This window comes from Paramesorhizobium salinisoli (assembly GCF_003335045.1).
Classification (GTDB): domain Bacteria; phylum Pseudomonadota; class Alphaproteobacteria; order Rhizobiales; family Rhizobiaceae; genus Paramesorhizobium; species Paramesorhizobium salinisoli.
Genome location: NZ_QOZG01000007.1, coordinates 1 through 227,970 on the forward strand (window position 1 = coordinate 1; position 227,970 = coordinate 227,970).

A 227,970-nucleotide genomic window follows, 5' to 3' on the forward strand; every position below is an offset into this window, starting at 1 on the left:
GAACCCGCCTTGTCACTGACAGTGGTGCGGACCGGCTTGCCACGAATGATGCCCTGAAGGCCCATTATACTCATGAGCCGGGCGACGGTGCATCGGGCGACATCGAAGCCCTCGCGCTTCAATTGCCGCCAGATTTTCCGCACGCCATAGACCCGGAAGTTCTCGTCAAACACGCGGCGTATCTCGATCTTCAATGCGATATCACTGCGGGCGCGGACCGACAGGCGATCCACATCCAGCCGTTTGGCGGCATTCTCGTAGTAGGTGGACGGGGCAATCGGCAACAGCTTGCAGATCGGCTCGACCCCGAACACCGAACGGTGTTCATCGATGAAGGAAATCATCGCTTCAGTGGGCGGTCGAGCTCCGCCTGGGCGAAATAAGCAGATGCCTTGCGCAAGATCTCGTTGGCTTGACGAAGCTCGCGGTTCTCCCGCTCCAGAGCTTTCATCTTCTCTGCAACATCGCTGGGGAGACCGGCGCGCTTGCCAATGTCCACTTCGGCCTTCTTCACCCACTCATGCAACGTGTGCGCCGAGCAGCCGATCTTGGTCGCTATCGAGGATACCGCCGCCCATCGGGATGCATGTTCGGATTCATGGGCCAGAACCATACGCACAGCGCGGCCGCGGACTTCCGGTGAAAACTTGTTTGTCGTCTTGCTCATATCGGCTCCACTGTCTCACGAGTTGGAGCCTCCGGCAAATCCGGGGCGGTTCAAACTTCTACCAAATGTTTCGCAAAATCACCGTTCCATTTCCAGCAGCTCATTAGCCGAAGGGTTCACTCTAATCAAAGATCAATGGCGATCGACTTAGCATCTACCGCGTGGGAGCGGAGATAGCCGTCTAACTCATCGTAACGATATAGCCGCCTCGATTCTCTTGATGGCATTCACGAAGCTCTGAATGAGTTGCCGCCCTTGCATCGGGAGTGGCAAGCGGTCGTCGACCTCCGCACGTTCCATGCCGCTCCCGATCAAAGATGTGCCAAGGTGGGCACATGCTCCTCTTAGATCGTTGATACCGAACAGAGGGGACATCATCGCCTTCGCATCGTCGATCGAGATAAGCCCGGCCAGCAATTTCTCCATTGCCTTCAGCGAGCCCGTTTCTTTTCACCGTTGGCAAGCGTGAAGTGCGGGGTCAGCGCGTCGACGTCGACACGTTCCGAGAACAGTCTCATCAGATCCTTCGAAAGGTCCAAAAGCCCGCCTTCTTCGACCGCTCGAAAGCGGTGGACGGCACGCAACAACTGGGTCACCGATGAATGCTCTCGAAGCAAGCTCGTTCCGTAACGCTTTTTGAAAGAGGCATCGAGAGTGTTCAAGGCATCCTGGACTTCGCCCTCGGGCGCTTTGGTCGATGCGGGTATCAGCATCATCTGCGCCTCGAACAATTCGCTCGAGACCTCGCCTTCTGGTGTAACGTTATGGGCGCTCCAAAGGCGCTGCTGCCATTGTGGCAACTGGCCGATGTCCTTCGCCAACACGGTGATGAGGCCAAGGTCGTTGACGCCAAAGTGGACAGTCGACCCGGCGGTAGCACCGAGCGCACCCGTTTCCCCGCTATACCAGTGGAGATGGCTGCCGCGATATCGCATCACCATGCTTGCTATCGTCGGTTGGAAGTAGAGCCAGGAGATGTCTCGGGTCAATTGCCCGGCGTTGGCCCGGGTGCCGTCGTTATCGACGGCGAATGCAATCTCCTGTGGGTCCTTATCGCCGCGGATGCGCGTGCTGAGCTTGCCAGCGTCCACCCATTCCGTCCGCCAGATGGCGCCCTTGGTCCAGAATGTTCCGCTTTTGTGAGGAAAGCCTCCAACCCGCGTGGTCGCCTCAAGCGTATCGCGTCCTGTCTTTTCGTGAAGGCCGCCTTTGACCACGAGAAAGCGGGGCGCTTCTCAGACACGGCAATGCGCTCGCTATAAGTCGAGCAGAAAAGCCGGAACCCGCGAGCGCAAAGGTAATCCTTCAAAAACTCGGAGCGTATCTCGATGCGGGAGGGGCCGCCTTCGGCATTTCGGGCCAGACGGCCCCCTCGATCCACCCCTCCTGCGGCCTGAACCAACTATCGCCTTCCTGCACAAGGCCAAGACCGACAACGAGGTCTGGGTGGAGATGCCAGATTTCGAGGCGGACCTCGTCTATGTACTGAGCGATAACGAGATTGATGCCGAGCGGCTTTTCTTTCCACGTTCGGAATACATCGGCTTCGTGGTAGCCCCAGTTTTCCGGGCCCGACCTGTGCGGCTGGATGCCAAGCTCTTCCCAGCCCATCTTGTCCACGTCCGGCTCTTCGGACAAGAAGACCGCAGCGGTGCCGGTGCCAACGAATATCTCGGCCTCAATGACGTCTGAAGACACGCGAAATCAAAAGCCTCATTCCCACGCGGACGGCAATCAGGATGACGCAGCGTGCCGACGAGTTAACGCGCCCGGCTCAAACGCCACTCCGCAAATACTGGTCAGGGCAGCCGTGGAGAGGACGGGCATCGCCCAATTGTTGCACGATATGGTCGCGCCTGAACTGGCGGCAGGACGACTTGTAACCATTCTCGACGATTGGCGCCGCCGCCGTTCGAAGGGTGGTTCCTCTATTATCCCAATCGCCGTCAGGTGCGGCCTGCCCTGAAGGCGCTCATCGATTTTTTTCGCGAGCACCGCGGCGGGCTATGACAGATTCCATCCTGGCCAGGGCGCGGTGTTTGGGTGCGAGATGATGCGCTGCATGCCGCAGAAAAACAAAGATAGCCCTCACAGCGCGAATATTGCATTGGTACGGCAATTGCGGACCTTATCAACCTGTTTTCCGTCCCAGTGGAAATCGAAATGATCCGCTTGTATGGGAATATTGATGAGATCCGGCCAGAAGATGGCCGCACATTCCCCACCCGGACAGCGCACACTGCAATAGACAATGCCATTGGCGCCGGCGGCCCGGAGGCTCTGGCCCAGGGCTTGTGAAACCGTGTAATCATCCGGATCATGGTAACAGCCATGTGGCCTTGCATCATGCAGATCAAGATTGAGGCGGTTGACCAGCATACGGAACTGCGAAGTCCATCCCGGCTCCTCACGGCTGTTCGCCATTGCCGTTCCATGGTGATGCGCCACTTCTCGAATGGCTATCTCTTGCCCGTCGCCAGCACTGTAGACCCCGTAGGTACCATCGGTGAAACGTCCTGGCCGATCCGTGCTGATATGGACAAAAGGAGCCATAAGATAACTGGCGCCCGGCCCGCTTACGCGTCGCTCGGGCGGCACGAGATCGAGCCTGCCGATATGATCCCAGATGCGCGGATTGGTCTTCGATTCCGCTGAGGTCAGCGCCTCCCAGTCCTGGGGCTCAGCGATGTCTTCGAAAAGGTCAATGGGTGGATAGATGGAGCGGATGATCCGGTATGCCCTGGGCCAATGCACCCGGATTATCGAAAGGCTATCCGTCACCAGCCACCGCGCTCCGCATCGAGATAGGATCGCACGCGCGCCAAAGAGAAAATATCCCCTTGCGTCATAATCTCGACCGGAGGGCGCCCGCCAAAGGCCCGGTTCGGCTTCTTCACCCAGGCATACCCTCGCTCCGGATCAGAAAATAAATAGCGCAGCCCTTTATGGATCCCCATGAGCAGCGAAAGACGTGTAGCGAGATCACGATCGATACGCCCGGGTTCGCCAGCTTTCCATCGTGCATAGGTGCGGGCCGCAAGCCCTCCAAGAATTTCGCGGGCGTCTGCGTCGGACAACTGCCATTTTTCAAACAGCTTGATTACTGCCCTCACCATAGCTTCCGCCTCGGCGGGAGTGATCTGCGGGATATCTGGAAAAGCTCGTGTACGCGGAATTTCCTGCAACATGAAAATTCTCCTTTCGGCATAAAATATGCTATTATCTGCCACTTGGCAAATTCGATATCGCTTGTCTTACCTCGCACCTTTGTCAGCAGGGTATTTCAGCAATCCTCTTCCTTGTGGAACACTGTCGATTCGCGCCAAGAGTATGCCCGCTACGTCATCGCACCGGGATACGACAGCGATTTGGCCGCGTTCCATGGCCCCAGACGGCGTACGTATGATGTCGCCCTTGGGGTGTTACTGAGGAATAGGGCTTGCTGCTTTATCCAGTCATATGTGTCCGGTCCCGGAGCATTCAACATGAGTGCCAAAGGCGCAATCGAGTGGCGGGGGCTGCAATATCGTGAGCAATCCCCCGACCTCTCAAGCGCTGCGCGAGCGGAACAGCCTGGAATAGGCCCAGTCAAGAAATAGCATAATCGCGAGTGAAACACCCACAAGCGGGAATATCGTTCCGCCAACCACGAGAATAGCGATTATTCCGCGGAACACGCGTTTGTCCGCCGGCATGGGCGGTACGCCGAGCGATCCTGCAGGACGTCTTTTCCACCACATGATGCCCGCGGAAACGGCGAGTGCGACGATCCCGATACAGGCGGCAAGCAGCACAAGCTGATTCAAAAGTCCAAACTCCTGACCCAAATGGACGTTGATCCCCCACTCCAGCCCTTTGGCGAGTGGCCCGTAATCGGCAAAGCTCATGTCGATCAACGGCTGACCGGAATATTGATCGAGATGCACCACTCTTTGCCGGGAGAGATCGTCCGGATAGACCGACCCGGTGTAGACGCCATTCGGTGCGATCGGAATGTTGACCGCATAACCGGAATGCAGCCCTAACCTGTTGAAAATTGCAACTGCCGCATCCAGCCCGATTGGCGTGGCACCATGATCATGTCCGGATGCTTGCGGAATCTGGGCCTGTTGGAGTGACCACGTCGTCTGCGCGGCATGACCGAGATGCTCGTCCGACATGGGCACCGCGACGCGAACACCCGCTGGGTAGCCGAAATTGCTGCCGTTTGCCCATTCATTGACCTTTGCGCCCCAAACCCCCGACCAGGGCATGCCGGTGATGGCCAGAAAGACAATGAAGAAGCCGACGAACACGCCCGTCACGGCATGCGTATCGCGCCAGAAGACCCGGCGCTTCGGAGTTCCGCGGATACTCAGGATTCCGGCTGTCTGACTGCGCGGCCACCAGAGATACACGCCTGTGCCCACGAGCAGGACGGACCAGCCGCCTGCAATCTCGATGAGCGCCCGGGCGAATGATCCGAAATACTTCAGGCTGTGGAGGTACCGGATTGTCCACATGATGGTCCCGCGATCGGGGAGAGAGCCCAGAACCTTTCCGGTATAGGGATCGACGTAGACGGCAAGCTTTCCCTGATTCTGCGTATTGACGGTGATCTCCGCCGATGAAGCAGGTGTTGCGGGATCGGTGAATTTGATCGCCATGCCGGGATGGGCGGCAACAGCGGCGGCGACCATTGCCGAGGGAGCGGCCCGGGCGACATTCTCCTGAACCGCAACCTGCTTGAGGTCGGAATAAACGATGGCATCGATCTCGTCGTGAAAAAGATACAGTGCTCCCGTGATTGCGAGCGTGATCATGAAAGGCAGGACCAGCAGGCCTGCGTAGAAGTGCCAGCGCCAGACGGCGCGATAAAGGTCGGATGCGGATCGCACGGCTGCACCGGTGCTCTCCCGCCCGATGGTGGAAGCGGACATGAGTTTTTCTCCTGACTTGAACCAAATCCGATGCACGATGTGCACATCGGTATTGAGCGATAGCGTCAGGAGAAGATTGGAGGTGCTCTGGGCTCCGCGATGAGCCGCCGCGGGAAGAATGAGAACATCACCTCGGACCGCGACGAAGGAACAAGCACGGTCTTGGCAGGGGCGGGGATGCACGCTTCCACGCCGTCCAATATGACGGGCACAGACGTTGAAGCGAGCCGGCAGAGCGCGCAGCAGGGACAGTCGACCGCCATCTTGGCGGGGCCGTGCTGATCGGCCGGAAGATCGATCGTTGCATCCCCCGAGGCGGAGCAGATGACATGGAGAGGATCAATGGCAGACGCTGCCATTGATCCCTGGGCCATCGCACCGACGAGGCCTTGCAGTATTAAAAGATAGGCGACCAGCACCGCTGTCGCGGTAGCCGTCATCCTGTCTTTCAGTACGAGCCGTATCGTCTTCATGAGCATCGAATGACACAATCGCGGCACGAAGTCACTGCGGCGGATCATGCCGGCATGTCCGATAAAGAGCCATCAGTCACTACCGCGGGTCGTGCGACGCGTCGCTTAAACGATCGGACTCGGCGCGAACGGCTGAGTTTCGTCGTGGACACGAGGACCATCGCTACATCACGGGGTTGGGGCGTTGCGCCGCTCCGGCTCCGTAAGCCCAACACAATGACATGTGTTCAAGGCTCTCTCCGCACATTTATCTACAAAGCACTTGCAGTTCCACCACTAATATGGATTCATTGTAGATAGTTGCATGTATTATCTATAATTATGGAGTTCTCGTGTACCAGACCCTCGCCTTCTCAAGCCAGAATCTCCGATCCCTGGGAAAGACCGCAAGTGCCGTCGTGCTCGGCATCACTCTCATCACAATTTGCGCAAAGCTCCGCGTCCCGACATGGCCGGTACCGATGACCCTGCATACGCTAGGCGTCATGGCACTTGCCCTCGCCATGGGCCCGCGCCTCGCTACCGTTACGTTTTTTGCCTATCTCGCCACCGGGGCGGCCGGATTGCCCGTCTTTTCCGGGTCGCCGGAACGTGGAACGGGACTTTTGTACATGGCTGGCCCCACGGGCGGATATTTACTTGGGTATCTTGCCGCGAGTTGGATCACAGGATGGATGGCATTGGGACGCCGCACCGCTGGCCGAATTCTCGCCATGCTTGCTGGCCTTTCCGTGACCTATGCCGTCGGCCTCCCATGGCTCTTGATGTATTTGCCCGTCGATCAGGTCATTCCCCTCGGCTTTACGCCGTTTTTCCTCGGCGACCTGATAAATATTGCCATTGTCGCTCTTGGCGCTCATTTCGTGCCGGCCCGCATGCGGAACATCGTGTCATGACTTGCGATACCAAAGCCTGTGACGATCCGAAATGTCGTGAACACCTCCCGCGTACGAACTGGAGCGAAATCGAAGCGCGGAGCATTTACGAACTCCCTTTTCCGGAACTGATCTTTCGGGCGCAGGGAGTGCACCGGCAATATTTCGATCCCGCTGTGGTGGAGACTGCAACGCTCTTGTCTATCAAGACAGGCGGGTGCCCCGAAGATTGCGGCTATTGTTCTCAGAGCGCCAAATGGAACACTGGGATCAAGGCCACCAAGCTGATGGAGGTTGAGCACGTCCTGACCGAGGCGCGTCGCGCCAAGGCGAGCGGTGCGACGCGCTTCTGCATGGGTGCGGCATGGCGAAGCCCGAAAGATCGCGACATGGACTCTATCTGCGCTATGATCGCGGGCGTGAAGGCACTTGGAATGGAAACCTGTGTCACATTGGGCATGTTGAACCCGTCCCACGTCAAGCGGCTTTGCAGCGCCGGCCTCGACTACTATAATCACAATATTGACACCTCCCGCCGATTCTATCGGGAGATCATTACCACCCGGACAATGGATGACCGCTTGAACACGCTCGCGTATCTTCGCGAGGGAGGAATCAAGGTGTGCTGTGGCGGTATCGTCGGCATGGGCGAGACGATCGACGATCGCATTGCGATGCTGGTGACGCTTGCCACGCTGGACTGCCATCCCGAAAGCGTTCCTTTGAACATGTGGAGCGAGATCAAGGGGACACCGGTGGTCGACAAAGCAAAGCCTGCGGACGTGTTAGACTTTGTACGGCTCGTCGCGCTCGCGCGCATTCTTATGCCGCGTAGTGTGGTGCGCCTCTCGGCCGGTCGCCTGGCAATGAGCGACGAAGTGCAAGCACTCTGTTTCCTGGCTGGAGCGAATTCGATCTTCACTGGCGATCTGCTGCTAACGACGAATAATCCGGGCAGCGATAAGGACGCGAAACTTTTTCGCAGACTGGGCCTGCAATCCGGCAGCCATTCAACGGTCGCAAGCCGAAGAGCGAGCAATGCTCCTGCCGTTCCCAAGGCCAGCGCACAAGGGAGGACCTCGTCGCAGCATGAATAATGCCATTGTCGTAACCGGCACCGACACCGGGATTGGGAAATCGGTTTTTGCCGCCGGTTTAGCCACTTGCAGCGATGCCGCCTACTGGAAACCTATCCAGTCGGGATTAGAGGGCGAAACCGACAAGGAAATGGTAGCGCGCCTCGGTGGGCTGCCGGCCGGCCGGATATATGACGAAGCCTATCGCCTATGCACGCCAGCTTCGCCCCACCGCGCAGCAGAGCTTGACGGCGTCGAGATCGATCCTGAACAGTTGGCCGTGCCTCCGGTGGCCGGCCGCCTTATCATCGAAGGGGCTGGCGGCCTCCTGGTACCGCTCACGCGCCGCCAGGCCTTTTTGGATGTTTTCGTCCGCTGGAATCTTCCGGTAGTGCTTTGCGCACGGACAACACTCGGCACCATCAATCACACGCTTTTGTCTCTCCGAGTGCTACGGTTGCGCGCTGTTCGGGTTATTGGCGTCGCATTTATTGGCGATGCCCAGCCCGACACGGAAAGTATAATCGGCGAAATGGGAAAGGTCCGCATACTCGGTCGACTGCCCTGGCTTCAAACCCTGAACCGGGAGACACTTCGGCGGGCTTTTGAGGCGAACTTCAACTGCACGACTTTGTTCGATGGATTCACCTCTCCCGACAGCGCATCGTCCTATGCATAGGTTCGTCTTCGGGCGTTGGCTTGATTCTATGGCCCTCCTCCCGACGGCCAGAAACCGTAAATGTGGCGAAGGCCTTGATTATAGCCCCTACCGGGAAGCTTTGTAGAGCTTGGCGGCAATTTCAAACATTTCCTCCGGGGCGTAATCCGGTGTGAAAGCAGAGGGCTCACCAACGAGTTCCTGGATTTTGCCACCATCTGGCATCCCCTCGACTACCTCCAACTCACCTGGGGGGTCGTCCGGGAGCGCCATTTCTCCGTTACCCCAGATCCCGGATATCTCTCGATAATCATCAGGGCTGAACGTGTAGAGTCGACGGTGCGAACCTTCTTCAAGATATTTCTGGCACTCAGGAATGTTTGCCAGGGGAATATTGGGCGTCGGGAGCATCTTCTCGATCTCGACACCAGTAATCTGCTTGAGCGCGAGGGCATATGCGTGGGCATGCACCGATCCCCGCACCAGCAGATATCCACAAACCTCCCTCCCTGTCGGGTCGGAAAGCGTCTCATAGACTCGCAGCTTGTGCAGCCGAGCTCCGCATTCGAGATGGAAATTGTGCAGGAGGTCAAAGATGACATTCCCCGTCGTTGTGACGAAATCTTTATTCCAACTCAGCCCGTTCGAATCGATCGGCACCGCACCACCACCATGTGACAGAAATCCGGCAGCCAGCCTTGCGTCCTTCATCGCATCGAACGGAGCGTCCGTGATATCGGTCGGGCCAACCATGTCACCGTCCGGCTTATCCGGACCGTTCGCAAGCATAGCGACGCCATTGCTGACCAATTCGACATGGCCAAGTTCTTCAGCCGTGATCGCGGCCACCAGGCTGTAAAACGGCCTGAGCTTACTCTTCGAGCGAAAATTGAAGCTCTGGAAGAGATAGTTGCCCAGCGTAGACATCTCTCCGTATTTTCCGCCCAGCAACTCCTGGAGTGCCGCAGCCGCGTTGACATCTTGCCTGGCGGGGGCAGGTAGCTCGATCTGAAGCTTATCGACGCGTAAAAACATGGCCAGTCTCCCTTTGAGAAACTGACCAAACATCCCGCTCGGTTCGATTGTTCCGGCCTATCGGTCAAAAATTTTATCTAAGCAACTCCGCAGCTGGATTCTAACAAACTCAACTATCATCCAGTAACGGATGATTGGGTCTCCCGCGTGCCTTCGCCGAGATCCAACAGCCCGAGACTATCAATGTCAAAGCTGCGCCTTCCAACGAATTTCGGGATCATGGCGGCTGTTGCAGCCTCCATGCGACGTCAACGATGGCCCAGAATCCGAATACCGCGAACTCGCACAGCAAATCGTCGGCAAGATGGACCTGAACAATATCCCGACTACGGGATGATCGAGCACCTCAGAGTCAATTATCTCGTCTTTTCTTCTTAGCGATTAACCTAGGAGACCTGCGCGCGTGTGCCTAGACTGGCGTGTTGATCTGTGATTCTCTCAATCTGAACAATGGAATGAGGGATGCGATGTCACATCGGCGCATTGGTCAGGAAAAGTTCGGTTTTGCCGTTGATCGCGGCCAGCATTCGTCTTGGATGCGCTTGCCAAGCTGATTGATTGGTACGATCGATCAGGCCCTTGGTGTGGTTTCCTGCTCTGCGGAGGGCGAGCCTGCTTGGCTGCCAATGGCCTTGTTCAAGGCGATGCTGCTGTCGATCTGGTATGACTTGTCCGACATCAAGCTTGCCGAGGCGCTGGATAACAGAGGACCGTTCCGAGGGTTCTGCGGGTTCTCCGCTTCAGAGCCGACACCTGTGCGAACGGCTTTCGGGCGAGATCGAGCCGGTCTCCCGATACCGCTGCGACCACTTCACCACAGACGAAACGGCAACCCCAAAGCGGGGCCGCAACCGACCGGCAGCTCTCTCCGACCAGAACCGCATGTACAACGCGCTACGAAGATCATTGGAAAGAGGTGCTGTCATCTGATGCTGGCCTCCTCTCCAGCCAGCATCTTGAATCACAAAATCCAATGAATGGGAATCCCCATTGTTTCAGATCCGGGTCGGGTTCGCGCTCAAAGGTCGAAAGCCCGGATGCCAGCTCAACCCTATGGCCGCAACGTTCGAGCGCCCTGATCAGCAATTGCGCCATCTGACGGTCACCCGAGGGGACCGGATGGCTTGGCGATTTCATGGGCGCGTAGAAGGCAATTCGCATCGATCGAGTCTATCGACAGGAAATCGATGCAAGTCAACGTCAAGCGGCATTCTGCTGATCCCGGATCGAATGAGATGTGCTAGTTATAGAGCATGGAAAAGCCAGTTTCGCCCGATTCATTCCTGGATACATTGCCGGTCTTCCCGGAATTCGAACGCGTAGCCGATATAGACAATTACCGGCCTCTGCCAGCCGGCTGGGCGCTCGCGGTGGCCGATATCGTCAATTCAACCGGATCTGTCGAAGCCGGCCGCTATAAATCCGTCAACATGGCGGGCGCCAGCGTGATCTCCGCATTGCTCAATGCGCTCGCAAGGCGCGATCTTCCTTTCGTGTTCGGCGGCGACGGCGCGCTGGTGACTGTTCCGCCCTCCGCCATGCAGGCCGCCCGTGAGGCCCTCGCCGCCGTCCAGGCCTGGGTGGCGGAAGAACTTGGGATGACCCTGCGCGCCGCCATCGTGCCGATTGAAGATATCCGCGCGGAAGGCCGCGATGTGCGGGTCGCACGGTTTCAGGCTTCCGATGACGTATTCTACGCCATGTTTGCCGGCGGTGGCAGCAGTTGGGCGGAAACCCAGATGAAGGCAGGCCAATATCGAATCGAACCGGCTCCGAAAGGAACCAGGCCGGACCTGACGGGGCTGTCGTGCCGTTGGGATCCAATCGAAGCCACGCTTGGCGAGATCGTCTCCATCATCGCCGTGCCGGGCCCTTCGCATGATACGCGCGCTTTCCAGGATCTGGTCTCCGATCTCATCGCTTTTACTGGCCAGCAGCAGCGCGGTGGCCATCCGCTGCCGGTAGAAGGCCCCAAATTCGGCGCCTCCTCGCAAGGTCTGGAGATCGAGGTACGCGCAAACGCGCCCAGCGGCCGGCAATGGCTTGCAAAGCTGTGGATACGGCTTGTCCTCATGCTCGCCGTCACAGCCGACAGGTTCGGCTGGAAGATGGGCGGCTTCGATCCAAGGGCCTATCGGCGCGAGGTGACCAGAAACTCGGATTTCCGCAAATTCGATGACGGGCTGAAGATGACAATCGATCTCGAGCCTGCCGCCCTGCGCAAGATCGATGAACGGCTGCAGACCGCCGAGAGCGCGGGCATATGCAACTACGGACTGCATCGGCAGAAATCGGCTTTGATGACCTGCATCGTCGCATCACCCATGCAGCGGAACCACGTCCATTTCATCGACGGCGCAGCCGGCGGCTATGCGATGGCAATGACAAAATTAAAAGCGAAACTGGCCTGAGAAGGCCTTGGTCCGGCGCGGGTCCGGCACATTAGAGCATCCCGCTTTCAGGTGGAATCACTGAAAGCGGATAAGATGCTCTAGAATCAAAGTGCTAGGCTGTAGTGACAAACTAACGATCTTGGGCTTCCCAATTCGTGGACAACCAGATTCAGAGCAGGCTTTGGAGGTCCGCTTTGGAAGGTGAAGTTCTTCGCGATGATCAGTGGGAGCAGATCAAGCCATTCGTGCCCGGCGGTCGGAAGGGCAAGCGCGGGCCGCGCAGCGATGGCCGGCGCTTCTTCGACGCACTCTTGTGGCTAGCCCCGATCAGGTGCACGCTGGCGCGATCTGCCGGAACGGTTGGGCCCCTATCAGACAGCGAAGCGGCGTTACTACCGCTGGATCGAAGCAGGTGTTTTCGACCAGCTGTTCGAGGCGATGTCTGCCAACCCGGACCTGGAATGGATGATGATCGACGCAACTGTCATTCGCGCCCAAGCTCAAGCCGCAGGAGCCCGGCGTAAAAGGGGGGATCTGAAGCCCAGGCTCTAGGCCGCTCTCGCCGCGGGTTCGGCACCGAGCTCCATGCGGTCGTAGACGCCCTCGGCCTGCCGGTCCGCTTTGCCATCGGACCGGGCCAACAAAATGACATGGCGCCGGCCTGTAGCCTCATCGATGGCTTGCCTGCCACCCAAGTGCTCGCAGATCGCGCCTATGATGCCGATCGGCTGCATGATGATCCTCGATCAAGGCGGCGAGCCCGTCATACCACCGCGACGCCATCGCAAAAATAAGCACAGCTATGACAAACTCGCCGCGAACTTTCTCGGTTTCGTTAAGCTCGCAAGCATCATGCTCTGGCTCAAATGATTAAATTGTCACTACCACCTGGAGCCTCGCCTCGTGCCAGCGCGTCAGAGACGAACAGGTCGGCATGAGCTTGCAAGAAGCGGCTTGTGCCGAATTGCAAAATGGGCGTGATCGACATCAGCTCCTCCGGTTCTGCATGTTTTTTATTATTGCAGACATTGTGTCAAGGCGTGCTGGCGCCGTTGGAGGATACAGCGCGAAGCTTCGGAAAATTCCGCGCCGCGGATCACGGAGGATCAGCTATGCGTAATTCTCGTGCCCAAAACCTTCAGGCATTCGCGCATGAAAGCGGCAAGGCCGGTCCAGCCCTTGGCGGAGACCATGTTGCCGTCGACATAGGCCTCGGTCGGCTTTACGTCGATATAGATGCCGCCGACGGCCGTCACCTCGGGTTCGCAGGCGCCAAGGCCGGCGACTTTCCGACCTTTTAGCACGCCCGGGACAGCCATCAGGATCTGCACACCATGGCAGATGGTGAAGATCGGCTTGCCAGTTTCATGGAAGTGACGGACCATGTCCTGTACGCGCTTATCGGTGCGGATATATTCCGGGCCGCGACCGCCCGCCGCATAGACGGCGTCGTATTCCTCGAGCCGCACCTCGGAAAAGGTCTTGTTGATGTCGGCGTAATGGCCGAGTTTTTCCGTGTAGGTCTGGTCGCCTTCAAAGTCGTGCAGCGAGGTCTTGATGCGGTCGCCCGCCTTCTTGTCCGGGCAGACTACATGCACCGTGTGGCCGACCGCTTCCATCCCCTGCTGGAAAACGAAGATCTCGTATTCCTCGGTGAACTCGCCGGTCAGCATGAGGATCTTCTTGCTGTTCATGTCATATCTCCTGTTATCATGAAATTCGTGGTGCCCGGCGGGCGGGCACCGAAACGGATCAAAATGGGGAAGCAGGGAAATAGAACTGGTCGGCATTTTCCGGCGTGATCAGTGGTGCACCAAGCAGGAAGGTACCGCGCATGGGTGCCTGTCCGCCGAACTGTGCCGCCGTCATGTAGATGGCAGACTTGATCATCGACGGCGGATAGGGCGTGGAGATCGGCGTGCGCTCGTTGCCTTCCTTCACCATCTCGATGACCTGCTTCATACCATTGCCGCCAAGCGCAAACTTTATGTCCTTGCGCCCCGCACGGTCGACGGCCTCGATGACGCCGAGTAGCATGTCGTCGTCGTTCGCCCAGACAGCATCGATCTTCGGATATTTCGCAAGATAGTCCTGCATCAGCTTGAAGGCCTCGTCCTGATTCCAGTTGGCGTACTGGATGTCGAGGATCTTGATGTCCGTCTTGTTGATGACGTCAGAAAAACCTTTGATGCGCTCATCGTCGATGACGGTCGGAATGCCACGAAGTACGACGATCTGCCCCTCGCCGCCAAGCTTGTCGGAAAGCCACTGTGCCGTGTTCGCACCAACGGCGATATTGTCGCCCGCGACATAGAGATCCTGGATCGCAGGATCGGTAAGGCCCCGGTCAACTACGGAAATGAACGTGCCCTTCTCCTTGATCTGCTGCACCGGACCAGTCAGTTCCTCAGACGTGAACGGTAGGATAACCAGCGCGTCCAATTTGCGGGTTGCCGAAAGATCCTCCAGCGCGGACACCTGGGCAGTCGCCGACGACGCAGTTGACAGGACGACGTCGATGTTTGGAAACGCTGCCTCGATCTCCTTCTCGGCCTGCTCTGCGTGGTAGACCACGCCTCCCGTCCATCCATGTGTGGCGGCAGGAATGGACACGGCGATGATGACATCTCTCTCCTGGGCATGAGCGGCGGCGAACGGCAGAGCCAAGGCGATGGCAGCCGTGGATAAAAATATTTTGGTCTTATGGATCATGGACTTCATTTTCTCCTCCTTTGAAGTCTGCGCTGTTTTCAGCGGTTGACGGTAAAGCGGTGCGCCAGCATGGCGATGATGATGATCGCACCCTGCACGGCGGCCACGAGGTACTCGGACACCAAATCCGAAAGGACCATGACGTTGGCGATCACCTCGAGAATGAGGGCACCTGCAACGGTTCCTCCGATGCGGCCCCTGCCGCCGCGAAGCAGGGTGCCCCCGATCACGACCGCGGTGATGACCTGCAATTCCCAAAGCTGACCTGTCGTCGGTGTCGCAGCGCCGAGGCGGGGCACGTAGCAGATGGCCGCGACGGCGACGCAAAAGCCCTGGATGACGTAGGCGACCGTGCGAACGCCTGCGACATTGACGCCGGAAAAGCGCGCCACCTCGACATTGGATCCCGCCGATGTCAGGCGGCGGCCATACTTCGTCTTGTAGAGCAAGAAGGCGCCGAGCATGACGACGACAAAGGTGATCAGCACCGGATAGGGAATGCCCAAGAGATTGCCGAAATAGACCGGTCGGTAGGCTTCACGCAGGCTGCGGTCGATCGGCAGCGAGCCGCCGTTCGTCATGAAGGTGATGAAGGCGCGGAAGATGCCCATTGTGCCGAGCGTCACGATGAAGGGCTCTATGCGTCCAAGCGTCACGATGAGGCCGTTGAAGAGGCCGCAAAGCGAACCCACGACGAGTGCCACGCCCGCTCCCATCGGGATGGCCCAGTTTCCGAATGCCGGCACCAGATGGTTCATCACCATGATCATGATGCCGGTGACGAAGGCCATCATCGAACCCACCGACAGGTCGAGCCCACCGGATGAGATCACGAAAGTTGCGCCGACCGCGATGATCGCGATGAAAGCGCTGCGGGTGATTACATTGATCAGGTTGTCTGCCGACACGAAGCTGGGATTGACCAGCGCACCGAACAGCATGATCACCGCAAGCGCGATGAACGGCGCAAAATCGGCCCACCGGATGCGGCTTCCTTCGTCAGCAGGCGCGACGGTCGCTATCGCTGCAGTCATTTTCATCCTCCTCCACGGCTCCACGCTCGCTCGTCGTGGCGGCGTAGACGACGTTCTCCTCACTGATGTCTTCGCCACGAAGCTCGGCGACGATCCTTCCTGACCGCATCACGAGGACGCGGTCGGCGAGCCCCACGAGTTCCTGCATTTCAGACGAGATCACGATGCAGGCCTTTCCGGCGCGCACCATCGTGTCGATGAAGTCGTAGATCTGGCTCTTGTTGCCGATGTCGATACCGCGCGTCGGCTCGTCGATAATGATCACCGACGGATCGGCCATCATCACCTTGGCAAGGAGCAGCTTCTGCTGATTGCCGCCCGATAGCTTACTGGCTTCGAGCCGCAGGGAGCGCACGCGGATGTCGTAGTCGGCGACGGCGCTCTTAAGGCAGGACCGCTCCTGGCGCCGGTTGAGGACGACCCCCGGATTAAGGGCATCCAGCGCCTGTAAGGTCAGATTGGGGCCGAGCTTCTCCTCCAGAAGCAGCCCCTTGCCTTTGCGATCCTCAGTCAGATAGACGAGACCGGCATCCATCAACGTGCGGACGGACCGGTTCTTGATCTCGTTGCCGTTCAGGACGACATTTTCGGCGTCGGACGGACGAAGCCCCATAAGCCCTTCGATCAGTTCCGTGCGCCCCGCGCCGATCATGCCGCCGATGCCCAGAACTTCGCCGGGGCTGACGCTGAAGGAGACCTTTTGCGAGCCGTGATCGACGGCGAGATTCGTGACCGACAGGATCGGCGCGGCGGTGGCGGCAGGCCGCTTGTGCGGATACAGCATATCCAGTTCCCGCCCCACCATCAGCTCCGCCATTTCGCGCTGGCTGAGGCCGGCCGCCGGCCAGGTGCCGATCATGCGACCGTCGCGAAGAACGGTAATGCGGTTCGCAAGCGCCTGCACCTCATCCAGACGATGCGAGATGTAGAGCACCGCGACGCCGTGATCGCGCAGGCTGCGTACGATATCCAGCAACGCCGCCACTTCGTTATTGGCAAGAACAGCCGTCGGTTCGTCGAATATGACAACCTTGCGGTCGTCGAGAAGGGCACGCGCGATCTGCACCAGCTGCCGCTGGGCGAGCGGCAGCGCACCCAGCCGGTCGCGCGGCCGGGCGGTCGAGCCCACGCGCACCAGGAGTTCGGCGGCGCGGCGGTTCATCGCCCTGTCGTCCACCAGCAAGCCACGACCGATCTCGCGCCCGAGAAAGAGGTTTTCCGCAACCGTCAGATCTGCTGCCAGCAGAATTTCCTGGTGAACGAGGACGATGCCCGCATTCTCTGCATCGACGGCGTTGCGGAATGCGACCGACTCACCTTCCATGATCAACTGACCGACTGTCGGTGCGACGTGGCCGGAGAAAAGTTTCATCAACGTGGACTTGCCTGCACCGTTCTCGCCGATGATGGCGTGAACCTCTCCGGCACGAACATCGAGCGAAATGTCCGACAGGACGGTGATCGGGCCATAGGCCTTGCCTAACCCTTCAGCCCTGAGCACGCCGATGGCTGGAACCGGCGGCGCCACCGCCGTATAGGGAGACAGGACCGCGTTCATTCGAAAGCCGAAAGCAGACGATCGCGCGAACGCTCGATGTGGTCGCGCATGGCACCGAACGCCGCCTGCGGGTCACCCGCGCGGAAGGCGGCGAGCAGATTCTCGTGCTCTTCCAGCGCCTCCTGCGTCACGCGCGTGTGAAACATCAGCCGGAAGATGTGCAGATGAACGTGCTGGTTTGACAATGTGCTGCGGATCACGTCGTTGCCGGCGACCTTCAGGATCGCGTCATGGAATTGCGCATCGGCGCGGGCAAAGCGGGAGTAGCGCGTGTTGCGGTCGACAGGCGGCTCGCCGTGTCCCATATCCGCGGCGGAATCCTCGAGCTGCTGGAGCGCTTCCGGCGTCATGTTGATGACGGCGAGCCTGGCCGCTTCCGGCTCGATCAGCAGACGGAAAACATAAAGGTCTTCGAACTGTTTGCGCGTCCATTGGGGTGCGGCGCTGTAGCCGATCAGATGCTCCTTAAGCACCAGGCCCTCGCGCTCCAGACGACTTAAAGCCTCGCGGATCGGCGTCTGGGATACGCCAAGCTCGCGAGCGAGTACGTCGATACGGATACGGGCGCCGGGCGCAATCTCCAGCGACATCAGCCGGTGATAGATGCCGTCGTAGACGCCATCCACGACGCTGGTCGGGCGAATGCTCGCCGCCTTTCCTTCTCGCTCCGCCGCAAATGCCACGCTCAGCCTCCGATCTATTTGTTGACATGTGCGCTTTTGTTGCAAATAAGATATCGTATGTCAAATACAATATCGTATACGATCTGATATAGGATTTTGAAAATGAAGCTGCCGCCCGGATATTTTCGGAACTTGGCCACCGCCCTCATCGAAAGGCGCGGCACTGCCGCCGCCGCTCGTCTCCAAGCCGATGTTCTCGTAGAGGCGGAATTACGGGGATTGCCGTCCCGGTAATGGGGGCGCGGGCAAGACGGGCTGCCGCCATGGAAGCGGGAATCGAGTTGCCGCGGTCGCTTTTCGAACATCTTACGGCCCTTGAGGCCGCCTGAATTCATCGGAGGAACCACGGAATGAATCTATTCGGCACAATGAGGGCGCCGCGCGAATTGCTCTTCGGCGTCGGCCAGCGCCATGCCCTCGGCGGCATCGCCGGCAAGCTTGGCCGGCGCGCGCTGATCGTGACGGACACGCGCCTTGTCACCGACGCCGACTTCCACGCGCTGGTCCGGCAACTCGAAGAAGCGCAATTGACGGTGAACGTCGATAGTTCCACCCTGCCGGACGTCCCTGTGGAATCGGCTATCGCCAGTGCCGCCGGCGCGAAAAGCTTCGCTCCTGATCTTGTGATCGGCATCGGCGGCGGATCATGTCTCGACATGGCGAAATGCGTCGCCCTGCTGCTGACCCACGGCGGCAGGCCGCATGACTACTACGGCGAGCACAAGGTGCCGGGACCGGTCATACCGATCATCGCCATTCCCACAACCGCCGGTACCGGCTCGGAAGTAACCCCTGTCGCCGTCCTTTCGGATGCCGAACGCAGCCTGAAAGTCGGCATTTCCAGCCCCTATCTGATCCCGACAGTTTCAATCTGCGATCCGGATCTCACCCTTTCGTGCCCGCCCGGGCTGACGGCGATCGCCGGAGCTGACGCCCTGACGCACGCAATCGAAGCCTTCACCGCGATCCGGCGCGATCCGGTACCCGGAATAACCCAGCAGCGTGTCTTCGTCGGCAAGAACGATCTTTCGGACCATTTTGCGCTCACCGCCATCACCCTCCTGTGGCAGGGTCTGGAACAGGCCTGCACGAATGGCGCCGACAGTGAGGCGCGTGAAAAGGTGATGCTTGGCGCCACCCTTGCCGGCCTGGCCTTCGGCGTGGCCGGCACAGCCGCCGCCCATGCCATCCAGTATCCGGTCGGCGCCCTGACACATACGGCGCACGGCCTCGGCGTTGCCTGCCTCATGCCTTACGTGATGACCTGGAATGCGCCGGTGATCCGCGGCGAACTTGCCGAGATCGCGCAAGCTGCCCGGCTTGGCGGTGCGGATGAAGTCATACCCGCGCTCTCTTTGCTTTTCGAACGGATCGGCATTCCCACAACGCTGCGCAATCTCGGTCTTGCGGAAGACCGGATCGACTGGGTGGCCGAGCAGAGCCTGGGTATTGCGCGCCTGATCCAGAACAATCCTCGCCCGCTGAATGCGCACGAAATGCGCAACCTCGTCGCCGCCGCCCATAGCGGCGACCTGTCCAGCTTGAATTGAAATGAAAAGGATCATCCAATGACATTCCAAGCCAACATTCCCGGCTATGCCGATCCCGCCCTTCACGCCCATGGCCTCTTTATCGGCGGCAAATGGGAGAAAGGCGGCGGGATTCCCGTCCTCGATCCCTCGACCGGTAACCCATTGGCCGAGGTGCCGGACGCTTCCGTCGAAGACGCGTTGCGCGCGGTCGATGCCGCCGCGGCTGCTGCTGCCGGATGGCGTGCAACCCCGGCCCGCCACCGCTCTGAAATCCTGCGCCGCTGGTTCCAGTTGATGACACAGCATGCCGAGGAGCTTGCAATGCTCATTGCACTCGAAAACGGCAAGGCCCTGCCCGACGCGCGCGGCGAAGTCGGCTATGCCACCGAGTTCTTCCGCTGGTATGCGGAGGAAGCAACGCGCATTCCGGGTGAATATCGGCACACCCCTTCCGGTTCGCATAACATCCTTGTCGACCATGAGCCGATCGGCATCGCCGTCCTCATCACGCCCTGGAATTTCCCCGCCGCCATGGCAACCCGCAAGATTGGTCCTGCCCTTGCCGCCGGCTGCACGGTGATCCTGAAACCTGCCTCCGAGACGCCGCTGACGGCCTACGCCATGGCCCGTCTCGGCGAGGAGGCGGGCGTGCCGGCCGGCGTGGTCAATGTCCTCACCACGCGCAATCCGGGTGAGATAACGAATGCCATGCTCGCCGATCCCCGCGTGCGCAAGCTCTCCTTCACCGGCTCGACCGGCGTCGGCCGCATTCTTCTGGCCGAAGCCGCTAAATCAGTCGTCAGTTGTTCAATGGAACTGGGTGGAAACGCACCCTTCCTCGTTTTCGATGATGCGGATCTTGAGGCCGCTCTCGACGGCGCGATGATCGCAAAGATGCGCAATGCCGGCGAAGCCTGCACCGCCGCCAACCGCTTCTATGTTCAGGCCGGGATCCATGACGCCTTCGTCGCGGGTCTCACGGCCCGCATGGCAGCTCTGAAGATCGGCCCAGGCTACGATCCGGCAACGCAATGCGGACCTATGATCACGCAGAACGCCGTGCATAAGATCGACCGGCTCGTCTCGGACGCGATCGCCGCGGGCGCCCGGGCGACGACCGGTGGCGCGCCACTGCCCGGCAACGGTTACTTCTATCCGCCCACCGTTCTGGATAATGTTCCTGCCGGCGCGGCGATCGCACGTGAGGAAATCTTCGGTCCGGTCGCTCCAATTTACAGGTTCGAGACCGAGGAGGAGGCTATCGGACAGGCCAATGAGACGGAATATGGCCTCGCCGCCTATGTATATACCCGCGATCTGAAGCGCGCTATGCGTGTTGGCCGGGGCATCGAAGCCGGAATGCTTGGAATTAATCGCGGCCTGATGTCGGATCCTGCGGCTCCATTCGGCGGTGTCAAGCAGAGCGGCCTCGGTCGCGAAGGCGGCGTGACAGGAATTCTGGAATTTATGGAGGCGAAGTATTATGCCGTTGAATTCTAGAGCGCCTTGTGTCGAATTGGACGCACAAAGAACGCGCCTCGAGTCTTTGAATCTAAGCATCGTGCTTTCCGAAAATCGATTCCGATTTCGGGCCGATGCTGTAGCAGCTCGGCCGGGGAGAAGAAGTTGACTGAAACAGACCTGTATCGGATCCGCGACTTTGTACCTGATTTCGACGCTGTCGCGGCCGAATTCGCCGAGCGCAGCCGTGCCTTGTCGGCGCGTTCGAAGATACGCGCCGACATCGCTTATGGCGCGCGCCCGCGCGAGACGCTGGACCTCGTCTTTCCGGAGAATGCGGCATCCGGCGCACCGCTGCATGTCTTCGTGCACGGCGGCTACTGGCGCTCCGGCGAAAAGACCAACTATCACTTCGTCGCTGAGCCGGTTCTGGCGGCAGGCGGTATCGCCGCGCTAATAGAGTATGATCTGATGCCAACCCAGCGCCTGCCAGTTTTGGTGGATCAAGTCCGCCACGCGGTGTTGTGGCTTCAGCACCATGCCGCGGAGTTCGGCGCCGAACCGCGACGATTGACCGTCAGCGGTCATTCGGCGGGTGCGCACTTGTCCTCCTATCTTGCCGCGACCGGACCGCGGGAGGTGCGCGCGCGCCCAGCCTTGCCCGACGTGAAAGGGCTGTTTCTGTTGAGCGGCATCTACGATCTTTCGGAAATCCCGAACAGCTTTCTGCGTGACGAAGCCAAAATGTCTCATGTGGAGGCGGCGGCATGGTCGCCGCTCACTTCGACTCAGCACAATGGGCCGAGGCGGGTCATCGCCTTTGGCGAGGACGAGACTGCACCTTTTCACGATCAGGCCCGCGCGCTCCAAGCGAAGCTTTCCATGGCCAGCCAGCGGGCAGAACTGCTGCCGGTACCGGAGCTCAACCACATGACGGTCGTGCTTGATTTCGCCGACGTTCAGAGCACGCTCGGACGAAGGCTGGCCGATATGGTCGGGTCACATTGAGCGCCACCGGGATCTCCGCCATGTTTGAAAGGTAGCGCGTGGTAAATGCTGGTTCGAAGCTAACGGCTTTAAAGTCCATCTTGGCGTGAAACCAAACTCCGCTCCTGCCATAACGGTCTACACGGGCCTTATCGTCAGCGACCTTTGCCTGAAATTACTTACATCTTTTTAGCGTAACCGGCCGATTGTTACCGCGGGATTTTGCTTTGATGCGCGCGATGGCATCGATCGCCGTCGGCGCAAAGAGGCGCCGCTTCGTAACATGGTTCTCGTCCATGGGGCCTTTGCCGATGGAACAATCGCGCCTAAATATATCTTTGAAACGAAAACCGCTGAAAAAATGGATCATTGAGCGTTTTTGGCTGACGACAATCGGGGCGGTTTGTAGACAAAAAGGTGGAAAAGCGCCTGTGTTGTATGAAATGGCATTGGGGGTTGCTCCGAACTACACATTTTTGTAATGTGAGCTACACACTAGGAGCTACACAACTATGCCGCTGAATATTCGCAATCCGGAGGCCGATACTCTCGCTCGGGAGCTTGCGCGTCTTGACCGCACAAGCATCACCGATGCTGTAATCGTCGCCCTCCGGGAAACCATCCGCAACAGGATGAATAAGGAAAGCCCGAGAGAGACGGCGCAAAAGATTCTGGCTAAGCACGGCCTGTCTTTTCAACCAGATCGAAAGCCGGTTCCACCTGAAGCCTATCACGACCTCGACCACGATCTCACGGGTGATGAATAATGTTCGTCGATGCCTGTGCAATTGTCTCGATGATGGCGGGGGAGGACACGGCCGACGCCTATGAAGCGGCACTGCTCGACGCTGCAGCACCGTTCACATCGACCCTTTCTGCCTGGGAAGCCATTATCGTCCTGTCAAGGCCGGATCAGTTGAACTGCGCCTACAAAACGGCCGAGGCGGTTGTCGTCGAATGGCTAGACGCACGGAAGATTTGGCTTCGCGAGCCCGGTTCGCCACGGCGCGTTCTGTCCTACGCGGTCGCGGTCGCCGAGCAGTACGGGATAGGAAAGCGGCGTCTCAGCAATTTCGATTGCTTCCACTACGCCTATGCCAAGTCGATGCGCGCGCCACTGCTCACACTGGACCAGCTTTTGCGCCAGACAGATGTGGAAACGTTGCCGAAAGGTTCATATGAATGGCCGTCTTCGAAAATTGACTGAACTGCCGGAATTGACCGGCGCCGATGCCGAGAAGGCGCGCACCTTTGGACGCGGCAGGACATTGACCTCCTTCGCAGCCGCTTCCAGCGCCTGCCGCGACAGGCACAACAGGAAATCTTCCGAGCCCATGTTCGGAAGGTAACCGTCAGCGCCGATGGCATCGCCGGCGATATGGGAAACGACCGCTGTTCGACATGCCGCGGCGGCAGGACAGGACATCGATCAACATGGAGCGGGCGGCGACGCGCACCGTCTCCGTATCGAAGGCGAGCTTGCCGTCCTCGGAAAACAGACGCGCGGCATGGCGCCGGAAACGCTTCGGCTCGATCCTGGCGTCCTTGACAGCAGATTTGAGTTGGCAGAACAGACGATCATCCAGGCCTTGGCATACAATAGCGGCAGAGATATACGGCAGCGCCTATCGGCGGAGTTTCTCGGAGATGATAGAGGCGTTCATTCAGATCGGCCAGCGCAGTCGCGAGCGTCTCTTGACAGTAAGTGCCGTACTCTCTGTGCTCGGCGGCAAGCGCAGCGAGGTCCGCATTCGCCGTTCTGAACCGCTGTTGGATCGCGCGTGATGCAGTTTTTCTCCGACCGTTTGGCCAACCGTGTCCCGCTGGAACAGCTTTTCTGGCGGGACATGATTATGTACGGTACGACGCTGAATTTCACGTTTCTCGTCTGTGCCTTGGCGCTGGCGGCAACGGACTGGCCAACTTGGGCAGCCTTTCTCGTCTTCCTGATACCGCTTCCTTACAACGTATTCATATGGCACTGCGTCTGGAACGCTGCCAACAGGCTCGACGTCTTTCCACGCGTTACCCTGCGCTCCATCGCCACGGGCTGGCTGCTGCTCGTGATCATCCTTTAGCACCGTCGAGCATGTCGGTGACGGCCTCTCCGCTGCGGATGAAGTCGGAACCACCACAGATCGGGCAGGCGCAGGCCGCCTAAGACCGACCTTACGAAGATCTCGATCTCCGCGTCCGCTGCCTCGATGTCTTCCAATACCCATCCGAGCTGCGAGATCGAGCGTTCGATCCGACGAGGGACCGAAGCAGGCCCGTCTCAGACGGCGAGCTAAACCTTCAGCTTCTCGATCAAAGTCTCACGCGAGGGCGAGCTTTAGCTGGCGGCGCGAAGCGCCTTTCAGCAATATCTGATAGGACACACCATCGACGGCTGTTTGCAGCCGAAGCTGGAACGCATCGAAGAACGCGAAGAGCAGCGCGCCGAATATCGCACGGCCCGGCCGCCAGGAGAAAAAGACGACGAGCGCGATGCAGATCCAGCCGCGTCCCTGCACCATGGTCGGGAATAAGCTGTTGAACGCCGACAAAGCGAGGAATGCGCCGCCCATGCCCATCAGCGCGCTTCCGGCGATCACCGCGCCACAGCGCACCTTCATCGGATTGATGCCTTGCGCTCGGCCGCATGCGGACTTTCGCCGGTCATGCGGATCGCGAGGCCAAGCGTGTGCGAAAGAGGATATAGACCATCACCAGCGCGTTTAGGATCGCCAGATAAGTCGGCACGGTCTGCAGAAGGCCGGCCCGAAACCCGGTCTCGATTGAAGCGAAACGCGTTTTGCGCGGCGTAGTATTGCATTCAATCCCGGTCGAACGGTCCTTCGGCCGGGATCGCCTCAGAATTTATAACCGAGGCCCAGCGAAACCGAGGGCTGCAGTTTTTCCTGGACGATGGGGCTGTCGGCGGCGTCGCCGGTCAATATGCCCAGTTCCGCCCGGCCGCGGACGAGCCAGTTGTCGGTCAGCATATAAGTGGCGTTGGCCGAGACGTTGACGCGTTTGACGCCTGCCCTCGGCTTGTACTCCCGCAGGCCAGAGGCGGCCGACTGGGCGGAATCGACGCCGAAATAGGCTTCCATGTGTTTGTTGTTCGCCACGATGGCCTCTGCTTTTGCGCCAAGGATGAGCCTCTCGGTTACCGGCGCCGAATAGCCGATGCCGAACGTGCCGATGAGGCTTTCGCTGCCGCCGATCGTCTGATCGATCGCGGCGTAAAGCTCGACCGGGCCCAGCTCGTAAGCCGCTTCGGCGCCGACGGTCGCCGCCAGATCGATATCACCGAGGCCGCGAAGCCTGTCGTGATCGTCCTCGTCCCGGCCCGACTCGTAACCGATATTGCCCGAGAGCGAAAAACCATCGTGGTTGAGCGCGGTGACGGCAACGCCCCTGGGATTGATTTCGAGCCATTCACCATAGGTGAAGCTGACGAATGGGATGGGGCTGACCTTCAAATCCTCGCTGCCTTCATATTCCGGCTTGTACATGGCGCCGCCGCCGATAATCAGGCTCCAGTTCCGCTTCGGCTCGAACCGTTCATTGAAGCGCTCCTGATCGAGGCCAGGCTCGGAAGGCGGTTCCGGAGGCGAAAGGTCGGCGGCGGAGGCGCTGGCCGCCATCCCCATGATACCCAATGCGAGGCCGAGAAAACGAGGCGAAACAAGCCGGTTGTTTAGAATTGTCGAGGACATAAAGGCTCCAGAGCGATTTGCCGGCGCCGCGTGATGAGTCCAGCAGCACGACCGGGGACAACGCTACTTTCCACGGACGGGCCGCTCCGCGCATGTCGTTATGTTAAGCTTTGTTACGAAGCGAACAGGACCGGCAGCCGTAATAAAACTTAACAATCATCTCCCGTCGCAAGCGCGGCCGCCATGGTACAAAAAGCCTTGGGAGGAACCGGAGGGAGGATTAGGAGATTGCGCGTGCTTCTGGGTCTCAGGACCATCTATGGGCAGATCACTGCTCTCGTCTTCCTTGCCTTGCTGATCATTGTCGTGCTGGCCGGTCCGCTCCTCGAGCGCTGGGTCAGCGGCAACCACAGGCCGCCTGACATCGAGCAGGTCACCGAGCATGTCCACACCGTAGGCCGGCTGCTGGAAGCTGCCGCGACGCCGGCCGAGAGAGAAACCATCCTCGATGCCGCCCGCCGGTCGGGTTGGGACATGACTTTGCTTCCCTTATCCATACGCGCGCAATTCACGACCTCCTCCAGCAAGGAAACGGCCTGGGGCCGGGTCGTCGAATGGCTGTTTCCGCCCGACAATTCCATTTCCCCCCTGGGCGGCTGGAGGACGTTTCTCAACGGCAGGCGCGTCGTTGCTGTCCAGGTGGATGGCTCGACGATGCTGGTCAGTCCCGTTTCCTCCGATCCTTTCCTGACGAGCGATTTCGTCGGACGGGGATCCTATTATCTGGTGGCACTGATCACGCTGATCTTTCTTTTCTTCGCCTTCGCCATCTGGGCAATCATGCTGCCTCTGCGGCGGATTTCCCGCGCGGCGCTCAATGCTGATATCTCGAATGACGAGGAGGTTTTCGAGGAGCGCGGAAGCGTCGAGATCGTCGCCCTGGCGCGGGCGCTGAACGGCATGCGCAAGCGGATCGCGATCATGGTCGAATCCCGCACCCGCATGCTACGCGGCATCAGCCATGATTTGCGAACCCCACTGACGCGCTTGCGGCTGAAGGCAGAACACCTACCGTTGAGCGAAAGCCGGGAGGCGATGCTGTCAGACATCAATCACCTCGACCGGTTGCTGGGCGAAAGCCTCGATTACCTGCGGGACAATTACCGGCGAGAGGATTTCGAGCGGGCGGATATCGCCAGTTCGCTCCAGACGATCTGCAGCGAATTTGCCGATGTCGGGCACGATGTGGCCTATCACGGGCCGAACCGTCTTATCGTCAACTGCAAGCCGCTCGCCATCACCCGCGCCATAACCAATCTTTGCGACAATGCCACGAAGTTCGCGAAGAAGGTTGCGGTCGAACTGCGGACAGATGCGGGAATGATGGTCATCGATGTCGTGGACGATGGGCCGGGCATTCCCGAAACCTACCGGCAGCGGGTCCTCGAACCGTTCTTCAAGATCGACGCGGCAAGAGGCGGCAATACCGGTTTCGGGCTGGGGCTCTCGATCGTCTCCGAGATCGTTCAAGCCCATGGTGGCACGCTGGAATTCCTAGATGGCAGAGAGGGTGGCCTGATCGTCCGGCTCACCCTGCCCATGGGATAGCCGGCGCCTTAATACAACGTCACCTGAGGCAGATCGGGCAGCAGCCGCAGCAGAACCCGCACCAGGAAGGCCAGGAGGACGAAAACCATCCCGTCCACGATGGTCCGTCGCAACATGCCGGGGCTTACGGTCACGACATCCTCGTCACGCCACAAGCTGGGACGGGGGAGGAAGCGCGGAACGGAATTGCGATATGCCTCGTAATGGGCGCCATGAGCAGTCGACAGCCCGGCTTCCTCGCGCAGCACCACCGGCAGGAAGACGAGATAAGCCGCCAACGTCATGAACGCCGCCATGCTGATACTGCCAGTCTGAAGTCCGAGCCCCGCGACGGCGACGAAGGAGAAGAAATAGAGCGGATTGCGTGAAACCGAGTAAGGCCCTGATGTTACCAGCGCCACCGTCTTTTTCCCGCCAATATAGAGCGTGCACCAGGCCCTGCCGAGGATGGCGATGAAAATCAGAAGCGCACCGAAATCCTCAATCCAGTCGCGCTGCCATGACCCGGCCTTGAAATGAGCGGTCGTGAAGAAAATGACTGGCAGGAAGCAGGTACTGATCCACCAGATCACCGCCTTGCGGCGCAATTGCACCCGGTTGAGATGGGATTGGACGGCCTGGATATCGGGCAATTTGGCGCTCCTCATGACTTTACAAGCCACGGAGTAGCGCGTCGCGCGAAGGCAGGTCGTTTCGTTTTGTTGCGGTATGTGAAGGCTTATAGGCCGGAGGCCTTGGCCGGGGCGCGCCAATCAAACTCCCCCAGCCTCACGCCTCCTCGACCGTCGCGGTAAATGTATACCCCCCGAGTCGAACCGTCTGCAACAACGCCGGCTCCTTCGGATTGACCTCGATCTTCTGCCGCAGACGGCTGATATGAACGTCGATGCTGCGCTCGATCGGCCCCGCCAGTCCCGAATGCGTCAGCGAAAGCAGTTCCTCACGAGTGATGACGCGGCCCGGATTGCGGCAGAAGGCGAGCAGCAGGTCGAATTCCGTGGTGGTGAGCGCAACGCGGGCATTGCTGGGGTCATGAAGCTGGCGGCGCATCGGGTCGATGAGCCAGCCGTCGAAGCGCAGCCGCCGCTGGCTGACATTCTTGACAAGCCCATAGGAGGCCCGCCGCAGCAGGCTGCGCACCCGAGCCACGACTTCGCGCGGGCTGAACGGCTTGGTGATGTAATCGTCCGCGCCTACTTCCAGCCCGACAATCCTGTCCACCTCCTCGCCGAGTGCCGTCAGCAGGATGACGGGCATCGTGTTTTCGGAGCGGATTTTTCGGCAGATGCTGAGGCCGTCCTCACCCGGCAGCATGACATCGAGGATGATGAGATCATACGCATTGTGGCGCAGCAGCGATTGCATCACCCGGCCATCCTCCGCGACGGTCGGGATCATCCCGTTCTCCCGCATGGTGATGGCGAGGAGTTCGCCGATCTCCGGATCGTCTTCGACGATCAATATCCGGGCGTTTGTGGAATTCGGTTGCATGGCGTCCCCTTGGCCCGTTGCATAATGCATAGGGACGCCGGTGGGAATGTTGCGTTTTGTTAAGGTTTATTACAGCGCCGGCACGCTCCCTCATGAATTTGGCGATTTTTCGCCTTCGGGTTGAAAGATCGGCTTGAACATTGCGCTTATGCGGTCGCCAAGATTCGAGACGGTAAGGTGGAGCGAGGGGATCACCACCAGCGACAGGAACGTGGAGACGAGCAGCCCGCCGATGACGGCAATCGCCATGGGAGAGCGGAACTCGCCGCCATCGCCGACGCCAACGGCGGAGGGAACCATGCCGCCGGCCATGGCGAGCGTCGTCATGATGATGGGACGCGCGCGCTCCGAGCCCGCCTCGATGATCGCCTCGATCCGCGAGAGCCCGTGCGCCTCCCGCTCGATGGCGAAATCTATGAGCATGATCGCATTCTTGGTGACGATGCCCATCAGCATCAATATGCCGATGACAACAGGCAGCGATATGGCGCTGCCTGACAACCAGAGGCCCGCCGCGACGCCGCCGATGGAAAGGGGGAGCGAGGCGAGGATCGTCCACGGGGCCAGCACACTGCCGAAAAGCAGGATCAGCACGACGAGGACCAGCATGATGCCCGCGCCCATCGCCGCCGCGAAGCTTGCGAAAACCTCGCCTTCCGTATCGGAATCGCCGGTCGCCTGAATGCGGATACCTTCAGGCAGGCTCTTGACGCTCGGCAACTGGAGAAGCCGCTCCATCCCCTGGCCCGGGGTGAAGCCTTCGGCCAGATCCGCGCCGATCTCGATCCGCCGTTCCCGGTCGAGGCGTTCGATGGCGGAGACCGTTTCGTCGAAGCGCATATCGACCACAGCCGAGAGGGGAATATGAGCCCCATCCCGCCCCGCCACAGTCAGCATTTCCAGCGTGGCGAGGTCGTCCCGCGCCTCGCGCGCTATCGCGACGCGGACGGGAATTTGCCGCGCGCCTTCGGTGAATTTGGGCAAGCGGCTGTCTGCATCGCCGATGGTGGAAACCCGGACCACGTCCGCAATCGCCGCTGGGGATACGCCGAGCATCGCCGCCTTGTCGGTGTGCACATGCATCCTGAGTTCCGGGCGCATGGCAGTGTTGTCGATGCTGGGATCGATGAACATCCCGTCCGTGCCGAGTTCACCAACCATTGTCCTGGCGGCATCCTCGACAGCCTCTCCGTCGGTACCGAGGACCGCAAAGGACATATCGCGCCCGCCCCGATTGTTGAGGAAGCGCAGCTTCACATCCGGAATGGAAGCAAGGGTCTTTTCAATATTGGCTTCAATGGCAAAGGAAGAACGCTCCCGCTCGCTCTTGTGCAGGAGGTCGATGAGGATCACCGCATAGCGCACATCCTCCAGCCCCGAACTGTTCGCGCCGGCGCGGGCGAATACCCCTTCGACCTCCGGGAACTGCCGGATACGAACAGCGATTTCATCCGATACCGCCCGCGTCTTGCCGAGCGTGGAGCCGGGCGGCAGTTCGACGGTAAGCGACAGACGTCCGGTATCTTCCTCCGGCAGGAAAGCGGTGGGCAGCGAGGTGAGCGCGATGAGCGCCAGCACGAAGGAACCGGCGGCAAGGCCGAGGGTCGCCCAGCGCCGGCGCAGGCTTAGCCGCAGCAATTGCTCGTAGGCAAGGAGGAAACGCCCCTTCTGTTCCTCATGCACATGGCTTCCGGTCATGAAATACGCCGCCAGAACAGGCGTTATCAGCCGCGCCACCAGCAACGAGAAGAAGACGGCGATGGCGACCGTCAGGCCGAACTGCCGGAAATAAAGTCCGACTTCGCCGCTCATGAAGCCGACGGGCGCGAACACGGCAATCACGGTGGCCGAGATGGCGATGACCGCGAGGCCGATTTCGTCCGACGCATCGAGCGCCGCCCGGTAGGCGGTCTTGCCCATATTGCGGTGACGCACAATATTCTCGATCTCGACAATGGCGTCGTCGACGAGAATGCCCGTCACCAGCGTGATGGCGAGCAGGCTCAATATGTTGAGCGAGAAGCCCAAGTGATCGATCACGAAAAAGGTCGGGATGATCGAGAGCGGCAGCGCCATCGCCGCGACAATGGTCGCCCGCCAGTCGCGCAGGAACAGGAAGACGACGATGACGGAAAGCGCCGCGCCTTCGAGAAGCGTGTGCATGGCCGAGCTGTAATTGCCGACGGTATAGGTGAAACTGTCGTCCACGAGGCGGAAGCGCACATCCGCATTGCGCTTTTCGAGTTCCGCCAGCGCCTCGGAAACCGCTTCCGCGACGGAAATATCGCTCGCGCCTTGCGAGGGATAGACGGCAAATCCAACCACATCCGTGCTGTCCAGCGTCGCGAAGGCGCGGGGCTCCGCCGCGCTGTCCTGAACAGTTCCGAGATCTCCCAGCCGGACGGACGCGTCGGGCGAAAGCGCGAGGCGCTGGTCGGCTAGCTGCGCCACCGTCTTGGCCGCCGCCACTGTCGTCAACGCCTGCTCGCGCCCGCCGAGATCGCTTCTGCCCCCCGAATTCTCGATCTGCGTCTGCACAAGGTTTTCGTTAATGGCGTTTGCGGTCAGCGAAAGCGCCTGCAGGCGGGCGGGGTCGATCTCGACGCGGATTTCCCTGTCAGCACCGCCGACGCGCTCGATCCGCCCCACGCCCGGCAGGCCCTGCAGATGGCGGGCGACCACATCGTCCACATACCAGGACAGCTCGGCAACCGTCATATTCGGATTGCTGACCGCATAGGTGACGACCGATTGGGCCTCCTCCTCGACCCGCTCGATGATCGGCTCATCGATCGTGCCGGGCAGGTCGGAGCGGATTTTCGCCACCGCATCGCGGACGTCGGCCATCGCCCGGTCCGGGGTGAACTTGCCAAGCTCGAACTCGACATTGGTGACGGATTTGCCCTGGCCGATGGTCGAGGTGATTTGCTTGATGCCTGCCAGCGGCGCGACGGCATTTTCCACCGGCCGCGTCACCTCGGTTTCGAGCTCCGAGGGCGTCGTGCCTGACTGTTCAATGGTGACCTTGACGAGCGGCGTGATGATCGCGGGGAAATAGGTGACAGGCAGCCGCGAGAAGCTGTAGAGCCCCGCTACCGTCAGGATCACGAACAGAAGAACCGAAGGCAGCGGATTGCGGATGGCCCATGCCGAGATATTCGCATTCATCGGCCGGCCGCCTCATCGATATCGACGAGTGAAGCGGTCTTGGGCGCCGAAGCATCGCCGGCCGAAGCGACCACGGGCGCGACACGCTCGCCATCCTTCAGGAAACCGCCCGCTTTGAGGACAACCATCTCGCCATCGGCAACACCGCTGACGATTTCGATGAGATCATCCTGGCGCGCGCCGGTCCTGACATTGCGCCGTTCGACGATATCATCCTTGACCACATAGACGCTGTGCGAGCCGCCAGTGCTGCGGACAGCCGTTCCCGGCACAAGCACATTCGTCCGCGTTGAGGTGTCGATCACTCCCTTGGCAAACACGCCGGGGATAAGCCCCTCGCTCTCGTCGAGCGCGACATGAATCTTGCCGCTGCGCGTCTTCGGGTCGATCTGCGCGGCGCTCAGCCGCAACGCGCCGGTAACGGGGCGGTCCCGTCCGGGAAGCATGATTTCCGCCCGCATTCCCTCGGACAGGCGCACAAAATCCGTTTCCGTCACATCCGCGACGAACTCGATCTCGCCATCCGCAGCGATGAGGAAAAGCGGCCCCGCCGAATTGGACGTCATCGCGCCGATCCGTGCGCTCCGCGTCAGAACGATCCCAGCCGCCGGAGCGCGCAAGGTGCTGCGCTCGACCGTCAGCTCGATTTCCTTCCGCTCCCGCGCGATCAGCTGCTCATCCGCTTCGGCGAGGCCCAGCGATTGTCTCGCAAGTTCCGTCTCCGCGACCGCGCGGTCGACGGCATTGCGGCTTTCGTCCAGCACCTGCTCGGAACTGATGCCTTTCGCCCGCAATGTCTGGCTGCGCTCGAGTTTTTGCCGGGCCTCTCGCTCAGTGACAAGCGCGACATCGAGCCTGCTTCTTTCCACCGACACGGCGGCCTTGGCGCGAAGGGCGCTGACCGTGTTCTTGTCGAGCGCAAGCTGCGCATCGGCCATGTCGAAGAGGGCGAGCGCCTGTCCTCGCGTGACACGCTGCCCGGCCTCCACCAATATCTGCCGGATTTCCTTGTCCGGCACCGAAGGATGAACCTCTATCTCCTCGCGCGCCGCCAGCGTGCCCACCACGGAGACGCGCTGCGTGACATCGCCCCGTTTGGCGACGACAACAGTGACGGGCATAGGCTGCTGGGCGTGCGCAACCGGCATGATCGCCGCGATTGCAAGGAGCCCGGCGATTGCCCAAGCTTTTTCGTTCATGAAACGGCACCTCTTCCTGCTCCGCGCAAGGCGGGATTTCTGAACGCAACTTAGCGGGAGGCAGAGGTGCCGGTATTCTATCGCGTTAAGTTTTGTTGCGTCTCAGTCGCGCTGGCGCAGGATTTCTTTTGCCTCGCCGCGCTCCACATGCAGCGTAATCTTTCCACGCCGGTTCGCCCAGTTCCAGCCGCAGCGGCATCGTCGGGATCAGATAATCGCCGCCATTTGCTGCCGGTGTGAAGTCTGCAGTCGCTGATAGTATTGTGTACCGAAACAGCGAAAAGCTGGCTGACTGCTACGGCACGATGAATGCGCCATATTCCGCGATCTCGGCGGCGATATCGATCACATGAAATTCGAACTCAGGGCGGCGATAACGCGGTCCATTGCGCGACGTTACACGCGGCCAAAGGGAGGATTGGAGATAGCGCAATCGAACCTGCCTAAGTCGAGATCCCGCCAGTCGAACACATCCGCATTGATCCAACGCGCCGCCGGCAGAAGCTTCCGGCCGATCTCGGCATATCGCGGATTGATTTCAATGCAGGCAATATCAGCGGTCGCTGGCGGTACTGGCTGCGGCACCAGATGAAATAACTAAGGATGCCGATTACTGCGCATAGGTCGATGATGCGCCCGCCGGGCACATCTATGGCGAAGTCGCCAGCCAAACCCCACGGCGTGAAAAATGCCTCGGCTGTGCCGTTCTCGAAGTTTGCGCCCTCGTGCCAATTCCGGAAATCGAAATCCTTTTCGTCCTCGGCCAGACGGTCCTTTGTTAGGATTGCCTCGGCTTCCTGATGTGCCTTGCGATGTGCTTTGGAAAGTTTTTCCGCGAAGCGTCTTCTGCCCTCTGGGCGTCGCCAACCGCATAGGGCACACGGTCTATTCGACGTCACAGCTGAAGACGATACAGGAAGTCATCACGCTCACTGTTTTCGTGGCGTTTTCGGTGCTCTATCTCAAGGTGCCACTAACCTGGCGTCACGACACGAAAGTGATGGAACTGTCCGACATTTGAGAACATAGGGCGATCATACCGGTGGGCTGCGGTGACTAGCGGTTGGCGAAAGCCTGACCGAAATTGAGCGTGCCCTCCCACCCCCTCTGAAGCGACACACTATTCCGATTTCGTGCTGATGCGCGAACCGGGAGGTAACACTTCGAGGCTGCGACGATCCATCTGCGCCAGCACTTCATCAAAGCTGAAAAGGGATTGCCAGCCGATCCCGTTCTTAGCCCGGCTTGAATCATACACACGATCAATGGTGCGTGGCAGGCTCCATCCTCTCCGGTCAAATTCAGCAGCAAGATCGGGTGCCTTACGTCTGATGGCGGAAGCCGCATCTATCGAAAGAGTTTCGCAGTCTTGCTTTATGAAGGGGCTAGCCGCCGACACAATGTAACGCTGGAAATGCGCCCCGCCATTCGACAAAGCTGCAGCGTGGGCGTCGGCAACGTCACGCGCATCGATGCCACGATGCAGTCTGTAAGCGGCCATTGCGTCGCCTGGTTCCGGAAAGCTCCGCGACATGCGTAGTACCCGCACGGCAAATTCTGGACCAGCCATTTCTTCCAGTACATTTTCAGCCTCAAGCTTCGTCCGATGATAGATGCTCTTCGGTAGAGGGGGTGTGTCTTCATCTATCCATGTACAGGAACCGACCGAAACCGCATACCCATACAGGGCCGTCGTGCTGGTGAAAACGAACCGTTTCACACCTGCGGCGATTGCCTCCCTTGCGATGAGCCGAGTTCCCTCCACATTGATGCGCTGAAATTCTTCGTGCGGGACTGTCCCAACATGGGGGGCATGGAGTGCGGCGGTATGAATTACCGCATCTGCTCTTCGAAGAACCGGGAGCAGCAGCATCTCGTTAGCGAAGTCGCCGACAACATGTGTAGTCGAAAAAGGAGAGCGATCAATTCCAATGATCTCGTGTTGTCCACACAAGGCGCTAAAAATGGCTCGGCCAATTCGCCCTGAACTACCTGTAAGAACTATACGCATGGGCAGCTTTCAAAAATCTCGTTTTGGTGACTTCTCGGCATTAAGCGCTTCATAGAGCGCGGTCTTTCCAATTTTGACACGCGTGGCAGCTTCTCGGACATTAAGCCCGCCGCCAGATGCTGATGGACTTTGGTAAGCTTTTCAGGTGTCACGACATTTTGGCGGCCACCGCGACGGCCACGTTCTTCCGCAACTTGCAGGCCAGCGCGGGTTCTTTCCCGGATCAGGTCACGCTCGAACTGCGCCAGCGCACCGAACAGGTGGAACACCAAACGGCCTCCGGATGTCGTAGTGCCGACGTTTTCGGTGAGGGAGGGAAAGCCAACACCTTTCGCCTCCAGTTCTGCGACGATCTCTATCAGGTGTTTCATCGATCGGCCGAGACGCTCCGTTTATCCAGCTATCAGGTGCCGGTATCGCAACTCGCCGGGACGCTTTCCTCAAACGGCTTTTGTGAGGGGTGCAGGTCGCCTTTTGTGATCAAGAGGGGAATAAAAGGCGACGTCTGTTGAAGGTCAGCACTGACATAAACGAACCGATAATAACCGCTAAAAATCTGTTTCTTGCCGTTGTCTAGGGTCGATTCGAGCGCAACGGGCAAGCAATAGGTGACTGAACCAGCGCCGCCATCCCCATTTTCCTCACCGATTTTCAACCTGATGGAAACGGTATGAGCATAGCCGGCGGCGAATTTTTTCAGTTTCGCAGCCGTCGGCGTCCCGCCATGCTCGAGATAACCGAAGGCGCGGAGATATTGCCGACGAGCGATGGCGTTATAGTAGGATTTGAGCAAGCTCGTCGGTGAGGTGCGGTCATCGGTATAAACGCGGGGATCGTTGCGGAACACGCTGACCTGCTTGTCGGACGCCAACTGCCGGGCCGTGGATGGCGCAACGGATGCCAACACTACCAGAACCGAGACAGCTAGTCGGCTTACGGCAGAATACTTCATTCTCTTCCGCTCCAATTTGCGTCGCGATGTGCCGTTAAAAAGTGGTGGCGCCAACGTCGAAATTCAAGCGTGAAGTGCTTAATCGCCTCGGTCGGCCCGTCTTACCGCGCCAGATGGCCACCAGTAACTCGAAAAGCTGGTGATGATAAGAGGGTGCTCACAGTGAGGAGGGCAAATTTGGAGGATAGTTATGACGGCCTGTCTAGAACTGCACGGCCAAGTGAGCCCAGGTTGCTAGTGTGACGAGCATGACGGCGGAAATGGCAATGATCTGGGAAGAACGGCCGCGAACGACGCGGATAACCACCTCAACCGCGGCCCATGTGCCGGCGAGCAGCGCGGCGGCGGCCGCGAAGTCTTCAGTGCCCCAACTCACTTCATCCGACAGGACTATTGCGACTGCAGGAGCCAGCAACACCACCACTGCGAATGCCAGATAGATCTGTCGCCAGCTCGGGTATCGTCTCGGTCGAAGCGCTTGCACCATGGTCGCTCCTAAGATTTATTTCGTGCTGGATGCGGCAGATTTGCGAAGATCTGGCCCGTGCTGATTGGACGGTCGTCTCCTCGAACGGCGAGGCTATCGGGCTTGCCATCTTCCCTGATAATGCACCGCGCATCACCCACGTTGGCTGGCCAAGACGGGGACATCGCCTCTTCCGGACATGGCTGGAGCGTGCACCGGCTCTCCCGCCCGAGGAGTTCCGCTTGCCCAAGGCGGGGCTCTTTCCGCGCGCACATCGCCGAGTGCATAGGGGATTACCCTTCTGGCAGCACCGATGGAAAGAAAAAGAATGAGAGGTCTCAGCCATCGGACAGCGTGTCCGGCCACTGTTGTGCGCCGTGTAGGACACGAAGGATGCGAACTGTCGTTTCCGTTGCGGCATAGGCAGCGATATAAGGCGTGCCGGTAATCACCAGTTCGCGCGTCCCGGCGATTCTGCCGGAACGGCCACTTTCCGGAAAATCCCGCAGACGGCGCACAGCCGCCACGATGCGTTCATCGACCGTGACGGCGGCGGAGGGATTATCCGCCTCGATATGCGTGAATATGCCGTCGCGGTCGGAGAGCGCGAAGGCGGACCATACGAGCTTCACGATTTCAGGTCGCCTGCCTTCCGGCGTGCCGCCGCCCGCCGCTCCGCGAAATGCGCCTCGGTTTCGTCGTCGGAAACGTCGGGCCGGGTATCGTTCAGCGCCTCCAGTACTTTGGCCCGGAACCAGGCGTCATGCGCCTCGCTGCTCGTCACAAGCTCGAGCGGCAGCGCACCTTCATTGGCGGTCCGGGTGAGCAGGATCCGCACGGCATCGGAGACCGTCAGCCCCATGCTTTCTAGCACGGCGGACGCACGATCCCGGACTTCGGCATCGATGCGAGTTTGAACGAGAGCATTTGCGGCCATGGTCGCCTCCTGTATTGACCTCAATGTAATGCAATTGCATGATCAATGCCAGTCTTTTACACGCCGCAGATGCCGTCGCATTCGTTCGGCCAGAGGTCAAGCTGCCCATGGTCGGCGGCGTTGAACAGCTCGGCTTCGTCCAGCGGCACGCATGACCGATGCAGGAAGATCTCGCCGCGAAGGACGCGCAGCCCATTCCTTAACGCACGGTCGACCTCAACGGCGTCGACCCAAGCTTCAGGATCATGGTCGCGCATATGACGCCAGCGTCCATGTCATGGAATGAGTAGCCGATACATGCGCTCTTCGGCGGTTCGGGATAGGCGTGCCGATGCAGCCAGGCCAGACAATCCCACCGGCTCATACGCTTTTCGACCAGCGGGAAGCGCTTGACCTGCCACGCCTCGAAACTCGGTTTCGCACGCACGATCTCGTCGGTCGAATTTCTAATTCAGGATACCGCAACCGGGGCAACGTGCCATGCGATCGTGCGCCTGAACTGTCGCGTCGTGATGCGCCAAGGCTGGCCCGTACGGGACCGCCGGCATGCCCGGTGTGCCGAACAGGTTGTTGAGATGGTCGTGAAAGCGGTCGAGCTAGCGGACGATCTCGGCCAGAGGTGATCCTTGCAAACAGGTCGCGCGCCGAGGCTGATCTGGCTGCCCATCAAGCCCGTTGGGACCTGGTGCTCAGCGGACTATCTGCTGTGCAGCTCTGAGGACTTCGATATATTCCTGCATGCCTTCAATGAAGAATGCCCAGCCCCTCGCAAAATCCCATAGGCCGAGAGTGCTAGCATCAGCATAAAGACGAACGTGAGGCTACGAATGGCGAACTCCACCGATTTCCTGTCGGCACGATCTCTGTCCCGCCTATCGGCTTCCGCGGCAAACATTGCCATGGTTACCAAGATCAGAAAGAAGAAGATCGTGACCAGCACGAAGGTTGATATGCGCAGCACAAATATCTGATAATCTGGGTACCCCTCCCCGACATTCAGGAAATGTAGTATTCCACCGATCCCGGCCCCATCAGGGTGAATGTGCCAAGAAGCGCATGAACGAAAGGCAGCCATTGTGCAGGTGATTTGGGGCACGACCGGCTGCAGGCGCGCCTTTCAATGATCGCGGGGTTCGGAGATCACGATTCGGCCCTCTCAGGCGTCGGGACGGCGGCGCGAAAGGATGATGGCGATGCCGATCAACGCCGCTCCCGCAAGCTGCATGAGGGTGATCCCCTCACTGAGCACGACGTAAGCGCCGCCGAGGGCGAAGACGGGAACAAGCGAAAGCACGACTCCGAAGCGGCCGGCCGTCATGCCGCGGAGTGCATGAAGGTGGAGCCACACCGCAACGCTATGCTGGAGCAGCCCCGAGAGAATGGCGAGCCAAAGCGCCTCTCGCGGCGGTGACGCGACTGGCGGTGACGCAACACCCGCCGTAACAAGAAGTGCGACGGCACCCCCGAGGACCATGATCCCAACCGCCTGCTGGGCCAGCGCGAGCGGCAGCGGATCGGCGTCGGCGACCAAGCGGCGGTTCAGCACCGCATAGAGCGCGCCGGTCGCCGCCGAGGCGAGCACCAGCAGGTCGCCGTCGCGCGGGCGGCCGGCGCTGGCCAGGTCAGGCCCGGTGACCAGTAGCAGGCCCGCCACGATCACGACGAGCACGATGATGAGCTGCTTTTTGATGCATTCTCGAAGCAGAAGGGCGGCCAGAAGTGCAATCAACACCGGCTCAGCGGAGGCGATGATCGACGCATTGCCGGCAGTCGTTCGCGCCACGCCGAATGCAAACACCGTATAAGTGAAAGGCATATTCGATCGTACCGGACGGCGCGCTGCGTTTCACCAAGGCGCCATTCGGCCATCGCCCGGCAATCGCGCTGATTCCACCAAGCAGTCCGACAGAGGCCGCGAGCTGGATCAGGGCCAGCGTAAAGACATCTAGGCCCGCCTCCAATGCTGCGCGCGAGGCGACGATCCCGAAGCCCCAACCCGCAGCAGACAGGACATCCAAGATCGTGGGCCAGCGCGGTGTGCGTGCGATGTTGGTGAGGGACGCAAACATGTTCTGCACCATCTACTTACCGGTCCTTCTCGAGCGCCGCCTTCTCAACCGGGCAGATGTCTGGCGGACAGTCGTCAAGGTCGCACAGGCGGCACGTATGGTCGCAGGTCTCGCGGTCCGATGTCATGACCGTCAGCATGCGCTCGAGCAGCTGTTCCAATACATTCCAGTCCTGAGCTTCGAGCTGCGACAGAGCCCGGTCGAGCACGTCTCGCCGCGCAGCGAGAATGGCGGCGACGCGGGCACGCCCGGCTTCGGTTGCGCTTAGCCTTCGCTCACGCCGGTCGGCGTCACTGACCTCCCGCCTGACTAATCCCTCACGCACGAGACGATCGACCAGGCGCGTAGTCCCCGCCGCCGACAGGCGCAGTATGCGCGACAGCGAGTCGATGGTCTCGTTCGGCCACGTGGCGATCTTCACGAGCGCGGCCGCTTCCGACGGGCCTCCGCTGGTTCGCTTGCGGATGGCCAAATAGAACTCGTCGGTGACCGCAAGCGCGAGCGCGCCGAGGAGATTAGCGGTGCGATTATTTGTTTGCATCAGGCAAGGAACTTCCGGCGACGGAAAGCGTTCCGCAACCATGACAATTTGTTTCAGTAACAGGAGGCGAAGATGCCGACCTATTCCTATGCAATCCTCGAAGCCCCTTCCACACTGGGCCTGGCGAGCGAAGGAGTGGAGCGCTTGCCTGAGCAACTCCTGGAGTTCGGACTTGCGGATCGGGTCAACGCTCGCCGCGCGGGGCGGCTGGCGGTGCCGCCCAGGCAACCAACGCCCGATGCGAAGACCGGAGTCCTGAATGCCGGGGCAATTGCGAGGTGGTCGCCCAAGCTTGCTGATGCGATGGAGATGCTGCTCGACGCAGGTGAGTTTCCCATTGTGCTTGGCGGCGACTGCACGATCCTGCTGGGTTCGATGCTTGCCCTTAAGCGGCGCGGCCGCTACGGCTTGCTCTTCATCGATGGCAATGCCGATTTCTTTCAACCCGAGGCTGAACCCAATGGCGAGGGCGCTTCAATGGATCTCGCCTGGGCGACGGGCAATGGGCCGACGCTCCTGACCGACATTGAAGGCCGCCGTCCGCTGGTGCGATTGGACGACGTCGTCGCGCTCGCCTACCGCGACCACAAGGATCAGGAAGGATTCGGAAGCCAGCCGCTTCCCAAAGAACTTAAGACGCTTGATCTTCCCGCCGTGCGCAAGATGGGAATCGAGGCCGCGACGCGCGAAGCGGTCGATCATCTGAAACGCCCGGAGCTCGAAGGCTTCTTCATCCATCTCGACGCCGACTGCCTGGACGACGCCATCATGCCGGCTGTCGATTTCCGCGTGCCGGGCGGGCTGTCGTGGGACGAGTTGGGGACGGGGCTGCGGATTGCCATGGCAAGCGGCAAGGCGGTCGGCCTTGAGGTCACCATCTACAATCCACGCCTCGACGAGGATGGCAGCGCTGGGCGCGGCTTGGCTGACGTGGTGGTCGCAGCACTCAAAACTGCCCAGCGATGACCTGGAACCAACAGAGACCTGAATTTGCCTCGATTGTGGAACCCGCCGCAAAGCCGCGGGCTCCCGTGAATGTCGTCAAGTCGGTCCTTGCGGTGTGCGTACCGTCACGTCGCCGCTCGATCACAGAGACTTCGCGAGCCCCGACCCGAAAGCGGCCCACATGGGTGGATGTGATCGCTTTCCGTAGCATCGGATTCAGGCCGGAAGGGTCCATGTTCGTCTCGACGAACCGGAGCATGTCGCTTGAGTCGTCTTCACACCATAGGCCTCAGAGGCCAGGACGCCAGGACGCCAGGTGTGACGCGGACCCGCTTGTCGTCCTTTGTATAGCCGTAGGCATAGTCACGGGCCCGCTCCTGGAGAACAGTGATATAGGAGCGCCAAAGCCCGAGCTGCGGAAACAGCGTGCCTTCCATAAGTCGGTCGAAGGGCTGGCCCATGCTTCTCGCAGCAATATGCCCGAACAGGCCAATACTGGGGTTGGAATAGTGCCCATACGCGCCGGCGGGGTGATCAGGTCGCCATTGCCTGTAATAGGCGAGCATCCGATCCTGATCAGTGACTTCGTCCGGAAACTGCAACGGCAGACCACCGGCGGTGTAGGTCGCGAGATGGAGCAGGGTCACATTATCGAAGCTGCTGCCGGCGAGCTCGGGCATATGCCGGCTCGCCGGATCGGAGATTGAGAGCCTGCCGAGCGCTTCACCATAGGAGGCCAGCGTCGCCGTGAAGGTCTTACTGATCGAACCGATCTCGAAAATCGTGTTCTCATCGACTTGTTGGCCGGTCTCTCTGGAAGCCATCCCGCAATTGTAAAAGTATTGCTTGCCTTGGACCGTCACCGCCACGGCCATCCCAGGGACGTTGTTTTCCTCAAGAAAAGGACCGATGGTCCCATGGACGATCGCGTCAATCGGACCGGACGCGCTGCTTTCATGCGAATGCGCGACCAACGCGGGAAGGAGGCAAATGGCGGCCAGGATCGCTTTGCCCTTGTGAAACCACGCACTCATGGGCGAGCCCCAGCCTGGCTATCGCAAGACCCCTCGACCTTGGCGTGCCATGCGGCAAGCACCTCTCTTTCCTCATCCGCGGTCAGGCCATCGACCCGACCGTTCCCAGTACGCAACCAATCCACCGTGTCACGAGCGGTCTGGGAAAGCGGTCGTATGGTGAGTCCGGCACTGAGAGCCGGGGTCGTATCGCGCGTTGTAAATCCCGCATATTCCGGCATCGGCAGCCATAACGGGATGGATCTTGGACCCGACCAAATTCTCACGTCTTGCTCCTCCAGAAACGGGCGGTCCACCCAGGTAAAGCTGCACGCCGAGCCCAGCGCCGTCGCACATTCAAAAAACAATTCGCCCCGCGCACGCGTCGGCCCGGTTCCGTCATAGATGCCGGTCAGCCCATTTTGCGCCGCGTGAACAATCCATTGTGCGAGATCACGCACATCGATGAACTGAACGGGATCTTCTGGAGCGCCTGGCGCCAGCACTTCTCCGCCGCGCGCAAGGCGTGCGGGCCAATAGCTGAAGCGTCCCGTGGGATCTTCCGGCCCGACAATAAGGCCAGCCCGACAAATGAAGGCGTCCTCACCGACGGCATGTTCGCATGCGATCTTGGCGGCGCCGTAGGTCTCGACCGTACTGTGTTCGATCTCGGGAGCGGTCGGCGCCAGCAGGGCGGCGGTGTCCGCTCGCTGCCCGGGAGTGCGGTTGTCCGGCATAGACGCTGATCGTCGAGACGAAGGTCCAGTGTCCTGCTTGCTGCTTGAGCTCGGCGACCGCGCGGCGCACCTGGCCCGGTTGCCGTGAAACATCCACGACAGCGTCGAACGTTTTACGCTTCAGGGGCGCAAAACCGTCCGGCGCGTCGCGGTCGATGGCAACAAAGTGGTCGCCCGAAGCGACCGGCCCCGCGAGTCCTCGTGAAGCGCACGTGACCTCATGGCCTTCAGCGCAAGCATGGGCGGCAATCGCCCGTCCAAGAAACTGGGTCCCGCCAAGAATCAGCAAACGCATAACAATACCTACCTCAATATCTGCATGACGCATTCCGGCCCCGGGAGCCCAGGGCCGGCGAAGCAAAGCTCAGTGTCGGTCACTGGCCACACATCGCCGGCATGCCGCGAGGTCAGCTATTGCTGCATCCCCTTCGGCGTCTCGCCCTTCAGAAAGGCCTCGACGTGGGTAAGCAATAAATCGGGCTGGCCGATGACGGCGGTGTGACTGGTGGCCGGCAGGACGGCGAGGCGCGATTGCGACAAGGGTCCCGATCCCAAAGACGCATTTTGGCCTGAAGCCGTTTCTCACCTGGAGAGTGTTCGAAGGTGACAGCTGTCAAGCGTCTATCGGCACTGAACCGCTCGTCGGCGTGGGCGCCAAGGGTAGCGATATTCCCGCGCGAACCGTTGATGTGCGACAGATACTTCAATGCGGTTAGGTCTTACTGATCGTACGAAGCCTGCTTCTGAATGGTCGCGTCGTGTCAACAACGCTGGAGCCGTTGTTCATGCATCCCCCACTCGTCGCCATCCTTACATCCCTGATGCTCGCTGTGTTTCCTGCCCACGCGGCTCTGGCCCGATCTTTTCGTAAAGCTGAAAAACGGCTCCGGCAGGATGAGATAAGTGCGAACGAAATAAGGGCCCGCATCGCGTTTGGGCGGAGGCTTGGGACGCGATGCGGCTGCATTCCGAGGAATACAGGTCAGTTATAACGCCCCGGACCACTATTCAAATCAACGAAATATTGCGGTTGACAACATATGTTCAAAGCAACCGCAGTCAAACCAGTCATGCAAAATGGAGGCACCTGCGGCCTTGGGTCCAAGGAGCCTAGATAAGCCAGCCGCTTCTGCACATCATGTTCGATCTGCCCTAATTCCGCTTTTAGTTCCCTATGGAGCGCCGCGAAAGCGTATGAAGCTGGTCGGAACCGCAGTGCCGAGCGCCGTCCCGTCATAAGCCGGCTTCTCCATCGAAACAAAGGATTAGAGCAGGATGCCCCATTCAACTTAATCGCATCCTGCTTCAGGGAAATTACTTCGCTTTGGAAATCTTCGTCAAGGTAACCCGCGACTAGCCTCGCTTGTGAATACCGTCACGAATGGCGTCGATAGCCATTTGAACTTTCCTCACCGTTTCAGCATCGAGTCCGACGGCCTCCTGAACGCATTGCGAGACGTGTGCCGCCCGCGCCTGGAATGCACGCCCCTCATTTGTCAGATGAAGAAGCACTTGTCGCTCGTCTTGCATATTTCGGGTTCGCGTGATGAGGCCAGCCGATTCCATTCGCTTCAGCAATGGTGTCAGTGTGCTGGAATCGAGGTACAGAAGCTTTCCCAATTCCTTTACCGTCCGCCCGTCGCGGCTCCACAGGGCGACTAGCACAAGATATTGCGGATAGGTCAGGCCGATCTCGTCGAGCATTGGCCGGTACAGCTGATTAAAGGCATGGCCGGCGGAATAGATCGAGAAACAGAGAAGCTCGTCGATTTCCGGCAAGCCAGGTTTCGGGTTCTTCGCCTTGGTGTTCATAGGGTTCTCCTTCGAATGAGAAATAATTTGTGCGCGATTTGATTGCAAGCGCTTGACATCGGATTGTCTTACGCATATTTAGATCGTGTACAAATAAATCGTGCACAAGATATTGAACCCATGTAACCAAAGGAAACCGCCATGTCCAAATTTGTTGCCACCCTCGCCCTAGCTGGCGCCCTCGTTTCCGGTACGGCTGTTGCCGAACCGGCTAAGCCCACTGTTGTTCTCGTTCATGGCGCCTTTGCCGACTCGTCGAGCTGGAATGGCGTCATCGAAATCCTGCAAAAGGATGGCTATCCGGTTCTGGCCGCTGCAAATCCGTTGCGCAGTGTGGCCTATGATGCCGCTCACGTCTCTGATGTGGTGGCAAGCATCCCGGGACCCGTCGTCCTTGTCGGCCACTCCTACGGCGGACAGGTCATCTCCAATGCGGCAAAGGGGCATGACAATGTGAAGTCACTGGTCTACGTGGCCGCGTTTGCGCCGGAAGCTGGAGAGGCCGCGGCCGATCTGGCCGGCAAATTCCCCGGCGGCACCCTGGCACAGGCACTTGCATCTCCCGTCAAACTTGCTGAAGGTGGTGTCGACCTCTACATCGATCAAGCCAAATTCCATCAGCAATTCGCCCATGATGTTGCCCCGCAACAGGCCGCTCTGATGGCGGCGGGGCAGCGCCCGATCACCGAAGCGGCCCTGACGGAAAAATCCGGCGAGCCGGCCTGGAAGGCTCTTCCGTCCTGGTTCGTCTATGGTGATGGCGACAAGAATATCCCTGCCGCGGCCCTGCGCTTTATGGCGGAGCGAGCAGGATCGAGGCAAACGGTCGTCGTTGAAGGCGGATCTCATGTCGTGATGGTTTCCAAGCCACAGGCCGTCGCCGACCTGATCGAACAGGCTGCGCAGTAAACTTACTTCGCATGGAGAAGACGATGGATTACGGCCCGCATTCAAAACCGCTTCGCAATCATGACCTGCGCAAGTCGGTTCCGGCCCCAGCGGTTTACGTGCGACTGCTGCTGGATCGGTTCGGGTCGACACCTGAACTGAGGCAACGCCTTCTCCTGGGAACGGATGTCGATGAAAATCGCATCCAACTGCCCGGGGCAGAGGTGAGTCTGTTTTCCTTCATCAGCTTCGGAAAGAACCTCATCGACGTCGTTGGTGAAGAATGGCCGCTCGAATCCTTCAGGATTTGGACGACACCAACTCACGGGGCACTCGAAGTAGCCGCTCGCAGTGCCCCCACCATCGGAGACGGACTTCAGATTCTGCAGGAGTATGGCCATGTCCGCGGCCCCTATCTGATCCTCGACCTGTACCGCACGCGGAAAGCGACTGCTTTGCGGTTTTCGACGAGCATTGCATCCTGCTTTGAAACGGCGAAGGCTTTGAGTACCACGGCGATGCTCAGTGCGGTCGCGATGCTCGAGCCGATGCTGGAGTCTCCGTCAGACGACATCGAGATCAGGTTCCATTGGGGTGTCCCCCGCAGTCACGAACGAATGGTCAAGATGATCGCGCAGCGAATGAGCTTCAATCAGCCGCACTGTGAGCTTGTTCTGCCAAACCACGTATGTGCCAGAGCCTCACCTTATCTCGATCAGTCATTGTTGAAGGCGGCGCTTGCATCACTCGACCAAGACGCTCGGCGTCTGCGTGAGGCAAATAATCTTGCTTTGCAGATCGACAACCTCCTGAATATCTGCTCGGGAGGCCGTATGTCGGCACAAGAGGTAGCACGCCAACTGGCAGTTTCCCGACGAACGCTTGTGCGCCGACTAGCGGAGCACGGGATGACGTTTCGGACCATTCAGGACCAAAACCTGAAGCTGCGCGCATTCAAGATGTTGAAAGACGGGAAACTGACGCGATCCCAGATGGCTGAACGCCTGGGTTTTCAGGATCCAACGAGCTTCAGTCGCGCTTGCAGAAGATGGTTCCAAGCAGATTGAAAATCGCTTGGCGGCCGCGTCATCCCCCCAGAGCGGGCGAGACCTGGCTCAAAATGCCACCATTCTGGCGCACTGAGCGCTCGTCTGCAGCGATTGCTGCCCGTATATCAAGCGCACCCATCTTGGGTGTCGCGAACGACATCGAAGCCTGAACGCTTTGCAAGTTTGCAGCCTCAACGCGTTGCGGATGTCTCTCCAACGCTGGGATGACGCACGTATATCAGGGAACGGAGTGAAACCGATGAAAATCAAACCGGCTGATCGACTGGTCGTCATTGGCGCAGGTATCGCAGGACTTGCAGCCGCGGCCGCGTTGGCTCCCTTCTTCAAGGAAGTCAGGCTTCTGGAGCGAGATGAGCTCCCAAAGAGATCTGCGGCCAGGAAATCCGTCCCGCAGTCTTACCAGGTGCATGGCCTCCTCAGCGGCGGCTTTCGTGCAATGGCCAAGCTCTTCCCCGACGTGGAACGCGACCTGGAAGCTCTAGGTGCCGTTCGTGTTGATTTCAGCGCCGACTATCGCCTGGAAGTGAGTGAACAGCCCTGGATGCAGGACCGCAGTCACCTCATTGGCTATTCCATGAGCCGGCCCTTGGTTGAGCACGCCCTGCGTCAACGCGTGTTAGCGATCCCAAACCTTGTCTTCGAGCATCGGCGCGTCATGGGCCTTGCCTGTGACAGGCAATCTTCGAGGGTACTCGGTGTCGATGTCGGGATCGGCGGTTCATCTGGACGGATCCCGGCGGATTTCGTCATCGATGCCAGCGGCCGCCCAAACCTTGGACAGGAGCTCATGAAGAGTCTCGGCTTCGCCGAGGTCCCCAAGAGCGTTGTTGATTTCCAGCTTTCTTATGCCACGGGAAATTTCGCCAACGCATCCATACCAGAAGCGTTCAAGGCCGTAATGACCTACCCGATCAACCAGGGCGAGCGGCGGTCCGGCATTCTCGCTCCCATGGAGGAGGGCCTTCACAAAGCGACGCTCGTGTGTTCTGGCGACTTGGACGCACCGACGAACGAGGCTGAATTCAGACATCAGTTGAACGAGTTGCGTACGTCGACAATTGCTGAGGCGCTCACGAATGCAGAGCTTGTGGGCGAGATAGAGCGCTTTAACTTCCCAAGTTCGACCTGGCTGCATTGGGAAAAAGCGCCACGGAAACCGCGTCGATATCTTCCGGTTGGCGACGCTCATTGCCGTTTCAACCCGGTCTATGGGCAAGGGATGTCGATCGCCGCTATTGAGGCGATCGTGCTTCAGGAGTTGGTGCACACCACAGACTTGGAAAACCTGTTTGACAGCTATTTGCATCAGATTAGCCCCACTATTGGCGAGATATGGAAATCTGCAGTCATCACGCAAGGCCGGGAGTTCCTGTCTGATGAGAACCGCGCGGCTGCCCAATACCAGCACCACCTGTTTCAATTGGCCAGTGTCAATCAAGTGATCGCAACGACGCTGCTTGAGGTGATCCACCTTACCCGGCCCGGCAGCGCCCTTGCGACGGCGCAAATCCAGGAACTGGTGAATCTCCAGATGAAAACCGCTGAAAAGCGTCGAAGCGCGGCTCAACCTACGCCGCCAGAAGCTCGGGAAAGCGACCGATTTGATTGAGGCTCATATCGATGAGACCCTGACCTTCTACGCCTTCCCCGACAGCCATTGGTTCAAGATCAGAACCAACAATCCGCCGACGCACCCGCGTCGTGGGAGCCTTCCCGGACGGCCAAAGCTGCCTGAATCTGGCGGCGGCCCGGCTGAGGTACATCGCGCCGCGCCGGCCTCGATGTCTCGGTCAAAGAAACGAGCGTCTGTATTGTTGATGAAAGCGGGAAACTATGCCGGGAACGGAAGGTAATCTCTCACGTGGAGGACCTTGTAGCCATCCTGAGCGATCCGTCATTCAACTTGGACAGGGTGGGCCTTGAGCCGCGATCTCAGCCAGACAAGAGCCGATCCTTCAAGCGCGGCGTTGCAAAATCCGCGAATGCCCTCAATTTCAACGGCATGATCGCCTGCCCCGTGTGCACGAGATGCACGGGCAGCGGCTCCGGCTGAAAATCCGGCAACACGACAATCAATTGGCCGCCGGCGATGGCTTTGGCGGCCTGATAGGAAAGGATGCGTGCGATGCCTGCTCCTGCCAGCGCCGCATCGATCGCGCCATCGGCGGTATTGACCGCAAAGCGCGGACGGATGGGCACGGCGACTGTTCCTTCACCCTTCCGGCCCGCGCTTTTCCGGAATGTCCAGACATCGGTGGCGTAGAGCCGTTCGAAGGCGATGCAATCGTGCGCGGCCAGCGCTTCCAGGCTCTCGGGCCTGCCGCGTTCGGCGAGATAGGCGGGGCTGGCGCAGGTGACCCAGCGTACCACGCCGAGCTTCGTCGCCACCAGACTGCTGTCCGGTAAGGCGCCTATCCGTACCGCAAGCTCGACCTGGTTTTCGACGATGTCGAGCACATAATCCGCAAGCACCAGCCGCACACTGATATCGGGATAGGCCTTCAGGAAATCGAGCACGACCGGCTCCACATGCATCCGCCCGAACATGATCGGCGCTGTGATGAACATTTCGCCGCGCGGCACGCGATATTCGCCGGTCGCGGCGCGTTCCGCCTCGTCCAGTTCATCGAGAACGCGCCGGCAGGTGGCAACGAAAGCCTGTCCGGCATCGGTCAACAACAGTTTGCGGCTCGTGCGCACGACCAATTGCGCGTGCAAATACGTTTCAAGATCAGAAACGCGGCGGCTGACGGTCGGCAGCGGCACACCGAGGCTACGAGACGCGGCAGACAGGCTGCCGCCGTCAATGGCGGCAACCAATGTGCGCATGGCTTCAAAGCGGTCCATATTGCATTCCACTAAACGGAAGGAAGACTTCTCAAAGTCACAGATACTGCGGTTTTCTGCAATGTTCTAGTGATTGGGTGCCGGCCAACAACGGCCGCACTCGAAAACAGGAACTGCAAGATGACCCGTATACCCCTCCCCGCGACCGTCGCCGATGCGCCCGAAGCCTCCCAGCCCTTGCTTCACGCCGTTGCAAAGCAGATCGGCTCGGTGCCCAACCTGTTCCGTCTCGTGGCGACCAGCCCGCAGGCGCTTGAAGGCTATCTCGGGCTTTCCGGCGCGCTTGGCAAAGGCGCATTGCCGGCCGCGACACGCGAGCGCATTGCCCTTGCCGTCGCCGAAGTGAATGGCTGCGATTACTGCCTGTCGGCCCACAGCTATCTCGGCAAGACGCTCGCCCAACTGGACGATGCCGAAATCGAGGCCAATCGCCGCGGCACATCGAACGATCCGAAGGCTCACGCTGCCGTGCAATTCGCCGCCAAGGTGGCCGGCGCGCGCGGCCATATCGCCGACGGCGATCTCGCGGCTGTCAAGAACGCCGGCTACAGCGATGCGCAGATCATCGAGATCGTGCAGCATGTCGCGCTCAACACCTGGACCAACTATTTCAACAATGTGTTCCAGACGGAGATCGACTTCCCGGTCGTCACCACCCGGGCGGCGGCGTGAGTTGAAACCTGCGATGGACGCCGGTTCCCACCGGCGTCCACATCCGGCGATGCTAAAGGATCAGAAACGATGATGGCCTCAAGCGATATTGCTTTCACGCCCGCCGTCAAGGCGCTTCAGGCCGAACGCGGATCGCGTGCGGGTTACGCGCGGATGGAGGAAAATGGCGGTTTCCGGACACATGTCACCGACGACCTGGCGGCATTCCTCGCCATGGTCGATACGGCCTATCTGTCCACCGCCAATTCATCAGGACAGCCCTACGCTCAGCATCGTGGCGGCCCGAAAGACTTCCTCCGGATGATCGGCGGCAACACGCTCGGCTTTGCCGACTATGCCGGAAACCGGCAGTATATCTCGACCGGAAACCTGGCCGAGAACGACAAGGCATTTCTGTTCCTGATGGACTATGCCCACCGCCGCCGGATCAAACTGTGGGGCCGTGCGCGTGTGGTTGCGGATGATCCGGCGCTCATCGAGACGCTGATGCCGGACGGCTATCGCGCCAGGCCGGAACAGGCCATCCTGTTTGAGGTGGAGGCGTGGGACGTGAACTGCCCGCAACATATTCCACAGAAGATTGATGCGGCCGATGCGGCTACAGCCATAAAGCGGCTCGAGGACCGCATTGCCGAACTTGAAACCGACAATGAAACACTGAGACGCACGCTTGAAAGGAACCAGGCATGAGCCGCCCGCCACTTCCCCTCAACGACGAGACCGCCGCCGAGAAACCCCGCATGGCCGAGGATGCATGGAACAGCCGTGATCCCGCGCGCGTTTCGTTGGCTTATACGCCGGACAGCCAATGGCGCAACCGCGCCGAGTTCATCAGCGGACGCGACGGGATCGTGGCTTTTCTTGCCCGCAAATGGACGCGTGAACTAGACTACCGGCTGGTCAAGGAGGTCTGAGCCCATGCCGGCGACCGGATCGCGGTGCGGTTTGCTTACGAATATGGAGATGACAGCGGCAACTGGTTTCGCGCCCATGGCATCGCGCACAACCGCCACGCGTGATCTGCACGAGCTGGTCGAAATCGGCGGCCTGACCAGAACAGGAGAACGGCGCTATACGCGCTACCACCTCGCTATTGATACCCAATAGTGGGGCCAAAAGATTATTGAGGAACGGCAAGCGCTGCCCAGGCCAGGTTTTCGACGACCCAAGGATCTGATCAGTGGCGATCACCATCGGATCGCCAAATTCAACGGTACGGCTCAGTCTTGGGAGGTTGGCGGCGAAAACCCGGGATTCCGGGCATGACTGTTCCGACGCGGGGATCATCGCCAGCGGCATCAGGATATCGCCAAAGCAGAGCAGGCGCTCTCGTGGTTGCAGGGGATGAAAGCGAATTGCTGACATTTCAGGAGCGGGAAGGGCTCGATGCCATTGCCAAGGAACAGCGGCATCTTTATCACGCAGACGTTTTTCGAGCGCCCCCCGCGACAGGCGGATAACTCCGCCATGGCTGTACAATGCAGCTGCCCGTGCGTTGCCACGTTTCTTACCGGACTGCCAGCGCTCATTCATCGGCGAGATCGTCCTTACAGCGGGAGCGAGCTCCATGCCGAGCTACGCGGCGAGTTGCTCGGCACTCTCGGATTCGTGTATGCCACCAGTCGAAGCCTGCCCCCGACGCCCGCAATCCCCATCGATACTTGAAGCTCGATCCCTTTCATCCCAATGATTGTGACGCCAGCGCGAAAAGCATCGGCTGATTGCTGTCGCCGGTCCCGTAGTCGACGTCTTCGCCGCGTGTCATCGTCGTCACGGTGTCGTAGATCGAAAGGCCGCATTGCTGGATAAAGCTCGCAAAATCACCCGTTTCGACGTGGCTATCAACTCGCAGGAACCTGCCGTCGTGCGCGGCGAGATGGGGTCGTGCAACCGCAATCGCGTCGTCTGGAGAAAACGCCGCTATCGGACCCAGCACATGTCCCCGCCCGAAGGAGCGGCTCATGGAATAGGCCCGCAGCGTATTGCCTTTGAAAAGTCCGTAACAGAGCGAGTTCTCGAACAATCGGGCAAGATGGACAGGCCGGGAAACGGCAAAGCCGGATGCATCGACGGCGACCAGCGCATCGAGGTCAGCTCTCCGGAGCTGTCTGATCTCGTGTCCGGCTGGCGGCGGCTCATTTATGCCAGGCGGCAAGTGGACCTCGCCTTGGGACTGGAACACCGTCCGCTGCGCGACGAACTCCAGCGAGCGGTACAGCCGGCGTGCCGCACGGGTGGCGTTCAGTCGAAAACGCATGCCGCGGCACTCCGCCATAACACGCTGCATCAGCCATTTCGCTGTTCCGTTGCCCTGAAGACGCGGTGACGTGATCAACATACCCAGGGTCGCAAAATGCTGTCCATGCGGAAACCACATGACAGAGCCCAACACACGGCCGATATCGTCCAGAGCGACGAACCCATGACCGACTTCGCGCAGATATTGCCAGTCCTCGGCCCGGTGCGGCCACCCGACCGCGATAGACAGGGCGTGTAGTTGTTCCAGATCGACATCAGCCACGCCGGCCAAACGCAGTTGGAATGCGTGCACACGCAATGTCTCCGGCACTTTCAAATCCATCGTTCGATCCCCGGCCCTCGCGGTGCTCCTGTCGGTTGCACCTGGCCATATCGTAGCCAACCATTGCGGAACATTCCGCTTCTATCACGCGTCATGGCGCAAGAATTGACCGTATGAATGGCTCATTCGGCAGCCATTCGCGCCGTTCACCCTTAATCTTCCAACAGTACCAGTCACGATACCGAACCGATATTGAAAGCCCTTGAGGACAGCGCAATGCAAGCCGCCGACATTCTGAAAGCGCTCGTGAACATACCTTCCGTCGTCGGCACGCCGAATGGCGCGATCGTCGAGTGGATCAGGTCTTATCTCGACGGGTTGGGCATCACCGCCCATCTTTTTCCCGGCCCAGAGGGCGACAGAGCCAACCTGTTTGCCTCTATCGGCCCTTCGGATAATGCCGGCTACGTTCTTTCGGGTCACATGGACGTGGTGCCCGCACACGAGGCGGGTTGGAGCAGCGATCCGTTCACCTTGCGGCGCGACGGAGAAAAACTTTATGGCCGCGGCACCACCGATATGAAGGGGTTCCTGGCTGCGACGCTCGCGGCACTTCCCTCGCTGGCGGCCTCGCCGCTTGTGCGGCCGATTCATCTCACATTCTCCTATGATGAAGAAGCCGGTTGCCGCGGCGTGCCCCATCTCCTGGCCCGATTGCCCGAGCTTTGCGCAGCACCGCTGGGCGCGGTCATCGGCGAGCCGAGCGGCATGCGGCCAGTCCTCGCGCACAAGGGCAAGGCCGCGGCCCGCGTCACGCTCAGGGGCCGCTCCGGCCATTCCTCCCGGCCGGATCTCGGCGTGAATGTGGTTCACGCCATGGCAAGTGTGTTGCAGGCGGCGGTATCGAAAGCACATGATCTTGCCAGCGGGCCATTCGACCAGACCTTCGAACCGCCCTATTCCTCGTTGCAGGCTGGCTTGATCCGGGGTGGCCAGGCACTCAACATCATTCCCGATCACTGCACCCTGGATGTCGAGGCACGGGCAATTTCGGGCATCAATCCCGCTACCCTCCTGGCGCCGATCCGCAGCGCCGCCGAGGCTTTGCAGACATCGGGAATCTGCGTCGAATGGGAGGAACTCAGCGCCTATCCGGCCCTCTCACTGGGGTGCCACACAGCTCTCGCCAATCTTTTAACGGAACTCACCGGGCAGGAACCTCTCGCTGCCGTCAGTTATGGCACCGAAGCGGGGCTTTTTCAGGCAGCCGGCATCGATGCCATCATCTGTGGCCCCGGCGACATTGACCGCGCCCACAAGCCGAATGAATACATCCTGGCCAGCGAGCTTTCCGCCTGCCAGACCATGATCGAGACCTTGGGCAAGCATTGTTGCGCCTGACGTCCAGACCGATTGCAAACGGATTCCTCCATGACCTTTCTCTTTCACTCCGATGCGCGCCGTGGTGCCATCTTCCAGGCGGTTTTCGCGCGCGATTTGCCGGATTTGCCTTTCTCCATGGACCCTGCAGCGGTCGATCCGGATTCCGTGCGCTATCTCATCACATGGACTGTTCCAGAAGACATCCCACGCTATGGCAATCTTGAGGTGCTGTTTTCCATCGGCGCCGGCGTTGACCAGTTCCGCGTCGCCGACGTGCCTGACCATGTGAAGGTGGTCCGCATGGTGGAAGAAGGCATCGTGCGCATGATGCAGGAATATGCGACTCTCGCTGTCCTCTCCCTCCACCGCGACCTACCGGCCTATGTGTGCCAGCAGCGCGATGGGGTCTGGCGAGCCCTTCCCCCGATACAGGCGTCCGAGCGGCACGTCGGCGTCCTCGGCCTTGGCATGCTTGGCCAGGCCGTGCTTGAGCGGCTGAAACCCTTCGGTTTCCAGCTTTCGGGCTGGAGCCGCTCGCAGCACGAGATTGAGGGCGTGACATGCCACGCCGGAGACAGTGCTCTGACGAACATGTTATCGGTAACCGACATTCTTATCTGCCTGTTGCCGCTAACGAACGAAACACGAGGCTTCCTCAATGCGGATATCTTCGCCCGCCTTCCTCGAGGCGCCGGCCTTGTCCATGCAGGCCGGGGACCACAACTTAACCACCAAGACCTCATCGCAGCCCTCGACAATGGGCAGCTTTCCAGCGCCGTAATCGATGTAACCGATCCCGAACCGCTTCCGCCCGGCCATGCGTTCTGGAGCCATCCCCGCGTCCTGCTGACCCCCCATGTGGCAAGCGTCACCCAGCCGCACACCGCCGCCCGCGCCGTCATCGACAATATCAAGCGCTTGCGGGCCGGTCTCGATCCGGTCGGCCTTGTCAACCGCGGCCGCGGATACTGAAGTTCCAACCCGAAAGGAAAACCATGACACTTCTCAAAACCATCGACCCCAACCCTTCATTTGCACCGCGCGACGGCGTTCCGGCTCCTGAACGGCTGATCTCCGGAAATCCCAGCTTCAAGACCTGGGCGCAGGACGCCGCTCGCAACGAGACGATCCATACTGGTGTGTGGGAGGCCACACCCGGACTTACCCACTCGATCAAGGGCGAGACCTTCGAGTTCTGCCATATCCTCTCCGGTGTCGTGGAAATCACACCGAAGGGCGGCGAGCCGGTGACCTATAAGGCCGGTGACAGCTTTGTCATGAAGCCCGGTTTCGTCGGAACATGGAAGACAATCGAGACCGTTCGCAAGATCTACGTGACGGCCTGAATGCGCGGGCAGCGGCGGCCATCCACGCCCCGTCGCTGCCCGCCAGATGGAGCGCCGAAGAATAAGCTGCCCAACGGCTGCAAAACGGTTTTTTCCGCCGTCACCCGGTCGCGATCAGATCATGTTACTTCCGCCGATCCGCTAACATCGCGAAACAGCGATCCGAGGTATTCTCAAATGACCCTGAGTTTCGAGCCAGACAGCCTATCCCTACCCATCGGGCATTTTATAGGAGATCGCCTCGTCCCGGCAGATGGCGTCATTGCCATGCATCGTCCCTCTGATGGAAAAAACTATGCCGGTTGCCCGCTCGCCGATGCGGATTTCGTCGATCGTGCGATAGAGACCGCCAACGCCGCCCTGAAAACAAGCAACTGGGGCGGGGTTCGGCCGCGTGACCGGCTGAATGTGATGCACCGCTGGGCGGACATGATCGAACAGGAGGCCGCCACGCTGGCGAGGCTGGAGGCTCTTTCCTCCACCCGTCCCGTTGGCCATCTCGTCGCAGGCGACATCGCCGTTTCGGCCGAGCAGATCCGGTTTTTCGCCGAATTTTCCGACAAGGAAGGCAGTGACCTCGTGCCGACCGACGACGGCAATCTCGGCATGATCCTGACCGAGCCCTATGGGGTGGTCGGCGCCATCACGCCCTGGAATTTCCCCATCTCCATGGCGGCATGGAAGCTCGGCCCGGCGCTCGCCGCCGGCAATGCCGTGGTGCTGAAGCCCTCCGAAATGACCCCCTTTTCCGCCATCTATCTTGCCGAACTCGCCGTGCGTGCCGGTCTGCCGGCCGGACTGATCAATGTCGTGCTGGGCGATGGCCAGATCACCGGCAATGCAATCACCGGGCATCCGGATATCGCGAAGGTCAGCTTCACGGGATCCACCCGCGCCGGTTCCGCGATCATGGAGAACGTCGCCCGTACAGGCATCAAGCCGATAACGTTGGAACTCGGTGGCAAAAGCCCGCAGCTTGTCTTCGCCGATGCCGATCTTGAAAAGGCGGCGGCAGCGATTGCCACCAGCATCATCAGCAATGCGGGACAGGCCTGCGTCGCCGGTTCGCGCCTCATCGTCGAGGAGCGCGCTGCAGCGCCGCTTGTCGAGGCGATCCTGCGTCACATGACTGCCGTCCATCCCCTGCCGACCTGGGACGCGGCAGCACAGTATTCGCCGATCATTTCGGACAGACAGCGCCAGCGTATCCATTCAATCGTCTCGGCCGCCGTTGCCGCCGGCGGCGAATGCCTTGCCGGCGGCACGCCGATGGATGCACCTGGTTATTTCTACACGCCGACGCTCATTGCCGGTGTCGATGCGGTATCGCCGGCCGTCACTGAAGAGATTTTCGGGCCGGTGCTCACGCTCCAGACCTTCCGGGAAGAGGAAGAGGCACTGTCGTTGGCCGAACACCCTACCTACGGACTAGCCGCCGGGCTTTTCACCCGCGACCTCTCCCGGGCGGTCCGACTCACCCGTCGCCTTCAGGCCGGAACCGTCTGGGTCAACCGCTATGGCCGCTCGCGCGACCATATCCTGCCGACCGGCGGCTACAAGCAATCGGGCATCGGCAAGGATCTTGGCCGCGAGGCCTTTCACGCCAACCGCAAGAGCAAGAGCGTCTTGATCAGCCTTTAAGGACCTAACCGCCATGAAAACCCACAGGATTGCGCTTATGCCCGGCGACGGCATCGGCCGCGATGTCACCGCAGCCGCCTGGTCGGTGCTGCTGAAGGCTGCCGGTACGGCCGGCTTTGCCCTCCAGGGCACCGCGTTTCCATGGTCCTGCGCCTTCTATAAGGAAACCGGCGCAATGATGCCCCAGGATGGCATCGAGACGCTACGCGGGTTCGACGCCATCCTGCTCGGCGCGGTCGGTTGGCCAGCACAGGTGCCTGATTCGGTCTCGCTGCATGGTCTCTTGCTGCCGATCCGCAAGAATTTCGTTCAATACGCCAATATTCGCCCCCATCGCCTGCTGCCGGGCGTTCAGGGCCCGCTCAAGGCGGACGCTTTCGACATTCTCTGCATCCGTGAGAACACTGAGGGCGAATATTCCGGCGCCGGCGGTCGCATTCATAACGGCACTGCCGACGAGGTGGCGGTCGAAACCGCTATTTTCACCCGTACCGGCGTCGAACGCATCCTGCGTTTCGCCTTCGATCAGGCCCGTGCCCGCAGCGGAAAGCTCGCCTCGGTGACGAAGTCGAACGCGCAGAAATATTCGATGGTGTTCTGGGACGACGTGACCCGCGAGTTGGCCGCCGAATACCCGGATGTTGTGGTCACCAGCTACCATATCGACGCCATGGCCGCGCGCATGGTCATGGCTCCAGAGTCGCTCGATGTGGTCGTCGCCTCCAACCTTTTTGGCGACATCCTCACCGATCTGGGCGCCGCCATCCAGGGAGGGCTCGGCTTTGCCGCTTCCGCCAACATCAATCCGGACAAGAGCGTACCCTCGATGTTCGAGCCGGTGCATGGTTCTGCGCCTGACATCGCTCATCTCGGCATCGCCAACCCGATCGCCACAATCTGGTCCGGCGCGATGATGCTCGACCATCTGGGTGAATCTGATGCCGCCACCGCCATCATGGCCGCGATCGAACGCACGACCGCCAGCGGCATAGGTACTGTTCCGGGCAAGGACCGGACGGATGCCATCACGGCCGCTGTTCTCGCCGCTCTGTGACATCCCTGGGAAAGACAGAAAAATGCAGACTTTGAAAGAACCCAACCTTTTTCGCCAGCAGGCTTTGATCGGTGGTCAATGGACCCCGGCGGCATCAGGCAGCACGGTCGATGTGATTGACCCCGCCACCCAGACAGTGGTCGGCACAGTGCCGGATATGGGCGCCCTTGAGACATGCGCGGCGATCGAAGCGGCATCCGCCGCCTATGGCGCCTGGAAGAAGAAGACGCATGCCGAGCGGGCTGCACTGCTGGAAGCTTGGCATGCGCTGATGCTCCAGCACATCGAAGATCTCGCGCTGATCCTGACCACAGAACAGGGCAAGCCGCTTGAAGAGGCCCGCGGCGAAATCCGCTACGGCGCCTCCTTCGTCAAATGGTTTGCCGAAGAGGCCCGGCGCATTGAGGGCCACACCATCCCCTCACCCACATCGGACCGGCGGATCATCGTGCTGAAGGAGCCGGTTGGCGTCTGCGGCATCATCACCCCGTGGAATTTCCCGAACGCGATGATCACCCGCAAGGTGGCCCCGGCCCTTGCCGCCGGCTGCACCGTCGTCATCAAGCCTTCTGAATTTACCCCATTTTCCGCACTGGCAATCGGCTGGCTCGCCGAAAAGGCAGGCATTCCGGCCGGCGTGATCAACATCGTCACCGGCATGCCGGCGGATATCGGCAATGAGATCATGGCAAACGAGACAGTCCGGAAAATTTCCTTCACCGGATCTACCCGTGTCGGATCGCTTTTGATGCGCGGCGCGGCCGACAGCGTGAAACGGCTTTCGCTTGAGCTCGGCGGCAATGCGCCGTTCATCGTCTTCGACGACGCTGATCTCGACCTTGCCGTCGAGGGTGCGATCGCCTCGAAGTTCCGCAATGGCGGCCAGACCTGTGTTTGTGCCAACCGCCTGCTCGTGCAGGCCGGCGTCTACGAGGCCTTTGCCGCAAAACTCGCCGCCCGCGTCAATGCCATGAAGGTCGGTCCCGGCACCGAAGCCGGCGTCTCGATCGGGCCGATGATCAACGAAGCGGCTATCGCCAAGATCAACCGTCATGTCGAGGATGCCGTCGCAAAGGGTGCAAAAATCATCGCCCGCGGGGCAGACCTGCCGTCTGGCCGGCAATATACCACCCCGATTGTCCTGACCGGCGCCACCACGGACATGGTGCTTGCCAGTGAGGAAACCTTCGGCCCGGTCGCGCCGCTCTTCCGCTTCGAAAGCGAAGACGAGGCGTTGGCGATTGCAAACGGTACGCCCTTTGGACTTGCCGCCTACTTCTACACGGAGAGCCTGAAGCGCGCCTGGCGTGTCGGAGAGGCGCTTGAATTCGGGATGGTCGGCCTCAACACCGGCGCTATCTCCACCGAGGTCGCCCCCTTTGGCGGCATCAAGCAATCCGGACTTGGACGCGAAGGTGCGAGGGCAGGCATCGAGGAATATCTGGAGATGAAATCCTTCCACATGGCCGGGCTCGCCTGAGCCATCCGCCAGAATGAAAAAGGGGGCACCCAAAACACCCCCTTTTCGCTGCCGTAACACACCCACCTGGAAAGTGGGCAGCCTTACTGAAACCGGTCGAGCGCCTTGTAATAAAGTCCGACCAAAGGCAGGAACCAGGGGGTGCCGAAATGCCCCGGAACCACTGGCCAGTCGAGATCCTTAAGCGGATTTTGGTCAGGCCGTCCCAGCATGGCATCGGCAATCGTCATGCCCAGATGGGTGGAAAGCTGTGCGCCATGGCCGGAATACCCCATCGCGTACCACACTCCATCGTGATATCCGGCGCGCGGGAAGCGGTCCTTGGTCATGTCGACCAGCCCGCCCCAGCAATAGTCGATCTCCACATTGGCAAGCTGTGGGAATATCCGCACGAGGTTTTCGCGCAGGATCGCGCCGCTCCGGGCATCTGAACGCTGGTCGGACGTGGCCGAAAAACGCGCCCGACCGCCGAAGATCAGCCGGTTGTCCGGCGAAAGCCGCCAGTAATTTCCAATGTTCATCGAGTTCACACAGGTGCGGTTGCCCGGCATGGTCGCAGCGACCTCGGCATCGGTCAGCGGCCGTGTGGCGATGATGAAACTTCCGACCGGGATGATGCGACGCCGGAAGTAGCCGAAATTCGAAGTGGTATAAGCGCCGGTCGCGACCATAACCTGATCAGCGCTCACGATGCCCCTTGCAGTCTTCAGCACATGCCTTCCGTCCGTCTGAAGATGCTCCTTTACCGCTGCCTTCTCGGCGATGACAGCGCCCCTCCGGCTTGCGGCCGCGGCGAGGCCAACGACGTAGCGCCCCATATGCATCATCGCGCTCTTCTTCGACAGCATGGCGCCGTGGAAAGGCGAGCCGACCTCATCCTTGAGATCAGCGGGGGTAAGCAGAGCCGTATCCGGATCCGCTTCGGCATGCAGGGCCTCGAAATTCCTCGCAAGACTTTCGAAATGCTGCGACTTGGAGGCAAGCTTCAGCTTGCCGGCCCTGCGGAAATTACAGTCGATACCCTCCTCGGCGATGATCGCCTCGAGCGTGTCGATGGAGGCGTCGAGCGCACGATAGAGCGCGATGGCGCGTTCCTTGCCGAGTTCTTCCTTTGCCGCCAGATAGCCATGCGCAAGACCATTGTTGAGATGGCCGCCGTTACGCCCCGACGCGCCGTAGCCGACGGTCTGCGCCTCCAGCACGATCACCTTTGTCCCGGCCTTGGCAAGCTGCCGCGCCGCGCTGAGGCCGGTAAAGCCGCCACCGATCACCGCGACGTCATAATGACCATCGATCGGTGCCCCCCGAGCGCCTTCGAATCCGGCTGCTGTATCGTGCCAATAGGACAGGTATTTCATGGATTTTGCCTTTCCTTAAAGCCCGACGACGCCCGGCAGGCCGGAAATATCGGCGATCTCCACATAGCCGTAATAGGGATTGGCCGGTTCATGGCCGCGATTGACCCAGACCTTGTTCTTGATACCGAGATCATGGGCCGACATCAGATCGTAGCGGAAGGAGGAGGAGCAATGCAGGATATCCTCCGGGCCGCACCCCAACATGTCGAACATGTATTCGAAAGCCTGGAAACGCGGCTTGTAGGCCTGGGCCTGCTGGGCCGTATAGACGGCATGGAACGGTGCCCCGAGCTTTTCGACATTGGACATGATCTGCGAATTCATGGCGTTGGACAGGATGACGAGCGGAATTTCCTTGGCGACCCTTGCAAGACCGGCCGGCACATCCGCATGCGGCCCCCAGGTCGGTACGCGCTCATAGACAAACCGGGCGTCCTCGTCCTTGAAAGCAACAGCATTGCGTTTGCAGGTTCGCTCCAGCGAATTGTGAACCACCTCGTCATAAGGCTTCCAATCGCCCAGAATCTCATCGAACCGATAGGCGGCGAAATTCTTGATGAACTCCTGCATCCTGGGCTCGTCCAGCAGACTCGCGTAGAGGTCGCGCGCGGCTTCCGCCATCTGGAAATGGGTCAAGGTCCCATAGCAGTCGAAGGTGATGTATTTCGGGCGGAAAGTCGTCATGCGCATGATCCTCGATTGGGGCAGGCCCTGGAGCCGGACTGTGATGTTTGGATCATAGATCTGCTTGCGCTAGCCGTACCGACCGAATTGCAAGATTTGAAAGCAGAAAGTTTCGTGTCACCTGTCCCGTTTGGTATTTGGTTGCGGAGGTTGGTCGCGTTGGGGGCATGTGAAGGCCGTTATGCCGACGCTGCCGGATCACCCTCACGGCATAAGATGCGGCGGTCGCCTGCTGCTACGGCTAAAGATATCGCGGCTGGTGCTGCCTTCAGATAATCTTCCGGCGCTTTGCCCGTAACACTGGTGGTCAGGAAACGAAGGTATTGCCCATGCAGATTGTCGACACCGCCATTGTGTCTTTCAGGCCGGAACATCTTGATGGTGCCCTCAGGCTATCCCGTCAGGCCGGCTGGCCGCATCGCATGGATGACTGGCGGCTCGTTCTCGCGCTGAGCGAGGGTTTCGTAGCCGTCAATGGCACCGGCGAAGTTGCCGGCACCATCCTTCTCACGCCCTACGGCCAGGACTGCGCAACGATAAATATGGTGATCGTCGATGAGGGTATGCGCGGACGCGGCCTTGGACGGCGGCTCATGGATGCCGCCATGGCGCATGCTGGTGATCGCCCCTTGCGCCTTGTCGCCACCGCGGAAGGATTACCGCTCTATGAAAGGCTGGGCTTCCGGGAAACCGGCACGATCGTCCAGCAGCAAGGCATTGCTGGCAGCATCGCAGCACCTGAACATACGCAGGCTGCAACCGCACGTGATCTCCCCACCATTGCGAGCCTCGACCGGCAGGCCTACGGCGCCGACCGCGCCGACCTCATGCGCAGGCTTGCCGAGATCGGCGAATTCGCGGTGATCCGCCACGACGGCCAGGTATCGGCATTTGCCGCCATCCGCCCCTTCGGCCGGGGGGAGGTTATCGGCCCCGCCGTCGCTTCCAATCTCGATGATGCCAGGGCACTCGTCCTGCACTTCATGAGCCGGCGGCAAGGTGCCTTCCTGCGCGTCGATACCGGCGCCGGAACCGGACTTGCCCCATGGCTCGCCGATCAGGGCCTCGCTCATGTCGGCGGCGGGATCGCCATGGCACGCCCAGCCATCATCCCGGCCGTCGCACCGACGGTTACCACCTTTGCCCTTGCCAATCAGGCTCTAGGCTGATCCGGAGATATCCATGTACAACAATTCCCTCATCGCGCTTGATCGCGCGCATCTCATCCATCCGGTTGCCTCCTATCGCGGCCATGAGCAGCAAGGCGTTCGTGTTCTCGCGTCTGCCAAGGGAGCAACAGTTACCGACGCGTCCGGCCGTCAGCTTATCGACGGTTTCGCTGGCCTGTGGTGCGTCAACGCGGGCTACGGTCATGATTCGATCGTCGAGGCCGCAGCGCGTCAGATGCGTGAACTGCCTTATGCAACGGCTTATTTCGGCCTCGGCTGCGAACCGGCGATCCGACTTGCCTCAGAGCTTGCCGACCGCGCCCCTGGCGATCTCAACCATATCTATTTCACCCTTGGCGGTTCGGACGCCATCGACAGCACAGTCCGCTTCATCCGCTATTACTGGATCGCCAAGGGTCGACCGCAGCGCGACCAGTTCATCTCGATCGAGCAGGGCTACCATGGCTCCTCGACGGTCGGCGCTGGCCTGACAGCACTTCCCAATTTTCATGCCGGTTTCGGTATTCCGTTCGACTGGCAACACAAAATCCCGTCCCCCTATCCCTACCGCAACCCGGCCGGGGACGATGCGACGTCCATCATTGAAGCATCGCTTGCAGCATTGCGCGCCAAGGTCGAGGCTATAGGCCCCGACCGGGTGGCAGCCTTTTATGCCGAGCCTATCCAGGGTTCCGGCGGCGTCATCGTCCCGCCGAAAGGCTGGATGAAGGCCATGCGTGATCTCTGCCGGGAACTCGACATCCTTTTCGTCGCCGACGAAGTCATCACCGGCTTTGGCCGTACCGGGCCCCTGTTCGCCTGCTCGGACGACGGGATCGTTGCCGATTTCATGACGACCGCCAAAGGTCTGACGTCAGGCTACGTGCCCATGGGTGCGGTTTTCATGGCGGATCATGTCTATCAGGTGATTGCCGATAGCGCCGGCGCATCCGCGGTTGGCCACGGCTATACATACTCGGCCCATCCCGTCAGCGCCGCCGTTGGCCTCGAAGTCCTCAAGCTTTACGAAAACGGGTTGCTGGAAAACGGGATAAAAGCCGGCGCGCGGCTGATGGCGGGTCTTGAGGCACTGCGGGATCACCCCTTAGTCGGCGACGTGCGCGGCCGGGGCATGTTGGCGGCGATCGAACTGGTCTCGGACAAAAAGACAAAAACACCTCTGCCTGCCGAAGCGCAGGCCTCGCGTCGCATCTTTGACCGCGCCTGGGACAATGGACTGATAGTCCGCGCCTTCGCCAACGGCGTGCTGGGTTATGCCCCTCCGCTCTGCTGCACCGATCAGGATATCGACGCCATTCTGGAACGGACGGTCGATACACTTGACCAGACGCTGGAGGATCCGGATGTCCGCCGGGCGTTGAAGGACTGACGGCGCCGGGCAGGTGCTCTCAAAATACCGCGGAGTGCTGCATTTTAGAATTTTGTGCCGCGCCGTGCCATCGATTCGGCGCAAACAATCCGGATCAAAACGCCAAGATCGAAGAAATCAAAGGCCCTGTACCTTGTTGGGGCCTCAACAAAGAGCCCGGAGGAACGCGGGCTCAGGGAACAGCATAATCTTTCGTCAATCGCCGGGGCGGATGCCGAACATGTTCGAAACTGGGATATGAAATTGAGCAAATCTCTGCGTGAGTTCAAATATATGAGTTTCGACGTCGTCGGAACGCTGATCGATTTCGAAGGCGGGTTGACCTCCTGCCTCAACGACATCGCAGCCGAGGCCGGCGTGATTATTGATGGTGAGGAAACGCTCAGCCTCTATCGCGCAGCCCGGTATTTTGATGACGCCGATCTGTTCCCGGACGATCTCGTCCGTGTCTACCTCGCCATTGCTCCGAAGCTCGGCCTGCCCGTCGACAAGGCCTATGGCGAACGCCTGCGCGATTCTGCCAAAAATTGGAAAGCCTTTCCCGACAGCGCCGAAGCCATGGCGCGGCTTGCCCGCGACTACCGGCTGATCGCCATGACGAATGCCCGCCGCTGGGCGTTCGACCATTTCTCCGCGGAGCTCGGCAACCCCTTCCATGCTGCTTTCACCGTCGACGATACCGGTACCGAGAAACCCGATCCGGCCTTTTTCCAGCATGTCTTCGATTTCGTCTCGGGTGAAGGCGCGAGCAAAAATGACATCCTGCACGTGGCTCAGAGCCAGTATCACGATATCGGCGTCTCGCGGGAGCTGGGCTTGACCAATTGCTGGATCGAGCGGCGCCATGCGTTGCAGGGCTATGGCGGCACGATCGAACCGGCCGCGTTCACCAAGCCGGACTACCACTTTACCTCAATGGCCGCGCTCGCCGATGCCACGGCTTCAGCACGGAGTTGACCGTCGATTTCCAAAGACGAGCCAAGCCTGCTTCAAGACAGGCAGCCGATAGACCAGACGACAAAAAAGGGGAATAACATGAACGATAAAACTCTCAATTGGACACCGTCGGACGACGCGATGGTAGAAAACGCCATTCGCCGCGGCGCCACGCGCCGTGAGCTTCTTCAAATGCTGGTGGCTGGGGGCATCGCGCTCACGGCTGGCGGGACAATTCTAGGGCGTGCCACCAACGCCTACGCGGCCACGCCAAAGTCGGGCGGACAAATCAAGGCGGCAGGCTGGTCGTCATCGACCGCCGACACGCTGGATCCGGCCAAGGCCTCGCTCTCGACGGATTATGTGCGCTGCTGCGCGCTCTACAATCGCCTGAGCTTCCTTGACAAGAGCGGCACCACCCAGATGGAGCTTGCGGAGAGCATCGAAAGCTCGGATGCCAAGGTCTGGACTGTCAAGCTACGCTCCGGCGTCACCTTTCATGATGGCAAGACACTATCCTCGCAAGACGTCGTCTTTTCGCTGATGCGGCATCTCAATCCCGATGTCGGCTCCAAGGTAAACTCGATCGCCAAGCAGATCACCAGCGTCAAGGGTGTTGACCCGCTGACTGTAGAGATCACTCTGGCACACCCCAATGCCGACCTGCCGACCATCCTGTCGATGCACCACTTCATGATCGTTCAGGACGGCACGACAGACTTTTCCAAGGGCATCGGGACAGGCCCCTTCAAGCTCGAGAGCTTTGAGCCAGGTGTGAAGTCCATTGCCGTCAAGAATCCCAACTACTTCAAACCCAAAGGGCCATATATCGATTCCTTCGAGTATTTCGCCATCAGCGACGACAATGCCCGGGTCAACGCGCTTCTCTCCGGAGATATTCAACTGGCGGCATCCATCAAGCCCCGTTCGATGAAGCTGGTGGAAAGCCAGCCCGGTTTCGCCCTTTCACAGACGACATCCGGCAATTATACCAATCTCAACATGCGTCTCGACATGGAGCCGGGTAACAAGGCTGATTTCGTGGCCGGCATGAAGTACCTGATCAACCGCGAGCAGATCCAGAAATCGGTCATGCGCGGCCTGGCTGAACTGGCCAACGATCAGCCTATTTCGCCTGCCAGCATCTACTATAATGCTGAACTCAAACCGAAGGCCTATGATCCTGAAAAAGCGAAGTTCCATTTCGAAAAGGCTGGGGTGATTGGCCAGTCCATCCCCGTCGTCGCTTCCGATGCTGCAACTGCCTCGGTCGACATGGCTACGTTGGTTCAGCAGGCAGGTGCCGAGATCGGCATGAAACTCGACGTCCAGCGCGTGCCGTCCGACGGCTATTGGTCGAATTACTGGCTGAAAGCGCCCGTGCATTTCGGCAACATCAACCCGCGCCCTACGCCCGACATCCTGTTCTCGCTGCTTTATTCGTCGGACGCACCGTGGAACGAAAGCCAGTTCAAGTCGAAGAAGTTCGACGGGATGCTGTTGGAGGCTCGCGGTCTTCTCGACCAGGCAAAGCGCAAGGCGATCTATGACGAAATGCAGGTCATGATCTCCGAGGAAGCCGGCACAGTGATCCCGGTCTTTCTGTCCAATGTGGACGCCCTCTCGGGTAACCTGAAGGGCCTGGAAGCCAACCCGCTGGGTGGCCAGATGGGTTACGCATTCGCCGAATATGTCTGGCTGGATGCCTGATAAGCGCAGGGATGGCGGGTGTTGTCACGGCACCTTGCCATCCTCGTTCATGGCGGACCGACATATACCAGCTTTTCGCCCCGCGGTATTGTCCATCATGTTCAACTCTGTCCAGCAGGGAGCCTATTCTTGAGCGCTTATGTACTCAATCTCATCACGGTTCGGCTGTTGATTGCTGCCCTGACACTTCTGATCGTGTCTTTTGCGGTCTTTTTTGCCACCGCGATGCTGCCAGGTGATACCGCGACCATTCTGCTCGGCCAAGCGGCAACGCCGGAAGCCGTCGCCGGATTGCGCAACGCCATGCATCTCGATCAACCCGCCTTCCTGCGCTTCCTGCACTGGCTTAGTGGGCTCATGAGTGGTGATCTTGGAACCTCCTACGTCAACAATGTCGCAGTTGCGGACCTGATCGGCGGCCGCTTCGTCAATACGATGCGACTTGCCGGCATCACGGCCCTGTTCTCCGTGCCGCTTGCACTGACACTCGGCATCACGGCGGCGATGTTTCGCGGTTCGCTCTACGACCGGTTGGTGACAATCCTTACCATCGGCGTCATCTCGATCCCGGAATTCATGGTGGCAACCTTGGCCGTTTTGATCTTCTCGGTCTATCTCAAATGGCTGCCGGCGCTTTCTTTTGCCAATGATGTCACGTCCGTCTGGCAGCTTCTCAAGGTCTACGCCATGCCGGTGATCAGCCTGACTTTCGTTGTCGCGGCGCAGATGATCCGTATGACCCGCGCGGCCGTCATCGATACGATCAACACGCCCTATGTCGAGACGGCCCTTCTCAAGGGCGCCTCACGCCCTCGTATGGTACTGCGCCATGCCTTGCCAAACGCGATTGGCCCGATCGTCAATGCGGTCGCCTTGTCCCTGTCCTATCTCGTCGGCGGCGTCATTATCGTGGAGACCATCTTCAACTATCCAGGCATTGCCAAGCTGATGGTTGATGGAGTGGCAACCCGCGACCTGCCGCTCATCCAATCCTGCGCCATGATCTTCTGCGTCGGCTATCTCAGCCTGATCACACTTGCAGACATCATTGCCATCCTTGCCAATCCGAGGCTGCGTTGATCATGTCCTCTTCCATCCCTCTTTTCCAAAAGTTCGGTTACCGTTTCAGCTGGGTTGGAATGATCGGCCTTTCCATCATTCTGTTCTGGGGGATCATGGCGCTCATCGCGCCGCATATCATTCCCCACCCGGTTGGCGAGATCGTTGACGAGGATTATTTCGGCGCGATCAGCAGCAGATTCTGGCTCGGCTCGGACTATCTCGGTCGCGATATGCTTTCCCGGATTCTGATGGGCGCCCGCTACACGGTAGGCATCTCGCTTGCCGCCGTATCTATCGCCTGCTTCTCAGGCATCGTCCTGGGCATGACGGCGGCAGTCGTCGGCGGCTGGTTTGATGCGGCGCTCAGCCGTTTTCTCGATGCGATGAACTCCATTCCAGGCAAGCTGTCGGGCCTGGTCGTGGTTGCAGCGGTCGGTTCGTCCATCAACGTGCTGATCGTCACGCTAGCCGTTATCTATACGCCTGGCGCCTATCGGTTCGCCCGCGCGCTCGCCGTCAACATTCATGCGATGGATTACATCACGGTGGCGCGCACGCGCGGCGAAGGAATCCTCTACATCATCGGCTCGGAAATCCTGCCGAACATCACCGGCCCCGTGCTTGCCGATCTCGGCCTGCGCTTCGTCTTCATCGTGTTGCTGCTGTCAGGTCTTTCCTTCCTTGGCCTCGGCGTACAGCCGCCTTATGCGGATTGGGGGGCACTCGTGCATGAAAACATCGGCGGTTTGCCATTCGGCGCCCCCGCCGTCATTGCTCCCTCTTTGGCCATCGCAAGCCTCACGATCAGCGTGAACCTCCTGATCGATAACCTGCCGCAAAAAATCCGCGACCGGAGCGCCTGAATGCAAAACCTCGTCGAAATCCGAGATTTGAAGGTCGAGGCCACCACCGATTCCGGACGCCGCGTCGAAATCATCAAGGGCGTGAACCTGGACATCGCCCCAGGAGAGATCGTGGCCCTCATTGGCGAAAGTGGATCGGGCAAGACCACGATTGCCCTGACGCTTTTGGGCTACGCCCGCGCGGGCTGTCGCATTTCCGGCGGCAATGTCCGGATCGCCGGCAAGGACATGGTTACGCTCAGCGAACGTGATCGCGCTGCCATTCGCGGCACCGAAGTCGCCTATGTCCCCCAGTCCGCTGCGGCGGCTTTCAACCCCGCCAAGCGCATCATCGATCAGGTGATCGAAGTCACCCGTATCCATCGGCTGATGCCGGCCCATGAGGCGCGCCAGAAGGCCATTGGATTGTTTCGCGCCCTTTCGCTGCCCAATCCCGAGACGATCGGCAGCCGTTATCCCCACCAGGTTTCCGGGGGTCAGTTGCAGCGCCTCTCTGCCGCCATGGCGCTGATCAGTGACCCGAAGCTTGTTATCTTCGACGAACCGACGACCGCTCTCGACGTCACCACCCAGATCGAGGTCCTCCGCGCCTTCAAGTCAGTGATGAAAAAGGGAGGTATTTCGGGGATCTACGTGTCGCACGACCTGGCTGTCGTCGCCCAGATCGCCGATCGCATCGTGGTCCTGCGCAACGGCGAAGTGCAGGAAATCGGCACAACGGCTGACATTTTGACCCGTGCCCAGCATCCCTACACGCGCGCGCTATTGGCCGCGTTCGAGCCCCAGCCGCGTGGCGGTGAGATTTTGGTAAAGGACAGAAAAGTCCTTCTCGAAGTCAAGGACCTGGTCGCTGGCTATGGCGCGAAACACCGGGACGGATTGCCGCTGATCCGCGCGGTCGATGAGGTAAGCCTGAGCGTGGAAAAGGGTCGCAATCTCGGGATCATCGGCGAATCCGGTTGTGGCAAGTCCACGCTGGCCCGTGCCATTGCAGGCATCCTGCCTGCCTCGTCCGGCACCATCATCTTCGAAAACCGTGAACTTCCAAGCGCAGTCCGGCAGCGCAGCCGCGACCAGCTGCGCGAAATGCAGATCGTTTTCCAGTATGCGGACACCGCGCTCAATCCGGAGAAGTCTATCGAAGAAATCCTCGGTCGTCCGCTCACATTCTATCACGGTATGAGAGGCAAACAGAGGGAGGCTCGCGTCGGTCAGTTGCTCGACATGGTGCATCTCCCAAATTCGCTCCGTCACCGGCGGCCACAAGAGCTTTCAGGCGGCCAGAAACAACGCGTCAACTTCGCGCGCGCGCTTGCCGCCGAACCGAAGCTCATTATTTGCGATGAGATCACGTCCGCGCTCGATACGGTGGTCGCGGCGGCCATCATAGATCTCCTCAAGGAGCTGCAGCGCGAGCTTTTGCTCTCCTATATCTTCATCAGTCACGATCTGTCGGTGGTCGAAGCCGTCTGCGACGAGATCGTTGTGATGTATGGCGGCCGCAAGGTCGAGGAGATCACGCCCGCACATTTGCAGGCACCACAACATCCCTATTCGAAATTGCTCTTTTCTTCAGTCCCCAAGCTCGATCCGGGCTGGCTGGATGCTCTCGAACTTGATCCGGAACTGGTCAGGTCCTACAGCAAGAGCTGACTGTGGCCACCATCGGCACGCTTCACCGGATATCTTAAAGCGGGAACAGGCTGGTTAAGGGCATATGAGCCTTGACGATCGGCGATTTCAGTACGACGAAACTGAAATATTTGTCTATGCCGATATCCATGTCGGTCAGCCGTTCCATGATCCCCTGATATTCGCCAATGCCGGCGGTGACGAACTTGATGAGATAATCATAACCACCCGACACCAGATGGCATTCGATCACCTGATCGATCTTCTCCACGACGGCCAGGAACCGGGCAAAGTCGATCTGCCGATGGTTTTTCAGGGTAATTTCGGTAAAAACGGTCAGCGTCTGGCCAAGCTTGCCGACATTGATCTGCGCGGAATAGCCCTCGATATAGCCTTCCTGCTGGAGCTTCTTGACGCGCATCAGGCACGGGCTGGGAGACAGGTTCACCAACTCGGCCAGCTCGACATTCGCGATACGGCCGTTCTTCTGCAACTCATAGAGAATCTTGATGTCGATCCTGTCGAGTTTCATCTAGGTTTCTCTCTGATAAGCGCCGAAAAGTCGGCGGAATTATATGCTGCGGAAATCCTCAACCGAGCTTAACACCATGGCGAAGCTTGTCTATTCCATTCTGTCTAAAAGGGTTCCGCACGATCGTCGGCATTCATACACAGCCACAGAATCTTCTGCTGCGCAGCCGCCATGTGCGGCACCCTTGCCACCAACGAGTCGTTATGCTGGTGGTGCGACCAGGAGACCGATAAATCATGCCAGCCCCGATCACGCTTGTGGATAGCCCAGATGAACTTCCCCGCTCGGCCGATGCCGTCATCATCGGGGCCGGGATCGTCGGAGTCTTTACCGCATATTATCTTGCCAAAAGAGGCTTGAAAGTGGTCGTGGTGGAAAAGGGTCGCGTCGGTGCGGAGCAGTCCAGCCGCAATTGGGGCTGGTGCCGCCAGCAGAACCGGGACGCGCGTGAACTGCCCATGGCGACGAAGAGCATCGATCTATGGGAGAAATTCGCCCGCGAGAGCGGCGAGGACACCGGTTTTCAACGTTGCGGGCTGCTTTACCTAAGCAACAGCGAGGAAGAATTGGCCGGCTGGGCGCGCTGGCGGGATTTCGCCCGCACCGTCGGAGTGACCACCCATATGCTGGATAGTGTTGCAGCCGGCGAACGGGGGCTGGCGACCGGCCGGGCCTGGAAAGGCGGCGTCTTTTCGCCGAGCGACGGTACAGCTGATCCATCCCGCGCCGCGCCAGCCGTCGCGCGCGCGATCCTCAAGCTTGGCGGAACCGTGCTTCAGAACTGCGCCGCCCGCGGCATCGAGACGGAGGGCGGGAGACTTTCCGCCGTCGTCACGGAGCACGGTACGATCCGCACCGGCACGGCAATTCTTTCCGGCGGCGCCTGGGCTTCCTCCTTCTGCCGCCAACTTGGCATCCGGTTTCCCCAAGCGTCGATCCGCTCGTCGATCCTGTCCATCGCTCCGGGCGACGGAATTCTTCCCGATGCACTGCATACCGCCCGCGTCTCGGTAACCCGCCGCGGCGATGGTGGATATACGCTTGCCATCAGCGGCCGTGGCCGGGTGGATCCGACCGCGCAGCAAGTCCGCTTTGCGGCCCAATTCCTGCCGATGTTCCTGCGCCGCTGGCGCTCCCTCTCCCCGGGTGGCATCGAGGGGCTACGCAGCGGCCATGAGAGCCTCAGGCACTGGCGGCTTGACCGTCCGACACCCATGGAACACATGCGGATCCTTGATCCTGCCGTCGATGACAGTACGATCCGGCTGACTTACGATCGCGCCTTAGAATTGCTGCCGGCGTTAAAGGGCCGCCGTATCACCGCGCGCTGGGCCGGATACATCGACTCGACGCCGGACGGTGTACCCGCCATCGGTGAGACGCCGGCGGTGCCCGGGTTCATCCTTGCTGCGGGGTTCAGCGGCCATGGCTTCGGTATCGGCCCAGGCGCCGGTCATCTCATCGCGGACATTGTCACTGGATCAGAGCCGCTGGTCGATCTCCGGCCGTATCACCCAAACCGCTTCTTACAATCCGCATGGGGCCATGTCGCAGACTTTTGAAACACCACATTCGGCGGTAGGCTGCCCCCCGCCACCCCTGCGCCAGAAAAACCGGACGGCTCGATGCAAGCACGCCAGCTCGAAGTCTTTTGTATGGTCATGCGCTGCGGGACGGTGACGGGTGCCGCCCAGATGCTCAATATTTCGCAACCCGCGCTCAGCCAGATCCTCATGCACGCCGAGGACCAACTCGGATTTAAGCTGTTCACCCGTGTGCGCGCAAAGCTCGTTCCCACGCGGGAGGCCGAAGAACTTTACCCTGAAGCGGAACGCATATTTGCCGAAATCGGCGCATTGAGAAGGCGTACGATTGACATGCGCTTTGGCCGCACCGGCTTGATCCGGATCGCTGCCTCCGCACCACCGGCAATGGCGATCGTGCCCAAGGCGTTCTCAGCCTTCCGCGATAGCCATCCCGACACTGTCGTGCGCTCGCTGATCGCCCCGCTCGACAATGTCGTCGAGATGGTGCGAAACGGCGATGCTCCCATCGGCATCGTCATGAACAACATGCCCCGACACGGGATCCAGGTGGAGACGCTTGGCAATGCCGAACTGATCTGCGTCGTGCCAAAAGATCATCGCCTGGCCCGTCAGGACTCGATCGGCTTTCCCGACATTCAGAACGAGCCCCTGATTTCCTACCGGGTCGATACACTCCCCGGCCAATTGCTCGCAGGTGCTGCGGAGGTGGAAGACCACGCGTTCAGCCCAGCCATCGAGATCGACATTTCCATCACCGCCCTGCCCTTCGTGCGTGACGGCTTCGGCATCGCGATCGTCGACGGTCTTTTGCCTTGGGAACAGTTTCCCGGCCTCGCCCGCCGCGCCTTTCTGCCCCGGCTCACAGTCCCTGTCGCGCTGCTCACCAAAAAGGATATGCCGTTGACCACAACCCATGCCGCCATGCGCGACTGCCTGCGCGAAGCCTGCCTCAACGTACTGTGCGCCGGCAGCATTAATCAATAAGCCATCTTGCGTCGCTCAGCGCCGGCTCAAGCATGTCTCCCAAAAGCGGGAACCAGACCTAAATCGCGGCGTATCGGTCGATTGAACGAGACACGCTTTAGCTTTAGCTTTAGCTTTAGCTCTCCCTCATCCACGCCGCGATGGGAACCGGACGCACCGGAGCTTGCTCACGAAGGCGCTCGGCGTCGCAAACCGCAGTGCCAGTTCGCGCCGCGATCAGTTCGTTGCCGGCCAGCTGACAATATCTCCCCTGGCAGCGGCCCATGCCAAGACGAGACAGCGACTTTACCCGGTTAGCCTCCGCGCCTCCGTGAACGGCGGCCTCGCGCACCTCTCCCGCCGTGATCCCCTCGCAGCGGCAGACGATTGTTCCGTCGGGGGCGGCGCGCACCAAGGCGGCCGGCCAGGGAAACGCGCGCGCCAACGCACGGGCGAAGCGTTCATAGCGTGCCTGGCGGCGTAAGTTGGAAGCGACATCCGGTGCCGACAACCCCAGATCGGCCAGACAGGCCGCCGCCGCCAGTCGTCCGGAAAGCTCAGCGCCGTCCGCCCCCAGGATTCGTACCCCGTCCCCTGCGAGGTAAACGCCCTCCACCGCCCGCCCAAGCCTGTCGGTGCGCGGCAACCATTGCGCCCAGCCTTCATCATAGTCGAAGGCGCAACCGGCAAGACCCGCAAGCTGGGTCTCGGCACGCAGGTGCCAGCCGAGGCCCACCATATCGCAGGGCGTGACACGGGAGGTACCTCGCGCATCGCTCCAGCGAACGGCGGCCGGGCCATACTCGTCGCATTCGATCCCCTCCAGGGTGACACCGGCATGGTAGCGCCGGCCGAGTTGCAGGCGCATCGCCACGCCTCTGAGCACAAGCCCGGGCCGCGTCAACATATCTGGCAGAGCCGCCACCTGCGCGGACAGCGGCGCGGTGTCGAGCACGGCTGCAATCTGGGCGCCCATCTTCAATAGCTGATAAGCGACCAGCGTCAGCAGCGGCCCGGAACCGGCAAGCACGATGTTTCGCCCCAGTGCCACACCCTGTGCCTTCAACGCGATCTGGGCCGCACCCAGACTGTAGACACCGGCCGACTGCCAGCCGGGGACGGGCGCAAGCCGATCGGTGGCACCGGTGGCAAGGATCAGCCGGTCATAGCCAAATATTCTGCGGCCGCCGGGCGTCAGCACGTGGAGTGCGCCTTCTGCGATGGCCACGACGGAGCTCATCGGATGGTAGTCGATCCGATCTTCCGCCACCATGATATCGAAAAGGGTGTGCAGGGCATTCGCCTTGCCACTATCCGGCCCGTAGAGCATTTCCGGAGTGCGCGTGAAGCCCAGGGGCGGGCGAGGGCGGGCGACGGTAAATCTGCCCACCCGCCCTTTGCCCGTCGTCGATGACGATCGGCCTGATGCCGCCGGCAACGAGCGCCACCGCGGCGCGTATTCCGGCTGGACCAGCACCGACGATCGCCACTGTCGATCCCTGCGGCGCAGTCACGGCCAGACCTCCGGTGCTTCCGTTGCAAGCCGCATGCCCTCATAAACAGGCGTGGAACAGGCCCGGAGGCGGACACCGTCCTCCAGCCAGACCCAGCAGTCCTGGCAGGATCCCATCAGGCAGAAGCCTGCGCGGGTCTCCGGTCCGAACTCTGAACGCCGCAACGCGGGGGAGCAAACGAGAATGGCCGTCAGCACCGTGTCCCCCGCCAATGCCTCGCCTTCGGCGCCATTGAGAAAAAACCGAACCCGAGGTCTATTGAACTCCACGAGGCGTACGATCCGCCCGTTGCCGAAATCCTTTTGCGCCGACGGTTTCATTCAACGGCCAGCCTTTGGGCAAGGGCCGGTTCGGGCAACTCTTGAAAGCGTGCGCGCACTTCCGCGAAGGCGGCCGCAACACCATCGTGTCCAGTCTTGTTCTGCATGCGCCGAAAAATCTCCGTCTTTGCGAAAAAACGCCAATGTATCGGCAGTCCGGCGAGAATATCCGTCAGCAGAGCGTAGGCATCGGGCGTCCATTGGGCCTCATAACCCTCTCGTTCGGGACCGAAGTGGAAGTGCTCGACCGGTGCGGCAGCCTGCGAGCGCAGGGTTGCCGTGGCCGGCTCGTCCACCATCCCGTCCCGGATCACCACCCCATAATCCCGTTCGGCGGCTTCGACGGACACATAGCCGCGCTCCACGTCCCGGGCGACGCGCCAAACATCGCGTTCAAGCGGATTGCCCCGTCCTCCACCACCAGCCGAACGGATCTCCAGCACTTCGCCGGGCTGAAGGACCGCCGTATCGATGTTGCCCAGCCGCTGGTAACGGTCTGCTCCAGGGTTGAGGACCATGTCGGAAAGGCCGGCAGCCCTGCCACCCAGCACGCCCCAGGGTCGAAAGAAGCTGCGGTCGCGATTGCGCGCCGTAATCCGGCTGCCCGGCGCGAAAACCTTGAAGGCCATCTCCGTGGCCAAACCGCCGCGCCAGAATCCCGCACCGCCGCTGTCACGTGCCAGGCCATAGCGCATGAACTCGATCGGCACCTCCGTCTCGGTGATCTCGATCGGTGTGTTCTTCAGATAGGCGGCATCCGCGCCGGAGCCGTTGGTGCCATCGCGGTGAGGCATGCCGCCGCCACCGCCCACCACGGGATTGACCGCCGCCAACACGCTACGCCCCGTTCTCTCGTCGGTGGTCATGACATTGACGATACAGTTGTTGCCGGCCGGCGCGGCCGGAAGACGTTCCGGCACAGCCTGGCTGAAAGCACCGAAGATGACGGATCGAAGCCGCGCGCAGGTGAGTGAGCGCATGCCAACCGCTGCGGGCTGAACCGGGTTGAGAACACTGCCCTTCGGCGCGATGCAGGTAAAGGGGCGTGTGAGCCCGGTATTGAGAAGAATATTCGGGTTCAGTGTGTAGAGCACATAATAAACACCAACCAGCAGTATGGTATGACGCGGGTCGCTACCCGACGGCACGTTGAGCGAGGAACCCAGCTGCGGATCGGATCCGGTGAAATCGAGAACCGCTTCGTCGCCCCTGATGGTCAGTGTCAGCTTCAAGCGGCAGGGGTTGGCTTCCACCGAATCCTCGTCCGCATAGTCGGCGAACTCCCAGGTTTCATCCGGCATCGCGCGCAACAGCGCCCTGGCCTGTGCTTCCGCATTGTCGAGAAGTGCCTCAGCGCCATCAAGAAAAGCCTGCTTTCCGAACTTCTGCAACATAGCCAGAATTTTCCGCTCACCGGTATTGAGCGCGCCGACCAAGGCCTTGATGTCCCCGACGTTGAGGTCGGGCTTGCGCACATTGGTCGTCATGATCCTCAGTATGGTTTCGTCGAAGACCCCTTCCCTGACCAGCTTCATCGGCGGAAAGCGAATGCCCTCCTGATGGATTTCGGTGAGCGCGCGCGAAAGCGAAGCGGGCACGGCGCCGCCCATGTCTGTGTTGTGGATATGGCCTCCCGTCCATGCGATGATCTCGCCATCGTAGAATACGGGTTTCCAGAGATGGGTATCGGGCGCATGGGTCGCGACATGGCCGGAATAGGGATCGTTGGTGAAGGCAACGTCCCCTGGCCGGTAGTCCTGCACCATATCGATGACCCGGCCCCAGGTGAGGCCCGGATACCAGGTGGCGCCAAGCCCCATGGGCACCCCGAAAGTCTCGCCCCTCCGGTTCATCAGCATAACGGTGAAGTCCTCCGTCTCCTTGACGAACGCGGAATGCGCCGTGCGCTGCAACGTATAGGCCATGTTTTCGGCCGCCGCCCGCACATGGTTTGCAAAAACCCGGAGGTTGGTCTGATCGAACATGGGGTTACTCCGCGAAGGTGAGGTGAATATTCAAATGCCTGTCGACGCTTGCTTCGGCGCCGACCGGAATGGCAAAGGTCGTGTCGTCCTGCGCCACGACTGCCGGCCCGCTGAAGTGCTCGCCGGGGCTCAGTTCATCACGGCGAAACAGACCGATGTCTCCGAACACGCCGCCTGTGTAGACCTGAATCATCCGTTCGGGAGAGACAAGGCTCGCCACCTCATTCACGGCGACCGGAAACTCCAGAGCGGGACCCGCGCCGATCGCCGAAAGCCGCAGGTTGACCAGTTCGACCTCACCCTTTGGATCAGAAAAATCGTAGAGCTGAACATGCATGGCATGGAACGCCGTCTCCATGGCCGCACAATTGCCGTCGTGGATCCAGGCCGGCTCGATCGGCACCTCGATCTCGAAACTCTGCCCGACATAGCGCATGTCGGCCGATATTCTGAGGTCGACCGGACCTTGATGCCCCTGTTCGGCGAGCCAGGCCCGGCCCTCCTGGATGAGGGTATCGAGGGCTTCGCGCAGCGCGGGAGCGGCCTCTTCAAACACAAGAACAAAAACCGTGCGGATGAAATCACCGCGCAGATCCGCAACCAGCCCTCCCAGCGCGGAGACGACACCGGGGCGGGGCGAGGCAATGACCCGCGACATGCCGAATTCACGCGCGAGAAAAGCGCCGAGCATGGGGCCGCCGCCGCCAAATGGCATCAAGGTGAACTCCCGAAGATCGACGCCTGCGCGCGAGGCAAGCTTTTCGACCTCCACGAACATTTCCGAAATTGCAACGTCGAGGATTGCCTGGGCTGTCGCCTCGACTGAACGGTCTATCTGCTTGGCAAGCCTGCCGACCGCCGCAGTCGCCAACCCCGCATCGATCCGCAATTGGCCATAGGCCATCTCGCTATGTCCGAGCCAACCGCAGACCGCCATCGCATCCGTGACCGTCGGCTCGGTACCACCGCGACCGTAGCAGGCGGGCCCTGGGACGGAACCGGCGGATGCCGGGCCGACACGCAGCACGCCGTGCTCGTCGATGCCGGCGATCGACCCGCCGCCGATCCCGATCGAGCTAACCGATACGGAAGGAATATGCAGCGGGAATTCGCCGACCAATTCACCGAAACCGAACTGCGGCTTGCCGTCGATGATCAGTGCGAAGTCGGCCGACGTTCCGCCTATGTCGAGTGTGAGCACTTGCCGCTCTCCGGCCCGCCGGGCCAGCCATGCGGCCCCGATCACACCGGATGCCGTTCCGGAAAGAAGCATCTGTACGCAGGACCGCTTGCCCTCGGCTGCATTCATCACACCACCGTTCGACTTGGTTAGAAGGGCGGGCGCCGTGACGCCGCGCGACTTCAACCTGTCCTGGAGAGCGGTGAGATAGCCGGAAATGCGGGGATGGACATAACCGTTCAAGATCGCCGTGGTCGTGCGCTCATATTCGCGGATGACCGGCCAGACTTCGGACGACGTGAAGACGAACAGATCCGGGGCAAGGCGTTCGATCTCCTGCCTCACGGCAATCTCCTGGGTGGAATTGCGCCAGGCATGCAGGAAGGAGACGATAATGCCCTTGGCACCCTTCGCTTTCGCAGCTGAGACGGCCTTTTCGACGACTGCCATATCCGGTGCGCGCACTTCGCTGCCATTGGCCCGCAAACGCGCAGGAATGCCAAAGATCATGTCACGCGCGATGAGCTGATCCGGACGCGCGCAAAACAGCGAATAGACATCCGGCATTCTGAGGCGTGCCAGCTCAATGACATCCTCGAAGCCGGCATTGGTCAAAAGCGCAAGCGAGACGCCGCGCCGTTGAATGACAGTGTTGATGCCCACCGTCGTGCCATGCACGAAACGGCTGATCGCCGCCGGATCCAGCCCCTCGCGTTCGGCGAGCAGCGTGAGTCCTGTCATCAATTCAGCGCCTGGGTCATCGGGGGTCGTCAAAACCTTCAGGGAGGCCACGCGGCCGGACCTGGCCTCCAGCGCACAAAAATCGATGAAGGTTCCACCGATATCGACCCCAACCTTCCAATCCTCACCACTGGCCTGGTTTATGGAGTTTCCGATTGTGGCACTTGTCATGTCCGTCCCTTTCGCTGCTTTTGTAAAAAGCTGGCATAGCCTGACGCCTCAGGTCCAAGATCGAAATGGCGGGTGGCCATAAGTCCCGCTTATGGTGTTCGGGTGCCCCATAGGTCGCACTTATGGGCTATACCCGATCCCGACTTTGACACTGATCGCCGCTCCGCCCACAGTCTGGGTGCTTCGAACCGGAGGAATAGCGAGTGGATGTCGTCATCCTTGGCGGCGGGCTCATGGGAACCGCATCGGCATATTTTCTCGCCCGGCACGGGTGCAAGGTCACACTTGTCGAGCGCAATCGGGTGGGCAGTGGCGCAACTGTCGCTTCTTTTGGCAACATTCGTCGAAGCGGCCGCTATCTGCCGCAGCTGCCATTGGCACACCGCTCTCTTGCTCTTTGGCGTCAGGCCGAAGCGATGCTTGGGCAAGACGTGGAATTTCGCGCGACCGGCCACCTGCGTCTCGTTTTCGGACAGAACGGACTTGCGGCAATGCGCGGGTTTATCGAGGCCGCGAGGCCTTGGGGACTGGCCCTCGACGAGTTGGAAATGCGGGACGTTCGCGGGCGTTTTCCGGGTCTTGGCCCCGATGCGATTGGAGCCTCGCTCTCACCGGACGACGGCAGCGGCAATCCCCGGCTTATCGCGCCCGCCTTTGCCGCAGCCGCGGGGCGCCTTGGCGCCCGGATCATTGAACAGGTCGCGGTCGGCGCGATAAGGAAAACCGGCTCTGGATTCCATATGGAAACATCGGGGGGCAGCATCGGCGCAGAGGTTCTGCTCAACACCGCTGGCGCCTGGGGCGCGCAAATCGCCGCACAATTTGGGGAACCGGTGCCGATCGAAGCGCGCGGACCGCAGATGGGCGTCACGGAACCGCTGCCGCACCGCATCCTGCCCGTTGTCGGCGTCTGGAGTGGCGACGGAGCCGAGGGCTATTTGCGTCAGGTTGAACGGGGCAATATTGTCTTCGGCGGCGGCGTCGAACGGAGCCAGGTAACGCTTGACCCGGGCCACGCGAAAGCCAATCCGGCCAGCCTTTCGCAGCAGCTGCGCTCGCTATTGCCGCTTCTGCCGGCACTGGCAAAAACGGCCGTCATCCGCACGTGGTCCGGCTGCGAGGGCTATGTGGCGGACGGTCTCCCGGTGATGGGGCCGTCGGCGACGACATCCGGATTATTCCACGCCTTCGGATTTTCCGGACATGGTTTTCAACTTGGCCCCGGGGTCGGCGACGTGATGGCCGAGCTTATCGCCACTGGCCATACAGAAACGCCGCTCCACGATTTCCGCATCGAAAGGTTCGCCAACGGGCAGCGCCCGCGTCTTTCGTCAGGGATGCACTGACGCGGGAACGGATACGCCCGCGGGATCTAGACGCCCGTCGCGTTCTCAAGCGGTCACGGAAAACGCAACCGACGGGTCTACGAAACCAGGGACTATTCGGGCGAGCAGGTAATCGACTTCCGCCCTGGCGGCAGCCGTCAGCATCTGCGCCGGCTTGCGCTGCGTATCGGAGCTTATGATGCCGCGCCGTTTCAGCACGTGCTTGCGGATCGCAAGGCCGATGCCAGGCTGTTGCTCGTAGCGGATCAGGGGAAGATGGGCATCGAAAAAATCATGCGCCTCGTCGCGTTTTCCAACAGCGAAAAGACCGATCAGCTCGGCGAGCATATCGGGAAAACCATAGCCGGTCATCGCACCATCGGCACCGCGTTCCGGTTCGAAATCGAGGAACATGCCGCCATTGCCGCAAAGGATCGAGAACAGGCGCAGCTCGTCAGCCTTCTGCATGGCGCGCAGTTTTGAAATCTTTTCAAGGCCCGGCCAATCCTCGTGCTTCAGCATCAGGCAGGAGGGGTGATTGGTGATGATCCTGGCGATCACGCCTGGCGACATGACCACGGTCAGAGTCAATGGATAGTTCTGCAACATCACCCTTGACTCGGCCGGCGGGCATGCGGCCGGCCACTTCTGCTCTCCCTTTTTTCCTTTTCTTCTCCTTTTCTCTCCTGCAATCCGTCGTTCCAGTCCTCAGCGGGCGGCGTCAGGCGGAACCAGTCGCAGCCAGCATCTTCGGCGATGTCGCGCAGGCGGTCGGCAAATGCTTCACCTTGTGCATTGGCGTCGGTTGCGGCGACAAGTTGCCCGCCCGGACGTGCGGCGAGCACGCGAACCGCGGCTTCTGTCGCCGGCGACCATCCGCCGCCCGTGCTGAGATAGAGGCTCCCCTCTCGCATTCCTTCGAACGCGGCCAGGCTCCTATATCGCCTCCCAGACGCCCTTCGCTAGCAAAGCGCGACCCAACAGAGTCGTTGAACCATTGGCCCCTGGCTCGTCTCCGAAGCGATCCGGATATTGCAGCCGCATGGCCGCTTCTGGCGCGCAGGCGACGTGGCGCTGCCGCGGAGCTATGTCCGCTCTCGGGCCAGCGCGATGACGACCTTTCCGACCGAATTGGGGCGCGAGGCCGTCCGTCTGGAACCGCCCCCCTTTCGGACCCTCGCTGCTTACCCGCAAGGTCCCAAAAACTGCCATTTGGTGAGCGTATTCTCTTGTGAAGTATCTTCTCAGGGGATGGCAGACCGTGGTAAGCGGCGCTTATGGGCATCAAGAACTACTTGATCGAAGGCAGTTCAGGCACTGGAAAGACGTCTGTCGCTACTGAGCTGGAGCGGCGTGGTTTTCATGTCGTCCATGGTGATCGGGTCTTGGCCTATGTTGGGGACCCTGAAACCGGCGAGGCGCTTGAAGGACCGCCGCAAGGTGTGAACCGCGTCGTTTGGGGTTACGCGCACTGGATCTGGCCTGTTGAAAAGGTTCGGGCCATCGCCGCCGATACCACCCATCCTATCACCTTCTTTTGTGGCGGCTCCCGCAATTTCCATAAGTTCCTAGACTTGTTCGACATGGTTTTTGTGCTCGACATAGATGTCGAGACGTTGAACAGACGATTGGACGGGCGGCCAAATGAGCCGGGTTTCGCGCCGGACGAGCGTGCGGTGGTTCTACGCTACCATAGGAGCAACGAACACTTTCCCGCCGGGATTAGTATCGACACGACCGGAACGGTCCCGAGCGTCGTCGACGATATCCTTGCTCAACTGAGCTGACGCCTGGATAGTGTTGGAATGGGTTCTCTGAAAGCGGACATCATTCAGGAGGCAACATGGAGCCAAGGCACGTAGTGCTGTCGGGCTGTTCGGGTGGCAGCAAGTCAACGCTGCTTGCCGAACTGGAGCGCAGACAATTTGCCGTAGTTTCCGAACCCGGCCGCCGTATCGTAGAAGAGGAGTTGCGTGGCGATGGCGCTGCCCTTCCTTGGATTGACCTTTCCGCGTTCAACGGACGTGCTCTAGGTCATCGCAAGATCATGGCGAGCGTGGAGCGTTGAGTGAATCGCTGTGCGACAGGGGCGGCGGTGGCGCGATCGGGGAGCGGCGGCTGGAAAGGCTGATGGAGGAGGAGCGTCAGGCGCGGGCGGCACTAGTGGTGGCGCCTGTAACGGATCTTGGTGATATAGTCGCCAAGGCGCGTTATTTGGCTGAACTGATCGAAAATGATGCGAGCGCGCTTGATGCGGACGATTTTCTCGCGGCGTTCAAGTCGTTTGCAGCGGCGGCTCAGCCGCCGAAATGGTGTGAAAAGCGGCAAGTAGGCGGTCATACGCGGTCGAACCGGCGGCATAGAGCAGCATGGCGGCAATTTAAGCTCAAACCGGCCAACAAAATGTAGGGCGGCATGGCGAGCGAATAGTGACCGCAGTTTAATTCCAATATTTTTGGCCGGCCACCGGCGTCCTTCAGCCTTTGCATGAATCTTTCCGATAGCTCTGGCAACACCACCTTGTCCCTCTTAGCCAACACAACGTGAAGATCGAGATCAGCCCGTGCCAAACTATGCGCGTAAATCTCCAAGTTAAGTGGCTCCCAAGCCCGTCTGAGATCAGTCAGATCAATCCCAGGCTCAAGGCTATTGCGTATCAATCGTGTCGCGCGCCCCGTCCAAACCATGTCCGCGAGGCCCCCTGCTGTTAAAAACAGCGAGGCTTTTGATACAGCCTGATCGTGCGCGGCGATCAACCCTGCGACCCAGGAACCCAAGCTAATACCGAGCACCGAAATCTCTCGATAGCCTTCGCTTTTCAACCAATGAATGAGTTTTCGCCCATCCAACACTGCCTGCCTTACAGACTGGATGGTTCGACCGAGATTAGGGCTAAGCATGTAGTCGGCATGCACAGAGCCGGGACGGCTGCGTTCGAAGTGATAGGGCATAGCAATCTCGACAACCGTGATGCCACGCCACGAGAAAAACTTGGCAATCTGACGATTCCGCGCGCTTGCATTCCAATGGTGAAAAATCACCATTGCCTTATCGTAAGACCCGCTTTCTGTGATTTTCGCCCAGACGACATTGTTTTCTTCAATGTCAGTAGAAATGTCCGATGGAAATTTGAGCCACCCATCTTCTCTTTCAAAACCCTGATCGCTCCCACGCGGATGATCAAAAAAGGCTGGATCAGCCACGGCCTTGTCCGCAAGGACACAAAATTCCTCGATGCTTACTATCTTCTTCGCACCTGGAAAGGCGCGCTCCGCGTCAAGGACGAAATCCGTTGTTTTCTTCCCTTCCTCACCGCGTCGCGACCGCCGCTCATCCCAACGATCAAGCCAACTATGAAACACTGTGACTGTTCCCTAACTTACTCGCTCGCCATCGCCCAAACCCGGGATCAACCAGGCCGAGCAGCACTCCAATGCCCAGAAGGATTGAGAAACCGGCAAATGCATCGATCAGCAAGTAGCCAGCCACGAGTAACGCTACGATGGCTGACATCCGCCACAAAGGCATACAATTCCGACGTTCGACACCCAAACGGATGGAACCGTACAGAAATACAACACAGGTCGAGATAGCGATAAGAAGGCTACTGTAATGGGTCGGCCTACGATAGCTGATCGCGGTGCTCACATCACTGCGCCCATACAAGACGGTAGACATATCGCCAATCAACCAAGTTACAATATTCCCACCGTTCGATGTCAGGTAAGCGCTCTGGAGCTTCATGACGATGGCGATCAGAACGCCCAAGACAGTACATCGAAAAATCCCACGCATAACCCTGAAGCTGGCTTCATTGAGCTCGTGTTTCCGATTGTCTTTGCAGTTGGCCCATCGTCGCCTGTTCGCTGTCGAACTGCTGCGCCGTCAGACCGGCTTGCGCCGATCATCCTGCTCTTGTCGGAAGGCCAGATGAGCGACCACAAGGGCGCACGTCTCGTGCTCGACGCCTTGCCGCCTGCCCTCATCTGATCGCCGACCGCGGCTACGACAGCGCCTGGTTTCGCGAGGAACTGGAAGCACGAGGCATCGAGCCGTGCATCCCCCAGCGAACCGAGGCCGCAAAGTCCCATACGCCTACGACACGATGCTCTACCCTCAACGCCACAAGGTCGAGAACCTGTTCGCAAAGCTCAAGGACTGGCGGCGCATCGCCACCCGCTACGACCGCTGTGCTCACACCTTCTTCTCGGCCATCTGCATCGCAGCCGCCGTCATCTTCTGGCTTTGAGCAATGAGTCCTGACCATAGTCGTTGTCATCACGTCGCGGTCGCGAGGACTACTGCTGGTTGGCGGAGGAGGCGTCGCCGAAGCGGTTTGCGGCCGGGTTGGTCTGGTCGGCTGTGGACTTGCTGATCGAAGCCGGAGCGGCATAGTCAATCTTCTGCGCAGCGACAGGCGTGCTGTCATTGGCATAGAGATCGGCCGGCGTGCCGACACTCGGGTTTTCAGCGAAAGCTGCGCCGGCACTCAGGGCGAGGGCAGCAGCGGCAAGAGTAATCTTCTTCATGTTCTAGCTCCATTGAGGGTTGGTGGTTAGTTGCCGAAAGGGTACGTACGTTGGTTCGGCATCGACGCGTCAATTCGGCGCCACCGCCGTATCGCCGGATGCTGCTCTCTTGGCGGCCTGTTCGATCACGTTGGCCACTGCCTTGGGCTGGGTAAAGAATACGACGTGACTGCCCTTGATCTCGGTCGTCGCCGCCCCGATGCGACTAGCGGTGCTGCGAAGAAGTTCGGGCGCAATGGCGCCGTCCTCGTTCGCGACAACGTACCAACTCGGCTTGGTCTTCCAAGCCGCCGTAGTCACCTTGGCTTCAAGCGCCTTCATCGCGATCGGCACCTGAGAGTCGCGTAGGAATGCGGCGTCGGCATTGTTAGTGTCCCCAGCAAAGCCGTCCTTAAACGTATCGGACTTCAGGAACGCGAAGCCATCAGGCTGCACGTCGGGCTGAAAGTTTGGCGGCGGGGGAATCTCGGCATATTGGTCCAGCGTAGATTGGCCGACCTCTGGCGCGAAGGCAGCCACATAAACCAGACCCGCAACATTGGCAGCGTCGCCAGCTTCTGTAATGACGGTGCCACCATAGGAATGGCCAACGAGAATGGCAGGCCCATCCTGCCGGGCAAGCACGCGGCGCGTTGCGGCGACATCGTCTTCCAACGACGTGAGCGGATTCTGGACAATCGAGACTTTATAGCCACGGCTTGTCAGTTGGTCGTAGACGCCTCGCCATCCGGCTCCATCGGCAAAGGCCCCATGGACGAGAACGATATTACGAAGCGGCGCGCTCTGTGCGTCTGCTGAAGTCACCGAAAGCGATAGTGCGCCGACGGCGATCGCTAGGGATTTGATCATGGCATTTCTCCTGTTGAATTTTTCTGTTGATCGGACAATCAACATTTACCCTGAAGAATATGACTTGATTATCGAGCAAATTCGGACATCAATGTCTCAAAATGAGAGACAATCCGAATTGGCTGGAGGAACGATATGCTGCACGACTTCAGCGATACGGTCGCTTTTATAAAGGTAGTGCAGGAAGGGAGCTTCACCGCGGCGGCGCGCGTGCTCAAGGTGCCGAAGACACGGGTGAGCCGGAAGGTGCAGGAACTGGAATCCAGGCTGCAGACACAACTTCTGAACCGGACAACACGCAGCCTGAAGCTGACTGAAGCGGGAGCGGTTTATTTCCAGCACTGCGAGCGAGTGGTAAAGGATCTGGAGGATGCGGAGAATGCGGTGGCGGAGTTGCAGCACCACCCGCGCGGGTGGCTCCGGATCACTGCTCCGTACTGGCTGGCAACGCGCGTCCTCGCGCCACTGCTCATCGAGTTTCGCCGCTTCTATCCAGAGGTATTCCCGCAACTGCTTCTGGCAAATCAGGTCCTTGACCTTGTCACCAAGGACATTGATGTCGCTTTGCGGCTCCAGGAAGGCGTCCTGCCCGATTCCACGCTCACGGCTCGGAGGCTCGGCGCATTGCCAATGGGCATCTATGCCGCCCCGGCCTATCTGGAACGTGCAGGAGCGCCACAGCATCCATCAGAATTGGCGGGCCATGACTGTCTGCTGACGGAGTTTTATTTCAACCGCCCGGGGGTAGAATGGCCATTGTCGCATGGCGGAGAGCGGTCCCAGTTCAAGGTACGAGCAGTGGCCGTCGCCAGCGATCCAGAGGCCCTTCACAGGTTCCTGCTGGAGGGAGTAGGCCTGTTGATGACCAACCATGTGCGCGTTAAGTCAGACGTCGCCGCTGGAAGATTGGTTCGTGTCCTGCCCGAATGGGTCGGGCCCGAGCCGACCCTTTATGCGATCCGGCCAGGAGGCCGTGTTCAGCCCCCCAAGGTTAAAGCATTCCTGGACTTTCTCATTCCGCGGCTCGATTTGAAGAGGATCGATAGCGAAAGTGCCGCTGAAACAGATCGTGCGCTCTAAGCATTTCCTCCACTGCAGCGATTGTTTCAAATGCAGGACAATCTTTCCCAGTCTGGCACGCTAATCACGGATCTTCTGTGGGGGTAAATCTCCATTGTCACAGAAACCCCTCATTTGCCCTACGCGGCGGTGGCCAGCCCCTGGAGAAAATAATGACGACGCGCAGATCCTTTTTGAAAGCCGGCCTTGGTCTTCTCAGCCTCTCCACGGCAGGCGCGTTAACAGCTCGAGCAGGCTATGCGGCCGCTCCCTTCGCCAAAACGCAGGCACCCGCTTTCTATCGGATGGCGCTCGGGGACATCGAGGTTACCGCCCTGTCCGACGGCACCTTGCCTGTCCCCTTGGAAAAATTCTTCAACAACACCACCCCGGATCATGTTGACGCTGTCTTGAGATCTGTTTTCCTCGAATCGCCGGTCGATCTTTCGGTGAACGCTTATCTTTTCAACACCGGGTCAAGGCTGATCTTGATCGATGCAGGCACAGGCGGCTTGCTAGGCCCCAGATTGGGGCATCTGGTCGCCAATCTCCGTGCTGCCGGCTATGAGCCGGAGCAGATTGACGATGTCGTCTTGACGCACATCCACGCCGATCATTCAGGGGGCTTGACCCACGCCGGCAAGCCGGTGTTTCCCAATGCTTTGGTGCATGTGAACAAGCGCGACGCCGAGTATTGGCTGGACCCGGCTAATCTCGCGAGTGCTCCGGAAGCGAAGAAGACGTCGTTTCATGAGGCTACCACATCGCTGAAACCTTATGTCGACGCCGGTCGTTTCCGCATCTTCGCTGACAACGCCAGTCCAATCCCTGGCTTCGGATCGATCCTGCGTCCCGGCCATACACCGGGCCACAGCTCCATTGTCATTGAAAGCAAAGGCGAAAGGTTCGTTGTTTGGGGTGATATTTCCCATGGCGATGCTGTTCAGTTCGACGAGCCAGACATCGCCATCGACTTCGACGTGGATTCGCAGATTGCGGCCAACACACGCCGTCACGCCTTCGTCCATGCCGCCGATCACGGCTATTGGGTGGCTGGGGCGCACCTGCCCTTTCCGGGCATAGGCCATGTTCGAGCCGACAGCGACGAATTTGACTGGGTGCCGGTCAACTATAGTGCTGCCGGGTGACGATTCCACCTCGTCCTCTGGAATCGCGAACCTAAGCCTTGAACCTTTTGGCGATGCCAATGGCCTGCATGGAAGGCGGAACGCCCCTAAGTGTCTTCTCTGATTGCGGTCGTTGTGGTCAAGGTGCTCCTGCGCATTTTCTCGGACCGTTCCGCGGGTCACGCGTTTCTCTTCGCGGTCGGCGCTTGGGCCGCCGCATGTTGGGATCAGGAGAGCGAGACGTCTCAATCTGTTTCCTTGCAGGGGACGTCCCAACAAAACTAAGCCGGAAACCTTGGCAGTGTCTATCTGCGCAATACGCCACTTCGCAAGCCCTCCGTGCTTACCCCGAAGGCTTTGCGACGTATCCTGCAGATCACGGAGGGTATCACTGCCAACATCTTCCACATCATCAACAGCCTCGCCGTCGACGCCGTCGAGAGCGGCCGCGAATGCATCACGATGAATCGATCGAGAACTGGGAGCCGGAATTCGATGCCGAGGCGGCATTCGCGTGACGGTGAATACATCGCACCGGCAGTGCCGGTTGTGTTCCCACAATACCCCGATTAACTGCCAAACGACACAAGGGGAGACGATTTGCTATACGCCCGCGATCATGGCGGCGCTATGTTCTTTATGGCAAAGCTGCTTTGACGAGAGGTAAAGGCAGTCACGCTTCCAGCATCGGCTCGATCTTCGTGAAGGTCCGGCTTGCGCCGCAGACAACCCGGCCCTACCTATGAACTATGAGCTCCGCCCTGCAGAAAAACCGGCCCGGTGCGGCCTTTCCGTTCGACAACAGTTATGTCGGTTTGCCCCCACGCTTCTTTGCGGCGCAAGCGCCGACTGCGGTGGCTGAGCCCTGGCTGATCAAGCTCAACGAGGCGCTCGCCGCCGAACTCGGGCTCGACGTCGAGACCTTGCGCCGCGACGGCGCGGCGATCTTTTCCGGCAATCTCGTTCCCGAAGGAGCCGAACCGCTGGCGATGGCCTATGCGGGGCATCAGTTCGGCGGTTTCTCGCCGCAGCTCGGCGACGGCCGGGCGATCCTGCTCGGCGAAGTCGTCGACCGCAGTGGTAAACGCTACGATATTCAGCTGAAGGGCACCGGGCCGACGCCGTTTTCGCGTCGCGGCGATGGCCGGGCGGCACTCGGCCCGGTGCTCAGGGAATATATCATCAGCGAGGCGATGTTTGCGCTCGGCATTCCGGCGACGCGGGCGCTGGCGGCGGTGACGACAGGCGAGCCGGTCTATCGCGAAAAGGTGCTGCCGGGCGCGGTCTTCACCCGCGTCGCGGCAAGTCACATCCGCGTCGGCACGTTCCAATACTTCGCAGCCAGGGGCGACACCGACGGCGTGCGGGCTCTGGCCGACTATGTGATCGACCGGCATTATCCCGCGCTGAAAGAGGCCGAGACCCCCTATCTCGCGCTATTCGAAGCGGTCTGCGAACGGCAGGCGGCGCTGATTGCCCGCTGGCTGCATGTCGGCTTCATCCATGGCGTGATGAACACCGACAATATGACCGTCTCCGGCGAGACGATCGATTTCGGCCCCTGCGCCTTTATGGACGCTTACGATCCGGCGACCGTCTTCTCGTCGATAGACCAGCACGGGCGTTACGCCTATGCCAACCAGCCCGCCATCGGCCGGTGGAACCTCGCAAGGCTCGGCGAAACGCTGTTGCCGCTGATCGATGCCGAGCCGGACGGCGCGGTCGACAAGGCGAATGCAGTGATCAAGAGTTACGGCGAACGGTTCCAGGCGCATTGGCTGGTCGGCATGCGCGAAAAGATTGGCATTGCCGGCAAAGAGGACGGCGATCTCGACCTGGTGCAGGCGCTGCTGACGCTGATGCAGACGCAGGGTGCCGATTTCACCCTGACCTTCCGGCGGCTATCGGATCTTGCCAGCGACAACGCCACAGAGTCCGAATTTGCGGCAGGTTTCCGCGAGCCGGACGCCTGCGGCACCTGGCTTGCGCAGTGGCGCGAGCGGCTGTCGCGCGATCCGCAGACGGCGACGGCGACGGCGACGGCGACGGAGCGCGCCATTGCCATGCGGCGCGTCAACCCGGCCTTCATTCCGCGCAATCACCGGGTCGAACAGGCGATCGAGGCCGCGGTCGAAAACGGTGATTTCTCGCTGTTCGAGTCGCTGCTGGCCGTGCTGTCGAAGCCCTATAACGACCAGCCTGGCTTTGCCGCCTATATGCAACCGCCGAAGCCCAACGAGCGGGTGCTTGCGACCTTCTGCGGAACGTGACAGCCGGTATACCGGCACTGAAGCACCATCCGCCCGTTGCCGGATCGATATCCGGTTCAAGCCGAGATGGATGCGCGAGCCGCCATTACCGCGTTGAAATTTCCAGCATGGGAACTATTTGCTGCACCGGTGGTTGCCAACGCTCTTGCGAGGGACCGCCGATAAAGAAAAATAACATCCTGATCACCGCTGGCGCAGTGATCGTCCTGATCTTCATTCTCCTGTTTTTCACCGGCATCGGCCAAGACGAACCTCAAATCACTGGACAGTCATCCCCGCACGCGCTCGCTAAATCCCAGCAGTGAGTAGGAACCGCCATGGCTATCACAGCAGATCTTCTTCATCATCATCGGGCTCACTCTTGGCGGCGGCGGGCTCTAGCTCGTCACGCTCGGCGGCAGCATCTTCTGTCTGTTCGCCGGGCTGATGTTCCTGACTACCGCCGGGCTGCTGCTGATGCGCAAGGCGGTGGCGCTCTGGGTCTCTTCGTAATCCTCGGAAAAACGCTCGCGCGAGAGAAAGAGCTTTAGCGCATTCTGCGCCACTGGCTTGATCCGCTCAGCGCATCCCGACTGAAAGACTCCAATTAAGTGCCAAGTGAGAACACGTCAAAAAAGGTCAGAAACTTCTTGCCAAACGGGCGGCAACCACAGAAGCGCCAAGCGACACCCTGTTCGAACAGGGCGTGGTCCTGAATGAGACGCAGAAGGCGCGGACCGTCATGGCTCACAGGCCTCGTCCGTAGCAAGCTCAAAGCCCTCGTCCAGCCAACCGGTAATGCCACCGGCCATGATTTTCACCGGACGGCCGAGTTCCGCAAGGCGCAGTGCGCCGCGAGCGGCCCCGTTGCAATGCGGCCCCGCGCAATAGGTGACAAACAGCGTATCATCGGGCCAAGCTGCCAGTTTCGAACGAACGATCTTGCCATGCGGCAGGTTGAGCGCTCCAGGAACATGGCCCTTAGCGAACATCTGCGGACTGCGGACGTCGAGCAGAACGAAATCGGCGCCCCTGCAGAGCGCGTCATGGACGTCCCAACAGTCAGTCTCAAAGGTGAATTCAGCGGCAAAATGCTGACGGGCGACATCGCTCGGGGCGGCAGAGATTTCGGTAACGGCGGACTTCATTGTGGGCTCCAGTTTTCAAGATCACGCCACGATATGGCCGCCACGGCCTTTGTGTTGCAATTGGCGTAAATGACAATATAAGTAAGGATCATGCCAACCATCTCGAACAATCCCGACCGCATTCAAACCACCGGTCCCCTGGCCGTCGCGCTGCTTTATGACGGACTCTGCACTTTCGAGTTCGGCATCGCAGCCGAGGTCTTCGGGCTTTACCGCCCCGAGATGGGACCAGGCTGGTATCGGTTCGCAAGTTGTGCGATCGAGGAGGGTCCGCTGCGCGCCCATGGCGGCTTCGTGCTCCAGCCCGGCCGCGGGCCGGATCTGATCGCTGAGGCGGATATCGTCGTCGTCCCAGGTTGGAAGGGGGCGCAAGTTTCCGTGCCGGAGACGCTTTGCGGTCAGCTTCGTGCCGCGCATGCACGCGGGGCGCGGCTCATGTCGATCTGCTCGGGAGCCTTCGTACTGGCTGCGACGGGCTTACTTGACGGTGGCACCGCCGCTACCCATTGGCGCTATGCCGAAGCGCTGCGGGCCCGCTTTCCGAAAGTGCGCGTCGACGCGAACTCACTTTATCGTGGCCATGATCGGATATTCACCTCGGCGGGCAGTGCGGCCGGGATTGATCTGCTGATCGATATCGTACGACAGGATTTCGGCCCCGAGGCCGCGAATTCGGTCGCCCGGCGCCTGGTGGTGCCAGGGCACCGCTCAGGCGGACAGGCGCAGTTTTTGGAACGTCCTGTTCCCGTTCGCCCGGGCGGAGAGATCGCGCCATTGCTGGACCGGATGCGCGAAAATCTGGAGCGGAACTGGACGACGGACGTCATGGCCCGTGAATGCAAGATGAGTCTGCGGACTTTCTTGCGCCGCTTCCACGAGGCAACTGGCCGCAGTCCTGGCGACTGGCTAATCGAAGAGCGAGTCGAGGCCGCCAAAGCGCTATTGTGCGAACGCCTTCGTAGCATCGAAACCATTTCTGCCGCCGTAGGCTTTGGTTCGGCCCATGCGCTGCGCTACCATTTCCGCAGGAAAGCGGGCCTGACGCCGACCGGATACAGGTCCCGCTTCATACCTGTCGGGGTTCCAGAACTCACGTAGCTCAGCGTCCGCATTCGCTTATTCGCTTTTTCGAGCCATTCATGATTCATGATGCCGGACGCCAACGATAGAGCGCTGGGCCGCACTTTGCCGTCTACAGGGGCTAGTCAACCGCTGTTTCGTGGCAAAACCGGCCAAAACTCCCTATCGTGGGAAAGTTGTCATTGTCGCTTAGTAACCCGCCCGAACGCTTAAGGTAGCCGCGCCTGTTCTCGCTCTCTCCTGAGACACCTTGCCTGTCTGCATATCCGTATCACTGCTAGTGGCGTTTTATCAGCGATTGTTTCGCAGCCCATGTCTCATATTCCCGGAGGAGATCCTCGACTACCGACCACTGCGGATATTTGCTCCGCAAGAGTTCATCGTGCTGGTTGCCCTGGGGACGATGCGGCCCTCCCGCTGCTCGATCTGCGAGGGTGTCGTTGCGTCCGGCCCTCCTCCTTCCGGTCAGGGTGCTCGGCGGGTTGTTCCGACGCCTGTTTCTCAGCCCCATGATCGCGCGGTACGATGTGGGACGCTCGCGTTCTTCGGCGCCCTTACACCTCTCGCCGATAGCAACGCGGGATGCCGATAGCAGTGAGTTCAGCCGTGCGTACCTCACCGCGCTGACGAGCCAGGGCGACCGCACGTTCTCTCAGCGTAGGCTTAGGCCCCCCGGGGCAAGTCGCAGGGCCTCGGCGCGGTCTCGGTCACGTTTTCGCTGTCTGGGCGTCTGTGGCACATTCGGGAGACCGACTTTGATCCCACACAGTCCTGAAATCGACGATTACGACTTTCTGCCTGTAATCGCTAAAGACCCAATGTCGCCTAGAAAGCGCATACGTCCGGGTGCAAAAGCGGCCCCCGCTTCATCCAGATAAATGCGTCCTGTTCTCCGACTTGTGCGCGAAGATCCATGCCGGCCGGCAAACGTGCCCAATCCTGCTGATTCATTGTCGCACCTTCGAGAAGGAAACTTCCGGAGACCGAGAGAAGTTCCAAACTCGCGGGATTGTCGACCGTGATGGCGCTGTTCGCACGCCATTCCTCAAGCCGCACTTCTTCATGTCCATCATCGAACAGGACCGTGGCCATGGTTGCTCCAGCCCGTGTCGCGACCAGCTTGCCCTGACCTGGGGGACGAACGGTCTGTACGCTATCGGCAGCACGGAACTGCCATAGCCTCACAAAGATGGTGCAGCCTCCCTGTGACGCGGGCGCATGGGAGGTACCCGGCGGATTGCGGACATAGCTGCCGGCCGGGGTAGTCGCCGCCCTCATCTTGAAACACACCATCGAGAACCAGGAACTCTTCGCCTCCGCTGTGGACGTGACGGGCGAAAGCGCTGCCTGGAACGTAGCGGACGATGGAGGTGGCGCGCGCCTTTTCATCGCCGATGCGGAACAGCATCCGGCGCTCGACACCGGGCGCCGGGCTTTGCATCCAATCCTGCAGCGACGCGTGAACGATGGCGGAGCGAGAAAGGTCGTCGTTGATGCGCATGGTCAAAGCTCCGCAAGACCGCCATCGACGTTGATCTCGGTCCCCAGCAGGTACCGAGAATCGTCGCCGGCATGGAACGCAACTGCCGCGGCTATCTCTTCCGGCATGCCCATCCGTCCGGCCGGAACCTTCGCGGCCAACTTCTCAGCATAGGCTCTGAAGTCCTCCTCGGTCTGGCCCGGCGAAGCGAGCCCTGATCACCGGCGCGTCCAGTGGCATGGGTCTCGAATACGCAGAACTCTTGGCAGCGCAGAAGGTGAATCTCGTGCTCGCGGCCCGGCGCAGGGAGCCGATGGAAAAGCTCGCTGCAGAGCTTCGCCAGAAATATGGTGTCGAGGTCGTTGTCGAACCGATCGATCTTGCAGTCCCCGGTGCTGCCGCTCATTTGAAAGGCAGTCTGGACGACCAGTCACTGGAGATCGATATTCTGGTGAACAATGCTGGCTACGGGTTGCACGGGGACTTTCTGGATACCCCGCTGGAGCGTACCAGCGATATGATACAGCTCAATATCACGGCGGTGACGGAACTGAGCTTTATCTTCGGGCAGGATATGGCAGCCCGTGGGGCCGGACAGATTCTCCTCATAGCGAGCATTCTGTCATTCCAGCCTGTTCCTGGGTTCTCCGCCTATGCCGCTACGAAGTCTTACGTCCTTTCCTTTGGTGAAGCGCTGCACGACGAGCTGCGCCCTCGCGGCGTAACTGTCACCTGCCTTTGCCCGGGCCACACAGAAACAGGATTTGATGCAGCCGCCAGCGCGCCGGTGTCACCAGTGCTGCGTTTTCTGACGATGAAGCCTCGACCGACCGCCGCAACCGGTCTGCGGGCGCTTGCGAAAGGAAAAGCGTCCGTCCTCCCAGGGTTCATGAACAACATCATTGTATTTTCAAATCGCCTGACACCACGTTCGATGCAGCGCGCCGTCATGAAAAGCGTTACGGGGGGATAGAATTGCAGTCGGCCGGCAACCGACGCGTCCGTTGCCGGCTTGTTGATCTTGGCGGCCAGTGTGCATTTTCGGAAAGATCGGCATCCGGATGACAACGCGAATGCCGCGCTATCACCATACCGTATATCTGTGCCCCCTTCTTTAATGTTCGGGGGCCTTGATGATGAGCGGCCATGACACGGGACCGACCCGTTCGATCCCGGTCCCACCCGCAGGACCCGTGCCGGCAAGGATGGCGCGGCGGACGAGATCGGGCGCAACGAACAGGATCTGCTGCGCGACGAAGCCGCCGAGCGAGAAAGCCGATCAGGTCGATCGACTTCAGTCCCAGCGCACCGATTGCAGCGATCGTGTCGTTCGCCATTTCGGCGACGCTGAGCGGCGCTGTGCCGCCGGACGCGCCGATCCCCCGATAGTCGAGCGCATAGACCGGCCGATCCGCCGCCAATCCCTCAACGATGGGGATCGAAATTGTCAAGGTTCGCGCCCCAATGGTTGAGCAGCAGCACCGGCACGCCAGTATCGGGCCCGAGGCGGCGATATGCGAAGCGCGTGCCGGCAGCCTCGACGTGGCGAGTCGCTGCAGTCTTCCAGTCGGCGTTACGGGTGTAGGTAGCCATGATCGTAATCTTTGGTGGAGCGCGTCACTTGAGCGTGACGACGACCTTCCCCTTGGCGCGACCTGTCTCGATATAGGCAAAGGCCTCGTTCAGCTTTTCGAATGGGAACACACGATCGACCACCGGGCGGATGGTGCCGTCTTCGATCAGCTTCGTGATATGGCCGAGTTGCTCGCCGTCGGCGCGCATGAAGAGGAAAGAATAGTTGACCCCCACGCGCTTCGCCTTGCGCCGGATACCCGCGCTCATCAGGCGCAGCACGAGCCGAAGCACCGCATTCAAGCCCTGGGCGCGTGCGAAGGCGGGGTCGGGCGGACCGGAGATGGAGATCAGCTTGCTGCCAGGCTTCTGGACCTTCAGCGATTTTACCAGGGTGCAGGCGTCGAGGCTGTTGAGGACGACGTCGTAGCCCGACAGCTCTTCTTCGAACTTCTAACTGCGATAGTCGATGATGACATCCGCCCCCAGCGCTTTCACCATGGCGGTATTGGCGGCGCTCGCCGTCGTCGCGACCGTCGCGCCGAGATGCTTGGCAAGCTGAATGGCGAAGGTGCCCACGCCGCCGGAGCCCGCGTGGATGAGGACCTTCTGCCCTTTTCGCAGACCGGCTCGCTCGACCAGCACCTGCCAGGCCGTCAGCCCCACCAGAGGGATGGAAGCTGCTTCCTCCATGCTGAGGTTCTTGGGCTTCAGCGCCAGGTCGGCTTCGTTCACGGCAATGAATTCCGCGAACGTCCCAACCCGGCCATCGCGCGGCCGGGCATAGACCTCGTCGCTCGGCTTGAATCGCCGGACCTTGGACCCGACCCGAACCACGGTTCCGGCCACGTCGTGCCCCAGGATGAAGGGCGGCCGATAGGGCAGGATGAGCTTAAACTCTCCATCCCGGACCTTGGAATCCAGCAGATTGAGCCCGGCCGCATGGATTTCGACCAGGACGTCGTCATCCCGCAGCGCCGGTTCCGGCATTTCGCCGAGGCGCAGCGCGCCCTTCTTCCTGTATCGATCGACGATGAAGGCTCTCATGGCGTTTCTTTCCAAATGATCTGCTCTGGATCGCACAGCCGTCCTGCCGATCCAGACCCTTATTCCTGGCGCAGCCAGATCTGCGAGCGACCGAGCAACGACACGCCAATGTAGCCGCGCACGTTGAGCTTCTTGCCGCCATCGGTCAGGTGAATCTTGCTGCTATAGGTCTTGCCATTATCCGGATCGAGGATCTGGCCGCCTGTATATTCGGCGCCGTCCTGCTTCAGGTCGGACAAGATCACCAGACCGATGACCGGCGCGTTCTTGAGCGCGCCGTCGCATTTCGTGCAGATCGGGCTTTCATTCGGGGCGAGGAAGACCTTTTCGACCTTGCCTTGCAGGACGCCGCCCGTTTCCGTGATCCGGATCAGCGCCCTCGGTTTGCCGCTGACATCGTCGACATTCCTCCACAAGCCGACGGGCGAGGCATTCTGCGCCTGTGCCGCCGGCGAGACGAGCATCGCTCCGAGACTGAGCGCGAGGAAGGCGGACCGATTCAGAACCTGCATGGTGACGATCTCCGAAGGGATGGCGTTCCGCGACCGGCGCAATGCATGCCGCGCCGGTGCGGGCTCGATGGGTCAGGGATTGCTTGCGGCGCTGAGGGCGGGATAGTCGGTGTAGCCGGCCGAGCCGCCGCCATAGAGCGTCGCAGGGTCCAATGCCGCCAGCGGCGCGCGCGTCTTCAGCCGTTCGACAAGGTCGGGATTGGCGATGAACGGCCGGCCGAAGGCGAACAGGTCCGACCTGTCCTCGGCGAGCCGCAATGCCGCCAGCTCGAGGTCGTAGCCGTTGTTGGCGATATAGGTGTTCTTGAAGCGGCGGCGGAGCGAGCCGAAGTCGAACGGCGCGATATCGCGCGGCCCGCCCGTGGCACCCTCGACGACATGGATGTAAGCGATGTCCAAGGCATCCAGTTTATCGACGATATAGTCGAACTGGGCCTGGGGATCGCTGCTCGAGATGCCGTTGGCCGGCGAGACGGGCGAAATGCGGATGCCGGTGCGTTCGGCTCCGATCTCGTTCACGACCGCGGCCGTCACCTCCAGCATCAGCCGGGCGCGGTTCTCGACCGATCCGCCATAGGCATCAGTGCGAACATTAGCGCCGTCCTTGGCGAACTGGTCGAGCAGATAGCCGTTGGCGCCGTGAATCTCGACGCCATCGAAGCCGGCCGCAATGGCGTTCGCGGCCGCCTGTCGGAAGTCGTCCACGATCCTCGGCAACTCGGCAAGTTCCAACGCGCGGGGCCCCGACACGTCGACGAAGCCATTGTTCACGAATGTCTTGGTCTGGGCCCGGATCGCCGAAGGCGCAACCGGTGCCGCCCCGTTCTCCTGGAGATCGATGTGCGAGACGCGGCCGACGTGCCAGAGCTGTAGAAAGATTCGCCCGCCCTTGGCGTGCACGGCGCTCGTGACCTTGCGCCAGCCCTCGATCTGCGCCTGCGAGTAAATGCCGGGCGTGTCCTGATAACCCTGTCCCTGCTGCGAGATCTGCGTCGCCTCAGAGATCAGCAGGCCGGCCGACGCGCGCTGACCATAGTACTCCGCGGCGAGATCGCCTGGAACGAAGCCCGGGCCGGCGCGATTGCGCGTCAGCGGCGCCATGACGATCCGATTGGAGAGGGTCAGCGAGCCGAGAGTATAGGGCTCAAATAGTGTTTTGCTTGTCATAGGTCACCTTTGTTTGTCCCCGCCGTGGCGGGGTCGATTATCGAAATAGCTTCGCCGGGGCTCACGCGATTGTGCGGTACCGCTCGGCGGGATGTTCGTTGCCATAGTTCGGAAGCATGGCCTGGCGCGCGGCCTGAAGCGCATCCCACTGCCCGGCATCGGGAAGGGGTGGAATGGTCACCGGTTCGCGGCGGTCGAAGCCGACCAGCGCCGCATCCACCAGATCGTCCACCTCCATCACGTTCGACAGTGTGTTGACGTCTGCGCCGACGTGGTCCCAGATCTCCGTTCGCGTCGTGGCGGGAAGCACGGCCTGGACGTAAACGCCCTTCGGCGCGAGCTCGAGGCTGAGCCCCTGCGACAGAAACAGAACGAAGGCTTTGGTTGCGCCATAGACCGTCATGCCGAACTCCGGCGCCAGGCCGACCACAGAGCCGATGTTGACGATCGCGCCTTCTCCGGCCTTTGCAAGTCGCGGGGCGATGGCGCTGGCAAGCCGCAGAAGGGCTGTCGTATTGAGTGCGACCAGCCGCGTAACGTCGTCGGTGCTCTGCTCAATGAAGCTGCCGCCGATGGCCGTACCAGCATTGTTGACGAGGATGCCGATGCGGGCGTCGTCGCGCAGTCTTGTCTCTACCGTTGCAAGATCGGCAGGCTGCGTAAGGTCGGCCTTGATGATGTCGATCGCCACGCCAGTCTCCTGGCGCAGGCGAGCCGACAGCGCCTCCATTCGTGCCACGTCGCGGGCAACCAGCACGAGGTCGTGCCCACGGCGCGCGAAGCGCTCTGCATAGGTAGCGCCGATGCCGGTGGAGGCGCCGGTGATGAGGACTGACGGAATGGCGGTCATGGGATTGCTCTCTCTTTGAAATGAACCTATATTCATGACGATCATCATGATTGCAGGTAAATATGATGGCCATCATGTAAATGTCAATGACGCTCGTGGAGAATTTTGAAATGAAGGTCAGTCGAGAGCAGATGGCGGAAAACCGTCGCCGGATCCTGGATGTGGCCAGCCGGCTGTTTCGCGACAAGGGGTTCGACGCGGTCGGCGTGGCGGAGGTGATGAAAGCCGCTGGCCTCACCCATGGCGGCTTCTATGGCCACTTCAGCTCGAAGGACGACCTGATCGCGCAGACCCTTGCCCATGTCCTCGCCGCGGACTCAGGCGGAGGGGGTGATCTTCGCGCTTATGTGCATGCTTATCTTTCGCCCCGTCATCGCGACAACTGCGCCGGTGGGTGCCCGACGGCGGGCCTTGCCGCGGCCGTTCGCCATCAAACCCCGGCTGCACGCTCGGCCATGACGGAAGGCCTTCGCTCCCAGATCGACCGTGCCGTCAAGGCGCTCCCGGAGATAGATGCGGCAGACAGACGCCGCGTGGCGATCGGAAGTTTTGCGGCGATGGTGGGGGCCGTGATCCTCGCCCGAGCGGTAGACGATCCAGCGCTTTCGGATGAAGTGCTGGCGCAGACGCGTGATTGGATCGATGCCGGGATCAGTTCGGCATCTGCCAGCTAAATGGCTCTGTCCGTAGCCCGGAGACGACCGGATCTGGCCTGAGAATCACGGCGTCTACCGCACGGCGAATCGTGATCGAAAAGAGCTGATGCAGGACGAAACATTCCTGCGCGCTCTTGGGCTGGCGGACCCAGGATGCGCTCATCGCTGCTTATCGTGAGGCAAGTCGCAGGGACTGCTTGTGAGGAAGACCCCAATTAACTGCTAAGCGACACCATACATCAGCTGGCACTCTTCTAGACATACACACAGCCGCAGTGGCGACACAATTGCTTCCGCAGCAACGGGCGTCGCGCTATCGATCCAGTCTCACCCTGAGGCGTCGTGCTCGTTCCTTGAACGCCTCCTCCCCTCCCTCAAGGATGTCGCACACCTGCTGGCGCATATCGGCGTCCTCCATACCTCCGGAAAAGTAGGTAATCGGCGGCAGTTCGCCCGGGCCATGCGGGCCAGCGCTCGCAACGATGATCTGGTCCGCATCCGTGTTGATCACGAGATTAGCGTTGTGCGTTGAAAGGCCCCTCTTTAGTGAAACGGCGTTCGAAAGGAATCACCGGTCCTAGCGCTTCCAGCTAAGATGCCCCTCGCCGCGCAGCAGCCGGACGCCTTACCTCCGGCCTCGCGGCTTATTCTGAGACAGGTCAGAAAAGAATTCCGAGGCTGGGTCGACTCCCGAAACGATCAGGTGATCCCGGGCGCGGGTAGTCGACTAGCGCGCTCATGCTCTGTTTGCTACCGTATATCTGTGCCCTTTTAATGTTCAGGGGCCAGAGGAGGCACTCGCGAGCATCGCGGTGCGCTCTGGAACAGATTCCAGCAGTTTCGGCAGCGCCAGTGCAGCGACCATTGAGCCGCCGCCAGAGGCCGCGAGCGCCAATGCCGAAGCCTGTCGGTCAAGCCCGAACGCGGCCTGCACAAAGACGACCGTGTTGACGATCATCAGGGCGCCCGCCGAGGCGACGGCAAGGTTGATCGCGAGCAATCCAGGCAGGCACGGCGTTGCCAGATAGATGCGGAAGCCGCGCATCGTGCGGTCGTAGATGCCACGCGGCTGCGACGGCTTCGGCGCCGGCAGAACCACCACCAGCGCCGCCGAAATCAGGAAGCCGAACACCGTGCCGGCGAACAAATTGTGGAAGGAAGTAAAGGTGAGCAGCGCGGCGTGGCAGGAGCAATTTTCATCGCAGTGATTCCGCGCTCCTTATCATCGAAGGTAGTCAGCGTCCATACGCTATAATACATCAGATAACACAGGTCAGTTATACGCGGAAAATGTTCCCGATTGCCGCTGGGTAGTCTTCAAAGACTCCAGCCATATGCCTCATGTCGAGGAAAGAGCGTCATGCATGGCGACGGTCTCAAGCTTCCTCAAGCAGCATGACGCCGCTTAGCGCCTCAGCCCGGCGATTGTTCTCAACGATGACTTGAAGCGATATGGGCCCTGATCAACAGGACAAGTGGTGTCAGCAATGCGGACACCCGGCCGACCCAGTCGGCCATTACGGATCTGGAGATGTCTATCCCCAACCGGTCGTACATCTCGGACAGGCGGTAGAGAGGAATGTGATCGTCGAATTTGGCGATCATGATATGCGCGAGCAGTCCGGGCCCGGGTTTGCCGCGCTCGATCGGCAAGGTCGGCATCTCGCCAGCTACTGTCGTATCGCATTCCTTGCAGATCATGCGCTTTTCGACATGCCGGACAATCTTGACCGACGCCGGCACGTGCTCCAACACCTGGACCACCCTGTCAGCCGCCTTCAGGAACGAGGTGCTACCGCAGGTCGGGCAATTGCAGGGAGCCGCATAAACCAGTTCTTCGGTGGCGAGACCATCGGGCAGAGACTTGCGCTTCGGCTTCTCGGATGCGTCGTCCAACTCCGGCAGAGGAGTTTTCCCTAAGCGCAGTTCAGCCTCGGCACGAGAGGCCTCGATCTCCTCCAGCATCAGTTCGAACTGCTCTATCTTCCGGTCGATCTTTTCCGAAGAGGCGCCATGCTGCCGATGTCGGAGCAGCTCCAGTTGCGCGCGACGAAGCCCGATTATGGAGTCACGCTTGATGACCTCGGCTTCCTGGCTCTCAAGCTTCGTCGCCTGCTCGGCGACGAGTGCGCGCAAAGCAGTGAGCTCGTCCTGACTGTCCAGCGGCGCTGTTTCCATACCCGAAAATCTAGCCGATTTGCCCCTGACGCGCCAGCATTATGCCTCGGATGTCCCTGCAAAATATAGCTTTTATCCCGTTCGACCGGGAGCAGAAGTCCATGCCGGGCGTCGCCAATCGATCCCCTCAACGAGCATCGAAAGCTGCGCCTGCGTCAGGTGCGCTACGCCCTCTTTCGCCGTCGGCCACGGAAAGTATCCGCGCTCCAAAATCTTGTAGAACAGGCAGAACCCCTGACCGTCCCACCAGAGAAGCTTAATCCGGTCAGCGCGCTTTCCGCGGAAGCCGAAGATCGCGCCCGAGCCCGGCGCCTCCATCACGACCGTTTCGACCAGCGCCGATAGGCCATCAATGCCACGCCGCATATCGGTCACCCCACAGGCCAAATAGACCCGCACATTCCCCGATGGCCCGATCATGCCGCCTCCACGCAAGCGACCAGCGAGGCAAGCAGCTTCAACTCAACGTCAATCGGCACCTTCAAGCACCGACCGTTTCGCAGCAGGATCTCGATAAGCGTTGACCTCGATAGCGTGGTCGGCGCCTGGCTCACCCCCACCTCCTCGGTAATCTCCACTGGAAGGAAGGTCGTCGGTCGATCACATAGCCGAATGAATGCCGCCACAAGCGGATCTGGCCCGGATGAATGTCATGCCGGCGAGCCACTTCACCAATGCGAGCACCGGGTTCATCAGCTTCCGCCAATATCCTGAGCTTCGCCTCGTCCGACCAGCGCCGCCTGCGCTCGGTACCGGACATGATCTCTATGCGAGCCATGAAACCTCTTTGTTCTGGTATTAATGTCAGCACTAATGCTGGTTCTAATGCCAGAACATCGCCTGATTTCCTCGATCAGCAAAAACTGCTCACCGGACGCTCACGCTTTTTATGCGGTTCTTCCGATTGCAGAGCGCGGATTACGCGGCGACCGAAGTCGAGCAAGTTCTCCGAGATGATACGCGACGGGCGGCCGTCGCGGCGGAGTTCAACGCCTTGTAGTTTCGGTAACGCCCTCGGAGGTATCGGAGCCTGGGGTCTTGAAATTCTGCCATTTGGCAGTATATTCACTGTCAGATGGAGGCTATCATGGTCGTAGCACACGCAGTTCGTGACAATGGAATTCCGCAGTCGCCCGTCAACCTTGGGGACGAGAGCGCGCGTGAGCGGCTGACCTCAGCAGCTGTATCCGGAGTTGTTCGGTTGGCCGAGATTTGGCGCCTCACCAGCGTAGAGGTATGCGCTTTATTGGGTGATGTCTCGGAACGAACCTGGTTCCGAATGAAAAAGGGAGAATGGAGCGGAAGCCTGTCTCAGGATACCCTCACAAGGATCAGCGCCTTGGTCGGGATTTTCAAAGGCTTGCGACTGCTTTTCTCTGAACCGCTTGCCGACGAATGGGTGAAGCTTCCAAACAAGGGACCGCTTTTCGACGGGCGACGGCCAATTGACGTTATGATTGAGGGTGGCATCCCGAAGCTTCTGCTCGTAAGGCGTCATATTGATGCGTTGCGAGGTGGCCTTTGATCGAGCCCATCCGCGCCGACATTTTTCAGCGAGACACTGTCCGTCTTATATCCACCGCTCGGCTCAAGGGACCAATATTGCTGGCTCTTGCTCCGAACCAAGGTGCATTGGATGATCTGGCTGAATTAGAGCGTGCGACCAGCGGCCGCCTTCAAGGGCAGGAAGGCGGCTTGTTGGATCTTGATCCCAAGGAGCTCGTCTTCGGGAGGCCGGGCCACACTTTCATCAACGCGGCGTTCACGTACACTCGCCCGGGCGGAAACCGGTTCAATGATGATGAACGTGGCGCGTGGTACTGCGCCCTCCAAGCTGAGACTGCCTTGGCTGAAGTATCCTTCCACCTGACCCGGGAACTTGAAGCGATCAACCGTTTTGAAAACGTAACAGACTACGCGGAATTGATCGCCGACTTCGTGGGTCAATTTCATGATCTGCGGGGCGGGAAATTTGCCGCTGACCCTAGCCTGAGCGCCGACCCCGCGGTCGCCTACCCAGCAGGGCAAGCTCTTGCCAAGTGGCTTCGTACGGAAAAAGACAGCCCAGGGCTGATCTATCCTTCCGTGAGATCGACGGGTGGCACCTGCCTCGTGGCTTTTCACCCCTCGCTCGTCCAAAATCTGCGGCAAGGAGCAATATGGCGACTCGAGTGGCAGGGAGGGTCCAAACCGGAAATAACGAGGCTTCCCTAAAACCCTGGCAGCAACGTTAAGAAACCAGCTCCTCGTTTTATAGCGGGCGGAATTTCAGATCATGCATCCAATCTATCTCGATGGTTTCGCCACCCTGCCCCTTGCGCCAGAAGCGCGCGATGCAATGATTGCAGTTTGGACACAACCCGGTAACGCTGGCTCGCAACATCTCCGGTGAAACGGCAGCGCGTACGATCGCCAATGGTCGCGAATTCGTGGCAGATCTAATCGGCGCATCGTCGCACGAGATCACCTTCACGTCGGGCGCCACCGAAGCGAACAACCTCGCAGTCATCGGTGCGGTTCGAGCGGCCCGGAACCAAGACCCGAGCCGGAACCGGATATTCTGCCCTGATCGAAAGCCATTAGGTCCTCGCGTCAATGTCCGGGCAAAAAGCACGAAGTGCTTCATTGCGGACTTTCAGGTTCTCTTTAACGCCGCCTTGGCTCTTGAAAGCGACGATATAGTCGTAGAGATGCCAGTTCAACCGCGAGGTGGTCCCTCCTCCAGCGATAAGCGTTTCCGGCGCCGCGTTGTGCGCCGTGCGCAGTTGGTCGAAATGCCGGTAGGAGGCTGCGAGTTTTACGGCATCGACTTTAGCGCCGGCGTCATGCCTTTGCGAAATGAGCCAGAACAGATCCACGAAAATCCATTTCTGGGTAATGCGGAAATTCAACTCTTTGTTGACATCGTCCAAGACATTAAGGACGTCGCCTGCCCGGGAGGCAAGTTCCAAGATCGCATCGGTGTCGTTGGGTCCAAACCGGGCGATCAACCGTTGCAGGTCGGGCGCTTTGATATCTCGATTGGACCCATGCGCCAAAACCGCAAAGCCGTGGGTGAGATAATCTAGATGTTTCGAGCGGCTCGGAGATATCCTGCTGTTTTGAAAAAACTCATGCGACTCGGCGATCGAGGCCATTATTCGGTTCAGCGGCCGCAGCTGTGCATTCCTGAGCTCGGCGGGGTTCAGCGGAACGCCCATTTGCAGGCGTGCGAACAATGCGGAAATATCATCGTTGGTCGCGTTTAGAATCTCGCCAATGCTCACTTCGAAGTTATCGAAACGGTCTCGCAGCGCCTGATCGAGCTGATCATATTTAAGGCCGAAGATCGGGAGACTGCCGATATCCGGAAGTCGCTCTGCATAGTCGAGCGTCAAGGCACCCGCTCGGAATTCCCAGATCGCGCGAAGACGTTGCTGCCCATCCACTGCATCATGTGAATAGACCGCATCTCCCTTCCTTTCGCGAAGGTAGACCTTCGGAATCTCAGAATGGAATCGATTAGCAAAACCTGCCGCGACTGCTTCCATGCTGGCCCCCTCTGCCACTGAGGGTTCAAATTGATCTGACCGCGCTTGCCAAAGAGCTTGCCTACGGTCCACGCATCTTGCCTTATCTCCAACTTTGTCCCCATCCCCGAACATGCTCGAGTGTCAATAGAACACAACTCTTCCTAGAACACTAACGCGGATGATGAAGACAGGAAAAGTATGGTCATATAATAGACCACGCCCGGAAACTCCCCATCCCGTCGTCTCCGTGACGTCGAGTTCCGCCACGATCCGCCGCGCCGCCCGCGGGGAACCTCCCACGACGATATACTCGGGAAAACCGCAAGGCTGTTTGGCATTGTGGGCACTTTCCAGCCTCGTGGAGCGTTCGACACGCTCGAGCGCAATAGCGCCGCGGCGTTCTGCAGTTCACCAGGCGCTTCGGTGTACCTAGTCAGATCGTGACGCCGAAACACAACTCCCTATTCAGTGGAAATCGCTTCTGCGTCCGCTCGTTCCTCGACAAGGCTGACGTCGCCTTGCTCAGCATGTTTTCTCAACAGCCCCGCATCCTCCAGCGCCTCGATGTCCGGCAGATCGCGCAGCGTCTCCATGCCGAAGGAGGCGAGAAAGTGCTTGGTCGTCACATAGGTATAGGGCGCACCCGGCGTCGGGCTGCGCGGTCCGGAGCCTATAAAGCCAGCGCCGCGCAATGCGCCTATCGTGTCGCGGCTCACTTCCTTACCGAAGATTTTTGATAGCTCGCCGCGGGTCACCGGCTCGAAATATCCCACCGCCATCAGCACCATCGCCTCGAATTCGGACAGCGCCGCGGCGGCCAAGCGGGTCGGCGCAGTGGATGCGCGAATGGTCTCGCCAAACCGCACCCCGCGTCCGATGCTGCCAGCCGCCGGCGACAGAAACCAGTTCGTAGGGCCGGGAACTGAGTTCCTCCTGAAGATCGTCAATCAACAGGTCGATGCTGCAATCGCGACCGACGACCCGCGCCAGCGTCTCGCGGGGGGACCGGTTGATCGCAAGCAAAGATCACCGCCTCGACCCGCAGCATCCATTCCCGCCAGCGCAGTTCCGGCGGCAGGTCCTCCAGTTCCCGGTCATACAGGACATCGTCCTGGGGAATCTTTTTAGTGCTGCGGCGTGGCTGCGGCGTCGCGCTCGTCCCGGCCATCGTCACAGCCCGTAGATCCGAAACGACGATCGACCGGACAGTTCGCGCACGGCGCCTAAACTCTCCAGCCGTTCGAACAGCCTCGTCGCGGCCCAACGGGACAGATTGCTGCCGGGCGCCGATGCCGGCACGGCGTCCTCCTCGAGCAGTCTTTGAATGACGGCGTCAGCGCCCTTGGTGCGGACTTTCGGCGCGGTGGCGAGAAGCGCGTCCGCGCGGCGGGCGATTTCGCCGGCCGACCGCAAAGCGGGACCCGCCCCCTCGACCAGGGCCAGGCAGACGGCGCGCGGGAAAGCGGCCTCGCCGGGACGGACGCGTCCCCTGACCAACACACACTCTCCAATAGTTGTCCCAGATCGCTGATCGCACGATCGACCCGCCCATGCCACAGACGCCACTTCGGCCCGTCCGAGCAACCCTCGGAAGACCAGTGTAGGGCTAGCCACCTCAGGCGCGAAGACAACGGACATACGGTCTTACGAAACATCTGCGCCCAGTAGAGAAGCAGATCTGTCGCTTGGCACGTAATTGGGGCCTTCCGCACTTTGTGTGGTGGCAATTTTGGTCGAGTGGCAGCATGCGTGCCCTGTCGTAGACTTTCGGAAACTCTTCAGAAGGGGCTGTCGACGGACACAGTCTGGAATGCGTCCCTTGGGATGAACGGATCGGGATTCAGCGGCTCAAACTGCACGTGGCCAATGTCGTCAAACCATCCTCGTTGGCCAGCCAGGTGAACCTCTTGCGCTTCGCCCAAAATCTCAACGGCTCCTCGATCGAATGCTTACGTTAAGATGGCAGGCTGCCGACTACGAACATATTGTTCTGATCATCGAAGTGTACGAACTGCGTGGCGCTGCTCGTGTTGAAATCGAGGATGAGCGGCGGTTGGGCTGTGATTTGGGATGTGTTGCGCTCGTGCTGACTTTGTGACTGGAAATCGGGGATGATTTGGCTTGGAATTGCCATGCCGAGCTGGACACCACCCAGTAAAGTCAACATGATTTCATTGTTGATTTGAAAGCTGCCTTGACCATTATTCAACACCGAGGAAGCGGTTGTGATTGCAGGAGGTTGCAATTGTCCGTTGATGTTGAATCCTCTGGCTAATCCTGAGGTGACGGTGCTGTCGGAGCTGTTGGTAAGCTGGATGGTATCAGGTAGGCTGGTTGTACCGGTTTGATTGATAGTACTGCCATCAAAGGTAAATGTCTGTCCGGATAATGCCGGCGCCTGAGAGTTGATCTGCAAAACTTCATAGGCTTGTAAGCCATATGACGATGTATAGACCGATATGGAATCGGTCCAGCTTATGTAGATAGTGCCCACTGCTGAGGTTAAAAGCGCCACAATTTGGTAATCAGCCGTATCTTGAGGCTGCAAAAGCGCCACGGACATTCCAGTATTCGATATGGTTTGAGACCCCGCCTGGTCAATTTGGATTTCGAGGGAAAAGTCAGTCATAGTCGCTATCCGGGACGAAGCGTTGGAAGTCGAGGTTTCGGGGGCATTTTCCGGTGGTGAATGCGTTTGCCCGAAATGCCAAACCGGTCATTCCGGGCAAACGATTTTTCTATGCAAGCGTGGCTGCTACCAGCTTATTGTCAAATTATCCGGGCCGGGCGTGGCCGTAGTGTTTGTTACTGACACACTCTGACCGTTGATGGGATAGACATCAGCAACGCCTATTGCCGCCACATGCGCAACGGTTGCTCCGCCATTGATCGAAATGGTGTAGGGCGTAGCCACACCAACTACGTTGAGGTTGTTTGTCACGGTGTTCGTACCAAGATTAGCAGTATGCCCGCGCGGGATTACTTGATTCGGCATTGTATGTCCTTTCTCGATGGAGTTTTGCAAAAAGAAACATCTGCGTCGTTCAGGAGATATGATTTACTGAACGACGCAGATTCGTTGCTAGCTCATGATAAATTGGTTCTGCTGATCGTTATACGTGATGCCGGCAGTCGTATTCGTCGTATACTGTACGGTCAAAGCGTTGCCGGAGACCTGCGAAATGACGATGCCGTTGTTAGAATAGCTTGACGTAAACACCTGGATAGTTTCGATCGGGGTGAACAATGCCGTCTGATTATACAGCACGCCGGCGGCGCATATGGGGGCGGAAACCGTCGTGCCGTTAACGCTGGCCCCTTGAACCAAACCGGCTGTGACCATCGCCGTCCCACTGATAATAAGACTCGGATCGTTATTGACGATCTGATACTGGGTTGGGCCAACGACCCCAGAAGCACCCGCGTCGAAATAACCGGCAGTGTTGAGGGTGTAGCTGCTGCCGCCAATTGCAGTGGCTTCTGAGCTGGTAACAATCACTGCTCCTGACTGGGCGTTGGTTGTGGAGGAATAGACAGAATATTGTTCCGTCCATGTGATGCTGTTGGCCATTTGTGGTGTAAAGGTGATCCATGCGGTGGGCTTGCCACCTGCGGACTGCTTGACAATAGAAACGCTTTGGCCCGAGGCACTAAGTGCACTTAGTCCGGCTGCGTCAAACGTGATGTCTAGTTCGTAGCTTGGCATTTTTGCGTTCCTCTACGGGCACCCAACGGCACCCCTCCGTGTTGATCGGGTTTGCTTCGATGAGGTTTTTCGTCAAGATTCCGGACAATTACATTTGTGATCTCATGCAATGTATGGATTTGCGCTTTCAGAAGACAACCTCGAGTACATGGTACTCGGGTGAACATTTATGTTCTTCTGCGCCATTCACATTAACTTTTGCGCGGTTCAGTCTTTCTGTAATGATGGGGTGTCATACCAAAATGTCGCCGGAAAGCCGTCGCGAAGTTGCTAGGTAAATCATAGCCGAAATCTGCTGCGATCACGCTGACGGGTGTATTTGTTAGTCTCAATTGACGCGCAGCACCCTCCAGGCGCACCTTCCGTTGCCACGCCGAGGGCGGCAGGCCCATTTCCCGTTTGAACATCGCGTTCAGTGTGTTGTGATTGGTGTTAAACATCTGCGCCAGCGCCCGTACTGAAATGTCTTCAGCAATATTGCCGACCATGTGGGCACAGCATCTCTCTACCAAGACGACACGCGAGTACCGATAATGTGGGTCTTTAAGCGACTGGGCCCGACATTGCGCCAAAATGCGCGCATACAGTTCCGATGCTAAAACTGGCCAGCTTAAGTAGTCCGCAAATCCAATCATGAATGCGTCGTGCCGATTACTGGGCTCAGGCTCAATGAGCGCGATGTTGGAATAGGCAGCGCTGAGTTGCGGAAGGTGAGCGTTGTTGAGATCGGGAAAGTGGCGGCGGCAGTCGAAAATGACGATCTGCTTGTCCGCTACCTCGCTGTCAGGCTTGGTCTCAACAATATCGAGCTTTGTCGTGCTACGGATATTGTGACGTAGTAGCTCATCGAGACCCATATCCTCTGACTGGACCATGAGTTGAAAGGTTTCTAGCCCGCGATGGGTCGTCGTGCGAAAGAAAGCGATATGACGAAAAACGCCCCCCAATATCTACAGGAATTCCCATGCCGAGTGCAGGTTTTCTATAGAGCAACTTAGGGTTAAGGTAGTTGCCTGAGAGGTTAGATTCTTTTGCGCCTAGCATCTTAACTTTTGCGGGATTCATCTTCTCGGCAATCATAGGATCGTCTCGACGAAACTGGCCCGTGCGCTCCAGGGATTTGGGAGGCCTGATCAAGACGCTTTCTCTGCTGCGCTTCATCGACGACGAGCACTATCGCTGGCGCATTCTTATCCAGCTCAACCGCGGCAAAAGCCGCCACAGGCTACCTCCTGCGCCGCGCTGTCGTCCGCTCCGGCGAGATTTTCGACGACAAAACACTGTTGAGCTGGGTGAAGGGCACCAAGGTGCCGCGCAGCGTCGAAAGTTTCGAGATCCTGAAACGGATCGAACATCGATACAGGCTTCCCGAGACCGGTAATTTCTCTTGGGTCGATACGGGTTGTTAGGCCGACGTGGTCCATCAGCGTCGCTTTGTTCGGAGGGAAAGCGATAGCGGTGGAATGGACGATCACGATCGAGGGCAGGAACGAATTTGGCGACACGTGCCGGAAGGAGGCCCGCATCGACAAGAGTTGGGAGACCGCGCGAGGCGATCTGGACTTTTAGCGGGCGAGGGGGTGTAACCATCCCTTGACCTCATGGGCGTCCAGTCAGTCGACGGTAATGCCCTGATGCAAAAGGTCGACGAAATCCTGTATTACACCAATGAACTCTCACAACCAGACAGCTAACCATTTGTTAACCACAGAAATTGAGGAAGAACCAAACGAACTACAAAGCGGCACTTTAATGCATGCCGATTTCGCCCTTGCGCTCATGAGGTTGAGCTTAAGCCGGCGCCTGCCGGCGCTTCTTCTCGTCGCGCTTTTGCAGCCATAAAAATGAGACGAGCCATATTTCATGTTTCATGGCGTTCTGCGCCTAAGCAGCGGGCTGCACACCCCTTGACGTCACGCGCGACGCTGCTAAGTAAAAAGTGCTCCCGCCTTCCAGACATCGAAACGCGGGATGAACATTGGTGCCGGGCCCCTCTGGCGAGAGTTTTACGGCGCTCTCGTGATGTCGGTACCGCCAGCAAATCAGCCGGCGGATTAGCTACTATGAAAACTGATCTCATGCCTGAAGCATGTGCCCTTTCGGCCGTGCGGTATTTCGTTGCGAGACCACATTCCCATACGGAATCTTCTGTCGCTCGTTCGAAGGAGACCCAACGATGAATCTTGGTTATTTCAAATGGGCCTTCATTGTCACGGCGGCCGGGCTGGTGCTCGGCGCTTGGCTCGGATGGCAGTCGAGCGGCACGCTCGGTGGAATGGCCACCGTCTTCTTCATCTGCGCCGTGCTCGCGGTGCTTGAAATCTCGCTGTCCTTCGACAACGCCATCGTCAATGCCAACAAGCTCAAGGACATGACCCCGGTCTGGCAGCAACGCTTCCTGACATGGGGCATCCTCATCGCAGTCTTCGGCATGCGCATCGTCTTTCCCCTGCTGATCGTCGTTGTCGCCGCCGGTATCGGCCCCATCGATGCGATCGTTCTTGCTGCGGCAAAGCCCGAGGAATACGCCCGCATCATGCATGAGGCGCATCTGCCGATCGCTGCCTTCGGCGGCACCTTCCTGATGATGGTGGGGCTCAGCTATTTCTTCGATCATGAGAAGGACGTGCACTGGATCGAGTGGCTTGAAAGCAAGATGGCCCGTTTCGCGACCATCAAGGGTATCGAGATCGCTTTTGTGCTTATCCTAATTTTCGGCGTCTCGTCACTGCTTCCTCCAGCCGAAGCTCAAACCTTCGTCTACTCGGGCATCTATGGGCTTTTAACATTCCTGCTGGTCGAAATCATCGGCGGCTTGCTTGATGCCTCGCAGCAAACGATGAGCGCGGCGGCCAAGGGCGGCTTCGGCGCCTTCCTCTATCTGGAAGTGCTTGATGCCAGCTTCTCCTTTGACGGCGTCATCGGCGCGTTCGCTCTGACGCAGAACCTCTTCATTATTGCGATCGGCCTCGGTATCGGCGCAATGTATGTGCGCTCGATGACGATCATGCTGGTGGAAAAGGGCACGCTCAATGAATACCGATACCTAGAGCATGGTGCGTTTTATGCGATCCTGATCCTTTCGGTCGTCATGTACTTCCAGACATTGATCCATATCCCAGAGGTGATCACCGGCCTAGGTGGCGCAGCGCTGATCGGCATCTCACTATGGTCATCCATCCGCCACAACAAGCGGGAACGCGCTGCGGAAATCAAGGCGGATGCCGAAAGTCCTCTGCGCGTCGAGGCATAATTCGACCGATATATGACAAGCCACGGGCCACGCGCTTTGCGCCCGGCCCGTGGGTGCACGCTGGTGTAGGCTTATCCCGATTCCCACCGGACTCTGGCGCTGTGGCGTGCGTCTCTCACTCCCCATGCGCTCGAGATATGGCAGGTCTTCCGCCTTGAATTCACGGGCAATGACATCGATACGCGCGATCGCACGATCTCGGGAAACACGAAGATGGTGTTCGAGGGCCTTGGCGGCGTCACGGTTCCTGCCATTTTCAAGCCGTTCGACGATTTAGAGGTGCTCAGGCAAAAAGGGCTCCGCCTCAAAAAACTGCGGCGTCCATCGGTAGAGAAATGGTGGGCGACGAGCAATGACTGGTGCAGCATGATCGCCTGCATCACTGTGTGGTTGCCGCAGTGGCCAAGCATTGCGACATGCATTTCTTCCTCCAGTCTGTCGAGCGTATCCGCTACGATCCGGCCACCATTGGCGATGGTATTTTCAAGATGCTCACGTATCCCGGTTTTGATTAGTGTGTACACAAGACGTTTGGTTGTTGAAACTGATGGGAGAATTTTGAAAACATGTCTGACCGACTTTCGGGCAAGTGCGCATTTGTAACGGGCGCTGACAAGGCAATGGGCGCGCGATCGTGACCGCCGCCTTCAGGACCATTCGCGCCCCGCGGCTCGGAACGGTGAAGGAAATGGCGGCTGTCGCAGTTTACCTCGCCAGCGACGAATCCGCTTTCACGGCCGGACAACTTCTCGTGGTTGATGGAGGACGGACATTATGAATGCGATGAAGCATAATTCCACGCCTCGGAAAGCCACTATCGTGGCTCTGAACGACTTCTGCCGGGCGGTGCTCTTGGCGGCGGGCGCCGATGCGGCGACAGCCGACGCCGTTACCCGGGCGATGCTGCACGGCTCGAGGCTCGGCATAGACAGCCATGGCGTGCGGCTGCTGCATCATTATGTGACCGTTTTGACCGAGGGCCGGGTCAATCCTCGTCCACAGATGCAATTGTCCGCTGCCTTCGGTGCAGTTGCGTCACTCGACGCCAATGACGGCCATGGCGCGCTTGCGGCTTACCGTGCCATGGAGCACGCGGTGCAGCTTGCCGGGCAATTCGGCATAGGGGCTGTCGCGATCCGCAACTCGTCGCATTTCGGACCGGCGGGTGCATTCGCAATAGCTGCGGCCGATGCAGGCCATATTGGCCTTGCCGTCTGCAATTCCGACAGCTTCGTGCGGCTGCATGACGGCGCGCAGCGTTTTCACGGGACCAATCCGATCGCCTGCGCCGTGCCGGTTCCGCAAAGTCGCCCCTGGCTTCTCGACATGGCGACGAGCGCGATCCCCTATAACCGTGTCCAGCTCTATAAAAGCATCGGGCAAAAGCTGCCCGACGGCGTCGCCTCCACGGCAGGCGGTGAGGATACCAACGACCCGCAAAGCGTTGAAATGCTGGCGCCACTTGGTGGCGCATTCGGTTTCAAGGGTTCGGGGCTTGCCGGTCTCGTCGAAATCCTCAGCGCCGTCCTCAGCGGCATGAAGCTGAGCTTCGACATCGCGCCGATGGCAGGGCCCGATCTGAGCACGCCGCGCGGTATGGGCGCGTTTGTGCTTGCGATTCGCCCCGATGCCTTTGCCGACAGGGAGACGTTCCAGAATGGCATGCGGCGGTATGTCGAAACATTGCGCAATTCGCCTGCACGGGCTGGCGCAAGCGTGCTTGCCCCGGGCGATCGCGAATGGGCGAAAGCTGATCGGCGCGAGGCCGGCGGCATTCCCATCGATCCTGAAACCGAACGGGTCTTTCGTGAACTGTCGCAGCAGTTCGGTCTCTCCCTGCCCTTTGCCGGACATAGAGCGGAATAGAAACACGATCAACAAGTCTTGAGCGAGGGGCAATCTCCATGGCGTGACGTGCTGGTGGCGCTCGTCTTCCTCGCGATCGGCTTCTTTATCGATGCAACGGTTCTCATCATCCTGCTGACGCCGATCTTCTTGCCGCTGGTACGCCAAGCTCGGGTGACCCTACATTTGGCCTAGTCTTCATCCTCGCCGCCACCAGCCGACGCTGCGATGTATACCGTCTGCTCGATCCTGCGATGCCCGATCAGCGATTATACACAGGAATCGATGCCGCTGTTTGGTGCGGCGGCAGCGTCACGCTGTTGCTGATCTTCGTTCCTCAACTGGTGCTTGTCGTGCTTGACATGATATTCGGTGGTTAAAGACCCAACTCCGAGAGACCCGGATGATCCTGCGGGCGCGGACCCTCAGCCCAGTGGAATTTTCTGTCCGCCTCCCCGATTGGCAGATCATTAATGCTGGCGAACCGCAGATGCATCAGCCCTTGTGCAGTGAATTGCCAGTTTTCATTGCCGTATGAGCGAACCCAGTTTCCCGCATCGTCGCGCCACTCATAGGCAAAGCGGACAGCGATGCGGTTTTCCGCGAAAGCCCAGAGTTCCTTGATGAGGCGGTAATCAAGCTCGCGGGACCATTTGCGCGTGAGGAACTCGACGATGGCGGCGCGACCGATGGGAAACTCCGCCCGGTTGCGCCAGCGGCTGTCGGACGTGTAGGCCAGCGAGACACGCTGCGGGTCGCGCGTATTCCAGGCATCTTCCGCCATGCGGACTTTCTGAATCGCGGTCTCGCGGGTGAATGGCGGAAGCGGTGGTCTGCTCTCGATAGTGATGGATGCTTGCGACATTTGGGGCCTTTCGATGCCGTGCGTTCAGTGTCACGGATTGCGGAAGTTGGAATTCGTCGATGATCTCACCGACCGGCAAGTCGCTGCGCCTCCTCCCATGAGCCTGTCGTCATCGAAAATGGCGATTGTCCATTCTCCTCCGCGTTCCATCGGAGCGCAATCGCTCCGGGGCGGTAAACCATCCTGCGCGGCTTGAATGTCCAGAATCGCTCACTTCCCTGGAATCGATCGCTTTCCGGGTCGAGATTCACCTCCGCATCGCCGGAAAGCTGCAATAGATCGCCTGTTTCGAAATCCACGAACAGGAGGCCAGCCTTGCCGTTGATCAAAATGTTGCCGAGCGTATTGAAGTAACGGTTGCCGGCAAAATCGGGAATTGTCAACCAGTCGTCATCATCAATGCGGACGAAGCCGGATTTACCGCCGCGATGCGAAACATCGACCTGGCGGTGGCCATTGCTCCGGTCAGCATAGCTGGCAACGAAGAATGTATCGGCTGCCGAAATCAACGCGCGCGCGCGCGCATTCAACCGTTCCATCCAGGTCGCATCTGAAGGCCTGTTCTCACCGGTTTCCGCGAATCTGATATCCCGAAGCCGGATATATTTCGGGCAGTTTCCGAAACTTTGCTCCACCGCCAGAGTGAAGCCGTCGGGACCGGGGCGGCGCAGCGTGCCATTCACACGGTTCCGCCGCCTTGTATGAAGCTCAATCCCGAGGAGGCCGATACTGTGGCCATGTTCGAGCCCCGCATCGGCGGGATCATCCGGACGCCGCGCGGCATGGATGTCGAGTTGCTTCGGATCAGGAGATGCGACGAAACCGGGCCTGCCGGTTGCAAGCGTCGCCCATGCATCGCCTTGCGGGTCCACCGCGCCGAGCAGCACGAATGGAAGCTGCGCCATGAACTCCCGGTGTTGGTCGGGCATAAAGTCGCGGATGATCTTGCGGCCGATTTCAGCCATCCGCTCCACGGCGCCGATGCTCTCCTGCACCACGATCTCGCCGGCATGGAACGGTGAAGATTGCCGGTGGGATGAAAGTTCGGACATGACATAGCCTTTCAAATATCAGCATCCCGTCATGAATGGGCAGCCTCCAGGCCGACCGGCGTCTGCTGGAACGCCACAAATCCCGGCAGTCCCTCGACACGATCAAGCCATCGGCGAACATTGCCGTGGGAAGACAGATCGACATTGCCCTCCGGAGCCCGGGCGATGTAGCTGTACAGTGCCACATCGGCGACAGTCGGCCGGTCGCCTGCGATCCAGTTGCGCTCCTGAAATTCCATGTCGATCAGTTGCAGGATGGCGTGGGCACGCGTGATGACCTCATCAGGATCGAACCTTGCTCCGAAGACCGTGATCAGGCGCGCGGCGGCAGGACCAAAAGCAATCGGGCCGGCTGCGACTGAAAGCCAGCGCTGGACAGCCGCCGCGCCGGCCGGCTCTTCCGGCAGCCAATCCGTCCGGCCGTGCTTCTTTGCAAGATAGACCATGATCGCATTGGAATCGGCTATGAGCAGACCGTCATCGTCGAGAAGCGGCACCTGCCCGAATCTGTTGAGCCTGAGGTATTCTGGCGTTTTATGCGCTCCCTTGAGCAGATCGAGTTCGACGAGGTCGACCTTGATGCCGAGCAACGAACAAAGCAAACGCACACGATGCGAATGTCCGGACAATGGATGGTGATAGAGCTTCATTTTCGTACCTTCCGATGCGGCATCAGGGGAGGAATTCACCGTGCTGACTATTCATTATTTCAACAGATCAGGAGAACTGCTAAAGAACACAATGGTCTATTACATCTGTTGAAATAATCATAAGGAGCGAAAATGGACCGTTTCCAGGCTATGCAGGTCTTTGTGAAAGTGGCGGAAACGGGCAATTTCGCCAAGGCAGGGCGGGATCTCAATCTCAATCCGCCAGCCGTCACCCGTGCTGTTGCCGGTCTGGAAACTGCCATCGGCACGCGGCTTTTCATCCGCACGACCCGTTCCGTGATGCTTACCGAGGTCGGACAGCGTTATCTTGAAGATTGCCGGCGCATTCTCTCCGACATACAGGAGGCGAACGCCAATGCCGCCGGCTCCTTTTCCAGGCCATCGGGGACGCTGACGGTCACCGCTTCAGTCCTGTTCGGACAGATTTACGTGCTGCCCATCCTGCTGGAATATCTGGAACTTCACCCGGCAGTGACGGTGCGCTCGCTCTTCCTCGACCGCGTGACCAATATTGTCGAGGAAGGCATAGATGTCGCTGTTCGCATTGGCCATCTGCCGCTGTCCAGCCTCAGCGCTGTCAAGGTGGGAGCCGTGCGGCGCATCATATGCGGATCGCCTGATTATTTCCACCGATATGGAAAGCCAACCGTCCCCGCCGATCTGGCCGCGCATCGCATTGTCGCAGCCCCCAGCGCCTGGTCATCGCTCGACTGGCGCTTCGGGCGGGAGGGAACAACGAGCGTCCGCATCACGCCACGGCTCATTTGCAACAACAACGAAGCGGCGATTGAAGCGGCGGTTCGGGGCTGGGGCCTGACCAGGATCCTGTCCTATCAGGTAGCCCCTCTCATCGCTGCAGGCAAGCTCATCACGGTCCTGATCGACCAGGAAGAAGAGCCGCTTCCGATCCATATTGTCCAGCCGGAGGGGCGAAGAGCGGCCGCGAAGATCAGATCGTTTGTCGAGCTCGCCACGAAGCGGCTGCGGGAAAACAGGATGGTCAATCCGGTGCCCTGATTTCCGGCCTCGCAGGCTTCGCTTCGACCTCGTCTTTGTCATCATCAACATTTCTCACGACCAGCCACGAACGCGGCTCCGCCGATCCGCCACCCTCCAGGCGCTGTGCCGGCCCGTAATCTGAGAATCGACAGGATGCGGGTGTCATGTCAGTTGCCTGGAATTTCTACATTCCATATTGTCCCGCGGAATTGATATTCAGGAGTAAGCTCATGCACGAAAAAATAGCCGGAGAAAGCGCGCCCCTCGCTGGACGACGCGAGTGGATCGGTCTGTGCGTTCTTTCGATCGCCTGCCTCATTTATTCCATGGATTTGTCAGTCCTGTTTCTCGCCATGCCTGCGATTGTGGCCGATCTCGATCCCTCCGCGTCGGAGCTTCTTTGGATAAACGACATCTATGGTTTCATGGTCGCCGGTTTTCTCGTCACCATGGGCACGCTCGGGGACAGGATCGGGCGCAGGCGCGTTCTCCTGATCGGCGCTTTTGCTTTCGGCGTGGCTTCCGCATTGGCGGCCTTCTCGAGCACCGCTCAGCAATTGATTATTTCCCGGGCATTGCTCGGCATCGCCGGTGCGACGATCGCGCCTTCAACGCTCTCCCTTGTTGTCAACCTGTTTCAAAATGAAGCCGAGCGAAATCGGGCAATCGGCATCTGGGGCACGGCTTTCGCCTTAGGTGGCCTTGTGGGACCGCTGATCGGTGGGGCGCTGCTGCAATATTTCCATTGGGGATCGGTCTTCCTGATCAATATTCCCGTTATGGTGGCTCTGCTCATCGCCGCGCCGTTTCTACTGCCGGAGTACAGGAGCAACGAAGGCGGCAAGCTCGACCTGTTGAGCGTGCTGCTGTCGCTTGGAACAGTCCTGCCGGTCATCTACGGTTTCAAGCATATGGCAGCCTATGGCTTCGAACCCGGTCAGTTGCTCCCGATATTGGCAGGCGTGCTGGTCGGCGTTTTGTTCATTCGCCGACAAAGCAGCCTCGCGCACCCACTTATCGACCTCCGCCTTTTCCGCATACCGGCGTTCACCGCCTCGCTTTTGGTCAATCTGGCCGGTGTCTTCTTCGTGTTCGGTGTCTTCCTTTTCCAAAACCTGTTCCTGCAGCTGGTGCTTGGTCTTTCACCCTTGGAAGCAGCCTTGTGGTCGATCCCGTCGGCGCTTGTCTTCACCGTCATGTCTTTTCAGGCTTATCGCTTCACCAACCGCTTCGGAGCGGTCCGGACCGTTCTGATAGGTCTGGTCGTCAATGCGGTGGGAACTGCGGCAATGGCGGCCGCGGCCTATGGTGAAAGTCTCGTTGGCGTGCTGGGCGCAAGCATGATCATAGGCGTCGGCTTTGTACCCGTCATTCTCACCACGACAGGCCTGATCGTCGGAACCGCACCACCCGAGCGTGCAGGCTCGGCCTCTGCGATTTCGGAAACCAGCGCGGAATTCGGTGGTGCTCTGGGTATTGCCCTGCTGGGCAGTCTCGGTACGGTAGTATACCGCATGAGGATGGATGGCATCGACTTGAGCAGTCTCAATGAAACGCAGGCATCGGCAGTCTCAGCCACGCTCGCCGGAGCGGTCGAGATTGCCAAGGCTTTGGGCGGGACGACACCGGTCTGGCTCGATACGGCAAGAACCGGCTTCGCGCTCGGTTTCGCAGTATGTTGCGTCGTTGCCTCCGTCACATTGCTCATTCTGGCGGCTGTCGCACGAAAGGTTTATCAGAGCGCCCATATCGACGAAAGAAGCGCAGCTGCACATTGAGCGGCCTTTCGGCTTTGAACTGCAGAGCTTTTTCGCACCCGAAAACGCCTCCATGAGGAGGCGCCGCTGGACCTCAATGCGTTCCTCGGTCTTTGCATCTGTTGGTCTTGCCTGAAAACGACAGGTTTAGTATGGCCGATACGGCGCTGGCGAACCAGGGACTGAAACGTCGCCTGGCATTGACGCTTCCCCAGATGTACGCAGCACCAATCCTGATTGCCCGCTCCAAAATGATCGCCACCGTGGTGGGTGGGGTAGTCCGCACCCGCGGATATGCGCATGAGCTCTCGGTTCTGCGCCGCCATCGACCTGGAGCCCGTCCAGTTCGTCTTGTCGTGGCATCGGCGAAACGATGTTCATCCCGCCCAGCGATGGTTCAGGGGAGTGCATCGCCTCGCTTGCGGAAGAGCCGATGCCGATACCGGAGACACCCCGGACGAAACGCCGGGCCTGAGGAAAGGTTTCCATCAGATCCTAGTCGCGGGCGTTTCTGCCCACCATTGCGACGATCGTTTCGAAGAGTTCGTCCTTTGCTTGTTCTGCGGTGATGTCTCCGGCCGCAGCCGCGCAGGACAGGGCTTCGGCGGCGCCGAGCATTCCCCAAAGGCCGGCGGCGTTGATAGCGCCGGTTCCGGTAAAGGGGGTCAGGAGAATCCGGCACTTCTCGATGAATACTGCCTCATATCGGCGCTTGGTCTTTTCCAGCTCGGGCGAGCCGGCGAGCGCCGCAATCACGCCCGGTATTTCGCGGCCCTGGTGCAGCACGCAATCGACATAAGAAGACGCGATGACCGCGGCCCTGCTTGGCAAGGTTGGTTGGCTCGCCTCAAGCGCTGCATTCATGATTGCGGTCTGGCGCGCGTCGAATTCCTGATAGAGGGCCAAGAGCAGCCCAGCCCGCGTGCCGAAGTGATCGTAGACGACAGGCTTTGTGATGTCAGCCTGCTCGGCAAGCCGCCCCAACGTCAGGGCTTCCGTCCCCTCCTCGCGCGCCAGCCGCCATGCGACATCCAGAAGCTGGCGATGGCGATCCTCCCTCGATAGGCGGCGACGCGGCTGCGTATCGGGAAGCTGTTTTTTAGGGGCAGTGCTTGACATGATTATATACCAAAGGTAACTTACTAAAAGTATATAAAACATGGCCCTTCTATGCAATCCAACACAGGAGTTTTTTCATGCATGCGCTCATTGTTGTCTCTCACCCCAATCCCGCATCGCTCACCCATCGTGTCGCTGCCAATCTCGGGGACGGAGTAACCATGTCCGGTCCCGGCAACTCGTTTGAGATCGCTGATCTTGCGGCGGAAGGTTTCGATCCGCGTTTCAACGCAGCGGATGTCGCGGCCTATCTCAAAGAGGCGCCGCTCCCCGCCGATGTAACTGCCGAGCAGGCGAGGATCGATCGGGCCGATGCGCTCGTGCTGGTCTATCCCGTCTACTGGTGGTCGATGCCGGGGCTTCTCAAGGGATGGATTGATCGCGTATTCAGCAATGGCTGGGCCTATGACGAGGAGGCGGATGCCAAGGTCGTCAAGAGGCTTCAGCACCTTCCGGTGCATCTCGTCGCCATAGGCGGCGCAAACTTGCGGACCTATACGCGGCATGGCTATTTCGACGCCATGAGAACGCAGATTGATCATGGCATCTTCGACTATTGCGGCGCGCCAGTCAAAACATCCGAATTCCTGCTTCTCCCGGAAGGAAAGGATCCGTCTGCGCATCTGGATACCGCGCGCGCCATTGGCGGCAGTCTTTTCTGCCTGTCCAAGACATCGGGACGAAGCAAGGCGGTCGAAACGGTGTGAACATCGGTTTGGCGATCACCGTGGAAATTGTTAAAGATGTCTCGGCAGGATGCGATGATTATCGTTGCATGCCGGAGGTCAGCCCATGTTCATCGTTCGAAGGCACAGAACAAAGTTCGTTATGTTTTCGGCTTTCCTGCTTTTCGCAGGCCTTGCCGCTTCAAGCATCCACGCCAGGTCAAAAGCGGATGCGGCCTGTCATACGACCTTTGTCGAGATAACGCCTGCAGCGCGGGCCTGCGGCTTCTCCTTGAGCAAGACGGGTGTTTTGATTCAGGACGGGAAAACGCTCGCCGATCCGCTTGTCGCTTCCTATCAAGATGACGGGAGCAGCCAGAAGCCCTTGGGCGCCGAAGAGGTCGTGCTGTTTCCGCCCTCCCCTTCGGGCCGGTTCCGCATCCTCCAGGCTTGCACGGGTATGGGAGCCGAGGCGCTGTGTTGGCAGACCTTCGTCCTGGATCAGAAGAAAGGACAGCTCCATAACAGCTTTGCCGGACGATACGGGCCTAGGCGCTGGCAGAGCTGGAGCCCAAACGAACAGCACGTCGTGCTCGCGAACAGCGATGAGGGCGCCTGGTGGCTGCATGTGATCGAGCCCGCAAATGGCAACTCGCTTGATTTCCCCGCCGACGGTTCGACCGAGAACTGGATTGTAGAGCCAAAGACGCTGACATGGACTGGACCCAGAAGCTTCACGATCAGGGTCAAGACATGCGGGGTCTGCAAGAGCGGTGTGAAGGAGATTCAGTTTTGACAACGGAATTCGACACAGAAGCGCACCCATGATCCTTTACGGTGGCGGCGCTTTTATGGTGATTTCTCTGGCATAAGCGCCGCACCTGTCGTCCTCCATTCATGTCCGATAAGTGCAACGGGCTGCCATCTACACCAATACCGCTCCCACTTTCGGGAAGTGGAGCCGGGTCTTCTCCCCGATTGTGCCGTTTTTCTTCCCTTATCGCCGATCTGCACCCTTCGCATCAGTCAATTCCCAACCTTTGTGTGGCGGTTCCATTGATTTTCAAAGCTGCCATGATCATTGGTCCGATCGTGAACTCCCCTGCTCTCGCCTTTTGCGTGAGCGCCCGTAGATAACCGCCAGCGGATTTGATGTTCTGGGCTCGCTGAAGCATGCAGGCGATGACGACCGCGGCATTTTCCTGCCCGAGAATCTCCGCGGCGCTTTCATAGGCCGCGTGAGAAATTCCGAGATAGGCTTTGACGTGCCCGGCCGTTGTCATCAAATCACGCCAACTGTTGATCCCTTCGATGGCATAGTCGGCGATCTCGGGACAGGCTCTGAGGACCATGCCAAGGGGATAGGTCCTGGGGGGGGCTGCAATTGGCAGTCTTTCATCCGTGTTTTTCTTCAGTCCTTTTCCCAAACCCGATTCAGGTTCAATTATGATTTCTGTATCTGAATTAGATTGCTGCCATCCATTATGGGATTCATTGCCGCTTGTTTCGCGCGCATTCACGTGGAATTCCAACAGCTTGTCCAATTCTTCCCGCAAAGCCGCCAGTTGCGCCTCAATGGGCTCCAGATCGGCGAGCACGGCACGGCGGGGAATGGTCTCGACGATGCTCCTGAAGCGCTTCCACAACACGTCCCAGTGGCCGCTACAGCCTTCGCGCTGGGCTGCTTCGATGAGTTTTTGAATATCCCGACGGTGCAATGTGATGCGCTGACGCGCAAGTCTGAGTCCACGGATTTCCGCCCGGACCTTTTCAGCAGCCCTTTCGAATTCTTCGGTGCGCGCAAGCAACGGCGCTAAGGAGAAGCCAAAAGCTTCATCCACGCTGCCCCCTTTGCCCCGGCGGGCATATCTCTTGCCATTCGGGCTATCGCGACGAATGATCAGGCCGCAATCAACAAGGGCAGCGAGATGCCGACGGAGCGTCGTATCCGCCATGCCGTGCGCCCTCAGTGCCAGTTGAGCATTGGACGGGAAGACAACGAGACCATGCTTCTGCGACAGTTCTGTCTCGGGATAAAAGGTCAGCAAGGCGTTCAGCACCGCCAACGAGCGATCGGATACGCCGATGGCCTCTTTGGCCTCGCAAAGCCAGCGATAGATGCGCCATTTGTCGGTTATCTTGCCTTCGGGTATGTCCTGCGTCTTCATCTGGCTTGCCATCAAGGCAAACGACATCGACCGTCGCCCAAAGGGCGTCGTTACTCTACTGATCTCCATTTTCTTTCACCTTCGTTCAGGCAAAAGAAATCCGCTCGCCAAATGACGCTAAAGACTCTTGACAGTGATTCGTGGAAATGTGATTCTCTGACTGCTTACATCTGAGAAGGGCTTCCACGACTGCGTCGTTGGGGGCCTTTTTCTTTTGCGGTTTCTAGTCTCCCGTTTGCCTCGTTTTTTCCGATTGCCTGAAGGCTTCATAGAAGCGGTCAAGATTCTCGGTCAGATATTCTCCGAACCTGCCCGCATCCCGGGCTTTCAGCGCGAGGCTGAAGGACTTTCCGGTGTTGCGGATGTCTCCGGTGACCTGCTTGTCAGCGGCGGCCCAGACGCGTGCGGGTTTTGGCTGAAACCCCTTCCTGACCGGCTTTTTACCGGTGCCGCTGAGATGGCTGAACAAGAGATCGAAGCGCAGCTCCTGATCGGCCTCCATAAACTCCGCATCCGCTATGAATGCCGCAGCGGCTTCCGTATTCTTCGGGCGCTCGATGAGCTTGCGCAGTTCCAGCCAGCGATCGCGACCGATGCCCTTCGCGGGGCCTATCGCCTCGATAATCTCAGTGGGAATCGCCTTGGGAATGGTCAGCATCTTGCTGAGTGTCTGATAATCCACCGATAGAGCCGACTGGATGGTCTCGCGCCCGTAACCCAGCGCTTCCAGCCGCTGGGCGAATAGAACACGCTCAATGAAGGTCAGATTGGCCCGGGCGGCATTCTCCTGCCCCTGAGCAATGATGTGATCGATATCGGCCAGGGCTTTGACGACGGCGCGTACAGGCCGGCCGAGATCCCTGGCGACTCTCACCCTTCGATGGCCGAAGACGATCATATAGCGGCCATCCTGATCAGGATGCGGGCGAACCAGGATAGGCGTGTCCTGCCCCCTCTCCCGGACCGCTGAAAGCAGTTCCTGATAGGCGTCGTCATCAGCCTTCATGCGGTCCGCGACGAAGGAGCCGTCTATCATGTCAGGATCGATCTCAACGATCGTCTCGCCTTCGACAAGTTTCGATGCTTGTCTGGCAAGTTCGTCGATCGAGGAAGAGATCGATTTCGCCGCGCCATATTTCGGGAAGCCCGAGTCCCGCTGATCGGCGGCGTCGGTTTCGGGCGGCTCGGTACGCATCAGACTGTCGAAAATGTTTTTTCTAGCCATTTGACCACATTCTTTGCCACATAGTTGATTCTATCTATCCACGTGTTCCTGCAGCATAATTTGCTGATTTAGACGGCCGTCTATTTGGCCCGGCCCCACGCCTGATGGATGAGTTCGCGGATTTCCGAGTTGACCGCTTCGAGCGATTCCATCGCCCGTTCATAGGTCGCGCGGGTCATTCCGGACTTCTCAACTTCATAAAGGGTCTGTTTCGTCAGGCCCGCATCGGAGATTGCCGTTGATTTCACCATCTGGTTCTTCAGCATCTGTTTTGCCAGCATGGACTGCATGAAGCCCACCATCTGGGCCTGCGGGATATCCGTCGGCTCATAGCGCGTGATAAGATATCTGAACCAGTCGAGATCAACCTCGCCTCCCGCGCGGCGGATGGTTTTCAGGATGTCGCCAAGCATCAGCAGAAATTGTGACATCGACATGAGATCGAGCATCTGCGGGTGGACGGTGATCAGCACTGATGACGCGGCGGCAAGCGCAGTCAGAGTCAGGTATCCAAGCTGTGGCGGGCAATCGATAACAACAATATCGTATTGGTCATCCACCTGCTTGAGCGCTGCCTCGATTCGGTTCCAGAAGGTCTTGCCGTCTGTCGAGCTTCGGTCCTGCATCGCAAGCGGCGTATCATATTCATATTCCTGCAATTCCAGCGAGGCCGGAATGATGCTGAGTCCCGGAAAATTCGTCGACCGGATCACCTCGGTGATCGGCTTGCGTTCCTCGTCATAGCGGATGGCCTCGTAAATCGAGGGATATTTGTCGAGTTCTGGCTGGATGCCGTGCAAGGCTGAAAAGGATGCCTGCGGATCTAGGTCAACGGCCAGGACCCGATGCCCGGTGAGGGCCAGGTGCTGTGCAAGATGTGCGGCGGTCGTGGTCTTGCCCGAACCACCCTTGAAGTTGACGACTGCGATCACCTGAAGTTTTTCGCCATTGCGGCGGTGCGGGACATATTTTTTTACGTCGGCGCGCCCATTCCTGTCGAGATAGTGACGCAGTTCCATGATCTGCTCGGCCGAATAGGTTCGCCTGCCGCCAGCATGGATATGCGGCTCCACGCCTTTTCCCTCCAGGTGCAGCTTTTTCAAATTGCTGGTGGACACACCGAGGAAATAAGCGGCTTCGGCAAGCGAGAATTGCCGCAGGGACTTCGATGCATTCGGCGGAAAAGTTTCGAGACGAAGCTGATTCAGCCGCTTGGATATCTCTCGTCCTTGAGACAAAATGATATCATCGAACAACGCCTTGTGTGGGGGAGCAGAGAAATTCATTTTGGCGGACCTCAAATAACGGCATTCGAGCGAATTTCACTCGATTGCCGTCATTATGTCCGATTCTCCGGGCTCGGCAAGAAGTTTTAAGTTAATAAAGAGTTAAACATTGCGCGACAGCCATCAAATAGCGGCGATTGCTTTGAAAGGATCAAGGCTGCAGGTGAGATTTTTGGCTGTCCGATTCGGCTTCCCCAACACTGGAAAGGCCAGTGTTATTGTCGGGCCGGGCCCTGTAACAGGATATCCCTTTCGCCGTTGCCGGGCAAACCTTATTGCCGGGCCCGATGCAGAAGATATGCAGCTTCGTACGATCCCGGTGCTCGCGAAGCCAAGCCGGACGGCCAGCCTCAGTGGGCCAAGCTGAGCGGATTATCGCTCTTCTATACGATCGCCGGATGAGACGCGCCTCCGGATCGTTCAACGACCCACGTATCGGTTTGTTCTCACAGCGGGCGCACCGACAAGCCTTATGATCGCGCCATCACCCGGGGAAGGAGCCGAGAACCCCTTCTGTGCGGCTTTGCGCCAGCCTGCATGCCTATCGGCGGCAAATCGTTCATCTCGTGATAAGCATCTATGATCTTGTCAATAGGCAGGCGCAGGGGCATCGTGGCCCTAGGTCGTGTCCTTCGGGTGGAACTTCAACAATCTGATCCTGCTGAAATGCACTAGTGACCACCGCTATCCTGGTACTGCACGGTGCGGGACAGCATCGACTTGCCGGATCGCAAGGGAAAGTCGTTGTTGCTGCCCAGCCGAGTGACGCAGGTCAGCCCGCCAATAGACGAAACCATGTATCCCCTTGTTATATATGCTCTATTGAGAAAATAGACGGCCGTCTAATCTGCGTTTCTGCTACTCGCCTCGTTGCGTGAGGCTCCGTCGGTGCTGCTACGGCCATCCCAGGACGAAAAGCGGTTCTCGATCCGATAGACGTGCAGCGCGGATCGTTCAGCGCTGTTGGCTCGTGGAAATGGATGGATCAGCATTCAAGAGGACACCGGGGAGAAGGGGCGTTTGGCCCGAAACCGCTAGCGGCTCGTCTGGCACGATAGCCTCGCTTGCACCGGGCATGGCCTTTCCTGGAGTAAAGTTCGCAGCGATGCCACAGTCGCTACCGTAACTATAGACACCATGGGGATTGCGGAGAGCCATTGCTCGCGAGAAAATGAAACGTCCGCTATGGCTGAACGGGGAGGGGGCGGCGCATTTACCCTAAGAGATGTTGTTGCTGCGGCCGCGGGACTTTCTCGCGCGCTGTTTTATTGCCGAATTGTGATTTGGGACAAAGGGGGCGTTCACTCCGTTCCACGTCGGGGGCGCCGGGCCAACATCTCGTAGCCGTGCTGATGGCGTTCCCTCCGGGTGGGCAATGGCCTGATCTGCCGCTGCCTTGCAACGGCGCTATGATGATGATTCCTTGACATGCCATGGCTTGTGCGCGGTTTTGTCTTTTGTCTTCGGGCGAGCCGCTGAGAGGTCTGGCTTTCAAAATTGACGCCTGTGCGATAATCGCCGCCTTTGCGCAACGCACCGGGCGTTTCGTGCTGGATGGTTTGTTCTACTTTGCTCCACCCGCGGACCGAAATCAAAGCAACTCCCATGAGGAGCGCCGTGTTGCCGCAACAGATCGCCATAGGGGCCGAACCGCCGAAGATGTCGGCGGTGGAGCCGGGATTGATGTGTGTAGTGCGGTAGTCGTTCGGCGTTTCAAAGCGAATCACGGAGCGCAGGCGGAAGGGCCGTCGCATGCGATCGGCTGTAGAATACAACCTGGTGTCGTCGGATCTCGTGCTGAGATAGCAGGACCAGCCCCAACCCATGTTCTCAAAAACTGCCCCGCAAGGTCAGCCGCTCTTGTCGTGGACGCAGTTCACGACGACGGGCGTTGTGCGGAAAGACGGACGCCTGCGCTCCCTGGCGTGGCGGCGAGGCGGCATATGGAAACCACGTCACCGCAATATTGCCTCCTCTAAGCAGCCGATTTGCGCAGATTGCCGAGAGCGCTCGTGAAGGCACTTTGGTAAGAAAACCTCGTTCTTTAATGACTTGTCGCGACAGTTTAAAGGCTTATCCCATTGCAAGGCGGAAAACGCGCTCAGAAGTGTCATTATCGGACATAAAATCGTCACGACAGGTGCGGCGGTTTTGCGCAATTATGAAGCAATTAACCGCCGCACCTGTCGGACCGCTGTTCGAAACCAGAATATTCCATCAGCCTGACAAATTCGTTCGATATCCGACAGCCGGGAGCTGTCATTTGTAAGGATCGGCCGCGTCGCGCAGCCCGTCGCCGAGGAAATTGAATGCGAGGATCACCAGAATGACCGGGATCATGGGAAACAGCAGCCAAGGATAAAAGGCGATGACGCTGACACTGCGGGCCTCGGTCAGAAGAATGCCCCAGCTGGTGATCGGGGCTCTGAGGCCGAGCCCCAGGAAGCTCAGCGCCGTTTCGCCGAGGATCATGCCGGGTATCGCGATTGTCGCCGTGGCGATGAGATGTGACATAAAACCTGGGATGAGGTGTCGCCGGATGATGCGGCTGCCCTTGGCGCCCATCAACTGGGCCGCCAGGACATAATCCTCCTCGCGAAGCGCAAGGAGCTTGGAGCGCACGGCGCGCGCCAGGCCGGTCCAGTCAAGCAGGCCGAGGATCATGGTGATACCAAAATAGATCACGATGGGGCTCCAGGTGATCGGCATGATCGCGGCCAGGGCCATCCAGAGCGGAATGCTGGGAATGGACTGGAGGACCTCGATGATACGCTGCACGATCAGGTCGAAAACGCCGCCATGATAGCCTGCAAGGCCCCCAATGATAATGCCTAGTAAAAAGCTGAAACTGATGCCGAGCAATCCGATCGTCAGTGAGATACGGGCGCCGTAGATGATACGAGACAGGACATCGCGCCCCAGCCTGTCTGTCCCAAGAAGGAAGAGTTCGCCGCCAGGAGCCGGGCAGGCCAGATGCAGGTCGCTCCCGATCAGGCCCCAGAACCGGTATTTGTCGCCCCTGCACAAGAAGCGGATCGGCTGAATGGCATTTCTGTCGTCAGAATATTCCCGCTTCAGCGTATCCATGTTCAGCGTCATCTGGCGACCGTAGACGAACGGCCCGACGAGTTGCCCCTCGTGAAACAGGTGCACGCGCTGCGGCGGCGCATAGATGAAGTCCATGTTCCGCGTGTGCAGATTGTAGGGCGCCAGGAACTCGCAGATCAGGATCATCAGGTAGAGCGCCAGAAGGAAGATGCCCGATGCGACGGCAAGCCGGTGGTTTTTGAATTTCCACCACATGAGGCGCAGCGGCGATGCCTGAAAGACACGTTCCTGTTCCCTGGTCATCACCTCGACCGACCGCGGATCGAAAGGCGCGGTCGAGACATAGTGGGGCAGCGGCGCGCCGGGAGGGGGGAGGGGGGAGTTCATTTGGTGCTGCCGCCCTGCAACCGGATGCGCGGATCGAGCAGCGCCAGCGCCAGGTCGGAGATCAGCACGCCGATGACCGTAAGGAAGGCGAGGAACATCAGGAACGAGCCCGCCAGATACATGTCCTGGCTTTGCAACGCCTTGATCAGCATCGGGCCGGTGGTTTCGAGCGACAGCACGATTGCGGTGATTTCTGCACCGGAGATGATGGCGGGCAAGATCGAGCCGATATCGGAGATGAAGAAATTGAGCGACATGCGCAGCGGATATTTGATCAGTGTGCGGAAGGGCCCAAGGCCCTTGGCGCGCGCCGTCGTTACATATTGTTTGTGAAGCTCGTCCAGGAGATTGGCGCGCAACCGCCGGATCATGCTGGCCGTGCCTCCCGTCCCGATGATGACGACCGGGATCCAGATATGCTCGAGGATCGACTTGGCCTTGTCCCAGCTCATCGGCTGGCTCAGATATTTCTGGTCCATGAGATGGCCGATCGAGGTGCCGAACCAGATATTAGCGAAATACATGAGGATCAGGGCCAGCATGAAATTCGGTATGGCGAGGCCGAGAAGTCCGAGCAATGTCAGCCCGTAGTCGCCCCAGCTATATTGGTGGGTTGCTGAATACATGCCGATCGGAAATGCAATGATCCAGGTGAAGATGATGGTGACGAAGGAGACTAGAATGGTCAGCCACATCCTGTCGCCGATCACATCGCGAACCGGCAGCTCATATTCGAACGAATAGCCGAAATCGCCCTGCAGCATGCCGCCGACCCAGTAGAAGTAGCGCAGGACCGGAGGCTTGTCGAAGCCGTACTCCTTGCGAAGCGACTGGATGCGCTCCGAATCCACGCTTTCGCCCTGCGCTCTCAGTTCGGCGATATAACTGTCGAAATAATCGCCGGGCGGGAGCTCGATGATGGTGAACACCAGTGCCGAAATAATCAGCAATGTCGGGATCATTACGGCGATGCGCCAGATTATGTAACGCAGCACGATCAGGGTTCTCCGCCAAGCCAGAACGTGTCCGGCATATAAACGCCGAGATAGGACGTCGGATCAAAGCCATAGAGCCCCTTGTCGGGCAGGTTGCGCAGCCGCGTGGATGCCACTATCGGCTGAAGCGTTGCGTTGACGATGCCGATTGAAAACACCTGGTCGGTGTAGATGGAAAGCATCGAGGTCCAGATTTCGGTTCGCTCGCGGGAATCCACCGATCTGCGCCAGCGCCTGAGAAGCGACATGAGCTCGATCACCTCAGGAAGATCGGGCGGCTCACCGATCTTGCCATGCGAAAGATAGTAGACGCCCCATAGCGGCCACTGCAATTGCTCGTCCGCCGTCGGCGCAAGCTGGTCGGGGTTCATGTCGGCGGTCGGGACGCCATTGTCGATACCCGACCATATCGACATCATGATCTGGCCGGCCATGGCCCGGCTGCGGAAGACATCGCGCTGCGAGGGGCGGATGAAAAGGGCGATGCCGATCTGACGCCAGTGATCGGTCACGAGTTCGAGCACATCCGTCTCCAGCGTCCCTTCGCCGGCGCTTTCCACGATGATCTGCGCCGTACGGCCATCGGGAAGGAGGCGCAGGCCGTCATCGTCGCGTGTTCGAAGCCCGATTTCATCGAGCAGGGCGTTGGCTTTGGCAGGATCATGGGCGATCCAGGCTTCGGCGAATTCAGGACGATAGAGCGGACTTTCGGGCAGAACCGTGTCGGCGCTCTCCTTCGCCAGTCCATAGAATACGGCTTTGTTGATCTCGCGTCTGTTGATGGCAAGCGAGAGTGCCCGGCGCATGCGAACGTCGCGCAAGAGCGGTTTCCATACGGCGTCGTTACAATTCAGGTTCGGCAAGAGCGCCACCCGCGATCCCTGCGTCCGCTTCCACAGGTGCACCTTCACCGGATAACGTTTCTCCGCATCCTTCAGGAACGTATAGTCAGGGAAATCTATTCCGAAGCATTGCAGATCGCTCTCGCCGGCCCCGGTCTTGGCGGCAATGATGGACGAAGAGCTGACATTGAGAATGAAGCGGTCGATGTAAGGCAGTTGCAGGCCGTTTTCGTCAATCCTGTGGAAATAAGGATTGCGTTCGAAGACGAATTGCTCAGCCGGTGGGGCCGTCGTGTTTCGCCAGGGGTCGAGGGTCGGCAATTCAGGGTTTTCGGGGCGATATTGCCGCGACATGCGAATGTGAAGCTCGGTCCATTTCCTGGCCTGATATTCCTTCATCAAGCCGGACAGGCGGAACGCGTCCTGATATGTCTTGTGAAATTGCTTGAGATAAGCGGAGGGAAGGACGAGGCTCAGCGCCTGGGCGCTTGCCAGTTTGGGCAGGAAGTCCGGATTGGGCGCATCCCACGAATAGCGAACGGTCAGCGGGTCGATGATTTCGAACCGGGGCGGCCTGCCATCCACCCGCAAGGCCGTGATGGGCCCACCGGGGGAAAGCTCCTTGTTCAGCCACACATCTTCGAGGCAATAGCGGAAATCTTCCGGTGTCAGCGGACTGCCATCGGACCATTTATGCCCTTCGCGTATCCTGAATGTGAAGACGCGCTCCCCGCTGACCTCGAAGCTTTCCAGAATGTCCGGGATCATGTTGAGCTTGTCGTCATAACCGACCAACCGTGCATAGCCGTTGATCGTCATCAGCCGGATATCCTTCTGGCTGCCGATCAAGGTGCGCACCGTGCCGCCATGCCGGCCGGGCTTTCGGTCCTTCGCGGCAAGATTGACGATCCGCGGCTTCTTCGGCAGGCGGTCGGCGACTTTCGGCAGCATTCCCGATTTGAGCAGCGGTTCGAGAAAAGCAGGCTCCCGGTCGTCGGCCAGAAGTCTGGCCGGCCCGGGAATGAACACCGATGCCATGAGGCCGAGCGCGGTCCGCCGGCTCAACACGGGCGCAAATCCCTGATGTCACTGGTTTTGCGGGCCAGCACGATATGGCCGCCGCCTAGATCGAGCGGCGTCAGCGCATCGTCTTCACCCTCGTCGCGAAACTGTGGTCCCCAGGCCCTTGTGTTCGTTGCGCCGCTCAAATTGAGCATCTTGAAGTCCATCGGCCTGTCGAGATCGGGGAACGGAACAGCCGCAACCAGCGAACGGGTATAGGGATGAATCGGCTTTCGCAGCAGGATTTCGCGCGGCGCGAGTTCCACGATGCGGCCGCGGCACATGACCGCGATGCGGTCGGCCATATAATCGACCACGGCAAGATTATGGGAGATGAAGAGGTAGGTTAGCCCGAGCTCCTTCTGCAGATCCTTCAGAAGGTTCAGGATCTGCGCCTGGACCGAGACGTCGAGGGCCGAGACAGGCTCATCGCAGATCAGCAGATCGGGGCGGAGCGCCAGCGCCCGGGCGATGCCGATCCGTTGCCGCTGGCCACCGGAAAAGGAATGCGGATAGCGCTTGATGGAACGCTGATCGAGCCCGATGGCCTGCATCAAATTCTTGACGGTGGCGAGGCGGGAACGGGCGTCGCCACGCCCGTGGATTTCCAAAGGCTCGCTCAAAATATTCTGCACCGTCATGCGCGGCGACAGGGACGATACCGGATCCTGGAAGACCATCTGGATCTTCGTGCGCAAATGGTGCAGCGCTGCCCCTTCGGCAGACAGGACATCGATCGAGCCGGCTTCGTCTTTGAGAACAACCGATCCGCCATCCGAGGTCACCGCCCGCATGAGGATCTTGCTGACGGTGGTTTTGCCGCAGCCGCTTTCACCGACGAGCCCGAGACACTCACCACGCTTGATGTCAAAGCTCACGCCATCGACGGCGCGGATGACGGTCTTGTGCTCCTTGCCCAGCCAATCCGACTTGCGCGTGGTAAATGTCTTGGTGAGATCCCTGACCGACAGCAGGACTTCCGGGCTTTTTGACTGTGCAGCCTTGCGCTTGCCCAACAGGTTCTCGACATTGACCGGAACCTCTCGAATGGCGGCGAGCCGCTCGCCAGGCTTCAGGTCGAAATGCGGGACAGCGGCCATCAGGCCTTTCAGATAGGGGTGGCCCGGCCGGCGGAATATCGCCTCCACAGGGCCCGCCTCCATGATCTCACCGTGGTAGATGACGACCACCTCGTCGGCGATATTTGCCACCACGCCGAGATCGTGGGTGATGAGCAGCATGGCCATGTTAAGCTTGGCCTGGAGTTCGCGCAGCAATTGGAGGATCTGCGCCTGTATGGTCACGTCGAGCGCTGTCGTCGGTTCGTCGGCGATCAGCAGCGCTGGCCGGCAGATCAATGCCATGGCGATCATCGCGCGCTGCCGCATGCCGCCGGAAAGCTCGAAGGGATACATGTCATAAGCGCGTTTCGGATCGGGAAAGCCGACAAGGCCCAGCATTTCCTCGGTGCGCGCCTTCCGTTCCGCCGCCGGCTCGTCGGTATGGATCTGCAGGACCTCGCTGACCTGGTTGCCGATGGTATGAAGCGGAGACAATGACGTCATCGGCTCCTGAAAAATCTTGCCGATGCGGCTTCCCCGCAGTGTTCGGATTTCCCGGCCGTCGCGCGGCATCCGGAGGATATCGACCGTGGTTCCCGGCTTCGCCGGATCGGAAAAAAGGATGCGGCCATGGATATGGGCCGTGTGCGGCAGGATGCCCATCACCGCCTGGCTGATCACCGATTTGCCCGAACCCGATTCCCCCACAAGCGCCGTCACCTTGCCGGGAAGGACGCGAAGACTCGCATGCTTCACCGCCCGGATCGGCCCGCCTATGATCGCAAACGAAATGCCGAGGCCTTCAATCCTCAGCAGATCAGTGCTTGAAACCATCCCGATATGCCCCGCGTTCAAGCATCCGCCACCCCGCCCGCCATGGCTGGTCGCCCAACGAGATTAGCCCACTGCCCCTTGCCTGCCTAGAGCGAGTTTCAGCTAAATCTGATCATTTGGCCGCCAGGCTTTACAGTGCAGGACATTCGCCTTTGTCCAAGACGTCCTTGCAATGGGGCGAGCGTCTGAAATTATCGTAATAGAGCGTCCATTCATCCTTATTGGCGGCGCGATAGGGGCCAAATTTGAAATACTGGTTTTCGCCCAGTCCCTTGTCGCCATGGCCGATATGGCCCCTAACGGTCACGACCGGCTTGCCGTTCGCGAAGACCTCGATATGGCCTGAGCCGTCGGGTCCGGGCCTGGTGAATATGGCGAAATCGATCCAGCCCGAATCCGGCGATGGCAATGCACCATGCCTGATCACGGAAATAGCGCTCGTGCAGCTCGAAAAGAGCGAACCGTCCTCTGGCGTCCATGTCGCATCGGTGGCGACCAGCGCACGCATCTGGTTGGTTTCCGGCCGCAGCCACACCGGCGTTTCGCCGGAAGCGCAGGGGGCAGTGGTCTTTTCAGGCGCAGCCGCGGCGAGGGTTGCCTGGGGAGCGATATAATTGGTCTCGACCGTGGCGAAAAGTTTTCCCTGCCGCAGCCGCAGCGCCAGGAACGGGCTGAAATCCCCTTCCGCCTCCGGTCCGATTTCGCGCTTCCACTGCGCAATGAGATAGCGATGGTCGTCCTGCGGGATCGGCGCGCCGAATTTGACGGTGAAACCATACCAGACACCCTCATTATAGGGCACGCGCAAATCCGGCTTCTCCCAGATTTCGGCGCGTTCGCTGCATAATGTCTCAGCGGCGGGGCAGTGCGGCTTGACGCTGAGTTTGAGTGCGCCGCCCCTGATCGCCACATCGCGCTGGAATTCGACGATACCGGCTTTCTGCTCGAAATTCTTCTTGTAATAGAGGCCGCCTTCCTTCGAGAAGCTCTGGCCGTCAAAGCTGTCCCTGAGAACACGCATTTCAGCGCCCGCCGGGCCTGCTGCGCCAAGCAGCACAGCGAGACTGGCACAAAGCAAGAGGCTGGCCTTCATTGAAAACCTTTCAGGGCAGGATCACGCAGCGGCAGTTTGCTGGCATCGCGATGCAGCAATATGACCTGTTCGGCGTCCGATATCCTGTCATAGATTGCCTCAAGACCGCCATCATCGTCGGCAGGCGGGGTTTCAGACAAATCAGGGAAGAGTACCGTAAACTTCTGCTTGACCCCGGGGAGCTTTTCCTCGCCGACCGTTACCCAGCTGCCATTGGCGCAATAATTGGCGAAGTCCTTGCTGGCGAGGATACGAGAGGGTGAATTCTTCGTCAACACCTGAAGCCGCTGCACTTCATTGACGGCCGAGCCGAAGACGGAAAAGGTCAGGCGATCGGAGAGCCCGACATTGCCATACATGACATTGCCGACATGCAGCCCTATGCCATAACCGATCTCGTCCAACCCCTCCTGGTTCCTGCGGGCATTCAGTTCCGCCATCCGCTTTATCGCCTTATGGGTCGCGGCGAGCGCGGCCTGACAGGCAAGCTCTGATGGCGCACGATGTCTCTCGCAGGGGTAGACGGCAAGAAAGCCGTCGCCGAGAAAGCTGAGGATCTGGCCGCCCGCCCGGTTGAACGGAGCGGCGATCGCATCGAAATACTGATTCAGCGTTTCGATATAGACATCGCGGCCCGCGGTCTCGGCGAGCCTTGTGGAATGACGCATGTCGGCCATCACCAGCGCTGCACGCACCGTATCGCCCTCGCCACGCTTTATCTGGCCGTTGAGCACGCGCTTGCCCGCGTCGCCACCGAGATAGGTGGTGAGCATGTTGTCGGTGAGCTTATGAAGAACGGCCATCTTGCTGGCCACCGCGAGATGGTTCTGCATGCGCAGCAATGCCGCGATCATATTGTCGCTGAAGCCGCCTGGGCTATCGGTGGACCACGACCCGACCATCCCCTGGTTGGTATTGCCGCCAAACGAGTGGACGAAAGCCAAGTAATCGGTCACGCCGATGAGCTTGAGCTCATCGAAAATGGGAAATTCCGACGGTACATCAGGGTGGAGCCGACGGCGCAGATGATCGAGGTTGTTACTGAACAGATGATAATAAGGGCTGCGTGTAAACCGGTCGGATGGTCCGCCATTCGACTTGCGGAACCCTTCGACTTCCATGCCCTGGCCACGGCGCCAGGTGAAGCCCAGCGCATCGTAAAGGGGATGCAGCATTGAAAAGCTCAGGTGGACCCGGGCCAGCGGCAGGCCAGCGGCTGCCAGACGCTCACAAAAGCCCCTGACGATGGTCTTGAGATCGTCGCCGGCCAATGAGGTTTCGGTCAGCCAATCGGCGACCTTGTCCAACAAAATGGTCGAAATCTCGGATTGTGCCGTGCTCATGCTTGCTTTGGCCGCTTCGAACCGGGGTGCCGTTCGAACACGGGACCATCTCCATTTGTTATGCAAAGAGATGCCCGCCTCTTGCCGGCCTCCCCGAGCTTCGTTGAATGAGCGAAACCGATAGCTTGAAAAATTAGCCCTCAATCGCCGAAATTACAAGCTGCGGCGATGGTAAGGAATGGAAGCACTGAAAAGGATTAGTGTTGACTAATGCGTTAGTCCACGCTAATGAGTGCGTCATGACCGAAGCAGCCATCAACATCGTTATGCGCGCACTCGCCGATCCGACACGTCGAGCCGTGTTCGAGCGGATCACCCAGTCCGATGAAATTACCGTGGCCGAACTTACACGGGGAAGCGGCGTGACGCAGGGGGCGGTCTCCCAGCATCTTAAGACGTTGAGACAGGCAGGTCTGGTCACGGAGCGTCCCGACGGTCGCAACGTCTATTATCGCGTGCAACCCGAGGGTCTTGAGCCGCTATTCGACTGGATGAGCCATTACGGTGTCTTCTGGCGTGAGCGGTTTGCCGCCCTAAGAACCCTCCTGAAGGAAATTGATCATGAATGATAGCATCCTGAAATCCGACACCCATGACATCGTGGTTGACGAGGTATTCCCGCATGCGTCCGAGACGATCTGGAAGGCACTGACATCAGGCAATTTGATTGGCCGTTGGCTGATGGAGCCGAAAGGGTTCGAACCGGTGGCTGGCAATCGCTTCACGTTTCAGACGACACCGGCTGGCGGGTGGGATGGCACCATCAATTGTCAGGTGCTGGAGGCGGTGCCGAACGAACGCCTCGCTTATGCCTGGAAAGGCGGGCACGAGGGAAACACCGGATATGGCTCGCCCCTCGATACAATAGTCACATGGATCCTTTCCCAAATGCCAAACGGAACCCGGGTCCGCCTTATCCATTCGGGTTTCGTCCTGCCGAAGAACAACACGGCATTCGAGAAGATGGGCGAGGGTTGGAAAAAGGTGCTTCCAAAGCTCCGCGCCGTCGCAGACGAGCAGGATTGATAGTTTCCGAACAATTGCGGCTTTTACGCTTCCGGCAGGAGAAATGACATGAGCGAGCCCTACACCGGCGGATGTGCCTGTGGCGCACTGCGTTATGATATATCGGCCGAGCCGATTGCGATGAATGACTGCCAATGTCGCCAGTGCCAATATGAAACCGGCACAGGACACGGATCCTACCTGACCTTCCCGGATGCCGACGTGAAGCTCGCGGGTGACGCGAAGCACTGGGACCTGGTTGGCGATAACGGGACCGTAAAACGCCATGCCTTCTGTCCCACCTGCGGCTCGCCCGTCTATATGAGTTTTCCTTATATGCCCGATATTTTCATCGTGCGGGCTGGAAGTCTGGATGATCCAGGCCGCTATAAGCCGCAAATGGTTTTCTGGTGCGCAGCCGGCAACGCCTGGGATCATCTCGATCCGGCTTTGACCAAATTCGACAAGATGCCACCGGCGTGATTGCAGCCTGATCCGGTTCAGGCCTTCACCATCGTCTCCCGGTTCAGTCCGAGGCGCTCGAAAATATTCCGTGTATCGACGATCAGCGGCGCCCAGTCGGCGATCGCCTTGTAGTCGACATTGTCATGGTCCGTGGCGACGAGGACGGCGTCGAAGCGCTTCAAAGCGGCTTCGCTCAGCGCGACGGAACGCCGTCCTTTAAGCGCCATATGCTCCCTGGTTGGTGGAATTTCGTCGATATGCGGATCATGGAATTCCGCTTGGCCGCCGCGTTCCTCGATGAGCTCGATCAGCCGCAAGGACGGGCTCTCGCGTGTGTCGGGCACGTTCTTCTTATAGGCAAGCCCGACGACGAGGATGCGTGAACGGCTCATTGCCTTTCCGGCGCGGAAATCGAGCGCCCTGGCAAGCACATCGACCACATGGCGGGGCATTGCCGTGTTGATTTCAGCCGCCAGCTCAATGAAGCGGGTCGGCAATTCATATTCGCGAGCTTTCCAGGTGAGATAAAACGGATCGATCGGAACGCAATGCCCACCGAGGCCCGGACCGGGGTAAAAGGGCATATAGCCGAAAGGCTTGCTCTTTGCGGCTTCGATCACTTCCCAAATATCGATGCCCATCGCAGCGAAGACGACCTTCAACTCGTTGACGAGCGCGATGTTGACCGAGCGAAAGATGTTCTCGGTGAGTTTGACGGCCTCCGCCGTCGCCGTGGTCGAGACAGGCACGATAGTCTTCACCACGCTTTGATAGAAGGCCTGCATCAGGGCTGTCGCTCCGGCTCCATCACCTGCAACGACCTTCGGAATCAACGCCACTTCGAAGCTGCGGTTGCCGGGGTCCTCGCGCTCCGGCGAAAAGCCGACGAAAAAATCCATTTCCGATTTCAGCCCGTTCTTCTCGAGAATCGGCTTCATGACGCCGTCCGTGGTACCCGGATAGGTCGTTGATTCCAGCACGATGAGCTGACCATGCCGCAGATTGTCGGCGATGACCTGAACGGTATCGGTGACGAAAGAGAGGTCCGGCTCGCGCTGCTTCGTCAATGGTGTCGGAACGCAGATGATGATGACGTCGCACGCGGCAAGCTCGGCAAAGTCGGCGGTGGCGCGGAACCGGCCATCCGCCAGCTGCAAGGCGAGGGCATCGGATGTTACCGCCTCGATATAGGATCGGCCGGCATTGAGGTTCTCGATCTTCTGTCTATCGATGTCGAAGCCGGACACCGGAAATCCTGCGCGTGCGGTCGCGATGGCGAGAGGCAGTCCGACATAGCCAAGCCCGATCACACCCACCTGCGCGGTGCGCGTCGAAATCCGTTCCAAAAGACGATCAGATGTGGATCGAGAGACGTCCAAGGACCTGCCTTCCATCGATGTGGGCAGATCATTCGCCATCATAGCGCAATAGATCTGTCTCGTGGGTCTTCAATATGCTTATTGCGGAAAACCATCTCCCGCAAGCCTAGACGGGATACCGTAACCGTTGACTTGCGCCAATTTCCTGATGATAGATTCGAACCAATGCGGATTGCCTTCCATGCACCCATGAAATCGCCCACCCATCCGGTTCCTTCGGGCGACCGCAGGATGGCGCAATTGCTGGTGAAGGCGCTGGAACGCAGCGGCCATGAAGTGGAGCTGGTATCCGAACTTTCGACCCATCAGCGCGAACCCGACCTTGCCCGTTTCGCGACGATTGAAAGAGCGGCTGCAGGAGAAGCCGCAAGACTGCGAGCGCTTTGGAAGTGCGAAGGCGCGCCGGATCTCTGGTTCACCTATCACCCCTATTACAAGGCGCCTGACATGATCGGGCCAGGCTTGGCCGCTGCTTTCGGCATTCCCTATCTGACAGCCGAGGCATCCTATTCCGCGCGCCGCAATGCGGGACTGTGGGCGAAAACGCAGGCAGTGACGCTGCAGTCGGTGAAGCAGGCGGCGCTGAATATCTGCTTCACCCGGCGAGATCGCGACGGGCTGTTGGCTGCGGTGCCCGATGCCGCTCTCGATATGCTTTTACCCTTCATCGACACGGCAGCTTATCCCGAGCGATCGCCGGCCGTCGATCCGTCCAGACTCGTCTGTATCGCGATGATGCGATCCGGCGACAAGTACGCAAGCTATGAAATGCTCGCGCGCGCGCTCGACAAGCTCCGCCATCTGCCCTGGACCTTGTCGGTGGTGGGGGACGGGGCACTTCGAAGAGAAGTCATGGCGCTGTTCGCCGGTCTCCCGCCGCAGCGGATCGAATGGCGTTTACGGCTGGAGGCCCCCGAAGTGACAAGCGTCCTCTCCGGCGCGGGAATCTATGTGTGGCCGGGCTGCGGCGAGGCTTATGGACTGGCCTATCTCGAAGCCCAGGCCGTGGGGCTTCCCGTGGTGGCGCAGCATGTCGCAGGCGTGCCTGAGGTGGTGGTGAACGGGCAAACCGGATTGCTTACGCCGCCCGGCGATGTGGAGGCTTTCGCGTCGGCAATCGAAAGGCTGCTTGGGAACGAGCGGGAGCGCATGATGATGGCCGACGCCGCCTGGCGCTTCGTGCACGAGGAGCGGTCTCTCGAAGTCGCGGCCGTGCGTCTTGCGGCCATGCTTGCGAAAGTTGCCGGCGCATGATGGATGATCCAGCCTGGCAGCCGCTGCATGACGAACTCCTGCGCTGGGCGCGGGCCGGGCGCATGGCGGAATTCTGGCTGCGCGACGATGATGCGGTGGAACCGACCGCGGCGCTGGACCGCTCGCTCGATCTCACGGCGAAACATGCCATACCTCTTACGCTGGCGGTCATCCCAGCCCACACCGGCGACGCCCTGGCGGCAAGGCTTTCGCGCGAGGGGCATGTCTCGATAGCCATTCATGGCTGGGCGCACGAGAACCACGCGCTGGCGGCGGAGAAGAAACAGGAACTGGGGCCGCATCGGCCGCGCCAGGTGGTGCTTGGAGATCTGGCGCGGGGATTTGCGCGGCTCAGTCACCTGCATGGAGAACGCGCGCTGCCTTTGCTGGTGCCGCCCTGGAATCGGATCGATGCCGGCCTGGTTTCCGAACTCGACCGGCTCGGCTTCCGGGCGCTATCCGTATTCGGACCGCCAAAGCCTGCTTCGATCCCCCTGATCAACAGCAATGTCGATGTGATGGACTGGCACGGCACGCGCGGTTGCCGCGATCACGTATTGCTGGTGGTGGAGATCGTTGCACAGCTTCGACGGGCTTTTGGCGGCGGCGATCCCGTAGGCCTTCTCACCCATCATCTCGTGCATGATGAGGCGGTCTGGTCATTCATGGAGCGCCTGTTCGAAGTGACGTCCCTGCACCGAGCCCGCTGGCGCTCGCCGCCAGAATTGTTGGCTAAACCTTAAGCGAAGCGAGGAAATTCCAACTCCTGGCCGTCGCGCGCGGCAAAGGCTCCCGCAAAAGCATCCTTCGCCTGTTGTTCGATGATCTCCAGCTGACCGTCGCTACGCTTGGGATCATGATGGAACAGAGCGAGGCCGCGTGCGCCGGCTGCTTCGCAGAGCCTGACCCCTTGCTGCCAGGTAGAATGCCCGAAACCGCGGTAGCGCTCCATTTCCGGCTCGATATAGGTGCAGTCATAGATGACGAGATCCGCGTCCTCGATCAGCCCGAGTATGGCCGCGTCGAGCTGGCCGGGTTCATGTTCGGTGTCGCTGATCAATGCAATCGCACGCCCACCCCATTCGACACGGTAGCCGATGCAGCCGCCTGGATGATTAAGGCTGGCGGTTCTGATCGTGATGCCCTCGCGCGGCTGCAGGATGGCGCCCGAGACGAAGTCATTGCAGGCGATATTGGCCTTGCAGATATCGAGCTTGGCCGGAAACCATGGCGGCAGCATGAATTCGCTCAGCATCTGACGCGTGGTCATTCGCCCGGCAAGATGGCCGGACCAGACGGTGATGCGGCAGTTCTTGTCATGGATGGGAGTAAAGAACGGAAAGCCGATAATATGGTCGTAATGGCAATGGGTGAAGAACAGGTCGATGTCGGTGACTCCAGCGGCCCGCAAGGCTTCCCCGGCGAGGCGCAGTCCGGAACCGGCGTCGAGGAAAAGCCTGTGTCCCCCGCATATCAATTCGACGCAGGCTGTATTGCCGCCATAGTGCAGGAACTCGGCCCCCGATACCGGAACGCTGCCGCGCACCCCCCAGAATTTCACCAGCAACCTTTCGTCGTCCATTCGGCCTCGCGGGAATAAAAGAGGTGTCGCCTAGCTTTTGGTGCTTCGCGCGTCGATGAGTTCCGCCGTCGTGCGGCTGAGCCGGTCCGCCAGAACACGCAGTATTTCGATGGTTATCTCCGGGAATTCCCTGAGAAGGCGCAGGAAATGATCCTTGCGGATTCGCAAGGTTTCGAGTGGGCCGTTCGCCCTTACGGTTGCCGTACGCGAGACATTACACAAAATGGCGATCTCGCCGATGATGGAATTGGGCTCCGCCTCGGCAATTTTGATCTGGCCTTGATCCGAATCGACGAGAATATCCGCCGTGCCCGATAATATGACATAGGCGGCGTCGCCTTCGTCGCCCTGCCTGAAAAGGACCTGGCCCGCGCCGTAGCTGACGCGATCGGACGTGAAAGCGAGAAGCTTGAGCTTTGCCGGCTCAACGCCCCGGAACAGGGGAATCCGTTGCAGCATTCCGACTTCATCCTTGAGAAGCACTTTGTAAACCTTCCCGAATTCCTCTGCCAGAACGGCTGAATAAGAGCATGATGTCACCCGAAATCCGGATCACGTTTTTGGCACCGTGCTCTAGGACAGCAACTCCTTGAAGATACCATTTCTCGCCAGTAGCGTCTCGTGCGTTCCGTCTTCGACCAGTTGGCCATCCTTGAACACGATGACGCGATCGAACATCGCCGCCATGGCAGGATTTGCCAGGACCCAGATGATGGCGGGCGAGCAGCCATCGCGTTTGGCCGCCTCCAGCACATTGTGCAGGATTCGACCCTGCGCGCGCTGATCAAGAGCAGCAAGCGGGCGGTTGAGAACGATGAAATCGGCCCGTTTGAGCAATGCCCTGGCGATATCAACTTTTTGCCGCTGCCCGCCAGTGAGGCGCCTTCCGCCTGCGCCGACATTGAAATCGAGTCCGACGTCCAGAACGTCGGCATAAAGGCCGAGCTCTTCGAGAATTTCGTTGACGATCGAGCGGATGCGTTCCGGTCCTTCGGGATGGCTGTGGCTGATGCGTCCAAACAGCACGTTGTCCATGATGCTGGCCGCCGTGATGCAGGCCATCGGATTGTAACGCTCGATCTGATCGTTCAGCTCTGGCGGCAGTCCCTGGTAGAACCGGTTGCGTGCCCCGATGACCCTCTTCATCAGATCGTCACTCAAAAGGCCGAAGCGATGGCGCGGCTCGATATAGGCGAAGCTCAGCGCCACGATCATGGCGCGGTCGGCTGCCGAGACAGTTTCATACGACCTATTCTTGAGCTTTTGCAGCAAGGTTTCGTAGGCGGGTATTTCCTCTGGCGTCATGAAAGCGAGCTGCTGGAAGAAGGGATGTCCTGGCGGCAGATCGGCAAAGAGTTCGATCGCCTGTTCCGCTATTTCCAGGCCCATTTCATAGAGCGCTCTGTCCAGTCCGGCTTGGCTGAGGACCGAGGAAAAATAGGGATCGGCAGCCAGCGCCCTGTGGGCGAGGGCCGGGCCGACAGCCACGCCGAAGAGCAGGTTCTCCCCGACAGTCGCTTCTCTGTTGTAGACGTCGGGTTCGAAAGGCACCACCAGTGCGCTCAGGCCTTCCGCTTCCAGCCGCGTGCGCAACGCGCTTCGCAATTCCACAATTCGCCCGATGAGCGCCTCGTGCCGCATGGGATTGACCGGAGACCGCAAGCCGAGATCCAGTATGTCCTGCGACAGGAGAACTGCATCGAGAACATTGCGGATCGCGGCAAAAAGATCCTGCGGTCCGGCAGCACCGGCCGCGTCGTAATCAATCCAGTCGCTGTCCAGGTCGAAATCCGGATTACCGGCTTTGCGCGCCTCGTCGATGCTCCAGCGGCGGTGGTCGGCCTCAGGCCCTTCATAGGTAGCCGGTCTCAGCGGGGCATGTTTCAGCCCATAGAGAAGATTATCGCGCAGACTGCCTTGAAAGAGAAAGACATCCGATGACGCATAGGCCATCCGCCGTCCCGTCACCGCTTCCGGCAATTCGAGCAGGTCGGTCTCGCCGGCAGTCACCTTGCCGCTTTTTGGCCTGTTCAGGCGGGCGATGGCTTCCGCCACAGCTTCCGCGCCCCCCGCCGTGGTACTGACAATCGCGACGATTTCACCCAAATTGATCTGGAAGGAGACCCGTTCGACGAGTGTCGCGCCTCCATCATCGGCAACAGAGAGGTTGACGGCGGCAAGCGGGCCGGTCAGCGCGCCGACCGGTTCAAGCCGGATCGCCTGGATTTCGGGCGCCACCAGGTTCTCGGTGCTGAATTGCTCGACCACCTGTGCATATTTGACCTGCACGTCCTGGCGCGTCTGATCCCAGTCGATCAACTCTTTCAATGGTCCCGGTAGGTCCTTGTAGGCGGTGATGACGGCCACGAGCTGGCCGACATCCAATCGCCCCTGGAGAGCCAGATAGCCGCCGATCAGATAAAACAGGAAAGGTGTTATCTGGGCGAGGAGATTGTTGAGAAATTTCACCAGAAACTTCCATTGGTAGAGATCGTAGCGGATCTTGAAGATCCGGCCGAGCCTTGCGGCGATGTCGGCACGTTCGTAATTGGAGGTGTCGTGAACATGGACGGCGCCGATACCATCGACAATCTCGCCGACGCGACCGGACAGCGCGCGCGCCGTGATCTGGCGTTCACGGCCGAGCCGTAACAGCCTTTTGCGCATTTGCGGGATGAGCACGATCTGGATGCCCACGATGATCGCGGCCATCATCCCCAGCCAGAAATTCTGCATCACGATGAAAAGCATGGCGGTGAGCGCCTGACCGCCGAGCAGCGCGGGCTGCACGAATGCGTCCCCGATAAAGCCACCGAGCGGCTCCACCTCATCCTTGACGAGGCTGGCAACTTCGGCGGATTTCACCCGCTTGAAATATTGCGGCGGAAATCGCAGGACGCGGTCGACGAGCTCGAAGCGGATACGACGCAGCATCCGTTCGCCGAGGCGGCCCTTGTAGGTGTTGATATAGAATTTGAACAGACCATTGATGATGACCAGCAGCAGGAACACCATACTGAGGGCAATCAGCATGCCCTCGCGGTCGAGCTGGAAGCCGGAGAAGAGACTGACCTTTCCGATGAAGGGCAGGTCCGGACTGAGCGCCATGAAGGACTGGGTGGCACCCGGTGTTTCAAAGCCTTCGCCCTGGATTGGTCCGTTGACGATCAGCTTGGGCAGGTCGAACGACATGAAATAGGGAATCATCGAGAAGGCGACGATCACCAGAATCCAGAGCTGCTGCCTCCTGGTGTGGCTCCAGATATAGCGGGCGAGGCTTTGTTCCATTCGCGATCGCCGCTAGTCGGTGGACGGATGCAGAACGTAAAAGCGCCTTTTGGCGAAAGGCGATCCGGCGATCGCCTCGTCGTCAAGCGTCAATTCAACGCTGCAATGGATCTTCACCGTCGGTCGGCTGATGATGGCGGGAACCTGCGAGGATGCCCGGTCGAGCTCAGGCGGATATTCGATCACCACCACGCAGGCATTGTCGACCAACGAGAAAAGCAATTGGCCAAGCGGTTCACGGCTGCCGAAGGGCTTCAGCGAATATCCGAGCAGCACCAGCCCGTAACTACCCCGGGCATAGTTGTAATCGACCTCCTGGAATTTCTGATCGAGGTGACGCACCCGGCAGGGATGGCCGTTCAGCTCTTCCGTCTCAAAGGCCGGCGTTTTCGGATCGACGGAAAGAACGGAAAGCGGTCGGTGCGTCAGAAATTCGGTGACCGGCCGGATATGACCGCCGATCTCGACGATATGCGGGCAGTCGCGCACGAAATGGGCTGCGAGAACCTGGCGGATGAACGCAGCCGGTCCCGAGAGATGCGGCAGATCCCGCCCATCGGCCAGCGGCGCAGAAGCTTCATATGTCTCTAAATTCATGCGATGAAATTTACTTTCGAAGTCGGGATTTTATTGTCTCTCACGAAACCACAACATACAACAGGCATATGATGGATGCTACCACCCGGACACACAGGCACACAGAGGATTGGCGTGAACACGCCTACGACCTAACGAGAGGGATTGCCGCCTATACGGCCAGCCCTCTGATCGATGGACTGGCGCGCGTTGTCGCCGGCTATCCGAAGGCCGATATCGCCAATGCCTTCAATCACAAGCAGGTCGCTTGCAAGATGTGGGCGCGGGACAAGCTTTTCGAAAGATGCGGCGGCCGTTTCAAGCGGATATGGGTGTTGGGGGGATGGTACGGCGTGCTGCCGGCGATGCTTTTCGACGATGCACGCTTCGATATAGATATGATTGAAAGCATCGATATCGACCCGCATGTGGCAGCGATCGCGCAAACGTTGAACCGGTCGGCAGCAGGGCGCTTCCGGGCCTTGACCAGCGACATGTACGCGCTCGACTATGCGGCGGCAAAGCCCGATCTCGTGGTCAATTCGAGCTGCGAACACATCGCGGATGTGCGGGACTGGCTCGATATGCTGCCTGAGGGTACATTGGTTCTTCTGCAGTCGAACGACTATTTCAGCGAGCCGACCCATATCAATTGCGTGGCATCGCTTAAAGCTTTCGAGGCGATGGCGGCGTTGCGGCAAATACGGTTTTCCGGTGAACTGCCGACGAAGAACTACACCCGCTTCATGCTGATTGGGACTGTTTGACGCCCAAAAGCCCGTGCAAGATTCGTGCCGTGCCTTGCGCGCCGTCGAGATCAAGAGAATGGGCCTGTGGTTCCGGCCTTGCGAAGGCATGTTCGATCGCCGCCGCCAGGGCGGTTTCGCTCAGATCTTCCTCGCTCAGCACGGTTGCAAGACCGAGCCTTTCAAGGCCTGAAGCGCGGGAGGTCTGTTCCGTTTCACCGCCTGACGCGAATGGAACGAGCAGGCAACGGCATCCGGCGCGCAAGACATCGCAAACGGTATTGTAGCCGGCTTGCGAGACGGAAAGACGTGCGCCGGTCAAGAGGCTGGCGAAATCCTCGCGAAACCTGAAGACGGAGAGATTTGGCGGCGCATCATGCTGGATTGCCTGGAGGGCGTCCGTGGGAAAATTGGGACCCGATATCAGGCACCATTTCCGCTCTGCCGGGCCCTTGCGTGCAGCCCCGACCGCGGAATTGACGAGAGTCCTGCCGGCGGCGCCGCCTCCGACGGAAACCAGAACGTCGAAACGCTGCGAAGCGGGCGATGGCGGCGGTGCGGCCACGAGGCCGGTATAGGCGATCTTGGTCTCGAACGCATGGGCCAGGGGAAATGTCTGGCCGAGGCTCGCAAAGGCCGGGTCACCATGGACCATCACCAGATCGAAATATCGGTTGATGAGCTCGACCGTCTCCTCGCTGCGGCCCGGCTTGATCCGCTCTTGAAGGATGTCGCGGATGGATGCCACGACGAACGGCTTCGGCGTCATAGTATCGATGGCGTCGAGCAGGGGAAGAAGCTCAAAGCGCATCTGGCGGCGGCCGAAGGGAAAGGCCTCCAGGATGACGATGTCCGGTCCGCAACGGTCGCAGGCCTCCAGCAGCATCTGGCGGCGTCGTGCCTTGAAGGCGTCATCGACAGGCTTTCCCTCCAGATCCGCCAGCCCGGAAAAGCCGTGATCGGAGGTGACGGCGGGGGGCAGCTGCACGGTCCGGATGCCGGGGCCGGGAAAGCCTGCGACGGGCGCGCCTCCCATGACAACGGTGACGTCGAAGCCTTCGGCGGCGAGCGCCGTGGCAATATGGCTGGCGCGGGCAAGATGCCCGATGCCGAGCAGGTGCTGGACGTAGAGGAACACACGGGGGCGTGTCATATCGTGGCCTGCCACTCCTGTTCGAAGAGGGATTTCAACTGGCCGATGCTCGACCTGTGGTCGAAACGCGTGCGAACGTGCCGCTCCGCCGCATCGCCGAGGCGTGTTCGAAGGGCCGGATGGCGGATTGTCCGCTCCAATGCCCGCGCCAGGGCCGCGGGATCGTCCGGCGGGACGAGCAAACCGGTTTCGCCGTCCGTCAGCAGTTCGGGAACGCCTGAAACATTGGTCGAAACGCAGATCAGCCGCTGGCTCGCGGCTTCCACCAGTACGTTGGGCAGGCCGTCCCTGTCGCCATCGGCGGCGATGCGGCAGGCGAGGGCAAATATGTCCGCGTCCCGATAAAGCCGAAGCACGTCCTCCTGCGCAAGCGCCCCTTTCCAGGAGATGCGGGGCGCAATGCCGAGCTTTTCCGCCAGCGCCTTCAGCCGGTCGAGCTGATCGCCACCGCCGGCATGTACGAAGCGCCACGCCAGATCACGCGGCAGGAGGGCGAGCGCCTGCAAAAGTGTGTCATACCCTTTTTTCTCCACGGCCCGTCCGACACTGAGAATATCGACAGGTTCGACGCGCGATGAGCCGTCATGGGGCGGACGGTCTCCCTCGAAACGTCCAAAGCGGGCAAGATCGAGCCCGTGATAGCTCAGATGCACGCGAGAACTGCCGCTCGCCAGGCTTTTGAGATGCGTGAACCCGGCCTTCGTGCAGGTGACCATCCAGCGGGCGGAGGAAAGCTTGTCCGCCAGATCCCAGTCCTCGGAGGTCCAGATGTCCTTGGCATGGGCCGAACATGTCCATGGCAGGCCGCGCAGGAGGCTTGTGTAGCGCGTAACGGAGGCTGGTGTATGAGCGAAATGGGCGTGCAGCCAGCCGGCCCTTTCAGGCCATTCCGCCGCTAAAACGAGCGCCTGGCCGAAGCGGCGAATGCGGTTGCGGGTCGGGTCGCGGCGCAGATCGCGAACAAAGGCGCCAAGCGCGCGCCGGAAGCCTGCCCGTGGAAAGCAGGTGAGTGCCGACCGAACGAGCCTCAGCGGCTCCTCATGCAGATATTCAGGCAGGTAATGCACGCACGCCTTTATCTCGTCATGCACCGGATGACGCTTGCCGTCGGTGGGCCGCCTCAGCGCAACGATCACCAGCTCGATCCCGGCGCGCTCCAGGCCGAGGAGTTCTTGTGCGATGAAGGTTTCCGACAGGCGCGGATATCCTTTCACGACCACCACGATCTTCCGGGAGTGCATCAAATTTAGTTCCTGCCCTCAACAAGGGCGAGGTGGCTCGTCGATCTCTCTTCGAGCCATTCCCCAACGATCTCGGAGATATGGACAAGCCCTTCGAGACGGAGATCGGGCGCGCTTTGCGAGGGGCGGGGGCGGTCCGGCAATGCTTTCAGTGCGGCGGCGAAACGCGGTGCGTCCTCGGCCTCCTCGGGCAATAGCATCTGCACCAGGCCGAGCTCTGCTGCGCGGCCTGCCCGTATCAGCTGCTCCTGGCGCGGCCGGACCCGGGGCACGATCAGCGCCGGCTTGTCGAAGGACAGGATCTCGCAATAGGTGTTGTAGCCGCCCATCGCCACGACCGCACGGGCACCGGCGATCAGTTCCTCCATCCGGTTGTCGAACTCGATCATCTTGATGAAGGGTATGCCGGCGCTCTTGGCGATCAGCTTCTGCCTTTTGCGGGCAGGCATATAGGGGCCGAGCACGATCAGGGCGTCATGCCGGAGTGTCGGATCCTGCTGATAGGCATGGATCACATCGTGGACGAGATCGGCGCCGTCGCCTCCGCCGCCAGTGGTGACGAGAATATAGTCGCCTTCCGGCTTGTGGCCGGGCTGCCCCTGCGACAGCCGCCGCTGCAGGAAACCGACGAATTTCATCCTGGCCCGGATGGCCGGCGGCACGTCCAGACCGACCAGCGGATCGTAGAAATCAGGCGGACCATAAGTCCAGATCATGTCGTAGAACAGGCCGATCTTGCGCATGACATCGTTCTTCTGCCACTCCGCCTCCAGGAGGTCTGGCGCATCCATCACCTCGCGCAGGCCGAGCACAAGCGTTGTGCCGCGTGCCTTCAGATAGGACAGCGTGTCCTCGATCTCGCCGCGCAGGCCGAGCGGCTCCTTGTCCACAATGAAAATGTCCGGCTGGAAGGTCTCGGCAGTGCGGCGGATGATGTCCTGGCGCATCCTCAAGGTTTCATTGAGGTCGATATGGCGTTCCATTGAGGTGTATTCGCCATTCCGAAGCTTGATCACACTGGGTGTTTTGACGAAATCGACGCGCGACCGGTAGTCGAAGGCGCCGGCGATGGTGGCGCCCGAAATGATGAGAACCTGTAGCCCGCGGAAGTCCTCGACAAGCGAATGGGCGATCGTACGGCAGCGGCGCAGATGGCCCAGTCCGAATGTGTCGTGGCTATACATGAGGACGCGAGCATCATCGAAGCGCTGAATCATTGCCGGCCCTCTCTGGCGGTTGCCGCCTTCGGAGCCCGCAAGCGGCCACGTCGGCTTTGGTAAATGGGATCAGTGGACAGGGCTGAGAGAGCCCCGCCGTCATCATTGGGACCGGTCCGCGGCAAGGCAAATCCTCCACCGCACCTGTCCCGGTTGCGCTACAGATCATTAGTGGCCGACGAGGTTCGAAGCTTCCGGCCGGCATATACGTCACCATATCGGTCTGTTCGCAATCGCCGGATAAACCAAAGACCATCCTTTTCGAAATTGCCCGCAGGAATGCCCGCGCATCATCAATAACATAGGCGAGCAACATAGCCGTGATCAACCCAAATTATGACCGGCTGTCGCCGGGGCAGCGGCAATAGTGGACGGGCGCGGATGCCCCGTGCAGGGATTCGTCGCGCGCGGGTTCTCTAGCGGCTAGAGCCTGTGGCGAACGGCGGTTTCATCAACCATTCCATCGCCTTGATCGGCTCCCGCTTCATTGAGGATCCACTGACGAAAGGCCGTGATTTTGGGTCGATCACGAAATCGTTCGGGATAGACGAGATAATAGGCAAAGTCCTCCAGCATCAGGACATCAGCGAGCTTGACAAGCCGTCCCTCCGCCAGTTCGGATGCTACCATGGCAGCGGGCAGCAGACCAGCACCCTGACCCGCCAGGACCGCTTTCAACAGCAAGCCCGAATCATCAAAGGAAGGTCCGCGCGGCGACCCGATGACGGCGATCTCCTGGGCGGCGAACCAGAGATGCCAGCCCTTGCGTTCGGTGTCGTGGACATGCGGCCAGTGTGTCAGTTCAGCGGGACTGCCTGGAATGCCCAATTGCGCTGTGAGGGCTGGTGCCGCAACAGGCACGATCTCCACGGCGACAACACGGTCGCTGCACAGACCAGGATAACGCCCAAGTCCGTGGCGAACCGCGATGTCGACGGTCTCCCGGGAAAAATCCACCAGGGCGTTGCTCGTCACGATCTGGAGATCGATGTCGGGATAGGCGGCCTGGAACGCGTTGAGACGCGGCACGAGCCATGCGGCTGCGAAAAACGGCGTGATGCTCACTGTCAACAGCCCCGTATCGGTGACAGTCTCGATACGTCTTGTCGCTTCGGCGATCTGCCGAAAGGCGTTGCGAACCGGCGGCAGGTAATTTTGCCCGGCCTCGGTCAGGGATAGACCACGGTGCATCCGGTGAAACAGCCGGGCGCCGAGATTGAGTTCAAGCGCCTTGATCATCTGGCTGACTGCACCTGGCGTAACACACAGCTCTTCTGCCGCAATCTTTACGGAGAGATGCCGTGCCGTGGCTTCGAAGGCGCGAAGGGCGTTGAGGGGCGGCAGCTTCTGATTCATGGATTAGATAATCTATATCAGTTGGTGGAGAAAATCTCGTTTGCGGCGGGGTTAAACCAAGTGAATGATACGCGGATCACAGGGTTGTGCAAGTCTGCACGCCCGTGAAAATTCGGATTAGTACATGTGAGGCGAATGCAAATGGATGCGTCGGTCTCTTGCAAAGGATAGAGAGGATTATCGATGGATGCCCAAACGAGCGAGCTCCATTATCTCGAGCTCACGGAAGTGGCAGAGCAAATCCGGCAACGCGCGCTTTCTCCGGTGGCGGTGACGGGCGCACAACTCGAGCGTATCGCCGCATTGGATCATACGCTCCGCAGCTACGCTTCGGTTATGGGGGAGGCAGCCATGGCGCAGGCCGAGGCAGCGGAAATCGAGATTGCGGCAGGCCGGTACCGTGGACCGCTGCACGGTGTTCCGGTCGCGGTGAAGGATTTGTGCTGGACCAGAAACTATCCGACCGCGGCCGGCATGGCGGTCCACCGGGACTTTCGTCCGTCGGAGGACGCGACGGTGGTACGCCGCCTCCAGGACGCGGGTGCGATCATTGTGGGCAAGCTGCAACTGACAGAAGGCGCCTATTCCGATCATCATCCCGCTATTGCGCCGCCGAAAAATCCCTGGAATGGCGATTACTGGACCGGCATATCGTCGAGCGGTCCGGGCGTGGCGGTGGCGGCAGGCCTATGTTATGGCTCGATTGCCTCCGATACAGGGGGTTCGATCCGCTGGCCGTCCGCGGCCAACGGCGTGACGGGGCTGAAGCCGACCTGGGGACGTATCAGCCGCCACGGCATATTCGAGCTCGCCGCGTCGCTCGATCACGTCGGCCCGATGGCCCGCAGTGTGGCTGATATCGCGGTGCTGCTGGGCGCGATCGCCGGAAGCGACCCCAAGGATCCGACCGCTCTGCCCGGTTCTGTGCCAGACTACTTGGCTGCCGCGGGACAGGGCATGCAAGCGTTGCGCATCGGCATTGATGCTGCATGGAACAGTGATGGGGTGGATAATGTCACCCGATCCGTCCTGGAACTGGCGATTGAGACATTCCGCTCGCTTGGCGCTGAGATCGTCGATATCAGATTTCCCGATGTCAGCCAGGCAATCGCCGATTGGGGGCCCAACTGCGCCGTTGAGGCGGCTGTTGCCCATGAAGCGACTTATCCCGCACGCAAGGATGAATACGGTCCTGTTCTTGCCTCGGTCATCGAGGCCGGGCGGGCCCTATCGGGTACCGACTACCAAAAGATTCTGCTCCGACGTCGCGAATTGGGCGGTCGTGTCGGTGCGCTCTTTGGCAGGATCGATTTGCTGCTGGTCCCGGTGCAGCCGTTTGCGCCGCTCACACTCGCCACGATCCGCACGCTGGGAGAACAGCCTGACCTGATCGCCGGGCTTCAGCGATATACCTGTCCGTTCAATATGACCGGCCATCCGACGCTCTGCCTGCCGGGCGGCTTTAGCGAGGCCGGCATGCCCATCGGGTTTCAGCTCGTCGCGACGCATTGCGGCGAGGCGATGCTGGTTCGTGCCGGGGCCGCGTTCCAGACTATCACATCCTGGCATCGCCGCCGGCCGCCGGTGTGAACGCATGGACAGCAATCGACCATGTCCACGGCCACGGATCTTCTATGGCTGGATCGTCGTGGCGGCAGCTTTCATCATCACATGTCTCGGCTTCGGGAGCGCCTATACGTTCAGCGCATTCGTCGATCCCCTGCAGCAGGCGTTTTCGGCCTCACGCGGCTCGGTCTCCATGGTCTTCTCGCTGGCCGGAGGACTCTATTTCGGTCTTGGGGCAATCAGCGGACCGCTTGCCGATCGTTGGGGCTGCCGCCCGCTCATTCTCATTGGTATGATCCTAATGGGGCTCGGCCTCATCCTGGCGGGTCTCGCCCGCAGCCTTGAGGAAGTCTACGCAGCCTACGGGCTCGGTGTCGGTCTTGGCATCGGCTGCTCCTACGTGCCGGCCCTTGGCGCGGTCCAGCGTTGGTTCGTCAAACGGCGTGGTTTAGCCTCCGGTCTCGCAGTGAGCGGCATCGGGGTCGGGACCCTCGTCATGCCGCCGCTTGCCTCTCTTCTGATCGAGGCTTTCGGGTGGCGTTGCGCCTACGTCATTTTGGGCGGCTTCGTCATCGTGCTGGGTGCAGCCATGGCGGCACTGCTCCACGGCGATCCACAGGTTTGCGGTTTAAAACCGGATGGTGCGATTCTACGGGAGGATGCCTTATCGACGGTTTTGACGGGAACTTCAGTCAAGGAAGCGATCAGATCTCGCAGCTTCATTGGTCTTTATGCCGCATGTCTGCTTTGTGCTCTTGGCGTGTTCATCCCTTTCGTTCATCTCGTGCCCTATGCGCTGGACCACGGCGTCGGGCAGTCTTCAGCCGTACTGCTTCTCGGAGCCATTGGCATCGGGAGCACCGCCGGGCGCTTTCTCCTTGGCGGGCTGGCTGATCGGATGGGGCGCGGCCGCTCACTGATGCTGATGTTCTTCGGCATGGCGTTCGCCACGGCCTTCTGGTCAATTTCTACTGGATTTTTTGGGCTCGCCGCCTTCGCCCTCGTCTATGGCGTGTTCTATGGTGGATGGGTTGCTTTGCTGCCGGCGCTCGTCATGGACGAGTTCGGCGGTCGCCATGTCAGCGGCATTATCGGCGTGCTCTATACCAGCGTGGCGGTTGGTACCCTGATTGGCCCCACCGCTGCTGGATTCGTCTTCGATATGTACCAGAGCTACATGCTGCCGATCCTGGCCAGCGTTTGCGCAAATCTCGTCGCCGGTGGGATTATGGTCGTCACATTGAGGCTATCTCCCAAGAGAAATGTCGAGATGGAATCAATGTTGGATACAGCCAGCGTTCGGCGAGATGGGCCTGATATTGCAGCAGGTTGTAATTGATCATGAAACGCATCGCCTCGGGCCGAAGAGAACGGCGGGGTTGTCAGCCGGCAACTCACGGCGTCATGGGCGCATATACCGTCGCGAAGGGCTGAATCGTGCGGCGACGCATATCGAGGGGGAAATAAGAGCCCGGGCACGCAGCCCGGGCTTTTTGCCGCTTACTGCGAGCGATGCATTGACTTCATGGCGTGTTTGCCATGGTGGCCATCGTGACGGAAGCGTTTGCCGGCGCGCAATTCCTTGCGATCGAGCTTTCCGTCGTCGTTGCGATCGAGAGCGGCGAATTCCTTTCCGCGCTGCTTCTCAACCTCTTCAAGGGTCACCTTGCCGTCGCCATTGACGTCAAGCCGCCGCTGCAAGCGATCAGCGGCACGCGATGCCATTCGCTTCATGGCCAGCGCTTCCAGTTCTTCATGGGAAAGCGTTCCGTCGCCATTCGTGTCGGCCGCTTTCAGTTCAGCGGTCTTTGAGAATTGTACAAGATCAATTGGCTCCTTTTCCAAGTTCTTATGGGATGAATCGGAGATATCGACAGGATGACTGTTGGAATTCGTCCCATTCTCATCTTGAGCAAATGAGGGATATGCCAGAACAATTGATGTAGCTAGGGCGATATATACTGGTAGTGTTTTCATATCTTGATGGCTCCATTATTCATTCAAGCGCACCGTCAAACGGTGTGCGAGTAATATTTAGCCTGCAATGTGAACACAAAATGAATTAACTTATTAAATATTTTTAATGAATCCGCCCGCTGACCGGCGCCCTACCGCGATCCTTGAGTAAATCATCCACCCCGACGCATGCAAGGCTGCTTCGCAAATGTCGGATATGCCCTTATCAAACCGTGGAAGTGACCGACAGTTTCCAACGCGATGCCTTGGCGCCTTCCAGTGTTTCGAGCTGCACGGACAATCCCAAGCTGATCTTGGCGGTCACGCTGCCTTCCCGACGCAGATATGTCAGGCGCTTTCGCGTTCGATGATTTCGAATCCGACATCGACGCGCCGTGTCTCTGCGTTTTCCCCCGCAATACGGGCGAGCAGGGCGTCGGCAGCCTTGCGGCCAAGCAACAAGCGGTCGACCCTGATCGTCGAAAGCGCGGGCAAGGTATGAGCGGCAAAATCCTGGTCGCTGAAGCCGATGACAGCGATTTCGCCGGGAATTTTCAGGCCGCGCGCCTGCGCTTCGATCAACACTCCATGGGCGAGAAGATCGGAGCTACACGATATGATGCCTTTGGTGAAGCCCCGCTCCAGTAATTGCTTCAGCCCGTCACGCCCGTTGGCGATGGATGCCGGGGTTTCAAAGCGGATGACCGGCGGGCTTGGATAGCCGAGTGACACGAGCTCCTGGGCAAAGGCGTCCTTTCGCCTGACTGCGCGTGGATCACCTGCGGTGATTGCCGCGGCATGGGCGTAACCTTTCTTTTGCGCATAGCGCGCCGCTGCCCGGCCTGCCTCCCAATGGGAAAAGCCGACACATATGTCGATCGGCGTTTCGGATTCATCCCAGACTTCGACAACGGGCAGTCCGCTGCCAAGCAGCATGCGGCGACATTCAGCAGAATGGTGGACACCGGTCAAAAGCATGCCCTCCGGCTGCCGGCTGAGCAGGCTTTGGACCATGGCTTGCTCATCGTCCGGTGAGAAGCCGGTTTCAGCCAGGATGACTTGATAGCCTGCGCGTCGTGTCGCCTCGATGAAGGGGCGCAGAAAACTGCTATAGGTCAGATTGGTGATCGACGGGATGAGGGCGGCAATGATCCCGCTACGCCTGGATGCCAGTGCCCCCGCCACGAGATTATGCACATAGCCGGTTACCCTTATCGCCTCTTGAATGCGCGCCAGCGTATCGGGCGCGACCTTGTCTGGATGGTTCAGCGCACGAGAAACGCTGACCTGCGAGACGCCGGCAAGCCGCGCGACCATCTCCATGGTGACGGGACCTGATTTCTGGATGCCGGTGGCGGAAGCTCCGGATTGCTGCTGCGGTGGTCGTCGCACTGCGGTCTACTTCCAACATGTGATAGGGAATGCCGTCAGCAAATTGTGCTGGCCCGGCCAACTCTGGCATGAACTGCCAACCGCCCGCAATAGGCAGTGATTCCGGGATTTTATTTCATGTTTCGTCACGATGCCGCGCCGCGCTTGTGGACATCCAGATGGACAGGCCGATCGAAATTGCGATCAGTATCCAAAGGACCATGGCGATCCAGCTCTTGGTGAAGAAGATCGTAAATGTCCCGAAGGATTCCAAGCTTTTCACGAAATAGATTTCCGCCGAAGGCCCCAGGATAAAGCCGATGATGAACGGCGCGATTTCAAGCCTTATGAGATGCGCCAAATATCCGAACAGGCCGAAAATCAGCAAGGTCCATACATCGAACATGATGCCGTAATTGGTCGTATAGGCGCCGACAACGCACATCATCAAGATGACCGGCAGCAATATGTATTTGGGTACCATGACGATTCTGGCAATATGACGAATTGCGAAATACATCACCGCGAACATGCAGACATTGGCGATGAGCATGGCCACGATCATGGATTTCCAGATCTCGGGATTGCCGCCAATGAAGAGCGGCCCGACTTGAAGACCTTGCAGCGTGAAGGCGCCGATCAGGATCGCGGTCGTGGCGTCTCCGGGAATGCCCAGAGAAAGCAGCGGGATCAGCGCACCGCCGGTGAGCCCGTTGTTGGAGGCTTCCGAGGCAATTACGCCCGCGGGATTGCCCCTGCCGAACGTCTTCGGGTTCTTGGAAAATGTCTTGGCCTGGCTGTAGGACATGATCGAGGCGGCACTGCCGCCCACGCCAGGTAGCAGGCCAACAAAGGTTCCGATCGATGCGGAACGGAAAAGATTGATCCATTCGCCGCGGAAGATTGACAGGCGAAATTTCTTGCCCTGGCCAAGCGCAACTTTTGCCGCACTCGTGCTTTCAGGCACGCCGGCGGCGGCTTCAATGAGAATGCTGGAGAGGCCGAAGACGCCGATCAGTACCGGCAGCAATGAAAAGCCGCTGCTCAGATAAGGCTCCATGAAATCGAACATCAGCCGGTACTCGCCATTGCCTCCGTCGGAGACGTCATAGGCGCCGATCAGGCTGACCAGGATGCCGAGCACGCCGCTGAAGATACCGATCAACATGCTGCTGCTTAGCGCCGCCATGACGGTGAGCGCGAGAAAGATAATCAGGAACTTCTCGACATAGGAGAACTGGATGGCGAAATCCGCCAGAGCCGGTGCGAAGAGATAAAGCACTGCCAAACTGAACAGGCCGCCGAACAGCGACGCATAGATTCCAATTTTGAGAGCCGATTCCCCCTCACCGCGCTGGGTCATTGGATAACCGTCAAAGGTGGTCGCGATGGAGGCAGGGGTTCCCGGAATATTAAGCAGAATCGCCGGCACAAGGCCGCCTGAAATACCCCCGACATAGAGGCTGAGGAGCAGGGCAAGCCCGTTCTCCAGCCCCAGCGAATAGGTCAACGGCAGGCAGACCGCGACAGCCATCGTTGCGGTCATGCCGGGTATCGCGCCGAAAATGATCCCGATCACGGTGCCGCAAAGGATGAGGGTCAGGAAGAGCGGCGTTATTTGCGGAAGGAAATCCATGGCGTTTATCCGATGCGATCTCAGGGGCACATCCAGGAAAATGGAAGCGCTTTAAGGCAGGGTCAGGCTGAAGGCGGTGGAAAGCAGGTACCAAACCACCGTCGGTGCAAGCACGGCATTGATCGCGGCTATGACGATCTGCCTGCGGGTGCGCTGATGCAGGTAAAGCAACGAGATCAGGAACAGGAACGGGATCGAGGCAATCAGGAAGCCATAGCCTTCATTGGGGAAGAAATCCCCGATCTGCGGCATTGCCAGGAAATAGAGCACAGTCAGCACGATCGTTCCAAAGAAGCGCCGATGATCAATGCCGGCGGGCCAGTAGGGTCCCGTGGTGAAGGCGCCCCATATCGTCCGCCAGCGCGTTACAAGGATTGCCACAAGCAGGAGGCCAAGAAGAACCGACACCAGCATCGGGAAAACCAGATGCGATGACGCGAAATCGATGGATACCTTGGGAAATGACGCCATATTCATGGGATCTCTGCCGAAAACTACGTGAATCCGCCTGTGGCGGCACAAGATGTAGATCTTGGACGCCGGCAGCGAGCCGGCGTCCGCGCAATCCTACTGGCGAATGGCTTCGATCACCTTGTTGTAGTCGCCCCGCTTTTTTTCGAGATAGGCTGTCGCTTCCATGGACGGCAGGAAATGCGGCACGAAGAAAGCATCTTTCATCGTCTTATCGATCGCGCCCTTGGCATAGATTTCCTTCAGTCCGGCGTCGATTGCGGCGACAATGGCCGGGTCGATATCCTTGTTGTAGAGAATGAAGAAATCCTTGTCGAAGGTGAAGTCCTTCTCGCCATCCAGTGTCACACTGGCTTTGGGGGTGGCATATTGCATGAGGGATTCGCGGCTGGTTTCACCCAGGCCCTTCTCATTCACCTGTTCCAGGGTTTCCTGCGCCGCCGTCAGCCAGATAAAGCGCATGGCTTTCTGGTCGTTCTCGGGCAGGCGGGTATATTGCTCATTCGATTGAACCGAACCATTGATGACATCCACCTGACCGTCGAACAGAAGCTGGTCCTTGTCGGACTGAGAGCCGGTGTTGACGGGGACGATATTCTCTTCGCTGCCGGGCTTCTTGATTTTGGCCGCGTTCTTCAATGCCGAAAATCCAATCTCCGACACACCACCCGGCTGGATGGCGACGCGAACGCGCGTGCCGTTCGCCGCGGCATCGATCACTTCGACCACTGACTTATAAGGCGACTTCTTCGGCACGAGATAGGCATTGCCGGGATTGATCGTGAGTGTAGGGCCGATTTTATACGTCGCGAAGATATCCTCGTAGCCTTTCACGCCATAAAGGTGCCCCAGATAGGACTGGTCGTGATGGATCATGATCGTCGTGCCGCGCCGGTCGCGGGCAATAGCCTTGAACGCCTCGGTGGGGCCGACAGCGTCCACCTTGGCATTGATGTTGAAATGCTTGGACATGGCGTCGGCAACAAAGGAAGCCGCCTGATAGGTATCGCCGCCAGTCGAGGTCGAGCCGATGACAACGCGAAGATTTTTCGGCAATTCCTGCGCCAGACTGCTGGCAGCCGTCACAAATGCGAGGCCGGTGGCGAAGCCGAGCTTGGTGATCAATCTGGTCATTTTTCCCTCCCAGGATAAAGGCCCCTCTTGGCCCATTTTAACGATCATGGCCGGGCTCCTCCCGGTCGTTAGAAACGATAACCATGTCGAGCGCATTCCAGAAGCCGGAATACCAAGCGACATATAATGAATGCGCATTCATTTCCTCTCGCACGTCGTACCAACCCCTGTCAAGGCGACGAAATAACCGATTTCCAAAGATAATATCGAAGATCTGGGGATAATTCACCTTAATGAGATGGGTTGATCTTCATTATGAATGCGCATACACATTCCAACGCCAGAGAGAAGACCTGGGTTTCAAGGGAATTGGGAGGCTGACTGGGATGGCTAAAACACAGGGGAAGAGCCCTCGTGATCTGCGAAGCGCACGCTGGTTTGCTCCTGATGATTTGCGCAGCTTTGGTCATCGCTCGCGCCTGATGCAGATGGGACTGGGATCGCAGGACTGGGAGGGGAAACCGTTTATCGGTGTGCTCAACACCTGGTCGGAACTCAATCCCTGTCATGCGCATTTTCGTCACCGCGCCGAAGATGTGAAGCGCGGCGTGTTGCAGGCGGGCGGCATTCCGTTTGAACTGCCGGTCATTTCTGTCGATGAAAGCTTCACCAAGCCGACTTCAATGCTCTATCGCAACATGCTGGCGATGGAGACCGAGGAACAGATCCGCTCGCATCCGCTCGACGGGGTGGTGCTGATGGGCGGATGCGACAAGAGCACGCCCGGTCTGGTGATGGGTGCATTGTCTGCTGGTGTGCCAATGATCTATCTGCCGGCCGGCCCCATGTTGCGCGGCAATTACGCCGGCAGAATCCTCGGGTCCGGTTCGGACGCCTGGAAATACTGGGACGAACGGCGCGCGGGTAACATCACAGACGAGCAGTGGCACGGTATCGAGAGCGGTATCGCGCGTTCCTACGGCACCTGCATGACTATGGGAACAGCCTCGACCATGACGGCGATAGCCGAAGCGATGGGGCTTTGCCTGCCGGGCGCTTCCTCCATTCCCGCCGCCGATTCCAATCACGTCCGCATGTCGGCTGCCTGCGGGCGGCGGGTCGTGGAGATGGTTTGGGAGGATCTGACGCCGGACAAGATCGTCACCGATGCGTCGATCCGCAACGCGGCCATCGTCGCCATGGCAACAGGCTGTTCGACCAATGCGGTGGTGCATCTGCTGGCGATGGCGCGACGCGGCAAGGTGGCGCTCGATCTGGATGATCTCGATGCGCTGGGTCGGGTCACGCCGCTTATTGCCAATGTTCGCCCCTCCGGTACCGACTATCTCATGGAGGACTTTTACTATGCCGGCGGTTTGCGCGCGCTGATGGCGCAGCTTGGCGACAGGCTCCAGCTTGGCGCGATCACGGTGACGGGAAAGACGCTGGGTGAAACGCTGGAGGGAGCGGAGGTCTTCAATGACGACGTGATCCGGCCCCTTTCCAATCCCGTCTATCATGAGGGCTCGCTTGCGGTGCTGCGCGGCAATCTATGTCCCGATGGCGCCGTGATCAAACCGGCGGCCTGTGATCAGCGCTTCCAGCTTCATGAAGGGCCGGCGCTGGTTTTCGACAGCTATCCCGAAATGAAGGCAGCCATCGACGACGAAAATCTCGACGTTACGCCGGACCATGTCTTGGTCCTGCGCAACGCCGGTCCGCTGGGCGGTCCAGGCTTTCCCGAATGGGGCATGCTGCCTATCCCCAAGGCGCTGATCAGGCAAGGCCATCGCGACATGTTGCGGATCTCTGATGCAAGAATGTCCGGCACGTCCTATGGCGCCTGCGTTCTTCATGTCGCGCCGGAATCGCATATAGGCGGCCCGCTCGCCTTGTTGCGAACCGGCGATATCGTACGGCTCGACATTCCGAACCGGCGGCTGGACATGCTGGTGGACGAAGCCGAACTTGAAGCGCGGCGCGCCGCATGGGTCGCCCCGGAGGCGCCCTACAGCCGCGGCTATGGCTGGATGTTCGCCCGTCATGTCACCCAGGCCGACAAGGGCTGCGATTTCGATTTCCTCACCGCCGCCTTCGGCCCCGCCGCAGGCGAACCGGATATCTATTGAGACGTTCAGGAGCACGATCAATGAACCCCCATACACATGCCAAGCTGATGACCGTCTCGACGGCCACCCTTTGCACCGCACTGTTCAAGCGCGGGCTTAGAAACCAGTTCATCCAGGACGTTCGTCCGGTGAAGCCGAAGGGAAGCAACATGGTCGGTCCCGCTTTTACACTGCGTTACATCCCCGCCCGTGAAGACCTCAATACGCTTGAAGTCTTCCGCAACCCGGAGCATCCGCAACGCGCGGGCGTCGAACAATGCCCGGCTGGTGCCGTCCTGGTGATGGACAGCCGCAAGGATGCACGTGCGGCATCGGCGGGCGGCATTCTGGTGACACGGCTGATGGTGCGCGGCGTCGCTGGCGTCGTGACCGATGGCGGTTTCCGCGATAGCCCCGAAATTGCCGAAATGGCGATCCCTGCCTATCATTCGCGCCCGTCTGCACCCACCAACCTTACCCTGCACCAGGCCATCGATCTCAATGTTCCGATCGGCTGCGGCGATGTTCCGGTTTTTCCGGGCGATGTCGTCGTGGGTGACGATGAGGGAGTTATCGTGCTGCCGGCTCACTTGGCCGATGAGATCGCCGATGAAGCGGTGGAAATGACGGCCTATGAGGATTTCGTCATGGAGGAAGTGGCCAGGGGGCGCAGCATCATTGGTCTTTATCCGGCCACCAGCGACGAACCAAAGCAAGATTTCGCCAAATGGCGGGCCGTCAAAGGCCGCTGATCAGCCGAAACGATTGGGAATAACCACCATGACGAAACTCACCGAAGCCCTTACCGGTATCTCCGGCATATTGGTCACGCCATACGACCATGACGACCAGATCGCACCCGCACTGCAAGGGCCGATCGTCGAGCGCGCCATTGCAGCCGGCGTTCACATACTGGTGGCCAATGGCAATACCGGCGAATTCTACGCACTGACCCTGGATGAAGCCGAGCGGATGGTCCATGCTGCCGCCGAGCACATCAATCACCGCATACCGCTTTTGGGCGGCGTTGGGCGTAGCATCCATGACGCCTGTCATTTGGCAAAGGTCTCGAAGAAGGCTGGCGCCGACGCCTTGATGGTGCATCAGTCCCCCGATCCGTTTTCCGCACCGCGCGGCTTCGTCGAATATGTGCGCCGTGTCGCCGGCATAGCAGATGGCCTGCCATTGATGCTCTATTTGCGCAACGATGCAATCGGAACGAAGACGATCGCCGAACTCTGTGCGATCGAAGGTGTTGCAGGCGTCAAATGGGCGACGCCTAACGTCCTCAAGCTGGCCGAAGCCATCGGCGCGACCGATCCGTCGATCATCTGGGTCGGCGGTCTTGCCGAAACCTGGGCGCCGCCGCTCTACGCCGTCGGCGCGCGGGGGTTCACGTCCGGCCTCATCAATGTCTGGCCGGAGCGCTCCGTCGCCATTCATGCGGCGCTCGCCCGCGGCGATTACCAGGCTGCGGGCGCCCTGATCGCCGGCATGAAGGTATTTGAAGAAATTCGCGCCGAAGAGCTGAACGGCACGAATGTGACGGGCGTCAAGGCCGCCTTGAAAGCGCTTGGCCACGATTGCGGCCACGCGCGTCCGCCTTCAGCCTGGCCGCTGACTGCGGCGCAGCAGAAGCAGCTCGATACTTTTATTGCCACGCAAAAGCTGCCGCGCTTTTGAACCGGCGCGGCAAATTTGGTCCCGGACTGACGGGCCAGGTGGCAATGGGAATTTTCACACAAGCAAAATTGGAGGAGGAATTGCCATGGGAATGACACGTCGGAATATTCTGTCCATTGGTGGCGCGGGGCTTGTCGCCGCTGCTGCCGGCAAGGCATGGGGACAATCTTTCCCTTTCCCACTGAACCAACGCTATCCGGATCCGGCAATCGAGATCCTGGATCCGAGCTTTGCCAAATATCGCCTTTATGCGAGCTCGGTGGAGCAACTCGCCACGGGAATGCGCTGGGCCGAGGGGCCGGCCTATTTCCCGGAAGAACGGTATCTCCTTGTTTCGGACATTCCCAACAACCGGATCATGAAATATGACGAGGTGAACGACACCTTCACGGTCTTCCGCTCTCCAGCCAATTTCGCCAACGGCAATACGCGCGACAGGGAAGGGCGCCTGATCACCTGCGAGCATTCGGTCACGCGTCGCGTCGTGCGTACGGAGAAGGACGGCGCCATCACGGTTCTGGCCGACAAGTTCGAGGGCAAGCGGCTCAATGCACCTAACGACGTGGTCGTCAAATCGGATGGGACGATCTGGTTCACCGATCCGCTTTTCGGCATCAACGGCAATTATGAAGGTGAGCACGAAAAGCCCGAACAGGCGACGACGAATGTCTATCGCATCGGTACCGACGGCGAACTTGCCGCCGTCATTACAGATCTCATGAACCCGAACGGGCTTGCCTTCTCGCCGGATGAAAAGAAGCTCTATATTGTGGAGTGGAAGGGTACGCCCAACCGCAGCATCTGGAGCTACGACATAGCGGTCGATGGTGCTGCATCCAACAAGATCAAACTGATCGATGCCGCCGATTTCGGTGCGCTCGACGGGTTCAAAGTGGACCATGACGGCAATCTGTGGTGCGGCTATGGCAGCAACGGCGCTCTCAAGGAAGAGCCGGCCCAAGTCGCCGGACGCAAGGCCTATACGCTGAAGGGCAAATCAGAGGATCTCGACGGCGTGATGGTCTTTAACCCTGAGGGTAAGCCTATCGGTTTCATCCGCCTGCCCGAGCGTTGCGCAAACCTAGCCTTTGGCGGGCCGAAGGGCAATCGCCTCTATATGGCGAGCAGCCATTCGCTCTACGCGCTTTATGTCGAGACAAAGAGTGCCGTGTGAAGGTGCCGAAGCTGCTTCTTCAAACGTGATCCCGCTTCGAACTTCGGCAGCAAGGGCGGCGCGCAGAGTGATGGTGGGATCGGGAGCGTTCATGCCCGGTCTCCTCCTCAACATGTGTCGGGACCGAACAATCCGGTCGTAGGTTCAAGATCAGGCCGCCTGGTTGCCACTCCCGGCGGCTTCGCCACTCCCCCATAGTCAACCGGTTGTGGCGGCGACTATAGCTATGAAAGCCCACTATGGTTCCACGAATGCATGGCGATCTCAGAAACCTTTGGGCGCTTTGGGAGCGCTGTGACGTCTCGGTTGTCTTCTGAGATGAGCCTATTCATAAGCGGGAATGGCATTAGCAGGTCCCAAGACGATTCTTGAAGTGATCGGGTGGGCGCATGCAAGACGCAAGTTCTTTGATCCGACGGCCTCCGGCAAAGCGCCGATTGCCGAGGAAACCCTGCGGCGGATCGGTGAACTCTACGATATCGAGAAGGTCATTCGTGGTAAGGCCGCCAGACGTGCGGAGAGCTGCGTGGCAGAAAAGCAGCAAGCCCAGGGACGAAGCCCGTGATCCGCTTTGCTCTCATTCAAGTTGCGCGCCCTGGTCTACGAACATCCCCATATTGAGATAGTTTTCATCGAAATTCGCCAGGCGCACCAATACGGGTCGATTGATGAATTCGACCTCGCCATAGCGAAATGCGACGAGGTTTTGCTCTCGAAGTTCACGCAGCATACGGTTTACGTGAATTGCGGTCAGCCCAAGAGCATCGGCCAGTTCATATTGAGTCAAGGGACAGGGGTAGCCCTTTTCCGTTCCCATACCGTTGTTCTTTGCCCTTACGCCCATTTCAAGAAGCAGATGCGCTGTCCGGACCAGCGCGCTGCGACGCCCCAGATTGGTCAGATGCTCGATGAGAAAGGCTCTCTGCCTGGCCATCAGCGCCATGATCCCGCTGCTGAGATAAGGGGCCTGGTGCACGATGGCGTTGAGCGCATATTGTGACATCTCGAACACCGACATCTCGGTTATCGAAGCATAGGTGTTGTAGTTGAAAGCACCCGGCATGCGCAATCCAACAATGTCGCCCTTGAGAGGGAAATCCATAATCTGCCGGTCACCGCTGGGAAGGTCGCGATATATGCAGCCCCACCCCGAATTGATGATGTAGACATTACGAACCGTATCCCCCTGACTATAGACGACCGTGTGCGGCGGATAGCGCTTCAGGCCGACTTGAAGCGAATGGAGCGCCTGTCGGTCCGTATCATTGAACCTCGCGCTGATAGGCGGTGCCTCTAGAAGTGCCAAGAGTGATTTGGATTCATTCGCCATGAAACCCGCTTGGTATGAAATTCAGCCCCATTGCCTCTCAATTTATTGGGAGTTTACATAAAACTGCACAAAAAGTAATCGCCCCGCAAAATACTACGTTAGGCTGTGCCGTCTTTTCGCAAGATCAAGTGTCAATCCAGCCACAGATCAGCCCCTGTATATCCACATTGATGCAGTTTTCGCAGCTTCCGAGGTGCGTTGGGCCGGAAAAAGGGGAATGAACTTTTCAGCTCACCCTGCTCCGGTCGAGGGACTGTCATCCACCGCTCGGCATCTTTCCTACTCCCAATTGGGTATGCAAAGAATGCGCCTGCGCCCGGGAAATTTTGCAGCAGCTAACTTATGTTAGTGACACCAGTTTGTTTTAAAATACAATAATTTATTGTTAGCAAAATTGAGGGTGGGTAATATCAATAGATAAGGAAACTGCGTACTCGCAAAACTTACAAAATCAACGGTCAGCGACGCAAGAGCAGTTCTAACCCTATCGGAAGTCGGTGCAGATAATATCTGTTCCTTCTGAATATTACTCACGCCAACATTGGTGGGAGGCTAGATTTATGGAAACTATAGTGAGAAGGACGGGAAATAATATTCCGGTATTCCGGCACAAATCGATCATAGCGGGCACTCTTACACATAACGGAATGGCAGACGAAGGGGATGCCAGCAAGGCGGAAGCGGCGCTCTACGTCGTTGACGGCCGCACATTGGATCGGGAATGCATCGCGCAGAGCCTCCGGTCCCATAATATCGGCGTACCGGTTATTGCGATCGACTCTTTCGAACAATGGTTGGTGCAGAAGAAAGGACAGCCTGCCGTGGCGCTCCTGATCAATATTGGCGGCCAGAAAGTGTCTGACCCCAACATGGTCAATCATTTGCGCAAGATCGTCTCGGAGTGCGGATCCGTACCCGTCGTCCTTCTCGCCGAAAAGGAAGACATGTCGCAGATATTGAAGGCTCTTGAATGCGGCGTGCGTGGCTACATCCCCGCATCGGTCGGAATCGACGTTTGCGTCGAGGCAATCCGGCTGGCAATGGCCGGGGGCACCTTCGTTCCGGCAAGTAGCGTGCTTGCCATGCGTCACGCCGCCGAAACCGGCGGCCAGGATACGCGCCCGATGAAAGGCATGTTCACGCAGCGTCAGGCAGAGGTTGTCAAAGCGCTGCGCCGGGGGAAGGCGAACAAGATCATCGCCTATGAACTCAATTTGCGGGAAAGCACTGTAAAGGTGCACATCCGCAACATCATGAAGAAGCTCAAGGCCACCAACCGAACAGAGGTGGCCTACATGATCAACGATCTTTTTCCCTCCGAACCGGGTTTCGCAGACGCAGACTAACCTCAGCCGTCTCATAATTTTTCGGGGAGAACGACCGTGATTATATCCGAGGTGCCGTCCGCCGGATCGCGGACATCAATGCCCCTGTTTCTGGCGCTTATCAAACGTCGGAAATACATGCTGACAATTCCGACGCTGGCGGGCCTGGGGATGGGGCTCGCCGGTTATTCGACAGCCCCTTGGAACTATGTCTCCGAAGCGGTGCTCGTGTTGGATGTCCGCCGCGTGCAGGCGCTGCCGACTGAATCAGTCGTCTCGCCGCTGCCACAGGACAGCCCGGTGCTGCGGACCGAACTCGACGTCATCAATTCGCGGATGATGGCGCGCAACGTGATCCGACGGCTAGAATCGCAAGGTGTGGCGGTTCTCACCGATCAACCGGCGAAAACGCTTGTTTCAAGCTGGATGGACCGCTTTCGCTATATTTTTGATGGTGCGGCCTATGCCCAGCTTGCAGCTGCTCCTGAAATCAACGAGCCGGAACTTTCCGCCATCGAACGCAGGAAGACCGACATTCTCATTTCCAACCTGCGCGTGACGAATGACGGGCGCTCCTACACCATCTTCATCACCTACCGCGCACCGGATCCGGCCTATGCCGCGAAAGTGGCAAATGCATTCGGCGAGGCCTATCTGGCTCATCAGATCGAAGTCCAGCAGTCAGCGACCCGGCGCGTTAGCGACTGGCTGGGCGACAAGCTCGTTACATTGCGTTCCGATCTCGAAGCGTCGGAAAAGGCGGCGGAAAATTTCCGACAAAAGGCGGGCCTCGCAGAGGCCAATGGCGTGACGTTCCAGGCGCAGCGCGTCGCAGCACTCAATGCCGAGATCGTCGCCTCGACCGGTGCTCTATCGCTGGCTCAAGCGCGGCTGCAAACTGCAATGGTGCTCAGACAGGGGGACGATACCCCGGCGCTTGCAGAAATACTCGCTTCGCCGGCAATCCAGGCGCTGCGGCTGGAGGAGGCCAGGGTGGAACGGCGGCTTGCAGAGTTGCGATCCACGGGCGCGGTGAAAAGCGCAGAAATTCCTGCGTTGGCTTCCGAGCAGGCAGCGCTGAAAAAGCAGATAGGCACCGAGATCGACGAGATCATCAAGAGCCTGTCCAATGAGATTGCCATCGCGCAACGCAGGCGCAATACCATGGAGGCCACTTTGCTGGAGGCGCAGAACGAGCTTTCCAGGGCGGATCAGGCTCAAGTCGAGGCAGCTCAGCTCGAGCGCGAAGCCAATGCCAATCGGGCAATCTACGAAAGTTATTTGACCCGATACAAACAGACGATCGAGCAGGACGGCATAGCCGCGCCCGAAGCGCAGATGATCTCGATGGCGGAGCCTGCAAGCGCGCGGGCCAGCCCGCGTCTCATAACATGGCTGCTGCTCGGCTTCGGCATTGGCGGCGTCGCCGCTGCCGCCGGCACGGCGTTTCGCGAAGCGACCGATGGAGCGCTGCGTGATTCCAAGGCGCTTGAAACCACAACCGGCGTACCTGTCGCGGCGATGGTTCCGCTGCTTTCACCGGCCGAAATGCAGGCTGTCAAGACATCTGCGCCGGATGCGAGTACCGCCTTCGGCCGCGCGTTAGGAGCGATCTATGCATCGCTGCACACGGGACCCTCGATCGACCGGGGTAAGGCGATCGCCTTCCTGTCCGAAAGGGAAGGTGAAGGAAAATCCCTGCTGGTGGCTGGTCTCGCGCGCGCTCTGGCCGCCGCAGGGGTCAAAGTAGTGGTGGTCGACACCAATTTCCATTCGCCGCAAATGGCAAAGCAATTCGAGGTGAATCCGGCGTTCTTCATTGATGAAATAGTGAAATCCAACAGATCCGCTTCAGACATTATCTGCAATGACAGGATATCCGGCGTTAATATCGTAGCGGCGCAGCCAAAGGGCGTTCCTTCGCAAATCCTGCTCGCAGGCAAGCGTTTCCAAGGCCTCATCAGTGATCTGAAAGCCAGCCACGATGTCGTCCTGATCGATACGCTCGGCATCGAAGGCTCACCCGATGCACTGCTCGCGGCGGTTGCCGCGGACAGGACCATATTGGTGACGCGCGCCGATGCGGTGCATCTCGATGCCATCACCGTGGCGGTCCAGAACCTCTCGGCATGCGGACGCAAGCCGGAGGGCATCGTTCTCAACCGCGTACGTCCGCAGGGAAAACCAGGCGGCCTGGTCAGGCCGATGGCCGATCTGCGCCGATTATTCGTCTGATCCGAAAAAGGAGCATCCTCATGCGTGAGACTCGTGCGGCATTTTACATCCCGTCCATGGCGCTCAAAGGAACGTCGGCGCTGATAGGCCTTCTGTGGCTTGGATCGGTCGCGGCGCATGCGGCGGAAGCGGGCAGCTACAAAATCAACCCGAACGACGTTCTGCAGATTACGGTTTTCGGCCAGGCGGATCTCACAGGCCAATATCCGGTGGCGGTCGATGGCAGCCTGGGCTATCCTATCGTGGGCAATGTCGCGGTTTCCGGTCTCACCCCATCTGAGGTCGGTGAAAGGCTGGGAAAGGCTCTTGCGCAGCACATACCCGGCCTCGCCGTCACGGTTTCGATCGGCCAATATGCACCGGTATTCGTGCTTGGCGATATCCGCACGCCGGGGAAATACGAATACCGGCCGGGAATGATCGCGCTCGAACTGCTGGCTTTGGGAGGCGGCGCGGGCAGGGGCGAAAGCCCGTCTGTGACTGCCGGCATGCAAATGATCTCGGCCCAGCAGGAATACGCTGACGTGCAATTGCAGGTGTTCGCGCTACAGGTAAGACGTGCGCGGACCGAAGCCGAACTCGAAGGACATGTTTTCGAATACGCACTTCCCGCAACCGCAAATCAAGATGACGGCAATGCCCTGAAACAGCGCGTCATCGATGGTGAAAAGACGCTTTTCACCATCAGACGCAATACGCTGGCAGCCGAGGAGCGGGCGCTCGGTTCGCAGGTGGACAGCTTCTCCGATGAGATCAAGACGCTGCAGGCGAGCATCCGTCTGCACAATGACGAAATTGCGCTCCTCCAGGAAAACGTCAATTCGTCGAAGACGCTGGTCGATCGCGGACTTGCGGCGAAATCGAGCCTCAGGGAAATGGAACGCGAGCTTTCATCGACCCGGCGCGATGCGCTGGAGCTCGGCTCATTTCTCGCAAGGGCGCGGCAGAACCAGCTGGCGGTGCAACAGCGCATCGCATCTCTGGGCGATGTCCGCAGGAACGAGTCCGCGGCGAGCCTTCAGGAGATCGATCTTAGTCTTGCCCGAATGAAACGGAAGAGCCAGTCGCTTCTCGAAAGCATGGCCGAGATCGCCCGATCATCGGGAAACGTGTCGTCGAGCGACATTGCCCGCAAAATGATCTTCACTGTACTTAGAAGCGATAATAACGGCTATCAGGAAATCGCCGGCAACGAACGCACTGAGATGAAACCCGGCGATATTCTGCGCGTCGAGTTCGATCTGTCAAAGCTGTCGGGACCGCGTTCTTAACGCCTCAAGACATGGTGAGCCGTTTCGGCTCACCCACTTCCACCAAAGAGGCTGCCGGTTCTCTGTCAGGCCATGGCTGCCATTTCGGGTTCCCCGATCGCGGCCAGCCAGCGGGCATAGAGATCACGGATGCCCTCCTCAAGGCGAATCCTGGCGCGCCAGCCCATTGCTTCCATGCGCGAGGCGTCAAGGCGCTTGCGCGGCGTGCCGTCGGGTTTGGTCGTGTCATAGACGAAACTTCCCCTGTAGCCGACGATTTCGGCAATGAGGCTTGCCAGATCGCGTATCGAAATCTCCTCGCCCGCACCGATATTGACGTGTTCGCAACCGCTGTAAGCCTTCATGAGATACACGCATGCATCGGCCAGATCATCGACATGCAGGAATTCGCGTAGCGGCGTCCCCGTTCCCCACAGCATCACGCTTGGCGCACCGGTCACGTTCGCCTCATGAATCCGGCGGATCAGTGCCGGCAGGACATGCGAGGTTTCCGGATCGAAATTGTCATTCGGACCATAAAGGTTCGTCGGCATGGCCGAGATGAAGCAATCGCCATACTGCCTGTTATAGAACTGCGCGAGCTTCATTCCCGCGATCTTGGCTATGGCATAGGCCTCGTTGGTCGCCTCAAGCGGTCCCGAAAGCAGCATATTCTCCCGGATCGGCTGGGGCGCATTGCGCGGATAGATGCAGCTCGACCCGAGCCAAAGGAGCTTCTGCACACCCGTTTCATGCGCGGCATGCATGATATTGCCGGCGATCATCATGTTCTCGTAAAGGAACTCGACGGGATAGCGCGCATTTGCGGCGATGCCGCCGACGCGGGCGGCTGCGACGAACACCACATCGGGGCGCTTCGCCCTCATCCAGCTTTCCGTGGGCGCTTGCCGGATCAGATCCACCTGCCCGTGCGGCACGGTCAGGACGGTGCAGCCTTCCCTTTCAAGACGCCGCACCAGCGCCGAGCCGACCAGACCCGTATGACCGGCGACAAAGACGCGTTTGCCGCGCAGAGGGAAATGCGCGTGTTCATCACCATGGCTCATATCACGTTCCAAGAAAATCATTGCGTCCGACCTCCCTCATGATGTTGTGCAGATCCCGATCGACCATTTCCGTAACGAGATTTCCGAACGGCACCGAATGCTTCCAGCCAAGCCGCTCTCGCGCCTTGGAGGCGTCTCCCAAAAGGAAGTCGACTTCGTTCGGGCGGAAATAGCGCGGATCGATCTCGATGATTTCAGCACCGGTGCGGACATCGACCCCGACTTCATCGACGCCGCTTCCCATCCACTCGACCCTCGTGTCCACGGCCGCAAAGGCACGCTCGGCGAACTCGCGTACACTGTGGGTTTCTCCCGTCGCCAGGACATAGTCGTCCGGGTGTTCCTGCTGGAGAATCCTCCACATGCCCTCGACATAATCGCGTGCATGGCCCCAGTCTCGCCTGGCGTCCAGATTGCCAAGCCTCAGCTTCTGCTGAAGCCCAAGGTGAATGGCGGCAACGGCGCGCGTGATCTTGCGCGTGACGAAGGTCTCTCCGCGCAATGGGCTCTCATGATTGAAAAGAATGCCATTCGAAGCATGAAAGCCGTAGGCTTCGCGGTAGTTGATCGTGATCCAATAGGCATAGAGCTTCGCCACCGCATAAGGACTGCGCGGGGCAAATGGAGTCGTTTCGTTCTGTGCAGTCGATGAGCTATTTCCAAATAGTTCCGATGTCGAGGCCTGGTAGAAACGGCAGGTTTTCGCAATGCCCATGATCCGCATCGCTTCCAGGAGCCTCAGCGGACCGAGCGCATCGGCATTGGCGGTATATTCAGGCGTATCGAAACTGACCTGGACGTGGCTCTGTGCGCCCAGATTATAGATCTCGTCCGGCCTCACTTCCTGGATGATGCGGCAAAGGTTGGTCGCGTCCGTGAGATCGCCATAATGTAACGTGAATTTCACATCGCTCCCGTACGGATCCTGATAGAGATGATCGATGCGCCCCGTGTTAAACGACGATGAGCGCCTTTTGAGGCCGTGAACCCGATATCCCTTCGACAGGAGCAGTTCGCTGAGATAGGCGCCGTCCTGTCCCGTCACGCCGATGATTAATGCGGTTTTTCCGGTCAAGAATGCCTCCTCTTATCGGTTTGGGCCATGGCTACACACTCCCGGCGGAACGCCGCTCATCCCGCACCAGTCTCGGTTATTTTCACAGGAGGCGAAATCGCTCCATTATGCGCATGGCGCTTCACCCGAGGGGGTAGGCAGGCGCGAAACAGCTGCTTGGCGGGATCAGCCTCCGTCTTTGCCGTAGCAGGAGGACACGCCTTAAGGGGTAGCGCATTGCGCGCGCGCGTAGGCCGCTAATGCCTTTGGCTTGCTTGTCCAGCCATCGTCCGTTCGGCAATTCTGGACTGGAAAAACGGGGTTGGCTTTATGAGAATCCTCTTTGCAAACCGCTATTTCCATCCCGACCAATCGGCCACGAGCCGGATGATTTCAAGCCTTGCCTTTTCCTTGGCGCGGGATGGGCTTGAGGTCGAAATTATCGCCGGCCGTCACTACTATAACCGCCCAAAAGAAGTGCTCCCGGCGGAGGAGATCATCAACGGCGTGCGGGTTCATCGGATATGGACCTCGGGTTTTGGCCGACGCTCGCTAGCCGGCCGGGCCGTCGATTACGCGACCTTTCATTTTTCCGCGATGACATGGTGGCTGCGCCATGCGCAGCGTGACGATATCTGCGTTGTGTGCACCGATCCGCCGCTTCTCGCGGTGAGCAGTACCCTGCCGATCAGGCTTCGCGGGGCAAAGCTCGTCAACTGGGTCATGGACCTTTTTCCAGAAACGGCGATGGAACTCGGCATGATGCGCGCCGACAATCTTTCGGGCAGGATTGCGCTGGCGCTGCGCAACTGGTCGATGCGACGCTCCGCTTTGACGATATGCCCCATCGACGCGATGGCACATCATCTGGCCGGCCAGGGTGTGGCAAGGGAGCATCTGAGTGTCGTTCATCACTGGTCCGACAAGAACGAGATCCAGCCGGTGCCGCGCAAGGAGAACGGACTGCGCAAGACGTGGGGATTGAGCCGTCACTTCGTCATCGGATATTCCGGCAATTTCGGCCGGGCGCATGAATTCATGACCGTGCTCGACGCCGCCGAAAAGCTCATCGGCGTGAAGGGCATCCGTTTTCTCTTCATCGGCGACGGACAGCAAAGGCCATTCGTCGAGGCCGAGGTCAGGCGCAGGGGCTTGAGCAACGTGGTTCTGAAGCCATTCCAGCCGGCGGAGAACCTGTCTGAAAGCCTGTGCGTGGCGGATCTGCATCTCGTATCGCTGCTCCCGCAACTCGAACATTGTATTGTGCCAAGCAAGTTCTACGGCGTTCTGGCGGCGGGACGGCCGACCATCTTCATCGGCGATCCCGATGGGGAAATCGGTTCGTCGGTGCGTACATTCGAATGCGGCGAGGCCGTGAAACCGGGAGATGTCGCCGGGCTGATCGATTTCATTCTGCGCTTGAAACATTCGCCCCTGCTCCGGGCCACCATGGGCAACAATGCGCGATATCTCATGGAAACCGCGTATTCACGTGAATATGGGACCGGCGTCTGGCATTCCGCGGTCGCTCGTCTCGCCGCATCGGACGAACTGGCTGGCGTACCGTCGCTGTCCAACGGGGGGCTGCGGTGAACAAAAGCATCGTCGTCAGCCAGCTCGGCGCCAGGATGCATTATGCCGTGCCGCGCATTCTGGCGGGTGACGGACGGCTTGCGCATTTTTATACGGATATCTGCGCCACGAAGGGCTGGCCGCGGCTCTTGCAGGCGCTTCCGCCCCGCACGCTCCCTCTGGCAATCCGGCGGCTCGTCGGGCGTGTGCCCCATGATATTCCGCCGGACCAGACAACCACCTTTCCATCCTTCGGGCTGCATTCCGCCATCAGGCGCCTTGCCGGAAAGACCCGTTCCGACGAAACGGCGAACGCGCTGTGGGCCGGTGAACGTTTCGGCACCCTCGTCGCTGCCGAAGGCTTCCACGATGCCGCCGGCATCTACGCCTACAGCGGAGAGGCGCTGGAACAGTTGAAAACGGCGCGCGCCCATGGGTTATGGACCGCCGTCGAGCAGATGATCGCCCCGCGCGAGGTGGTGGACCGGCTTGTCGGCGAGGAAGACGCGGCGTTTCCGAATTGGCAGTTGCCCGTCACGGACGATCCTTTTGCAGCAGCCTTCATCGCGCGCGAGCGAGCCGAATGGGCGCTTGCCGATGTCATCATCTGCCCGTCGGAATTCGTCCGTCGCCATGTGATTGAAAGCGGTTGTCCCGCCGCGCGCGCCACCGTCATTCCCTATGGGATCGACAGCCGTTTCACCGTGGCGAAGCGCGCGCGTGAGCCGGGGCCTCTGCGGGTCCTGACCGCCGGAGAGATCTGCCTGCGCAAGGGCTCGCCCTATGTTCTGGAGGCTGCAAGACGCCTGCGTGGACGGGCGATCTTCCGCATGGTGGGTCCATGCACCGTGTTGCCCCAGGCGCGGGCCGCGCTGGAGGCCGCCGTCGATCTGAAGGGTGCAGTGCCGCGCAGCAGAATGCGGGAGCAATATGCCTGGGCGGATGTGTTCCTGCTGCCATCGATCTGCGAGGGTTCCGCGACGGTGGTCTACGAGGCGTTGGCGGCTGGACTGCCCGTTATCTGTACCGAGAACACCGGCAGCGTGGTGCGGCACGGCACAGACGGCTTCATCGTCCCGATCCGCGATGTTGATGCGATCGTCGAGGCTTTGGAGCGATTGGCGGCCGCCCCGCGTCTGCATGGGGATATGATTGCAAATGCGCTTGCCCGTGCGGCGGAATTCACCTTGGAACACTATAGCCAGCGCCTGCTGGCGGCGCTCTCCGGCGTCCACAGAAGCGAGGAGATTTTGCCATGTGCGGGATAGCCGGCATCGTTTCGCAGGATCGCACCGCAGCCGCCAGGGCGCTGCACAGGATGGTGGAGGCGCAGCGACATCGCGGGCCGGACGGAAGCGGTGAAAGCATCGCGTGCTTCGGCAGTGGTGTCCTAGCGCTCGGTCACACACGGCTTGCCATTATCGATGTGTCGTCAGCCGGCGCGCAGCCGATGGTCCATCCTGCGACCGGCGACAGGCTCGTTTTCAACGGGGAGATCTACAATCACGGCCACCTGAGACACGAACTTGCGGCGCGCGGCTGCGTTTTCAGGGGGACGAGTGACAGCGAAACGTTGCTACACGCGCTCGTGGAATGGGGCCCGCAATGTATTGCTCGGCTTGAAGGCATGTTTGCCTTCGCGTTCCATCGCGCGGCGACGGGCGAATTGCTGCTCGCGCGAGATCCGCTAGGCATCAAACCGCTTTATCTGGCACCGGGCCTGACGAACGGGTGCGATCTTGTCTTCGCCAGCGAAGTGCGGGCGATCCTGCGCTGCGATCTCGTTGCACGGGAGATAAGCGTCAAAGGGTTGGCGGGGCTTCTTTCGTATGGCGCGGTGCAACACCCCTTCACCTTGTTCGAAACCATTCGTTCCTTTCCTGCGGGATGCTGGCAGCGCTTTCCAGCAGATGGGCGGGCAGATGATCCAATCCGCTTCTGGCAGCCCGCGCGTCCCGATCCGGCACGCGACATGATAACCACCCTTGCAGCTGTCAGGCAGACGGTGGATGCGGCAGTGCGCGATCATCTGGTCAGCGACGTTCCGCTCGGGCTGTTTCTGTCGTCGGGGCTCGACAGTTCCATCGTCGCCGGCACGGCCTCGCGTCATGTGCGAGATTTGCGCAGTTTCACCGTCGGCTTTGCCGACAATCCTGACATGAACGAGCTTGCGCTGGCCACCAGGACCGCAGAACTCTTCGGTCTTCACCACACGGAATGCCTCATCAATGGTGGCGATGCGCTCGATGCGGTGACCTCCTGGCTCGATGCGCTCGATCAGCCTTCCATCGACGGCCTGAATGTCTATGTCATTTCCAAGGCGGCGCGCGAACATGGCATCAAGGTTGCCCTTTCCGGCCAGGGTGGCGACGAATTGTTCGGTGGTTATTCCACCTTCCGCGACGTACCGGTGCTTCACCGGATGATGCGTCCAGTCTCAGCGCTTCCGCCGGCGCTCCGCCGCCGCCTGGCCGAAATCGCGACCATAAACCGCTCAACCAGCACAAGGGCAAAGGCATCGGCTATCGCCAGCTGCGACGGCGATCTCATCAGCCTGTACATGCAGCGGCGGCGGCTGATGACGCCCACGCAGCTTCGCCGTCTCGGACTGGACCATATCGCGGCGGGTCTTACCGTGGATTTCCACGATCCCCGGGAAATCGACGCCCTATCCATCGAAGAGAAAGATCCTGTGTGGACAGTCTCGCTCCTGGAGAGCAGGTTTTATCTCGCCAACATGCTTCTCAGGGACGGCGACGCCAACAGCATGGCGCACGGATTTGAAGTCCGGGTGCCATTTCTCGATCGCCGCCTACTCGATCTGACGGCCTCTATCCCGGGGCATATCCGCCTTCCGGCCGATGGGAGCCCCAAGCATCTGCTGCGCGCGGCATTTCCCGATATCCTGCGGCCCGAACTTCTCTCGCAGCCGAAATCCGGTTTCGCCTTGCCGATCGGGCGATGGATGACTGGTCCTCTCCTCGACATCTGCCGCAATGGTCTCGAAAGCCTGAAAGGCTGCGGTCTGCTGGCGCCCGCCGGAGTCGATGCGATCTGGGACACCTTCGCTGCTGAACCCGAGACGCCGGCCTGGTCACGCGCGTTCTTGTGCGCCGTGATCGGCCAGTATCTGCAACGGGTGTGCGAACCGGCCGATATGAGATTGGCATCATGAAGATCATCCATGTGATCGGCTCCGTGGATCCGGCCAAGGGTGGACCGCAGGCCGTCGTCATCCGCCTCGCCGCGGCGCAGGTGGCGCTGGGCCACGAGGTGCATCTCGTCAGCTATGGCAACCCGGAAATTGAGAGAAGGGCCTTCCTGGCGGCGGCGGCCATCCCCGGTTTCGACAAGGTACAGCGTCATATCCTACCGATGCCGGCACGCATCGAACGGATTTTCGCGACGCAGGCGCGTCGGCTCCTGCGTCGCCTGCTGGCGGGAACGGATTTCGTGCATCTGCATGGAGTATGGGAAGCGATCCTGCGCATCGCAGCCCTGCTCGCCAGGCGGCACGATATTGCCTACTGCGTACGCCCCGCCGGCATGCTCGATGTCTGGAGCCTGAAACAGAAAGCCTGGAAAAAGCGGCTTGCCCTTCTAACCGGCTATCGCCGGATGCTCGATGGCGCCGCCTTCATCCAGGCGCTGAATGCGGATGAAGCGCAGTTGATGCAACCCCTTGCCCTCAGGGCTCCGAGCGTCGTCATCCCGAACGGCATTTTTCTCGAGGAACTGGAGCCCGGCGGCAGGAGCGGGACATTCCGCCGCCGCATTCCGACTCTCGGTGACAGGCGTTTCATCCTGTTTCTTTCGCGTCTGCACTACAAGAAAGGTCTCGACATTCTGGCGCAAGCCATTGCTATTGCCGCGCCCGCCTGTCCCGATGTCGACCTTGTCGTCGCCGGGCCCGATGAAGGGGCCGGCGAGGCTTTCAAGCTGGAGATAGCCGAAAAGGGCCTGTCCGCACGCGTGCATATGATCGGCCCGGTCTACGGGCGCGAAAAGATTGATGCGATGCGCGAGGCGGAGTGTTTCTGCCTGCCGAGCAGGCAGGAGGGTTTTAGTGTGGCGATCACCGAGGCGCTTGCCTGCGGCCTGCCTGTCATCATCACGGATGCCTGCCATTTTCCGGAGGTGGAGAGCTCCGGAGCAGGCCTGATCTGCAGCCTCGATGCGGCCGCTGTAGCGGATGCGCTCGCGACCGTTCTCCGCGATCCTCAGGCAGCCCGCACCATGGGTGAGAGAGGCGGCGCGCTGGTTCGCCAGCACTACACATGGCCGAAAATCGCCCACCGCACGGTCGAGGCCTATACGGCGGTCCTGGATATCAAGCGGCGCGTCTTGACGGCGCGTGCCGGATTGCCGGCATAGACCGTCCAGGCATCGAGATCCTTGGAGGCGACGGCGCGCGCGCCCAGCACCGCACCCTCGCCCATCGTTACGCCCGGCCCGACAAAGGCTTCCGCCGCGACCCAGCCATGCATGCCGACAAAGATTGGCCGGGTTTTGAGCGGGAAATTCGGATGGTTGATATCATGCGTTCCGGTGCAAAGATGCGCCCGCTGCGAGACAATGGCAAAATCCGCAAGGGAAACGGGCGCGACATTGTAGCAGATGGCGTCGGGCCCAAGCGAAGAATGGGCCCCCATGCTAAGATGCGCCGGCCACCATATGCGCGCGCTGCCGCGCACGATCGCCGTCTTGTGGATTTGCGCTCCGAAGGCGCGCAGGATCAGGCCGCGCCAGCGCCACATGAAGGACGGCGTCCAGGCGGCGAGAAGAAGCCACGCAGCCGACCAGACGAGCCGCATCAGGCGATGGCGCAGCGCAAAGGTCGGCCCGCCGAGAAGCGGCGCTGATGCTGCGCAGGGCAGGGAATGCGGATCGGAATAGCGCGACAGCATCGATATTACCTCCAGGATATCTGCGCATCCGGTGCACGATAGCCGCCGACGATCGATGACAGCGCCATCCCCCGGAACCTGGCAAAGACCAGAATTGGCACCAGAAACAGCGCCATGTGGATCCAGACCTGCACGACCCAGTCCGTTTGATGCGAGATCGCATGCATGGCCGGGACGATCGACATCATGTAGACGAGCTGCGCCGTCGTTCCGCCAGCGATCGCCGCCTTCCATATCCGGCATATGACATAGGAAAGGAGGAGGAATTTGATGGCGCCGAAATACCAAAATGAGGAGAAGGCGTCGACGAACCCGGTTTCGGTGGTGCCGGTCAAAGGCTGATAACTGCGCTCGGGCTGCGGCGTGCTGAGCTTGAGCGCATCCTTGAACGACGTGCCGACAAGCTGGGCCGGCACGAAGGTAAAGACCAGCTTATTCCAATGGAACTTCCCATAATCGAATTCCAGCCTGCGGTCGATCTCATCTATGCGCTGCACGGCATTGCGCATCTCCAGCCCTCCCTCCCTCAGCGTTTCCTCGAAATTGCCGACGACATCGATTTCCAGCACGTGGTCCCAGACCGGGCCGGAATGGGCGCGTGCTATCTGGCGATAATCGGACATGCTGGTCATGAAAAAGCTTCCACTGAGGATTCCCGCGATCATGACTGAACGCGGTACGATCCAGCCGCGATGGAACCAGACCGCAAACAGGATCATCATGACGAGTTCCAGCGCCTCGGCGCGTTTGCCTGTCACGATGATGCGGTCGAGATAGAAAATCAGATCGAAGCCGATGATGAGCGTGCCGGCAGTCGTCGGGTGGCGGGTAAAGCACAAGAGCGCGATCGCCAATCCGTAGGCCATGAGGCGGGCAAAAAAGAGATAGACGACCGGTGTTCCGGTCATCTGCACGCCGATCGAGATTTCGCCGGGCAGACGGCTCAAAAGGAAATAGAAATAGGCACCTATGACGGAGAGAAACGCTGCGGCGATTAAAAGCCGCTTTTCGCTGAAGGTCTGGTTCAGGAAGGTGAAGGGCCGCGCCGTTTGCGACCAGCCGCACCTCAGCATCACAAGGCAGAGAATCGCCATCAGCATGGCTTTGACATAGGCGCCGGAAGGCAGGAAGGGATCGCTTGCCAGGCTCGGCAGCTGAGGAATGATGAAGCCCATCGTCATGACTGAGGCAAGGAATGGAAACTGATACATCTTTTCCGGGCGCAGGATTCCGGCGGTGAAATACCACGCCACGATGAGGACGAATATCCAGGTCACCAGCCAGTTCATGCCCGCTGCTCCACATCACAGGACCGCGCGGCGTCGGTTTCGGGCATTTGATCTGCAGAAAGAAGCCTCAGCCTGTACCACAGCAGCTTGAGATATTCCTTGAGGATGGCGACGCCGTAGGGGCCGAATGCGGTCTGCCAGAAAGAATCGGGTGGTTCGACGACGGACGGTATCCAGTTGATGCGGGGGCATATATTGGCGAAGCTTTCCACCGCGCGGCGCGAATGGAACCAGTTCGTCACCAATACGGCGTTGCGGACGTTCAATTGGTCCAGAAACGGTGCCGAATAAAGTGCGTTCTGCCATGTGCTGCCCGACAGACATTCGACCAGGATGGCGGAGGGCGAAACGCCGTTGCGGATCAGATCGCGTCGGATGAAAAGACAGTCGCCGTCACCGCTGACGAGTACAATCGGCGCCGTTCCTTCAAGCCAGAGTTCGGCTGCATGAACTGCCCGGGCCGGACCGTCTCCGCCCAAAACGACAATCACATCGGCCTTGCGTGTTTCGCCGCGTAAGGTCAGCAGGGGATCGGCCCAGAAGATGGCCGCCAGCGGGCATGCCGCAAGCACGGCGCAAAGGATCGCCCAGCGAAGAAGGACGGGGTGGGGACGTTCCATACTGCCCGGCGCGGACTCTTGGCTTACATTGGCGGTATTCACCCGGCAAATCCCCGCTGACGCTGACGCTGTTCCTCGGTCTTTACCACGATCATGAACTCATAGGCGGAAAGCAGGCGGCAGTAGAAATAGCCGGGCTTGCCATCGAGAAAGCCGCCGCGTAGCAGATACATGTAGAGGAACCGCAAGGTGGGCCTGAAGGGCAGCCGGTAGGAGAGAGCCTTAAGGCCGCGCCGCCGGCGATCGGATTTGGCACTGAACAGGCCCCTCCAGTCGATCTTGCGGTCCGGTCTGCGGCTCGATGACAGATCGGCCTCCACCGAGGAATAGCGATTGTGCTTGTCATACCAGGCTTCGAGCCCCTTGTTGAAGCTGTAGTGGATGAAATGGGACTCCAGTTCGCCGGCCGGGCCATCGCCAGTGCATCGCGAATGGACGGAACGCTCGAAGCGCACCCTGTCCGGCCTTACCAACCTGGTGATCCAGGTCGGATAGAGGCTGCTGTGGCGGATCCAGCGGCCCATGAACATGTTCTTGTAGCGTGCTTTGAAAAATGCTTCGGGCCGGCCCGGGTCACGGGCAATGGCCAGCATCTCGTCACGCAGATCCGGCGGGGTGATCTCGTCGGCATCGGGCGTATAGACCCATGGGTATTTGAACGCGATCTCAGTCAGTCCATACATTCTCTGGCGATCTTCGCTGTCATAGGCACGCCGGTAGATGCGTGCACCCGCCGCCTCCGCGATCTCGACCGTGCGGTCCGTGCTGAAGGAATCGAGAATGACGATATCGTCGCTCCATGAAAGCGAGGCGAGGCAGGCGGGCAGATTGGCTTCTTCGTTCAGCGTCATGATAAGAACCGAAATGCTCATGGTGTGGCTCCGGGAATGGTTGTTTGCGGACTTGCCGGACGCGGCATGTGATGCGCGGCGCGGGACTGGCCGGTCATGCGAAGGACGAAGATTGTGTGCAGAACCGCAGGAACGAGGAGGCCGGCGATCAGCAGCTCTTCCGGTATCCCAAGGATGATGCTGAAATAGGCAATGGCGCCGCACAGGGCTGACAAAGCGACGAGCACGACGGTTGTCCTGGCCGGCGACAGGCCCGCCTCCAGCAACAGATGATGAAGATGCCACCGATCGGCGGAAAGCGGATTGCGTCCGGCCGCGATGCGGCGGACAATAAGGCTGAGCGTATCGACGATCGGAATGACGATCAGCCAGAGCAGGACGGGGAATGGCAACCCGCTCTTGCCCACGGACAAGGCGACGATGAAACAGCCAATAGCCGCGCCGAGCAGCGTGCTGCCCGCATCGCCCAGAAAGACGCTGGCCTTCATGCGCCAGCGGTGACGCAAGTTAAAACCAAGAAAGCCGACCACCGCGGCAAGCAGGATCAGGGATTGCATCATGACCGGAGCATGTCCCGCATGAAGTGCGAGTAGCGCTAGCCAGAACAGCGATGCGGCGGCGCTGCCGCCGGCAAGCCCATCGACGCCATCGGTCATGTTGACGGCGTTGATGATGCCAACGATGAAGATGATCGCCATAGGAACGATGATCGGAGAAAGCTGATCCGCCAGCTCGGGCGAAACGATGACCGAAAGATTGAAGTTCGCCGCGTCGCTGATACCGATAATCATATAGGCGGCGAGGGTCTGAACGAGAAGTCGCGGCAGTGCGGGCAGGCCGAAACGATCATCCAGCGCACCGAAAACCAGGATAAGGCAGAGGCCTGATACAACGGGCCAGGAGAGCTGCATCGTGTTTTCCAGCCAGATATTGGCTATGACGAAGGCAGCAAAGATGGCGATCCCACCGCAAAGCGGGACTGCACCCTCGTGCAGCTTTCTTGTGTCTGGAAGGTCGAGGAAATGCCATTCGTCGGCAAAGCGCTTCAGGCTGATGTTCAGAACAACCGACATGAAAAACGCTGTCCATATGCTGAGATGAAAGCTCGCCAAATTCGTCCTCCCCGAGTCCTGCCGATTTCCGGCGGGCCCACGTTGCGTAAGCAGCGTTCACGCGTCTGAAAGTTGTACTGGGCGGCGGCGGCAGGGACGACTTGGCAAATCAGGGGAAGCCTCACGCCTCCGGATAGAGACCGCTCCGTCGAAATGGGTAAGATCACCGCTCAATAGTGACTAAGCCTGAGCTGATTTGCGAAGAGGCATGGCGTTGATCAACCGGATAGAATCGAGGCTTCGCCAGAGAACGTGGATCATCCCCGCTGCATGGCTGGCGACAAAGCCTCACAGCGAATGATTGTAGCGATAAACGGAGAATCCTATGGCTGCAGACGCACGGGCCGCTGCCATCGCTGCCCTATCCATATGCGAATCCCTCCTGCTCGCGCTCGAGGCCAACGGCGTCCTGTCGCGCGCGGAAATCGATGCGCTTTTGACAGATGCGGAGACGACCCTCAATCAAGCTGGGCCGGAAAGCACTCCCGACGTGACGGCGGCCGGCAATCTGGTCAGCCGCATAAGGGAGGGAAAGAACAACCGATGAGGGTAGGACATCAGGTTTCCCCGCAAAATCTTCGGCTCATCCTTTTTGCCTAAGCCTTACGCAGATTGGCGACGTTTTCTAAACGGCAGAACGGCCTATCGTCAGATCGGGCGGAGGAAACCTATCCGGACGCATATTCCGTGATGGAAGGATGGTTCTTTGCCCCCTCGCGAGGAGCACAGAAATGAGCGAAATGGGATCCTACCCATCCGCAGAAATGATGACCCGGCGCCAAAAAACCGGACAAGATCACGGGACGGACGATGCATGAGCAGGTTCCGCCAGGCATTCCTGATGGCCACCCTGGAGCAATATCTGGGACTTCTGATCGGGGTGGGCACGATTGCCGCGATGGCGCGGCTGCTTACCCCAGCGGAAATCGGCCTTGGCGTCATCGGGCTGGGAATCGGAACCATCGTCTTCTCGCTGCGCGAATTTGCCAGCCCTGACTTCCTCATCAAGCGCGATCATGTCGATACGCAGGACGTGCGGACCTCGTTCACCGTCCTGCTCGCCCTCACGACGGGGCTTTCCCTGCTGCTTTATCTTGGACGCGGCTGGCTGGCGGAATTCTACCATGACGAGTCGCTTTTGTCTTTTCTCGACCTTCTCATCATCGCGGCATTCGTTGAAACCCTCTCGCTTCCGATCATCGCGCTGTTGCGTCGCGACATGGCATTCGGGATTCTTGCCCGGATCCGCACGGCGGGGAGCGCCGTCGCGGCGTCAACCACCATCGGCATGGCGGTTTTCAGCGGCGGTCACATGAGCTTTGCAGTCGGCCTGCTTTCCGGCGCGCTGACCACGACTTTGCTCGCATTCGCCGCGCGCCCGGTCGTATCCATTTTCCGCCCAAGTGTTTCGTCGCTGCGGGAGGCTTTGCACTTCGGCTCTTATATGGGCGCGACTTCCGTGTTGAACAAAATCTACGAGACGCTGCCGCAGCTTCTGCTCGGGCGCATCATGACGCCCAGTTCGGTTGGAATATTCAACCGTGCCAACGCCGTGTGCAGCTTGCCGGACCGGGTGTTCCTGTCAGCGGTATTTTCCGTCGCGTTCCCCGTCCTGGCCGAGCAGGTGCGCCAAGGGGAAAATCTGCGTGCTTCCTATTTGCGGGCGATCAGCTACATCTCGGTCGTTTACTGGCCTTCGCAGATCCTGCTGGCGCTGCTCGCCTATCCGACAGTGCGCATCATCCTCGGCGAAAACTGGAGCGATGCGCCTCCCATCGTCGCCATCCTATGCCTGGCGAGCACGTTCTGGTTTCCGGTCATCCTGACATATCCGCTTCTGATCGCGCTTGGCGAAAATCGCGAAGCCTTTATTTCCAACTGCATCGCGCGCATCGCTTCCGCCGTGGTTCTGTGCGGCGCTGCGTTCTGGGGGCTGACGGCGCTGGCGCTCAGTCAGTTCATAACCCTGCCTTTCCAGATGATGGTGTCGCTTTACTTCGTGAGGAAGCACGTGCAGTTCGAATGGATGGATCTGATGGAGGCCATCCGGCCGAGCGCCATCGTCACCGCGGGTGCCATGGTCGGCCCGGTCATTGTCATTGCCCTCCATGGTTTCGACCTCGACATCTCGCCGCTTTCCGGTCTTTTCGCAGGTATTCTCGCCATCATGTGCTGGCTGACGGTGCTTATCCGGACGCGTCATCCCTTCCTCACCGAAGTCGATCGTCTCTGGCAGAAGGTCCCCTCATGGATGGCGCTGCGGGGAACCGGAAAGAATGCGGCCGACCCATCCACCGTCACGCCTGCGGAATGAACTGGACCAGGAGCATGTCAAGCGATGAGCAGCGTCGATATTGTGATCCCCAACTATAATTACGGGCGGTATCTCCGGGCCTGTGCCGACAGCGTGCTTTCACAGGATATCGATCTGCGACTGCTGATCATCGACAACGCCTCTACCGACAAAAGTGTGGAAATAGCATGTGAGATTGCCGCCCGCGATCCACGTGTCGAATTGCGGTTGCGCCGGGAAAATCTTGGGCCGCATTGCTCGTTCAACGAGGGCATCGACTGGGCCCGATCGGATTATTTTCTTTTGCTCTTCGCTGATGATCTTCTTGTCCCCGGCGCGCTGCGCCGCGCAGCCACCATCATGGACCGCGAGCCCGACATCGCCTTCACCTATGGCCGTGACGTGGCGATTAAGGGAAACGAGCCCATTCCGCATATCAACAGGCGGCCGGTGCATGTCCCCTATCGTCTGCATCAAGGCCGCGCTTTCATCAAACAGTTCTGCAGGCTCGGCGTTTTCCAGATACCAGGACCATCCATCGTCATCAGAACCAGTGTACAAAAGCGCGTCGGCTATTACCGCACGGAGCTCCCGCACAGCGACGATTACGATGTGTGGTTGCGCCTGGCGCTTCACGGCAGTATCGCGGAGCTCGATTGCATCCAGGCAGGCATACGCTCGCATGACGCAAACCGGTCGAGTGAGCTGAGGGCCCGGCAGATCATGCATATCCTGCATACTGCGCAGGCCGCCGAGTGCTTCTTCGCCCATGAAGGCAAGGACATGCCCGACAGCGCCTATCTGCTGCAGCTTGCACGTCGGGGGATCGCCGAGCGCGCCTACTGGTCCGCCGTTTCGCATATTCAACGCCGCGAGCCGGGCGCGATGGAGCTTTTGAAGCTGGCGTTCACACTGCGGCCGCGCACCGCCATTCTTCCACCGCTGGGCTATCTCTTGCGGCGGCCGGATACGGTCCGGCGGTTCAAAGCCCTGATCGGCGCCGGCAATGTCGCGGATGTTCGGGTGGCTTGAAGGTCGGTGTCTCTAGGCAGCGCCACGATTGATGCCAGGCAATCCCAGGAGCTTCTCCCGCAGCAGATCTTCCTGCTCCATCAGCTGGGTGCGAAAAGTTTCCACGCCACGGCGGACGCTGCGCTCCAATTCCTGATATCTCTCCAGCATGGATGAGAATTGCGTCTTCAGGGCCTCCGTGTCGAAGGTTTCGACATGATGGCAGAATTCCGCCAGTCCGGTACGGATCAGCAGCTCGTCGCTCTTTTCGGCATAACCGAGCGAAATCGCAGGACGTCCGGTGCTGAGCGCGCAGATCACATTGTGATAACGTGTGGCGACCACCAAATCCGTCTGCAGGATCTGGCGCATCAAATCATGCAGGGAGGACATCTCCTCGGCGACGATCCTGCGGCTGGCGCCGTCCTCCTGACCGCTATTCACGATGGCCAGCAGATCCCCGACGGCCTGCCGATCGACCCCGCCGCCCGTCAAAAGCCTTACCGCCATTCCCTGCGCGAGCAGCCAGACGACGAAGTCGGACATCTTCATGAGATAGGCTCGATAGATTGCCTCTCCATCGCTTCCTGCCTTCTTCCATCCGGAATAGGCCATAACGCCGACGCCGACAGTCACGACAGAAGCTGTGCTTAGCCGGCTTTCATCAGGAACGGACAGGCCGAAGGCAAGGTCGCTATAGACCCTGTCGCGCGCGACATCGAGGCCGAGGCTTTTCATGAAATTGCGGGACGACGGATCCCGATAGGACCGATAGCAGGCCATGCGGGCGGAGGATTTCATGAAGATGCGGCTCAGCGGATGCCGGATGGGTCCCGCACCGATGCTGACAAAGGCGAGTTTTGCACCGCCCAGCCGCGCCGCGAGACACCAACGGAAGATCACAGAGGGCCAGCCGAGCGGAGATTCGCAGAAATCATCGAGGATACCCGTTCCCGGGACGATGATGAGGTCCAGTTTCCTGGCAACGCGGATGGCAGCAAAGAAATCCCCGATGCGGCGTGGCATCTGCTTGAAGGCTGAATCGGCGAGACGCAGAAACCGGCTTTGTGGCTGATCGCCGCTGATGGCGACCGCGTCCAGCCCATATTGCCGCCGCACCACATCCGGCCGAGGGCAGATGCACAGCAATTGCGCATCGGGCACCGTTCTCCTGAGAAAGGCGAGCATGGCTTCAAGCGAACCGTCATTGCCCGTATTTCCGGAGCCGAACTGCCCGAAGAGACCGATCCTCATTCGCTGATACTCCGAACAACAGGGTGGAAACGAGTCCATGGACGTGAAAAGCATAAACATATGCCGGTGACGGCGAAATTATCATGAAGGCGGAAGGGCCTTCGCCGGTCCATCCGATTGGCGGAGCCCGCTACCTACCATTGCTGATCTGCGATGGCGTCGCGATCGACTAGGTTGAAGCCGGTCCAGTGTAGTCCGACAGCAATGGGGCAGCCATGAGATTTGCTTATTTCGCCCGCCCACATATCGGCGGGACCTATTCCGTCTTCAAACAATTGCGTCACGGGCTGGCGCCCTCCGGCATCGAAATCCGCTGGCTGAGCACCGGCAAAACCGACGTGGAGACCGATGAGCGGTGGCGGGCCGAACGCGCGATCGGCGATGCGCTCGACCCGCAGGGCAGGCTCGGCGAAAAAGAACGCGCTGAGCTGCTGTTGCGGTTCATCGAGGAAAACGGCCTCGACGGTGTTTTCATCAATGTGCTTGCCGACCGGCTGGAGACCAATATCGTCCGCTATCTTCCACCGCATGTGCTGCGTTTCATGATCGTCCATACCATAACGCCCGCAACCTACGCCGCCGCCGCTTCGATCCGCGATCACGTACATGCGACGATCGGCGTATCGCAGCGCTGCCGCGGCGATCTCGTCTCGCGCTTCGGCTTTCCGCCCAAGCGGATCGTGGCGATCGCAAATGCTGTCGATTTCACCGATGCGGGCTCCCGTCCGCGCAGCGCGCCACCCTCGGGCGGATTGCGGCTTCTGTTCCTTGGCCGGATCGACGATACGTCGAAAGGCGTCTTCTGGCTGCCACGCCTGATGGGCCGCCTGCCGTCTTCGGTGAGGCTGACGGTTGCCGGCGACGGTCCCGACCTGCCGAAGCTGCGCAAGCAGTGTGCCCCCCACCACAGCCGCGTCACGTTCACGGGCGTTATCGCGCATGAAAAGGTCAGGGAGCTGCTCGCCGCGCATGACATTCTCGTCATGCCGTCGCGTTTCGAGGGGTCTCCGATGTCGCTGATAGAGTCCATGGCGACGGGTTGCATTCCCGTCGCTTCCAATATCAGCGGCGTCACGGACACGCTCGTTGATCACGGCATCAACGGAATGCTCTTCCCGGTCGGTGACTGGCGGCAGGCGGCGCGGCATATCGAAACGATCCGTTCGAATTCGGCGCTTCTTTCAGCCATGTCGCGCGCGGCTCAGGCGAAGGCCGAAAGCGGCTTCACCACGACCAGGATGGCGGCCTCCTACGCGGCGCTCATAGCCGCAGTTAAAGCCGATCCACCCATCCTCGCCGCTCCACGGTCACTTGAGGAATGGAGCCTTCCCGCCGGGTTGCGCACCAATCTGCGCACCTATCTGCCGCAACCGGTCAAGAACTGGCTGCGGCTGGTCCAGGAAAGGTTGCACACAGCCGCTTCTTCGACCTGAGCACCTTCTTACGCCTTCCGCGGTAGGAAACATCCACCCTATTGCGAAAGGGAAATCCCGGTGAAACCACCTAAACTAATCCGGTGAATCCCTGCCGTCACCGGCAGGACTCCCCAGCCTTGTGATCATTGGATTTGCCATGAACGAACAGAGGTCGCAATTCGATAATTCCGAACGGCTGCGTAAAAAAGCGCATCGCCTGATACCGGGCGGCAGCCACACCTACGCCAAGGGCGACGATCAATATCCAGTGCTTTCGCCAGGGTTCATCCGGCGTGGTTTCGGCTCGCATGTGTGGGACGCCGATGGCAATGAATATATCGAATATGGCATGGGCAACCGCGCCGTCGGGCTCGGCCATGCCTATCCGCCCGTCGTAAAAGCGGTGGAGGAAGCATTGCGCCATGGCTGCAATTTCACTCGGCCCGCGGAGATCGAGGTGGAGTGCGCTGAGACCTTTCTCGATACCATTACCGGCGCGGAAATGGTCAAGTTCTGCAAGGACGGGTCCGATGCCACATCGGGCGCCGTCCGGCTGGCGCGTGCCTATAGCGGGCGCGACATGATCGCCTGCTGCGCCGATCATCCGTTCTTCTCGACCGATGACTGGTTTATCGGGACGACAAAGATGAATGCGGGCATTCCTGAAACGGTCCGGCGGCTGACGCTGACCTTCAACTATAACGATATCGCGAGCGTGCGCGGGCTTTTCAGCAGGCATCCAGGCAGGATCGCCGCGCTCATCCTGGAGCCCGCGCGTGGCGACGACCCGCAGGACAACTTCCTGCACGAGGCCAAACGGCTTTGCCATGACAATGGCGCGTTGTTCATCCTCGATGAGATGATCACCGGCTTTCGCTGGCACGCGCGCGGCGCCCAGGCGCTCTACGATATCGTTCCCGACCTCTCCTGCTTTGGCAAGGCGCTCGGCAACGGCTTTTCGGTTTCGGCCCTCGCCGGTAAGCGTGAGTACATGCGCCTCGGCGGGCTCGATCATACCGACAGGACGCGTGTCTTCCTGCTTTCGACCACCCATGGCGCTGAAACCCATGCGCTCGCCGCGGCCATCGCCACGATGAAGGTCTATCAGAACGAGCCGGTTATCGAACATCTTCATGCACAGGGACGCAAAGTGCAGGAAGGCTTCGAGGAAGCGATCGTGCGTCACGGCCTGCAATCCTTCATCAAGATCGTCGGGCGGCCTTCTTGCCTGGCCTATGCGACGCTCGACAGGGCCGGCGCGGCATCCCAGGCTTTTCGGTCGCTTTTTCTGCAGGAAACGATCCGGCGCGGTGTGCTGATGCCGTCGCTCGTCGTCAGCTACACACATTCGGACGAGGACATCGCGCGCACCATCGAAGCGGTGGACGGGGCGCTGGGCACCTATACGCTGGCGCTCGACCAGGGCGTCGAACGCTACCTGATTGGGCGCCCGTCGCAGATTGTCTACCGTCGTTTCAATCAGGACGGGGCGACGGCTCTGGCCGCAGGCTGATGCGCCGTTGCTGGATGGTTATCCTTGCCGTTTTCGGGATGATGCAGGCTCTCCCTGCATTAGCGAAGACGGGTTGGCCTCAGGCCACTTTTCCGCTGCATGTTTCCGCAGACAAGCGCTATCTCGTCGATGCCGCCGACAAGCCGTTTCTTATCCAGGGCGATGCCGCCTGGTCGCTGATTGCCGAACTTACCCGTGAAGAAGCCGAAACCTATCTCCGCGACCGCAGGAAACGCGGTTTCAATACGCTTCTCGTCAATCTGGTCGAGCACCAGTTCAGCAGCAATCCGCCGGCCAATGCGTATGGTGAGAAGCCCTTCCAGGGCGCCGGCGGTTTTGCCGCCATGAACGACCGCTATTTCGACCATGCGCAGTGGGTGGTGCGGCGCGCCCGTGATCTCGGCTTGCTCGTGCTGCTCACCCCCGCTTATCTCGGCGCCAATGGCAGCGGCCAGGGCTGGTATCTGAAGGCAGAAGCGACGGGACCGGAGAAGCTCCGCCGTTATGGGGAATATATCGCCAGGCGCTTTTACGGCCTTGATAATGTCATCTGGGTGCATGGCGGCGACTATGATGCGCCCGACACGGCGCTGGTGAAGGCGATCGTCTCAGGGATCGAAAGCGTCGCGCCCAATTCCCTTCACACCGTTCATTCCAGACGCGATACGGTGACTGCCGAATATTGGGCCGGGGAAGGATGGCTGAAACTCGATACGGTCTATACCTATGAGAATGTGCATCGCGCGGTGCTGGCGCGCACGGTCGAAACCAGGAGGATGCCCGTCCTGATGATTGAAGCGCTGTACGAAGGCGAACATGGAACCGCTGCGCAAACCGTACGACAACAGGCCTATGGCGCGCTTCTCGGTGGGGCTGCGGGACAGATATCGGGCAATCATCCGATCTGGCATTTCAGCGGCCCCGGGATCGTTTCGAGCCCCATGACATGGCAGGAAGCACTCGACAGTCCCGGCGCACGCAGCATGTCCCCGATGCGTCAACTTTTTGAAGGCCTGGACTGGTGGAAGCTCGAGCCGGATAGGAACGGCGATCTGCTCCGCTCAACTGGCGGCGATCCACATATGATGGCGGCAATTGCCAATGACAGGTCTTTCGCGCTGGTCTACGGGGAACGGCCCGATGGTTTTGTGGTCAAAATTGCGCTGTTCGGGTCAGATCGCGTCGACGCACGCTGGTTTGATCCCTCCAGTGGTGAATTCACCAGCGTGCCTGCCGAATTTTCCCGCGGGGAAAACCGCTTCCTGCCACCGCATCCGCGCAATGCGTCGGGCGACACAGACTGGGTCCTGGTTCTGCGCGATGGCCATTAATATCAGTCAAAAGGAGTAACCGACGCCAAATCCCGCCTCTCTCCTCCTCCCATAGGACACCTCGCCGGTAAAAGCTCAAGATTGTAGCGTTTGGCAAAGCAACGACAACGCTAGGGGGAGAGCGATGAAAGTTCTGGTCACCGGTCATCAGGGTTATATCGGTTCGGTCATGGTGCCGATGCTGATCGAAGCGGGGCATGCGGTCACCGGCTATGACAGCAATCTTTACAAGCGCTGCACCTTCGCCGCCGGCGGCGCAATGCCCGATGTGCCATCAATCCGCGCGGATGTACGCGACATAAGGCCGAACGATCTCGAGGGCTTCGATGCAGTCATTCATCTGGCCGCCCTGTCGAACGATCCGCTCGGCAATCTCAATGCCGAGATGACCTATGAGATCAATCACCGGGCCAGTGTGCGCGCAGCCACAGCGGCCAAGGCAGCAGGTGTCAAACGCTTCCTGTTCGCCTCCTCCTGCAGCAATTATGGTCTGTGCGATGATGATCTGATAGACGAGACGGGCGAGCTCAATCCGGTCACGGCCTATGGCCGCTCGAAGGTGCTGGCGGAGCGGGATATCGCGGAGCTTGCCGACGCCAGTTTCTGTCCGGTCTATTTTCGACCGGCGACAGCCTATGGCGTCTCGCCGCGTCTGCGCTTCGATATCGTGCTCAACAATTTGGTTGCCTGGGCAGTGACGAAAGGCCTGATCTTTCTCAAATCCGACGGCACACCCTGGCGCCCGATCGTCCATATCGAGGACATTTCGCGCGCGTTCATCGCGGGTCTTGCCGCGCCGGAGGAAGCGGTCTGGAACGAAGCCTTCAATGTCGGCCTGACAGAGCACAACTACCGCATCCGCGACATCGCAAGCATTGTCGCCAATGTCGTGCCGGGCTGCCGGCTGGAATTTGCATCCGATGCCGGTCCCGATGCGCGTTCCTATCGGGTCAGCTTCGAAAAGCTCGTCCGCGTTCTTCCCGCGGGCAAGCCACGATGGGATGCGGTTTCCGGCGCGCGCCAGCTCTTTGCCGCCTATCGGCAATCAGGACTGACGCTGGAAGAATTCGAGGGACCCCGCTTCCAGCGCATCGCCCATATCAAGCATCTGATCTCTTCCGGCATTCTCGATAGCGATTTGCGCCATGTCGCACCGGAGACGACGCCGGATCACGCCGCACTGGCCTCGTGATGAACGAGCGGGTGGGCAGCGAGGCTTTCGGCGCGGTGGTGGACGAGGGGATCGGTGAGGAGATCCACGCTCTGGCGAGCCGCCTTTACCCGATCTGCCGCAGCATCACCGGGGACGGCGTGCGCGAGACGCTCGCCATCCTGGCGGAGCACATCGCGCTGGAGCGCCATGAGGTGCCAAGCGGGACGTCTGTCTTCGACTGGACGACACCGCAGGAATGGACCATCCGCGACGCCTATATCGCGGATGGATCGGGACGGCGGATCGTCGATTTCAGGAAGCACAATCTGCATGTGCTGAACTACAGTCAGCCCATTCGCGCCAGGATGGCTTTAGGGGAGCTCGAAAAGCATATTCACACACTGCCCGAACAACCCGAACGCATTCCCTACCGCACCTCCTATTATGCCGGGAACTGGGGCTTCTGCATGGCGCATAAGGCCTTCGCGGCGATGGAGGACGGGGAATATGAGGTGGTGATCGACGCGGAGCATCGTGACGGCTCGCTCACCTACGGCGAATATCGTCATGCGGGTGCGACCGACGAGACATTCCTGCTTTCCGCTCATATCTGCCACCCCTCTCTCGCCAATGACAATTGCTCGGGGCTGGCGCTCCTGACGCTGCTTGCGCGCAATCTGGCCCGACGGGTGACGCGCTGCAGCTATCGCTTTCTCTTTGCGCCGGGCACGGTCGGTTCGCTTGCCTGGCTTTCGCGCAATGAAGACCATGTGGCGGAGATAAAGCATGGTCTTGTGGTGTCCTGCGTCGGTGACGGCGGCGGGCCGACCTACAAGCGCAGCCGGCAGGGCAACGCCTTCATCGACAGGGCAATGGCGCATATTGTGGAGCATTTCGGCGAAGGCGCCACGATCGTCGATTTCTCGCCCTCAGGCTATGACGAGCGGCAGTTCTGTTCGCCGGGTTTCAATCTTCCCGTCGGTCTCCTGCAGCGCAGCGCCTTCGGCACATTCCCCGAATACCATACCTCGGCAGACAATCTGGATTTCATCCGGCCGGAGCATCTTGGCACCTCCTATCGCATCATCATGGAGGCAATCGACATCGTTGAGGGCGACTGGACGACGGTCAGCACCAATCCCAAGGGCGAGCCGCAACTTGGACGCCGCGGGCTCTACGCGGCGCTGGGAGGCGACAAGGCCGCAGCACAGGCGGCGATGGCGATGCTCTGGGTGCTCAATCTGGCCGACGGACATCATTCGCTCCTGGCGATGGCAGAGCGTTCGGGCCTGCGCTTCGCCGATCTCGCCCGCGCGGCTGATCTTCTATACGCGCATGGTCTGCTGCGGGAAGCGGATCGCTCCTAGAAGGCGGGGAAGCCCGCGGTCTCGAACAGCCGTGGCTCCTGCGATAGAAAGGGCCAGGAGAGGTCCCTCTGGGAGATCACGGTAGGCGGATTCAGCCAGTCGATGCCGATCGTCGGATCGTCGAAACGGATGCCGCCGGCGGCATCCGGCGCATGAAAATGTGAAATGAGATAATGAACGACCACATCGTCCGTCAGTGTCTGGAAACCATGAGCGCAGCCCGATGGAATATAGAAATGCGTTCCCTCCTCCGCCGAAAGCTCCAGGCTCAGCCAATCGAGATAGGAAGGCGAATCCGGACGCAGGTCGATGATGACATCCCAGATGCGCCCCTGGACGCAGGACACGAGCTTGGTTTCACAATGCGGCTGCTTCTGGTAATGCATGCCGCGGAGCGTTCCCCGTGCACGAGAGAAGGAGGCGCTGTGCTGCACGAAGCGCGTTTCCAGCCCAAGCTCGGCGAATTCCTCTTCGCAGAACAGGCGCGCGAACCAGCCGCGTTCGTCCTCAATCCTGACAGGCGAGATTGACCAGGCTCCCTCGATTTTCAGCGGCGTGAACTGCATGAATGACTCCAGAAACCTTCACTGTGCTGTCTAACTCTTGGTCCGAAACCTGACCGCGGAAAGAGCGCTTTTGTGGATATGGCGTCCACCGAAGGGAGGGATGCCTGTGCGGCGCATCCGCCAAAGGTGGGTGCTCCTTACTCCGAAACATCTTTCGGTTGGCCTTTCGGCACCGACACCACGGTTTCCGGCAGCCGATGGGATGATCGCTTCGATCTGATTGCAGTATCGGCACGCCATGCCCGCTTTTGTAACCTCCCTCACAGACAGTCGCGCTGAATTTCCAGACCAGGGGGAGAAAAGCATGAATATCCAGACGCCGGAGCTCTTGCGGGAAACGAAGCATGAATCCGCTCAGACCGGGTGCCGCCTCTGCGGTCAGCAGCTGCGGCACAAATTCGTCGATCTCGGCATGTCGCCGCCATGCGAAAGCATTCTGACAGCCGATCAGCTCGACCGCATGGAGCCGTTTTTCCCGCTGGATGTGCTTGTTTGCGAATCCTGTTTTCTGGTGCAGCTGAAGGAATATGTCGGGCCGGAGGAGATTTTCACCGAATATGGCTATTTTTCCTCATATGCCACCAGCTGGGTTGCCCATGCCAAGACCTATTGCGAGGCGATCACGCAGCGTCTCGGTCTCGACGAAAACAGCTTTGTGGTCGAGCTTGCGAGCAATGACGGCTATCTGCTCCAGCATTTCAAGCCGCTTGGCATCCCGATGCTCGGCATCGAGCCCGCCGCCAATGTGGCGGAGGTGGCAAAGGCACGTGGCGTTCCCACCTGTGTGGAATTCTTCGGCGTCGCGCTCGCGCAAAAGCTGGTCGGTGAAGGCTCTCGGGCCGACCTCATCATCGGCAATAATGTGCTGGCGCAGGTTCCCGACCTCAACGATTTCGTCGGCGGCATCAAAATCCTTCTGAAGCCGGAGGGAACGATTACGCTGGAGCTTCCGCATATCGAAAAGCTGATCGGGCATAACCAGTTCGATACGATTTATCATGAGCATTTCTCCTATTTTTCGGTCACCACCATCCGCCACATGGCATGGCGTCATCGGCTGAAGATCGTCGATGTCGAGGAATTGCCGACCCATGGCGGATCGCTGCGCATCTATCTCGCTCACGAGGCGAGCGGGCAGAAGCCGGCCCCGCGGGTCGATGAATTGCTCGAAAGAGAGGCACGGCACGGGCTCACCGACGTGACAACCTACGCCGCCTTCGCCGACAAGGCTCAGCGGGCGAAACGCGATCTTCTTTTCTTCCTGATCACGGCGAAGAACGAGGGCAGGCGCATCTGCGGCTATGGCGCGCCGGGCAAGGGAAACACGCTGCTCAATTATTGCGGTATCGGCACCGACTTTCTCGATTTCACGGTCGACCGCAACCCCTACAAGCACGGGCGCTTCACGCCTGGTATGCACATCCCGATTCTGCCCGTCGCCGCGATTGATGAGGCAAAGCCCGATTACATCCTGATCCTGCCCTGGAATTTCAAGGACGAGATCATGGAGCAGATGCGCCATGTCGCCCACTGGGGCGCCAAATTCATCATCCCCATCCCCTACGTCACCATCATCGATCCAGCGGAGCTCAGAAAATGAAAGTTGTTCTGTTCTGTGGCGGGCTTGGCACGCGCATCAGGGAATATTCAGAAAGCGTCCCCAAGCCGATGATCCCGCTCGGCCACCAGCCCATCCTGCGCCATGTCATGGAATATTACAGCGATTACGGCCATGACGAATTCATCCTGTGCCTGGGCTACAAGGCCAATGTGGTGAAGGACTTCTTCCTCAACAGCCGGCCACAGACATTTGCCGACTGCGTCGTGTCGGAGGGTGGGCAAAACATCCAGCTTCTCGACGAGATCAAGCGCGACTGGCGCATTACCCTGCTCGACACCGGCATCTGGCGCAATATCGGTGAGCGGCTATGGGCGGCCAGGCAGCATGTCGAAGGTGACGAGATGTTCCTCGCCAATTACAGCGACGGCCTCACCGATGTCGATCTCGACGACATGACCCGCCGCTTCCAGGCAAGTGGCAAGCTTGCCTGTTTCCTGGCGGTGCGCCCGCCGCTGACCTATCATCTGGCGGATATCGCCAGCGACGGACAGGTGCGCGAATTCAGGACATCCAACACATCCGATATCTGGATCAATGGCGGCTATTTCCTGTTCAGGCGCGAGATATTCGATTTCATGCGCGAGGGAGAAGAGCTTGTGCTCGAACCATTCAGGCGGCTGATCGAGGCAAACCAGCTCATGGCCTACAAGCACGAAGGCTTCTGGCGTTCCATGGATACGCTGCGCGACTGGCAGACGCTGGAGGATATGGTCGAAAAAGGCGACATGCCCTGGAACGCCAGAATGCGGAGCGAGAGGGCGAAGAAGAAGGTCATGTTTGCCCTGTCATGAAGAGCTTGCTATGATGAAGTGTCTCGATCTGGCGGAACGCGGAAAGCCCCTTTCCGTCCTGTGTCTGGGCGCTCATTCCGATGATATCGAGATAGGCCTAGGCGGTACGATTCTCAGCCTGATCGCGTCGGGCATCGATCTGCGTGTGGATTGGTGCGTCTTGAGCGCCTCCGGGCCACGCGTCGCGGAGGCGCAGTTGTCGGCAACGGATTTTCTCATGGGGGCGAAGGCCCAGAACATCGAGATAGCAAATTTCGATGACAGCTTCTTCCCATCCCAAAGCCGGCTGTTGAAGAAATGGCTGTTCGACCTGCGCATGCGCATATCTCGGCCGGATATGGTTTTCACCCATACATCCCATGACCGGCATCAGGATCACCGCGAGCTCAATCAGCTGACGTGGAACGTGTTTCGCGATGAATTTATCCTCGAATACGAGATTCCGAAATGGGACGGAGATCTCGGTCAACCGAATGGCTATATCGGCCTTTCCAGGGAAATCATGGACAGGAAGGTCGAACTTCTGATGAAGCATTTCGGCACGCAGCGCTCGAAAGACTGGTTTGATCCGGAAACGTTTCGCGGGCTCGCCCGGTTGCGCGGCATGGAATGCCGGGCCGAAGGCCACTATGCGGAAGCTTTCACCCTGCGCAAAGCCCGTCTATTTTGACGTATGAGGCCCGGCGATCGGGCAGATAACGCGGTCGTCACGCCGCATGTCATGGTGAGCGGCAAGCTGCGCTCAGACCCCGTGCCTGCTGTTCCACGAGTGCTATCGCTGCAAGCAAAACGGGCGAAGACTGATCGGCAGCTCCGGCTTTCCCGCGCTCGCGGCTGAAAGCTCTTGTTTCCGTCAACAGATTTCATTATATGACTACAGTGGTCATAATAGGAGGCGGACATGAGAGAGATCCAGCTTAAAGACGCCAAGGCGACGCTTTCCGCTGTTGTCGATCAGGCGGTTCGGGGCAATCCCGCGATCATCACGCGGCATGGCAAGAAGGAAGTGGTCGTGCTTTCATTCGAGGAGTATGAAAAGCTTTCTCACGTTCCAAGTCTTGGACGTCTGCTGGCATCGTTTCCAGGTGACGAGAGCGACATCCCCTCACGCAGCAGCAAGCCGAGCCGAACTGTCGATCTGTGATGTTTCTGGTCGACACGAATGTCATTTCCGCTTTGGCACCGTCCAAACGCCAGAATTTCGAGCTGCTTGTTGAATGGCTCGACAAAATCGGCCCACAGCTGTTCCTGTCGGTTATTTCGGCCGCTGAAGTCAAATCCGGGATTGCCAAGGCTGAACGTGAAGGGGCAACCACGAAGGCACGCCGGCTGAAAGAATGGTGGGAGAGCATCGAATATCTCTATGCGCAAAATCTACTGCCGTTCGATTTGAAATGTGCACATGCCGCCGGTCATATGCTTGACCACTCTCGCGCCCATCCGCCGGGTTTCGAGGATATTGCGATTGCCGCAACGGCCCAGGTGCATGGCTTGACGGTTCTGACGCGAAACCTGAGGCATTTCCAGCCTCTGGGGGTTCGCGCGCTCGATCCTTTCGATGCGCTGCCCGAGTCATAGGGCAGATGAGGTATTCGGCTTGAGCCTCATCTTCAGACGTCCGGGGATTGTAGAAAAGAGGTACTGCGCTTCGAGCGATGATAGAACGTAGTCATGCTTTGCAACAGCCACAAGCATCGGAAAGAAAGCGCAGCATGAAGCACTATGGTGGCCACGAGGTTTCGGTGAAAGAGGCGTCCATATCGTTGATGAAACAGCCAGGATTTGCCACGAGATCAAGGTAGTGAGCCATCCCGACGATCTGGTGGCCGTACTGAGAGATTCTGCTTGGAAGTTGGAGAGAACCGGTCTTGAAGACGGCCCTCAATGGCTGTTCGAAAGGTCTCGCCAAGGCTGGATTACCAGCGATCTGCATCGAAACATGTCACGCCAAGGCATTCCTGAAGGCCCGGCCCCGACGTCTGTCCACGCAAAATAGGGGTGGTGGCTTCCCTTTTTTAGCATCCCTTAATTGGGTATGCTGCTTGCGTGTGACGCTTTGGAAGGAAATATCTCCAAACGTCCGAAAAAAAGCCGACGGCAGGTCAGTAGTAGTTAGAATCCCTTAAAAAGCGGCTGGAGGTAAGACCATGCTAAGCAAATTTTGGACTATCGTCACAATAAGTTGCGTTTCCGGTCTAGCGCTATCAGGCTGCCAGTCCCAAGGTGTCTATCATGAGGGATATTATCGCTCGGCATATGACGACTATGCTTATGACAATTATTATGGTGATGGCTCCTTCTATCGCCGTCATCACGGGCATCATCACCGGTATAGCCCCGGACGCCCTGCCTATGTCGCTCCTACAACTCCGGGCCGGCCAGTCTATAGTCCCGGCGGTCCGATCCAGCGGCTCAATTCGGGCCGGTCCGCGCCTCGGATCGGCCAAGGCGTAATCATTCCGGCGAGCCCCGACTCTAATATCGGCAGCCCGATTCAGCCGCTGTCTCCCGCTCGTCCGGACGACAGACAACCGAGACGACCCGCTCCTCGGATTGGTGAGGGTGCGACCGTCGCCGAATAGTATAAGGCTATCCGCAAGCCGTGGTTCCCTAGCTTCTCGCCATCTTCACGCCTCGTCTTCCATGGACGAGAGAACATCTGCCGGCAGGTTGTCGAAGTCTTCGGCAACTTTGATCTTCCCGCGTAACGCGCCGGGTTTGCGGACGACGACGTCCGACGGCGGCCCTATTTTCCGCGACGACCTTATGATGAGAGGTGAGGACAAACCGTTGGCCATCCTCGACCTGTTCTAGGAAGGATGTCAGGTTGCCGCGAAACTCCCGCCCGCCGACACGACGGGGAGTCTGTTGCTGGAACTGAAGCATGGTGAGGCTTCGTTTGAATAGAAAATGTGGACACAATTCCTCCAAAATGCAAGGGGCTTACGCGCCATCTCCTTTGAGTTCCCAGGCATCGATGCCGAACCGCCGGGCCTTAACTGTCGACCAGAGGAGATATTCGAGATCTGGCTCCAGCCGCGTGTCACCGAGCATCTCGAAGAAGGCGTCGGACATCGTGGTCAGCGCTGACTGGACCATTGGCTCCTGGGGCAGCAGACGCGGGTCCGGTTCGTCCTGGAAGGGGCGGTAGCCAAAGACTTGCATCTCATAGATGACGCGGTCGGTCGGGGAAGTCGCGTGGTCGGGCTCGAAGGTGTCGTTGATGGGAAAGGGTGAGGTTCATGATCGTCTCCGTCGGTTTGGGTGCTCTCGCGGCCTGACGGCGATCCCTTCTATCCGACCGACCGGAACCGCGGCGTCCCGCGCAGCGGCCAGCGCAACGGCAGTTGGAGGCCAGAACGCCTGATGGGTCAGTTCCGGGAGACAGCGAAATGACACCTTAATGCCTCCGTCCCCCTTTGTTCAGCTAAGGAACTCAACAAGAATACGTGAAAGCCGCTCCGGCTGTTCAATAGGACTTGCATGCCCGCCGGGGATTTCAATAAAGGCTGCGCCAAGTTTTTCCGCGAGCATCTTTCCTTCCCGCGCCGGTGCCAGTAAGTCCTCGATGGCGGAGATAACAAGTGTGGGACAATCTAACGGTTTATTCCATGGTCGTGCATCAAACGGCTTTAATGCCATCAATTGCCTCTCCTGATCAGCCAGCGATTGCGGCAGTGGATTGGTCTTGAGCGCCGCTTTGAAAGCAGCAATGTTTTCCTGCGCGGAAAGCCATTCGCTGCCGTTCAGCCATGGCACGGTTGCCTCAATCAAAAGGTCGAAATCAACGCCTGCCTTGCGAAGCGCAAGCAAGTTCTCCAAAGCCATCATGGCCGCCGTTCTGAAGCGTTGCGTTGAATTAAGAATTATGCACTGGCCAAACTTCTCGGGGAATCGCGCGAACATTGCCTGGGTAATTGCTCCGCCCATGGACTGACCGACAATCGCGGGCCGAAACAGTCCAAGACGGTCGATCAGGGCCGAGCTATCCGCCATCATTGTCTCAATCGAGAAAGGCTCTCCATTGTCTTTTGTGCGGCCAATCCCTCGATTGTCGAACACCACTACCTGAAAATGCTCGGCTAATATGGGCAAAACGGCATCCCAGAACGCATGATCGCATGTGTATCCGGCAATCAACACGATGGGAGAGCCTTGTCCATGAAGTTCATAATAGACTTCATAATCATCAAATTTAGCGATGGCCATGCAAAGTTCCTATGATGGTTGCAATCAAATACTTTGCCAACGATTACAATTACTCTAAGATAATTTGAAAGAAATAACTATTCTGTGAATCCTAGTATTAGAGCCTGACTCGAAAAGAACTCAATAGGTATGGTATCTTGCAAGCCTTGGGGTGAGAATGCATGTGGGCGACGAGCATCCAGGCTTCAGCGGAAGCGATTGATTTCTCCCAATCCTTGGCCAGTCGCCTGCTTCTTCCAAGCCATGCGAATGTGCGCTCGACGATCCAGCGACGACCACTCCCTCTCCATCAGACATATTGGCGACGGGTGAAATCAGTCCAGCCCATTGTCCCACCATAGGATCAGTAGAATGATATGGTTCAATCTTTTTGCCACCCTGATAATCATGTCATCGAGTATGGTTGAGTGCGAACTCATATCACTCGTCGTCCACGAAGGACGTCTTCCGCCGCGAGGCGGAACTTTATATGCCCTTTGAGAACCCAGGCTTATGCTGCAGTCGTTGCCTCCCGTGTCCAGCGGAACTCGGTTTCATCACTCCATTTCCGATGAAGGACGACTGCAAGCCTCCGCGCCAGCGCCACCACGGCTTTACGGGCGCAGCGTCGTTTGGCAACATTCATTGCCCAGGCTTTCAGCCAGGACCATCTCGTGACCCGTGTTAGCAAAGTCTGCGCGGTCTCGTAGAGAAGGGTCCGCAGCATACCGTCGCCATAACGCGAAACATGGCCTATACGGCTACTCTCGCCCGACTGGTTGAGAATCGGCGTCAATCCGAGAACGGCTCCAACCGCCCAATTTGTTGGGTTACCTCATAGCATTGCCGCCATGGATGATTAGATTGCTCCAATCGGCGATGAAACGCTCGCGCTGCGCCTGGTCTTGTGCGGCGAGAAGCTCCGGGCCGATGCGGATCGGCCGCGCGATCCCGGATTCGACCAGCGTCAGCGGCCCGTCGACATCGAGCGGCAACGGCCCTTTTTCGGAGAAGAAGAACGCCTTCTCGCGGGCAACCGCCTGGCCGCGCGGCGACAGGAGGTAATCGAGGAACCGGGCGCCGAGATAACCCCGCGCGGTGTTCTTGGGGATCAGCGCGCCTCGGCTGAGGATGAGGGTATAGTCGCGCGGCAGGACGATTTTCAGCTGCGGATTGCGCTTTTGCTCGGCATAGGCGTAGGAGCCCAGAATATTGTAGCCAATATAGAAATTGCCGCTCGCTACCTGCTGTAGAACCTCGCTGTTACAGCAGCGGACCGCGGCATCGGCCCGGCTCATGCTTTCGAGCAGCCGGCCATAGACGGTGGTCGTCTGCTTCGCATCGTAGAAAGCAAGCAGATAGCCGATGCCGGACTGGCGCAGATCATAGGTGCCGATGCGCCCGCGATAGAAATCGAGCTTGTGGCGAAGCAGGTCAGCCAGTTCCACATGCGTCCGGGCAACGTCCGCTGCGGGAACGAAGTTGCTGTTATATACGAATACGGACGGCTCGAAGGTGAACCCGAAGACCTCGTCGCGCCAGTTTGCCCAGGAGGCGACGCTTTCAATCTGCGGCGACCGGTGCGATATGGCGCAGCCGTCATTGGCGAGCTTCACCAGTTGGTCGACGGAGGACGACAGGTAAATGTCGCCGAGCGCGGCGCCATTGCGGCAGGCCTTCTCCGCATCGTTGTAGAGATCGTTGGTGACATATTCGACATATTCGACGGCGGTGTCGGGCGACATCTTCTGGAAGTCGAGAATGAGTGGTTCCATCGCCGCGACATCGGTGGCGGCGTGGATGGAGAGCACGTCACGTTCGGTCTGCGGGGCAGGGTAGAGGTGGCGACTGCCTTCCAGCGCATTTGCCGTTCCGGCAGCCAGAAAGGCGGCCAGGAGGGCACAGAAGCGGATCCAGATGTTCTTCATTTCTGTTTCTTCACCTCTGCTTCCCACTTGGCCAGCGGAACTTCGAGATAGACGGTAAAGCCGCGCTGACCTTTTTCCCGGAACCCGAGCTTGCCGCCATGGGCGGTCGCAACTTCAGACGCGATGGCAAAGCCCAGGCCGCCGCTGCCCTCATGTGCCTTGGAGGTGACGAAGCGCTGCGTTACCCGTTTCCACTCGCCGGGCGGAATGCCGGGCCCGTCATCCTCGACTTCCACGCGCGCCTTGTTCCCGTCGCTGGCGACCCGCACCTCAAGGCGCGATATGGTTCCATGCCGAAGCGAATTGTCGATCACATTGACGATCGCCTCGCGCAAGGAGACGGGATCGCCAAGCACCATGGGGATTTCGCTGGGCGCCTCGAACGATACCACGATGTCGGGGTCAATGGTGATCGGTATGGCCGCGCGGAAGGCGCGTCTTGCGATGTCGACGAGATTGACCGGCGCCAGTTGCACAGATTCCGAACGATGGATCACCATGGCATGGCTGAGTATCTGGTTCGTCAGCCGCGCCAGCTCGTCGGCGCGCTTCTTCACCCGGGCAAGATGCTTGCGGCCGGATTCGTCCATCTGGTCCTGGCCAAGCAGATCCACCTGCGCCGAAAGGGCGGTCAGCGGCGTCCTGATCTGATGGGCGGCGTCCGCGATGAAGCGCTGCAGAAGATCGACCCGTTCGTTCAACCGGCCCATGAAATGGTTGATCGAGGCGATGAAGGGCTGCAGTTCGCGTGGAGCCTCGACTTCGACCGGTGTCAAATCCTGGGGGTCACGCAGGCGCATCGCAGCACCGAGTTGCGCGATCGGCTGCAGCGAATAGCGGATGGCGAGCATGGTGCCCGCCAGGGCGAGAATGCTCATGATGGCGACGAGAATGACGGCGCGCGAGGTAAGCTCGCTGGCAAGGGCGCGGCGCGCCTCTGTCGTCTGCGCGACGATGACATGCGCGAAGCCGGAAAGGGTCGGATCGGAAAGCGCGCGGGCGACGATCGTGAGGCGGACCGGCGCACCGCGAAACTCAGCCGAGGCAAAGACCGGATCGGCGCGGACGCTATCGAGATCGATATCCGTCTTGAGATCGTCATAGCCTGTCAGGGTCCGGCCGCCGGGATCGACGACGCGATAGAAAATACGGTCGCTGGCTGCAAGTCCGAGCAACTCGAAAGCCGATGATGGCAGGTTGATGACGAGATGGCCGGCATCGACGGTGAGGCTCTCCGCCATCTGGATGGCGGCGCCGAGCAACAGCCGGTCATAGGCGTCATCGGCGGCAGCTCTTGCATAGACCCACGCGGCGGTGATCAGCAATCCCGCTCCGGCGCACAGCACGAGTGCAACCCGCAGCGCGAGGCGCCAGAAAAGGGAAGGTTCACGCCGTGGCATCGGACACCAGCTGATAGCCGAGGCCGCGGACGGTGACGATGCGGGCGCGCGATCCCTCGAGCTTCTTGCGCAGCCGACCAACATAGAGCTCGATGGCATTGTGGCCGGCGGACTCTTCGAAACCGAAAAGCTGGTCCAGCAATTCGTCCTTGCTGAAGACGCGGCCGGGGCGGCTGGCGAGTATTTCCAGCAGCGTCATTTCCCGCCGCTTTAACTGCACCTCGCGCTTGCCGACCCGCACGCTGCGGCTCGACCGGTCGAGCACGATGTCACCGCACTCGATCAGATTGGTCGCCTCCCCTGCATGGCGGCGCAACAACACGCGGGCGCGTGCCTCCAGTTCGCGGAAATCGAATGGCTTGACGAGATAGTCATCGGCGCCGAGATCCAGCGCGCCCACCCGGTCCTCGATTTCGGAGCGTGCGGTCAGCACCAGGACCGGGATGGATTTCCTTGCCTGGCGCAGGCGGCGCAATATCTCGAACCCGTCGAGGCCGGGGAGCATGACGTCGAGTATGACCAGGTCATAATCGGTGAAATCAAGGATATCCGATGCAGTCTGGCCATCGGTTTCCCAATCGACCGTATGCCCGACCGTCTCGAACCGGCGGCTGATTGCCTCCCCTACATCCTGGGTATCTTCGACAAGAAGAATGCGCATTTTCCTGCATTTGCACGGAACATGACGGCAATCAAGAAGAAGCGCATGGCAGTCCTCTTTAGCCGGATGGCGGCATGACAGCATCATGACAGGTTTGTCCTCTAAGAACGTCGCGAGCCTGTCCGTGGGAGAAGGATCGGACGGCGGCGGAGGAAATCGCGAAATTCACCCACGCGGAAGCGACGGAGCGTCCGCGGATTTTCTGCAAGCGAGCTTTCACATCGCCATTGCGCGCGGTGCGCGGGCTGCTCTGCCGCTGCAATGAGATCCTTCATCCGGCGAGGGCCAATTAATCAACATGGGAGAGGACTATGATGAAACTGAAAACTGGAGCCCTCGTCGCCGGCATTCTGCTTGCGGCGCTGGCCGGGGGAAACGCTGCGGCAGAGCCGACCAAGCCGGAATGCCTCGCAGGGGCAAAGCCCGGCGGCGGCTTCGACCTGACCTGCCGTCTGGCGGCCAATTCGCTGCTCGAAGCCAAGCTGATCAGCAAGCCGATGGCTGTGACCTATATGGAAGGCGGCGTCGGCGCGGTGGCTTATAACCACGTGATCGGCAAGCGCGGCTCCGACGGCAATCTGATCACCGCGGCTTCCTCCGGTTCGGCGCTGCTGATCGCCCAGGGCAAGTTCGGACAGTATGATGAAACCGCCGTGCGCTGGCTGGGCGCGCTGGGCGCCGATTACGGCGTGTTGGTCGTCGCGGCGGATTCGCCCATCAAGACGCTTGGCGAGCTGGTCGAGGCCTACAAGGCCGATCCGTCGAGCTTTGCCATTGCCGGTGGCGGCGCTGTCGGGTCGCAGGACTGGATGAAGGGCGCGATCCTTGCCAAGGCCGCAGGCCAGGATCCGAAAGCCATGCGCTATGTCGCGCTCGAGGGAGGTGGCGCGGTGCTGACGGCGCTGGAAGGCGGCCACGTCAAGGTCGGCGCAGGCGATGCGGCCGAGATGGCGAAGCATCACGTAGCCGGAAAAGTCCGCATCCTGGCCGTGATGTCGAAGGAGCGCCTGCCGGGCGAACTCGCCGAGGTGCCGACCGCCAAGGAACAGGGCATCGATATCGAATGGCCGGTATGGCGCGGCTATTATGTCGGCAAGAATGTCTCCGATGCGGACTACAATTGGTGGGTCGATACCTTCAAGAAGCTGGTCGAAACGCCTGAATTCAAGAAGGAGCGCGAAACGCGTGGCCTTTATGAATACACCCTCATCGGCAAGGCTTTCGACGATCAGGTGAAGACCGATGTCGGTCGCTTCAAAGTGCTTGCCAAGGAAGCCGGCATGTAAGTGCCGCAGGCGGTCCCTCGCTATCGGGTGGACCGCCACTTTCTGCTTGCGCACACGACGGAGAAACCGATGTCGGACAAATCAAAAACTGCTTCACTGGCGGGCAGGATAGGCGGAATTTGCCTTCTCGCCCTGGCGATCGTCTATGGCATCGGCGGCAGCCGGATCGAATACGCCTTTGCCTCCGATCCGCTCGGACCCCGGGTAATACCGGTCATGCTGGCGATCATCCTTGGCGTGTTATGCCTGTTTCACCTGAGAAAGCCAGGTACGACGGAGCCGTTTCCAACAGGCACGCTTCTGGGCAAGACGCTCGCCGTTCCCGCCCTCATCATTGTCGTCGTGCTTCTTCTGGAACCACTCGGCTTCGCGGCGTCGATCTTCGTCCTGACGGCGGGAGTTGGACGGATTTTCGGGGCGTCGTGGCGCAAGGCGCTGCTGGGTGCGGCCGGGCAAGCCCTGCTGTGGTGGTTCGTCTTCTCCTATCTGCTTGAGGTCTATCTGCCGAAGGGCGCGCTTTTCGGCTGAGCCGGAAGCGGGAAACCGACCGAGGATATTTCCATGAATCTTGAATATCTCTGGGGTGGCTTCGCCGTCGCCCTCACATTCCAGAACCTGGCGATCGGGTTCATCGGCTGCTTCATCGGCACGATGGTCGGCGCATTGCCGGCGATCGGACCGATCAACGGTATCGCGCTGCTTCTGCCGATCGCCTATACGATGGGCCTTCCGCCCGAAAGCACGATGATCCTGCTTGCCTCGATCTATTGCGGCGCTGAATATGGCGGGCGGATTTCATCCATCCTGTTGAATGTGCCGGGGGATGCCGGCGCCGTGATGACCGCTCTTGACGGTTATCCGCTTGCGCGCCAGGGCCGCGCCGGCGAGGCTTTGATGTTGAGCGGTATTGCCTCCTTCGTCGGTGGCATGATCGGCGCCACGGGCCTGGCGCTTTTTGCGCCGCTGCTTGCCAGTCTCGCCACCGGCTTCGGTCCGGCTGAATATTTCGTATTGATGGTGTTTGCCTTCGCCACACTCGGCTCCATGGTCGGAAACCAGCCGGTGAAGACGCTGATCGGCTGCACGCTCGGCCTGATGCTTGCCACGGTGGGTCTCGATGCGACCTCCGGCGCCTATCGCTTCACCTTCAACGAGCCGGAATTGGGCGACGGCATCGAATTCGTGGTGCTGGTGATCGGCCTCTTCTCGATTTCCGAAGCGCTTCTTATCCTGGAGCACCAGGCATCGGGGCTTACCGTCATCAGGCAGCTCGGTCGGATGTTCGTGCGGGCCGATGATATCCGCAAATCCATCGGCACGACACTGCGCAGCTCCGTCATCGGCTTCATTGTCGGCGTACTGCCGGGAACCGGAGCGTCGGTTTCAAGCGCCATCGCCTATACGACGGCCAAGCGCCTCTCCGATACGGAAGGCACCTTCGGCAAGGGCGACATGCGTGGTTTGGCAGCACCCGAAGCGGCCAACAATGCCACGGCCTGCGGCGCCTTCGTGCCGATGCTGACCCTTGGTGTGCCGGGTTCCGGCACCACGGCCGTCATGCTCGGCGCGCTGATGCTCTACAATATCCAGCCGGGTCCGATGTTGCTCACCGAGCGTCCGGAAATCGTCGGCGGCCTCGTCGCCTCACTCTTCATCGGCAATATCCTGCTGCTGATCCTCAATCTTCCGCTCGTCAACCTGTTCGCCCGTGTGCTGACGGTTCCGAACTGGCTGCTCGTACCGGGCATTCTGGTCCTGTCGATCGTCGGCGTCTATTCGACCCATGCGTCAGGCTTCTCGGTCCTCCTGATGTTGGCAATCGGCATGGTGGGCTGGCTGTTGCGCAAGCTCGGCTTCGATATGGCGCCGATCATTCTCGGCTTCGTGCTTGGCCACGTCATGGAAATCAATCTGCGCAATGCGCTGGCGATCAGCGGTGGAGATGTCTCCATCCTCTTCCAGAGCAAGATTTCCCTGGTGTTGTGGGTCCTTGCCGCAGGAATGGCCGTTCTGCCCCTGGTCCTGGCGCGGCGTGCGAAGAAGAGACTGAAAGTCGCCGCGCCGGCCTGACCCGGCGCGTCATACCCTGGATCAGGGACCGGGTGATACCGGTCCCTGATCTGCTTCCGGTTCCAAGGGCGAGCCGCGGCTTTCCGGCACTGCGAAATATTGCGGATGCTGCTTGCGCAAAGCGGCAATGCGCGAATTGATCCGTGTTAGATGATGGCGCTTGCCGCTTCGGCGTAAGACGCGGCCCGATTGCGGGACGTCAATGATACCTTTGAGTGCCACAGCTTCGTTGAGGCAAGGCGGAGATCGCGCACCCGGTCCATCTGCGCCTTCTGTTCGTTTATCAGCGTCCAAACGGGACCGCGACCGATCCTTCGGATGGAGCGATGAAAAGCGTTGTCCAGATCGTGGAAAAACGCGCATTCATTGATGCCGACCGCCTTTGGCTGCCGCTCGACGATGTCCTCAATTGTCGATCAGCCCGTTGCTACGCTTCTCCTATGCAGTCCTCGATTGTCGCCTCCAATGCAGCCTTGGGCGAGAACTCGCCTTGCATCATGGGCTCGGCAGAGGGCGGGGGCTTGGACTTTGATCCATGACGGCGATTGACGCCGCAGATAGCGGCGCCCGAACTCCGCCTCAGGCGACGGGATCGACCACCTTATCGTCAGTCAGTACGGCATACCACAAATGCACGGCGTTCAGATCATTGCGGCACCCAGATCATGGGCGACAGTGCCGCGCGAGCGGCTTTGTCGGGGCCGGTACCCGACTGTCTGGCGTTGGTCAGGACTGCAACAAGCAGCTGTTGCCGACCCCGCCGCGTGGCGTCCAGAGGGAGGGCGCAGCGATGGCCGATGAGGCAAACCATGAGGGCAGGGAGAGACCGGCGAATGACAATCGTGTGCCCGGCGGCCAGGAGGGGGCCGGCAACGCCAACGCTTCCGAACGGTTCGACGCGGTCGTGCTGTCCATTGCTCGCTTGATCGGCAGTCAGATGGCGCGGAAGGACTTTGCAGCCCGCATTGCCGCCAACGATAATCGGAACAGAAATACAGAGAATGGAGATGGATGACGGGAGCCGTCATCCCAAACGTTGACATCTTATTGGATGTCTATAAATTGTCTGCTATGAGACTGGTTCTGGACACCAACGTTATCGTGGCGGCGTTCCGCAGCCGCAATGGCGCAAGCAACATGCTTTTACGTTTCGCGGATCGCGGCATGGTGACGCCGCTTTGTTCGACGGCGCTGTTTTTGGAATATGAGGCGGTATTGAGCCGGGAGGAAACCCGGCAGGCGACAGGCCATAGCCTTGCGGATGTTGCTTCGGTGATGAGCGCACTGGCCGTCATTTACGAGGGCGTCGATATTTCGTTTCGGACCCGCCCGATGCTGGCCGATATCGCAGACGAAATGGTGCTGGAAGCTGCCTTGAACGGGCAGGCCGAAGCGATCGTGACGCATAATGTCAAGGATTTCCGCCCGGCGCTCGGGCTGGGCGTGACCGTGGTTACACCGGGAGAGATCGTCAGGAGATTGAATACATGACACAGACCCAACGTTACAAATACCCGCTGCAACTGCCGCAGTCGCTCAAAGAGACGGCGGCGCGTCTGGCGCAAGAGGACGGCGTATCGCTCAATCAGTGGATCGTCTCGGCAGTCGCGCAGAAGATCGGGGCCGTGGAGACGGCCAGTGAATTCCTCAAAGCACGCGCAGGTACGGCGAAGCGCGGTGCTCTGACAGGCTTGCTGGACAAAGCGCCGGATGTGCCGCCGCTGAAGGAAGACACCATTTGATGTAATGCATCGGGGCTGAACAGATGCGATGAAAGCCTTTTTGGCTTGCAGGCATTGGGCAGCTATCGATGAGGTGACAGGAATGCTTATGACCGCACGTAAGCCGGCGACAGTCGGGGAAATTCTGGTGGAAGAGTTCATGCAGCCGTTGGGATTGACGCAATCGGCGTTGTCCGAGGCGATGGGCGTTCCGCGCAAGCATGTGAACGAGCTTTGCAATGACCGGCGAACCGTCACGGCCCCGACCGCGCTCATACTGGCGCGCGTGTTCGGCAATAGCCCCGATTTCTGGCTGAACGTGCAGCGCCGCACCGATTTGTGGGAAGCGATGCACTCGCCGCGTGAGCGTGAGCGAATCGAACGGGCCAGACCACTGGCTTCGGCCGCTTGAAGGCGGATACGTCGAAACCGCAACGCGCAAGTATTTACCGCCGACAACAGGAGTTGGGAGAGAAGGTCGATTAGGCCGTGCAGAGCGCGTTTGCGAGAGAGGGGTATGCGGGTATTTCTCCCGATGAAGTCTTCAGCGACTGCCTGTTGGAGACATCGAAGTTCGATGCATCCGATCTGCTGGGATCGGCGTTCCCTAATTATGCGCGCTCGAACCGGACCTTTATCCCGATTTTTCGCTATCTGCGTTCAGCGGCATTACATCGGAAGCAGAACTGGCAACTACGAAATTCGAGGGAGCCAAAAAGGTTGTTCAAAAGCTACGGGGTGCCGACTATACTCTCCCCTCATATGCTGGCCGATCTAAAAGCGCCTTTGCCGGGCTCTCAACCGCGCAGATTATCGAAAAATCGTCCTCACCCATCGAAGCCGTTTTGATGCTGGCCTTCCAGCCTGACGGGGAAATCGACACGCTTATTCTGCGCGATTTTCTCAGGGATAATGCAGCTTCGTGTGACCGTGAACCGAACAGCCTACCGTAAGGCCGTCTGCCGATATGATCGGCTGACCTTCGACTTCTGATCGGCGCTTTTCCGGGCCGATATAGATGGTTGTCTGTGGTTCACCGGCGGGTGTACGCTGCTCTTCACAACCTCCGACGGTTGTCACGGCGCCATCGGGGTCCGACCTTTGCTATCGTTGGTAGACCCATTTTCATTTAGGTAATTGAGAAGGCCATCTTTCAGCTTCGGCCGCGGCTGGAAGGCGACCAAGCCACGGTGCTCTTCGGGATCAAATCCCGCTTTCCGGATCGCTCCGAAGATGTGAGCCTCTACCCAGTCGGCGCCTTCCTTCAACAACTCAAGCGAATTGCGCCCCTCAAACTGCACTCCCTTCATTAGCAGCACAGGACGCGCACCGTCGTCGTCCATCATCAGGAGCGAGAGCCGGGCGGCGCGGAACGTGCCGTCCGGTTTCATCCAGGCCTCGTAGGCCTGCCACTGGTATTCGTGGATAACGTTGTCGCGCTCCTGTTTAAGAAACTTCCAGAAGATGGCATGCTCATCTTTTTGAGCCCTGATAGCTTTCCACTCGGCTGCTATCTCTTCCCTTATGCCCGGAGCCAAGCATGACTTCGCGTCCACCCTGAACAAATCGATTGCGGTCCTGAGAACGGCGCAGGTGCCGATCCAGGCACCCAGAGCGCCAGCCCGCAACCATCGGCAATGTCGATACCGCGCTCCCGCAGGGCAGCCGCAAGCCCGCTGCAGCGTTCACGATAGCGCTCGCGTGCCGTCGCGATCGTGTCCCAGGTCGATTGCTGCCCGAGAAGCCAGGCGGCCGCGCCTTGCAGGACGCGGCTGGTCCATCCGGAACTGAAGCTGCGATAGGACTGGATCTGCTCGATGATCGCAGAGGTGCTGGAAAGGACGGCCAGCCGCAGGTCGGGGCTGAGAGTCTTGGAATAGGAGACAATATGGATGGTCCGCTCGGGGAAACGGGACCCCAGCGAAATCGGCGCGGACGGCGAGAGGTCGGCTGTGCCGTCGTCCTCGACAATCAGCATATCCGCGCCCTCGAGAACGTCTCCGAGCGCCCTCAGGCGATCGATGCCGATAGAGCGGCCAGTGACGGAGTGGATACGCGGCTGAAACAGGAAGGCCGCGGGGCGATGCTGCATCGCCGCCTGCAGCGACGACGGCAGCGGCCCGTTCTCGTCGCAGAGAACCGGCACGATCATGACGCCGAGATCCTCGAGAATGTCCAGCAGGCGCATCCCGGTCGGATGTTCGATGGCCACTGCCGAGCCGGGCTGAACCAGCGCGTGCAGCAGCGTGTAAACCGCGTTATAGCCGCCGTTGGTGGCAAGGAATGCTTCAGCCTGATAAGGCCAGGTCCTTTCGGCGGCCTTCCGAAGTTCGGGCACGATCCTGCTGCGTTCGTAGCTGTTCATCCCGCTCGCCCTTGCCCCGTGAGCCATGGCTTCTGCCAGCGGCGGCAGCAGGGCCGCATCGGGCACGGCGAGCGTCAGGTCCAGAAAAGCCGCACCGTAATTGCCCGAGCTAGCGAGCCGTTCCGGCTTCGCAACGAACCTTTCGCCGCAAACCCAGGTGCCGTTTCTGCCCCTCCCGGTAATGATCTTCTGCCGACGCAACTCGCTCCAGGCTTCCGAAACCGTCGCCGGGCTGACGCCCAGTTCGTAGGCGATATCGCGGATGGCAGGCAGGCGCGTGCCCACCGGAAGGACACCGGCCCGAACCAAGGCACTGGTTTCCAAGGAAATTCCGCGCATGGTTCGATTGTTAATCTTTTTTGCAAGCCAGTCGGCCGCGACAATCTCGCCCATTTTGGAACCATCTTTAAATGTTCAGTAACATAATAACATTTGTGACATTAAAGATGAACATTTAGTTTCTGGCCGTTGACAGAATTATGAGCCCTGAAATGACGTTGAAACTTCGCATAGCTCTCCGCGACTGGGACTACATGACCCCGTTGGTCCTGGGAGATGTTTTCTCTCCTCGCCTCCACATCGAGGTAGATCGCGTCGGGACGCTCGTTTCCAACATCGCCAAGGACGAAGCCCATGATGCGGCTGAAATATCCTTCAGCCGCTACGCGCTGCTTCGTCACGACGGTGACGATAGCGTCGTCGGAATGCCGAACTTCATCATGCGCGGGTTTCGCCATCGCTGCATCATCACTACGAAGGAGAGCTCGATCCGCAAGCTCGCTGACCTCGCCGGCAGAAAGATCGGCGTGACCGGCTGGCGAGACTCCGGCAATATCTGGACGCGTGCGGCCTGCCGGCGCGAAGGCGTCGGCGTCGACGACGCCATGTGGTATGCGGGCCGCCTCACCGAGGCTCATCCCATCACGGATCGTCTCGACGGATTTGGCCGGCCCGGCCGGATCGAGGCCGCACCCGGCGAGCGGCCCATGATCGAGCTCCTGAAGGAAGGCGGTCTCGACGCCATCTTCACCCCATTCATGCCGAAGGGCTTCTTCGATCAGGATTCGCCTTTCCGCCAGGTCCTGGACGATTATCGTTCGTCGGAAGTCGCCTATTTCAACGAGGTTGGCTACGTGCCGGGCATGCACCTGATAGGCTTCAAGGCCGAACTCGTACAGGAACATCCCTGGGTCATGGGTGAGCTCAGCGCCCTGATCGACGAATCCCAGCGCATGTGGCTCGAAAAACGCGAAAAATACGCAGACACGACCCCGTGGATGATTGACGAACTGCGCCGCTGCGCCTCCGACTTGCCGCCAAGCTGGAATATCAGCGGGTTCACGGAAAACGAGAAGATGATTACCGACTTTGCGAGCGAGCTTTACGCACAGAAGCTCCTTCCTCGGAGGCTCACTCCCGCCGAGTTCTTTCCGTCGCATGCAAGAGGTTAATTGACGCCTTCGCCAGTTCCAACCATTCGATGACGCAAACCTTGCCAGACCAAAAAAGGGGAAATACCGCATGCATTCGAAACTGATTGGTTCCGCTTTCGTCGGCCTCATGCTGACAGGCCTCGCGCTCGCCGAGGAAGCCGCAATGCCGCAGCAGTCCGTGAACGAGGAGCTTCGCGCCCGTCTGCCGGAAAAAATTCGCGCCGAAGGCAAGATGATCTCCGTCAACAACGGCTCCTTCCCTCCCTACGAGATAGTGATGGGAACCGAGATGGATGGTGCCAGCGAAGACCTCACTGAGGCGCTCGGCCAGTTGCTTGGCATCGAGATCGAGCATGCGACCGTCGGCGGCCTTCCGGCGCTGCTGGCCGGCGTCAACTCCGGGCGCTACCAGTTTGCCTTCGGACCGGTCGGCGACTTCAAGAGCCGCGAGGAAGCCAACGACTTTGTCGACTGGGTGCAGGAATTCGTTGTCTTCGCCGTTCAGCGGGGCAACCCCAAGAGCATCGTCTCGCTCGAAACCTCCTGCGGCAACCGCATCGCCGTGATGGCCGGCGGTTCGGCCGAGCGCGTAATCCAAGCCCAGTCGGAAAAATGCAAGGTGGACGGCAAGGCGCCCGTCGGAATCCAGTCCTACACCGACCAGCCGAGCTCGATCCTGGCGGTCCGCTCCAAACGCGCCGACGCCTTCTTCTCCTCGCAGGCACCGCTCACCTATTTCGTATCCCAGGCCAATGGCCAGCTCGAGCTCACCGGCGTCGGCGAAAAGAACGGCTTCGACAATCTCTACCAGGGCGCCGTCGTACCGAAAGGTTCGGAACTCGGCCCTCTGTTACACGACGCGGTCAAGATCCTGATGGACAATGGCACCTACGAAGCGATCATGAAGAAGTGGGGCCTTGAGAACAACATGATCAAGCAGCCCGGCATCAATCTCGGAGGCCAGCTGCCGAAATGAACGAAACCGCCGTCGTGAAAGCGCAGCCTTCGGGCGGCGCGGACTTTCGGGATGTCGCGACCGCGCATACCCCGTTCCGAACCGGGCGGCTCGTCCTTTGGGTCATCCTCGCCCTCGTCGTCGCCAATTTTGCCTGGATCGTCGCGCATAACGAGAATTTCGGCTGGCCGGTCGTCGCCCGGTACTTCTTCGACCCCACCGTCATCAGCGGGCTCTATGTCAGCCTCGGCTTGACGGTGATTGCCATGATTCTCGGCATCGTCCTCGGCCTCGCCGTCGCCATCGCCCGGATGTCGAGCGACCGGCTGGCGAAGTCCTTCGCCTCGCTGTTCATCTGGTTCTTCCGCGGCACGCCGCTGCTCGTGCAGCTGATTTTCTGGTACAATATGTCGACGCTGTTTCCGCAGCTGTCGATCACCATTCCCTTTGGTCCCACGCTTGCGAGCTGGGACACGAACTCGGTGATCACGCCGATGGCCGCGGCAATCGTCGGCCTTGCGCTCAATGAAGCCGCCTATATGGCGGAAATTATCCGCGGCGGTCTTCTTTCCGTCGATCGCGGCCAGACCGAAACGGCGGAAGCCTTCGGTATGACCAAGGCCCGCGCGCTCTGGCGGATCATCATTCCGCAAGCCATGCGCTCAATCGTACCGCCCACCGGCAATCAGCTCATCAGCATGATCAAGGCGACCTCGCTCGTCAGCGTCATCGCCATGGCCGACCTGCTCTACTCGGTTCAGTCGATCTACAACCGGACCTTCGAAATCATTCCGATGCTTCTGGTGGCCGTGATCTGGTACCTGCTGATCACCTCGATCCTCAATGTCGGCCAGAGCTACGTGGAGGCCTATTACGGCCGCAGTGATCGCCGCAATGGAGAGGCCGCAAAACCCGCCGCAGCAACAGACGAGGCAAGCCATTGACCGCCGTCCATAACGCAAGACCTCTCGTGCAGGCCCGAAATGTCCATAAATCCTTCGATCAGCTCGAAGTGCTGAAGGGCATAGATCTCAACGTGATGCCGGGAGAGGTTGTGGCCATCCTCGGCCCCTCCGGTTCGGGCAAATCCACCTTGCTGCGCTGCATCAACCACCTTGAAGCCATCCACAAGGGCTATATCGAGGTGGACGGCGAACAGATCGGCTACAGGGTGCGCAACAATCGGCTGGAGAAGCTCTCCTCCAGTGGCATTGCCCGTCAGCGCCGCAAGATTGGCATGGTGTTCCAGCAGTTCAACCTCTATCCGCACATGACGGTGCTGCAGAACATTATCGAGGCGCCAGTCGGCGTGCATAAGGAGAACCGCAAGGATGCCATCGAGAACGCCAGGCGCCTCCTTGACCGGGTGGGGCTTTCGGAGAAGACCGATAGCTTTCCGCGCCAGCTCTCCGGCGGCCAGCAGCAGCGCGTCGCCATCGCCCGCGCACTAGCCATCAAGCCGAAGCTGATGCTGTTCGACGAGCCAACCTCCGCACTCGATCCAGAACTCGTCGGCGAGGTGCTGGCAACCATGCGCGATCTCGCCAGCGAGGGCCTGACGATGATTGTCGTCACGCACGAAATCAGCTTTGCCCGCGAGGCGGCCGACCGCGTGGTCTTCATGGATGGCGGCCACCTTATCGAGATGGGCAAGCCCGAGGACGTTATCGGCAATCCGCAACATCCACGTACACAGGCCTTCCTGTCCCGATTCCTCTAAAATTCCGAATCCTTCCCGACTTGGCGCGGCTCATTTGGCCGGCGCTCCCTTTCCATCTCTCCCGGACGGTCTCATGCTCAACGACAATCAATACGCCCGCGTTTCCGATTTCGAACCGATGGAGGCCGAGCTGAAGGCGACGCGCCAGCATCTGCACGCGCATCCGGAACTTTCTCTGGAAGAAGTCGAAACCGCGCGCTTCGTTGCCGAAATGCTTGAAGGCTGGGGTTACGAAGTGACGCGAAAGGTGGGTGGCCATGGTGTCATCGCACGTCTGACGAATGGCACGAGCAGGAAGAGCATCGGCATTCGCGCTGACATGGATGCGTTACCGATCATGGAAGATACCGGACTTCCCTATGCCAGCAAATCGCCCGGCAAGATGCATGCCTGCGGCCATGACGGACACACGACTGTGCTCCTGGGTGCTGCGGAGTATCTGGCCAAGACCCGCCGCTTCGACGGCACCGTGACGCTGATCTTCCAACCAGCCGAAGAAAACGGCAAGCCCAGCGGCGCGCAGAATATGATCGAGGACGGGCTCTTCGAACGTTTCCCGGTCGATGCGATCTTCGGCCTGCACAACCACCCGGGCGCGCCGGAAGGCTCGCTCCTGCTGCGCTCGGGCCCGATGATGGCCTCGTCCGACACGGTCAACATCACCATCAGAGGCAAGGGAGGCCATGCCTCACGCCCGCACCTGACGGTCGACCCTGTCGTCGTCGCCTGCAACCTCGTCGTTTCGCTACAGACGGTCGTCTCGCGCAATGTCGATCCGACCCAGACGGCCGTTGTAACCGTCGGCACGATCCACGCCGGTGAGGCGGTCAACGTCATTCCAGAATATGCGAAGCTCGCGCTCAGTGTGCGCTGCTTCGAGCCCAAGATCCGCGGCCTGCTCGAAGCGCGTATCATCAAGCTCGCCCGCTCGATCGCCGAGGGGCATGACGCCACCATCGAGATCGGCTACGAGCGCGGCTATCCGGTCGTGGTGAACTCCGAAGCTGAGACGGCCTTTGCCCGCACCGTAGCGGAAGAACTGATCGGTGTCGACAAGGTCTCGACTTGTCCCCTTATCCCAGGCAGCGAGGACTTTGCCTATTTCCTCGAACACAGGCCGGGAAGCTTTCTGCGCCTCGGCAACGGCATGAACTCGGCCACCCTGCACAGCCCGCAATACGATTTCGCCGATGGCAGCCTGACGGTCGGTGCGGCGCTGTGGGCGCGGCTCGCGGAGCGTTTTCTGCAGAGATGACGGCGGCACGCGCGGCACCGGTTCTGCCAGGGAGAGAAAGCCTCCACTTCGACCAATGAAACCTCGGTGCGGGGAACCATCTCGAGCGTGCTGATCGGCGCGTCCAAGATTGATTTTTGCTTTTTCGAACTCGCTACCAGTTTGCATGTGCATCGATCATTTTCGCTGCGCAGTGAATAACCCATGTAGAGCAAATAACGGCGTCGCTTGCACGTCACCTCCTTCAAACAGGTAGTCCGCTTGCCCACATCGGCTTCAACTGATGCAGCAGGCAATGTCGGCACTCCGCGGTCCGATGCCTTGGCTCGCCTTCCCTAGTGATCCACCGGTTTTGGCCGCAGCGCCGCCATACGGCGGTTACTCGGGTAAGGGGCCGACCGATCCGGTGTTTTGGAATAACCCAGCGCTTCGACGATCCGAGCGTCGCTGATACGCATCAGCTTAATCGCGGAGCGAACCGCCATCGTCGAAGTTGAAGCGCCAGCGAGCGCCGGTATGCTGGCCAATCGGAACGCTTGAGCGCCGCGAATGCCGCCCTGCATAAATCATGTGGCAATCCAGCTAGTGGCAGCATACGCACCGTAGAGCAGGCCGACTGTCACGCTGATTGCGAGCACGGACAGGCCGAGACCAACCGTTGCTGCCAGCCCGTCGCGCTCCAGCAAGGCCGTGGCGATGACGACCAGGGCGATGACCGGAAGGACGTTGCCGAAGGGGATCGGCAACGCGATGGCAATGGCGAGCAGAAGGACAGGGATGCCGAGAAGCTTCTGGGCTGCCGGGCCTGTGAGCCTTGGCAGCCGACCAGGACGGAGCAGTCTTTCGATCCATGAAATGCCAGGTGCGGTGTAGCGCACAACGAGCGCGATCGTCTCTGCTGACATTCGGCGGCGGGCGACGAAGCGGGGAAATTTCAGGTGCCGGGCTCCGCCAATGATCTGGAGCGAAACAATCGCCAGACAGGTTCCAAACAGCATGCCGAAGGGACCTGGGATCGGCGTCAGGGCAGGCAGAGCCAGAACAAGGATGGTAAAGGCGATGCTGGAGGTTCCAATCGTCTCCATCATTTCGGCGATGGAGAGGCTGCCCCTGCGGGCAGCCTCCTCGCTCAGTTGCTGCAGATGAGCTGAGGTGCTGCCACCACATTCTGGGCCCTTCGGCCCTTGGCTGCCTTCCATGCTTTTCATCGCCTTGGCCGGTTGTGTTGTCATGCAGCCACCTTTTCACTGCGCGTCTTGACGAGGCTCCAGATGACGCCGCTGATGATAATGCCAAAGGTAATGCCAAGCGACAGGGCTGCCGGGAACTTTTCGAGGCCCAGGAGATCGGCGACGAAGATTTTCGAACCGATGAAGATGAGGACCACGGCCAGTGCCGGCTTCAGGTAGCGGAAGCGATGAATCATTGCGGCAAGTGCGAAGTACAGCGCGCGCAGGCCGAGAATGGCGAAAATATTGGACGTATAGACCAGAAAAGGATCGGTGGTGATGGCAAAGATGGCGGGTACCGAGTCGACGGCGAAGATCACGTCGGCAACCTCGATCAGGACGAGCGCCATGAACAGGGGCGTGATGAACCAGACGAGCCTGCCGGTTTTGGGATCTGCCTGTCGGATGAAGAATTGTTCGCCGTGATGGGTCTCCGTCACGTTGAAACGGCGGCGCATGAAGCGCACCAGCGCATTGTTTGCGATGTCCGGCTCCGCTTCCTTCATAAACAGCATTTTCAGGCCCGTGATTACCAGGAAGGCGGCAAAGACGTAGAGCAGCCATGAAAATTCGGCGACCAGTGTCGCGCCGACGCCAATCATGATGGCGCGCAGGACGAGAACGCCGAGGATGCCCCAGAACAATACCCGGTGTTGGTAGAGGCGCGGGACGGCAAAGAAGGAGAAGATCAGCGCGATGACGAAGACATTGTCGAGCGCGAGGGTCTTTTCGACAACGAAGCCGGTCATGTAGGCAAGGCCAGCATCAGCGCCGAGATACCACCAGACCCAACCGCCGAAGGCGATACCGAGCGAGATATAAAGGGTGGAGAGTATTATGCTCTCGCCGACCTCGATCTCCTTGTTTTCCTTGTGTAGGACTCCAAGGTCAAAGGAGAGGACGACGATGACGAGAGCAAAAAAGCTGAGCCACATCCAGACAGGCTTGCCCAGCCAGTCGATGAACAGAAGCGATATATCCACGGGAGATGTCTCCACCGGCGTGCGTTGTCGGAAAACGGTCCGACATCACAAGCGCGCCGGGGCGCCTGCCAGAGGGGCCCGGACCAGCGGGTTGGCCTAGATTTGGGCGGGGAGAGGCTGGAGTACAAGGCCGGGCGGCAAGTTTTTTGCTGCTTGCGTCCAAGCGCGATGGCCTTTTCGAGGTCGTGTGCGATCATCACGACGGCGCGGTGTTCTTCCTGCCAAAGCCGCAGGACCGCGTTCTGCATGAGATGCCGCGAGTGGATGTCTAAGGCCGGGAACGATTCGTCGATCAGAATGACCTTCGGACCGGCAATGAGGGGTTGCGCCATCTGGGCAGGTTTACGCTGCCGCCGGCAGTTGATGCGAGCGTTGAAAGCGAGATTACAGTTCGCCTCAAAGATCGGTGGGCGCCCCATGAAGCTTCCCCTCGAAGCCGAATTTTTCGGATGCCGGATTTGCTGATCGTACAAGACCAATATTCGGCGGGTGCCAAATCTTTGAACGCGAACGATACGTTTTCTCGCGCCAGTTCTTTTGCATAGCAACGCCGACGTTTACTGCCTTGAGGAGCAAGCGGAGCGCGATCAGGGACGGTTCCTTTTTTCTCTCAATCTGCAATATGCATATATGCGCAGGTTATTGATTATTATATTAGAATTAACTGTGAGACCAGCAATTTCAAGCAACTAGTTGAATTCGAAAATAATAAAAACTCTAATGTTGATTGTCTGTGGAAGGTTAATCGATGTGGGGGAAACATTATGACGCTCAGAGACCTTAAAGAAGATAGACTATTATACATTGCAGACATTTTGCGGGAGTTGCATAAAATGGCCAAAAGAGACGATTTTGGGCTCGTACCATATATAATCTTGATGGCCGTCATAGAGGCTGAGCATACTTATTGCGACGACCTCGTTCGAGGTAATAGAAACCTCAGGATGGAGAGAAATGCGAACTGATATTAAGTTCTTTCAATGCATTTGATAGTGTGCCGCCTTTGCCGGCGGCGCACTTAATCCATCGCGTTCCTTTTGGAGTCGATGAAGATTACTGCCTCTTCATTTCGCGATCAGCCCAAACCATGTTCTCCGGGTCGTTCAACGCGGGGTCTCTGGGTTCAATGAAATCCAGGCCGAAGGTGTGTTTGAGCCCGAGCAGGCGAGGAAACCATTCCACGCCGTAGCGTCCTGTAAAGCCAAGGCCACCCATTTCTTGCAGTCAGAACGCATCAATGCGCGCTGACGCGGGCTGCGTCCGGTGCTGCCGACTGAATCTGGCAAGGGGAGGTATATGGATAGTCTATTGCTCCCACCAAAACTTGATCAGCAGGCAAAGCGTGAACAGGAGCATCGCGCCCGATATGATGGCTTCAACGGTGTAGAAGATGCTCATTGTCCTATTCCTCTCAAAAGTAGCAAACCGGGTTGCGTCCACCTGGGCGACTGTATGCGCTTCTACCCCCGCACAGTCGGCCGTTGCGCATAAGGTCGTATGGGCAATCGCAGGTACCGACATAAGGAGATCGTACGGCGTCACCGGACCGGCGAGATGCAGGCAGCCTGGCCGCCACAGGAGGTGCCGGCGATCGGGGCTTCGCTTTTGGCGCCGGCTTCGGTGGAGGGGTCTCTGAGACATAGAAACCGTAAACCCATCCCGTCCGGTTCCGATATGAGATGCTGAACCAATCCGACCGCTTATTCTGAACTAGGACGGTTTGTCCGGCATTGATGGTCTGAATGACCGCCGATGACGTATTGGGATCTGCGCGCATGTTGACGCGTCTGGTGGTGAAGACGTGCTTGCCGACAAGGGGTCTCGATCGACCATGGAAAACTGGTCCGCCAAACGCGGGGAAGTGGATTGTACGAACGCAAGCGGCTGCCGAGGCTGAGGGGAAGGTGGCTGGGCAATAACCGGCTCGACCGGCCGCGAATCCTTCTTAGGCTCGTCGGCGCCAAAAAGCTTGCCTATCAGGAACAGCGCCACAACGCCAAAGAACCAGGTCTTTGCCTTCGACAATTTTACAACCCCAGGCGCCCCATTGGCTCAAAGCAAAAAGATCAGTCTCATACGCTCCAGCCCGGCCAAGTTCCGTCGAACATCGGCTGGCCAGCGCACCGGTAGTCATAGACGAAGCGTCCGGTGGATCGGTCCCGGCACCGCCAGATTAGCTGATAGTTCTGGTTGTAGAATTGATCCCAAGCAACCCCGTAAGAGCCGTAGTTTGGGTGCCGGGGATAATATCCTCCGCCGTAGCCGTTGTGAACTGCGGCCCCTGCAGCGCCAGCAACAGTCGCCACTGCTATTCCAGCCGCGATGGAGTTGTCAGTTGCAATGAGCCGTTGACACTTTTCAACGGTCGCGCCGCGGCGAACGAGAAGGTTCGCGATTTTCAGCCGATTGTTGTGGTCGGCTTCCGTAGCGAGATCTCGACAAAGAGCGTTCGTGCTTTTGCCAGTGAGATCCTTGTTTGTGATAGCCGAATTCGTCGTGCAGCCGGATAAGGCCATGGCTGCACTTAGCAACAGCGCTGTCGATTTCATTGTTGTCCCCCATGCCCGTCACCATTATTGCAACAACCAGGGGGCGAGAGTCTACCTCAAAGAATGCCACCTTTGGCGGCAAAGATGGGAAAATGTCGGCGGGCGATAAGCAGCCCAGGCTGCCACAATCCTAAACACCTGGCGATGGATTTCCTTTGATACGATGTCTGCCCGGCAACCCGAACACTATCAAGCCTATGGGTGTGGCGGTTGGTGGTAATCTTGCCGGCGTGACCGATAATTGCCCGATGGTGCTATCGGAATAATCGAGATCAGCGGCAACGGACGCAAAGCTATGGCGCAGGATATGAGCGGCAACCGTCAGGTTGACGTCCCTGCGTCGCGGCATGCCGGGGCATGAGCCGCTCCAGGGGCGTGAACCCGTAGATCCGCTTGGTGTTTTTCGTTGACCGTGGTCAAGGCTAACAAATAAGAGAGCCTTCGATGAAGCTGTGCATACCCTCATATGTCGGGCTTTTCTTTAATTTCCCTCAAGCGGCGACTGGTATGATGAGAAAATGAGAATAAGCGTCATCACCAATTGGGCCTATGGCATCACCCTGGCTTTGACGGCTCTTTCAGGAGCTTCCTTCATCATGTCGTCCCGCAGCGCCGTCGAGGAACGATCGGCGGTGGCGGAGCATCTGGCACTCGATACGCTGGTGGAAGAGCTCGCTCTGGGAGCAGAGGTACGCGGCGACGACGCGCGGCTTTACGTGATGCGGGGCGGTGACCGTCACCTGCAAGCGTTTCATGCTGACGAGGAAACGGAGCGGCGCCTGGAGGCAGCCGCAGCCAAGCTCTCATCTCAGGGACTATCGTCTGGAGAAGCCAAAGCGCTGAGCGAAATTGGGAAGGATTCCGAGGAACTCGATAAGATCGAAGTAGCTGCCATCCAGGCCTTTCAAGGCGGAGACAAGAGCGCGGCGCAGGATTTGGTCTTCGGATCGGAACACGAAAGGCTCCAAAAAGCGCTTCTGGCCTCTGTCGCCCATTTTCGTGATCTGATTGCGGCGCGGACCACTTCTCAGCTTGAGGCGGCGCGATCCCGTAGCGACTGGTGGAGCCTCCTCGCAAAGATCATGCTGGGATTGACGGGGGCCCTGTTTCTGTCTGTGCTTTACTTCATCTTGCGGCGGCGGGTCGCGATGCCGCTCATGCGCATGACCGGGATCGTCGGCAGGCTGGCGAAGCAGGACTATTCGGTCGAAGTTCCCGTCGACCGCCGCCGTGATGAAATTGGCGAGATGAACGAGGCTATCCAGATCTTTCGCGCAAACGGTATCGAGCGTGATCGGCTCGATGCTGAAAGAAGGGCGGATCAGCACACAAAGGATCTCATCCTGCAGTTGATGCATCGTGTGCAGGCATGTCGGAGCCAGGAGGAGCTTGCAGGTGTTGTCGTGCGCTTTGGTCCTCAGATCTTTCCCGACATCGCTGGCAGCCTTTACATGCTTAATGAAAGCAAAACATCGCTGACGCGCGCCGGCCTGTGGCTGGAGCCTCGACACTCGGCAGCAGCCTTCCCTGCAACTTCGTGCTGGGGATTGCGCCGTGGCCGGCCCCATATGAGCCGGGAGAACGAACACGACGTGCCGTGCCAACATCTGGACGGCACAGCCGTAACGGCTCTATGCGTTCCGCTGACGGCCCAGGGCGAGATAATCGGGCTTCTCTATTTGGAGGAGCGCGGGGAGGAGGCCCTTGAGCTCGGTGGGTCAAGGCTTTATCTTGAGCTGATCGCGGAAAACCTTGGCTTGGCTATTGCAAATCTTCAAATGCAGGAAAAGTTGACCGCGCTTGCCAACCGCGATCCGCTTACGGGTCTCTTCAACCGCCGTTACCTGGATGAAACGCTGCAACAGCGGGCTCAGGGTCATCCCAGCGAGCCGCTCGCGTGTCTGATGATCGACATCGACCATTTCAAGCGCTTTAACGATGAGTTCGGCCATGACGCAGGAGACATGGTCATGCAGTATGTCGGGCAGATTCTTCGTGAAACAGTGGGGCCGGTCGGCAATCCCTACCGTTTCGGTGGAGAGGAGTTCACTGCGCTGCTGCCGGGCCTTGGCGAACAAGAAGGCGTCGAACTGGCTGAGACATTACGCCAGAAGATCAGCAGCGCTGCACTCTCCCATGCCGGTCGCCTCCTGGGTACAGTTTCAGTATCAGTTGGTGTCGCCGCGTCTCCGGAGGGAGGCTCGGTGGATACGCTCGTTACGCGCGCCGATGCTGCGCTGCTGAAAGCCAAATCGGAAGGTCGCGATTGTACGATTGTTGCGAGCAGGATCAGGAGACCCGTGGCTTGAATTGAAGTCCGGACCTAAGTAGGCCGGTAACCGACAAGTTCATGAAAGTCATGCGCCGATTTATCTGCACAACACATTTCAGGATGCGGTCGATGCGTTTGAAGACTGGATTGCAGGCGCTGATGAACCTGCAGTCGATGTGAATGGCAAGATTACACGCACCAGCGGTGTCTTCCGACGCCTGTGGAGTTGCACGGATCCGATTCCGATGCGTGCGCTCGATTTCTCTGAGCCAAGCCGAGCTGTAGACCACACAGACTGGTGGATAGCCGGGATGTCGCCCATCGTCAGGGTGGAAGCCGGCAACCATCCGGCTGCACACGTCCACCGCCAGGTGAGCCATGTGCGGCCGGTTGGCATGCTCGTCTCTTCGTGTAGTCGTCTTGACGATCTTAAACTCGCCCCGACCCGATCGCTGATTATTTAACTCCACCCCACGCGACCGGATAATTGGGCATATCCTGGCAACCGCACATCGCGTAGTGCAGCGGCGGCATCTTGTCGTTGATGTACGTGTCCAGCGTCTCCTGGGTGATAGCCGGCTGCGGCAGCACCCACTCGGGGCCAGGAACTGCTTCACCCTTGAGGATCCTTACCGCCGCGATGATCGGCGTACGCCATTGATAGGTCGGATAGGTCGGGGCAATCGCCTTCATGTCGAGCGCGCGCCACTTTTGCAGGAAGTCCTGCTGGTCCTCCCCGACGAAGACAGGGATATCGTGGCCGCCATCCTCGAAAGCTTCGACGGCGGCAACCGCCGTCGCGCCGGCATCCATCCAGACGGCGTCAATGCTGCCGCGCTGGAGATAATCTTCCACGATCGATTTGGTCTTGGCATTGTCGCCGTCGGTGAATTCGGCGCCAACAATGTTCAGTCCGGCGTTATCGAGGATGCGGCGGCCTGCCGAATAGCGGGTTTCAAGCACATCGACGCCAGGCAGGATGCGCAGCATCAGCACGTTTGCGCCTGGCTTGACATTGTCGGCGATGAACTGGGCCCCCTGTATGCCGAAGCCGTAGCCGCCGACGGGATGGATGAAGGTAACGGGGCAGTCGGTCTGCACGCCGCGGTCGAAGACGATGACGGGCAGCTTTTTGCAGGCAGCCTCGACAGCGGGTGTCAGTGCGGCCGTGGTGTTGGGCGACACGATCAGGATGTCGCAATTGCCGCTTGCCAAAAGGTCGGCGATGTCGGCGATCTGCTTGTCGTCGGAGCCTTCCGCGTCAACATGAACGAACTTGCCGATTTCCGGATGCAGGGCAACCTCTTGCGTCATGTTGGTGAAGCCTACCACCCGCCAGGGATTGTTAACGCCCGCATTGGAGAAGCAGACGGTGTGAGGGCCTTCCTTGGCGTACTTCGCCGTGTCGGCCATCTTGTCCACCAGATACTGCACCCACGGCTTTCCTTCCGGCCCATTCGGCGCCATTGAGAGTTGCTCAAGCTGGCGCGCATACTCCTCCGGATCATTGAAATTTTGCGCAATCGTAGCACTCGACGCGGCGAGCACCATGCTCGCTGCAAGCGCATGTGACAGGAATTTCTTCATCGTGTTTCCTCCCTTTCGATGATGATTGTGGGCTATTGCCCGGTTCGTTTGCGGCGGTACATGGCAAGGGCCACCGCCACGATGAGGATGAGCCCCTGAACGACCTGCCGGACGGGTTGCGGCAGGCTCAAGAAATTCAGAAGCGTGAAAATGGCGGTCAATGTAAGCGCGCCTGCAATGGCGGCCGGCACGGAGCCGCGCCCGCCCAGAAGCTGCGCGCCGCCGAGCAC

208 protein-coding genes, 37 pseudogenes and 1 other annotated feature (1 of these 246 only partly in view) are annotated in these 227,970 nt (G+C 59.5%); of the genes and pseudogenes, 111 read left to right on the forward strand and 134 right to left on the reverse strand.

The window, feature by feature from the left end:
- From DUT91_RS16465 to DUT91_RS16500, 8 genes and pseudogenes are all read right to left on the reverse strand, one after another.
- Window positions 1-667 (reverse strand): annotated as a pseudogene (locus DUT91_RS16465) (IS3 family transposase); the annotation flags it as partial.
- Window positions 270-386: a sequence feature (AL1L pseudoknot), on the reverse strand. It overlaps the preceding pseudogene by 117 nt.
- Window positions 668-853: 186 nt before the next feature.
- Window positions 854-1,093 (reverse strand): hypothetical protein, encoded by a 240-nt coding sequence (locus tag DUT91_RS16470; RefSeq protein WP_114441635.1) that lies wholly within the window; start codon window positions 1,091-1,093, stop codon window positions 854-856.
- Window positions 1,094-1,098: 5 nt separating this feature from the next.
- Window positions 1,099-1,758: a hypothetical protein gene (locus DUT91_RS16475; protein WP_147272195.1), complete on the reverse strand. Its 660-nt coding sequence runs from the start codon at window positions 1,756-1,758 to the stop codon at window positions 1,099-1,101.
- Window positions 1,759-1,972: 214 nt separating this feature from the next.
- Window positions 1,973-2,365 carry a hypothetical protein gene (locus DUT91_RS16480; protein ID WP_114441637.1) on the reverse strand — a complete coding sequence of 131 codons (393 nt, stop codon included), beginning with the start codon at window positions 2,363-2,365 and terminating at the stop codon, window positions 1,973-1,975.
- Between the two features lie 390 nt (window positions 2,366-2,755).
- Complete coding sequence (locus DUT91_RS16485; protein WP_200834996.1) at window positions 2,756-3,448, reverse strand: RES family NAD+ phosphorylase; 693 nt, start codon at window positions 3,446-3,448, stop codon at window positions 2,756-2,758.
- Complete coding sequence (locus DUT91_RS16490) at window positions 3,445-3,855, reverse strand: MbcA/ParS/Xre antitoxin family protein (protein ID WP_114441639.1); 411 nt, start codon at window positions 3,853-3,855, stop codon at window positions 3,445-3,447. The genes DUT91_RS16485 and DUT91_RS16490 overlap by 4 nt, the downstream gene beginning before the upstream one ends.
- A gap of 360 nt (window positions 3,856-4,215) precedes the next feature.
- A complete protein-coding gene (locus DUT91_RS16495; protein WP_114441640.1) occupies window positions 4,216-5,586 on the reverse strand; it encodes a PepSY-associated TM helix domain-containing protein in 1,371 nt (456 codons plus the stop codon).
- Window positions 5,587-5,651: 65 nt separating this feature from the next.
- Complete coding sequence (locus tag DUT91_RS16500) at window positions 5,652-6,107, reverse strand: DUF2946 family protein (protein ID WP_245419763.1); 456 nt, start codon at window positions 6,105-6,107, stop codon at window positions 5,652-5,654.
- Between the two features lie 284 nt (window positions 6,108-6,391).
- Here DUT91_RS16500 and DUT91_RS16505 point away from each other — a divergent pair, with 284 nt between their 5' ends.
- Genes DUT91_RS16505 through bioD form a run of 3 tightly spaced genes read left to right on the forward strand, consistent with a single transcriptional unit; the run spans window position 6,392 to window position 8,689 of the window.
- Entirely contained in the window at window positions 6,392-6,955 is a 564-nt protein-coding gene (locus tag DUT91_RS16505; RefSeq protein ID WP_114441641.1) for a biotin transporter BioY, read from the forward strand.
- Window positions 6,952-8,031 carry a biotin synthase BioB gene (gene bioB / locus DUT91_RS16510; protein WP_114441642.1) on the forward strand — a complete coding sequence of 360 codons (1,080 nt, stop codon included), beginning with the start codon at window positions 6,952-6,954 and terminating at the stop codon, window positions 8,029-8,031. Before DUT91_RS16505 ends, bioB begins: the two co-directional genes overlap by 4 nt.
- On the forward strand, window positions 8,024-8,689 hold the full coding sequence (gene bioD / locus DUT91_RS16515) for a dethiobiotin synthase (protein ID WP_114441643.1): 666 nt from the start codon (window positions 8,024-8,026) through the stop codon (window positions 8,687-8,689). Before bioB ends, bioD begins: the two co-directional genes overlap by 8 nt.
- An 87-nt stretch (window positions 8,690-8,776) precedes the next feature.
- Here bioD and DUT91_RS16520 read toward each other — a convergent pair whose 3' ends face one another.
- A complete protein-coding gene (locus DUT91_RS16520) occupies window positions 8,777-9,703 on the reverse strand; it encodes a manganese catalase family protein (RefSeq protein WP_114441852.1) in 927 nt (308 codons plus the stop codon).
- Between the two features lie 644 nt (window positions 9,704-10,347).
- On the opposite strand from DUT91_RS16520, the pseudogene DUT91_RS27445 reads away from it, so the two are divergent.
- A pseudogene (locus DUT91_RS27445) lies at window positions 10,348-10,419 on the forward strand (hypothetical protein); the annotation flags it as partial.
- Between the two features lie 27 nt (window positions 10,420-10,446).
- Here the strand turns inward: DUT91_RS27445 and DUT91_RS26600 are convergent.
- Window positions 10,447-10,629 (reverse strand): annotated as a pseudogene (locus DUT91_RS26600) (helix-turn-helix domain-containing protein); the annotation flags it as partial.
- A 79-nt stretch (window positions 10,630-10,708) separates the two neighbouring features.
- Window positions 10,709-10,864: pseudogene (locus DUT91_RS26605) on the reverse strand (glycosyltransferase family 4 protein); the annotation flags it as partial.
- A gap of 92 nt (window positions 10,865-10,956) precedes the next feature.
- Here DUT91_RS26605 and DUT91_RS16535 point away from each other — a divergent pair.
- On the forward strand, window positions 10,957-12,114 hold the full coding sequence (locus DUT91_RS16535) for a DUF3095 domain-containing protein (protein ID WP_200834997.1): 1,158 nt from the start codon (window positions 10,957-10,959) through the stop codon (window positions 12,112-12,114).
- A 176-nt stretch (window positions 12,115-12,290) separates the two neighbouring features.
- Window positions 12,291-12,966, forward strand: a pseudogene (locus DUT91_RS16540) (IS5 family transposase).
- Here DUT91_RS16540 and DUT91_RS27190 read toward each other — a convergent pair.
- The 6 genes from DUT91_RS27190 to DUT91_RS16565 form a co-directional block, all read right to left on the reverse strand.
- Entirely contained in the window at window positions 12,959-13,084 is a 126-nt protein-coding gene (locus DUT91_RS27190) for a hypothetical protein (protein ID WP_281032621.1), read from the reverse strand. The pseudogene DUT91_RS16540 and the gene DUT91_RS27190 sit on opposite strands and share 8 nt — an antisense overlap.
- Window positions 13,085-13,202: 118 nt before the next feature.
- Window positions 13,203-13,790 carry a DJ-1/PfpI family protein gene (locus tag DUT91_RS16545; RefSeq protein ID WP_114441645.1) on the reverse strand — a complete coding sequence of 196 codons (588 nt, stop codon included), beginning with the start codon at window positions 13,788-13,790 and terminating at the stop codon, window positions 13,203-13,205.
- Between the two features lie 58 nt (window positions 13,791-13,848).
- Entirely contained in the window at window positions 13,849-14,817 is a 969-nt protein-coding gene (locus DUT91_RS16550; RefSeq protein WP_114441646.1) for a substrate-binding domain-containing protein, read from the reverse strand.
- A gap of 29 nt (window positions 14,818-14,846) precedes the next feature.
- Entirely contained in the window at window positions 14,847-15,842 is a 996-nt protein-coding gene (locus DUT91_RS16555; protein WP_114441647.1) for an ABC transporter permease, read from the reverse strand.
- Entirely contained in the window at window positions 15,808-17,400 is a 1,593-nt protein-coding gene (locus tag DUT91_RS16560; RefSeq protein ID WP_114441648.1) for a sugar ABC transporter ATP-binding protein, read from the reverse strand. Before DUT91_RS16560 ends, DUT91_RS16555 begins: the two co-directional genes overlap by 35 nt.
- Window positions 17,397-18,089 (reverse strand): GntR family transcriptional regulator, encoded by a 693-nt coding sequence (locus DUT91_RS16565; protein WP_114441853.1) that lies wholly within the window; start codon window positions 18,087-18,089, stop codon window positions 17,397-17,399. Before DUT91_RS16565 ends, DUT91_RS16560 begins: the two co-directional genes overlap by 4 nt.
- 344 nt (window positions 18,090-18,433) lie before the next feature.
- Here DUT91_RS16565 and DUT91_RS16570 point away from each other — a divergent pair, with 344 nt between their 5' ends.
- The 6 genes from DUT91_RS16570 (at window position 18,434) to DUT91_RS16595 (ending at window position 23,270) form a co-directional block, all read left to right on the forward strand.
- Entirely contained in the window at window positions 18,434-19,633 is a 1,200-nt protein-coding gene (locus DUT91_RS16570; protein ID WP_114441649.1) for an iron-containing alcohol dehydrogenase, read from the forward strand.
- Between the two features lie 18 nt (window positions 19,634-19,651).
- Window positions 19,652-21,115 (forward strand): NAD-dependent succinate-semialdehyde dehydrogenase, encoded by a 1,464-nt coding sequence (locus tag DUT91_RS16575; RefSeq protein ID WP_114441650.1) that lies wholly within the window; start codon window positions 19,652-19,654, stop codon window positions 21,113-21,115.
- A 126-nt stretch (window positions 21,116-21,241) separates the two neighbouring features.
- Window positions 21,242-22,084 (forward strand): alpha/beta hydrolase, encoded by an 843-nt coding sequence (locus DUT91_RS16580; RefSeq protein ID WP_114441651.1) that lies wholly within the window; start codon window positions 21,242-21,244, stop codon window positions 22,082-22,084.
- Between the two features lie 209 nt (window positions 22,085-22,293).
- Complete coding sequence (locus tag DUT91_RS25545; protein WP_147272197.1) at window positions 22,294-22,545, forward strand: hypothetical protein; 252 nt, start codon at window positions 22,294-22,296, stop codon at window positions 22,543-22,545.
- Between the two features lie 30 nt (window positions 22,546-22,575).
- Window positions 22,576-22,830, forward strand: a complete 255-nt coding sequence (locus DUT91_RS16590; protein ID WP_200834998.1) for a type II toxin-antitoxin system VapB family antitoxin — start codon at window positions 22,576-22,578, stop codon at window positions 22,828-22,830.
- Entirely contained in the window at window positions 22,830-23,270 is a 441-nt protein-coding gene (locus DUT91_RS16595) for a type II toxin-antitoxin system VapC family toxin (RefSeq protein ID WP_114441653.1), read from the forward strand. The genes DUT91_RS16590 and DUT91_RS16595 overlap by 1 nt, the downstream gene beginning before the upstream one ends.
- A 21-nt stretch (window positions 23,271-23,291) precedes the next feature.
- Here the strand turns inward: DUT91_RS16595 and DUT91_RS26610 are convergent.
- Window positions 23,292-23,592, reverse strand: a pseudogene (locus DUT91_RS26610) (plasmid partitioning protein); the annotation flags it as partial.
- Window positions 23,593-23,844: 252 nt separating this feature from the next.
- Between DUT91_RS26610 and DUT91_RS16605 the strand changes: the two are divergent.
- A complete protein-coding gene (locus DUT91_RS16605) occupies window positions 23,845-24,141 on the forward strand; it encodes a hypothetical protein (RefSeq protein ID WP_160113666.1) in 297 nt (98 codons plus the stop codon).
- 279 nt (window positions 24,142-24,420) lie between these two features.
- On the opposite strand, the pseudogene DUT91_RS16610 reads toward DUT91_RS16605, so the two are convergent.
- Both DUT91_RS16610 and DUT91_RS16615 read right to left on the reverse strand, forming a co-directional pair.
- A pseudogene (locus DUT91_RS16610) lies at window positions 24,421-24,811 on the reverse strand (ABC transporter permease subunit); the annotation flags it as partial.
- 104 nt (window positions 24,812-24,915) lie between these two features.
- Entirely contained in the window at window positions 24,916-25,767 is an 852-nt protein-coding gene (locus tag DUT91_RS16615) for a MipA/OmpV family protein (protein ID WP_245419764.1), read from the reverse strand.
- Between the two features lie 234 nt (window positions 25,768-26,001).
- Here DUT91_RS16615 and DUT91_RS16620 point away from each other — a divergent pair, with 234 nt between their 5' ends.
- Entirely contained in the window at window positions 26,002-27,315 is a 1,314-nt protein-coding gene (locus DUT91_RS16620; protein WP_245419765.1) for an ATP-binding protein, read from the forward strand.
- An 8-nt stretch (window positions 27,316-27,323) separates the two neighbouring features.
- Here the strand turns inward: DUT91_RS16620 and DUT91_RS16625 are convergent, their stop codons facing one another.
- The 5 genes from DUT91_RS16625 to DUT91_RS26615 all read right to left on the reverse strand — a co-directional run bounded on the left by DUT91_RS16625 (window position 27,324) and on the right by DUT91_RS26615 (window position 33,606).
- The gene (locus DUT91_RS16625) at window positions 27,324-27,947 is read right to left on the reverse strand and encodes a methyltransferase family protein (RefSeq protein WP_160113667.1); all 624 of its coding nucleotides are present in this window, start codon (window positions 27,945-27,947) and stop codon (window positions 27,324-27,326) included.
- A gap of 136 nt (window positions 27,948-28,083) precedes the next feature.
- The gene (locus DUT91_RS16630; protein WP_114441855.1) at window positions 28,084-28,806 is read right to left on the reverse strand and encodes a response regulator transcription factor; all 723 of its coding nucleotides are present in this window, start codon (window positions 28,804-28,806) and stop codon (window positions 28,084-28,086) included.
- A gap of 90 nt (window positions 28,807-28,896) precedes the next feature.
- Window positions 28,897-31,974 carry an efflux RND transporter permease subunit gene (locus DUT91_RS16635; RefSeq protein ID WP_114441657.1) on the reverse strand — a complete coding sequence of 1,026 codons (3,078 nt, stop codon included), beginning with the start codon at window positions 31,972-31,974 and terminating at the stop codon, window positions 28,897-28,899.
- Window positions 31,971-33,173 carry an efflux RND transporter periplasmic adaptor subunit gene (locus DUT91_RS16640; protein ID WP_245419766.1) on the reverse strand — a complete coding sequence of 401 codons (1,203 nt, stop codon included), beginning with the start codon at window positions 33,171-33,173 and terminating at the stop codon, window positions 31,971-31,973. Before DUT91_RS16640 ends, DUT91_RS16635 begins: the two co-directional genes overlap by 4 nt.
- A 295-nt stretch (window positions 33,174-33,468) precedes the next feature.
- On the reverse strand, window positions 33,469-33,606 hold the full coding sequence (locus tag DUT91_RS26615) for a hypothetical protein (RefSeq protein ID WP_245419767.1): 138 nt from the start codon (window positions 33,604-33,606) through the stop codon (window positions 33,469-33,471).
- Between the two features lie 423 nt (window positions 33,607-34,029).
- On the opposite strand from DUT91_RS26615, the pseudogene DUT91_RS26620 reads away from it, so the two are divergent.
- Window positions 34,030-34,194: pseudogene (locus tag DUT91_RS26620) on the forward strand (DMT family protein); the annotation flags it as partial.
- A 99-nt stretch (window positions 34,195-34,293) separates the two neighbouring features.
- Here DUT91_RS26620 and DUT91_RS16655 read toward each other — a convergent pair.
- The 10 genes and pseudogenes from DUT91_RS16655 to DUT91_RS16705 all read right to left on the reverse strand — a co-directional run bounded on the left by DUT91_RS16655 (window position 34,294) and on the right by DUT91_RS16705 (window position 40,149).
- A complete protein-coding gene (locus DUT91_RS16655) occupies window positions 34,294-35,184 on the reverse strand; it encodes an NAD-dependent epimerase/dehydratase family protein (RefSeq protein ID WP_114441658.1) in 891 nt (296 codons plus the stop codon).
- Window positions 35,185-35,193: 9 nt separating this feature from the next.
- Window positions 35,194-35,573, reverse strand: a pseudogene (locus DUT91_RS16660) (recombinase family protein); the annotation flags it as partial.
- A gap of 14 nt (window positions 35,574-35,587) precedes the next feature.
- The gene (locus tag DUT91_RS16665; RefSeq protein ID WP_147272198.1) at window positions 35,588-36,031 is read right to left on the reverse strand and encodes a hypothetical protein; all 444 of its coding nucleotides are present in this window, start codon (window positions 36,029-36,031) and stop codon (window positions 35,588-35,590) included.
- Between the two features lie 307 nt (window positions 36,032-36,338).
- Window positions 36,339-36,623, reverse strand: coding sequence for a hypothetical protein (locus tag DUT91_RS16670; RefSeq protein ID WP_114441660.1), 285 nt, complete (start codon window positions 36,621-36,623; stop codon window positions 36,339-36,341).
- Between the two features lie 317 nt (window positions 36,624-36,940).
- Entirely contained in the window at window positions 36,941-37,234 is a 294-nt protein-coding gene (locus tag DUT91_RS16675; RefSeq protein WP_114441661.1) for a type II toxin-antitoxin system RelE/ParE family toxin, read from the reverse strand.
- Window positions 37,231-37,539 carry a type II toxin-antitoxin system RelB/DinJ family antitoxin gene (locus DUT91_RS16680; protein ID WP_114441662.1) on the reverse strand — a complete coding sequence of 103 codons (309 nt, stop codon included), beginning with the start codon at window positions 37,537-37,539 and terminating at the stop codon, window positions 37,231-37,233. Before DUT91_RS16680 ends, DUT91_RS16675 begins: the two co-directional genes overlap by 4 nt.
- 56 nt (window positions 37,540-37,595) lie before the next feature.
- A pseudogene (locus DUT91_RS16685) lies at window positions 37,596-37,981 on the reverse strand (hypothetical protein); the annotation flags it as partial.
- Window positions 37,982-38,695: 714 nt separating this feature from the next.
- On the reverse strand, window positions 38,696-39,355 hold the full coding sequence (locus DUT91_RS16700) for a DMT family transporter (RefSeq protein WP_114441664.1): 660 nt from the start codon (window positions 39,353-39,355) through the stop codon (window positions 38,696-38,698).
- Window positions 39,276-39,620: a hypothetical protein gene (locus DUT91_RS26425; protein WP_210207965.1), complete on the reverse strand. Its 345-nt coding sequence runs from the start codon at window positions 39,618-39,620 to the stop codon at window positions 39,276-39,278. Before DUT91_RS26425 ends, DUT91_RS16700 begins: the two co-directional genes overlap by 80 nt.
- A gap of 4 nt (window positions 39,621-39,624) precedes the next feature.
- Complete coding sequence (locus DUT91_RS16705; protein WP_160113668.1) at window positions 39,625-40,149, reverse strand: MarR family winged helix-turn-helix transcriptional regulator; 525 nt, start codon at window positions 40,147-40,149, stop codon at window positions 39,625-39,627.
- Window positions 40,150-40,221: 72 nt separating this feature from the next.
- On the opposite strand from DUT91_RS16705, the gene DUT91_RS16710 reads away from it, so the two are divergent.
- Complete coding sequence (locus tag DUT91_RS16710; protein ID WP_114441666.1) at window positions 40,222-41,115, forward strand: arginase family protein; 894 nt, start codon at window positions 40,222-40,224, stop codon at window positions 41,113-41,115.
- Window positions 41,116-41,369: 254 nt separating this feature from the next.
- On the opposite strand, the gene DUT91_RS16715 is transcribed toward DUT91_RS16710, so the two are convergent.
- From DUT91_RS16715 to DUT91_RS16730, 4 genes and pseudogenes are all read right to left on the reverse strand, one after another.
- On the reverse strand, window positions 41,370-42,128 hold the full coding sequence (locus tag DUT91_RS16715) for a serine hydrolase (RefSeq protein WP_245419768.1): 759 nt from the start codon (window positions 42,126-42,128) through the stop codon (window positions 41,370-41,372).
- Window positions 42,125-42,844, reverse strand: a complete 720-nt coding sequence (locus tag DUT91_RS16720) for an NAD-dependent epimerase/dehydratase family protein (protein WP_245419769.1) — start codon at window positions 42,842-42,844, stop codon at window positions 42,125-42,127. Before DUT91_RS16720 ends, DUT91_RS16715 begins: the two co-directional genes overlap by 4 nt.
- 411 nt (window positions 42,845-43,255) lie before the next feature.
- A pseudogene (locus tag DUT91_RS27195) lies at window positions 43,256-43,387 on the reverse strand (alpha/beta fold hydrolase); the annotation flags it as partial.
- A gap of 810 nt (window positions 43,388-44,197) precedes the next feature.
- A complete protein-coding gene (locus DUT91_RS16730; protein WP_114441667.1) occupies window positions 44,198-44,656 on the reverse strand; it encodes a MarR family winged helix-turn-helix transcriptional regulator in 459 nt (152 codons plus the stop codon).
- Between the two features lie 141 nt (window positions 44,657-44,797).
- On the opposite strand from DUT91_RS16730, the gene DUT91_RS16735 reads away from it, so the two are divergent.
- From DUT91_RS16735 to DUT91_RS27450, 4 genes and pseudogenes are all read left to right on the forward strand, one after another.
- Complete coding sequence (locus DUT91_RS16735; RefSeq protein ID WP_114441668.1) at window positions 44,798-45,565, forward strand: alpha/beta fold hydrolase; 768 nt, start codon at window positions 44,798-44,800, stop codon at window positions 45,563-45,565.
- A 23-nt stretch (window positions 45,566-45,588) separates the two neighbouring features.
- A complete protein-coding gene (locus DUT91_RS16740) occupies window positions 45,589-46,611 on the forward strand; it encodes an AraC family transcriptional regulator (protein ID WP_160113669.1) in 1,023 nt (340 codons plus the stop codon).
- Between the two features lie 241 nt (window positions 46,612-46,852).
- Window positions 46,853-48,223: an FAD-dependent monooxygenase gene (locus DUT91_RS16745; protein WP_114441670.1), complete on the forward strand. Its 1,371-nt coding sequence runs from the start codon at window positions 46,853-46,855 to the stop codon at window positions 48,221-48,223.
- 201 nt (window positions 48,224-48,424) lie between these two features.
- Window positions 48,425-48,550: pseudogene (locus tag DUT91_RS27450) on the forward strand (IS110 family RNA-guided transposase); the annotation flags it as partial.
- Here the strand turns inward: DUT91_RS27450 and DUT91_RS16760 are convergent.
- A complete protein-coding gene (locus DUT91_RS16760) occupies window positions 48,547-49,461 on the reverse strand; it encodes a LysR family transcriptional regulator (RefSeq protein WP_114441671.1) in 915 nt (304 codons plus the stop codon). The pseudogene DUT91_RS27450 and the gene DUT91_RS16760 sit on opposite strands and share 4 nt — an antisense overlap.
- Before the next feature lie 120 nt (window positions 49,462-49,581).
- On the opposite strand from DUT91_RS16760, the gene DUT91_RS16765 reads away from it, so the two are divergent.
- From DUT91_RS16765 to DUT91_RS16775, 3 genes and pseudogenes are all read left to right on the forward strand, one after another.
- Entirely contained in the window at window positions 49,582-50,133 is a 552-nt protein-coding gene (locus DUT91_RS16765; protein WP_114441672.1) for a carboxymuconolactone decarboxylase family protein, read from the forward strand.
- Between the two features lie 69 nt (window positions 50,134-50,202).
- Complete coding sequence (locus DUT91_RS16770) at window positions 50,203-50,823, forward strand: pyridoxamine 5'-phosphate oxidase family protein (protein ID WP_200834999.1); 621 nt, start codon at window positions 50,203-50,205, stop codon at window positions 50,821-50,823.
- A pseudogene (locus DUT91_RS16775) lies at window positions 50,820-51,128 on the forward strand (DUF1348 family protein); the annotation flags it as partial. The gene DUT91_RS16770 and the pseudogene DUT91_RS16775, both read left to right, overlap by 4 nt.
- Here DUT91_RS16775 and DUT91_RS26195 read toward each other — a convergent pair.
- Both DUT91_RS26195 and DUT91_RS16780 read right to left on the reverse strand, forming a co-directional pair.
- Entirely contained in the window at window positions 51,034-51,666 is a 633-nt protein-coding gene (locus DUT91_RS26195) for a hypothetical protein (protein ID WP_200835010.1), read from the reverse strand. The pseudogene DUT91_RS16775 and the gene DUT91_RS26195 sit on opposite strands and share 95 nt — an antisense overlap.
- Window positions 51,667-51,811: 145 nt before the next feature.
- Window positions 51,812-52,714: a GNAT family N-acetyltransferase gene (locus DUT91_RS16780; protein WP_114441673.1), complete on the reverse strand. Its 903-nt coding sequence runs from the start codon at window positions 52,712-52,714 to the stop codon at window positions 51,812-51,814.
- Between the two features lie 216 nt (window positions 52,715-52,930).
- Here DUT91_RS16780 and argE point away from each other — a divergent pair, with 216 nt between their 5' ends.
- The 6 genes from argE to DUT91_RS16810 all read left to right on the forward strand — a co-directional run bounded on the left by argE (window position 52,931) and on the right by DUT91_RS16810 (window position 59,558).
- Window positions 52,931-54,055, forward strand: a complete 1,125-nt coding sequence (argE, locus tag DUT91_RS16785; protein ID WP_114441674.1) for an acetylornithine deacetylase — start codon at window positions 52,931-52,933, stop codon at window positions 54,053-54,055.
- 30 nt (window positions 54,056-54,085) lie between these two features.
- Window positions 54,086-55,009 (forward strand): 2-hydroxyacid dehydrogenase, encoded by a 924-nt coding sequence (locus DUT91_RS16790; RefSeq protein WP_114441675.1) that lies wholly within the window; start codon window positions 54,086-54,088, stop codon window positions 55,007-55,009.
- Window positions 55,010-55,032: 23 nt separating this feature from the next.
- The gene (locus DUT91_RS16795) at window positions 55,033-55,383 is read left to right on the forward strand and encodes a cupin domain-containing protein (RefSeq protein ID WP_114441676.1); all 351 of its coding nucleotides are present in this window, start codon (window positions 55,033-55,035) and stop codon (window positions 55,381-55,383) included.
- A 177-nt stretch (window positions 55,384-55,560) separates the two neighbouring features.
- Window positions 55,561-57,024, forward strand: coding sequence for an aldehyde dehydrogenase family protein (locus DUT91_RS16800; protein ID WP_114441677.1), 1,464 nt, complete (start codon window positions 55,561-55,563; stop codon window positions 57,022-57,024).
- A gap of 13 nt (window positions 57,025-57,037) precedes the next feature.
- The gene (locus DUT91_RS16805; protein WP_114441678.1) at window positions 57,038-58,078 is read left to right on the forward strand and encodes a tartrate dehydrogenase; all 1,041 of its coding nucleotides are present in this window, start codon (window positions 57,038-57,040) and stop codon (window positions 58,076-58,078) included.
- Window positions 58,079-58,100: 22 nt separating this feature from the next.
- The gene (locus DUT91_RS16810) at window positions 58,101-59,558 is read left to right on the forward strand and encodes an NAD-dependent succinate-semialdehyde dehydrogenase (RefSeq protein ID WP_114441679.1); all 1,458 of its coding nucleotides are present in this window, start codon (window positions 58,101-58,103) and stop codon (window positions 59,556-59,558) included.
- Window positions 59,559-59,641: 83 nt separating this feature from the next.
- On the opposite strand, the gene DUT91_RS16815 is transcribed toward DUT91_RS16810, so the two are convergent.
- Complete coding sequence (locus DUT91_RS16815; RefSeq protein ID WP_114441680.1) at window positions 59,642-60,916, reverse strand: NAD(P)/FAD-dependent oxidoreductase; 1,275 nt, start codon at window positions 60,914-60,916, stop codon at window positions 59,642-59,644.
- Between the two features lie 15 nt (window positions 60,917-60,931).
- The gene (locus tag DUT91_RS16820; RefSeq protein WP_114441859.1) at window positions 60,932-61,600 is read right to left on the reverse strand and encodes a haloacid dehalogenase type II; all 669 of its coding nucleotides are present in this window, start codon (window positions 61,598-61,600) and stop codon (window positions 60,932-60,934) included.
- 329 nt (window positions 61,601-61,929) lie between these two features.
- On the opposite strand from DUT91_RS16820, the gene DUT91_RS16825 reads away from it, so the two are divergent.
- The 7 genes from DUT91_RS16825 to DUT91_RS16855 all read left to right on the forward strand — a co-directional run bounded on the left by DUT91_RS16825 (window position 61,930) and on the right by DUT91_RS16855 (window position 70,383).
- Window positions 61,930-62,769: a GNAT family N-acetyltransferase gene (locus DUT91_RS16825; protein WP_114441681.1), complete on the forward strand. Its 840-nt coding sequence runs from the start codon at window positions 61,930-61,932 to the stop codon at window positions 62,767-62,769.
- Between the two features lie 13 nt (window positions 62,770-62,782).
- Window positions 62,783-64,159 (forward strand): aspartate aminotransferase family protein, encoded by a 1,377-nt coding sequence (locus DUT91_RS16830; RefSeq protein WP_114441682.1) that lies wholly within the window; start codon window positions 62,783-62,785, stop codon window positions 64,157-64,159.
- A 243-nt stretch (window positions 64,160-64,402) separates the two neighbouring features.
- Complete coding sequence (locus tag DUT91_RS16835) at window positions 64,403-65,116, forward strand: HAD-IA family hydrolase (protein WP_200835000.1); 714 nt, start codon at window positions 64,403-64,405, stop codon at window positions 65,114-65,116.
- A 78-nt stretch (window positions 65,117-65,194) separates the two neighbouring features.
- Window positions 65,195-66,805, forward strand: coding sequence for an ABC transporter substrate-binding protein (locus DUT91_RS16840; protein ID WP_114441683.1), 1,611 nt, complete (start codon window positions 65,195-65,197; stop codon window positions 66,803-66,805).
- A 129-nt stretch (window positions 66,806-66,934) separates the two neighbouring features.
- Window positions 66,935-67,885, forward strand: coding sequence for an ABC transporter permease (locus DUT91_RS16845; protein WP_114441684.1), 951 nt, complete (start codon window positions 66,935-66,937; stop codon window positions 67,883-67,885).
- 2 nt (window positions 67,886-67,887) lie between these two features.
- The gene (locus DUT91_RS16850; RefSeq protein ID WP_114441685.1) at window positions 67,888-68,730 is read left to right on the forward strand and encodes an ABC transporter permease; all 843 of its coding nucleotides are present in this window, start codon (window positions 67,888-67,890) and stop codon (window positions 68,728-68,730) included.
- A complete protein-coding gene (locus DUT91_RS16855) occupies window positions 68,731-70,383 on the forward strand; it encodes an ABC transporter ATP-binding protein (protein WP_114441686.1) in 1,653 nt (550 codons plus the stop codon).
- Between the two features lie 34 nt (window positions 70,384-70,417).
- Here the strand turns inward: DUT91_RS16855 and DUT91_RS16860 are convergent, their stop codons facing one another.
- Window positions 70,418-70,894, reverse strand: coding sequence for an Lrp/AsnC family transcriptional regulator (locus DUT91_RS16860; protein ID WP_114441687.1), 477 nt, complete (start codon window positions 70,892-70,894; stop codon window positions 70,418-70,420).
- Window positions 70,895-71,130: 236 nt separating this feature from the next.
- On the opposite strand from DUT91_RS16860, the gene DUT91_RS16865 reads away from it, so the two are divergent.
- Together DUT91_RS16865 and DUT91_RS16870 are read left to right on the forward strand one after the other, a co-directional pair.
- Window positions 71,131-72,456 (forward strand): NAD(P)/FAD-dependent oxidoreductase, encoded by a 1,326-nt coding sequence (locus DUT91_RS16865; protein ID WP_114441688.1) that lies wholly within the window; start codon window positions 71,131-71,133, stop codon window positions 72,454-72,456.
- 63 nt (window positions 72,457-72,519) lie between these two features.
- Window positions 72,520-73,425 (forward strand): LysR family transcriptional regulator, encoded by a 906-nt coding sequence (locus tag DUT91_RS16870; protein ID WP_114441689.1) that lies wholly within the window; start codon window positions 72,520-72,522, stop codon window positions 73,423-73,425.
- A gap of 115 nt (window positions 73,426-73,540) precedes the next feature.
- Here DUT91_RS16870 and DUT91_RS16875 read toward each other — a convergent pair whose 3' ends face one another.
- Genes DUT91_RS16875 through DUT91_RS16890 form a run of 5 tightly spaced genes read right to left on the reverse strand, consistent with a single transcriptional unit; the run spans window position 73,541 to window position 79,315 of the window.
- Window positions 73,541-74,794 carry an FAD/NAD(P)-dependent oxidoreductase gene (locus tag DUT91_RS16875; protein ID WP_342634462.1) on the reverse strand — a complete coding sequence of 418 codons (1,254 nt, stop codon included), beginning with the start codon at window positions 74,792-74,794 and terminating at the stop codon, window positions 73,541-73,543.
- Window positions 74,715-74,918 (reverse strand): NAD(P)-binding protein, encoded by a 204-nt coding sequence (locus DUT91_RS27280; RefSeq protein ID WP_342634463.1) that lies wholly within the window; start codon window positions 74,916-74,918, stop codon window positions 74,715-74,717. The genes DUT91_RS16875 and DUT91_RS27280 overlap by 80 nt, the downstream gene beginning before the upstream one ends.
- Complete coding sequence (locus DUT91_RS16880; protein ID WP_114441690.1) at window positions 74,915-75,238, reverse strand: (2Fe-2S)-binding protein; 324 nt, start codon at window positions 75,236-75,238, stop codon at window positions 74,915-74,917. Before DUT91_RS16880 ends, DUT91_RS27280 begins: the two co-directional genes overlap by 4 nt.
- Complete coding sequence (locus DUT91_RS16885; RefSeq protein WP_114441691.1) at window positions 75,235-77,223, reverse strand: hydantoinase B/oxoprolinase family protein; 1,989 nt, start codon at window positions 77,221-77,223, stop codon at window positions 75,235-75,237. The genes DUT91_RS16880 and DUT91_RS16885 overlap by 4 nt, the downstream gene beginning before the upstream one ends.
- A gap of 4 nt (window positions 77,224-77,227) precedes the next feature.
- The gene (locus DUT91_RS16890) at window positions 77,228-79,315 is read right to left on the reverse strand and encodes a hydantoinase/oxoprolinase family protein (RefSeq protein ID WP_114441692.1); all 2,088 of its coding nucleotides are present in this window, start codon (window positions 79,313-79,315) and stop codon (window positions 77,228-77,230) included.
- 203 nt (window positions 79,316-79,518) lie between these two features.
- Between DUT91_RS16890 and DUT91_RS16895 the strand changes: the two genes are divergently transcribed.
- On the forward strand, window positions 79,519-80,661 hold the full coding sequence (locus tag DUT91_RS16895; protein WP_114441693.1) for an NAD(P)/FAD-dependent oxidoreductase: 1,143 nt from the start codon (window positions 79,519-79,521) through the stop codon (window positions 80,659-80,661).
- A gap of 45 nt (window positions 80,662-80,706) precedes the next feature.
- On the opposite strand, the pseudogene DUT91_RS16900 reads toward DUT91_RS16895, so the two are convergent.
- Window positions 80,707-81,249 (reverse strand): annotated as a pseudogene (locus DUT91_RS16900) (dihydrodipicolinate synthase family protein); the annotation flags it as partial.
- A pseudogene (locus DUT91_RS16905) lies at window positions 81,249-81,575 on the reverse strand (toprim domain-containing protein); the annotation flags it as partial. The pseudogenes DUT91_RS16905 and DUT91_RS16900, both read right to left, overlap by 1 nt.
- Before the next feature lie 342 nt (window positions 81,576-81,917).
- Here DUT91_RS16905 and DUT91_RS16915 point away from each other — a divergent pair.
- Window positions 81,918-82,427: a P-loop nucleotide/nucleoside kinase family protein gene (locus DUT91_RS16915; protein ID WP_114441695.1), complete on the forward strand. Its 510-nt coding sequence runs from the start codon at window positions 81,918-81,920 to the stop codon at window positions 82,425-82,427.
- Window positions 82,428-82,483: 56 nt separating this feature from the next.
- Window positions 82,484-82,672 (forward strand): annotated as a pseudogene (locus DUT91_RS16920) (AAA family ATPase); the annotation flags it as partial.
- A 304-nt stretch (window positions 82,673-82,976) separates the two neighbouring features.
- On the opposite strand, the gene DUT91_RS16930 reads toward DUT91_RS16920, so the two are convergent.
- Both DUT91_RS16930 and DUT91_RS26625 read right to left on the reverse strand, forming a co-directional pair.
- Window positions 82,977-84,002 (reverse strand): alpha/beta fold hydrolase, encoded by a 1,026-nt coding sequence (locus tag DUT91_RS16930; protein WP_114441698.1) that lies wholly within the window; start codon window positions 84,000-84,002, stop codon window positions 82,977-82,979.
- Window positions 83,992-84,453, reverse strand: a pseudogene (locus DUT91_RS26625) (RcgA family putative transporter); the annotation flags it as partial. The gene DUT91_RS16930 and the pseudogene DUT91_RS26625, both read right to left, overlap by 11 nt.
- An 87-nt stretch (window positions 84,454-84,540) precedes the next feature.
- On the opposite strand from DUT91_RS26625, the pseudogene DUT91_RS26630 reads away from it, so the two are divergent.
- Window positions 84,541-84,889: pseudogene (locus DUT91_RS26630) on the forward strand (IS5 family transposase); the annotation flags it as partial.
- A 49-nt stretch (window positions 84,890-84,938) separates the two neighbouring features.
- Here DUT91_RS26630 and DUT91_RS16945 read toward each other — a convergent pair.
- Complete coding sequence (locus tag DUT91_RS16945) at window positions 84,939-85,169, reverse strand: hypothetical protein (RefSeq protein WP_114441700.1); 231 nt, start codon at window positions 85,167-85,169, stop codon at window positions 84,939-84,941.
- Window positions 85,170-85,238: 69 nt separating this feature from the next.
- Window positions 85,239-86,018, reverse strand: a complete 780-nt coding sequence (locus DUT91_RS16950) for an alpha/beta fold hydrolase (RefSeq protein WP_114441701.1) — start codon at window positions 86,016-86,018, stop codon at window positions 85,239-85,241.
- 135 nt (window positions 86,019-86,153) lie between these two features.
- Here DUT91_RS16950 and DUT91_RS16955 point away from each other — a divergent pair, with 135 nt between their 5' ends.
- The 3 genes from DUT91_RS16955 to DUT91_RS16970 all read left to right on the forward strand — a co-directional run bounded on the left by DUT91_RS16955 (window position 86,154) and on the right by DUT91_RS16970 (window position 90,474).
- Window positions 86,154-87,098, forward strand: a complete 945-nt coding sequence (locus DUT91_RS16955; protein WP_114441702.1) for a LysR family transcriptional regulator — start codon at window positions 86,154-86,156, stop codon at window positions 87,096-87,098.
- A gap of 152 nt (window positions 87,099-87,250) precedes the next feature.
- The gene (locus tag DUT91_RS16960; RefSeq protein WP_114441703.1) at window positions 87,251-88,225 is read left to right on the forward strand and encodes an MBL fold metallo-hydrolase; all 975 of its coding nucleotides are present in this window, start codon (window positions 87,251-87,253) and stop codon (window positions 88,223-88,225) included.
- A 728-nt stretch (window positions 88,226-88,953) separates the two neighbouring features.
- Window positions 88,954-90,474, forward strand: coding sequence for a protein adenylyltransferase SelO (locus tag DUT91_RS16970; protein ID WP_114441704.1), 1,521 nt, complete (start codon window positions 88,954-88,956; stop codon window positions 90,472-90,474).
- 56 nt (window positions 90,475-90,530) lie between these two features.
- Here DUT91_RS16970 and DUT91_RS25550 read toward each other — a convergent pair whose 3' ends face one another.
- The 3 genes from DUT91_RS25550 to DUT91_RS16975 form a co-directional block, all read right to left on the reverse strand.
- Window positions 90,531-90,719 (reverse strand): hypothetical protein, encoded by a 189-nt coding sequence (locus DUT91_RS25550; protein WP_147272199.1) that lies wholly within the window; start codon window positions 90,717-90,719, stop codon window positions 90,531-90,533.
- A 132-nt stretch (window positions 90,720-90,851) separates the two neighbouring features.
- Complete coding sequence (locus DUT91_RS26200; RefSeq protein ID WP_200835011.1) at window positions 90,852-91,019, reverse strand: hypothetical protein; 168 nt, start codon at window positions 91,017-91,019, stop codon at window positions 90,852-90,854.
- 174 nt (window positions 91,020-91,193) lie between these two features.
- Window positions 91,194-91,601, reverse strand: a complete 408-nt coding sequence (locus DUT91_RS16975) for a rhodanese-like domain-containing protein (protein ID WP_114441705.1) — start codon at window positions 91,599-91,601, stop codon at window positions 91,194-91,196.
- Window positions 91,602-91,691: 90 nt separating this feature from the next.
- On the opposite strand from DUT91_RS16975, the gene ftrA reads away from it, so the two are divergent.
- Both ftrA and DUT91_RS27455 read left to right on the forward strand, forming a co-directional pair.
- A complete protein-coding gene (gene ftrA / locus DUT91_RS16980; protein ID WP_114441706.1) occupies window positions 91,692-92,699 on the forward strand; it encodes a transcriptional regulator FtrA in 1,008 nt (335 codons plus the stop codon).
- 416 nt (window positions 92,700-93,115) lie between these two features.
- Window positions 93,116-93,270 (forward strand): annotated as a pseudogene (locus tag DUT91_RS27455) (IS91 family transposase); the annotation flags it as partial.
- Between the two features lie 236 nt (window positions 93,271-93,506).
- Here the strand turns inward: DUT91_RS27455 and DUT91_RS27460 are convergent.
- Together DUT91_RS27460 and DUT91_RS16995 are read right to left on the reverse strand one after the other, a co-directional pair.
- Window positions 93,507-94,182, reverse strand: a pseudogene (locus DUT91_RS27460) (cupin domain-containing protein).
- Between the two features lie 2 nt (window positions 94,183-94,184).
- On the reverse strand, window positions 94,185-94,289 hold the full coding sequence (locus DUT91_RS16995) for a hypothetical protein (RefSeq protein WP_245419772.1): 105 nt from the start codon (window positions 94,287-94,289) through the stop codon (window positions 94,185-94,187).
- A gap of 86 nt (window positions 94,290-94,375) precedes the next feature.
- Between DUT91_RS16995 and DUT91_RS17000 the strand changes: the two genes are divergently transcribed.
- Window positions 94,376-95,134, forward strand: coding sequence for an SDR family NAD(P)-dependent oxidoreductase (locus DUT91_RS17000; protein ID WP_114441709.1), 759 nt, complete (start codon window positions 94,376-94,378; stop codon window positions 95,132-95,134).
- 156 nt (window positions 95,135-95,290) lie between these two features.
- Here the strand turns inward: DUT91_RS17000 and DUT91_RS17005 are convergent.
- The 5 genes and pseudogenes from DUT91_RS17005 to DUT91_RS17025 all read right to left on the reverse strand — a co-directional run.
- A pseudogene (locus DUT91_RS17005) lies at window positions 95,291-95,754 on the reverse strand (alpha/beta fold hydrolase); the annotation flags it as partial.
- A gap of 24 nt (window positions 95,755-95,778) precedes the next feature.
- A pseudogene (locus tag DUT91_RS17010) lies at window positions 95,779-96,780 on the reverse strand (NADP-dependent oxidoreductase).
- Between the two features lie 59 nt (window positions 96,781-96,839).
- Complete coding sequence (locus DUT91_RS17015; RefSeq protein WP_114441710.1) at window positions 96,840-97,292, reverse strand: DUF2147 domain-containing protein; 453 nt, start codon at window positions 97,290-97,292, stop codon at window positions 96,840-96,842.
- Window positions 97,293-97,364: 72 nt separating this feature from the next.
- Window positions 97,365-98,459: an alkene reductase gene (locus tag DUT91_RS17020; RefSeq protein WP_114441711.1), complete on the reverse strand. Its 1,095-nt coding sequence runs from the start codon at window positions 98,457-98,459 to the stop codon at window positions 97,365-97,367.
- Between the two features lie 61 nt (window positions 98,460-98,520).
- A complete protein-coding gene (locus DUT91_RS17025; RefSeq protein WP_114441861.1) occupies window positions 98,521-99,309 on the reverse strand; it encodes an SDR family NAD(P)-dependent oxidoreductase in 789 nt (262 codons plus the stop codon).
- 110 nt (window positions 99,310-99,419) lie between these two features.
- Here DUT91_RS17025 and DUT91_RS17030 point away from each other — a divergent pair, with 110 nt between their 5' ends.
- Entirely contained in the window at window positions 99,420-99,983 is a 564-nt protein-coding gene (locus DUT91_RS17030; protein ID WP_114441712.1) for a TetR/AcrR family transcriptional regulator, read from the forward strand.
- 295 nt (window positions 99,984-100,278) lie between these two features.
- Here DUT91_RS17030 and DUT91_RS27285 read toward each other — a convergent pair.
- Window positions 100,279-100,494, reverse strand: a pseudogene (locus tag DUT91_RS27285) (AAA family ATPase); the annotation flags it as partial.
- 261 nt (window positions 100,495-100,755) lie between these two features.
- A pseudogene (locus DUT91_RS17040) lies at window positions 100,756-101,145 on the reverse strand (MFS transporter); the annotation flags it as partial.
- 100 nt (window positions 101,146-101,245) lie between these two features.
- On the opposite strand from DUT91_RS17040, the pseudogene DUT91_RS26645 reads away from it, so the two are divergent.
- Window positions 101,246-101,374: pseudogene (locus DUT91_RS26645) on the forward strand (alpha/beta fold hydrolase); the annotation flags it as partial.
- 25 nt (window positions 101,375-101,399) lie between these two features.
- Here DUT91_RS26645 and DUT91_RS17050 read toward each other — a convergent pair.
- From DUT91_RS17050 to DUT91_RS27465, 3 genes and pseudogenes are all read right to left on the reverse strand, one after another.
- Window positions 101,400-102,143, reverse strand: a pseudogene (locus DUT91_RS17050) (IS66 family transposase); the annotation flags it as partial.
- Window positions 102,144-102,215: 72 nt separating this feature from the next.
- Window positions 102,216-102,563, reverse strand: coding sequence for an IS66 family insertion sequence element accessory protein TnpB (gene tnpB / locus DUT91_RS17055; protein ID WP_114441713.1), 348 nt, complete (start codon window positions 102,561-102,563; stop codon window positions 102,216-102,218).
- A gap of 130 nt (window positions 102,564-102,693) precedes the next feature.
- Window positions 102,694-102,849: a transposase gene (locus tag DUT91_RS27465; RefSeq protein ID WP_425373811.1), complete on the reverse strand. Its 156-nt coding sequence runs from the start codon at window positions 102,847-102,849 to the stop codon at window positions 102,694-102,696.
- Between DUT91_RS27465 and DUT91_RS26650 the strand changes: the two genes are divergently transcribed.
- The 3 genes from DUT91_RS26650 (at window position 102,796) to DUT91_RS17070 (ending at window position 104,357) form a co-directional block, all read left to right on the forward strand.
- Window positions 102,796-102,945 carry a hypothetical protein gene (locus tag DUT91_RS26650; RefSeq protein WP_245419773.1) on the forward strand — a complete coding sequence of 50 codons (150 nt, stop codon included), beginning with the start codon at window positions 102,796-102,798 and terminating at the stop codon, window positions 102,943-102,945. The genes DUT91_RS27465 and DUT91_RS26650 overlap by 54 nt on opposite strands.
- Before the next feature lie 285 nt (window positions 102,946-103,230).
- Window positions 103,231-103,668 carry an MbcA/ParS/Xre antitoxin family protein gene (locus DUT91_RS26655; RefSeq protein ID WP_233470353.1) on the forward strand — a complete coding sequence of 146 codons (438 nt, stop codon included), beginning with the start codon at window positions 103,231-103,233 and terminating at the stop codon, window positions 103,666-103,668.
- The gene (locus tag DUT91_RS17070; RefSeq protein WP_114441715.1) at window positions 103,665-104,357 is read left to right on the forward strand and encodes an RES family NAD+ phosphorylase; all 693 of its coding nucleotides are present in this window, start codon (window positions 103,665-103,667) and stop codon (window positions 104,355-104,357) included. The genes DUT91_RS26655 and DUT91_RS17070 overlap by 4 nt, the downstream gene beginning before the upstream one ends.
- A 365-nt stretch (window positions 104,358-104,722) precedes the next feature.
- On the opposite strand, the gene DUT91_RS26665 is transcribed toward DUT91_RS17070, so the two are convergent.
- The 7 genes and pseudogenes from DUT91_RS26665 to DUT91_RS17105 all read right to left on the reverse strand — a co-directional run bounded on the left by DUT91_RS26665 (window position 104,723) and on the right by DUT91_RS17105 (window position 110,236).
- Window positions 104,723-105,673, reverse strand: a complete 951-nt coding sequence (locus DUT91_RS26665; protein WP_245419785.1) for a DUF262 domain-containing protein — start codon at window positions 105,671-105,673, stop codon at window positions 104,723-104,725.
- A 443-nt stretch (window positions 105,674-106,116) separates the two neighbouring features.
- Window positions 106,117-106,823: pseudogene (scpB, locus tag DUT91_RS17085) on the reverse strand (SMC-Scp complex subunit ScpB).
- 2 nt (window positions 106,824-106,825) lie between these two features.
- Window positions 106,826-107,146: pseudogene (locus tag DUT91_RS17090) on the reverse strand (DUF1403 family protein); the annotation flags it as partial.
- A gap of 463 nt (window positions 107,147-107,609) precedes the next feature.
- Window positions 107,610-108,284 (reverse strand): hypothetical protein, encoded by a 675-nt coding sequence (locus DUT91_RS17095; RefSeq protein ID WP_114441718.1) that lies wholly within the window; start codon window positions 108,282-108,284, stop codon window positions 107,610-107,612.
- Window positions 108,285-108,410: 126 nt separating this feature from the next.
- On the reverse strand, window positions 108,411-108,650 hold the full coding sequence (locus tag DUT91_RS25840) for a hypothetical protein (RefSeq protein WP_160113671.1): 240 nt from the start codon (window positions 108,648-108,650) through the stop codon (window positions 108,411-108,413).
- An 87-nt stretch (window positions 108,651-108,737) separates the two neighbouring features.
- Complete coding sequence (locus DUT91_RS17100; RefSeq protein WP_114441719.1) at window positions 108,738-109,361, reverse strand: hypothetical protein; 624 nt, start codon at window positions 109,359-109,361, stop codon at window positions 108,738-108,740.
- Window positions 109,362-109,552: 191 nt separating this feature from the next.
- Complete coding sequence (locus tag DUT91_RS17105; protein ID WP_147272201.1) at window positions 109,553-110,236, reverse strand: helix-turn-helix transcriptional regulator; 684 nt, start codon at window positions 110,234-110,236, stop codon at window positions 109,553-109,555.
- 230 nt (window positions 110,237-110,466) lie between these two features.
- Between DUT91_RS17105 and DUT91_RS27470 the strand changes: the two are divergent.
- Window positions 110,467-110,535 (forward strand): annotated as a pseudogene (locus DUT91_RS27470) (hypothetical protein); the annotation flags it as partial.
- Window positions 110,536-110,560: 25 nt separating this feature from the next.
- Here DUT91_RS27470 and DUT91_RS26675 read toward each other — a convergent pair.
- A complete protein-coding gene (locus DUT91_RS26675) occupies window positions 110,561-110,785 on the reverse strand; it encodes a hypothetical protein (protein ID WP_245419786.1) in 225 nt (74 codons plus the stop codon).
- A gap of 752 nt (window positions 110,786-111,537) precedes the next feature.
- Here DUT91_RS26675 and DUT91_RS17115 point away from each other — a divergent pair.
- The 5 genes and pseudogenes from DUT91_RS17115 (at window position 111,538) to DUT91_RS17130 (ending at window position 114,654) form a co-directional block, all read left to right on the forward strand.
- Entirely contained in the window at window positions 111,538-112,614 is a 1,077-nt protein-coding gene (locus DUT91_RS17115) for a DUF475 domain-containing protein (protein WP_114441722.1), read from the forward strand.
- A gap of 213 nt (window positions 112,615-112,827) precedes the next feature.
- Entirely contained in the window at window positions 112,828-113,217 is a 390-nt protein-coding gene (locus tag DUT91_RS25555) for a hypothetical protein (protein ID WP_147272202.1), read from the forward strand.
- Between the two features lie 49 nt (window positions 113,218-113,266).
- Window positions 113,267-113,392 (forward strand): annotated as a pseudogene (locus tag DUT91_RS17120) (SDR family oxidoreductase); the annotation flags it as partial.
- 5 nt (window positions 113,393-113,397) lie between these two features.
- Window positions 113,398-114,480 (forward strand): Ldh family oxidoreductase, encoded by a 1,083-nt coding sequence (locus tag DUT91_RS17125; protein WP_114441863.1) that lies wholly within the window; start codon window positions 113,398-113,400, stop codon window positions 114,478-114,480.
- An 18-nt stretch (window positions 114,481-114,498) separates the two neighbouring features.
- Window positions 114,499-114,654 (forward strand): TRAP transporter large permease subunit, encoded by a 156-nt coding sequence (locus DUT91_RS17130; RefSeq protein WP_114441724.1) that lies wholly within the window; start codon window positions 114,499-114,501, stop codon window positions 114,652-114,654.
- Window positions 114,655-114,835: 181 nt separating this feature from the next.
- On the opposite strand, the gene DUT91_RS17135 is transcribed toward DUT91_RS17130, so the two are convergent.
- The 3 genes from DUT91_RS17135 to DUT91_RS17145 all read right to left on the reverse strand — a co-directional run bounded on the left by DUT91_RS17135 (window position 114,836) and on the right by DUT91_RS17145 (window position 117,026).
- A complete protein-coding gene (locus DUT91_RS17135; RefSeq protein WP_114441725.1) occupies window positions 114,836-115,324 on the reverse strand; it encodes a nuclear transport factor 2 family protein in 489 nt (162 codons plus the stop codon).
- Between the two features lie 65 nt (window positions 115,325-115,389).
- Window positions 115,390-116,376 (reverse strand): pyridoxamine 5'-phosphate oxidase family protein, encoded by a 987-nt coding sequence (locus DUT91_RS17140; protein WP_114441726.1) that lies wholly within the window; start codon window positions 116,374-116,376, stop codon window positions 115,390-115,392.
- Window positions 116,377-116,405: 29 nt separating this feature from the next.
- On the reverse strand, window positions 116,406-117,026 hold the full coding sequence (locus DUT91_RS17145; RefSeq protein ID WP_114441727.1) for a glutathione S-transferase family protein: 621 nt from the start codon (window positions 117,024-117,026) through the stop codon (window positions 116,406-116,408).
- Window positions 117,027-117,158: 132 nt separating this feature from the next.
- On the opposite strand from DUT91_RS17145, the gene DUT91_RS17150 reads away from it, so the two are divergent.
- Window positions 117,159-118,064 carry a LysR family transcriptional regulator gene (locus DUT91_RS17150; protein ID WP_114441728.1) on the forward strand — a complete coding sequence of 302 codons (906 nt, stop codon included), beginning with the start codon at window positions 117,159-117,161 and terminating at the stop codon, window positions 118,062-118,064.
- Window positions 118,065-118,276: 212 nt separating this feature from the next.
- Window positions 118,277-119,824: an MFS transporter gene (locus DUT91_RS17155; protein ID WP_114441729.1), complete on the forward strand. Its 1,548-nt coding sequence runs from the start codon at window positions 118,277-118,279 to the stop codon at window positions 119,822-119,824.
- A 474-nt stretch (window positions 119,825-120,298) separates the two neighbouring features.
- On the opposite strand, the gene DUT91_RS17160 is transcribed toward DUT91_RS17155, so the two are convergent.
- On the reverse strand, window positions 120,299-120,922 hold the full coding sequence (locus tag DUT91_RS17160; RefSeq protein ID WP_114441864.1) for a TetR/AcrR family transcriptional regulator: 624 nt from the start codon (window positions 120,920-120,922) through the stop codon (window positions 120,299-120,301).
- A 77-nt stretch (window positions 120,923-120,999) separates the two neighbouring features.
- On the opposite strand from DUT91_RS17160, the gene DUT91_RS17165 reads away from it, so the two are divergent.
- Both DUT91_RS17165 and DUT91_RS17170 read left to right on the forward strand, forming a co-directional pair.
- The gene (locus DUT91_RS17165; protein WP_114441730.1) at window positions 121,000-121,629 is read left to right on the forward strand and encodes an NAD(P)H-dependent oxidoreductase; all 630 of its coding nucleotides are present in this window, start codon (window positions 121,000-121,002) and stop codon (window positions 121,627-121,629) included.
- Between the two features lie 85 nt (window positions 121,630-121,714).
- Window positions 121,715-122,383 (forward strand): hypothetical protein, encoded by a 669-nt coding sequence (locus DUT91_RS17170; protein WP_114441731.1) that lies wholly within the window; start codon window positions 121,715-121,717, stop codon window positions 122,381-122,383.
- A gap of 226 nt (window positions 122,384-122,609) precedes the next feature.
- Here the strand turns inward: DUT91_RS17170 and repC are convergent, their stop codons facing one another.
- The 10 genes from repC to DUT91_RS17220 form a co-directional block, all read right to left on the reverse strand.
- Window positions 122,610-123,824 carry a plasmid replication protein RepC gene (gene repC, locus DUT91_RS17175; protein ID WP_114441732.1) on the reverse strand — a complete coding sequence of 405 codons (1,215 nt, stop codon included), beginning with the start codon at window positions 123,822-123,824 and terminating at the stop codon, window positions 122,610-122,612.
- Window positions 123,825-123,978: 154 nt separating this feature from the next.
- Window positions 123,979-124,980, reverse strand: a complete 1,002-nt coding sequence (gene repB / locus DUT91_RS17180; RefSeq protein ID WP_114441733.1) for a plasmid partitioning protein RepB — start codon at window positions 124,978-124,980, stop codon at window positions 123,979-123,981.
- Between the two features lie 80 nt (window positions 124,981-125,060).
- The gene (repA, locus tag DUT91_RS17185) at window positions 125,061-126,266 is read right to left on the reverse strand and encodes a plasmid partitioning protein RepA (RefSeq protein ID WP_114441734.1); all 1,206 of its coding nucleotides are present in this window, start codon (window positions 126,264-126,266) and stop codon (window positions 125,061-125,063) included.
- A 1,301-nt stretch (window positions 126,267-127,567) separates the two neighbouring features.
- Window positions 127,568-128,020 (reverse strand): hypothetical protein, encoded by a 453-nt coding sequence (locus DUT91_RS17190; RefSeq protein ID WP_147272203.1) that lies wholly within the window; start codon window positions 128,018-128,020, stop codon window positions 127,568-127,570.
- Window positions 128,021-128,525: 505 nt separating this feature from the next.
- Entirely contained in the window at window positions 128,526-129,701 is a 1,176-nt protein-coding gene (locus DUT91_RS17195; protein WP_114441736.1) for an ABC transporter permease, read from the reverse strand.
- Complete coding sequence (locus DUT91_RS17200; protein WP_114441737.1) at window positions 129,698-130,696, reverse strand: ABC transporter permease; 999 nt, start codon at window positions 130,694-130,696, stop codon at window positions 129,698-129,700. Before DUT91_RS17200 ends, DUT91_RS17195 begins: the two co-directional genes overlap by 4 nt.
- A 2-nt stretch (window positions 130,697-130,698) precedes the next feature.
- Window positions 130,699-132,606 (reverse strand): ABC transporter substrate-binding protein, encoded by a 1,908-nt coding sequence (locus tag DUT91_RS17205; RefSeq protein ID WP_114441738.1) that lies wholly within the window; start codon window positions 132,604-132,606, stop codon window positions 130,699-130,701.
- On the reverse strand, window positions 132,600-134,495 hold the full coding sequence (locus DUT91_RS17210) for an ABC transporter ATP-binding protein (RefSeq protein ID WP_114441739.1): 1,896 nt from the start codon (window positions 134,493-134,495) through the stop codon (window positions 132,600-132,602). The genes DUT91_RS17205 and DUT91_RS17210 overlap by 7 nt, the downstream gene beginning before the upstream one ends.
- Window positions 134,496-134,625: 130 nt before the next feature.
- Window positions 134,626-135,588, reverse strand: a complete 963-nt coding sequence (locus DUT91_RS17215; protein ID WP_114441740.1) for a polysaccharide lyase family 20 protein — start codon at window positions 135,586-135,588, stop codon at window positions 134,626-134,628.
- Window positions 135,585-136,931, reverse strand: coding sequence for an adenylate/guanylate cyclase domain-containing protein (locus tag DUT91_RS17220; protein WP_114441741.1), 1,347 nt, complete (start codon window positions 136,929-136,931; stop codon window positions 135,585-135,587). Before DUT91_RS17220 ends, DUT91_RS17215 begins: the two co-directional genes overlap by 4 nt.
- Window positions 136,932-137,170: 239 nt before the next feature.
- Here DUT91_RS17220 and DUT91_RS17225 point away from each other — a divergent pair, with 239 nt between their 5' ends.
- From DUT91_RS17225 to DUT91_RS17235, 3 genes are read left to right on the forward strand one after another with little or no spacing between them, the layout of a single operon-like run.
- The gene (locus DUT91_RS17225; RefSeq protein ID WP_114441865.1) at window positions 137,171-137,500 is read left to right on the forward strand and encodes an ArsR/SmtB family transcription factor; all 330 of its coding nucleotides are present in this window, start codon (window positions 137,171-137,173) and stop codon (window positions 137,498-137,500) included.
- On the forward strand, window positions 137,493-137,957 hold the full coding sequence (locus tag DUT91_RS17230) for an SRPBCC family protein (RefSeq protein WP_114441742.1): 465 nt from the start codon (window positions 137,493-137,495) through the stop codon (window positions 137,955-137,957). The genes DUT91_RS17225 and DUT91_RS17230 overlap by 8 nt, the downstream gene beginning before the upstream one ends.
- 48 nt (window positions 137,958-138,005) lie before the next feature.
- Window positions 138,006-138,419, forward strand: coding sequence for a GFA family protein (locus tag DUT91_RS17235; protein ID WP_114441743.1), 414 nt, complete (start codon window positions 138,006-138,008; stop codon window positions 138,417-138,419).
- Between the two features lie 17 nt (window positions 138,420-138,436).
- Here the strand turns inward: DUT91_RS17235 and DUT91_RS17240 are convergent, their stop codons facing one another.
- Entirely contained in the window at window positions 138,437-139,780 is a 1,344-nt protein-coding gene (locus tag DUT91_RS17240; RefSeq protein ID WP_114441866.1) for a nucleotide sugar dehydrogenase, read from the reverse strand.
- A 165-nt stretch (window positions 139,781-139,945) separates the two neighbouring features.
- Between DUT91_RS17240 and DUT91_RS17245 the strand changes: the two genes are divergently transcribed.
- Entirely contained in the window at window positions 139,946-141,034 is a 1,089-nt protein-coding gene (locus DUT91_RS17245) for a glycosyltransferase family 4 protein (RefSeq protein WP_114441744.1), read from the forward strand.
- The gene (locus tag DUT91_RS17250; protein WP_114441745.1) at window positions 141,031-141,777 is read left to right on the forward strand and encodes a polysaccharide deacetylase family protein; all 747 of its coding nucleotides are present in this window, start codon (window positions 141,031-141,033) and stop codon (window positions 141,775-141,777) included. The genes DUT91_RS17245 and DUT91_RS17250 overlap by 4 nt, the downstream gene beginning before the upstream one ends.
- Here DUT91_RS17250 and DUT91_RS17255 read toward each other — a convergent pair.
- The 4 genes from DUT91_RS17255 to DUT91_RS17270 form a co-directional block, all read right to left on the reverse strand.
- On the reverse strand, window positions 141,774-142,616 hold the full coding sequence (locus DUT91_RS17255) for an MBL fold metallo-hydrolase (protein ID WP_114441746.1): 843 nt from the start codon (window positions 142,614-142,616) through the stop codon (window positions 141,774-141,776). The two genes, DUT91_RS17250 and DUT91_RS17255, sit on opposite strands and share 4 nt — an antisense overlap.
- A 30-nt stretch (window positions 142,617-142,646) precedes the next feature.
- On the reverse strand, window positions 142,647-143,099 hold the full coding sequence (locus DUT91_RS17260; RefSeq protein WP_114441747.1) for a cyclic nucleotide-binding domain-containing protein: 453 nt from the start codon (window positions 143,097-143,099) through the stop codon (window positions 142,647-142,649).
- Between the two features lie 90 nt (window positions 143,100-143,189).
- The gene (locus tag DUT91_RS17265) at window positions 143,190-145,904 is read right to left on the reverse strand and encodes an ABC transporter ATP-binding protein (protein WP_114441748.1); all 2,715 of its coding nucleotides are present in this window, start codon (window positions 145,902-145,904) and stop codon (window positions 143,190-143,192) included.
- A gap of 12 nt (window positions 145,905-145,916) precedes the next feature.
- Window positions 145,917-146,501, reverse strand: coding sequence for a hypothetical protein (locus DUT91_RS17270; RefSeq protein ID WP_114441749.1), 585 nt, complete (start codon window positions 146,499-146,501; stop codon window positions 145,917-145,919).
- A 71-nt stretch (window positions 146,502-146,572) separates the two neighbouring features.
- Between DUT91_RS17270 and DUT91_RS17275 the strand changes: the two genes are divergently transcribed.
- On the forward strand, window positions 146,573-147,247 hold the full coding sequence (locus tag DUT91_RS17275) for a class I SAM-dependent methyltransferase (protein ID WP_425373812.1): 675 nt from the start codon (window positions 146,573-146,575) through the stop codon (window positions 147,245-147,247).
- On the opposite strand, the gene DUT91_RS17280 is transcribed toward DUT91_RS17275, so the two are convergent.
- The 4 genes from DUT91_RS17280 to gcvA all read right to left on the reverse strand — a co-directional run bounded on the left by DUT91_RS17280 (window position 147,225) and on the right by gcvA (window position 152,193).
- Window positions 147,225-148,379: a glycosyltransferase family protein gene (locus tag DUT91_RS17280; RefSeq protein ID WP_114441751.1), complete on the reverse strand. Its 1,155-nt coding sequence runs from the start codon at window positions 148,377-148,379 to the stop codon at window positions 147,225-147,227. The genes DUT91_RS17275 and DUT91_RS17280 overlap by 23 nt on opposite strands.
- Window positions 148,376-149,620, reverse strand: coding sequence for a glycosyltransferase family 4 protein (locus tag DUT91_RS17285; protein ID WP_114441867.1), 1,245 nt, complete (start codon window positions 149,618-149,620; stop codon window positions 148,376-148,378). Before DUT91_RS17285 ends, DUT91_RS17280 begins: the two co-directional genes overlap by 4 nt.
- 5 nt (window positions 149,621-149,625) lie before the next feature.
- On the reverse strand, window positions 149,626-150,837 hold the full coding sequence (locus DUT91_RS17290; protein WP_114441752.1) for a glycosyltransferase family protein: 1,212 nt from the start codon (window positions 150,835-150,837) through the stop codon (window positions 149,626-149,628).
- Window positions 150,838-151,260: 423 nt separating this feature from the next.
- On the reverse strand, window positions 151,261-152,193 hold the full coding sequence (gene gcvA, locus DUT91_RS17295) for a transcriptional regulator GcvA (RefSeq protein ID WP_114441753.1): 933 nt from the start codon (window positions 152,191-152,193) through the stop codon (window positions 151,261-151,263).
- Window positions 152,194-152,376: 183 nt separating this feature from the next.
- Between gcvA and DUT91_RS17300 the strand changes: the two genes are divergently transcribed.
- Entirely contained in the window at window positions 152,377-153,783 is a 1,407-nt protein-coding gene (locus DUT91_RS17300) for an amidase (RefSeq protein ID WP_114441754.1), read from the forward strand.
- A gap of 4 nt (window positions 153,784-153,787) precedes the next feature.
- Entirely contained in the window at window positions 153,788-155,098 is a 1,311-nt protein-coding gene (locus tag DUT91_RS17305; protein WP_114441755.1) for an MCT family MFS transporter, read from the forward strand.
- Between the two features lie 161 nt (window positions 155,099-155,259).
- Here the strand turns inward: DUT91_RS17305 and DUT91_RS17310 are convergent, their stop codons facing one another.
- From DUT91_RS17310 to DUT91_RS17330, 5 genes are all read right to left on the reverse strand, one after another.
- Window positions 155,260-155,736 (reverse strand): EF-hand domain-containing protein, encoded by a 477-nt coding sequence (locus DUT91_RS17310; protein ID WP_114441756.1) that lies wholly within the window; start codon window positions 155,734-155,736, stop codon window positions 155,260-155,262.
- Between the two features lie 327 nt (window positions 155,737-156,063).
- Window positions 156,064-157,107 carry a LacI family DNA-binding transcriptional regulator gene (locus DUT91_RS17315; protein ID WP_245419774.1) on the reverse strand — a complete coding sequence of 348 codons (1,044 nt, stop codon included), beginning with the start codon at window positions 157,105-157,107 and terminating at the stop codon, window positions 156,064-156,066.
- A 115-nt stretch (window positions 157,108-157,222) separates the two neighbouring features.
- Entirely contained in the window at window positions 157,223-158,722 is a 1,500-nt protein-coding gene (locus DUT91_RS17320) for a tripartite tricarboxylate transporter permease (protein ID WP_114441758.1), read from the reverse strand.
- 51 nt (window positions 158,723-158,773) lie between these two features.
- Window positions 158,774-159,199, reverse strand: a complete 426-nt coding sequence (locus DUT91_RS17325) for a tripartite tricarboxylate transporter TctB family protein (protein WP_114441759.1) — start codon at window positions 159,197-159,199, stop codon at window positions 158,774-158,776.
- Between the two features lie 90 nt (window positions 159,200-159,289).
- Window positions 159,290-160,327 carry a type 2 periplasmic-binding domain-containing protein gene (locus DUT91_RS17330; protein ID WP_114441760.1) on the reverse strand — a complete coding sequence of 346 codons (1,038 nt, stop codon included), beginning with the start codon at window positions 160,325-160,327 and terminating at the stop codon, window positions 159,290-159,292.
- 326 nt (window positions 160,328-160,653) lie between these two features.
- Between DUT91_RS17330 and araD the strand changes: the two genes are divergently transcribed.
- The 5 genes from araD to DUT91_RS27475 all read left to right on the forward strand — a co-directional run bounded on the left by araD (window position 160,654) and on the right by DUT91_RS27475 (window position 165,797).
- Complete coding sequence (araD, locus tag DUT91_RS17335) at window positions 160,654-162,396, forward strand: L-arabinonate dehydratase (RefSeq protein ID WP_114441761.1); 1,743 nt, start codon at window positions 160,654-160,656, stop codon at window positions 162,394-162,396.
- A 20-nt stretch (window positions 162,397-162,416) separates the two neighbouring features.
- On the forward strand, window positions 162,417-163,127 hold the full coding sequence (locus DUT91_RS17340; protein ID WP_114441762.1) for a ribonuclease activity regulator RraA: 711 nt from the start codon (window positions 162,417-162,419) through the stop codon (window positions 163,125-163,127).
- Window positions 163,128-163,155: 28 nt separating this feature from the next.
- Window positions 163,156-164,058: a dihydrodipicolinate synthase family protein gene (locus DUT91_RS17345; RefSeq protein ID WP_114441763.1), complete on the forward strand. Its 903-nt coding sequence runs from the start codon at window positions 163,156-163,158 to the stop codon at window positions 164,056-164,058.
- An 85-nt stretch (window positions 164,059-164,143) separates the two neighbouring features.
- Window positions 164,144-165,232, forward strand: a complete 1,089-nt coding sequence (locus DUT91_RS17350; protein WP_114441764.1) for an SMP-30/gluconolactonase/LRE family protein — start codon at window positions 164,144-164,146, stop codon at window positions 165,230-165,232.
- Window positions 165,233-165,572: 340 nt separating this feature from the next.
- Complete coding sequence (locus DUT91_RS27475) at window positions 165,573-165,797, forward strand: IS66 family transposase (protein WP_200835003.1); 225 nt, start codon at window positions 165,573-165,575, stop codon at window positions 165,795-165,797.
- 12 nt (window positions 165,798-165,809) lie between these two features.
- On the opposite strand, the gene DUT91_RS17360 is transcribed toward DUT91_RS27475, so the two are convergent.
- Entirely contained in the window at window positions 165,810-166,562 is a 753-nt protein-coding gene (locus DUT91_RS17360) for a Crp/Fnr family transcriptional regulator (protein ID WP_114441765.1), read from the reverse strand.
- A 647-nt stretch (window positions 166,563-167,209) separates the two neighbouring features.
- Here DUT91_RS17360 and DUT91_RS17365 point away from each other — a divergent pair.
- Genes DUT91_RS17365 through DUT91_RS17375 form a run of 3 tightly spaced genes read left to right on the forward strand, consistent with a single transcriptional unit; the run spans window position 167,210 to window position 171,393 of the window.
- A complete protein-coding gene (locus DUT91_RS17365) occupies window positions 167,210-167,908 on the forward strand; it encodes a response regulator transcription factor (protein ID WP_114441766.1) in 699 nt (232 codons plus the stop codon).
- 36 nt (window positions 167,909-167,944) lie between these two features.
- The gene (locus tag DUT91_RS17370) at window positions 167,945-170,122 is read left to right on the forward strand and encodes a GumC family protein (protein WP_114441767.1); all 2,178 of its coding nucleotides are present in this window, start codon (window positions 167,945-167,947) and stop codon (window positions 170,120-170,122) included.
- Window positions 170,113-171,393: a polysaccharide biosynthesis/export family protein gene (locus tag DUT91_RS17375; RefSeq protein WP_425373813.1), complete on the forward strand. Its 1,281-nt coding sequence runs from the start codon at window positions 170,113-170,115 to the stop codon at window positions 171,391-171,393. The genes DUT91_RS17370 and DUT91_RS17375 overlap by 10 nt, the downstream gene beginning before the upstream one ends.
- 65 nt (window positions 171,394-171,458) lie before the next feature.
- On the opposite strand, the gene DUT91_RS17380 is transcribed toward DUT91_RS17375, so the two are convergent.
- Window positions 171,459-172,439, reverse strand: a complete 981-nt coding sequence (locus tag DUT91_RS17380; RefSeq protein ID WP_114441769.1) for a GDP-L-fucose synthase family protein — start codon at window positions 172,437-172,439, stop codon at window positions 171,459-171,461.
- Between the two features lies 1 nt (window position 172,440).
- Window positions 172,441-173,514, reverse strand: coding sequence for a GDP-mannose 4,6-dehydratase (gene gmd, locus DUT91_RS17385; RefSeq protein ID WP_114441770.1), 1,074 nt, complete (start codon window positions 173,512-173,514; stop codon window positions 172,441-172,443).
- A 309-nt stretch (window positions 173,515-173,823) separates the two neighbouring features.
- Here gmd and DUT91_RS17390 point away from each other — a divergent pair, with 309 nt between their 5' ends.
- The 4 genes from DUT91_RS17390 to DUT91_RS17405 are packed head-to-tail and all read left to right on the forward strand — an operon-like array spanning window position 173,824 to window position 179,439.
- Complete coding sequence (locus DUT91_RS17390) at window positions 173,824-175,086, forward strand: glycosyltransferase family 4 protein (RefSeq protein ID WP_114441771.1); 1,263 nt, start codon at window positions 173,824-173,826, stop codon at window positions 175,084-175,086.
- Window positions 175,083-176,333: a glycosyltransferase family 4 protein gene (locus tag DUT91_RS17395; RefSeq protein WP_114441772.1), complete on the forward strand. Its 1,251-nt coding sequence runs from the start codon at window positions 175,083-175,085 to the stop codon at window positions 176,331-176,333. The genes DUT91_RS17390 and DUT91_RS17395 overlap by 4 nt, the downstream gene beginning before the upstream one ends.
- The gene (gene asnB, locus DUT91_RS17400) at window positions 176,321-178,240 is read left to right on the forward strand and encodes an asparagine synthase (glutamine-hydrolyzing) (protein WP_114441773.1); all 1,920 of its coding nucleotides are present in this window, start codon (window positions 176,321-176,323) and stop codon (window positions 178,238-178,240) included. The genes DUT91_RS17395 and asnB overlap by 13 nt, the downstream gene beginning before the upstream one ends.
- Window positions 178,237-179,439, forward strand: coding sequence for a glycosyltransferase (locus tag DUT91_RS17405; protein ID WP_114441774.1), 1,203 nt, complete (start codon window positions 178,237-178,239; stop codon window positions 179,437-179,439). Before asnB ends, DUT91_RS17405 begins: the two co-directional genes overlap by 4 nt.
- On the opposite strand, the gene DUT91_RS17410 is transcribed toward DUT91_RS17405, so the two are convergent.
- From DUT91_RS17410 to DUT91_RS17430, 5 genes are read right to left on the reverse strand one after another with little or no spacing between them, the layout of a single operon-like run.
- Window positions 179,376-179,972 carry an LbetaH domain-containing protein gene (locus DUT91_RS17410; RefSeq protein ID WP_114441775.1) on the reverse strand — a complete coding sequence of 199 codons (597 nt, stop codon included), beginning with the start codon at window positions 179,970-179,972 and terminating at the stop codon, window positions 179,376-179,378. The genes DUT91_RS17405 and DUT91_RS17410 overlap by 64 nt on opposite strands.
- A gap of 5 nt (window positions 179,973-179,977) precedes the next feature.
- On the reverse strand, window positions 179,978-181,261 hold the full coding sequence (locus DUT91_RS17415; RefSeq protein WP_245419775.1) for a hypothetical protein: 1,284 nt from the start codon (window positions 181,259-181,261) through the stop codon (window positions 179,978-179,980).
- Window positions 181,258-181,881, reverse strand: coding sequence for a YdcF family protein (locus tag DUT91_RS17420; RefSeq protein ID WP_114441868.1), 624 nt, complete (start codon window positions 181,879-181,881; stop codon window positions 181,258-181,260). Before DUT91_RS17420 ends, DUT91_RS17415 begins: the two co-directional genes overlap by 4 nt.
- A gap of 38 nt (window positions 181,882-181,919) precedes the next feature.
- Window positions 181,920-182,753, reverse strand: a complete 834-nt coding sequence (locus DUT91_RS17425; RefSeq protein ID WP_114441776.1) for a glycosyltransferase family 2 protein — start codon at window positions 182,751-182,753, stop codon at window positions 181,920-181,922.
- Window positions 182,750-183,805 carry an MraY family glycosyltransferase gene (locus tag DUT91_RS17430; protein ID WP_147272204.1) on the reverse strand — a complete coding sequence of 352 codons (1,056 nt, stop codon included), beginning with the start codon at window positions 183,803-183,805 and terminating at the stop codon, window positions 182,750-182,752. Before DUT91_RS17430 ends, DUT91_RS17425 begins: the two co-directional genes overlap by 4 nt.
- A gap of 364 nt (window positions 183,806-184,169) precedes the next feature.
- Here DUT91_RS17430 and DUT91_RS17435 point away from each other — a divergent pair, with 364 nt between their 5' ends.
- The 3 genes from DUT91_RS17435 to DUT91_RS17445 all read left to right on the forward strand — a co-directional run bounded on the left by DUT91_RS17435 (window position 184,170) and on the right by DUT91_RS17445 (window position 187,169).
- Window positions 184,170-184,391: a hypothetical protein gene (locus DUT91_RS17435; RefSeq protein WP_114441778.1), complete on the forward strand. Its 222-nt coding sequence runs from the start codon at window positions 184,170-184,172 to the stop codon at window positions 184,389-184,391.
- A gap of 267 nt (window positions 184,392-184,658) precedes the next feature.
- Complete coding sequence (locus tag DUT91_RS17440) at window positions 184,659-186,158, forward strand: oligosaccharide flippase family protein (RefSeq protein ID WP_114441779.1); 1,500 nt, start codon at window positions 184,659-184,661, stop codon at window positions 186,156-186,158.
- A gap of 24 nt (window positions 186,159-186,182) precedes the next feature.
- Window positions 186,183-187,169 (forward strand): glycosyltransferase, encoded by a 987-nt coding sequence (locus tag DUT91_RS17445; protein WP_114441780.1) that lies wholly within the window; start codon window positions 186,183-186,185, stop codon window positions 187,167-187,169.
- Between the two features lie 12 nt (window positions 187,170-187,181).
- Here the strand turns inward: DUT91_RS17445 and DUT91_RS17450 are convergent, their stop codons facing one another.
- Window positions 187,182-188,402, reverse strand: a complete 1,221-nt coding sequence (locus DUT91_RS17450) for a polysaccharide pyruvyl transferase family protein (protein ID WP_114441781.1) — start codon at window positions 188,400-188,402, stop codon at window positions 187,182-187,184.
- A 215-nt stretch (window positions 188,403-188,617) separates the two neighbouring features.
- Between DUT91_RS17450 and DUT91_RS17455 the strand changes: the two genes are divergently transcribed.
- The 5 genes from DUT91_RS17455 to DUT91_RS17475 all read left to right on the forward strand — a co-directional run bounded on the left by DUT91_RS17455 (window position 188,618) and on the right by DUT91_RS17475 (window position 195,181).
- Window positions 188,618-189,835, forward strand: a complete 1,218-nt coding sequence (locus DUT91_RS17455) for a glycosyltransferase family 4 protein (RefSeq protein WP_114441782.1) — start codon at window positions 188,618-188,620, stop codon at window positions 189,833-189,835.
- Window positions 189,836-189,974: 139 nt separating this feature from the next.
- Complete coding sequence (locus DUT91_RS17460; protein ID WP_114441783.1) at window positions 189,975-191,330, forward strand: glutamate-1-semialdehyde 2,1-aminomutase; 1,356 nt, start codon at window positions 189,975-189,977, stop codon at window positions 191,328-191,330.
- 14 nt (window positions 191,331-191,344) lie between these two features.
- A complete protein-coding gene (locus DUT91_RS17465) occupies window positions 191,345-192,661 on the forward strand; it encodes a glycoside hydrolase family 140 protein (protein WP_245419776.1) in 1,317 nt (438 codons plus the stop codon).
- Between the two features lie 124 nt (window positions 192,662-192,785).
- Window positions 192,786-193,853, forward strand: coding sequence for an NAD-dependent epimerase/dehydratase family protein (locus DUT91_RS17470; protein WP_114441785.1), 1,068 nt, complete (start codon window positions 192,786-192,788; stop codon window positions 193,851-193,853).
- A complete protein-coding gene (locus DUT91_RS17475) occupies window positions 193,853-195,181 on the forward strand; it encodes a DUF4910 domain-containing protein (RefSeq protein WP_114441786.1) in 1,329 nt (442 codons plus the stop codon). The genes DUT91_RS17470 and DUT91_RS17475 overlap by 1 nt, the downstream gene beginning before the upstream one ends.
- On the opposite strand, the gene rfbC is transcribed toward DUT91_RS17475, so the two are convergent.
- The gene (rfbC, locus tag DUT91_RS17480) at window positions 195,178-195,747 is read right to left on the reverse strand and encodes a dTDP-4-dehydrorhamnose 3,5-epimerase (RefSeq protein WP_114441787.1); all 570 of its coding nucleotides are present in this window, start codon (window positions 195,745-195,747) and stop codon (window positions 195,178-195,180) included. The two genes, DUT91_RS17475 and rfbC, sit on opposite strands and share 4 nt — an antisense overlap.
- A 304-nt stretch (window positions 195,748-196,051) precedes the next feature.
- Here rfbC and DUT91_RS17485 point away from each other — a divergent pair, with 304 nt between their 5' ends.
- From DUT91_RS17485 to DUT91_RS26685, 6 genes and pseudogenes are all read left to right on the forward strand, one after another.
- Window positions 196,052-197,347: a class I SAM-dependent methyltransferase gene (locus DUT91_RS17485; protein ID WP_114441788.1), complete on the forward strand. Its 1,296-nt coding sequence runs from the start codon at window positions 196,052-196,054 to the stop codon at window positions 197,345-197,347.
- Window positions 197,344-198,159: a glucose-1-phosphate cytidylyltransferase gene (locus DUT91_RS17490; RefSeq protein WP_114441789.1), complete on the forward strand. Its 816-nt coding sequence runs from the start codon at window positions 197,344-197,346 to the stop codon at window positions 198,157-198,159. The genes DUT91_RS17485 and DUT91_RS17490 overlap by 4 nt, the downstream gene beginning before the upstream one ends.
- 13 nt (window positions 198,160-198,172) lie before the next feature.
- Entirely contained in the window at window positions 198,173-198,829 is a 657-nt protein-coding gene (locus DUT91_RS17495) for a PIG-L deacetylase family protein (RefSeq protein WP_114441869.1), read from the forward strand.
- Between the two features lie 231 nt (window positions 198,830-199,060).
- Window positions 199,061-199,303, forward strand: a complete 243-nt coding sequence (locus DUT91_RS17500; protein WP_114441790.1) for a type II toxin-antitoxin system Phd/YefM family antitoxin — start codon at window positions 199,061-199,063, stop codon at window positions 199,301-199,303.
- Entirely contained in the window at window positions 199,303-199,737 is a 435-nt protein-coding gene (locus DUT91_RS17505) for a type II toxin-antitoxin system VapC family toxin (RefSeq protein ID WP_114441791.1), read from the forward strand. Before DUT91_RS17500 ends, DUT91_RS17505 begins: the two co-directional genes overlap by 1 nt.
- Before the next feature lie 134 nt (window positions 199,738-199,871).
- Window positions 199,872-200,162: pseudogene (locus tag DUT91_RS26685) on the forward strand (IS110 family RNA-guided transposase); the annotation flags it as partial.
- A gap of 624 nt (window positions 200,163-200,786) precedes the next feature.
- Here DUT91_RS26685 and DUT91_RS17520 read toward each other — a convergent pair.
- From DUT91_RS17520 to DUT91_RS17555, 8 genes and pseudogenes are all read right to left on the reverse strand, one after another.
- Window positions 200,787-201,045: pseudogene (locus tag DUT91_RS17520) on the reverse strand (type II toxin-antitoxin system Phd/YefM family antitoxin).
- Between the two features lie 111 nt (window positions 201,046-201,156).
- Window positions 201,157-201,403: pseudogene (locus DUT91_RS17525) on the reverse strand (hypothetical protein); the annotation flags it as partial.
- A gap of 179 nt (window positions 201,404-201,582) precedes the next feature.
- Entirely contained in the window at window positions 201,583-202,368 is a 786-nt protein-coding gene (locus tag DUT91_RS17530; RefSeq protein WP_114441793.1) for an alpha/beta fold hydrolase, read from the reverse strand.
- A gap of 120 nt (window positions 202,369-202,488) precedes the next feature.
- Window positions 202,489-202,642, reverse strand: a pseudogene (locus DUT91_RS17535) (transposase); the annotation flags it as partial.
- 216 nt (window positions 202,643-202,858) lie between these two features.
- Window positions 202,859-203,164: pseudogene (locus DUT91_RS17540) on the reverse strand (transposase); the annotation flags it as partial.
- Between the two features lie 13 nt (window positions 203,165-203,177).
- Window positions 203,178-204,275: an ABC transporter substrate-binding protein gene (locus DUT91_RS17545; RefSeq protein WP_114441794.1), complete on the reverse strand. Its 1,098-nt coding sequence runs from the start codon at window positions 204,273-204,275 to the stop codon at window positions 203,178-203,180.
- Window positions 204,272-205,675, reverse strand: a complete 1,404-nt coding sequence (locus DUT91_RS17550; protein ID WP_114441795.1) for a sensor histidine kinase — start codon at window positions 205,673-205,675, stop codon at window positions 204,272-204,274. Before DUT91_RS17550 ends, DUT91_RS17545 begins: the two co-directional genes overlap by 4 nt.
- Window positions 205,662-206,336, reverse strand: a complete 675-nt coding sequence (locus tag DUT91_RS17555; protein ID WP_114441796.1) for a response regulator transcription factor — start codon at window positions 206,334-206,336, stop codon at window positions 205,662-205,664. Before DUT91_RS17555 ends, DUT91_RS17550 begins: the two co-directional genes overlap by 14 nt.
- Before the next feature lie 311 nt (window positions 206,337-206,647).
- On the opposite strand from DUT91_RS17555, the gene DUT91_RS17560 reads away from it, so the two are divergent.
- From DUT91_RS17560 to DUT91_RS17595, 7 genes are all read left to right on the forward strand, one after another.
- Complete coding sequence (locus DUT91_RS17560) at window positions 206,648-207,622, forward strand: Bug family tripartite tricarboxylate transporter substrate binding protein (RefSeq protein WP_245419777.1); 975 nt, start codon at window positions 206,648-206,650, stop codon at window positions 207,620-207,622.
- 69 nt (window positions 207,623-207,691) lie between these two features.
- On the forward strand, window positions 207,692-208,150 hold the full coding sequence (locus tag DUT91_RS17565; RefSeq protein WP_114441797.1) for a tripartite tricarboxylate transporter TctB family protein: 459 nt from the start codon (window positions 207,692-207,694) through the stop codon (window positions 208,148-208,150).
- Window positions 208,151-208,183: 33 nt separating this feature from the next.
- Window positions 208,184-209,692 carry a tripartite tricarboxylate transporter permease gene (locus tag DUT91_RS17570; protein WP_114441798.1) on the forward strand — a complete coding sequence of 503 codons (1,509 nt, stop codon included), beginning with the start codon at window positions 208,184-208,186 and terminating at the stop codon, window positions 209,690-209,692.
- Window positions 209,693-210,482: 790 nt separating this feature from the next.
- A complete protein-coding gene (locus DUT91_RS17580) occupies window positions 210,483-210,707 on the forward strand; it encodes a hypothetical protein (protein ID WP_114441800.1) in 225 nt (74 codons plus the stop codon).
- Entirely contained in the window at window positions 210,704-211,183 is a 480-nt protein-coding gene (locus DUT91_RS17585; protein ID WP_245419778.1) for a putative toxin-antitoxin system toxin component, PIN family, read from the forward strand. Before DUT91_RS17580 ends, DUT91_RS17585 begins: the two co-directional genes overlap by 4 nt.
- Complete coding sequence (locus tag DUT91_RS17590; RefSeq protein WP_114441801.1) at window positions 211,180-211,434, forward strand: toxin-antitoxin system HicB family antitoxin; 255 nt, start codon at window positions 211,180-211,182, stop codon at window positions 211,432-211,434. Before DUT91_RS17585 ends, DUT91_RS17590 begins: the two co-directional genes overlap by 4 nt.
- 82 nt (window positions 211,435-211,516) lie before the next feature.
- Window positions 211,517-211,825, forward strand: a complete 309-nt coding sequence (locus DUT91_RS17595) for a HigA family addiction module antitoxin (protein ID WP_068884745.1) — start codon at window positions 211,517-211,519, stop codon at window positions 211,823-211,825.
- A 664-nt stretch (window positions 211,826-212,489) separates the two neighbouring features.
- Here the strand turns inward: DUT91_RS17595 and DUT91_RS17600 are convergent.
- Both DUT91_RS17600 and DUT91_RS17605 read right to left on the reverse strand, forming a co-directional pair.
- A complete protein-coding gene (locus tag DUT91_RS17600; RefSeq protein WP_114441802.1) occupies window positions 212,490-212,951 on the reverse strand; it encodes a hypothetical protein in 462 nt (153 codons plus the stop codon).
- The gene (locus tag DUT91_RS17605) at window positions 212,936-214,171 is read right to left on the reverse strand and encodes an aminotransferase-like domain-containing protein (protein WP_114441803.1); all 1,236 of its coding nucleotides are present in this window, start codon (window positions 214,169-214,171) and stop codon (window positions 212,936-212,938) included. Before DUT91_RS17605 ends, DUT91_RS17600 begins: the two co-directional genes overlap by 16 nt.
- Window positions 214,172-214,269: 98 nt before the next feature.
- On the opposite strand from DUT91_RS17605, the gene DUT91_RS17610 reads away from it, so the two are divergent.
- From DUT91_RS17610 to DUT91_RS17630, 5 genes are all read left to right on the forward strand, one after another.
- Window positions 214,270-215,229: a substrate-binding domain-containing protein gene (locus DUT91_RS17610; protein ID WP_114441804.1), complete on the forward strand. Its 960-nt coding sequence runs from the start codon at window positions 214,270-214,272 to the stop codon at window positions 215,227-215,229.
- A gap of 70 nt (window positions 215,230-215,299) precedes the next feature.
- Window positions 215,300-216,187, forward strand: a complete 888-nt coding sequence (locus tag DUT91_RS17615) for an ABC transporter substrate-binding protein (protein ID WP_114441805.1) — start codon at window positions 215,300-215,302, stop codon at window positions 216,185-216,187.
- On the forward strand, window positions 216,184-217,110 hold the full coding sequence (locus DUT91_RS17620; RefSeq protein ID WP_114441806.1) for an amino acid ABC transporter permease: 927 nt from the start codon (window positions 216,184-216,186) through the stop codon (window positions 217,108-217,110). Before DUT91_RS17615 ends, DUT91_RS17620 begins: the two co-directional genes overlap by 4 nt.
- Window positions 217,107-217,886, forward strand: a complete 780-nt coding sequence (locus tag DUT91_RS17625) for an amino acid ABC transporter ATP-binding protein (protein ID WP_114441807.1) — start codon at window positions 217,107-217,109, stop codon at window positions 217,884-217,886. The genes DUT91_RS17620 and DUT91_RS17625 overlap by 4 nt, the downstream gene beginning before the upstream one ends.
- Before the next feature lie 73 nt (window positions 217,887-217,959).
- A complete protein-coding gene (locus tag DUT91_RS17630) occupies window positions 217,960-219,141 on the forward strand; it encodes a M20 aminoacylase family protein (protein ID WP_114441808.1) in 1,182 nt (393 codons plus the stop codon).
- Between the two features lie 545 nt (window positions 219,142-219,686).
- Here the strand turns inward: DUT91_RS17630 and DUT91_RS17635 are convergent.
- The 5 genes and pseudogenes from DUT91_RS17635 to DUT91_RS17665 all read right to left on the reverse strand — a co-directional run bounded on the left by DUT91_RS17635 (window position 219,687) and on the right by DUT91_RS17665 (window position 223,881).
- The gene (locus DUT91_RS17635) at window positions 219,687-220,352 is read right to left on the reverse strand and encodes an exopolysaccharide biosynthesis protein (RefSeq protein ID WP_245419779.1); all 666 of its coding nucleotides are present in this window, start codon (window positions 220,350-220,352) and stop codon (window positions 219,687-219,689) included.
- Window positions 220,349-221,332 (reverse strand): TerC family protein, encoded by a 984-nt coding sequence (locus DUT91_RS17640; protein WP_114441809.1) that lies wholly within the window; start codon window positions 221,330-221,332, stop codon window positions 220,349-220,351. Before DUT91_RS17640 ends, DUT91_RS17635 begins: the two co-directional genes overlap by 4 nt.
- Before the next feature lie 158 nt (window positions 221,333-221,490).
- Window positions 221,491-221,682 (reverse strand): annotated as a pseudogene (locus DUT91_RS26690) (ABC transporter ATP-binding protein); the annotation flags it as partial.
- Between the two features lie 1,061 nt (window positions 221,683-222,743).
- Window positions 222,744-223,109 (reverse strand): SH3 domain-containing protein, encoded by a 366-nt coding sequence (locus DUT91_RS26695; RefSeq protein WP_114441812.1) that lies wholly within the window; start codon window positions 223,107-223,109, stop codon window positions 222,744-222,746.
- A 295-nt stretch (window positions 223,110-223,404) separates the two neighbouring features.
- A complete protein-coding gene (locus tag DUT91_RS17665; protein WP_147272205.1) occupies window positions 223,405-223,881 on the reverse strand; it encodes a hypothetical protein in 477 nt (158 codons plus the stop codon).
- A 518-nt stretch (window positions 223,882-224,399) separates the two neighbouring features.
- Between DUT91_RS17665 and DUT91_RS17670 the strand changes: the two genes are divergently transcribed.
- A complete protein-coding gene (locus tag DUT91_RS17670) occupies window positions 224,400-226,190 on the forward strand; it encodes a diguanylate cyclase (RefSeq protein WP_114441814.1) in 1,791 nt (596 codons plus the stop codon).
- Window positions 226,191-226,236: 46 nt separating this feature from the next.
- Window positions 226,237-226,617, forward strand: a pseudogene (locus tag DUT91_RS27680) (BRA0787 family protein); the annotation flags it as partial.
- Here the strand turns inward: DUT91_RS27680 and DUT91_RS17675 are convergent.
- Window positions 226,610-227,740, reverse strand: coding sequence for a substrate-binding domain-containing protein (locus DUT91_RS17675; RefSeq protein ID WP_114441815.1), 1,131 nt, complete (start codon window positions 227,738-227,740; stop codon window positions 226,610-226,612). The pseudogene DUT91_RS27680 and the gene DUT91_RS17675 sit on opposite strands and share 8 nt — an antisense overlap.
- A 32-nt stretch (window positions 227,741-227,772) precedes the next feature.
- Window positions 227,773-227,970, reverse strand: partial view of an ABC transporter permease gene (locus DUT91_RS17680; RefSeq protein ID WP_114441816.1) — the final stretch only. The gene runs 795 nt beyond the window's last position; 198 of the gene's 993 nt are visible here — the last part of the coding sequence; its start codon lies beyond the right edge, outside the window — the gene reads right to left on this strand; it ends in the stop codon at window positions 227,773-227,775.

Coding starts and splice junctions, on each gene's coding strand:
- DUT91_RS16470 (WP_114441635.1), bottom strand. CDS start 1,093: ATGGAGAAATTGCTGGCCGGGCTTATCTCGATCGACGATGCGAAGGCG.
- DUT91_RS16490 (WP_114441639.1), bottom strand. CDS start 3,855: ATGTTGCAGGAAATTCCGCGTACACGAGCTTTTCCAGATATCCCGCAG.
- DUT91_RS16495 (WP_114441640.1), bottom strand. CDS start 5,586: ATGTCCGCTTCCACCATCGGGCGGGAGAGCACCGGTGCAGCCGTGCGA.
- DUT91_RS16500 (WP_245419763.1), bottom strand. CDS start 6,107: ATGATCCGCCGCAGTGACTTCGTGCCGCGATTGTGTCATTCGATGCTC.
- bioB (WP_114441642.1), top strand. CDS start 6,952: ATGACTTGCGATACCAAAGCCTGTGACGATCCGAAATGTCGTGAACAC.
- bioD (WP_114441643.1), top strand. CDS start 8,024: ATGAATAATGCCATTGTCGTAACCGGCACCGACACCGGGATTGGGAAA.
- DUT91_RS16520 (WP_114441852.1), bottom strand. CDS start 9,703: ATGTTTTTACGCGTCGATAAGCTTCAGATCGAGCTACCTGCCCCCGCC.
- DUT91_RS16535 (WP_200834997.1), top strand. CDS start 10,957: ATGGAAAAGCCAGTTTCGCCCGATTCATTCCTGGATACATTGCCGGTC.
- DUT91_RS27190 (WP_281032621.1), bottom strand. CDS start 13,084: ATGTCGATCACGCCCATTTTGCAATTCGGCACAAGCCGCTTCTTGCAA.
- DUT91_RS16545 (WP_114441645.1), bottom strand. CDS start 13,790: ATGAACAGCAAGAAGATCCTCATGCTGACCGGCGAGTTCACCGAGGAA.
- DUT91_RS16550 (WP_114441646.1), bottom strand. CDS start 14,817: ATGAAGTCCATGATCCATAAGACCAAAATATTTTTATCCACGGCTGCC.
- DUT91_RS16555 (WP_114441647.1), bottom strand. CDS start 15,842: ATGACTGCAGCGATAGCGACCGTCGCGCCTGCTGACGAAGGAAGCCGC.
- DUT91_RS16560 (WP_114441648.1), bottom strand. CDS start 17,400: ATGAACGCGGTCCTGTCTCCCTATACGGCGGTGGCGCCGCCGGTTCCA.
- DUT91_RS16570 (WP_114441649.1), top strand. CDS start 18,434: ATGAATCTATTCGGCACAATGAGGGCGCCGCGCGAATTGCTCTTCGGC.
- DUT91_RS16575 (WP_114441650.1), top strand. CDS start 19,652: ATGACATTCCAAGCCAACATTCCCGGCTATGCCGATCCCGCCCTTCAC.
- DUT91_RS25545 (WP_147272197.1), top strand. CDS start 22,294: ATGCGCGCGATGGCATCGATCGCCGTCGGCGCAAAGAGGCGCCGCTTC.
- DUT91_RS16590 (WP_200834998.1), top strand. CDS start 22,576: ATGCCGCTGAATATTCGCAATCCGGAGGCCGATACTCTCGCTCGGGAG.
- DUT91_RS16595 (WP_114441653.1), top strand. CDS start 22,830: ATGTTCGTCGATGCCTGTGCAATTGTCTCGATGATGGCGGGGGAGGAC.
- DUT91_RS16615 (WP_245419764.1), bottom strand. CDS start 25,767: ATGTCCTCGACAATTCTAAACAACCGGCTTGTTTCGCCTCGTTTTCTC.
- DUT91_RS16630 (WP_114441855.1), bottom strand. CDS start 28,806: ATGCAACCGAATTCCACAAACGCCCGGATATTGATCGTCGAAGACGAT.
- DUT91_RS16635 (WP_114441657.1), bottom strand. CDS start 31,974: ATGAATGCGAATATCTCGGCATGGGCCATCCGCAATCCGCTGCCTTCG.
- DUT91_RS16640 (WP_245419766.1), bottom strand. CDS start 33,173: ATGAACGAAAAAGCTTGGGCAATCGCCGGGCTCCTTGCAATCGCGGCG.
- DUT91_RS16655 (WP_114441658.1), bottom strand. CDS start 35,184: ATGCGTATAGTTCTTACAGGTAGTTCAGGGCGAATTGGCCGAGCCATT.
- DUT91_RS16670 (WP_114441660.1), bottom strand. CDS start 36,623: ATGGTGCAAGCGCTTCGACCGAGACGATACCCGAGCTGGCGACAGATC.
- DUT91_RS16680 (WP_114441662.1), bottom strand. CDS start 37,539: ATGGCCGCAAATGCTCTCGTTCAAACTCGCATCGATGCCGAAGTCCGG.
- DUT91_RS16700 (WP_114441664.1), bottom strand. CDS start 39,355: ATGCCTTTCACTTATACGGTGTTTGCATTCGGCGTGGCGCGAACGACT.
- DUT91_RS26425 (WP_210207965.1), bottom strand. CDS start 39,620: ATGGTGCAGAACATGTTTGCGTCCCTCACCAACATCGCACGCACACCG.
- DUT91_RS16705 (WP_160113668.1), bottom strand. CDS start 40,149: ATGCAAACAAATAATCGCACCGCTAATCTCCTCGGCGCGCTCGCGCTT.
- DUT91_RS16710 (WP_114441666.1), top strand. CDS start 40,222: ATGCCGACCTATTCCTATGCAATCCTCGAAGCCCCTTCCACACTGGGC.
- DUT91_RS16715 (WP_245419768.1), bottom strand. CDS start 42,128: ATGAGTGCGTGGTTTCACAAGGGCAAAGCGATCCTGGCCGCCATTTGC.
- DUT91_RS16720 (WP_245419769.1), bottom strand. CDS start 42,844: ATGCCGGACAACCGCACTCCCGGGCAGCGAGCGGACACCGCCGCCCTG.
- DUT91_RS16730 (WP_114441667.1), bottom strand. CDS start 44,656: ATGAACACCAAGGCGAAGAACCCGAAACCTGGCTTGCCGGAAATCGAC.
- DUT91_RS16735 (WP_114441668.1), top strand. CDS start 44,798: ATGTCCAAATTTGTTGCCACCCTCGCCCTAGCTGGCGCCCTCGTTTCC.
- DUT91_RS16740 (WP_160113669.1), top strand. CDS start 45,589: ATGGATTACGGCCCGCATTCAAAACCGCTTCGCAATCATGACCTGCGC.
- DUT91_RS16745 (WP_114441670.1), top strand. CDS start 46,853: ATGAAAATCAAACCGGCTGATCGACTGGTCGTCATTGGCGCAGGTATC.
- DUT91_RS16760 (WP_114441671.1), bottom strand. CDS start 49,461: ATGGACCGCTTTGAAGCCATGCGCACATTGGTTGCCGCCATTGACGGC.
- DUT91_RS16765 (WP_114441672.1), top strand. CDS start 49,582: ATGACCCGTATACCCCTCCCCGCGACCGTCGCCGATGCGCCCGAAGCC.
- DUT91_RS16770 (WP_200834999.1), top strand. CDS start 50,203: ATGATGGCCTCAAGCGATATTGCTTTCACGCCCGCCGTCAAGGCGCTT.
- DUT91_RS26195 (WP_200835010.1), bottom strand. CDS start 51,666: ATGAATGAGCGCTGGCAGTCCGGTAAGAAACGTGGCAACGCACGGGCA.
- DUT91_RS16780 (WP_114441673.1), bottom strand. CDS start 52,714: ATGGATTTGAAAGTGCCGGAGACATTGCGTGTGCACGCATTCCAACTG.
- argE (WP_114441674.1), top strand. CDS start 52,931: ATGCAAGCCGCCGACATTCTGAAAGCGCTCGTGAACATACCTTCCGTC.
- DUT91_RS16790 (WP_114441675.1), top strand. CDS start 54,086: ATGACCTTTCTCTTTCACTCCGATGCGCGCCGTGGTGCCATCTTCCAG.
- DUT91_RS16795 (WP_114441676.1), top strand. CDS start 55,033: ATGACACTTCTCAAAACCATCGACCCCAACCCTTCATTTGCACCGCGC.
- DUT91_RS16800 (WP_114441677.1), top strand. CDS start 55,561: ATGACCCTGAGTTTCGAGCCAGACAGCCTATCCCTACCCATCGGGCAT.
- DUT91_RS16805 (WP_114441678.1), top strand. CDS start 57,038: ATGAAAACCCACAGGATTGCGCTTATGCCCGGCGACGGCATCGGCCGC.
- DUT91_RS16810 (WP_114441679.1), top strand. CDS start 58,101: ATGCAGACTTTGAAAGAACCCAACCTTTTTCGCCAGCAGGCTTTGATC.
- DUT91_RS16815 (WP_114441680.1), bottom strand. CDS start 60,916: ATGAAATACCTGTCCTATTGGCACGATACAGCAGCCGGATTCGAAGGC.
- DUT91_RS16820 (WP_114441859.1), bottom strand. CDS start 61,600: ATGACGACTTTCCGCCCGAAATACATCACCTTCGACTGCTATGGGACC.
- DUT91_RS16825 (WP_114441681.1), top strand. CDS start 61,930: ATGCAGATTGTCGACACCGCCATTGTGTCTTTCAGGCCGGAACATCTT.
- DUT91_RS16830 (WP_114441682.1), top strand. CDS start 62,783: ATGTACAACAATTCCCTCATCGCGCTTGATCGCGCGCATCTCATCCAT.
- DUT91_RS16840 (WP_114441683.1), top strand. CDS start 65,195: ATGAACGATAAAACTCTCAATTGGACACCGTCGGACGACGCGATGGTA.
- DUT91_RS16850 (WP_114441685.1), top strand. CDS start 67,888: ATGTCCTCTTCCATCCCTCTTTTCCAAAAGTTCGGTTACCGTTTCAGC.
- DUT91_RS16855 (WP_114441686.1), top strand. CDS start 68,731: ATGCAAAACCTCGTCGAAATCCGAGATTTGAAGGTCGAGGCCACCACC.
- DUT91_RS16860 (WP_114441687.1), bottom strand. CDS start 70,894: ATGAAACTCGACAGGATCGACATCAAGATTCTCTATGAGTTGCAGAAG.
- DUT91_RS16865 (WP_114441688.1), top strand. CDS start 71,131: ATGCCAGCCCCGATCACGCTTGTGGATAGCCCAGATGAACTTCCCCGC.
- DUT91_RS16870 (WP_114441689.1), top strand. CDS start 72,520: ATGCAAGCACGCCAGCTCGAAGTCTTTTGTATGGTCATGCGCTGCGGG.
- DUT91_RS16880 (WP_114441690.1), bottom strand. CDS start 75,238: ATGAAACCGTCGGCGCAAAAGGATTTCGGCAACGGGCGGATCGTACGC.
- DUT91_RS16885 (WP_114441691.1), bottom strand. CDS start 77,223: ATGTTCGATCAGACCAACCTCCGGGTTTTTGCAAACCATGTGCGGGCG.
- DUT91_RS16890 (WP_114441692.1), bottom strand. CDS start 79,315: ATGACAAGTGCCACAATCGGAAACTCCATAAACCAGGCCAGTGGTGAG.
- DUT91_RS16915 (WP_114441695.1), top strand. CDS start 81,918: ATGGGCATCAAGAACTACTTGATCGAAGGCAGTTCAGGCACTGGAAAG.
- DUT91_RS16945 (WP_114441700.1), bottom strand. CDS start 85,169: ATGAAGAAGATTACTCTTGCCGCTGCTGCCCTCGCCCTGAGTGCCGGC.
- DUT91_RS16950 (WP_114441701.1), bottom strand. CDS start 86,018: ATGATCAAATCCCTAGCGATCGCCGTCGGCGCACTATCGCTTTCGGTG.
- DUT91_RS16955 (WP_114441702.1), top strand. CDS start 86,154: ATGCTGCACGACTTCAGCGATACGGTCGCTTTTATAAAGGTAGTGCAG.
- DUT91_RS16960 (WP_114441703.1), top strand. CDS start 87,251: ATGACGACGCGCAGATCCTTTTTGAAAGCCGGCCTTGGTCTTCTCAGC.
- DUT91_RS16970 (WP_114441704.1), top strand. CDS start 88,954: ATGAGCTCCGCCCTGCAGAAAAACCGGCCCGGTGCGGCCTTTCCGTTC.
- DUT91_RS16975 (WP_114441705.1), bottom strand. CDS start 91,601: ATGAAGTCCGCCGTTACCGAAATCTCTGCCGCCCCGAGCGATGTCGCC.
- ftrA (WP_114441706.1), top strand. CDS start 91,692: ATGCCAACCATCTCGAACAATCCCGACCGCATTCAAACCACCGGTCCC.
- DUT91_RS16995 (WP_245419772.1), bottom strand. CDS start 94,289: ATGCCGGAAGAGATAGCCGCGGCAGTTGCGTTCCATGCCGGCGACGAT.
- DUT91_RS17015 (WP_114441710.1), bottom strand. CDS start 97,292: ATGCAGGTTCTGAATCGGTCCGCCTTCCTCGCGCTCAGTCTCGGAGCG.
- DUT91_RS17020 (WP_114441711.1), bottom strand. CDS start 98,459: ATGACAAGCAAAACACTATTTGAGCCCTATACTCTCGGCTCGCTGACC.
- DUT91_RS17025 (WP_114441861.1), bottom strand. CDS start 99,309: ATGACCGCCATTCCGTCAGTCCTCATCACCGGCGCCTCCACCGGCATC.
- DUT91_RS17030 (WP_114441712.1), top strand. CDS start 99,420: ATGAAGGTCAGTCGAGAGCAGATGGCGGAAAACCGTCGCCGGATCCTG.
- tnpB (WP_114441713.1), bottom strand. CDS start 102,563: ATGATCGGGCCATCGGGGAATGTGCGGGTCTATTTGGCCTGTGGGGTG.
- DUT91_RS26650 (WP_245419773.1), top strand. CDS start 102,796: ATGCCGGCGAGCCACTTCACCAATGCGAGCACCGGGTTCATCAGCTTC.
- DUT91_RS26655 (WP_233470353.1), top strand. CDS start 103,231: ATGGTCGTAGCACACGCAGTTCGTGACAATGGAATTCCGCAGTCGCCC.
- DUT91_RS26665 (WP_245419785.1), bottom strand. CDS start 105,673: ATGGAAGCAGTCGCGGCAGGTTTTGCTAATCGATTCCATTCTGAGATT.
- DUT91_RS17095 (WP_114441718.1), bottom strand. CDS start 108,284: ATGACTGACTTTTCCCTCGAAATCCAAATTGACCAGGCGGGGTCTCAA.
- DUT91_RS25840 (WP_160113671.1), bottom strand. CDS start 108,650: ATGCCGAATCAAGTAATCCCGCGCGGGCATACTGCTAATCTTGGTACG.
- DUT91_RS17100 (WP_114441719.1), bottom strand. CDS start 109,361: ATGCCAAGCTACGAACTAGACATCACGTTTGACGCAGCCGGACTAAGT.
- DUT91_RS17105 (WP_147272201.1), bottom strand. CDS start 110,236: ATGGTCCAGTCAGAGGATATGGGTCTCGATGAGCTACTACGTCACAAT.
- DUT91_RS26675 (WP_245419786.1), bottom strand. CDS start 110,785: ATGGACCACGTCGGCCTAACAACCCGTATCGACCCAAGAGAAATTACC.
- DUT91_RS17115 (WP_114441722.1), top strand. CDS start 111,538: ATGAATCTTGGTTATTTCAAATGGGCCTTCATTGTCACGGCGGCCGGG.
- DUT91_RS25555 (WP_147272202.1), top strand. CDS start 112,828: ATGGTGTTCGAGGGCCTTGGCGGCGTCACGGTTCCTGCCATTTTCAAG.
- DUT91_RS17125 (WP_114441863.1), top strand. CDS start 113,398: ATGAAGCATAATTCCACGCCTCGGAAAGCCACTATCGTGGCTCTGAAC.
- DUT91_RS17135 (WP_114441725.1), bottom strand. CDS start 115,324: ATGTCGCAAGCATCCATCACTATCGAGAGCAGACCACCGCTTCCGCCA.
- DUT91_RS17140 (WP_114441726.1), bottom strand. CDS start 116,376: ATGTCCGAACTTTCATCCCACCGGCAATCTTCACCGTTCCATGCCGGC.
- DUT91_RS17145 (WP_114441727.1), bottom strand. CDS start 117,026: ATGAAGCTCTATCACCATCCATTGTCCGGACATTCGCATCGTGTGCGT.
- DUT91_RS17150 (WP_114441728.1), top strand. CDS start 117,159: ATGGACCGTTTCCAGGCTATGCAGGTCTTTGTGAAAGTGGCGGAAACG.
- DUT91_RS17155 (WP_114441729.1), top strand. CDS start 118,277: ATGCACGAAAAAATAGCCGGAGAAAGCGCGCCCCTCGCTGGACGACGC.
- DUT91_RS17160 (WP_114441864.1), bottom strand. CDS start 120,922: ATGTCAAGCACTGCCCCTAAAAAACAGCTTCCCGATACGCAGCCGCGT.
- DUT91_RS17165 (WP_114441730.1), top strand. CDS start 121,000: ATGCATGCGCTCATTGTTGTCTCTCACCCCAATCCCGCATCGCTCACC.
- DUT91_RS17170 (WP_114441731.1), top strand. CDS start 121,715: ATGTTCATCGTTCGAAGGCACAGAACAAAGTTCGTTATGTTTTCGGCT.
- repC (WP_114441732.1), bottom strand. CDS start 123,824: ATGGAGATCAGTAGAGTAACGACGCCCTTTGGGCGACGGTCGATGTCG.
- repB (WP_114441733.1), bottom strand. CDS start 124,980: ATGGCTAGAAAAAACATTTTCGACAGTCTGATGCGTACCGAGCCGCCC.
- repA (WP_114441734.1), bottom strand. CDS start 126,266: ATGAATTTCTCTGCTCCCCCACACAAGGCGTTGTTCGATGATATCATT.
- DUT91_RS17190 (WP_147272203.1), bottom strand. CDS start 128,020: ATGCGACGGCCCTTCCGCCTGCGCTCCGTGATTCGCTTTGAAACGCCG.
- DUT91_RS17195 (WP_114441736.1), bottom strand. CDS start 129,701: ATGAACTCCCCCCTCCCCCCTCCCGGCGCGCCGCTGCCCCACTATGTC.
- DUT91_RS17210 (WP_114441739.1), bottom strand. CDS start 134,495: ATGGTTTCAAGCACTGATCTGCTGAGGATTGAAGGCCTCGGCATTTCG.
- DUT91_RS17215 (WP_114441740.1), bottom strand. CDS start 135,588: ATGAAGGCCAGCCTCTTGCTTTGTGCCAGTCTCGCTGTGCTGCTTGGC.
- DUT91_RS17220 (WP_114441741.1), bottom strand. CDS start 136,931: ATGAGCACGGCACAATCCGAGATTTCGACCATTTTGTTGGACAAGGTC.
- DUT91_RS17225 (WP_114441865.1), top strand. CDS start 137,171: ATGACCGAAGCAGCCATCAACATCGTTATGCGCGCACTCGCCGATCCG.
- DUT91_RS17230 (WP_114441742.1), top strand. CDS start 137,493: ATGAATGATAGCATCCTGAAATCCGACACCCATGACATCGTGGTTGAC.
- DUT91_RS17235 (WP_114441743.1), top strand. CDS start 138,006: ATGAGCGAGCCCTACACCGGCGGATGTGCCTGTGGCGCACTGCGTTAT.
- DUT91_RS17245 (WP_114441744.1), top strand. CDS start 139,946: ATGCGGATTGCCTTCCATGCACCCATGAAATCGCCCACCCATCCGGTT.
- DUT91_RS17250 (WP_114441745.1), top strand. CDS start 141,031: ATGATGGATGATCCAGCCTGGCAGCCGCTGCATGACGAACTCCTGCGC.
- DUT91_RS17255 (WP_114441746.1), bottom strand. CDS start 142,616: ATGGACGACGAAAGGTTGCTGGTGAAATTCTGGGGGGTGCGCGGCAGC.
- DUT91_RS17265 (WP_114441748.1), bottom strand. CDS start 145,904: ATGGAACAAAGCCTCGCCCGCTATATCTGGAGCCACACCAGGAGGCAG.
- DUT91_RS17270 (WP_114441749.1), bottom strand. CDS start 146,501: ATGAATTTAGAGACATATGAAGCTTCTGCGCCGCTGGCCGATGGGCGG.
- DUT91_RS17275 (WP_425373812.1), top strand. CDS start 146,573: ATGGATGCTACCACCCGGACACACAGGCACACAGAGGATTGGCGTGAA.
- DUT91_RS17280 (WP_114441751.1), bottom strand. CDS start 148,379: ATGACACGCCCCCGTGTGTTCCTCTACGTCCAGCACCTGCTCGGCATC.
- DUT91_RS17285 (WP_114441867.1), bottom strand. CDS start 149,620: ATGCACTCCCGGAAGATCGTGGTGGTCGTGAAAGGATATCCGCGCCTG.
- DUT91_RS17290 (WP_114441752.1), bottom strand. CDS start 150,837: ATGATTCAGCGCTTCGATGATGCTCGCGTCCTCATGTATAGCCACGAC.
- gcvA (WP_114441753.1), bottom strand. CDS start 152,193: ATGAATCAGAAGCTGCCGCCCCTCAACGCCCTTCGCGCCTTCGAAGCC.
- DUT91_RS17300 (WP_114441754.1), top strand. CDS start 152,377: ATGGATGCCCAAACGAGCGAGCTCCATTATCTCGAGCTCACGGAAGTG.
- DUT91_RS17305 (WP_114441755.1), top strand. CDS start 153,788: ATGGACAGCAATCGACCATGTCCACGGCCACGGATCTTCTATGGCTGG.
- DUT91_RS17310 (WP_114441756.1), bottom strand. CDS start 155,736: ATGAAAACACTACCAGTATATATCGCCCTAGCTACATCAATTGTTCTG.
- DUT91_RS17320 (WP_114441758.1), bottom strand. CDS start 158,722: ATGGATTTCCTTCCGCAAATAACGCCGCTCTTCCTGACCCTCATCCTT.
- DUT91_RS17325 (WP_114441759.1), bottom strand. CDS start 159,199: ATGAATATGGCGTCATTTCCCAAGGTATCCATCGATTTCGCGTCATCG.
- DUT91_RS17330 (WP_114441760.1), bottom strand. CDS start 160,327: ATGACCAGATTGATCACCAAGCTCGGCTTCGCCACCGGCCTCGCATTT.
- araD (WP_114441761.1), top strand. CDS start 160,654: ATGGCTAAAACACAGGGGAAGAGCCCTCGTGATCTGCGAAGCGCACGC.
- DUT91_RS17340 (WP_114441762.1), top strand. CDS start 162,417: ATGAACCCCCATACACATGCCAAGCTGATGACCGTCTCGACGGCCACC.
- DUT91_RS17345 (WP_114441763.1), top strand. CDS start 163,156: ATGACGAAACTCACCGAAGCCCTTACCGGTATCTCCGGCATATTGGTC.
- DUT91_RS17350 (WP_114441764.1), top strand. CDS start 164,144: ATGGGAATGACACGTCGGAATATTCTGTCCATTGGTGGCGCGGGGCTT.
- DUT91_RS27475 (WP_200835003.1), top strand. CDS start 165,573: ATGGCATTAGCAGGTCCCAAGACGATTCTTGAAGTGATCGGGTGGGCG.
- DUT91_RS17360 (WP_114441765.1), bottom strand. CDS start 166,562: ATGGCGAATGAATCCAAATCACTCTTGGCACTTCTAGAGGCACCGCCT.
- DUT91_RS17365 (WP_114441766.1), top strand. CDS start 167,210: ATGGCAGACGAAGGGGATGCCAGCAAGGCGGAAGCGGCGCTCTACGTC.
- DUT91_RS17380 (WP_114441769.1), bottom strand. CDS start 172,439: ATGAGCCATGGTGATGAACACGCGCATTTCCCTCTGCGCGGCAAACGC.
- DUT91_RS17390 (WP_114441771.1), top strand. CDS start 173,824: ATGAGAATCCTCTTTGCAAACCGCTATTTCCATCCCGACCAATCGGCC.
- asnB (WP_114441773.1), top strand. CDS start 176,321: ATGTGCGGGATAGCCGGCATCGTTTCGCAGGATCGCACCGCAGCCGCC.
- DUT91_RS17405 (WP_114441774.1), top strand. CDS start 178,237: ATGAAGATCATCCATGTGATCGGCTCCGTGGATCCGGCCAAGGGTGGA.
- DUT91_RS17410 (WP_114441775.1), bottom strand. CDS start 179,972: ATGCTGTCGCGCTATTCCGATCCGCATTCCCTGCCCTGCGCAGCATCA.
- DUT91_RS17415 (WP_245419775.1), bottom strand. CDS start 181,261: ATGAACTGGCTGGTGACCTGGATATTCGTCCTCATCGTGGCGTGGTAT.
- DUT91_RS17420 (WP_114441868.1), bottom strand. CDS start 181,881: ATGGAACGTCCCCACCCCGTCCTTCTTCGCTGGGCGATCCTTTGCGCC.
- DUT91_RS17425 (WP_114441776.1), bottom strand. CDS start 182,753: ATGAGCATTTCGGTTCTTATCATGACGCTGAACGAAGAAGCCAATCTG.
- DUT91_RS17430 (WP_147272204.1), bottom strand. CDS start 183,805: ATGTCGGTTGTTCTGAACATCAGCCTGAAGCGCTTTGCCGACGAATGG.
- DUT91_RS17435 (WP_114441778.1), top strand. CDS start 184,170: ATGGCTGCAGACGCACGGGCCGCTGCCATCGCTGCCCTATCCATATGC.
- DUT91_RS17440 (WP_114441779.1), top strand. CDS start 184,659: ATGAGCAGGTTCCGCCAGGCATTCCTGATGGCCACCCTGGAGCAATAT.
- DUT91_RS17445 (WP_114441780.1), top strand. CDS start 186,183: ATGAGCAGCGTCGATATTGTGATCCCCAACTATAATTACGGGCGGTAT.
- DUT91_RS17450 (WP_114441781.1), bottom strand. CDS start 188,402: ATGAGGATCGGTCTCTTCGGGCAGTTCGGCTCCGGAAATACGGGCAAT.
- DUT91_RS17455 (WP_114441782.1), top strand. CDS start 188,618: ATGAGATTTGCTTATTTCGCCCGCCCACATATCGGCGGGACCTATTCC.
- DUT91_RS17460 (WP_114441783.1), top strand. CDS start 189,975: ATGAACGAACAGAGGTCGCAATTCGATAATTCCGAACGGCTGCGTAAA.
- DUT91_RS17465 (WP_245419776.1), top strand. CDS start 191,345: ATGGTTATCCTTGCCGTTTTCGGGATGATGCAGGCTCTCCCTGCATTA.
- DUT91_RS17470 (WP_114441785.1), top strand. CDS start 192,786: ATGAAAGTTCTGGTCACCGGTCATCAGGGTTATATCGGTTCGGTCATG.
- DUT91_RS17475 (WP_114441786.1), top strand. CDS start 193,853: ATGAACGAGCGGGTGGGCAGCGAGGCTTTCGGCGCGGTGGTGGACGAG.
- rfbC (WP_114441787.1), bottom strand. CDS start 195,747: ATGCAGTTCACGCCGCTGAAAATCGAGGGAGCCTGGTCAATCTCGCCT.
- DUT91_RS17485 (WP_114441788.1), top strand. CDS start 196,052: ATGAATATCCAGACGCCGGAGCTCTTGCGGGAAACGAAGCATGAATCC.
- DUT91_RS17490 (WP_114441789.1), top strand. CDS start 197,344: ATGAAAGTTGTTCTGTTCTGTGGCGGGCTTGGCACGCGCATCAGGGAA.
- DUT91_RS17495 (WP_114441869.1), top strand. CDS start 198,173: ATGAAGTGTCTCGATCTGGCGGAACGCGGAAAGCCCCTTTCCGTCCTG.
- DUT91_RS17500 (WP_114441790.1), top strand. CDS start 199,061: ATGAGAGAGATCCAGCTTAAAGACGCCAAGGCGACGCTTTCCGCTGTT.
- DUT91_RS17505 (WP_114441791.1), top strand. CDS start 199,303: ATGTTTCTGGTCGACACGAATGTCATTTCCGCTTTGGCACCGTCCAAA.
- DUT91_RS17530 (WP_114441793.1), bottom strand. CDS start 202,368: ATGGCCATCGCTAAATTTGATGATTATGAAGTCTATTATGAACTTCAT.
- DUT91_RS17545 (WP_114441794.1), bottom strand. CDS start 204,275: ATGAAGAACATCTGGATCCGCTTCTGTGCCCTCCTGGCCGCCTTTCTG.
- DUT91_RS17550 (WP_114441795.1), bottom strand. CDS start 205,675: ATGCCACGGCGTGAACCTTCCCTTTTCTGGCGCCTCGCGCTGCGGGTT.
- DUT91_RS17555 (WP_114441796.1), bottom strand. CDS start 206,336: ATGCGCATTCTTCTTGTCGAAGATACCCAGGATGTAGGGGAGGCAATC.
- DUT91_RS17560 (WP_245419777.1), top strand. CDS start 206,648: ATGATGAAACTGAAAACTGGAGCCCTCGTCGCCGGCATTCTGCTTGCG.
- DUT91_RS17565 (WP_114441797.1), top strand. CDS start 207,692: ATGTCGGACAAATCAAAAACTGCTTCACTGGCGGGCAGGATAGGCGGA.
- DUT91_RS17570 (WP_114441798.1), top strand. CDS start 208,184: ATGAATCTTGAATATCTCTGGGGTGGCTTCGCCGTCGCCCTCACATTC.
- DUT91_RS17580 (WP_114441800.1), top strand. CDS start 210,483: ATGGCCGATGAGGCAAACCATGAGGGCAGGGAGAGACCGGCGAATGAC.
- DUT91_RS17585 (WP_245419778.1), top strand. CDS start 210,704: ATGACGGGAGCCGTCATCCCAAACGTTGACATCTTATTGGATGTCTAT.
- DUT91_RS17590 (WP_114441801.1), top strand. CDS start 211,180: ATGACACAGACCCAACGTTACAAATACCCGCTGCAACTGCCGCAGTCG.
- DUT91_RS17595 (WP_068884745.1), top strand. CDS start 211,517: ATGCTTATGACCGCACGTAAGCCGGCGACAGTCGGGGAAATTCTGGTG.
- DUT91_RS17605 (WP_114441803.1), bottom strand. CDS start 214,171: ATGGGCGAGATTGTCGCGGCCGACTGGCTTGCAAAAAAGATTAACAAT.
- DUT91_RS17610 (WP_114441804.1), top strand. CDS start 214,270: ATGACGTTGAAACTTCGCATAGCTCTCCGCGACTGGGACTACATGACC.
- DUT91_RS17615 (WP_114441805.1), top strand. CDS start 215,300: ATGCATTCGAAACTGATTGGTTCCGCTTTCGTCGGCCTCATGCTGACA.
- DUT91_RS17620 (WP_114441806.1), top strand. CDS start 216,184: ATGAACGAAACCGCCGTCGTGAAAGCGCAGCCTTCGGGCGGCGCGGAC.
- DUT91_RS17630 (WP_114441808.1), top strand. CDS start 217,960: ATGCTCAACGACAATCAATACGCCCGCGTTTCCGATTTCGAACCGATG.
- DUT91_RS17635 (WP_245419779.1), bottom strand. CDS start 220,352: ATGACAACACAACCGGCCAAGGCGATGAAAAGCATGGAAGGCAGCCAA.
- DUT91_RS26695 (WP_114441812.1), bottom strand. CDS start 223,109: ATGCGCGCAGATCCCAATACGTCATCGGCGGTCATTCAGACCATCAAT.
- DUT91_RS17665 (WP_147272205.1), bottom strand. CDS start 223,881: ATGAAATCGACAGCGCTGTTGCTAAGTGCAGCCATGGCCTTATCCGGC.
- DUT91_RS17670 (WP_114441814.1), top strand. CDS start 224,400: ATGAGAATAAGCGTCATCACCAATTGGGCCTATGGCATCACCCTGGCT.
- DUT91_RS17675 (WP_114441815.1), bottom strand. CDS start 227,740: ATGAAGAAATTCCTGTCACATGCGCTTGCAGCGAGCATGGTGCTCGCC.